The following is a 224303-nucleotide window of genomic DNA, read 5'->3' as shown; positions in this document are numbered from 1 at the left end:
GAGCCACAACCACCCGAGCTACATCGAGCCCTATCAGGGTGCGACCACCGGCGTCGGCGGCATCTTGCGCGACGTGTTCACGATGGGGGCGCGGCCGATTGCCTGCCTGAATGCGCTCAGCTTCGGCGCGCCCGAGCATGCCAGGACCCGGCATCTCGTCTCCGGCGTCGTTGCCGGCGTCGGCGGCTATGGCAATTCCTTCGGTGTGCCGACCGTGGGCGGCCAGGTGCGCTTCCACACCCGCTATGACGGCAACATCCTCGTCAACGCGATGGCGGTAGGCCTCGCCGATGCCGACAAGATCTTCTATGCGGCGGCCTCCGGCGTGAACATGCCGATCGTCTATCTCGGCTCCAAGACGGGGCGCGACGGCATCCACGGCGCCTCGATGGCGTCGGCCGAGTTCGACGACAAGTCCGAGGAGAAGCGCCCGACGGTGCAGGTCGGCGATCCCTTTGCCGAGAAGCTGCTGCTTGAAGCCTGCCTCGAGATCATGGAGAAGGGCTGCGTCATCGCGATCCAGGACATGGGCGCGGCGGGCCTGACCTGCTCGGCCGTCGAGATGGGCGCCAAGGGCGACCTCGGCGTCGACCTCGATCTCGATGCGGTGCCGACCCGCGAGACCGGCATGAGCGCCTACGAGATGATGCTCTCGGAGAGCCAGGAGCGCATGCTCATGGTGCTCAAGCCCGAGAAGGAAAAAGAAGCCGAGGCGATCTTCAAGAAGTGGGGCCTCGACTTTGCCGTGGTCGGCTACACCACGCCGAGCAAGCGCTTCGTCGTCAAGCATGGCGGTGACGTCATGGCCGATCTGCCGATCAAGGAGCTCGGCGACGAGGCGCCGCTCTACGACCGTCCGCATGTCCCCTCCGCCGCGTTGCCGGTCGTGCATGCGCGCGACGTGCCGGCGCCGATGGGCCTCGGGCCTGCGCTGGAGAAGCTGATCGGCACGCCCGACATGTGCTCTAAGCGCTGGGTCTGGGAGCAGTACGACCACGTCATCCTCGGCAACACCATGCAGCGTCCCGGCGGCGATGCAGCGGTCGTGCGCGTCGAGGACGGGCCGAAGGGCCTCGCGCTCACCGTCGACGTCACGCCGCGCTATTGCGAGGCGGACCCGTTCGAAGGCGGCAAGCAGGCGGTGGCGGAAGCCTGGCGCAACATCACCGCGGTCGGCGGCAAGCCGCTCGCGATCACCGACAATCTCAACTTCGGCAATCCTGAGCGGCCCGAGATCATGGGCCAGTTCGTCGGCTGCCTGAAGGGCATCTCGGAAGCCTGCCGCACGCTGGACTTTCCGGTCGTCTCCGGCAACGTCTCGCTCTACAACGAGACCAATGGCCGCGCGATCCTGCCGACGCCCTCGATCGGCGGCGTCGGCCTGCTCGACGATTTCACCAAATCTGCCTCGCTCGCCTTCAAGGCCGAGGGCGAAGCGATCCTCCTGGTGGGCGAGACCCATGGCTGGCTCGGCCAGTCCGTTTACCTGCGCGATATCTGCGGTCGCGAGGAGGGCGCGCCGCCGCCGGTCGATCTCGCCGCCGAGAAGCGCAACGGCGACTGCGTGCGCGGCATGATCCATGGCGGTACCGCAACCGCCGTGCACGATCTCTCGGACGGTGGCCTCCTGATCGCACTCGCCGAGATGGCGATGGCGAGCGGCATCGGTGCCAAGCTGCTGGCGGCGCCGACCTCGCTGATCTCGCAGGCCTATTGGTTCGGTGAGGACCAGGCGCGCTATCTCGTCACCGTGCCGGAAACCGAAGCCGGCCGCGTGCTCGCCAAGATGCGCGGCTGCGAAGTGCCCTGCGTGCGGATCGGCACCACCGGCGGCGATGCGATCGCGATCGCGGGCGAAGCGCCCGTGGCGATCGATGCGCTCCGTAAGTCGTTCGAGCGCTGGCTGCCGGAATATATGGGTGGGAAGGCGGCGTAGCGACGCCATCCGTCATTGCGAGGAGCCACCGGGTCCCGCCTTTGGCGGGCCCGATGACAGGCGCCGCGACGACGCAATCCACAATGCTGCCTGCGGTGAGATGGATTGCTTCGCTGCGCTCGCAACGACGATAGGAGGCCGTTGCCGCTTCCTCAAAGCACCTTCGTCGCGCCCGGGATCTGCCGCAACGCTCGCGTCAGCGCCCAGCTCGCCATGACTGTCAGTACAAATCCGATCGTGGCCTTGACGATCGCCGGCAGGCCATAGTCGAACAGCCAATATTGCAGCCACAGTGCGATCGGATAGTGCACCAGGAACATGCCGAACGCGTCGCTCTGCATTGGATCGAGCAGCTTGGCTGAGCCTGATTGCCTGAACCTCTGGAAAAAGGCCAGGATCAGAAACATGATGGCCACGCTGAAGACAGTGAAGCAGATGGCATAGAGCGCTTCATACCAGTCCGGCAACGGCGACGGGTTGCCCAGTATTTCGCGCTTGATAAAGATCAGCACCCACAGGAGGCAATACGGAACGATCGCCAGCACCATCCAGTCCCAGCTGACCTTTGCCATCCGGCCGTCGACAGCGAGCAGCCCGCGATCCATTTGCGCAACGCCGATGCCTGCACCGAAAAAGAAGTAGGTCGCGTAGAGCATCACGCGCCCGTGCTGGACCGAGAACGGCCCGAACTCGAACCAACTGCTTGGTCCGAAGTGAACCCTCCCGGGAATGTAGAACGCCGCGGTGACGGCAAGCATGACCGCGAAGAACACGGCGGGCCGACGGCGACCGTGTAGCGAGAGGCGATTGATCGGATCGAGCAGATTGGGCGACAGCCGGTGCAGCAGGCAGGCAACCAGGTCGAAAGCGAACAAGACCCAAAGGAACCAAATCGGCCCGCTCGGCCACGGGCCCTTCGTGACCATATTCCACCAGAATTCCGAAAAGCCGATCTCGGGATGCTGCCGCAGGGAGATCGCGTAGTAGGCGAGCGGAATGACCGTAAGGGCGCAGATCGCGAAGGGTAAGCCAAGCCGAAGCAGGCGATCTGCCAAATAGCTCCATGCTCCCTTCCGGGCGATGCCAGACCAGGCGAACAGCCCCGACAGGAAGAAGAACATCGCCATGAAGAAACTGTCGGTGGCGAGCACGATCATGTCGAAGCCGAAGAAGTACTTCGGATCGGTATGACCGAAATAGGTATAGGGGATCACCGCGTGATGCAGCAGCACCACCAGAGTCAGGAAGGTGCGGGCGCGATCAATCGCCAAATTGCGCGCCTTGCTCTTCGGCGCGGCATGCACCTCCGCGCCGATCGTCGCTGAATCTGCCATCGTCATCTTGGTCGCCCCCGCACTCCTGCCCCGGGCTGGACTGTGCCGCCGCGAGCCGGATTCAGCAAGGCTCGTTTGCGCGGTAGTTGAGCCCCACTTGAGCCCGACTGGGTCCTGACACCCGTAGGAACCAGTTCCGCGCAGCGAAGTTAGCGTCCGCCGAAGGGAAGGGGCTGACGGCCGCGACAAGCGGCACAATTCGGAGCTGGCAATGACGATCCTGAAATGGGCGCTGATCTTCCTACTTGTCTCGATCGTGGCCGGCGTGCTCGGTTTCACCGGCATCTCGACCGTCTCCGCCGATATCGCCCGCTTCCTGTTCTACGTCTTCGTCGTGATCTTCCTGGTGCTGCTGATATTGGGGCTCACGATCTTCAGGGCGTAGCGGGCAGTAGGTCGGACCGGAACGGGGCGCCGGCTCCCAAGGCGCAGGCCGTCAATGGCTTGCGAACGGTCTTATGCGAGCCATCAGCTCCGCCAAGAACTCATCGGGGCGATCGAACGGAATGAAATGGTCCCCGCCGCGAACCCAGACGAATTCCTTGTGCGGGGCCTTGATCTGGTTGAAAAACTGCTCGGCGGGTCCTCCCGGCGTCACAGCGTCTGCATCGCCCTCGATGAAGAACATGGGTATTGAAAATTCGAATCCGAGCGAGGCCGTGTCGCTCTGAAACATCGGCCCGTTCCGTCCCGTCAAATACTTTGCTGAGAAGGCGGCACCCTTCCGCCAATTGTACAAATCAAGCAGCGAGACGTCCGGCATGAAGAGCGGCGGGATGGGACCGGCCAGCTGGAAGGCGTCGGCGAGCGGCAGACCCAGCACATTGCTCCATTTGTCCGCAATCAGGCGATTCTCCGGGGTGAGGACCGGCTGCGAAGCGATCGGCGCCAACTCGGCCAGAGCCTCCTTGTTGGTGGCCGCTGCCGCAAGCCGCTGCAGGCGCGCGATCGTGAGCTCGAAGGCGCCTTCTCAAAGGTTGCCCTGCCGACCACCTGGCCCGTGCCGACATAGGCCGAGAACAGATCCGGACGTTGCTTCGCCATCCGAATTCCCAGGAATGAGCCCCAGGAATGCCCGACCAGGACGATCTTGTCCTTGTGCAAATGCGTGCGCAGGTACTCGGCCAATTCGATGCCGTCTTGCGTCATCCGCTCCAGTGTCATCGTGGGGCCGAGCGCGTCTCCAGCCGCGCCAAAGGTGCGTCCAGTGCCGCGCTGGTCCCACTGCACGACGGTGAAATGCTTCTCCCAGGCGCGCCAACCCGAGGAGATCGGCAGGGTGGAGCCGCCGGGGCCGCCGTGGACGAACAGGAGAACCGGGTTATCCCGATCCTCGCCGCGGATTTGAATCCATTGCTTGATGCCGCCGATCTCGATGAACTCTCCCTCCTGCACGCCGGCAGGAGAGCGGATCGCGAGAGTTTGGGCAGCAAGGTGCTGACGATAGGCACGAAAACCCAGCCCGGCAGCAGCGAGCACAACAAGGATGCCGGACAATCCCAGCAACGAGACCCCAATCAGTCTTGCGGCCCGGCGCGGCATCTCGTGCCTTGTGTCGACTGGAAGGAGGCGATCCAGGATCGCCCCGGCGTCACAGCGCGTGCGCCTACCCCACTTCCTCGATCTTCACCTTATCCGGATAGAAGGCGAGATGGCCGGAAATCTCGCTCATTGCGGGAAAGGGCGTCTCGTAGGTCCAGATCGCATTATCGAGCACCTTGCCGTCGGCCTTGACGCTGTAATAGCTCGCATCCCCCTTGTAGGGGCAGTGGGTGACGCGGTCGGTACGCGCCAGCAGGGCCATGTTGGTGTCCTCCCGCGGCACATATTGCACCGCCGGATATCTGGCCTCCTTCAGCGTCAGCGCCTTGCTGGTTTCGGCGATCACGATGTCGCCCGCGGTGACACGGACGCGGCGGGGGTTTGGGGTGATGGTGATGGGATGGTCGGGCCCTGGAAGCTTCATGATTTCACACCTTTTCGATCAATCTGCCGCGCGCGGCACTTTGTCGTGCCTTTATCCTGATGGGATCATGGATATAGTGCCGGAAAGCGTGACGCAGAAGTCCGTTCACGCTAAGTTTGGCCCTGCCGGAGAGGGGACCCCGGCAGCGATTCGAGACCAGAAGGAGCAAGACCCGAATGCCCATGGACGCCCACGATATCGAGGCGATGATCAAGGCAGCGATCCCCGATGCCGAGGTGACCATCCGTGACCTCGCCGGCGACGGCGACCACTATGCCGCGACCGTGATCTCGGAATCCTTCCGCGGCAAATCCCGCGTCCAGCAGCACCAGATCGTCTATCAGTCCCTGCGCGGCCAGATGGGCGGCGTGCTGCACGCGCTGGCGCTGCAAACCGGCGTGCCGGGCGCTTGATCTGATCGCGCGACGGGGGACGACGATGGCTGCGGACAATTCTCGCGGCGCGATGTTTCGCGTCATCGTGCCGAACCAGCACAGCCGCGTCACCAATGTCGAGCTGTTCTTCGACCTCGTCTTCGTCTTCGCCGTCACGCAGGTGTCGCATACGCTGCTGCACCATTTCACGCCGCTCGGCGCGGTGCATGTTACGGTGCTGTTTCTCGCGGTATGGTGGGTGTGGGTCTACACCGCCTGGGTCACCAACTGGCTCAATCCGGAGCTGACGCCGGTCCGCGTCATGCTCTTTTTGATGATGCTGGGCGGGCTGGTGCTGTCGACGACGATCCCGACCGCCTTCGAGGGGCGGGGTCTGTGGTTTGCGATCGCCTACGCGGCGATGCAAATCGGGCGCACGGCCTTCTGGCTGTTCGCAACGCCGCGGCATCGGACCGCGGTCCGCCACAACGCGATCCGCATTCTGACCTGGCTCGCGATCTCCGCGGTGTTGTGGATCGCAGGCGGCCTGTCCGAAGGCGAGACGCGGCTATGGCTGTGGATTGCGGCAGTCGCCTGGGAGTACGTCTCGCCGGCGGTGCGCTTCTGGGTTCCGAAGCTCGGCTTCTCGTCGGTCGAGGCCTGGGCCGTCGAGGGCGGCCACATGGCCGAGCGTTGCTCGCTCTTCGTCATCATCGCGCTCGGCGAAGCCGTCGTCGTCAACGGCGCGACCTTCGCCGAACTGGACTGGACCGCGGACAACATCATGGCCTTCGTCTCCGCACTGGTCGGCGCCATCGCGATGTGGTGGGTCTATTTCCACAAGGGCGCCGAGGCCGGCTCGGAGCGGATCTCGAAGTCCACCGAATCCGGCCGCCTGGCGCGGCTCGCCTATACCTATCTGCACACGCCGATCATCGCCGGCATCATCCTGACCGCGGTCTCGGACGAGCTGGTGCTGAAGCACCCGACCGGCCATTCCGACGTGCGCACCATCGTGAGCACGATCGGCGGGCCGCTGGTGTTCCTGATCGGCACCATCCTGTTCAAGCACGCGATCCGCGGCTTCCTCCAGCTCTCGCACGGCATCGGCATCATGCTGCTGCTGTTGCTGTGGTGGTTCGCCGCCGGCCTCCCGCCGCTCTGGCTGTCGGTCGCGACGACGGTGATCATGATCATCGTCGCGGTGTGGGAATCGGTGTCGCTGGGGGCGGACAGAGAAGAGGCCAAGGAACATTGAATTGCGGAGCGGCCTGAGCTGAGGAGCCCGCCTAAGCGGGCGTCTCGAAGGATGCGCTGCGGGGAAAGCGCTCTCGCGGAGAGCGGCCGCAGCGTTTACTCCGCCACTTCCAGCGCATGCACCGAGAACATCTTCGCCGCATCCGTCCAGCTCTCGCGGACGCGCCAACCCGCGCCCTGTGCCAGCGCGGCAAAACGCTCGATGCTGTATTTGTAGCTGTTCTCGGTGTGAATGCTTTCGCCCGGGCGGAACGAAAAGCTGGTGCCGAGCAGGCGCACGGTCTGGCTCTTCTTGCTGAACAGGTGCATCTCGATGCGGTGCCGCTCGCGATTGTAGATCGCGCGATGGGTGAAGGCGGAGAGGTCGAAATTGCCGCCAAGCTCGCGGTTGATCCGCACGAGAACATTGAGGTTGAAGCGCGCGGTGACGCCGGCGGCGTCGTTATAGGCATCGAACAGCACGCGCTCATCCTTCTCGAGGTCGGCGCCAATGATCATCTGCGCGCCCCGACCCAGGATCGCGCGTGCGCTCTTCAGGAAGGCCTGGGCTTCATGCGGCTCGAAATTGCCGATGGTCGAGCCCGGAAAGAAGCCGACCTTGGGCATCGAGGCGACGGCCCTCGGCAGCTCGAACGGCGTGGTGAAATCGGCGGTCACCGGATAGATGCCGAGCGACGGGAAGTCTCGCTTCAGGCCGTTCGCCTGCGCCTTGAGGAAGTCACCGGAGATGTCGACGGGGACATAGGCCGCGAACCTGCAATGGTTGAGCAGCAGGCGGACCTTCGTCGTTGCGCCGGCGCCGAACTCGACCAGTGCGGCGTGCTCCGGAATGATCTTCGCGATCTCGCTGCCACGATCCTTCAGGATCGAGAGCTCGGTCCGCGTCGGATAATATTCCGGCAGGCGCGTGATCGCCTCGAACAGCTCCGATCCCGTCGCGTCGTAGAAATATTTCGGCGACAGTGTTTTGGGCTGCTGCGAGAGGTCCTTGATGGCCTCGCGGGCGAAGGCGGTGGTCTGTTCGTCGGGAAGATGGGCTTCGGCCAAAGCGCTGGCGTGCACATTCATGATACTCTCCTGAACGCGCTGTCCGGCGCGCATCTGTCGTCGGATGAGAACTAGTCGTAATCGGCGAGCCGCAGTCCCGTGAACTGCCAGCGGTGGTGCGGATAAAAGAAGTTCCGATAGGTGATACGGCTGTGGCCTTTCGGAGTTGCAAGCGAGGAGCCTCGCAGTACCAGCTGGTTGACCATGAACTTGCCGTTGTACTCGCCGAGCGCGCCTTCGATGGCCCGGTAGCCGGGATAGGGCGCGTACGAGCTGCGGGTCCACTGCCAGACGATGCCGAAGGCGTCGTTGAGTTGGCCGGCGCGGGCCGCGACCTCCCACTCCATCTCGGTCGGCAGATGTTTGCCAGCCCAGCGCGCAAAGGCGTCGGCTTCGTAGTAGCTGATATGGCAGACCGGCGCGGTGGGATCGACCGGCTTCACACCGGCCAGCGTCATCACGTTCCACTGGCCATCGATCTCGCGCCAGTAACCCGGGGCCTGCCAGTCTTCCTTGCTGGTTGCGGCAAAGCCGTCCATCAGCCACAGCGTCGCACGCCGGTATCCGCCGTCCCGCATGAAGGCCAGCCACTCGGCATTGGTGACGAGATTGCGAGCGACCCTGACCGGGCCGACGAGGGCGCGATGCGCCGGCTTCTCATTGTCGAAATGAAAGCTGTCGTCGACATGGCCGACGGTGTGGATGCCCTCGTTCAGCGTCAGCCAGTCATCGGCGGCGCGCGTCGCGGCCGGGAAGCGCCAGTCCGGGTCATAGGCCGGATAGACCGGGTTCTGCGCGAAGGCGTGCAGGATGTCGGTGAACATCAATTCCTGGTGTTGCTGCTCGTGGTTGAGCCCGACCTCGACCAGCGGTGCGATCGCGCGAAGCTTGTCCTCTCCCGCCTCGCGGAAGAATTTCACGACCGCCGCATCGACATAGTTGCGATAGGCGCCGACCTCGTTTGCGCTGGGACGGGTGATATCACCGCGATGATTGCGGGCATGACGCGGGCCGGCGGCGACGTAATAGGAATTGAACAGGAACGCGAAATCGGGGTGGAAGGGCCGGTAGCTAGCCGCGTGCTCGCCGAGCAAAAATTGCTCCCAGAACCAGGTGGTATGGGCCCGGTGCCATTTCGTCGGGCTCGCATCCGGCATGGACTGGATCTGCTGGTCCTCCGGCGACAGTGGCGCAGCGCGGCGTTCGGTCTCGTTGCGGACGGCGAGAAAGGCGTCTTCCAGCCGCTGGGCGAGGTTACCGGCAGAGGACAGTGACGAAAGCGAGGGGGCGGCCGTAGCGGAGGCTTGTTTCGTCACGTTTTTCTCCAGACAGGACAAGAGAACGTTGTTGGCGTTGCCCGGTTCCAAAACCTGGGTTCGTCCTAGATAGGGGCTCCGTTACGGTATGAAAGTCCTCCCCGGCGATGATATTGATGTCATCAGCCTATGGATCCGGCCGGGGGCAAACCGGTCAGCGGGGGCGTGTCGCCGCCATTTTACTTTGGATGCACAACGGTTTGGGCTACATATATAGGCAGGTATCGGGTTAGATCGGCTGAGCCAGCCCGAATTGATTGGTGGGGGCTCCGCCCCAGAAGGACACGGAAATGAGCATCGAGGAATTCATCGCCAACGAAGTGAAGTCGAACGACGTGGTTCTGTTCATGAAGGGCACGCCGCAATTTCCGCAGTGCGGTTTCTCCGGCCAGGTCGTCCAGATCCTCGACCATATCGGCGTCGGCTATAAGGGCCTCAACGTTCTCGAATCCGCCGAACTGCGCAACGGCATCAAGACCTTCTCCAACTGGCCGACCATCCCGCAGCTCTATGTGAAGGGCGAGTTCGTCGGCGGCTGCGACATCGTCCGCGAGATGTTCCAGGCCGGTGAATTGCAGCAGCTTTTCACGGAGAAGGGCGTCGTCGTCGCGGCCTGATAGGTGACCCAGCTGACGCGCCGGATTGGCGGCGCCGAGCTCGAGGTCATTGTCGCAGACATCACCACACTGAGCGTTGACGCCATCGTCAACGCGGCCAACACGTCGCTCCTTGGTGGGGGCGGCGTGGATGGTGCGATCCATCGGGCGGCGGGGCCCGATCTGGTTGCCGAATGCCGCATGCTCCACGGCTGCAAGACGGGTGATGCCAAGATCACCAAAGGCTACCGGCTCAAGGCTGCCCATGTGATCCACACCGTCGGACCGGTCTGGAATGGCGGCACGCTCGGAGAGGACGATCTGCTCGCGTCCTGTTATCGCCGCTCGATGGAGCTGTGCGGGAAGCACAAGCTCACCTCGGTGGCATTTCCCGCGATTTCGACCGGCATTTTCCGCTTTCCAGCCGACCGGGCGGCCGATATCGCCGTTCGTACCACAATCGAAGGGCTCGCTGCGGCGCCGTCCGTGGCCCGCGTGGTGTTCTGCTGCTTCGCCGAGCCGAGCGCCAAGCTCCACGCCGAGGCGCTTGCGCGACACGCCGGCCCTTGTGCCTGATGGCGCGCTCAGTACACTCCGCCGGACCATGTTCCGGGGAGGGGATATGATTTCACAGTCTGGACTGCGTGCGCTGGTCTGCGGCGCGCTGGTGTCGCTCGGCGCGATGTCGCTGGCGCGAGCGGAGGGCACCTACGAGATTCCGGCCGGCGCGCATTTCAATCAGGAGAAGCTCGGCAAGATCAGCGAATTCTTCAAGAACGAGGTTGCGACCGGCAAGATCGCCGGCGCGACCGTACTGATCCGGCAGCACGGCAAACCGGTCTATCACGAAGCCTTCGGCGTGCAGGACGTGGTCAGCAAGGCGCCGATCACGGACAAGACGATCTTCCGCCTGTTCTCGATGTCCAAGGCGATCACTTCGGTGGTCGCGATGCAATTGGTCGAGGACGGCAAGATCAAGTTGGATGATCCCGTCTCGAAGTACATTCCGTCCTTCGCCAATGTGAAAGTCGGCGTCGAGAAGAAGGCGGAGGACGGCACCAAGTCGCTCGAGCTGGTGCCGCCGAACCGGCCGATGACGGTGCATGATTTGATGACGCACACATCGGGCATCACCTATGGCTTCTATGGCGACAGCCTGGTCCGCAAGGCCTATCGCGATGCCAACCTCTACGCAGGCGATTTCGACCTCGCCGAGTTCGCCGAGCGCATCGCCAAGCTGCCGCTGCACAACCAGCCGGGCGCGCTCTGGCAATACGGCCATTCCACCGACGTGCTGGCACGCGTGATGGAGATCGCGGCCGGCAAGCCGCTGATCGACATCATGCGCGAGAAGCTGCTCGATCCGCTCGGCATGGTCGACACCGGCTTTTTCGTCACCGCTCCCGAGAAGCAGAAGCTGCTGGCGCAGCCGGTGCCGAACGACAGCGACTTCCGCGTTGGCCGGATCAATGATCCGACCGTGGTCAAGAAGATGCAGTTCGCCAGCGGTGGCATGGTGACGACCATGGCCGATTATGAGCGCTTCGCGCAGATGCTGCTCAACGGCGGCAGCCTCGACGGCAAGACCATTCTCAAGCCTGAGACGTTCAAGCTGATGACGACCAATCAGCTCGGCCCCAAATCAGGCGTCGACCGCGACTATTTCTATTTCCCCGGCGACGGTTTCGGCTTCGGCCTCGGGCTCGCGGTGCGCACCGACCCCGGCAACGCAAAACCGCCGCCGCCCGGCAATCTCGGCGAGTTGAAATGGGACGGCGCCTCCGGCTGCTATTTCGTCATCGATCCCAAGCAGGACATGTTCTTCGTGCTGCTGGAGCAGACCCCGACCGAGCGCCAGCGCGTGCAGCGGACATTGAAGCTGTTGGTCTATGAAGCCATGGAAAAGTGACATGTTCGGGCGCCGCGCTTTCATCGCGGCGCTCGTGCTTCTGGTCGGAGCGGTCGGTGCGAAGGCCGGCTCCGAAGCACGCAGCGCTCGCACTCTCTCGGCCCAAGGGCTGGCGAAGGTCTCCGACTACATCCGCAACGAGATCGTGACCGGCAAGATTCCCGGCGCCATTCTGCTGCTCCAGCAGCATGGCAAGCCGGTCTATTACGAGAATTTCGGCGTTCGCGATGTCGCGACCGAGAGTTCGATGAGCGCGGACACGATCTTCCGTCTCTATTCGATGTCGAAGCCGATCACCTCGGTCATGGCGATGATGCTGGTCGAGGAAGGCAAGCTCGCGCTCGAGGATGCCGTCGCAAAGTACATTCCGGCCTTTGCCGATATGAAGGTCGGCGTCGAGAAGAAGGCGGAGGACGGCAAGGTCTCGCTGGCACTGGAGCCGCTGCAGCGTCCCGTCACGATCAAGGATCTGCTGCGCCACACCGCGGGGCTGCCTTACGGTTCTTCTGGCGGCGGCGCGGTGCGCGAGCTCTATGCGGCCGCCAACCTCTTCAATGGCGATGTTTCCAACGCCGATTTCGTCGCGAAGCTCGCGGCGCTGCCGCTCGCCGAGCAGCCGGGCACGCTGTGGGACTACGGCTTTGCCACCGACGTGCTCGGCCGGGTTGTCGAGGTCATCTCGGGCAAGACGCTGCTGCAGTTCGAGAAGGAGCGGCTGCTCGACCCGCTAGGCATGACGGAGACGGCGTTCTACGTCACCGACCCCGCCAAATTCCCACGCATCGCCGAACCGATGCCGGATGATCGCAACATCAATGCAACGACACCGGTTCGCGACATCAGGCGCCCGGCGATCTGGCAATCGGGCGGTGCCGGCCTCGTCGGTACAGTCGGCGACTACGCCCGCTTCGCGCAGATGCTGCTGAATGGCGGCAGCTATGAAGGCCGGCGCTATCTCAAGCCCGAGACCATCGCGCTGATGGCGTCGGATCATGTCGGCCCCGAAACCAGGATCGCACGCGACCCGAACTATTATCCGGGCGGCAGTTCCGGCTTTGGCCTCGGCTTTGCGGTGCGCACCTCGGTGCCGCCGGGGACGTCATGGCCGCTCGGCGAATATCGCTGGGACGGCGTCGGCGGCACCTTCTTCTTCATCGATCCCGAAGACGATCTGTTCGGGATCTTCATGGTGCAGACCCCGTCGCAACGCGGCCGGATTCAGCTGGCCTTGAAGACGCTGATCTATCAGGCGATGGGGCGGTAGACTCTCATTTTGACGCGTTTTCTTTACGCGAACCGGTATCCACTTCGCTCGAATACGCGCTGACTACGCCCCGCGCACGATCTCGCGCACGTACCCGATGGTCTCCTCGATCTGGGCCGCATCGACGTCGAGATGGGTGCAGGCGCGGATGCGGCCGTCCATCATCGCAAGTGTCACGCCGCGCTGGCGCAGTGCCGCGACCATCTTGTCGCCGGCAATGCCGGCGCCGTCGGGCTTGAAGAACACGAGGTTGGTCTCGGGCTCCTGCACCTCGACGCCGGGGATCTGCGACAGCCCGCGGGCAAGCGCGCGCGCATTGGCGTGGTCGTCGGCGAGGCGCTCGACGTGATGGTCGAGCGCGTAGATGCAGGCGGCGGCGCAAATGCCAGCCTGCCGCATCGATCCGCCGAGGCGCTGCTTCCACTGCCAGACCGCATCGATGAAGGCGCGCGAGCCCGCGAGCACGCCGCCGATCGGCGCGCCCAGGCCTTTGGAGAAATCGATCCAGGCCGAATCCCAGCCCGCCGTCATGTCGCGCGGGGAGATGCCGCTGGCGACGGTGGCGTTGAGCAGGCGCGCGCCGTCCATGTGGGTGACGAGGCCGTGCTGCTTCGCGATCGCGACGATCTCGTCGAGTGCGGCCTTTTTCCAGATCGTGCCGCCGCCGATATTGGCGGTCTGCTCGACGCTGACGACGGTCTGCGGCGGCTGGTAGCGCGTGCGTGGATGCAGTGCTTTCCGGAACGTCTCCGGCGTGAACTGGCCGTCGGGACCCCTAAGCTGGGTGACCTGAAAACCGCCGATCGCCGCATGCGCGCCGCCTTCGCGAGCGATGATGTGCGCGGTCTCGTGCGCCAGGATCTCGTCGCCGGGACGGCAATGCACCAGCGTCGCGGTGACGTTGCACATGGTGCCCGAGGGCATGTAGACCGCGGCTTCCTTGCCCATCAGCGCGGCGACGCGCTCGCACAGCGCATTCACGGTCGGATCGTCACCGACCTGCTCGTCGCCGACCTCAGCCCGCGCCATGGCGTCGCGCATCGCGGCCGTCGGCTTGGTCTGCGTGTCCGAGAGCAGATTGATGCGCACCGGCGGCGCCTTGGGATCGATCGGGGGAGGGGTGTAGAGCATGCGACGGCTCCTAACGCATTTGCGGCCACTGAATTGTGGCTCTTAAGCAAAAAGGCCCCGGCGAACCGGGGCCTTTCGATATTCAGATCTTAGCGCGAATAGAATTCGACGACCAGATGCGGCTCCATCTGCACCGGGAACGGCACGTCGGAGAGGCCGGGGATGCGCACGTATTTCGCGGTCATCTTGCCGTGGTCGACTTCGAGATAGTCGGGAGTGTCGCGCTCGGGGAGCTGGCTGGCTTCCAGCACGTGGGCGAGCTGCTTGGAGGCTTCCTTGACCTCGATCACGTCGCCGACCTTGAGCTGATAGCTCGAGATGTTGACCTTGCGGCCGTTCACCTTGATGTGGCCGTGGTTGATGAACTGGCGAGCGGCGAAGATCGTGGAAACGAACTTGGCGCGGTACACGACCGCGTCGAGACGACGCTCCAGCAGGCCGATCAGGTTCTCGCCGGTGTCACCCTTGAGGCGGCTCGCCTCGACATAGATGCCGTGGAACTGACGCTCGGAGATGTTGGCGTAGTAGCCCTTCAGCTTCTGCTTGGCGCGCAGCTGCACGCCGAAGTCCGAGAGCTTGCCCTTGCGACGCTGGCCATGCTGGCCGGGGCCGTATTCGCGGCGATTCACGGGGCTCTTCGGGCGGCCCCAGATGTTCTGGCCCATACGGCGATCGAGTTTGTACTTCGCCTCACTGCGCTTAGTCATCGCGTCCTCTTCAGGTACATGGTTTGAGGAAACGCGCCCTCCTGTGTGACGGGCTAGCCCGGCACTGACAGGTCCGATCCCCAAAGCTTCAAGGGAGAGGACCACGGGTCGCGAAACGCTTCGCGGGCCGAAATCGGCCCGCGAGCAGGCGGCTTTTAGGGGAGTTTGGGGTTCGCTGTCAATTGTTCAGCCCGTCATTCCGGGCGATGCGCCAGCATCGACCCGGAAAATCTCGAGGTTCCAGGTTCGGCTCTGCGAGCTGCCCCGGAATGACGGTGCTTATGTCCCGACCACTCTTATCGGCTTTGACCCCGCCGCCCGCAATTCGGCAGCGATTTCAGTGTTCAGGACCTGTTCCAGCCGGGTCAGGACGCGGGCGATCGGGGCCGCATCAGTAACCCGGTGATCCCAGCGGATCACGACATGAATGGTCTGGTCGGGCTCGACCAGGCCGTAGCTGACGATGAAGGGGCCCGGCGTGATCGGATGGAGCTCTCCGCCGCCATAGGCGGCCACCGAGCTCACCGCAAAGCTGCCGAACCAGTTGCCACGCTGGCGGCCGAAATTGAGGCCGATCGCCCAGGACAGGCGCCGCAGCGGCAGCGGCAGGCGGGTTGCCCGCATGATCTTGCGGAACATCGGAACGTCTGCGATCGGCGCCGTTTTGCCGCGCCGGATCTCGGCATCGACCGCGGCCAGCGCCATGGCCTCGGGAGCCGCGATTCGCTGCGGCATCACGCATTCCTCGCCGTCCTCGACCCGAGCGATCGCCACCGACGCCACGCTGTTCGGCAATTCGTAGAACGTCGGCCAGGGCCATTTGGCGTAGACGGTGCGCAGGATCGGCTCGTCCCTGGCGACCAGGGCGAACGCCTTGACGAAGGTCGCAGCCCAGCCGGCCGGCGCGGCGGCTCCGGCGCGTGCCTCGATCAGGGGGCGGATATTGAGCGAACGGGAGAGCGAAACGAACGGCACGTCCATCGACGCGCGCATGAGATCGCAAATCAGGCGGCGCGGCAGCGAAATGGGCTTTGGCGTCCCCCGCATCGGTCTTCGGTTCCTACAGATGAAAAAATGTGCAGCGAGCGGGTCCCGCCCGCCGTTTCCTTTAGCACGAACCAACCCGCCAGGGGTTGAACGGTTCGACCAATCAGGGAGCCGGCGAAGCCAGCGGCTTGGTCTTGTCGACGACGTAAACTCCAAGCACTTTCATGGCTTTATCGCCATGAGCCTTGGCGTCATGCACGACGCCTGCCGGGATCTGGTAGGAATCGCCGGCTTTCAAGGTCTTCTCCGGCTGCCCGTCGACGAGGAGATTGAGCTCGCCTTCCAGCACATAACCGGTCTCAATTCCGGGATGGGTATGGCGTCCGGCCGCGCCGCCCGCCGGGACCTCCGCAATCGCGGTGACGGTATTATAGCCCTCCGGAAATTCGACTTTCTGGAGCGGGGTGCGCTTGATGCCAGGCTGCTGTGCGAAGGCGGCGACGGCAAGGCCGGTAAAGGTCAGAGCGAGCAAAGTCTTCTTGAGCATGGTTTTTCCTCCCTATGCGGCCGACCCTAGCAGGGCCGCAGTTCCCGGCAAGGTGGCAGTCGGCCTGCTCAGCGCCTGATCCCCTCGAACGCCGCCATGATGCCGCGCTGGAGCAGCGACCAGTCGAAGCCCAGCGCGATCGCGCGGTAACCGCGGTCGACCAGGGCGTTGGCCTGGTCGGCGGTGCGGGCCACGCCGCCGATCGGCACGCCGCTTCTGAGGATGCCGGCCTCGGCGCGCGCGACCAGCTCCAGCAGTTCCGGATCGTCCATCTGGCCGCGCTTGTTGATGGAGGTCGCGAGATCGCCGGGGCCGATCACCGCGACGTCGATGCCCGGCGTCGCCATGATCTCGTCGATGCGGTCGACGGCATCGACATGCTCGATGGTGATCATGCAGATCATCTCGTCGTCGGCGCTTGCCATGTAGTCCGGCATCGTCTGGCCCCAGCGGAACGGGGCGTGGAAGGGCCCCCACAGACGGTCGCCGTGCGGCGGATAGCGCACGCTGCGCACCGCCTTCTCCGCTTCCGCACGGTTCGTGATCATCGGAAAGTTGATGCCGAAGGCGCCGATGTCCATCGGGGCTTTCGCAAGCCACGGCTCATTCGCCGCGATCCGCACCAGGGGCGTGCACGGCGTGCCTGTGGTCGCGGCGATCATCGCATGCGCTTCGGTCAGCCCGATGGGACCATGCTCGAGATCGACGATGATCCAGTCGAGCGAGCGCGCCATGATCTGCACCATCTGCACGCTCGGGATGGTCGCGATCGCGCCGAAAGCGGGGCGGCCATCGCGCCACAATTGGCGGAGGCGGTTGAGCGGCGGAGTCTGGACCGACATGGAAAGGCCTGCAGTGAGGTGACGACGGCAAAACCTAGCAGCGCGGCGCCGATGCGCAAAGTCAGGCCAGCGCGCGGCCGCCGAAGAACGGCGTCAGCGTAGCCGAAAGGCCGTGCACGCGGTTCGAGGTGAAGATCATCTCGGCGCCGGCCTGTGCGATGCCGCCGATGCGCGGGCCGAGCAGATCCGAGACGCGGCGGGCGATCGCCGGCGCGGGATCGATCCAGTCGACCGGCCAGGGTGCCAGCCGCTTCAGCCGGTCGAGCAGCAGCGGATAATGTGTGCAGGCGAGCACGACGGTGTCGGTGCGCGAGGTCGCGTCTTCGCCGACGAAGCAGGGGGCGAGTTCGGCCAGGATGTCGCCGTCGCTGACGGAAGCGCCGCTGAGTTCAGCTTCAGCCAGCGAGGCAAGCTCGGGCGAGCCGACCAGCGTCACCTCGCAGCCCTGCGCGAAATCGCGGATCAGGGCCTTGGTGTATTCGCGCTTCACCGTGCCCTTGGTGCCGAGCACCGAGACGCGGCGGGTCCTCGATTGCGCGCAGGCCGGCTTGATCGCCGGCACCGTACCGACGAAGGGCACCGAATAAGTGGCGCGCAAGTGGGACAGGACCAGGGTGGACGCCGTGTTGCAGGCGATGACGACGATATCAGGGTCATGCGTGCGGATCAGCTCACCCATCAGCGGCACGACGCGGGCGATGATCTCGTCCTCGCTGTGGTGGCCGTAGGGGAAGAAGGCGTCGTCGGCGACGTAGGCGAAATGGGCGTCCGGACGCGCGGCCACGACCTCGCGGAGCACCGTGAGCCCGCCAAGGCCGGAATCGAACACCAGGATCGTCGGAGGATTGGTCACGTCATTACCCTAGCCCGTCATGGTTACCATTCGGTTTTTAGGGCGATTTTGCGGCGGGACCGTTTTGGAGGGAGGCTGGACGCGCCGCGGACAGGACATACCCGGTGGGCTGGGCCCCGGCTCTGCAGCACCGTCGAAGCGGCGCCGCGCTGCATCCGGGACACAAGACCGAGATGCGTCCCCAGCAATGGCAGGCTATACGCGTCTTCACGACGTGCCCAACTTACCGCTGCAGGAGGCCGCATGCTCACCGTCCATCATCTCGGCAAGTCTCAGTCCGAGCGCATCGTCTGGCTGTGCGAGGAGCTGGGGCTTGACTACGAGCTGAAGCGCTACGCCCGCGATCCCGTCACCATGCTGGCGCCGCCGGAGTACAAGGCGCTGCACCCGAGCGGGGCGGCGCCCGTCGTGACCGACGGCGATCTCGTGCTCGCGGAGTCTGGCGCCATCGTCGACTACATCGTCGCAAAGTACGGCAACGGCCGTCTGGTGCTCGGCCCCAATGATCCCGCCTTCCCGCAGTTCCTGTACTGGCTTCACTTCGCCAATGGCACGTTGCAACCCGGCATGGGGCGGATGATGATTCTGAATCGACTCGATCTTGCAAAGGACAACCCGACCCTGCTCGCCATGAAGGGACGGCTCGATCGCTCCTACGATCTCCTCGACGCCCGCCTTCGCGACGCCGAATATCTGGCGGGCAACGCCTTCACCACCGCCGACATCATGATGGGCTTTTCGCTGACGACGATGCGCTACTTCCAGCCCTACGATGTCCAACGCTGCCCGAACGTGGTCAAATATCTCGGCCGTGTCAGTGCACGTCCGGCCTATCGGCGCGCGATGGAGAAGGGCGACCCCGGCATGGCGCTGCTGCTAGGCTGAGCAGCGGCGATCACGCGATCCTGTTCGTCGTGGCCGCCCGCTCCGTGGCGAGCTGCTTCTGCAAACGATCGATGTTCTGCAGCAGGCGCTGGCTGGTTAGCACCAGGAAGTAATAGCCGAACTGCGGGTCCTGGAAGTAGATCTCGAGCAGCCGGTCGTAGGTGATCGTCAGCACCTGGCCGTCCTCGATGCATTCGATCGTTCCGGTGCGCCGGTTGTCGGGCGTCAGGAAGCCGAGCTCTCCCATCAGCGCTCCGGGCCCGATCTCGACATTGATCTCCTTGACCAGGAACTTGCCGGTGACCGTGAGGAGCATCTCCTTGGCAGGATCGCCCAGTTTGAACAGCGTGTCGCCGCTTCGATATTTGCGCTCGGTCATGAATGGCTTGAGCCATTCGATCGACATGTCGCCTTCGGCGGCATGGCGCGCCTTCTTGACCAGCTTGAGCATCTGCCGCAGGCGCAGGGCGTTGATCGGAAGCAGCAGCAGATAGAGCAGGAACGTCGCGACGTTGGCGGAGAGCGCGCCGAAAACGGCGAAGAACGCGCAGCCGATCATGTTGGCGACGCGCAGCGGCACCATGGTCCGCATCAAGAGGGTGGCGACGAAGAAACCGGCGCCGACCGCGGCGAACAGATTGGCAAACGTGATGTTGTGGACGAAGATCTCCAGCAGCCTATTGAAGATCGCGTCATAGGTGACGTTGTTCGGATCCAGGCCCATCTGGACCAGGATCTTCGCGATCCTGAGGTTGTCCGTTGCCGCATCGAGAATGCGGTCGAGGATCGAGGAAATGTCTGCGCTGCCGGACGGCATGGTACTAACCCCGCGTAAGGCTTTCAGTCCTGGTCGGTATGCTCGACACGTATAGCCGAAATCGAATGACGGCCGCCTGAAATGAAGCCTTTGGCCGTCACGCCGCAAGAGGCAAATTTTAGCCTGATCGGGCGTTTCGGCAATTGCCCGTTGGTTGTGCGTCCGGCCGCAACGCGGCCGTGATTCGGGGCGGGCTTCGGCGTCGCGGAACGGCCGGATGCCCCTGGTGGGGCGCGTCTGACGATCTTCGCCTTATGGCTTGGCGGCGGGTTGGATGACCTGCTGCTCGACGAGGCCAAGACGTCCGGGCAGCGAGCCGGCGCGCAGCAGCATGGCGACGCTGTTCGCCTCTTCCAGGGTGAAGTTGCCGGAAATCTGGACGGAGCCGCCGGTGATGGGCTCGCGGATCACCGGGGAGGAGATCACCTTGTCGTCGAGCGCGATGGCGAAGGGCATTCCAACGTTCTCTGCGGTGATGTGAGCGAAGCGCCGCGTACCGCGGCCGTTGAAGCGGAACGAGGCGATCGGCTCCTTAGTGCCGCTCGAGAATCCCGGTCCCGCGTAGCTGATGTCGTCGCCGTCGAGCGCGCTGGCCTTGACGAGATAGGGAAGCTTGTCCTTGAAGCCGAACATCACTTCCGTGCCCGCCGGAGGCGTGCCGGATTGCGCCTGCTCCGCCGACATCGTGACATCGATCAGGCGGAAGCTGACCTTGACCTTCCTGGCGAAGATCGCGGTGATGCGCTCGGGCTCCATCGTGCCCGGCAGAAAGATGCGGATGCGGTCCGTTCCCTCAGGCTGGACGCTGGCCAGAGTGACGCCGGCGTCCTTGAGGCGCTGCTCGATCATGGCGATGGAATCCTCGACAAGATCGCGCAGCCGTGCGGCGGATGCGGCATCGGTCGGCGCTAGCCTGATCAGCCCGTCTCCGGCGTCGGTCACGGCGAGCGCGTGCGTGGGCAATCCCTCTGCCGCCGAGGCGAGCTTGCGCGTCAGCAGCTCGCGGCCCTTGGCGTCCGCGATCTTGACCTCGACGCCGCCGTCACGAATCGCAAGGCCGGAGAAGGCGATCCGGCCCTCGCGCAGGGTCTTGTAGACGTCGTCGCGCAGATCCGTGGTGACCGCCTCCCGCAAGGCGTCACTGTCCACCTTGTAGATGATGCGCGATCCGCCCAGCTTCTCCATCTTGTCGGTGATGAATGCCGCGATCTTGGCCCGCATCTTGTCAAGCTGGCCGTCCGCGGCGAATGTTGCGGAGGGCAGCGCGATGGCTGTTGAGATAGCGCACGCGGCGATCAGCCGTGTGATGCGGTTCCGCAGGGACATCGTCATGGTGACCTCAAGTCTTGCGGCAGGGCGCTGGCGAGCGAATTCAGTGCCAGTTCTTGGTCCCCGGATCGGCCGCAGAGGTTCAAGCGCCTTAGGTTCGTGTTCGAGCGCCGCAGCCCGTTGGCAATGGACGAACGCCAAATCATCCATCATTCTGTCGGCGCCCGGCCGGCCATCGGTCGGGGCCTCGCCGACCCAAAAATGTCAAAAGACAGGGGGCGGGGACATACATCTGAGGGAGGACGGAATTCCATGGCGGGCATCCACGCGCTCGATCGGCTGATTGGCAACGACTATCCGGAACTTTTGACGGACGCGGAAGTCCGCGATTTCGAGCGGGTCCCTTACGCAGAGCGCGTTGCAGCCGACAGCACTTATGACGCCATCAAATTGGGTGCGGCGCGCAATCCCGACGGCGCGGCGATCCAGTTTCTGCAAAATGCTGATCCCGCCGACACGCCACTGGTGGTCACCTACCGCGATTTCATTGCGCGCGTCACGCAGGCTGCCAACATGTTTCACGCGCTCGGCGCGGAGAAAGACGACGTCATCAGCTTCATGCTGCCGCTGGTGCCGGATGCCTTCGTGACGCTGTTCGGCGCGGAGGCCGCCGGCATCGCCAATCCCGTCAATCCGCTGCTCGAGCCGCACCAGATCGCGGAGATCCTTGAAGCTGCAAACACCAAGATCCTGGTGGCGCTCGGGCCGATGCCGGGCACCGATATCTGGCAGAAGGTCGAGCAGATCCGCCCGCAACTCGAGCACCTCAAGGCGATCGTGCAGGTGTTCGGCGGCGGCGATCCGGCGAATGGCATCTTTGCTTTCAGCGACCTGATCAAGCAGCAGCCGTCGGATCAGCTTGTCAGCGGGCGCAAGATTTCGGGTGCCGACATCGCGGCCTATTTCCACACCGGCGGCACCACCGGCACGCCCAAGCTGGTGCGGCACACGCATACCAACCAGGTCTACCAGGCCTGGGCGCTCAACCTGCTGCTAAGGGCGAAGCCCGGTGCCAATTTGCTGTTCGGCATGCCGCTGTTTCATGTCGGGGGATCGCTGACCCAGGTGCTGACGATGCTGTCGAGCGGCGGCTCGCTGGTCGTGCTGTCGCCGAGCGGCTGGCGCAATCCGAATGCGGTGAAGAATATCTGGAAATTGGTCGAGCGCTTCAAGCCGGAAGCGCTGTCGAGCGTGCCGACGGTGCTCGCCGCAACGCTCGCGGTGCCACCTGATCAAGCCGACATCTCAAGCCTGAAATATGCCGCCGGAGGCGGCTCGGCGATCCCCGTCGCGGTCGGCTCGGCGATCCAGGACAAGCTGAAGCTGCCCGTGGTCGAGGTCTACGGCATGACCGAGACCTCGAGCGTGCACACGCTGGCCTATCCATCACGGCCGATCCGGCTCGGCTCGGTCGGCTTGCCCATGCCTTATGCGCGCGTGCGCATCGTGCAACTCGATGCCGACGGTCGCCTGATCCGCGACTGCGCTCCGGATGAGATCGGGGTCGTCATCATGGCAGGGCCCGGCGTGTTCGGCGGCTATCTCAACGACGAGCACAACAAGGGCGCGTTCGTCGACGAGGTCTGGGTCAATTCCGGCGATCTCGGCCGGCTCGACGCCGACGGCTATCTCTGGATCACCGGTCGCGCCAAGGACCTCGTGATCCGTGGCGGCCATAACATCGATCCCGCGCCGGTCGAGGAGATCATGTTCCGGCATCCCGCGGTCGGCTTCGCCGCCGTCGTCGGCCAGCCCGACGCCTATGCCGGCGAACTGCCGGTGGGCTACGTGCAGTTGAAGCCCGGCGCGACCGTGGAGCCCGGCGAACTGGAATCCTGGGTTCGCGAGCGCACGCCGGAGCGGGCCGCCGTCCCGGTGCAGGTCATTCCGATCGACCCGATGCCGGTGACCGGTGTCGGGAAGGTATTCAAGCCTCAATTGCGCTGGGACGCGGCTGAGCGCGTGTTCACCAAGGTGCTCACGCCGCTGGTCGAGCGCGGCATCGATTGCAGGGTCAAAGTCGGTGCCCATGGCAGTCACGGATCGATCGCCACCGTGACCCTTGCCGGCCTGCCGTCGGAGCAGCGCGAGGCCGTTGCGAGCGAGGTACACGCGCTGCTTGCACCCTTCGTGATGCGCCACGAGGTGGTGCAAATGTAGCGGCCCCGACAGGCGGCGGCGTCACCTGGAAAAACCAGGGTGACGCTTCGCCGCATTATCCTTACCCCCGTTAGACCGGCTTGTGTGACAGGAATCACATAGGAAGAATTAGCAATCGGCGACGCTAGCGAATAGTCTCAGGGAATTGCATCCGGGGGGACGCAAGTGATTCCGTTTCGACTGTTTGTCTTGTTGATATTCGCGATTGGCCTTGCCTGCGGACCGGCGCATGCCGACCGGCGGGTCGCGCTCGTGATCGGCAATTCCGCTTACAAGAGCGCGCCGAAGCTCAGCAATCCAGTGAACGACGCCACGCTGGTCGGCGGCATGTTCAAGAAGGCGGGCTTTGATTCCGTCGACGTCAGGCTGGATCTCAGTGCCAGCGAGATGCGGCGCATGCTACGCGAGTTTGCCGGCAGGTCGCGCGATGCGGACATGGCGGTGATCTACTACGCCGGCCACGGCATCGAGCTCGACGGCAACAATTATCTCATTCCGACCGACGCGACGCTGGAGACGGATGGCGACGTTCTCGACGAGACCATTCCGGTCGAACGCGCGCTGTTCGCGGTCGAGCCGGCCAAGCAGCTGCGCCTGATCATCCTGGATGCCTGCCGCGACAACCCGTTCGCCAAGTCGATGAAGCGCACGCTGGCTTCACGCGCCGTCGGGCGCGGGCTCGCCAAGGTCGAGCCGACCAGCCCGAACACGATGATTGCGTTCGCGGCCAAGGCGGGATCGACAGCGTCCGATGGCGATGCGCGAAACAGTCCGTTCGCCGCTGCGCTGGTCGAGCATCTGCCGAAGCCGGGCCTTGATCTGCGCAAGGCCTTCGGCTTCGTGCGCGACGACGTGCTCAAGAGCACGAGCTACAAGCAGGAGCCCTATGTCTACGGCTCGCTCGGCGGCGACGACGTGCCCCTCGTCGTGAGGCCGGCCGCGACCGGTCCCCAGGCAAACCCGCAGGAAGCCATCCGCAGGGATTACGAGCTCGCGCTTCAGCTTGCGACGCGCGACGGCTGGGAAGCGTTTCTGGCGGCGTATCCGGACGGTTTCTACGCCAACCTGGCCAAGGGCCAGTTGAACAAGATCGGCGCCGAAGAGACGCGCGCGTCGGCTGAGCAAAAGGCCAAGGCGGCCGAGCAGGAAAAGACGAGGCTGATCGCCGAGCGCGCCCAGAAGGCCGAGCAGGAGAAGGCGGCAGCAGCTGCCAAGGCGGCGGAAGAGGCGCGGATCGCCGCAGAGAAGCAAAAGCAGATCGAGCAGGCGAAAGCGGAAGCGGCCGAGCACCAGCGCAAGGTGGCTGAGGCGGCGGCTGCGAAGGCGCTTGCCGAGAAGCAGGCAGTGGAGAAGGCCAAGGCCGAGCTTGCCGCGAAGCAGGCGGCGGAGAGGGCTGAGCAGGCCGCCAAGCCGACGGCCGATCGGCAGATACCCGAGGTCGAGAACCAGAAAGTCGCTGCGCTCTCGCCCGCGCCGGCCTCCACGTTATCGGCGGCTGATCTGACAAAATCCGTGCAGAGTGAGTTGCGCCGCGTCGGCTGCCTGTCCGCCGCCGCGGACGGCGACTGGAGCGCGACGTCGCAGCGCTCGCTGACGCTGTTCAACAAATATGCCGGCACCCAGCTCGACGTGAAGCTCGCGAGCGTGAATGCGCTCGATGCGCTGAAGGCGAAGCCCGGACGGGTGTGCCCGCTGGTGTGCAATTTCGGCTTCAAGGCCGACGGCGATCAATGCGTCAAGATCACCTGCCGCGCCGGCTATCGTCTTGGCGACGATAACGAGTGCGAGAAGATTCAGGAGAAGAAGCCGGTCGCCACGCGCGAGGATACGAGTAGGCGGGACGCAGACCGGAAGGCAACCGAAGCTGCGCCGTCCAGGCCGGAAGCGAATGGACAGATCTTTTGTAACTCGGCGGGATGCCGCCCAGTGCAGAAAGGCTGCAGGCTTGTGTCCGGGGCTACGCCCGGAAGATATAACGCCGCCATAGGAAGCGGCAATTACGAGGTCTGTAACTGATCAATCGTCCAGTCGATCAAAACCCGCGGATGAATTGCGTGACTATCGCTCGATATTTTTACGTAATGATATTTGCAGCTCTCTGCACATGCGCGCCGGCGCAGGCCGAGAAGCGCGTCGCGCTCGTGATCGGCAATTCCGCCTACAAGAGCGTGCCGAAGCTTGCCAATCCGGCGAGCGACGCCGGCTTGATCGGCGGCATGTTGAAGAAGGCTGGCTTCGATACGGTTGACGTGAAGCAGGACTTGAACGCGTCTGAAATGCGCAAGGCGCTGCGCGAATTCGGCGGGCGGACCCGGGATGCCGATGTCGCGGTGATCTACTATGCGGGCCACGGCATGGAGGTGGACGGCACCAACTATCTGATCCCGACCGATGCCGCGCTCGAGACCGACACCGACGTCTACGACGAAGCGTTACCGATCGATCGCGTGCTGGTGAGCATCGAAGCCGCCAAACAGCTTCGTCTCGTCATTCTCGATGCCTGCCGCGACAATCCGTTCGCCAAGTCCATGAAGCGCACGGTGGCCTCGCGCGCGATCGGCCGCGGCCTCGCCAAGGTCGAGCCAACCACTCCGAACACGATGATTGCGTTTGCGGCCAAGGCCGATTCGACGGCATCCGATGGAGACTCCCGGAACAGCCCGTTCGCCACGGCTCTCTCGGACCACCTGCCAAAGCCCGGCCTGGATCTGCGCAAAGCGTTCGGCTTCGTGCGCGATGACGTGCTGCGGAGTACTGCGAACAAGCAAGAGCCTTTCGTGTATGGCTCGCTCGGCGGCGATGACGTGCCGCTCGTTCCTGCCAAGCCCGTTGCGACCGGCCCGCAACCCAATCCGCAGTCTGAGCTCAGGCGAGACTATGAACTTGCGCTCCAACTCGGCACCCGTGACGGCTGGGAAGCGTTCCTGGCGCAATATCCCGAGGGATTCTATGCGAATCTCGCCAAAGGCCAGTTGAACAAGATCGGCGCCGAAGAGACGCGTGCCTCAGCCGAGCAAAAGGCGAAGGCCGCCGAGCAGGAAAAGACCAGGCTTATCGCCGAGCGCGCCCAGAAGGCCGAGCAGGACAAGGCGGCTGCTGCGGCCAAGGTTGCCGAAGATGCCCGCATTGCCGCAGAGAAGCAGAAGCAGATCGAGCAGGCGAGGGCCGAGGCGGCCGAGCAGCAGCGCAAGATAGCGGAGGCGGCGGCAGCGAAGGCCTTGGCCGAGAAGCAGGCGGCGGAGAAGGCCAAGGCCGAGCTTGCTGCCAAGCAGGCGGCAGAAAAAGCTGAGCAGGCCGCGAAGCCGGCTGCCGATCGGCAGCTGCCCGAAGTCGAGAACCAGAAAGTCGCTGCGCTCTCGCCCGCGCCGGCCTCCACGTTATCGGCGGCTGATCTGACAAAATCCGTGCAGAGCGAGTTGCGCCGCGTCGGCTGCCTGTCCGCCGCCGCAGACGGCGACTGGAGCGCGACGTCGCAGCGCTCACTGACGCTGTTCAACAAATATGCCGGCACCCAGCTCGACGTGAAGCTCGCGAGCGTGGACGCGCTCGATGCGCTGAAGGCGAAACCGGGGCGGGTCTGCCCGCTGGTGTGCAATTTCGGCTTCAAGGCCGACGGCGACCAATGCGTCAAGATCACCTGCCGCGCCGGCTATCGCGTCGGCGACGACAATGAATGCGAGAAGATCCCGGAGAAAAAGCCGGTTGCGACGCGGGAGGACTCAAAGAAGCGGGATACGGAGCGCAGGCAAGTCGAGTCGACGCCGTCCAAGCCGCAGGCATCTGGGCAGATATTCTGCAATGCTGCCGGCTGCCGCCCCGTTGGCAAGGGATGCAGAATAGAGCGCGCCAGCACCTCCGATGCGAGCTCGGTGATGGCTGGCCGCACGAGAGAGGTCTGCAATTGAGTGTGTATCGTCTCATTGCTGTGATGGCCTTCGCGACGTGGCTCGTTTGCGGGCCGGCCTATGCCGAAAAGCGCGTCGCGCTCGTGATCGGCAATTCCGCCTACAAGAACACGCTGCGGCTCACCAATCCCGTGAACGATGCTGCCCTGATCGGCGACATGTTCAAGAAGTCCGGCTTCGATGCGGTCGACGTCAAAACAGACCTCAATGCCTCCGAGATGCGGCGGACGCTGCGTGACTTTGCCGGCAGGGTCCGCGACGCCGACATGGCGGTGATCTACTACGCCGGCCACGGCATCGAGCTCGACGGTAACAACTATCTCATCCCGACCGACGCCATGCTGGAGACCGACGGCGACGTTCTCGACGAGACGGTTGCGCTCGATCGTGCGCTGTTCGCCGTCGAGCCGGCCAAGCGGCTGCGCCTCGTCATCCTCGACGCCTGCCGCGACAATCCCTTTTCCAAGACCATGAAGCGCATGGTGGCCTCGCGCGCGATCGGGCGAGGTCTTGCCAAGGTCGAGCCGACCAGCCCGAACACGATGATCGCGTTCGCTGCCAAGGCGGGATCGACGGCATCCGACGGCGATTCCCGCAACAGTCCCTTCGCGACGGCGCTGGTCGAGCACCTGCCGAAGCCGGGGCTTGATCTGCGCAAGGCGTTCGGCTTCGTGCGGGACGATGTCTTGAAGAACACCGGCAACAGGCAGGAGCCCTATGTCTACGGCTCGCTCGGCGGCGACGACGTGCCGCTGGTGCCAGCGAAGCCGGTCACTGTGGCGGGGCCGCAGGCCAATCCACAGGACAGCGTGCGCAGGGACTATGAGCTTGCGCTTCAGGCCGGCCTGCGTGAGGCCTGGGAAGCCTTCCTGCAGACCTATCCGGATGGCTTCTACGCCAACCTCGCCCGCGTGCAGCTGAAGAAGATTGCCGCCGAGGAGGAGCGCACGGCGGCGACCGAGAAGGCACGGCAGGCCGAGCAGGAGAAGGTGAAGCTCGCCGCTGAACGGGCCCACAAGGCGGAGCTGGAAAAGGCCGCCGCTGCCGCCAAAGCCGCCGAGGATGCGCGGATCGCTGCGGAGAAGCAAAAGCAGATCGAGCAGGCGAAGGCTGAAGCAGCCGAGCGCGAGCGCAAGGTCGCCGAGGCGGCGGCCTCGAAAGCGCTCGCGGAGAAGCAGGTCATGGAGAAGGCGGCGGCCGACGCCGCCGCGAAGCACGTTGCGGAAAAGCAGGCCGCTGATGCCGAGAGCAAGAAGGTTGCAGCGCTTTCGCCGCCGCCGAGCTCCGCTCCGGCGCAAGATCTGCCGAGATCCGTGCAAGTCGAGCTGCGGCGCGTCGGCTGCATGAAGGCCGAGCCGTACAGCGAGTGGAGCGAGACGGCGCAACGCTCGCTGACGCTGTTCAACAAATACGCCGGCACCAAATTCGATGCGAAGATTGCGAACGCCGATGTGCTGGACGCCCTCAAGGGAAAGTCGGGGCGGGTGTGTCCCCTGGTTTGCGAGCGCGGCTTCAGGGCGGATGGAGACCAATGCAGCAAGATCGTGTGCCGTGCTGGTCACCGTATCAGCGACGACAACGAATGCGAGAAGATCCCGGAGAAGAAGCCCGTCGCGACGCGCGATGAACCCGCAAGACGTGACTCGGACCGGAAAAAGAGTGAGTCATCGCCGGCTGCTTCACAAGCGAATTCGTCCGGCCAGATCGTATGCACGAATGCCGGCTGCCGGCCCCTTCGTCCCGGCTGCAAGCTGGGACGATCGCCGAGCGTTGCCATTAACGGTGGCGGCTTGACCGAGGTCTGCAATTGAAGCGGCCCCCGCTGAGGCGAGGGATTACCCCGCCGGCATCCGCGTCTCGATCATGCGCACCCAGAACGAGGCGCCGTGGCCGAGGATGTTGTCGTTGAAGACATAGGCCGGGTGATGGCACTCGTTGCCGTCGCCCATGCCGACCAGCACCATCGCGCCGGGACGCGCCTCCAGCATGAACGAGAAATCCTCGGCGCCCATCATCGGGATGAACTTGTCGTTGACACGATCGGCGCCGACGATGTCGCGGGCGACGTCGGCGGCAAGGCCGGCCTCGCGCGCATGGTTCATCGTCACCGGATACATCCGGCTGTATTTGGTCTCGGCCGAACCGCCATAGGCGCGGGCGACGCTATCGGCGACTTCGCCGATGCGGCGCTCGACGAGATCGCGCACCTCGGGATCGAGCGTGCGCACGGTACCGCCGAGCTCGGCGACCTCCGGGATGATGTTGAAGGCGGTGCCGGAGTGGAATTGCGTGATCGAGATGACCGCCGACTTCAGCGGATCGACGTTGCGCGCCACGATCGATTGCAGCGCGTTGACGATCTGCGAGCCGATCAGCACGCTGTCGACGGATTTGTGCGGGCCCGCGCCGGCGTGGCCGCCCTTGCCGTGGACCGTGATCTGGATGTTGTCGGAGGAGGCCAGCATCGCGCCGGGCGTGGTTGCGAAATGGCCTTCCGGTAGGCCCGGCATGTTGTGCATGCCGTAGACCTCCTGGATGTTCCAGCGCGTCATCAACCCGTCCTCGACCATGGCCTTGCCGCCCCCGCCGCCTTCCTCGGCGGGCTGGAAGATCATGATCGCCGTGCCGTCGAAATTGCGCGTCTCGGCGAGATATTTGGCGGCGCCCAGCAGCATCGCGGTGTGGCCGTCATGGCCGCAGGCGTGCATCTTGCCGGGGACCTTCGACGCATAAGGCACGCCCGACGTCTCCATGATCGGCAGCGCGTCCATGTCGGCGCGGAGCCCAATGGTCTTGCCGGAGGCGGACTTGCGGCCGCGGATCACCCCGACAACGCCGGTGCGCCCGATACCCGTCACCACTTCGTCGCAGCCGAATTCGCGCAACTTCTCGGCGACGATGCCGGCGGTGCGGTGGACCTCGTAGAGCAATTCGGGGTTCTCGTGGAAGTCATGGCGCCAGGCGGCCATTTCGTCGGAGAGGGCGGCAACGCGGTTGACGATGGGCATGGGGTGGGATCCGTTTTTTCTTCGTAGGGTGGGTTAGCGTAGCGTAACCCGCCGCGATGCCGGGACGGAAGGCGGATTACGCTACGCTAATCCGCCCTACAAGATGTCAGCTTTCGCCGAACACGCGCTTGAAGATCGTGTCGACGTGCTTGAGGTGATAGCCGAGGTCGAACTGCTCCTCGATCTCGGCGTCCGAGAGATACTTCTTCACCTCGGTGTCCTTCTTCAGCAGCTGAAGGAAATCGCCTTCACCGCGCCAGACCGGCATCGCGTTGCGCTGCACCAGCTTGTAGGCGTCCTCGCGGCTCGCGCCCTTCTGCGTGAGCGCCAGGAGCACGCGCTGCGAATGCACGAGGCCGCCGAGGCGGTCGAGGTTCTTCTGCATGTTGGCGGGATAGACCAGGAGCTTGTCGATCAGGCCGGCGAGGCGCACCAGTGCGAAGTCGAGCGTCACGGTGGCATCCGGGCCCATCATGCGCTCGGCCGAGGAGTGCGAGATGTCGCGCTCGTGCCAGAGCACGACGTTCTCCAGCGCAGGCGTCACATAGGCGCGCACCATACGGGAGAGGCCGGTGAGGTTTTCCGACAGCACCGGGTTGCGCTTGTGCGGCATCGCGGAGGAGCCCTTTTGTCCTTCCGAGAAGAACTCTTCGGCCTCCAGCACTTCGGTGCGCTGCATGTGGCGGATCTCTACCGCGATGCGCTCGACCGAGGAGGCGATCACGCCGAGCGTCGAGAAATACATCGCATGGCGGTCGCGCGGGATCACCTGGGTCGAGATCGGCTCGGGGACGAGGCCCATGGCTTTCGCAACGTGCTCTTCGACGCGCGGATCGATCTGCGCGAAGGTGCCGACGGCGCCTGATATGGCGCAGGTCGCGACCTCCTTGCGCGCCGCGATCAGGCGCTCCTTGGCGCGCGAGAATTCGGCATAGGCATAAGCGAGCTTGAGGCCGAAGGTCACGGGCTCGGCATGAATGCCGTGGCTGCGGCCGATGGTCGGCGTCATCTTGTGCTCGAAGGCGCGCTTCTTGAGCGCGGCCAGCACCTTGTCGAGGTCGGCGAGCAGCAGGTCGGCGGCGCGGGTGAGCTGGACGTTGAGGCAGGTGTCGAGCACGTCGGACGAGGTCATGCCCTGGTGGACGAAGCGCGCCTCGGGGCCGACGATCTCGGCGAGGTGAGTGAGGAAGGCGATGACATCGTGCTTGGTCTCGCGCTCGATCTCGTCGATGCGGGCGACGTCGAAGGTGGCGTCCTTGGCCTTGGCCCAGACTGTTTTGGCGGCCTCCTTCGGGATGGTGCCGAGCTCGGCGAGGGCGTCCGCCGCATGCGCCTCGATCTCGAACCAGATCTTGAACCGGGTCTGCGGCTCCCAGATCGAGGCCATTTCCGGGCGGGTATAGCGGGGGATCATCTGACGGCTCCAGGAAGGTGGGCGGGCGATCCCGGGGGGCGGCGCCGGCCAAAATGCTTTTTACGCCGTGATTTAACAGAGCAGGCAGGGCGAAACAAACGGTCTGGGCCCCGGGAGAGGGGGATCGCCGAGCTATCCACCGGACCGGAGGCAGGGGTTGGCGACCTCAGCCGCAAATATTAACTGTCAATCACGGATCATTGACTGACAGATATTGAAATCTGTCATCGGGACGTGTATATCCGTTCTCGGACGCTCCGATTGGGCGTCCCGCGACAAGCCCCGGGGAGCCCGACATCCGAGCCAAGCTCGGATCGGAGGGCGGATTGAAGAGCGGGGACCGCGGACGAATGGAGACTTAAGACAATGACAACCGAAATCATCAACCTCACCGGCGCGATTGGGCATTGGCTCAATTTGCTGGTGGCGCGCCAGATCGCGGCGCAGGCTGCAAAACTGCCTCATTAAGGCGAGAGCTTTCCGAAACGGCCGGCATGGGCGCTTCGGAAGCAGCTCCATCGCCGGGTAACTGAGCCCAAACGGGAACATGGTGCTGGCATGAATGAAGCCGTTGTCTTGACGCCGGAGCGGATCCTCGAAGTGACCGAGGACGTCTTGCGGCGTTACGGACTTGCCAAGGCCACCGTGGTCGACGTTGCCCGTGCGCTCGATGTGAGCCACGGCAGCGTCTATCGCCATTTCCCGAGCAAGGCCTCGCTGCGCGAGGCCGTCGCCAAACGCTGGCTGGACCGCATCGACGCGCCGCTCCGCCAGATCGCCGCGGAGCAGGGCCCGGCGCCGGCGCGGCTCGAGCGCTGGCTGCGCACGCTGTTCGCCGCCAAGCGTTCGCGTGTGCTCGACGACCCCGAGATGTTCGAGACCTATCTGACGCTGGCGCGCGAGGCCTGCGCGGCCGTCAAATGTCACAAGGACACCATGATCGACCAGATCTCGGCGATCTTGACTGACGGCGTGAAGCAGGGCGCATTCGCCATCGGCGACGTCAAGACCACTGCGCGCGCGATCTTCGATGCCACCGTCCGCTTCCACCATCCGGCGCATGCCGACGAATGGAAGGACGCTGATCTGCCGGCGCGTGTCGACGCGACGCTCGCGCTGGTGCTGCGCGGCCTGAAGGCGGCCTAGACCCGGAGGCTATCTCACCCTCTTGCCTTGTGAAGAAGCGCACTCTCCCGAACGGGGGGCGCGGCCGTTGCGTGCCTGCGCGGCTGAAACGCACCGCCGTTGGTCGCCGGTACGACTGGCGGGCTCTCCGGATATGCATTGACCGCGATTTCGACGGCATCCTTTGACCGCTTTCGAAGGCGGTAGAATGTCAGCTCCTGCTCGAGCATGGGGCAGCGGAAGTGGACGACGGCCGTATCGGGCAGGCGGCAAAGTTCATCGATGAGCTCGCCTACGGTGATGATCGGGGGATGGTCGACTGCCTTGTGATGAGCCTTACTCATGGCGATTCCTCCACTCTACTCCTAACCGGAGCCGGATGGCCTCCGTTCCATCGGAGCCCGGCAGATTCGAAATCTTCAAGTGACGTGGGGAATGCGGCAGCCCCGCTGCTAGATCTTCGTCAGCCCGCAGGTCGCGGCGAGCCGCACCAGCTGCGCGTCGGTGCGCGCGCCGGTCTTAGTCTTGATCAAATAGTGGTAGTTCTGCACTGTCTTCACACTGAGATTGAGATGCGTCGCGATCTGCTCGGTGGTGGCGCCGCCGGCAAACTGACGCAGGATCTCGATCTCGCGTTCGCCCAACTGATCCAGCGCTGAGCCCGCCGACAGGCTGTCCTCGGCGAGGATGTGCGCGATATCGTCGCTCATGGCCCGCTCGCCGCGCGCGACAGCGCGGATCGCGGCGACGACGGCGGACGGCTCGCTGCTCTTGGTGACGAAGCCGCTGGCTCCCGCGCTGAAGGCGGCTTTCACCAGCACGGCCTCGTTGTGCATGGTGAAGACGAGGATCCGCGCCCGCGGACTGCGCGCGCGGATGTTGCGGATCGCCTCCAGCCCGCTCGCGCCGGGCATCGAGATGTCGAGCAAGACGACATCAGGATCATGCGCCTTGAATGCGCCGTAGGCGTCCGCGGCGTTGTCGGCCTCCGCCACGACATGCAGGTCGCCTTGGCTTTCCAGCACGCGCCGATAGCCTTGGCGGACGATCGGGTGGTCGTCTACGAGCAGCACGGAGATGCCTGTTGCTGCAACCTCGCTCATTCCGCCCTCACGCGGCGAGTGGGATGGTGGCGGCGACACTGAGGCCGCCGCGGGCGGGCAGGATCGAGAGCGATCCGCCGGCCGCCGTGACGCGCTCGCGGATGCCGGTCAGGCCGAAGCCGGCCGATTGCGAGACGCGCTCCGCATCACCGCCGCCGTCGTCCTCGACGCGGATGATCAGCGCGTCGTCCTCGCCGGCCCGGCGTTCGATGCGCAAAGAGATCTCGCGCGCCGCACCGTGACGCAGCGCGTTGGTCAGGCATTCCTGTGCCACGCGATAGGCCGTGGTGGCGGCCGGACCGCTGATGTCAGTGAGGTCACCCCTGAGATCGAGCTGGATCGTCGGCCGCGCCGCGCTCTGCGAGCGCCAGCTGTCGACGAGGTTGACGAGGCTTGCCTCGAGCCCGAGCTCCTCGGGCAGGGGATTGCGCAGCCGCTTCAGCGCATCGCGGAGCGATGCCATCAGATGATGGGTCGCCTGCGAGATCATGCGCGCATCCTGCGCGATGCCATTATCCCGGTTGTCTTTCGTGCTCGCCGTTTCGATCGTGTTGGCGAAGGCGAGAATGGCGGAAAGATTCTGTCCGAACTCGTCGTGCAGCTCGCGGGCGAGGGCGCGGCGCTCGTCGTCGCGGATCTCGATCAAGCGCCGCGTCAGCGCGGCGCGCTGCTCGGTGGCTTCCTCCAGCCGGCCGCCGAGCTCGTCGACGGCGCCGCCGATCATCGCCAGCTCCATGGAGCGGAAGCGCGGCAGTTTGGTGCGATACTGCCCGCGCGCCATGCGCTGCAGGGCGGTCACGATCGTGCGCGCCGGTGCCAGCGCATGCGCGATCGCCAGCGAAGCCAGCAGCGCGATCGCCGCCGCCATCAATAGCGCGACGTCGATCACGTTGAGGATGTATTCCCAGGCGAGCGAGACGGCGGCCGCGGCATCCGGCGTCGCGACCACGGTGCCGGCGGTCGCGGCGCGGGGACTGACGGGCCGGACCACCTCGGCGTGGCTGCCGAGGAAGGTCGGCACGATCGCGGCGAACCAGCGCGGCGGGGTCTTGCCCAGCCCTTCGCTCTGGCCGCAGAGCGGCTTCTCGAATGCCGCGGCTGGCTGGAACTCGACGCAGACGCCGGGCGAGATCAGCTTCATGGTCTCCAGGGTGCGCCAGTCCGGAACGGGCAGGAGATGCTCGCGCGCTCTGCTGCTGCGCAACAAAAGCTCGCGCCAATACAGCGCCTGAAGCGCCTGCGCGACCCGCTGCGCCGAGGCCGCAGTGGACCGGTCGACGCTGCGATAGGCGTCGAATGTGGCCCATATGGTTGCCGCGCCAAGGCACAGGGCCACGATAAGCAGCAGACGGGCGACAAGCTGAAGCACGAGGCGCATGCGATCATCCCCGACGTTTGATAAGCTCAGCCTAACAACGCCGCCGCGCCTTGCCAATTGCGGGGTGTGGCGGGACTGCTGCTCGGGCAAATTTCCCAAGCCGGATTGGGCATGGGTCTTTGGACCTGATACGGCGGCTTTGATCTAATCGACCGGAAATCTTTGCAGGCCAATCGTTGCGGGCCGGGAGCAGTGCAGCATGAGTTCGATCACGATTGGACCGATCGCGGGAACCGCGACCGACCCATCCGAGCGCAGCGCGCTCCTGTTCTGGATGATCTTCACGGGGCTCTCGATCTTCGCCGTCGTGCTGCTGTGGCGGTTCGGCCTGATCCATCTGATGCTGACCTCGGACCGGACCTACATTTCGAGCGTCATCGCGGTGCTCTATGTCCTGACCTGCGGCCACTGCTTCCTGCGCACGCGGGCGATCGCGCGTGAAGGCGCAGCGGCGAGGCGCTGCCGCGAGGCGCTCGCCGCGCCTGACGGTGGCAAGGTGCTCGATGCGAGCGCGGCGGCGCTGCCGCGCGGCCTGGTGCGCGACCACATCCAGAGCCTGCTGACGAAAGCGGCCGCGCAGGGCTACCGCCCGGTCGACCAGACGCTGCTGCTGCGGACGCTCGCGGACCGGCTGCGCGGCTCCAATGGGTTCGGCGCCTTCGTCTCGGATACGCTGATGAAGCTCGGCCTGCTCGGCACCATCGTCGGCTTCATCATCATGCTGGCGCCGATCGCGGGGCTGGATGCCGCCGACAAGGTCGCGATGCGCTCCTCGATGGGGCTGATGAGCGACGGCATGGCGGTCGCGATGTACACGACGCTCGCCGGCCTCGTCGGCTCGATCCTGGTCCGTATCCAGTACTACATGCTGGATGCCGCGACCCAGCGGGTGTTCTCGGATGCGGTGGTGCTGACCGAGACCTATGTGACGCCGGTGCTGGAGCGCAAGGGGTCTGAAAAGGGGTCTGGGATCAAGGGCGCCGGAATCCCGTCATGATGGATGATTTCGGCCTCTATCCGCGCGAGGAGCCGTTCGATCCGCTGGGCGTGATGCTGTTCAAGGCGCTCCAGGTGATCGCGTTCCTGTTCTTTCTTGCGCTGCTCGCGGTCTCCCCGGATGCCAAGGAGGGCAAGATCGACTCCAAGGCGGAGTTCATGATCACGCTGGACTGGCCGGACAGCCACCCCGACGATCTCGACCTGTTCGTGCAGGATCCCGCCGGCAATATCGCCTGGTACCGCCATCGTGAGGCCGGCTTCCTGACGCTCGATCGCGACGACCGCGGCGGGGCCAACGACTTCATCATCGTCGCTGGCAAGAAGATCGCCTCGCCCATCCGCGAGGAGATCGTCACCGTGCGCGGCATCCTCGCCGGCGAATACACCGTCAACGTCTCGCATTTCGTGGCGACGACAGGTGAGCCCGTTACGGCCAATGTGAAGGTGCAGAAGCTCAATCCGACCGCGCAGGTGGTCTTCGACAACAAGTTCACGCTCGATCACACCGGCGACGAAAAGACCGCGGTGCGGTTCCGGATCGACGCCGAAGGCAAGGTCGTCAATGTGGACCAGCGGCCGAAATCGCTGCTGGAGACGTTCCGCAGCAGCTGGCGCAACGGGGCCGATCTCGACCCGAGGACCGGGGTGAGCAGTAACGCCAAGAGGATACGCCGTGACTAATCTGCAAACGGTCATCCTCACGCTGTCGGTTGCCTATGCCGTGATCGGTGCGCTGCTGCTGATCGTGCTGGTCTATGGGCGGCTGCACTGGTCGTTCAAGGCGGTCGCGGTGGTGGTCACCAGCGCGTTCTACATCGTCAGCTTCAGCGAGATGCGCGGCCTGCTCGGTTGGGCCAGCACCGACCGGCTGCCGACGACGTTCAAGCTGCTGAAGTCCCGCATCGTCGAGCCGCATTCGCTTCAGGGTGACCCCGGCTCGATCTATCTGTGGGTCGAGCAGCTGGACGAGGACAATCGCCCGAGCGGCATTCCGCGCGCCTTCCGCGTGCCCTACGACGACAGGCTCGCCGACAAGACCCATGCCGCGGAGAACGAGATCGCTCTGGGACATCCGCAAGGCGGCCGCGCCGCCGATTTCGGCGGCGGCGATGGCAGCCTCATCGATATGGTCCGCGAATATGTGACGCCGAAGACCATTTTGGAGACCACCGGCGGCGATTCCTCGACCGGCGAATTCCTTGCCCCGCCGGCAGGCGCGCAAGGCGCCGTGTTCACGCCGATACCGCCGCCCCGGATGCCGCCAAAGGACGAGCAATAGGCCCTTCGTCATCGCCGCAGGATCATCACCACAAGGCTGCGCTGGTAAACGGCGCGGCGCTGGCGCATGGTTTTGACCTCCCTCAATTTGGCCTTACCGGCCTTCAATAAGAATTGGAGGGTGGAGGATGCGTGCTCCTAGCGGTCTTTTCGGATATCCATGGCAACAGACAGGCCTTCGAGGCCTGCCTGAAGGCCGCCCGCGCGAGGGGCGCGGAGCGGTTCGTCCTGCTTGGCGATTTCGTCGGCTATGGCGCCGATCCGGAATGGGTGGTGGATACCGCGATGGAGCTCGTTGCCCAGGGTGCGATCGCCGTCCGCGGCAATCACGACCAGGCGGTCAATTCCTCGACGGAGACCATGAACGCCGAGGCGCAAATCGCAATCGAATGGACCCGCGGCCGGCTTGATACCGCGCAGCGGCGGTTCCTGACCGAACTGCCGATGCTGGTGGAGGATAGCGATCGTCTCTTCGTGCATTCGGAAGCCTCCAGCCCCCAGCGCTGGCACTATGTCCGCTCGACGGTGGACGCCGCCAAGAGCCTGATTGCAACGCCCGCTCATGTTACGTTTTGCGGCCACATCCATCGTCCCGCGCTCTATTCGATGTCGGTGACGGCCAAGATGACGAGCTTCGTGCCGAAGACCGACGTTCCGGTGCAGCTTCTGCGCGGCCGGCAATGGCTCGCCGTGCTCGGCTCGGTCGGCCAGCCCCGCGACGGCGATCCGTCGGCAGCCTTCGTATTGTTCGACACCGAATCGTGCCAGATCACCTACTGCCGCGCGCCCTATGACATCGGGACCGCGGCGGACAGGATTCGCGACAACGGCCTGCCGCACTGGCTCGCCGATCGGCTCTCGCAGGGGCGCTAGAGGCCGATGCCGAAGCCCCTGGTCAAATCCGGTGCGTTGATCGATGGTTACACCATCGGTGAATGCGTTCATGCCGGCGGCATGGCGACGTTGTGGACGGTCACCCATCCCGGCATCGATGTACCCTTGCTGATGAAGATCCCGCGGGTGTCGGAGGGCGAGGATCCTGCCGCGATCGTCTCCTTCGAGATGGAGATGATGATCCTGCCGCGGCTGGCGGGTCCCCACGTCCCGGCCTGTTTCGGCACCGGCGATTTCGCGCACCAGGCCTATGTCGTGATCGAGCGCATCGGCGGGACCACGCTCTACAAGCGGCTGCCTGACCTGCCGTTGCCCTACGACGAAGCGCGGCAGCTCGTCGCCAAGATCGCAACCGCGCTTGCCGATCTCCACCGACAGAACGTGATCCATCACGACATCAAGCCGAGCAGCATCATGTTCCGCGAAACCGGCGAGGCGGTGCTGATCGACTACGGCCTGTCGCATCACAACCACCTGCCGGATCTCCTGCAGGAGGAATTCCGCCTGCCTTACGGCACCGCGCCCTACATGGCGCCCGAGCGGCTGTCAGGGGTGCGCGACGATCCGCGCAGTGATCTGTTTTCGCTTGGCGTGCTGCTCTATTTCTTCACGACTGGCGAGCGGCCGTTCGGCGAGGGCGAGACGATGGGCGCGATGCGGCGCCGGCTGTGGCGCGATCCGTATCCGCCGCGAAGCTTGCGCACCGACTACCCGCTCTGGCTTCAGGAAATAGTGTTGCGGTGTCTCGAGATCGAGCCGGTATGGCGCTATCCGACGGCATCCCAACTCGCCTTCGATCTCGTCCATCCGGACCAGGTCAAGCTCACCGCGCGCTCGGAGCGGGTGAAACGCGACCCAATCGGCGTCGCATGGCGTCGCCGCTTCAACCAGGGCGTCATGGCGCCGCGCGCGAAATCGGATGTCGCCGCCCAGATCGCATCGAGCCCCATCCTCGCCGTCGCGCTCGACACCGTGGAAGGCGCACCGGAGCTGAACGAGGCGCTGCGCGTGACCACCGAGCGCATCCTTGCCACCTTGCCGTCAGCACGGCTTGCCTGCGTCAACGTGCTCAAGCTGAACCGGATCGCGATCGACCGTACCCTGGACGAGCAGGGGTCCAACAAGCATATCGACCGCCTGGTCGCGCTCAGGCATTGGGCGACGCCGCTCAAGCTGGATGAGAGCCGGCTGTCGGCTCATGTGCTGGAGGCGGTCGATCCCGCCGCCGCGATCCTGGAGTTCGCCGAGGTCAACCAGGTCGACCACGTCATCATCGGCGCGCGGCAGAGCTCGTTCAGGCGCACGCTGCTCGGCAGCGTCTCGGCCAAGGTGGCTTCGGAAGCGGCCTGCACCGTCACCGTGGTGCGGCCGCCGCGGATGGCTGGGGACGCCGGCGAGCCCAATGCCGGCGAAGTGCCGGATAGACCGCCGGCCGTTTGAGGGTGGATCAGGCCGCGTGGGCGGAGTGAACGGTGCGCTTGCGGCGGATCGGCCAACAGAATTGCGGGCCGGGCTCGCCGTGATCCGGACTGCCGCCGAAATATTGGATGATCTCGCGGCAGGGCTCGCAATTGAACAGGTTACGCGACGCGGATGCCTTGGTCATTTCCTTGAGGCAGTTCGGGCAGTGCGGTTTCATGGGAGGTGGTCCGGAAAAGAGTGTCTCAGTGTCGGCGCCGCGAAGGAAACGAATGATCGAGGTCCGAACAGTCGAAACCCGGCATCGTCGTCTAGCCCGCCATCGGCTCGCTCGAGGCGGCCGAAGAAATAGTCGAGGCTCGGATGCGGGCGCCGTGGAATCCGGCACCTGCGTTTAGGCTGACGCTTCACGATAGCGATCTGCATGGACGTCAGCCCCTGTCGCGGGCGCGACGGATGTTGCGGGCCGAACGGGCCGGAGCCTCGACCGGGCCGGCCGACGGACCGAGCACGACAAACGCACTGAAACCAATCCACAACGCCACGCCAGTCCAAACCAGGGTCGTCGTCATGATGTGCTCCCGCGAAAACAGGCAGGAATCACTTGCAGTGATTTGCACGAATCAGTGAAGTCCGGGTGAGTACGGACGAAGGCTACAATTTTAAGCTTTACCCGTAGAAGCCGCAATTCTTTCCAGGTGCGACCGGCTTACTTTGCCGGTGCGCGCATGATCGAGGATATCCCGGATGCGCCGTGCGTCTCGAACGCAGCGAAACCCATAGTGCCCGGTGTAGTCGGTATCGGGCGAACGGGTCGAGCGCCCTGACGCAAAGTTGAGGTGGCCGACGCCGCCGCCGATGTCGAGGATTTCGAACACTGCATCCATGGCGTCGAACGAAGTAGCCGTCACGCTACGTCTGCTCCAGGCCGTGCGCACGATCAGCGCGCGGTGGTCGGTGATCACATAAAGCGTCTGCAGGTCTTGCAGCAGCATCACGAACGGAGCTGCAACAATCCCAACTCCAAGCATCGCGAGAGGTTGGGTCGCTTGGTCGATCCAATCGTTCCTGACGGCGATGACGGTCAGCAACAACCAGGGAAATCCGATACACCAGAGAAATCGCCACATTGCCGCGCGGGCGATGCCGTCGGGCTGCCCCTGCCAGACCACTTGCTCTCCATCCTGAAGGGACTCGGCGAGAAGACGAAGCAGGCCGGCAGAAAACAGAGTGGCGCGGAGTTCATCCATCCCCGTTGGTCGCAGCGGCAGCAGCTCCGGTTCGGACAGCGATGGTCTCAGATCGCCTCGCCGCGTGCCCCCAGTGCTGCGTTGCGGATCGCGGCGATGTTGGCTTTGTACGAGTCCAGCGTGCCGCCCTTGAACACGGATGTGCCGGCGACGAAGGCGTTGGCGCCGGCCGCGGCGAGCGCGCCCGCAACTTCAGGGCCGACGCCGCCATCAACCTCGATGTCGATCGGACGTCCGGCCGTCATCGCGCGGATGTCGCGGATTTTGCCGATCGCGGAAGGGATGAAGGCCTGGCCGCCGAAGCCGGGATTGACCGACATCACCAGCACGAGGTCGACGAGGTCGAGGACATATTCGAGCGTGCTGATCGGTGTGCCGGGATTGAGCGAGACGCCGGCCTTCTTGCCGAGCGCGCGGATCGCCTGGAGCGAGCGGTGCAAATGCGGACCGGCCTCCGCATGCACCGTGATGTGGTCGCAGCCGGCTTTCGCAAAGGCCTCGAGATAGGGGTCGCAGGGCGAGATCATCAGGTGTGCGTCGAACACCTTCTTCGTGTGCGGGCGCATCGCCTTGATGACGTCGGGGCCGTACGAGATGTTGGGGACGAAGTGACCGTCCATCACGTCGAGATGGATCCAGTCCGCGCCGGCGGCGTCGACGCTGCGCACCTCCTCGCCGAGCCTGGAGAAGTCCGAGGCCAGGATCGAGGGCGCGATTGCCAGGGGGCGGGGGGCGAAGGCTTGGGTCATGGCGGTTTCCCGTGGCGGCCGAAAGAAGATTGGGCCTCGCTAACATGGGCCTCCGTGGTCGGCAATGCAGGGCAGGCGTGCTTCCTGTGGGCGGAAATTTCTGCCGCGACCGGCATGATTTGCCGGTGTTCCCGGGCCGTCGAAGGTGCGTGGCGGCGGATTTCATTGAACTTTTTGCGCTGGCATGACGCTTGCTGACGTTACCCGACAGAACATTGGCCGCGGCATGCCGCGTCGGTTGGAGTTGTGCAATGCTGTTAGCCCTTGGCGCCGTGTCCAGCGCGCTCGACGCGATCCAGTCGCTGACGAATTCGAAGTCGTCCTCGTCGACGCAGAAGGCCGGGTCGGCGCAGAAGGCCGGATCTTCGCAGGGCGCAACCAACCCGTTCGCGATCGACAGCAGCGCGGGCAGCATGACGACCTCGTTGGTCGGCTCAGGCAGTCCGCCACAGATCGCGCCGGAGACGATGAACGCGCTGCTCGCCGCGCAGAGCCAGTCGACCGACGGCGCGAGCAGTTCGGCGAGCTCGACCTCGTCGAGTTCGTCGTCCTCGATGTCGAAGGGCCGGGAGGCTGCGCTCAAGGATCTGTTCTCTCAGATCGATGCGGACGGCGACGGCAGCATTACCAAGTCCGAGTTCGAGGACGCGCTGGGCGCCGGCGGCACCAACCTCGCGCAGGCCGACGATGTCTTCTCGAAGCTGGATGCGAACGCCGACGGCAACGTCAGCCTTGACGAGATGTCGAAGGCGCTGAAGAGCGGCCACGGGCACCATCACGCGCAAGGCGCCGGCGGCGCGGGCGATGGCTCGGATTCCTCCTCGAAGCCCAGCGGCGGATCGACCTCGACCACGACGACCGCTGCCGACGGCTCGACCACGACGACCGTCACCTATGCCGACGGCTTCAAGATGTCGACGACGGTGCCAGGCGCCTCCAGCCCCCGCAATTCGGCTTACGATCTGTTCGCGCAGTTGATGCAGCAGCAAGGCGGGCAAGGCTCTTCGGCGGCTGCCGGTTCGTCGATGTCGATGAGCGTGTGAGCGGCATCCGAGTCAGCCGGCATATTCGTGCGTGATGTCACGATAGGCGTACCGGTCGCGGATCTCGTGGTTGAAGAACGCCCCCTTTAAGCGCGTTTCCCTGAACGCCGCGGCGACCTCGGGCGGAACGTCCTCGTAGACATAGAGGCGTCCGCTAACGAAAGTCACCTTCAGCTCGCGCGTATTCGGCGCATAGCGGAAGAAGCGGATCACGGACGACGGCATGGCGGTACACCTTGGCCCGCCAGGACAACGCCGTATCCGCCGTTTCGTTGCTAGCCGAACCGGTCCATCCAGGCCGGCTGCGCTCCCGGGAACGGTAGCGCGGCTGCGCTATAGACGCCGCGGGCGATTGCGCGCGCGACCACGTTGGCCGCGACGGTGCCGAGCTCGGTGAGGCCGACCAGCGGATCGATCGGCTTCTCACCGGTGGCGGCCGCAAACAGCACGTCGCCATCCGTCGGTGCATGCACCGGGTAGATCGCGCGGGCAAAGCCGGTGTGTGCGATCATCGCGAGCCGCTTGGCCTGGGGCTTGGTCAGCACCGCGTCGGTGACGACCGCACCAATGGTAGTGTTCTCGCGCGCGTTCGCGGCAGGGCCGCCCTTGATGCGCATGCGGAGCATGTCGTCTGTGAATTTGTCCGGCAGGCCGCGTCCGCCGAACTCGCCGTTCACCTCGAACGGCGCCGCCCAGAACCAAGGTCCGTTGCCGACGGTGACGCTTCCCACCGCGTTGACGGCGACGATCGCGGCGACCTTGACGCCATCGGGCGTCACCGCCGAGGCCGAGCCGAGCCCGCCCTTGAGCGTTGCGGTGGTGGCACCGAGGCCGGCGCCGACGCTGCCGATCGCGAAGTCGGTGCCGGCGGCGGCCGCCGCGGCGTAGCCGAGGTCGCGATAGGGCGAGAACCGTCCCCAGGCCTTGTCGCCCCCATTGAGCAGATCGAACAGGATCGCGCCCGGCACGATCGGGATCAGTGCTTCCCGAACCCGGTGGCCGCGGCCCTGCTCGGCGAGCCAGGCCTGCACCCCGCCGCCGGTATCGAGACCAAACGCGGAACCGCCGGACAGTGCGATCGCGTCGACGCGCTCGACGGTGTTGGCGAGATCGAGCAGTGCGTCCTCGCGCGTGCCGGGTCCGCCGCCGCGGACGTCGATCGCCGCGACCGCCGGCTGGTCGAAGATGATCGCGGTCGTGCCGGAGGCCACTTTCGTATCTTCGGCATGGCCAACGCGGACGCCGGCAATATCGGTGAGCAGATTTTTCAAGGCGGCCTCATCGTTGAGTGCAGTTCGCGATCTGCGATAGCGCAGAGAGGACGCAGGCTCAACTGGCGAGTGCCGTCCTGAGCATCTTGGCAAGCTCGGACTTGCGGTAGGGCTTTGCCAGCAGCAGCACGCCGGAATCGAGCCGGCCGTGGTGGACGATGGCGTTCTCGGTGTAGCCCGAGGTGAACAATGTCTTCAGGTCCGGACGGCGGCGGGCGGCTTCATCGGCAAGCTGGCGACCGTTCATGTTGCCCGGCATGATGATGTCGGTGAAGAGCAGGTCGATGGTCTTGTCGTTGTCGATGATGGTCAGGGCCTCCGCGCCGTTGGCGGCCTCGAGCGCGGTGTAGCCGAGGCTCTTGACCTGGGTCACCACATATTGCCGCACCAGTGCGTCGTCCTCGACGATCAGGATCTTCTCGTCGCCGCCGGTGATGGGCGCGTTCTGGAGTACTTCGATCTCGGTCTCCTGCACGCCGCTCGAGCGCGGCAGGTAGATCTTGACGCTCGTGCCATGGCCTTCCTCGCTGTAGATCTTGACGTGGCCACCGGACTGCTTGACGAAGCCGAACACCATGCTGAGCCCGAGCCCGGTGCCCTTGCCAACCTCCTTGGTGGTGAAGAAGGGGTCGAACACCCGGTCGATCAACTCCGGCGGAATTCCGGAGCCGGTGTCGCTGACCGCGATCATCACGTAACTGCCGGCGACCATGTCGGCATTCATGCTGGCATAGCCGTCGTCGAGGAAGACGTTGCGGGTCTCCAGCACCAGGGTGCCGCCATCGGGCATCGCGTCACGCGCGTTCAGCGCGAGGTTGAGGATCGCCGTGGAAAGCTGGCCGGGGTCGACCAGAGCCGGCCATGCATCCTCGGTGAGCTGCGGCATGATGGTGATCTGCTCGCCCAAGGTGGGGTGCAACAGCTTGGCGGCTTCCAGCGCCAGCGCATTGACGTCGATCTCGCGGGGCTGGAGCGGCTGCTTGCGGGCGAAGGCTAGCAGATGCTTGGTCAGCTGCGCGCCGCGCTCGGCGGCGTCGTCGATCAGCTTGGTGATCGCAGCCAGCTCGGGCCGGTCGGCGACCGCGTCCGACAAGATGCCGATCGTGCCGGTGATGACGGTCAGCACGTTGTTGAAGTCGTGGGCGACGCCGCCGGTCAGCTGACCGATGGAATCCATTTTCTGGACCTGCCGGAACTGGGCTTCGGCGGCCTGCTTCTCGGTGAGATCCCGGCCGATGAAGAAGTGACGCTTCACCGGCTCGGACCAGGTGCCCATCCAGTTCAGCGTGACCTCGTGACCGTCGTAGTGATAGTAGCGCGCCTCGAAGCTGCGCTTGACCGCACCGCGCCGCGCCGCGCGCATCTCCTCCCGGGTTCTATCGAGGTCGTCGGGGTGAATGAACTCGGTGGCGCTGTGCCCGATCAGATCTTCCGGGCTGAAGCCGAGGATGTCCTTCACGCTGGGGCTGACCTGGATGAAATTGCCGAAACCGTCGGTGACCAGGATCAGGTCCTGCGAGGTCTCGAAGATGCGCTGGCGCTCCTCGATCTCGCGGCGAAGCTTTTCCCTGGATTGCTTCTCCTCGGTGATGTCGTGGGCGATCTTGGAGGCGCCGATGATCTCGCCGCTCTCCGCCCGAAGTGGCGAGACATTGAGGACGACGTCGAGCGCGCGACCATCCTTCCTGAGACGGACGGTCTCGTGCTGGGCAATCGACTCGTTGCTGCTGATGCGATTGAGAATGCTCCTGACTTCCGGCTTGCGGTCCTCAGGCACGATGATGTCGATCGGCTTGCCGACGGCCTCTGCGGCGGAATAGCCGAACAGGTGCTCGGCCGCACGGTTCCAGCCGGTGATGGCGCCGTTGAGCGACTGGGTGATGATGGCGTCGTTGGAGGATTCGACGACGGCGCCATACAGCGCGAGGCGCTTGCCATAGAAGTCGCGATCCGACGCCGATTGCTCGCGCAGCCTGCCGACAAGACCCACCGTCCGGGCCTGAAGGCGAACATTCTCGATCAGCAACACCGCCAGCACGAAGCTCGACGCGCAGAGGCCATAGAGACGGCCGGCGTAGAAACCGAGATCGAAGCGCACGACGTTGACGATCGCAGACAGCGCGATGTCGAACAGCCATGCGCACATCACGACCATGAGCCATATGTCGATCACCGAATGCGGGCGCCGGAACCACAGCGAAACGAGCGCGGCGAAGCTCAGCGACCAAACAAAAGACACGACCCCGATCATGGTCGGTGTGTATCGGCTGTCGCGGAGCAGGACCGGCAACAGATCGTGCTGGGCGGTGACGATCCAGGTGAAGGCAGCCATGGCCACGATGACGCCGAGCACGATGGCGTAGATCACGTTGCTTGTCGTGCCCCGGATCGTGGGGCCGCCGTCCTTTTCCTTCAGCCAGGCATAGCCCAGCACGAACAGCGGGAAGGCGCCGTGCCAGACCATGTAGAGCCAGACCGTGGTCTGACTGCCGGCGCCAAACAGCCCGGTCGGCGCGAACAGGCCGGGGAAGGTGAGGGCATGGACCAGCGCTGCCGCGGCGGTGAACAGGTAGCCGGTCGACAGCCACAACAGGGCGCGGGTCCGCAGCACCGAAAACTGCGACAGCAGCAGCACTGCCGTGATGATGTCGCTCACCGCCAGGGCGGATTGGTAGCTCGCCACGAAGGCGGGGACCGGCGGCAGCTGGATACCTGCGAACGGAACGGCCAGGGCGAACAGGATCGAGGAGACGCCGACGATCCACATTGCCGCGGTCCGGTCGGCCGGTGCGGCCGGCAGCGTTGAAAGAAATGTGCTTCGGTCGATCGCAGGCACGTTCATCTCATGCAGACCCGTTTTGAGCATCTCCGCAGTTCCAAGATACGGCAGTCTTGATCTCCACGGTTCCCACGGTAGCCCGTTCCGGGCGCGTGTCGTGAACTGTTGCAGTGACGACTCAACCGAAGGTTACAGCTTACTTAATTTTGGTGGGAGCGCGGAATAGGGATGGGTAAGATGCGCTTTACTGGGCGGTGTCATAATGCCCTGCCGCCGCGGCGGGTTCCAGGCTTGAATCATACGATTTGGATCAATCGTGGGGGTTGTTCCCATGCCTCGTATTCTCATCATCGACGACCAGAAGGACGTGCGCGCGATGGTCGCGATCGTGCTTCGGGTCAACCGTTACGAGGTTGCCGAGGCCGACAGCGGTGCGGCGGGGCTGAAAACCTTCGCGGAAGGCTCCTTTGACGCGGCAATCGTCGATATCTTCCTTGGTGACACCAGCGGCGTCGACGTCATCGCGAGCCTGCGCGAGCGTGCGCCGGGACTTCCCATCATTGCGGTGTCCGGGATGACGACGCTCGATTTCCTGGACCAAGCGCCTCACCTCGCCAACGTGGTCTGCCTGCAAAAGCCGTTTCGGCCGAACGACCTCCTGCAAGCACTGCGGAAGGCCCAGGCTGCGGCCAGCGGCGAACTGCCTGCGGCCGTCTGAACCGCCCGCGAAAAGAAACGCCCCGGGCAAGCCGGGGCGTGGTGACGATCGTATGGCGGCCCGAGGGCGCGTCAAGCGGGCTTAGGTGCCGTTGCCCTTGATCTCGGCATAGTTGCCCTTGGCGTCCCATTTGTAGACGACGTAGTCGATCTGCTTGATGTCGCCCTTGGCGTCATACTCGATCGGACCGATCACGGTGTCCCACTTGCCGGCCTTCATCGCCTCCATGACCTTCTTGGCGTCGGTGGTGCCGGCCTTCTTGGCCGCCTGCGACCACACCTGCATCGCCGCGTAGGTGTAGAGGGTGTAGCCCTCCGGGTCGATATTCTTGGCCTTGAAAGCCTCGACGATCTTCTTCGCGGTCGGCTTGTTGCGCGGATCGGGGCCGAAGGTGAACAGCGTGCCTTCGCCGGCCGGGCCGGTGATGGAGGCGTACTCCTTGTCGGCGAGCGCGTCGCCGGCCATCAGCACGGTCTTGAGGCCCTGGTCGCGCATCTGACGCAGGATCAGGCCGCTCTCCTGATGGTACCCGCCGACATAGACGAGGTCGATGTTGTCACGCTTCAAGCGCGAGACGATCGCGTTGAAGTCCTTGTCGCCCTTGTTGTAGGACTCGTACATCTTCTCGGTGACGCCGGCTTTGTTGAGCGCCTTCTTGGTCTCGTCGGCAAGACCCTTGCCGTAGGTGGTCTTGTCGTTGAGGATCGCGATGTTCTTGCCCTTGTAGTTCTTGGCGATGTACTGCGCCGCGATCAGGCCCTGCTGATCGTCACGACCGCAGACGCGCGCCACGTTCCAGAGCTTGCGCTCGGTGAACAGCGGATTGGTCGAGGCCGGCGTGATCTGCAGCACGTTGCCGTCGGCATAGGCTTCGGAAGCCGGGATCGACGACGACGAGCAATAGTGCCCGGCCACGAACGGGATTTTCGCGCCGGCGATCTTTTCGGCGATCGAGCGCGCCTGCTTCGGGTCGCAGGCATCGTCCTCGACGGAAAGCGCGAGCTTCTTGCCGTTGACGCCGCCTGCGGCATTGATATCGGCCACGGCCATTTCGGCGCCGTTCTTCATCTGGCGGCCGAAGGCGGACTCGCCGCCGGTCATCGGGCCTGCGACTGCGACGGTGACATCCTGCGCGAACGCCGCGCTCGAAAGCGCGATCGACGCGCCGAATGCCAGACCGATGAGCTTCAGTGACTTCATGAGATACCTCGCGGGTGGTCGCCTGTGGAAGTTGCCGGGCGTGCCCGGTTCAAACCGGCGCCATTCTCGAATGAATTTACCGAGAAGTCACCGGCAAAATACGGGCATCGGCAGAGATATCTCGCCACACGGGGCCGCACGCGGGTCGGGCTGCCGGCCGGTCAGCCGTGCCGGCCGCCTTCCAGGTAGGCCGCGCGAATCTCGGGGCGCTGCAACAATTCGGCGCCGGTACCGGCCAGCGTGATCAGGCCATTGACCATGACATAGCCGCGATGGGCGAGCTTGAGGGCGTGGTTGGCGTTCTGCTCGACGATCAGGACGGTCAGGCCGTCCTGCCGGTTCAGGGTGCGGATCGCATCGAAGATCTGGCGCGCGATCAGCGGCGCAAGGCCAAGCGAGGGCTCGTCGAGCAGGAGCAGGCGGGGACGGCTCATCAAGGCGCGGCCGATCGCCAGCATCTGCTGCTCGCCGCCGGACAGCGTTCCGCCGCGCTGGGCGTAGCGTTCCTTCAGCCGCGGAAACAGCGTGAAGACGCGTTGCAGCGTCGCCTCGCGTTCGCCCTCGGTGCATTCGGTGGCATCCGCCCCCATCTGGAGGTTTTCCGCCACGCTCATGCGCGGGAAGACGCGGCGGCCCTCCGGCGATTGCGCAATGCGCAAATGCGCGATCTCGTGGGTGGGGACGTCGGTGATGTCGCGGCCTTCGTACAGGATCTGGCCGGCGCGGGCGCGCGGCTTGCCGAAGATCGTCATCATCAGCGTCGACTTGCCGGCGCCGTTGGCGCCGATCAGCGCCACGATCTCGCCGGCATTGATCTCGACGTCGACGCCCTTCAGCGCCTCGATCTTGCCGTAGGCGGCGCGCAAGCCCCGGATCGCGAGCAGAGGAGAGGGTGCCGCGGTCATGACCCGCCCTCCATCACGGCTGCCGCCTCTTCCTCGTCGGCGCCGAGATAGGCTGCGATCACCTTGGGATCGTCGCGGACCTCGCGCGGCGTGCCTTCGGCGATCTTGACGCCATGGTCCATCACCACGATGTGGTCGGAGATCTCCATCACCACCGACATGTCATGCTCGATCAGGAGGATCGAGGTGCCGAGCTCGTCGCGGATCGAGAGCAGGAGCTCGCTCAAGGCCGCGCTCTCGCGCGCATTGAGGCCGGCGGCGGGCTCGTCCAGGCACAGAAGCGCGGGTTCGGTGCACATCGCGCGCGCGATCTCGAGCCGGCGCTGGTCGCCATAGGCGAAATTGCCGGCGGCATCGTCGGCGCGGTCGAGCAGATTGACTCGCTTGAGCCAGTCCGTGGCGAGATCAATCGCGCGCTTTTCGGCGTCGCGATAGCCGGGGGCGCCGATCAGGCCGAGGAAGGTGAAGCCGGAGGCGCGCATCAGTGCGTTGTGCTGCGCCACCATCAGGTTTTCCAGCGCGGTCATGCCGGGAAACAGCCGGATGTTCTGGAAGGTGCGGGCCACCTTGGCTTGCTTGGCGATGCGGAAATCGTTCAGCCGCTCCAGCGCGATCGTCCTGCCGCCGTCATGGGTGAGGCGAATGGCGCCGCCGCTCGGCTTGTAGAATCCGGTGATGCAGTTGAAGACGGTGGTCTTGCCGGCGCCGTTCGGCCCGATCAGCGCGGTGATCTTCTTCCGCTCGGCGGCGAAAGAAAGGTCCTGCACGGCGACGATGCCGCCGAAACGCATGGCGAGCCGGTCGACGCTGAGAATCTTGTCGCCGCTCATCCGTGGCCTTCCTTGACGAGGTCGGAGGAGATCGCTTTCGCCTTGGTCAGATACACGGTGGGTGCGCGATGGCCGATCAGGCCGCGCGGCCGCCAGATCATGATCAGCACCATGGCCATGCCGAACACCAGCATGCGATAGCCCTCGAGGCCCCGGAACAGTTCGAAGCCGCCGATCATGGCGAGCGCGGAGAGCGCGACGCCGAGCTGCGAGCCCATGCCGCCGAGGACGACGATGGCGAGTACCAGCGCCGATTCCTGGAAGGTGAAGGATTCCGGGCTGATGAAGCCCTGCCGGGTGGCGAAGAACGCGCCGGCAAAGCCGCCGAACATCGCACCCGTCGCGAACGCCGTGAGTTTGGTGGTCGTGGTGTTGATGCCGAGCGCGCGGCAGGCGACCTCGTCCTCGCGCAAGGCTTCCCAGGCCCGTCCGATCGGCAGGCGGCGCAGGCGGATCGTCGCCCAGTTGGTGAGCAGCGCCAGCGCCAGGATCAGATAGAACAGGAAGACGATGCGGTGGGTCGGCGAATATTCGATGCCGAGCCTGGCGGCGAGCCCGTCATCGCTGTTGTCGAGCGGGATGCCGAAGAAGGTGGGGCGGGGAATGCCGGAGACGCCGTTGGGGCCACCGGTGAGATCTTGCCAGTTGATGATGACGAGGCGGATGATCTCGCCGAAGGCGAGCGTCACGATGGCGAGATAGTCGCCGCGCAGGCGCAGCACGGGGAAGCCGAGCAGGACGCCCCAGAAGGCGGCGAGGATGCCGGCGAGCGGCAGGCAGATCCAGAACGACCAGCCGAAATTGGTGGCGAGCAGTCCGTAGGAATAGGCGCCGACCGCATAGAAGGCGACGTAGCCGAGATCGAGCAGGCCGGCGAGCCCGACCACGACGTTCAATCCCCAGCCCAGCATGACATAGGTGAGCACCAGGATCGCGAGGTCCAGGATGTAGCGCTGGTTATAGAAGATCACCGGCACCAGCAGTGTGAAGATCAGGAGCGCCGGCGCGAGGTAGCGGCCGACGAACGATATGCCGCTCTGCACCGCCGGCGGCACCAGCTTCTCGGCGCCGGTCGGGCCGATCCATTGCCGAAGCAGCTCGATCACGATCGAACCGCCGAACACGGCGGCGACGATGGAGGCGAGGTCGCCGAAGCGGGTCCAATAGGTGAGCTGGCCGGAGGCGCCCGCCTCGGTGCGGATGCCGATCATCAGCGAGAACAGCACCAGCGCGATCAGCGCGTTGATGAAGGCCGTCTTCAGGAGAGCGACTATGCCCGTTGCAGGTTTGGCCGTGTTGGTCGAGGGAGCTGTCACGCGCGACCGTCAGACTTTTTCGACTTCGGGACGGCCGAGCAGGCCGGTCGGCATGAAGATCAGCACCACGATCAGGATCGAGAACGCGGCGACGTCCTTGTACTCGACCGAGAAGTAGGCCGACCAGAACGTCTCGATCAGGCCGATCGCGAGGCCGCCGAGCATGGCGCCGGGCAGCGAGCCGATGCCGCCGAGCACCGCAGCGGTGAACGCCTTGATGCCGGCAACGAAGCCCATGAAGAAATCGACGAGGCCGTAATAGAGAAGGTACATCAGGCCCGCGACCGCGGCGAGCGCGGCACCGATCACGAAGGTCATGGAGATGGTGCGGTCGACGTCGACGCCGAGCAGCGCCGCCATGGTCTGGTCCTGCTCGCAGGCGCGCATGTCGCGTCCGAGCCGGGTGCGCGAAACCAGCCAGGTGAAGAGGGCCAGTAGCACGATGGTCGTGATCACCACCATGATCTGGATGTTGGAGAGCTGGATCACGAAGCCGTCCGTGCTCTCATGCAGGGTGTAGCCGCCGGTGATGAAGGGCGGGATCGGCTTGACGCGCGCGCCTTGCGCCACTTGCGAAAAATTGGTCAGCACGAAGGACATGCCGATCGCCGACAGCATTGGGGCGAGGCGGAAGGAGTGGCGAAGCGGTCGGTAGGCGATGCGCTCGATGGTCCAGCCATAGAGCGCGGTGATCGCCATCGAGACCAGCAGCACGACCAGCAGGATCAGCGGGATCGCGGTCAGTCCGAACGAAATCAGGATCAGGAAGGTGATCAGGGCGATGAAGCCGCCGATCATGAAGACGTCGCCATGGGCGAAGTTGATCATGCCGACGATGCCGTAGACCATCGTGTAGCCGATGGCGATCAGGCCGTAGATCGAGCCCAGAACGAGACCGTTGATGAGCTGCTGGGCGAAGTAATCCATGGGCTGCCGTACCAAACCTGACGCGGGCTCAAAGGGAGCTCTTAGGAGAGTGGGTTTCTTGGGCCGTTTCTTGGGCCCCGGCAGCCCCTGGCATTCTTCCGGATTTGTAACAGGAGGGAACTGGCGGCTGCAACAGCTCACGCTCCAGCAAAAGGTCTTGTACAGAGCTCATTTGGTCGGCGGTTCCGCAACTGCGAGGAACCCGGTTCCGCGGGCAACCAAAGCTGATGCCGGCCGTTATCTCGCCTCTGACGTCCAACAAGGGAGTTCCCCGAATGACGAAGCAGCAGAACCAGAATCCGGGTCAGCAGAGTCAGAACCCCGGCCAGCAGCGCCCAGGTCAACAGCCGGGCCAGCAACAGGGCGGCGGCCAGAAACCCGGACAGCAGCAGCAGAACGATCCGATGCGCCAGGGCGATCGGCCCGGCCAGCAGCAGGGCGGCCAGCAGGACAAGTAATTTGGGAGCCCGAGAACGAAGGGTAGTGAGGAGGGCCCCGCCGCAAGGCGGGGTCTTTTTTTGGGGGGCAATTGTTTGCCGCGTTATTCCGGGATGGTGCGTTGTCACCAGACCCGGAATCTCGAGATTCTCAGGTGCGCAATTGCGCACCATAGCTCGATGCTGCGCATCGCCCCGGAATGACGAGGGGCAGGGCAGTTAAGGTAAACAAAGGGTTTAAATTGCCGCCACAGTCTGATGCGAGTTAGCTCCCGGCAAAGCCTTCCCAGCGGAAGGCGCGTGGTCGACGAAGCGGGAAGCGGCATGTTCAGGAATTGGCGGATCGGCTCGGTCAACGGCGCGCTGCTGGCGGCCTATTTCATTCCGGCCTGGACCATCGTCGCCTTCAACATCATCGTCGCGCCGGTCCACGGCCTCTACGAGCGGCCGAGCGTTGCCGTCGCACTGTTCCTCAGCGACCATCTCCAGATGGCAGGGATGAGCACGGTGCGCGCGGCCTGGCTGCTTGCGCTGGGCCGGCTCACAGTGGTGGCGTTCTTTGCGATCTATCTCGCTCTGCTCTGCGTGCCCCGAATCCGCAAGTCCGGCGGCAGCGATGAGGCGCTCGGGATCGCGCTGGCGATCGGCAGCCTGATCTCGTTTGCCAGCATGGTGATGGCTTCGAAGGTCGGCGAGATGGCCGCGCTCCGGCTGCATGCCACCGAGCTGCTCCTGCTGCTCGGTGCTGCCATCGTGATCCTGATCGAGCGGCCCGATGCTGCTCCGCAGATCGTCGAGACCCCTGCCGAGATCCCTGCCTCGCTAGGACTCGAGCAGGCCGAGCTCCTGCACAATCGCTGAGGCTTCCTTGACGGCGTGGTTCGCCGCCGGCACGCCGCAATAGATCGCCTGCTGCAGCAGGATTTCCTTGATGTCGTCGGGGGTGAAGCCGCCTTCGGCGAGCGCCGCACGAACGTGCAGGCGAAACTCGTCCCATTGCCCGAGTGCGACCATGGTGCCGATCACCAGCACCCGGCGCGTGCGCTCGTCGAAATGCGGCCGCGTCCAGATTTCGCCCCAGGCGTAGCGGGTGATCATGTCCTGGAAGTCGGTGTTGAACGCATTGCGGTTCGCGATCGACTTGTCGACCCAGGCATTGCCCAGCACCTTCCGTCTCACGTTCATGCCGGCATCGCGGCGCTTCTGGTCGTCCATGGTGTTTCTCCGGATAACAACTAGCGCTGCGTCAAAAATCCCACCACCGCATCCGTGAACGCGTGCGGCTGCTCGACGTTGGAAATGTGGGCGGCGTCGATGATGGTCATGCTTGCGCCCGGAATATTCGAGCGGATCAGCTCACCCGCCGAGATCGGCGTCGCCATGTCGTGGCGGCCGGCGATCACCAGAGTCGGGCTCTTGATTTTCGGCAGCAGCGCGCGCTGGTCGAGCGTCGACAGCGCCTCGCAGCAGGCGAGGTAGCCTTCGACGGGCGAGGCGAGCAGCATCGATTTCATCTTCGCGGTGATGTCAGGCTCGCGCTCGCGGAAGTCCTGCGTCAGCCATCCCGCGATCACGGCATCGGCGACCGCGGCGATGCCGCCCTTCTTCACGGCGTCGATGCGCTCCAGCCATTTGGTCGGCTCGGCATAGTAGCAGGAGGTATTGGCGAGGATGAGCTTGCCGAAGCGCTCCGGCGCGTTGGCGCCCAGCCATTGTCCGACCATGCCGCCCATCGACAAGCCACACCAATGCACCTTCTCGATGTTGAGGTCGTCGAGGATCGCGAGCACGTCGCGGCCGAAGCGCTCCATCGTGTAGGGGCCGGGCGGAACGTTCGACTTGCCGTGGCCGCGGCGGTCGTAGCGGATGACGCGAAATACCTGCGTCAGTGCCTTCATCTGGGGCTCCCACATCTGCAGCGTGCAGCCGAGCGAGTTGGACAGCATCAGCGTCGGCCCGCCATCGCGGCCCTCGACGGAGACGTTGAGCAGGCAACCGTCGGCATCGATCATGGGCATGCGGCGTCTCCGTCGTACTTTGCGGTTCTTATTCGCGGTCGAGGCTGTCGAGCAGCCGGTCGATCAAGGCTTGGGAAGCCCCTTGATAGGCCATCGGTTCGAACAATGCCGCAATTTTTTCCGGCGAAAGGTGCGCAGTAACCTGCGAATCGGCGGTCAGCACCTCGCGCAGATGTTTCTTCTCGGCAACCGCGCGCTTGCTGGCGGCCTCGATGAGATGATGCGCGTCGCTCTTGCCGATCTTGTCGGCCAGCGCAAAGGTGACCGCTTCCGCCATGATCAGCCCGTGGGTTGCATCGAGATTGCTGCGCATGCGCGCTGCGTCGACGTCGAGGCCCTCGGCGATGTCGACGATGGCGGCCAGCGCGCCCGATGTGACCAGCATCAATTGCGGCAGCGTCGGCCATTCCGCGTGCCAGGGACCCGCGCTGCGTTCGTGGTCCTGCACCTGCGCGGCAAATATCGTCGCTGCAAGCTGCGGAGCCATTGTGGCTGCGCCCAGCGCGCTTGCGGCGGAGACCGGGTTGCGCTTGTGCGGCATGGTCGAGGAGCCTCCGCGGCCTTCGCCGGCGGGCTCGAAGGCTTCGCCGACATCGGTCTGCATCATCAGCGAAACGTCGCGCGCGATCTTGCCGCAGGTTCCTGCCAGAATAGCGAAAGCCGAAGCGGCCTCCGCGATGCGGTCGCGATGGGTGTGCCAGGGCGCTTCCGGTAGCGGCAGGTTCAACTCCTGCGCGAGACGCTCTGCCACGGCAAGCCCCTTGTCCCCGAGGGCCGCGAGCGTGCCGGCGGCGCCGCCGAATTGCAGCGCGAGGCCCTCCCGGGACAGCCGCCGCAGGCGGCATCGGGCGCGGGCGAGGCTTGCGGCATATTCGGCGGCCTTGAGCCCGAACGGCATCGGCAGCGCGTGCTGCAGCCAGGTCCGTGCCACCATCGCGGTGTTGCGATGGCTGCGCGCCAGCGCGGCGAATCCCCTGATGGCGCGGCTGAGGTCGGCGTCCAGCGCATCGAGGCCGGCGCGAAGCGTGAGCATGGTCGCCGTGTCGATGACATCCTGGCTGGTTGCGCCCCAATGCACGTAGCGCGCGGCCTCCGTGTCTGCCTTGCCGACATTAGCGGTCAGCATCTTGACCAGGGGAATCGCCAGATTACCCGATCGCGTCGCGGCCTCCGCCAGCGCCGCGATGTCAAAGGAATCGGCCTTGCATGCGGCCTCGATCGAGACCACCACAGAGGCCGGAATCACATCCGTGGCGGCCTCCGCGCGTGCCAGGGCTGCCTCGAAATCGAGCATGTTCTGCAGGGTCGACCGGTCATCGCAGACCGCGCGCATGGCGGCGCTCGACAGCATCGGTGCGAGCAGGGGGGAGAGGGATGTGCTCATGTTGCGCGCGACCTAATCATCATGGCCCGGCTGTGCCAATCCCCAAGCGGCCGCACACGTCTTTTTGCAGTTGCGAATATGCATTGCACGTGACCGGGCGCCGCCCTTTCCTTTGCCGCGTCCCTGCGTTACTTGATCAGCACAATAGTTACGCGATCCGGGAGGCACCCTCATGGCCATGACGATGAACGGCGAAGTCCAGCTTGCGGCGTCCCGTGAGGCCGTGTGGGCCAAGCTCAACGATCCCGAGGTGCTGAAGGCCTGCATCCCCGGCTGCGAGGAGCTCGAGAGGACCGAGGACGGCGGCTTTCGCGCTACGGCGAAAATGAAGGTCGGCCCGGTGTCGGCACGCTTCAAGGGCAAGGTCACACTCTCCGATCTCGACCCGCCGAACGGCTACAAGATCTCGGGCGAGGGCGAGGGCGGGGTCGCCGGCTTCGCCAAGGGTGGCGCGGTGGTCAAGCTGGCGGAGAAGGACGGCGGCACGCTGCTGTCCTACGATGTCGAGGCGCAGATCGGCGGCAAGTTGGCGCAGCTCGGCCAGCGCCTCATCAACGGCGCCGCCAAGAAACTTGCCGACGAATTTTTCGCGAACTTCGCCAAGGCGGTACAGGGCTGAAGGTCATCGCCTTCGGCATGGCACCTTGCGTCCCGGGCGATGTTGCCCCGGGGCATAATGGCCCATATGATGGGTTGGAATAATTATAAGAACCGCTTCGACGGGACCCGTCGGGGCGCTGATAGAGAGTGCTTATGGCAAAAATCTCCCTCATTGTGAACGGCAATCCAGTCACCGCCAACGTCGATCCCCGCACCCTCCTGGTGCAGTTTCTGCGCGAGAATCTGCGCCTGACCGGCACCCATGTCGGCTGCGACACCTCGCAGTGCGGCGCCTGCGTCGTGCATGTCGACGGCAAGGCCGTGAAATCCTGCACCACGCTTGCGGTGATGGCCGACGGCCACGAGGTCAAGACGATCGAGGGGCTGGCCGCAGACGGCGCGCCGCTGCATCCGATGCAGGAGGCCTTCCGCGAGCACCATGGCCTGCAATGCGGCTTCTGCACGCCGGGCATGATCATGACCGCGATCGACATCGTGCACCGCAAGGGCAACGAGCTCGACGACCATACGATCCGGGAAGAATTAGAAGGCAATCTCTGCCGCTGCACCGGCTACCAGAACATCGTCGCCTCGATCTCCGCCGGCGCCAAGGCGATGGCGAAATCCGACCTCGCGTAACGCGCATCCCGCGATCAGGACATTCAGATGTACGAATTCAAATATCATCGCCCCGGGACCGTTCGGCAGGCCGCCAACCTCCTGGTGAAGAACGAAGACGCCAAGGTGATCGCCGGCGGCCACACGCTGATTCCCGTCATGAAGCAGCGCCTCGCCAGTCCCCCGCACCTTGTCGACCTCTCCCATATCGAGGGGCTCAATACGATCGAGATGAAGGGCCGTTCGCTGGTGATCGGCGCCACCGCCAAGCACGCCGAGGTCGCGACCTCCGCGGTCGTCGGCGAGGCGATCCCGGCGCTCGCGAATCTTGCCGGCGGAATCGGTGATCCCGCCGTACGTCACAAGGGCACGATCGGCGGCTCGCTCGCCAACAACGACCCGACCGCGGACTATCCGGCCGCCGTGCTCGCGCTGGGCGCGACCATCGTTACCAACAAGCGGCGCCTCAAGGCCGAAGAGTATTTCCAGGGCCTGTTCTCGACCGCGCTGGAAGCCGACGAGATCATCACCAAGGTGATGTTCCCGCTGCCGAAGAAGGCGGCCTATATCAAGTTCCGCAACCAGGCCTCGCGCTATGCGCTGGTCGGCGTGTTCGTGGCACGGCGTCCGTCCGACGTGCGGGTTGCCGTCACCGGCGCTGGCTCCGAAGGCGTGTTCCGCGTCACTGCGTTCGAGGAAGCCCTCAAGAAGCGCTTCGCCGCGAAGGCGCTTGACGGCATCGAGGTGCCGGCCGAGGGCCTCAACAGCGATATCCACGGCAGCGCCGAATACCGTGCGCACCTCATCGGCGTGCTGACGCGGCGTGCCCTCGATGCCGCCAATGCCAAGGAGTGAGTGAACCTCACGCCTCGGCCAAACTTGTCCCGGTGAGGGCGTAGCGAGACTGGCTTTTTCATGACTTCAGCGGCCAATACTTCCGGGGCCTTGCCGGCATCGGTCGATGCGATGCTCGAACTCCTGACGTCGCGCGGCTATCTCGCGGAGCGGTCGCTGGCGACGGTGACGTATCTCTCGCTGCGGATGGGCCGGCCGCTGTTCCTGGAAGGCGAGGCCGGCGTCGGCAAGACCGAGATCGCCAAGGTCTTGTCCGCAGCGCTCGGCCGGAAGCTGATCCGCCTGCAGTGCTACGAAGGCCTCGACGTCTCCTCCGCGGTCTATGAGTGGAACAGCGCCGCGCAGATGATCGCGATCCGGATGGCGGAAGCCGCCGGCGACACCGATCGCGACCAGCTCTCGAGCGACATCTTCGCCGACCGCTACATGATCAAGCGGCCGCTGCTCCAGGCGCTGGAGCCCGACGTTGCGGGACCACCGGTGCTGCTGATCGACGAGCTCGACCGGGCCGACGAGGCGTTCGAGGCGTACCTGCTCGAAATCCTCAGCGACTTCCAGGTGACGATCCCCGAATTCGGCACCGTCAAGGCGCCCGCCGCGCCGATCGTCATCATCACCTCCAACCGCACCCGCGAGATCCACGACGCGCTGAAGCGGCGCTGTCTCTATCACTGGGTCGACTATCCCGCCGCCGAGCGCGAGCTCGCGATCGTCAAGTCGCGTGTGCCCGGCATCTCCGCAAAGCTGTCGCAGCAGGTCGTGCGCTTCGTGCAGGCTTTGCGCAACCAGGACTTCTACAAGTCGCCGGGCGTAGCCGAGACCATCGACTGGGCCACCGCACTGTCGGAGTTAGATGCCCGCTCGCTGACCCCGCAAGTGGTCGGCGACACGCTGGGCGCGCTGCTCAAGTACCAGGACGACATTACCCGGATGCAGGGCGATACCCTGCAGAAGGTGCTGAAGGAAGCGACGAGCGAGAATTGACGCGCGTCATTTGAGTTCGTCATTCCGGGGGCGCGCGTCAGCGCGAACTCCGGTGCGCAATTGCGCACCTGAGAATCTCGCGCTGCAATCTCCGGATTCCGGGTTCGTCGCTGCGCGACGCCCCGGAATGACGGAGCGAGGATAGACCATGGCCATCAACCACCTGGCGCCCGAGCAGACCGAGCAATTCGCCGACAACATCGTCGGCTTCGCCCGCGCGCTGCGCTCTGCGGGCATGCCGGTCGGGCCGGGCGCTGTCATCGACGCCATGAGCGCGCTCCAGGTGATCGACATCGGCAACCGCGCCGACGTCTTCACCACGCTGGAGGCGATCTTCGTCAAGCGCCATGAGCACGCGCTGATCTTCAAGCAGGCCTTCAACCTGTTCTTCCGCGCCTCGGAAGAGTGGAAGCACATGCTGGATTCGGTGCCGCTGCCGGACGAGGCCAAGAAGAAGCCGCAGGCGGGCTCCCGCCGCGTGCAGGAGGCGATGTCGCAGCCGCGCATGACCGAGACGCCGCAGCACCAGGAGCAGGATCTGCGCCTGTCGGTGTCCGACAGGGAGATCCTTCAGAAGAAGGATTTTGCGCAGATGAGTGCGGCGGAAATCGCCGAGGCGCTGCGTGCCGTCGAGCGGATGCATCTGCCGCAGGCCGAGCTTCTGACCCGCCGGCAGCGGCCTGATGCGCGCGGGCTTCGCCTTGACCTCCGCCGCACGCTGCGCGCCTCCTTGCGCACCGGCGGCGACATCATCGATATCCATCGCCTTGGGCGGATCGAGAAGCCGGCGCCGATCGTGGCGCTGCTCGATATCTCGGGCTCGATGAACGAGTACACCCGCCTGTTCCTGCATTTCCTCCATGCCATCGGCGATGCGCGCAAGCGCGTCTCGGTGTTCCTGTTCGGTACCCGGCTGACCAACGTCACCCGCGCGCTGCGCCAGCGCGATCCCGACGAGGCGCTGGCGAGCTGCTCGGCCTCGGTCGAGGACTGGGCCGGCGGCACGCGGATCTCGGCCTCGCTGCACAACTTCAACAAATTGTGGGCGCGGCGCGTGTTGAGCCAGGGCGCCATCGTGCTCCTGATCTCCGACGGGCTGGAGCGGGAGGCGGATTCCAGGCTCGCCTTCGAGATGGACCGGCTGCACCGCTCGTGCCGGCGCCTGATCTGGCTCAACCCGCTGCTGCGGTTCGGCGGCTTCGAGGCCAAGGCCCAGGGCATCAAAATGATGCTCCCGCACGTTGACGAATTCCGCCCGGTACATAATTTGAGTTCGATCCAGGAGCTGATCACGACGCTCTCCCGGCCGCTGCCGCCGCATCACCGCAGCCTGATCCGCTCCGCAGCTTGAGAGGCACCCCATGCTCGATCGCGACGAGGATATTCTGAAGGCGGCGGAGGACTGGCAAAAGGCGGGCCGTGGCGTCGCGCTCGCCACCGTGGTGGAGACCTGGGGCTCGGCGCCGCGCCCGGCGGGCTCCAGCCTCGTCATCAACGACGAGGGTACATTCCTGGGCTCGGTCTCCGGCGGCTGCGTCGAGGGCGCTGTGGTCACCGAGGCCATGGACGTGATCCAGAGCGGCAAGCCGAGGATGCTGGAGTTCGGCGTCGCGGATGAGACCGCCTGGAACGTCGGGCTGTCGTGCGGCGGTACCATTCGCGTCTTCGTCGAGAAGGTCGGTTAGCCGTGAAGCTCGATATCCTGCATGAACTCAATGCCGAGCGGGCCGCGCGCCGGCCGGTGATCCTGGTGACCGACACCGAGAGCGGCGAGCAGCGCCTGGTGAAGGCGAAGGATTTTGCAAAAGATCCGTTACGCGCCGAACTCGACAAGCAACTCCGCATGGGCAAGAGCGCCAATGTCGAGGCCGGCGGCAAAAAGCTGTTCCTCAACGTCTACGCCCCGACAGCAAAACTCGTCATCGTCGGCGCGGTCCATATCAGCCAGGCCTTGGCGCCGCTGGCGCGCTCGCTCGGCTACGACGTGACCGTCGTGGATCCGCGAACGGCGTTCGCCAGCCCCGAGCGCTTTCCCGACGTTCCGCTGGTGGCCGAATGGCCGGACACGGCTCTGCCGTCGCTCAATGTCGATGCCTACACCGCCTTCGTCGCGGTGACGCACGATCCCAAGATCGACGACCCGGCGCTGCTGCACGCCTTCGAGCGCGGCTGCTTCTATATCGGCGCGCTCGGCTCGCGGAAGACGCACGCCAAGCGCGGCGACCGGCTGCGGGCGCAGGGCGCTAAGGAAAGCGACATCGCGCGCATTCACGCGCCTATTGGCCTTGCGATCGGCGCGGTCTCCCCGTCCGAGATCGCGGTGTCGATCATGGCGGAGATCACGGCGGTGCTCCGCCTGCCTCCCAAGGAAAAAGAAGAAGCGGCATGAAGTTCGGCCCGGCGAGCCCTGAGGATGCCATCGGCGGGGTGACTGTCCACACCCTGCGCCAGGGACCGCTGGTGCTGAAGAAGGGCACGACGATCGGGCCTGCCGAGGTCGAGCAGCTCACGCGGGCCGGCATCAAGGACATCGTCGTGGTGCGCATGGAGGCGGGCGACGTCTCCGAGGACGTTGCGGCCGCCGGCATCGCGCTGGCCGTCGGCGGCGAGGGCATTCATGTCGAACGCGCCTTCACCGGCCGCGCCAATCTGTTCGCCGCACGTCCGGGCGTTCTGGTGATCGACCGCGCCGCGGTCGACCGCATCAACAACATCGACGAGGCCATCACCTTTGCGACGCTCACCGCCTACAAGCCGGTGGTCGAGGGCGAGATGGTCGGCACGGTCAAGATCATCCCGTTCGGCGTCGAAGGAAGTTTGCGCGATGCCGCGGTGAAGGCCGCAGGCAAGGACGTGCTGAAGATCGCGCCTTACGTGATCCAGCGCGTCGGCGTGGTCTCGACGCTGCTGCCGGGCCTCTCATCCAAGGTGATCGACAAGACGCTGCGCGTCACGGCCGAGCGGCTCGCGCCCGCGGGGGCCAGCATCATCGCCGAGCGGCGGGTCCAGCACGACGAAGCTGCCCTGTCAGCCGCGATCAAGGAGTTGCTCGGCCTCGGTGCCGAGCTCGTCATCGTGTTCGGGGCCTCCGCGATCGCCGATCGCCGCGACGTGATTCCGGCGGCGGTCACCAGGATCGGCGGCGAGATCGAGCATTTCGGCATGCCGGTCGATCCCGGCAATCTCTTGCTGATCGCGCGGGCCGGCGACGTTCCGGTGCTGGGCGCACCGGGCTGTGCGCGCTCGCCGGTCGAGAACGGTTTTGATTGGGTCTTGATGCGGCTTCTCGCCGGCATCAAGGTGACGCGGTCCGAACTCATGGGCATGGGCGTCGGGGGCCTCCTGATGGAGATCGTGACGCGGCCGCAGCCGCGCGCGCAGCCCGAGCCCGAGGGCAACAGCCAAGTCGCCGCCATCGTGCTCGCTGCGGGCCGTTCGACCCGAATGGGCGGGCCAAACAAGCTTCTCGCCGAACTCGACGGCAAGAAGCTGGTGCGAATCGCGACCGAGCAGGCGCTGGCCTCCAAGGCATCCGAGGTGATCGTGGTCACCGGCCACCAGACCGAGCTGGTCGAGCAGGCGCTGCAGGGCCTGAAAGTGCGGTTCGTCAGGAATCCGGATTTTGCCGGCGGGATCGCCAGCTCGGTCAAGGCCGGCATCGCTGCCGTCCCCGAAACGTGCGACGGCGCCGTGGTGTGTCTGGGCGACATGCCGCTGATCGATGCCGGCCTGATCGACCGTCTCATCGACGGCTTTGCGCCCGACCGTGGCAATCTCATCGTCGTGCCCGTCAGCGAGGGCCGCCGCGGCAATCCCGTGCTGTGGTCGCGCCGCTTCTTCAAGGAGCTGATGACGCTCGATGGCGACGTCGGCGCGCGCCACCTGATCGCCAAGCACACGGAGGCGGTTGCCGAGGTGCCGGTGGACGGCGAGAGCGCCTTCCTCGACATCGACACGCCGCAGGCGCTTGAAGCGGCAAGACGGGGATGAAGGTGCCGTAGGGCGGATTAGCCGAAGGCGTAATCCGCCACTGTGTTTCCCCGCGCAAACAATTGAGGCGGATTACGCTTCGCTAATCCGCCCTACGGGACCTCTCAACTCTTCGATTTCAACCACCCGTTCACCATCTGGAAACGACCGGCGCTTAGAGTTGCCTCCACCTGCCTTGGGGGGAGGGGATTTTCCATGGCTTCGAACGTCGTCGCGCGCCGTTGCGCGATGTTTTGCTTTGTCTTGTCAGTTGCCGTCACGGGCGCCCGCTACATCACCGAAGCCCATGCCGCCGGCGCGATTGCAGTCGGCAAATGCGGCGCTTATGGCCAGGCCTTTGATTACGGCCAGGAGCACGAGGCGCGTGCCGCGGCGCAGAAGCAGTGCAAGGGCGATTGCACGACGGTGACGATGAAGCGCGTCTGCGCCGCGATGTCGGTCGATATGACCAACCCCTGCGGCGCTTTTGGCTATGCCGTCAAGCCGAAGATTTCGGCCTCGCTCAACGCCGCCACGCGCGAATGCTACAAATACGGCGGCAAGGAATGCGTGATCCGCGCCTGGGCCTGCGATGCCAAGGGTTGATTTCGTCGAGCGCTGATTCCTCTTGCTGTCATTCCGGGGCGATGCGTAGCATCGAGCCCGGAATGACAATCGAAGGAACCACATGCAATTCGACACCAAGATCGCGGTCGTGATCCGCACCGATCTTCAGGCCTGGCAGAAGCTCAACGTTGCGTCCTTCCTCACCAGCGGCATCGCTGCGGCCTTTCCCGAATGCATCGGCGAAGCCTATGAGGACGCCTCGGGCACGAAATATCATGCGCTGATCGGTCAGCCGATCCTGATCTATGGCGCCGATGGTCCGGCGTTGTCGCGCGCGCTGGACCGTGCGCTCACGCGCAACGTCAAGCCGGCGGTCTATACCGAGGACATGTTCAGCACCACGCACGATGCCGCCAACCGTGAGGCGGTGAGGGTGGTCGCGCGCAACGATCTCAATCTCGTCGGCATCGCCATGCGCGCCGAGCGCAAGGTGATCGACAAGATCCTCGACGGCCTCAAGTTCCATAGCTGACACGTCGACATTCCCCGCGGCGTCTTGGTGGTGCCATGATGAGGGACGGCTTGCGCAAACTTTGTGCTGTTTGACCCCCGTCAAAGGAGCACCGGACGGCATCGCTATTCTGCTTCGCAAAGCGCAGAGGAGCAGCAGATGCCGACCATGAAAGCCGCAATCGTCAAGCAATTCGGCAAGCCGCTCGTGATCGAGGACGTGCCGGTGCCGCAGCCCGGTCCCGGCGAGATTCTGATCAAGGTGAAGGCCTGCGGCGTCTGTCACACCGATCTGCACGCAGCCTCGGGTGATTGGCCGGTGAAGCCGGTTCCTCCGTTCATTCCCGGCCACGAGGCTGCCGGCACCGTCGCTGCACTCGGGCCCGGTGTGAAGAATTTGAAAGTGGGGGATGCCGTCGGCGTCGCCTGGCTGCACGATGCCTGCATGTCCTGCGAATATTGCGAGACCGGCTGGGAGACCCTGTGCGAGCACCAGCACAATACCGGCTACAGCGTCAACGGCGGCTTCGCCGAATATGTCATTGCCTCGGCCGCCTTCGCCGCAAAGCTGCCGGCGACGGTCGATTTCGCCGCCATCGCGCCGATCCTTTGCGCTGGCGTTACCACCTACAAGGGATTGAAGGAGACGGAGGCCAGGCCCGGCGAGTGGGTGGTGATCTCAGGCGTCGGCGGGCTCGGCCATGTCGCGATCCAGTACGCCAAGGCGATGGGGCTCAAGGTCGTCGCCGTCGACATCGCCGAGGACAAGCTGGAGCTGGCGCTCGAAACCGGTGCCGATCTCGCAGTCAACGCGCTCGCGAGCGGCGCCCTGGATCAGGTCTTGGCGGCAACCGGCGGCGGGGCTCACGGCGTGCTGGTGACGGCGGTCTCGACCGCCGCGTTCGCTCAGGCGCTGAAGATGGTGCGCCGGAAGGGCACCGTCAGCCTCGTCGGCCTGCCGCCGGGCGAATTCCCGACGCCGATCTTCGACGTCGTCCTCAAGCGCATCACGGTGCGCGGCTCCATCGTCGGCACGCGGCGCGATCTCGACGAAGCCGTCGCATTCGCTGCGGACGGCAAGGTGAAGGCCGAAGTGACGAAGGTGCCCCTGGCGCAAATCAACGACGTCTTCGAGCGGATGAAGGCCGGCAAGATCGACGGCCGCATGGTGCTGGATTTCGGCTAGCGCCTCATCCAGTCGGCATGCCCTCGAATTTGATCAGGCTGGGATCGAGGCGATCCCAGTCATGGCCGCGCGCGGCGAAAGTGACCGCCTGCGGCTTGTAGCGGGCAGGCTCGTCGAGGCTCGTAGCGCGGATGGTGAAGACGTCGGGCTGTGCCGCGAAGGTCATGTACACAGGCACGCCGCATTGCGTGCAGAAGCCGCGCGTCTTCACATTGCCGCTGTCGGCGACCATGTCCCAATGCTTCGCCTCGCCGGTTAGCGTCACGCCGGCTCGCGCGAACGTCGCGTATGAGCCATGCGCACTGCCGCTTTCGCGCTGGCAGTCCCGGCACTGGCAGTGATTGCTGAACAGGGGCTCGCCGACAATCGAATAGCGGATCGCGCCGCAGGCACAGCCGCCGGTGTAGGGCTTGTCCATAGCGATGCTTCCTTACTTGTCTTCGCCGGAGATGGCATCGAGCCGCTGCAGCACCTTGACCCAGCCGTCGCTCATGTTGCGATAAGCGGTGTCGTTCGTCGGCGTCACGAAGCCCGAATGCACCACGCGCACCCGCGTCCCGGCTTCGACCGGCGTGAGGGACCAGGTGACGACGGTGTCGAGCGCCGAGCCGTAACCGGTGTTACCCTCGTCGCCACCCTTCCAGGCAAAGGCGAAGCGTTGGTTCGGCACGACCTCCAGAACGCGGCAATGGATCGTGCCATCCCACGCGCCGGCCGGGTTGGTCTTGAACGTGAAGGTGTTGCCTTCGACGGCCTCGAAACCGGTCGGCGGCATCAGCCAGCGCGCAATCAACTGTGCGCTGGTCAGCGCCTTCCAGATCGTCGCGACGGCGTGAGGGAAGACCTCGTCGATGACGATGTCTTTGGTCTGGTGTTGGGCTTGAGCTTTGGAAGCAGCACTCACGGATCGATCTCCTTCAAGAGGTCACGCAGGTTCTGGAAGCGCTCGCGCCAGAACACGCCGTAATGGTCCATCCAGGTGACCAGCGGTTCGAGCCCTTGCGGTGCGGCGCGGTAATAGACGTTGCGGCCTTCGGCGCGCTCGGCGACGAGGCCGGCCTGCTTCAGGGACTTCAGGTGCTGCGAGATCGCGCCCTGGGTCACGCCGCTGCCGCGCGTCAGTTCGGCGACGCTGATCTCCTTGCTCTCGAACACGCGCTCGAACACCGCACGCCGTGTCGGGTCGGCGAGGGCACGCATCACGGTGGTGACGGGGTTTGGAGCAGTTTCGATCATGACATCCAATTAGCCGGGGCTAATTCATTAGTCAATACTAATTCTTCTGCTTCTATCGCGGTATTGACTTTGACTGACTGGTCAGTCATATATATCTGATGATGAAGAAGTCGACCAAGCTCGCCAACAAGTCGGCCCTGAGCGCAGAGCCTGCGTCAGCCCGCGGAGAGGTGCCTGCATCGAATCGCGCTGCGCGCGCGCAGGAGCGGCGCGCGGCGATCGTGGAGGCCGCGATGGAGGAGTTCATCGCCCGCGGTTTCGCCGCAACGCGACTCGACGACATTGCCAAACGCGCCGGCGTCGCCAAGGGCACGATCTACCTGCACTTCAAGGACAAGGAATCAATGTTCGAGGAGCTGGTGCGCATCGTGATCGTTCCTGTCGTGGCTCGGCTGACCGCGCTGCCGCCGCCGACTGGCTCGGTGCGCGACCTCATCGAGGCGTTTGCCAGCAATTTCCTGAAAGAGGTCATCGGCACCAGGCGTGGCGATCTGGTGCGGCTGATCGTGGCGGAGGGGCCGCGCTTTCCGGCCGTCGCCGACTTCTACTACCGTGAGGTTGTCTCGCGCGGGATCGCCGCCATGCGCGCCCTGATCGAGCTCGGCATCGCCCGGGGCGAGATCCGCGAGAAGGACCTCGCGCGCTATCCGCAGATCCTGGTCGCGCCCGCAATGATCGCGGTGATCTGGCAGAGCCTGTTTGCGCGGCACGCGCCGCTCGATGCGCAGGACATGCTGCGCGTTCATCTCGATTTGATTTTTGGCGAACGGAGGACGACATGAGGTCGTCGCAAACAATTTTCAGCATTGCATTGGTGATGGCGCTCGCAGCCTCGCTCGCCGGCTGCCAGGAAAAGCGCGATCCCGGTTTCCAGGGCTGGGTCGAGGCCGACATGATCTTCGTCAGCCCCGACGAAGCCGGGCGGGTCACCAAGCTGAACGTCCGCGAAGGCGACGAGGTCAAGGTCGGCGATCACCTCTATTCCGTCGATGACGATCTCCAGCTTGCCGACCTCAACCAGCAGAAGGCGACGCTCGCGAACGCGCAGCAGACCTATGATCGTGCGGCCTCGTTGAACAAGACCGGTTCGGGCACGCAGGCCAATCTCGATTCCGCCGTGTCCGCCTTGCGCGTCGCGGAGGCGCGGGTGGCGACCTCGGAAACACGGATGGCGCGTCGCAAGGGCTTTACGCCGGTTGCCGGCACCATCCAGCAGATCTATTTCCGCGAGGGCGAGATGGTGGCGGCGCAGCGGCCGGTGCTATCGATCATGCCGCCCGGTAACATGAAGCTGCGCTTCTTCGTGCCGGAGACCGAGTTGCCGAAGCTCGCGATCGGCGACACGGTGCGCATCTCGTGCGACAATTGCGCGGCCGACCTCACCGCAAAGATCTACTTTATTGCGACCTCGGCCGAATACACCCCGCCTGTCATCTACAGCCTCGATGAGCGCAACAAGCTGGTCTATCTGATCCAGGCGCGGCCGTCGCGCCCCGACGCGCTGCGGGTCGGACAGCCGATCGACGTCTATCTCAATCCCAAGACCCCGGTGGCGGACAAGCGATGAACGGTGGCAACGGCATCGCGATCGACGTCAAGGGCCTGACCAAATCGTTTGGCGGCCGCGAGGTCGTGCACGATCTGTCGATGCAGGTGAAGCGCGGCTCGATCTACGGCTTCCTCGGGCCCAACGGCTCGGGCAAGACCACGACCATCCGTATCCTCTGCGGCCTCCTTACCCCCGATAGCGGCGAGGGCACCTGTCTCGGCTACGACATCCGCCGCGATGCCGAAAAGATCAAGCGCCAGGTCGGCTACATGACCCAGCGCTTCAGCCTTTATCAGGATCTCTCCGTGCGCGAGAATCTCGAATTCGTGGCGCGGCTCTATGGCTTGGCGGATGCGCGCGGCGCCGCGCGCGACATGATCAAGCGGCTCGGGCTCTCGGGACGCGAGGAGCAGCTTGCGGGCGAACTCTCGGGCGGCTGGAAGCAGCGCTTAGCGCTGGGGGCCTGCACGCTGCCCAATCCGCAATTGCTGCTGCTGGACGAGCCCACCGCCGGCGTCGATCCCAAGGCGCGGCGCGACTTCTGGAACGAGATCCACGCGCTGGCCGCCGAGGGCCTCACCGTCCTGGTCTCGACCCACTACATGGACGAGGCCGAGCGCTGTCACGAGATCGCCTACATCGCATACGGCCATCTGCTGACCCAGGGCACGGTGGAGGAGGTGATCGCGAAATCCGCGCTGACGACTTACACCGTAACGGGCGAGGACCTCAACGGGCTCGCGGCCGAGCTCACCGGCAAGGCCGGGATCGACATGGTGGCGCCGTTCGGCACCTCGCTGCACGTGTCGGGGCGCGACGTCGCCGCGCTCGAAGCCAGCGTCGCGCCATGGCGCGAAAGAGATGGCTTGCACTGGCACAAATCGTCGCCGTCGCTGGAAGACGTATTCATCGAGCTGATGGGGCGCTCCAAGGACAATTTCCAATGAGTGCTGTCGATCGTCCGGCCCCAGGCCACGAGACCCGCGAGCGCTTCGGCTTCCTGCGGCGCTCCTATGCGATGCTGATCAAGGAGTTCATTCAGCTGAGGCGCGACCGCGTCTCGTTCGCGATGATCGTGATGCTGCCGGTGATGCAGCTCATGCTGTTCGGCTATGCCATCAACACCACGCCGCGCCATCTGCCGAGCGCGGTGCTGCTCCAGGAGGATTCCGATCTCGCCCGCTCGATCCTGAAGGCGCTGGAGAACACTGCCTATTTCCGCTTCCTCTATGAGGTGCACGACGTCGACGATTTCGACAACCTCCTGAAATCCGGCAAGGTGCTGTTCGGTGTCGAGATCCCGCGCGGCTTCGAGCGGGCGGTACGGCGTGGCGACAGGCCGGCGCTGCTGGTCGCGGCCGATGCGACCGATCCGGTGGCGGCGAGCTCGGCGATCGGCTCGCTCGGCATGATCGTGCAGACCGCGCTCAAGCACGATCTCTACATCGGCGATCCCCCGGAGATGCCGTTCGAGATCCGTGCGCATGCCCGCTATAATCCGGCCGCGGCCTCCAGCCTCAACATCGTGCCGGGCCTGGTCGGCACCATCCTCACCATGACCATGCTGATCTTTACCGCGCTGTCGGTCACGCGCGAGGTCGAGCGCGGCACCATGGAGAGCCTGCTGTCGATGCCGATCAAGCCGGTCGAGGTGATGTTCGGCAAGATCGTGCCTTACGTGCTGGTCGGCTTCGTGCAGGCATTCCTCATCATCGGGATCGGCGTCGGTCTGTTCGGCGTCCCCGTGCTCGGCAATCTGTTCCTGCTGGCGCTGCTCTCGACGCTGTTCATCACCACCAACCTGTCGATCGGCTACACCATCTCGACGGTGGTGCAGAACCAGCTCCAGGCCATGCAGATGTCGATGATGTTCTTCCTGCCAAGCATTCTGCTGTCCGGATTCATGTTTCCCTTCGCGGGGATGCCGACCTGGGCGCAATATCTCGGCGAATGCCTGCCCCTGACGCATTACCTTCGCATCGTCCGCGCCATCATGCTGAAGGGCGCGACCATGCAGAATCTGCATTTCGACGCCCTGGCGCTGGCGATCCTGATGGCGCTTGCCATGACCATCGCCGTGACGCGCTTCCGCCGCACGCTGGATTGAGGCACAATGCCCCGGAATCGAGGGGCGGGAATGGTCAGATTTGCCAGCAGGAGGACACGGCAGCACGCCGTGCTATCGGAGGATTTCGAGCGCGAGCTGACACGCGAAGTGCTGCGCACCGAGCTGCTCCGGGTGCGGGCGCTGATCATGACAGGCTGCGTCATGATGGTGCTGCTCACCGCGATCTATTTGATCGACCCCAGTGTGGTGAACCGGGTTTGGCGCGGAACGGAAGGGCTTGTCGAGGTCTACGGCCTGCTCGGCGGCTTCATCCTGTTCGAGGTTTGGGTCCACACCCAGATCAGGAAGAATCTCCGGCTCGATCGCGACCTGCCGGTGATCCGGCGCTATATCGGCACGCTGATCGAGACGTCGCTGCCCACGGTGATCCTGATCCTGCAAACCCGGACCATGGGCGCGAGCCAGGCTCTCGGTTTCGCCGTGCCGCTGATGTACTTCATTTTCGTCATCCTCTCGACCTTGCGGCTCGACTTCTGGCTCTCTGCGTTTACAGGCTTCGTCGCCGCAGCCGGGCTTCTGTCCGTCGCGCTGCTCTACAACGCGGCCGACGAGGCCGGCGAACCCCTGATCTATTTCCACGCTGTGCGCAGCATCGTCATCCTGATCTGTGGCGCGCTGGCGGGCGCGGTCGGCGCTCAGCTGCGCCGCCAGTTCGCCGCGAGCATCGCGGCTGCGACCGCGCGTGACCGGGTGACGAACCTGTTCGGCCAGCACGTCTCTCCACAGGTGGTGGAGCGGCTGATGGCGGCGGGAACCAGCGGTGGCGGGGATCTCCGCCGCGTCGCGGTGATGTTCGTCGATTTCCGCGGCTTCACGGCGGGCGCGCAGTCGCGCACGCCACAGGAGGTGGTCGACCGGCTCGACGGCGCCTTTGCGGTGCTGGTCGACATCCTCGATCGCCACGGCGGCATCGTGAACAAGTTTCTCGGCGATGGCTTTCTCGCGTTGTTCGGCGCGCCGCTGGAAGCCTCCGACGCCGCGCATCGCGCGGTTGCCGCGGGCCGCGAGATGCTGAGTGCGATGGACCACATCAACGCACAGACGAGCTGGCCGCTGCGCATCGGCATCGGCATCCATTTCGGCGAGGTCGTCGCCGGCAATATCGGCTCGCCCCGGCGCAAGGAATACACCGTCATCGGCGACACCGTGAACTTCGCCTCGCGCCTGGAGGCTTTGAACAAAGAGTTCGGCTCGCAGCTCCTGATTTCGGAGACCGTGCGCGAGGCGCTCGGCAACGATGGTGACGATGCTGTTGCGCTCGGCGAGGTCGAAGTGCGCGGCTATGAGCGGAAGGTCGCGGTGTTTCAATTGGGGTAACGGCTCTTCAAGCGCGAGTCGCGTTTGGTTGAAGCGGAGTCGCGCTGCCTTGAACGCGCGTGATGAAATATCCCTGCTAGTTTTCGGGTCTTGCATTGTGGAAGCCGAGACGCCTCGGCATTCACTTCTCACCCGGAGAAAGCCAATGACCCGATTGACCCTTGTTGCCGCCGCCCTGATCGCCGCAGCCGCTACCCAGGCTCAGGCCGCGACGATGCGCCACGCTGCCCCGCCGCGCGCTGCTGTGACTCAGGCGGTGTCCGACTCCTGCGTCAGGGCGCCGGCAGAGGGCGCGTATGCCTCTGCGCCCTACACGCAGCCGCCCTGCCTGCCGAACACGGGCACCTCATACGCTTACTGACAATCGCGCAAACAACGCCGGGTTGGTTAAAGTTTGCCGGCCCGGCGTCGCAAATGCCTGCGGCTTCTTCTTCCAACACGTCATCGCGATTGCTCCGATTGCTCCGAATTTTGGGGCATGACGAGCGATGTCGCCGGCCTATAGACTGCCGCGCGATGCGGCCCGTTGCGGTCGCGACTTGCATGAGGGATCGAAGATGCAGCGCCGCTACGTCACCGTCGACGTGTTCACCGACCGCGCCTTCGGCGGCAACCAGCTCGCCGTGGTGCTCGATGCCGGCGGGCTCACGACCGCTCAGATGCAGACGATCGCGACCGAGTTCAACTATTCCGAGACCACCTTTGTGCTGCCGCCGCGCGACAAGGCCAACGACGCGGAGGTGCGCATCTTCACGCCGGTGCAGGAGATTGCCTTCGCGGGCCATCCCAACGTCGGCACCGCCTTCGTGCTCGCCTCGATGGCGAAGGAGCCGAAGCCACGTCTGCTGTTCGAGGAGAAGGCCGGGCTCGTGCCGGTCGACATCGTGACAGAGCAGGGCCGGGTGATCCGAACCGAGCTCACCGCGCCGCAGCCGCTGGAGCGGCTCTTGCGGCTGCCAGCTGCCGAAGCCGCAAGCTGCATCTCGCTCGTTGCAGACGACATCAAGACCGACAATCACGAGCCTGAGATCGTCACCGTCGGAAACGCGTTTCTGGTGATAGAGCTGCATTCGCGCGAGGCGCTGAAGCGCGCCCGGCCGGATGCGGCAGCCTACGGCAAGCTCTTGCCGCGCGATGGCGCCCGCTCGGTGTGGTTCTATACGCGCGACGTACCCGCGGCGGAGGCGCCTTGCGAGCGCCAGGCGCGAATGTTCATGCGCGGCGCCAGCGGTCTCGTCGAGGACCCCGCCACCGGTAGCGCCACGGTTGCCGCGGCCGCACTGTTCGCTGATCTCGATCCGATGCGCGATGGCGAGCTCAAGCTCACGGTCGGCCAGGGTTTTGACATGGGCCGGCCGAGCATCCTCTCGACGCGCGTGCGCAAGCAGGACGGCAGGATCGTCTCCGCCCATGTCGGCGGCAGCTGTGTGCAGATGATGGAGGGGACGTTCAAGCTGGCGGGGGAGGGCTAGGCGTCATTCCAAGCTCGTGCTGGGTCCCACCGTCGTCCCGAGAGCCTGACCGAAAAGTTTTGAGCCAGGCTCTGAGGTGCGAGCTTTTGCGAGCCTCGAAGGATGCACGGCCGAGGTGCAGCCTCGGGGCACGCCGTCGTCCTCGGAGGGCCGCTGAAGGAGCGGCCAGCTCAGGATGACGGCTACGGCTGACACCGGCGCCCACGACGATCAGACCTGCCGCCCCGCCAGATTCGTCACCGCAACCCCATCGCGTTCCTCGATGATCTCCGCGATCATCTGGCGGTGGCAGTGGGTGTGGTCGCGCTCGTAGCAGAGCAGGCACACCGGGCCGGCCTTCGTCACCAGCGCCGAGAGCTCGTCCATCGCCTCCTTGGCCTCGGGCGCCTTTAGGTGCTTTGAGAAAATCCTCTCGAGCACGTCGTACTGACCGCTGCGTGCGGCGAGGCGGCCCTCCTTCGGCGTGCCGAGCGCGGCGAGGTGGACATAGGCGATGCCGCGCTCGTCGAGACCCGCGGCAAGCTGCTTCTTGGAAAAGCCAGGCCGGCGCGACGACGTCACCGCGCGCACGTCGACCACGAGCTTGACGCCGGCCTCTACCAGCTCATCCAGCACCGCCTTGGGCGGCGTCTGCTCATAGCCGATGGTGAACAGCTTCTTCGCCTTTGCCATGGATCACCTCAGCTCACCCTTGCGATCAGCTCCATGGCACCGGCGGGTGCGCGCACCTTGCCCTCGTGGATGACGTAGGCGAACACGTCGCGCGGCTCCTTTTTCGGCTTGGCCTTGTCCACTTTGGGCAGGTCGTCCGGTTCACCGCCCGAAGCCCAGGCTTGAAGGCGCTCGGCCCAGGCGTCGAGCTGCTTCGGCGGGTAGCAGGTCTTGATCTCGTCATTGCCTTTCTGCAACCGGGCATAGACGAAATCGCCGGCGACGTCGGCAATCGCTGGATATTTGCCGTGCTCGGCGAACACGACGGGCGTCTCGAACTCGCGGATCAGCGCCACGAAGTCCGGCGCGCAGAAACTGTCGTGTCGGACCTCGACGACGTGGCGCAGCGCGCGTCCCTCCAGCTTGCGCGGCAACAGTTCGAGGAACTTGCCGAAATCGGCGCCGTCGAATTTCTTCGTCGGCGCGAACTGCCACAACACCGGCCCGAGACGGTCACCGAGTTCCAGCACGCCGGAATCATAGAACCGCTTGATGGAATCGCCGGCTTCCGCCAGCACCCGGCGGTTGGTGGCGAATCGCGGTCCCTTTACTGAGAACACGAAACCGTCGGGCACCTCGCTCGCCCATTTGCGAAAGCTCTCCGGCTTCTGTGAGCCGTAATAAGTGCCGTTGATCTCGATCGAAGTCAGCTTCGAGGCGGCGTAGGACAGTTCCTTCGCCTGCGTCAGCTTCTCCGGATAGAACTCGCCGCGCCACGGCTCGAAGGTCCAGCCGCCGATGCCGATGAAGATGTTGCCTGACTTTTTGGACGCAGTTTTTGCTTTGGCCACGGAAGGATCTCGCATCGACGTGGAGGGGATGCCGTCATCCTAGTCAAACCAGTTGTGATTGGCCAGTTGCTGCGTCCCGTCTAAGGTCGCGGCAGGATCTGCGAAAAAGGAGAAAAAGATGCGGATGCTGATGGTGGGAGCGGCGCTCGTCATGATGACATCTGCTGCCATGATATCTCCGGTCATGGCGGATGACGACGATGCGAAGGGCGCGCAGAAGCTCGCCATGCAGGGCCGCGACGATTACTGGCATTGCCTGGCGCGGGAATATTCGCGCGATAGCAATCGGGGAATGACGGAACAGGATTTTGGCCGCTCGGTCGCGGGTGCCTGCCCGTCGGAGCGGCAATATTACCGGGTGGCGCTGCTCGACTATCTCACCACGCAATATCCGAACATCGATGCCGGCGCCCATCTCGCGACCGCGAACAGGGCGGTGGAGGCCGCGCAGAAGGACATCGTGACGGCCTTCGTCAAGCAGAGGCCGCCGGCGAAATGAGGGAGTGGCGAATGGCCAATAGCGAATAGGGGAAGAGGCGGCCTTCTCCATTCGCTCCTCGCCATTCGCCCCGGGGCCCTTCCGGCTCCGCGCGCATCCGTGATATCACGGGGCGTATCTGGAACAGGGGTGGGTTTCCATGGCGTCTGAGTCGGTAGGGGGCATTTTGGGCGTGATCGTCGCCGCGATCGTGCTTGCAGTCGCCGTCGTGTTCGGGCCGATTGGCCAGTACGGCAAGCCGCCCAAACCGGCGAAAGTCGAGCCGGCCCCGGCTGCAGCACCCGCAGCCCCGGCCGCGCCGGCGCCGCGCGGGCCGATCATCCGGGAAGTGCCCAACCAATAAGGCACGAAAATCGTGGTTTTCGGCCCTTGCGAAGCCGTCTTGTCATTCTTATCTACCCCTTAACGGCGCCGTTGAGCGAAAAACTCCGGCGTTGGAACGACCTTGGAATAGCTTAGGCTCGCGCCGGATGTACGCGCGGCCCGCCGTTCCGGGGTCGTTGGCATTTTGGGGCCCCTTTTGGGCCCTTCCCCGGACACCCCCGGCTTCGCAGCATAAGAACCTGGCAGCGCAGAACTTGGCAGCGCAGGACGCGGCGGATATACGCTGCCGTCATGAATGAAGTGATCAGAACGGGCTCCGAAAATCCGCTGCAGGCCCTAGAAGGGCCGGAACTGTCGGTCATCGTCCCGACCTTCAACGAGCGCGACAATGTCACGGTGCTGTACCGGCGGCTGGAGGCGGTGCTCGCCAACGTCGCCTGGGAAGTCGTGTTCGTCGACGACAATTCGCCTGATGGCACCTGGGACGTCGTGCGCGCGCTGGCGCAGCAGGACAGCCGCGTGCGCTGTATCCGCCGCATCGGCCGCCGCGGCCTGTCGGGCGCCTGCATCGAGGGCATCCTTGCGTCCAGCGCGCCCTATGTGGCCGTGATCGACGCCGACCTCCAGCACGACGAGACGCAACTGCCGAAGATGCTTTTGCTGCTCGCAAGCGACGAGGCCGACCTCGTGGTCGGCAGCCGCTACATCGAGGGCTACAAGAGCGAGGGCTTCAACAAGCAGCGCGCCGGCGCCAGCGCGCTGGCGACGGAGTTCGCCAGGAAGATGCTGCGGGTCGAGATTGCCGATCCCATGAGCGGCTTCTTCATGATCCGCCGCGATCGTTTCGAGCAGCTCGCGCCGAAGCTCTCCGTGCACGGCTTCAAGATCCTGCTCGACGTCGTCGCGACCGCGCACGGCGGCTTGCGGGCGGTCGAGATTCCCTACACTTTCGGCGCCCGTCAGCACGGCGAGAGCAAGCTCGATTCCATGGTCGCGCTCGATTTCCTCGGCCTCGTGCTGGCCAAGCTGAGCAACGACATCGTCTCGCTGCGCTTCATCCTGTTCGCGATGGTCGGCGGCATCGGCCTCGTGGTGCATCTCACCACACTGTTCATCGGGCTTCAGCTGTTCAAGGCGCCGTTCGCGGAGGCGCAGGCCGCCGGCGCCATCGTCGCCATGACCAGCAATTTCATCCTCAACAACTTCCTCACTTATCGCGACCAGCGGCTGAGGGGTTTTGCGCTGCTGCGCGGCCTGATCGCCTTCTACATCGTGTGTAGCGTCGGCCTGCTCGCCAATGTCGGCGTTGCCTTCTCGGTCTACGACCAGGAGCCGATCTGGTGGCTGGCCGGCATGGCCGGTGCGCTGATGGGCGTGGTGTGGAACTACGCGATGTCAGGCCTGTTCGTCTGGCGCAAGAAATAACCCACGATGGGCGGGGCTGACGCGCGGATCGTCCGCAATACCGTGCTGCTGATTCTGGCGCTGGTGGCCCTGCGGCTCGTCGCGGCATCATTCACGCCGATCACCTTCGACGAAGCCTACTACTGGATGTGGTCGATCAACCTCGCCGGGGGCTATTACGACCATCCGCCGATGGTCGCCTATGTCATCCGCGCCGGTACCATGATCGCCGGCGATACCGAGCTCGGCGTCCGCCTCGTCTCGATCCTGCTCGCACTGCCGATGAGCTATGCGGTCTACCGCTCCGCTGCGATCCTCTTTGGCGGCGAGCGCGTCGCGGCGACCAGCGCTGTCCTGCTCAACGTAACCATGATGGCCTCCGTCGGCACGCTGATCGTGACGCCGGATGCGCCGCTCCTGGTCGCATCCAGCTTCGTGCTGTTCTTCCTCGCAAAAGTGCTGGAGACCGGCCGCGGCGTCTGGTGGCTCGCGGTCGGCGCGGCCGTCGGTGCCGCGCTGCTGTCGAAATACACGGCGATGTTCTTTGGCGCCGGGATCCTGATCTGGCTCGCTTGCGTGCCGAAGCTCAGGCGCTGGTTTCTCTCGCCCTGGCCCTATCTCGGTGGTCTCGTTGCGCTGGCGCTGTTCTCGCCGGTGATCCTCTGGAATGCGGACCATCAATGGGTCTCGTTCGCAAAGCAGCTCGGGCGCGCGAAGATCGAGGACTTCCGACCCGTCTTCATCGCCGAGCTGATCCCGACCCAGATCGCGTTCGCAACCCCGCTGGTCTTCATCCTCGGCGCGATGGGTCTACACGCGCTGACCTGGCGCCGGGCCGGCGCGCTGGCCTCGCGCGTGCTGATCGAGGCGATGTTCTGGACCATCGTCGCCTATTTCGTCTGGCATTCGCTGCACGCCCGCGTCGAGGCCAACTGGTTCGCGCCGGTCTATCCGCCCTTCGTCGTCGCCGCGGCCGCTGCCGCCAACCTCGTGCAATGGAAGCCGCGCCAGCGCCGCCTGGTGGATTTCTGCCTGCGCTGGGCCGCGCCTGTCGGCATCGTGATGTTTGCCGCGCTCATCGTGCAAGCCAACACCGGCTGGCTCTCCGGATATCGCCGTGATGCCACCGTGCGCAGCGTCGGCGTCGGCTGGCGCGAGCTCGCTGCCGAAATCGAAGCCGTGCGCGCGCGCCATGGCGCGACCTGCGTGCTCGCGCAGGATTACGGCACCACGGGCTGGCTCGCCTTCTACTTGCCCCGCGGCACCTGCGTGGTGCAGCAGAACCAGCGCATCCGCTGGGTCAACATGGGCGAGCCAGATCCGAAGTTGCTGGCGGGCAAGCTGCTCTATGTCGACGAGCTGCGCCCGGACGGTCATCCCGTCCTCAACGACCTCTTTGCGAAGGTGACTCAGGTCGCGCAATTGCAGCGCAAGCGCGGCCCGCTCGTGGTCGAGACCTACAGCGTCGATCTGCTGGAGGGCGCCAAGGGCGATGTGCTGGACCGCTCACCGCCGCCGGAAGCAAGGTAGCTGTCTGTCATCCCCGCGAACGCGGGGATCCATACCGCGTGATCTATCGATGAGCGCAGGTGCTTGTACCGCGCGAAGACCTGCTCACTACTAGTCTTCGCCAAACTTCTCCCTGGGGTAATGGGTTCCGGCGTTCGCCGGGACGACAGCAGAGTGTTCGGCGGGGCCGACGCCTCAGTCGATCGCCTCGGCCTTGGCCGCGGCCTGCTTGGGCCCGTCCCGGTCGCGCCAGAACCACACGGTCACGACCCCGGAGCGGCCACGGACCTGGGCGAGCAGGGGGCCCGACAGGACGCCGTCGGGAGCGCCGTGGAAGTCGGCCGTATCCAGCAGCGTATTGCTGAGGGCGAGTCGTGCATCGTTCCGGACGGCGACTTCCATCAGCCGGCTCGCGACGTTGACTGTGTCGCCTGTCGCCGTGATGTGCTGGTGAGTTTCGCCGAGGCGGGAGGCGACGATCTCGCCGAAATGCGCGCCGATCTTGAAGCCGAGCTGACCGCCGATCGCTGACGGCAGCGAGGCGATCCAGTGTTCGACACCGCGATGCAGGTCGATCGCGCATTTGAGCGCGCGCGCGGCGTCATCGGGCATCGCGGCCGGCAGACCGAACAGGATCATGGCGCCGTCGCCGAGAAAGCCTGTGATCATGCCGCCGCAATCGACCGCGGCCTTGTCGATCCGCGCGTGAAACGCCTGCAGGATCTCCTGAAGCGCGTCCGGATCGATCCGTTCGCTCAAGGACGTGAAACCGGAGAGATCGATGAAGACGATTGCGGCGTCTTGCCGGACCGGCTTGGACAGGAAATTCGGATCGCGCGCCAGCCATTCCTGCACCGCCGGTGCCTGGAATTGTGCGAGAGACCTGCTCTTGGCGGCGAGATATTGCGTGCGGCGGCCTCCGGCCCACAGCTGCACACCAGCAAAGATCGCAACCGGCGGCACTGCGGCGGCGAGCGTGGTTGCCGCATTCAGCCAGACGCCATGCGTGAACGCGAACGTGTTGAGGCCGGCCCAGGCGATCATCACCGCGGCCGCCGCCATGATGCCGAGCGCGCTGCGCCGCCAGGCCAGCAGGCCGACCAGCAGCATCGGCAGCAGGATCGCAGCGAGCGCGTCGGCGATATGGACTCTGTGGTCGCGCACGATTCCGTCGCCGGCAACGAGATGGGTGATCGCGGTCGAGACCACCTCGACGCCGGGCATCAGGGAATCGAACGGTGTCGGGTAGAAGTCGCCGCCGCCGGCGACCGAGGCGCCGATCACGACGATCCGGTTCTCGATCGCGGCGCGATTGAGCGTGCCGTCGAAAATGCTCTGCGCGCTCACGGTGCGGATGGTGCGGCGGGGACCGTAATAGGTGATCGGCAGCGCGAAGTCGGTATCGGTCGGCACCGCGCGGTCGCCGAGCATAAGATGATCAGGTGCGATCGTCAGCGGCTTGTCGAGCGCGCGCGTCGCGACGCGCAACGGGAACGACAGCTCGACCTTGTCGCGGGTCCGAAACAGCATCGGCACCGAGAGCGGCGAGCCCGATTGGCCCGTCGCGACATTGACGATGCCGACCTCGGCGTGGTCGGCGAACGCAGGCAGCGGCAGCAGGAAACGTTCGGCTTGCGGCAGCACGGCGAGGGGACCTGCGCTGCCGGGCGCCACGTTTTCGCTGGCGGAAGGGAAGATCGCAGCGGCGGCGAGCACCATGGGCCCGCTGGCGAGCGTGTTTGCCAGCGTGGCGTCGCCGATCGCAGCGCTGCGGTCGACCAGCAGGAGATCGATCGCGATGACCTTCGGCTTGAACTGCACGATGGTGTCGACGACGCGGGCGAGATCGGCGCGCGGCAGCGGATAGCTGCCGCCGCGCTTCACCACGGTGTCGTCGATCGCGACGATGGTGACGAGATCGGGCGGACGCTGCACCCCGCGGACCTGGGTTCGCCAATCGGTCAGCGTTGCTTCGAGGCGGTCGAGAAAGCGCAGATGGCCGCCAGCGTGCGCGGCAAAGATGCCCGCGCCCCACAGCGCGGTGAGGGCGAGTGCCACCAGGATTTGAACGCGTCTCGTCATTACGTCGTACTGCAATCGTCTTTTTCTTCGGGGCCTGTGGGCCGAGGTCTATTGACCAGGTCTTATTGACCAAGTCTCATTGACCAAGTCTTGCCATGAGAGCGTCGATGCGCGGCTGGCCCCACTGCTTTACCGTCAAAGGTCCGGTCGCTTCCACGTCGACGCCTTGGCCGGGGCCAAGCACGACGCCGCGCCTATGAGCCCTGCGGCTGACGCCGACACGGCCGTCGGCGACGAAGACGGAGGTCTTGGCCTCAGCGACATCGACGGCCCATCTGGTGCCGCGCACCGCGGCAATCGCCTGAGGCGTCAGCACCTTGAAGGGATTGCCGCCCGGCTTCGTGGGCACTTCGACCAGCAGGGCTTTGCTGCTCAACTCAACGGAGTCAATATGTCCGTCGCGGTTGGCGTCCTTTAGTTCAAATCTGGCGCCACTTTCCGCAACGATGGTGATGCCGTTGTCGCAGCGCCAGGTCTGCGTACCCGCGGCCGAGGCCGACGATGTGCAAGCTATGTTGGCAGGCTGCGCGGCCGCGTATCCCATCAACAACGACGACGCCAGAGCAAGATATCCGGCGCGCGCGAACCTTCTCATGCCAGCCTCCGTTTGCATGCCCGGCACAATTCAAGGCGATGTTGATACGGTACCGTATCACACGCAGAGGCTGCTGAAAAGTGCCGCTCTACCAGCTATTTTCTTGGCTCGGCCTTTTCCAGAGCGGTGCGATCAACTTTCGGTCAGGGCGCGGTCGCCGTGTGAGCGGTCCGAGCTCGCTGTGTGAGGTGCGTGATCTTGGCCGCCGTTCTCGTGTCACCCACGTGCCGGCGGGAAGGCCAGTGGGACCAGCCCCGCGCAACGTTCCCCGCTATCTTCCGGGTATCGAAAGCCACGAAAACGACTTGGTTGGGTGGCCCTAGAGAGGCGGCCGGAGAGGTCCGCTGAATGCGCCGAACCGGCCGAGAATTATGGTTAACAGACGCGCCTAAGTCCGTAGTTGTGCGGGCTTTTTTCTCAGAATGAGACAGCCTTAACGAGCCGCCGCACATCTGCCCGAACTTAATCCGCATTTAACTAAAAGTCGCCTTAATGACGCTCCGACCCTCTGCGAGATGCTGGTCCCGGATCGTGACCAGCGGCACTTTGAAGGGGGACTGAGTGACACCGTCCTGGACGCAAGGCGAATGAGTACGAGTATCGCTGCGCATAGTAACGCGGCACGGAAGTCCAAGAATTCTCTTCGGAAGTCTTCCCGGAAAATGACCACGACCAATTGGCTTGGCGCCGCGGCTATCGGCTGCGTCGTGATGGCCGCCGGCTGGACCATCTACAGCAACGTCTTCGGCGCGAGCGTCTATCCGACCGTCGGCGGCATTGGCTACGACGAGCCGGTGATCAAGCGTGCGCCCAAGGTAGCGCTGCGCGAGGCTGGCGACGCCATCAAGGAAGCTTTTGCGCTCCTGCCGGACCGGTTGCAGGTCGCCGCCCCGATCTCCCGCGAGATGTTCAACGAGCGCTTTGCTGCCGCTGCGACCCAAGGCGTGGCATCGAACGCGGCCAGCGCGGCGCCGGCGACCCAGGTTGCGGTGGCCAAGGACGCGCCGAAGCAGAGCGTGATCGCGAAGGTCGCGGAAGCACTGAAGCCGTCGGCCCCGGCCAAAATTGCTGAGAAGACCGCTGACAAGACCGGGGACAAGGCCAAGCGCGCGCCGGATGCCCAGATGCAGCTCGCCTCGGCCGATCCGGCCCAGATCGTGCCGGCACCGGAAGCGAAGAAGTCGTTCGCCGATCGCGCCAAGGCCGCGGTGATGTCGATCACCGGTCCGCGGCAGTCGATGGTCGAAAAACTCTGGGGCAAGCGCGAGCCGTCCGGCGGGCTGCTGGCCTACGCCTCGGCCGATGCCAGCGTGACCGCCTCCATCGCGCCGAAGGAGCAGAACCCGATGTTCGGCGGCGCGCCGCCCTATGAGCGTGACACCGCGGTCTACGACATCACTGCCAAGACGGTGTATCTGCCCGACGGCACCAAGCTCGAGGCGCATTCCGGCCTCGGCTCCAGTCTCGACGATCCGCGCTCGCAGCGCACCCGCATGCGCGGCGTGACGCCGCCGCACATCTACACGCTGAAGCCGCGCGAGGCGCTGTTCCACGGCGTGCCCGCGCTGCGCCTGACCCCCATCGGCGGCGAGAGCGCGATCTACGGCCGCGACGGTTTGCTCGCGCACACTTACATGCTCGGACCGAACGGCGATTCCAACGGCTGCGTGTCGTTCAAGGACTATTACGCGTTCCTCGACGCCTACCGCAACAAGGGCATCCGCAAGCTCGCGGTGCTGGCGCGGGTGGAGTGAGGCGCAGCGCGCCTCACGCTTTCTGCACGATCAGCGTTTGACGAAAACCAGGTTGCAGGCGCGCGCCTCGTTGCGCTTGCCGCTGCCGCGGGTGCGATCGAACTGCGCGTCGACCGTAAAGGCGTAAGGCGAGCCGGGCGCAAGGTTGTTGAGGGTGTACGCGCTTGCCCCTGTTGTGCCGCGCGCGCTCAACGTCGTCTTGCCGTCGGCCGGGATCTGGCCGTCGATCTCCAGGCGGTTGACGCCGTCCTTGCTCTGGGCCTCGGCGTGAAACACACCGTTGGTCACGGTGCCGGCGAGGGGCCTGGTGAAGCCCTGCGCCTTGCCGGAAGCCGGGCAGTTCAGCGTCACGTCCCAGCTGCCGTCGAAGTCCTTGCTGCCGCCGGCGCGGGTGTTGGTCGCAGGCGCCAGCGCCACCTTTTGCTTCAGGCCCTCGATCCGCGCCTTGGCGAGACTGGCGAAGCTGCAGCTGGAAAATCGCGTCAGATGGTCCTCGAAGGCGCTGGCGGTGCCGATGGTGTCGGCAGCCTTCCAGTGCGCCTCCGCGGATGCGCAAGGGTCGGCCCGCGGCGCGACTTGCGCAGCCCCTGGTGCGATCGTGACCGACACCGGCCCGTTTAGGTAGAACTTGCCGATGATCGACAGCGACAGCTCCGGAAGCTGCGTCTTGCCGCTGGCATCATAGACGTCGCTGCTGATGTCGCGAAACACATCGCCGATCTCCTGCGGCTCTTCGATGTGCTTGAGGAACGCGGTCGTGTAGGGGCTGTTGCGGCCGACGCCGTCCGCCGCGGTCTGCCCCGATTGCGTCGAGAACGACACGATCGTGCCGCGCGGCGCTTCGACCTTGGACAGGCCGCGCCCGATCGAGGCGGCCCGCGTCGCTGAGCGTTTGAGAGTTTCCGCCAGCGGATTGTCGCGGCAGGAATCGAGCACCAGGATGCGAAGGTTCTTGGCTTGCTGCAGATCGTTCACGATGTCGTCGACCCGCACGAAACGCTTGAGGTCGGCCTCATCGGTGAGCGTGGCGTCGACAGGCATCAGATAGTTCACGCCGTTGTACTGCATCGCATGGCCGCTGTAATAGAATATGGCGACGTCAGCTCTGCTCGCGGCGCGCGCGAAGCGGATGGTCAGGTCCTGCATGTCGGCCTGGCGCAGATCGATGCCCTGGAGCACCTCGAAGCCGCTGCGCTTGAGCGAGGCCGCGACGTCCTCGGCATCGTGTGACGGGTTGGGAAGTTGCGCCGTCGAGGCATAAGCGCCGTTGCCGATCACCAGTGCCACCCGCGTGTCCGCAGATGCAGTGTCGGGAGACAGCCAGCCGGCGAGGAGGCCCAGGCAAAATAAAGATGAGCACAATCTGGAAAGAGCACGCATGAATGCCTTCCAAGAAAATATCGAAAAATATCCCTCCAGATTAGCGCATGCCGCGCCGACTTCAATGCCCTCGCTGGGAAAACGCTCAGATTTCGCGACCGTGGCGTCCGATCACGCTGCCATCGCTTTGCGCAGGGCCATCTCGGTCGCAATCGCTTCCCGCACGGCCGGCCGCGCCTGCATGCGCCCGAGATAGGCTGACAAGGGCGGCCATTGCGCGATGTCGACGCCGGCGGGACGGAGCAGCAGCAAGGCCCAGGTGAGGTGGGCATCCGCGACGGTGAAGCTGTCACCGACGAGGAATTCGCGCTCCGCCAGATGCGCCGACGGCACCGACAATGTCTGCGCGATTCTGGCGCGCGGCTTGGCGAGCGAGCCGTCGTCCTTGTACCAGAAGGTCGGAAACAGGAACGCCTTGTGGATCTCGGCGCCGATGAAGCTCAGCCATTCCTGCAGGCGATAGCGATCAACGTCGCCAGTCAGCGGCGCAAGGCCGCGCTCGGGCTTCACGTCGGCGATGTATTGCAGCACCGCCGCGCTCTCGGTCAGCCGTTCGCCGTTCTCCAGCACCAGGACCGGCACCGCGCCCTTCGGCGACACGCCGAGGAAATCGCTGCCGTCGTCCACGACCTGCTTGGTCCAGATATGGGCAAGGTGATACTGCGCCTCGATACCGGCCTCCATCAGCGCGATGCGACTCGAGAGCGAGCAGGCCATCGGAAAGAAATAGAGTTGCAGCATCGGATGCTCCGTCAAATCAGCGCATCGCTGCGCGCGATGATCGCGAAGCGGTCCGAGAGTTCGGCCAGCGCGACCTCGTGAATCGTCCGGGCGTCCAGTGTGCCGCCGCGGCCGTCCGGCAGGTCGCGAGTGGCGCAGGCATCGGCCGCGATCGTCGTTCGCAGGCCGAGATCGAGCGCGGCGCGGGCGGTCGAGGAGATGCACATGTGGGTCATGAAGCCGGCCAGCACGATGTTCTTGCATCCGCTCGCGGCAAGCCGGGCTTGCAGATCGGTGCCGGCGAATGAGTTCGGCAGCGCTTTCTCGATCACGGGCTCGCCTGCTTGCGGCGTCAGGCGATCGACGATCGCGCCGCGCGCCGCCTCGCGGTCGAACAGGCCGCCGGCGCGGCCCTTGTGCGCGACATGGATGATCGCAGCGCCGCTCTCCCGTGCCCGCGCCAGCAGGCGCGCCGCCGCGGCGATCGCCGGCTGTGCATCGGGAAGGGCCAACGGGCCGGCGCAATATTCATTCTGGATGTCGATCAGCACGAGGCAGGCCTCGTTGAGCTTCGGCGGATCGAGATCGGCGCCGGCGAGTTCGAGCAGGGTCTTGGGAGCGGTCATGCTGGTCAGGCCTTCCAGGGAGATCGGATGGCGTCACATTAGCGCAGCATGGGCCTGCCATTGTGCAGGACTATTGCAGCTTACGGCTGCAGATTTGCAGGATACGGCATCGCCTGCTAGGCTCGCCCGGATGAACTGGGACGATCTGCGCATCATTGCCGCGGTGAGGGACGAGGGCACCTATGCCGGCGCCAGCGCGCGGCTGCGCATCGACGAGACCACCGTCGGCCGCCGGCTCGCACGCATTCAGCGCGATCTCGGGGTGCTGCTGTTCGATGCCGTGGACGGCCAGCGCCGTCCGACGCGCCATTGCGAGGCGGTGCTCGATCATGTCGGCGCGATGGCCGCCCACGTCGCGGCGATCGATCGCATCAAGGAGAGCCAGCCCGGCCCGGTCGGCCGTCTGCGCATCGCCTCGACCAACGCGGTCGCCGAAGAGTTGTTGGCGCCGCACGCGAGCAGCTTCCTGCGCGATCATCCCGGCCTGACCCTGCAATTCCTGACGTCCAGCGGCAACGTCAAATTCTCGCGCTGGCAGGCCGACCTCGCCATTCGCCTGCGCAAGCCGGAGAAGGGCGACTTCACCATCTCCAAGCTGGGCGATGTCAGGCTGTATTTCTTCGAGCCCGCCGACCGCGCCGGCGGGGAGCCGGTCGCCTGCATCTATCCCGATGAGCTCGACACCATTCCCGAACAGCAGTTCTTGCGCGCGAAGCGGCTGACGAACGTTCGCTGCATCACCGACAACGTCCGCATCATCAGGACCATGATCCAGTCGCATCAGGCCGTCGGCGTGTTGCCCGAACACAGCTGCGAAGGCCTGCTCGCCGACCGCAGCCTGCGCGCGACGCTGCTGCCGAGGCGGCGCGACGTCTGGCTGCTGGTGCAGAACCACCTCAAGCGCGATCCGGCGACACGCGTGACGATCGACTGGGTGAGGGCGTGTTTCCAGGACATCGCGCGCCCCTGACGTCACGACGCGCTGTGATCATCGCGTCACAGTGCGCATGGTGCGACGAAAAATCCTGAACTGCCCCCTTGCAACCCGAACGTGCCTCGTCTATTAGCCCGCTCCTTCGCTAGGCCATGTGTCCGGGCTCTCTGAGATCCCGGCTGGCGCGATCCGGTCTCCGGTCTCGTGTTCCGCCGAATGAAGACGCAGGATGTAGCTCATGGAGAGCGCCGGAGTAAAATCCGGAGGCATCGGTTCGATTCCGATTTCTTGTACCAACCAAAGGATAGCTCAGTGGTAGAGCAGATGACGTTTAATCATCGTGACGCGGGTTCGAATCCCGCTCCAGCGCTACGGGTCAGCCTGAAAAACTGACACCTCTGACGAGGACCGGACGCGCGCTTCAGTCGCAGTCCGGCCGTTTTGCCGCAAGGCTTTCCGTCCGAACCTAGACACTGTGAGACCGGCTTTGCGCCGCGGGTAGATACCGCTTGCGTTGATGCCGGGTGGCTCCGCTCGGCCGCGCGACATCCGTCGCGCGATCGCGCGCGTGCGCCCGTCGTCATGCGAGCTCAAGCCTCGGCCCGTCGATCTCTCAGGAAGCGTCGTCCGCGTCCTCAAATCCTTTGCAAACGAAACCTGTTGTCCGGCATCCGGCCGGACGCAAAACGATGGAGGCGTGCCATGACTTCGAACAAGGGCTGGCATTTGCTGATGCTGAACGTGACGGTCAAGGATGGCGAGCGGGCGTTGCTGACGCGCAACGGGCAGCTCGTGCGCGTGCTCGCGCCCGGCAGGCACCGTCTGTTCGATCCCCTGCACGAGCTCAAGGCCGAGGTGCTCGATGTGGTCCGCAGCGAATTCTCTGCGGATCGCTACGCGGTGCTGAAGGCCGCACGGCCTGATCTGGCCGCCGAGCTGTTCGAGGCGGTCGAGACCAAGGCGGACGAGATCGCCATCGTCAGCCTCGACGGCCGGCCCGTGCATCTAATGACGCCCTGGCAGGTGCGCGTCTACTGGAAGGTCGCAACGAGCGTCGATGTCGAGCGCATCGATGTGTCCAGCGATGTCAGGGTTGGCGCGCGCCATCTGGCCATGATCGAGCGTAACCGCTCGGCCGTCACGTCGGAGACGGTGGTCGAGAACCACGAGGCGGGCCTGCTCTACGTCGAGGGCCGGCTCGTGGAGCGGCTCGTGCCCGGCCGGCACGCCTTCTGGACCGTCGGCCGCAAGATCGAGGTGAAGCGCCTCGACCTGCGGCCCCAGGCGGTCGAGATCACCGCGCAGGAGATGCTGACCAAGGACCGCATCGCGCTGCGGGTGACGCTGACGGCGTTCCGTAAGGTGGTCGATCCCGAGCGGACGGTTGCGACCGTGCCCGACGTGGATGCGTGGCTGTACCGCCTGGTGCAGTTCGCGATCCGCGAAGCGGTCGCGGGCCGGACGCTGGACGAGGTGCTGTCCGCGAAGGCGGCACTGGATGCGGAGCTGCGCGACTATGTGCGCGCACGCGTCGCGGACTCTGGCGTGGAGGTCACCGAGCTCGGCGTCAAGGATGTGATCCTGCCCGGCGAGATCCGGGAGCTGGTGAACAAGGTGGTGGAGGCGGAGCGGGTCGCCAAGGCGAACCTGATCCGCCGCCAGGAGGAGACCGCGGCGACGCGTTCGCTTCTGAACACCGCCCGCCTGATGGAGGAGAACCCCCTGCTGCTGCGGCTCAAGGAGCTGGAGTCGCTGGAGCGGCTGGTCGAGAAGGTCGGCCGCATCGATCTCCACGCCGGCAACGGCGAGGGCCTCGATGCTCTCCTGACCCGGCTCGTGCGCCTCAAGGCGCCTGAGAGTGCATGAAACGAAGGGCCGCCCACGGGCGGCCTTTCATATATCCGTCGTCGTCGCTTGCAATGAACGCGGAGTCGCGTCTGTGCGACCAAAATCACGGAAGTGGGATTGCACGCGCGCGAAGGTTGCGTAATCTCGCGATGACTATGGGTTTGATCAGGGCAGGCGCATGACGATTCTTCAGGACACCATCCGGCCGCCGACGGCGCGATCGCGGGAGTGGAAGGTGATCATCATCCTGATCCTGCTGGTCCCGGTGCTGTGGTCCCCGCTGATCCTGTTTCGCTTCGTCCTCTATCAGCCGTTCAGCATCCCCTCCAATTCGATGGCGCCGACGTTGATGGTCGGTGACTACGTCTTCGCCGCGAAATATGCCTATGGCTACGGCCGCTACTCCTTTCCCTTCGCGCCATCCTGGATCTCGGGCCGCGTCTTCGCCGCCGACCCGGAATACGGCGACATCGTCGTGTTTCGTACGCCGAAGGATACCTCGGCCGACTACGTCAAACGCGTGGTCGGGCTGCCCGGCGACCGCATCCAGATGCGGCAGGGCCAGCTCATCCTCAACGACCGGCCAGTGACGCGCGTCGCGCTCGAGGACGGGCTCGCCGACAACGCCTGCGGTGGGGATGGCGGCGTCAGGGTCAAGCGTTGGCGCGAGACGCTGCCGAGCGGCGCGTCCTATGTCACCAACGACTGCCTCGACAACGCATTCCTCGACAACACCAACGTCTTCACGGTGCCGCCGGGCCATTTCTTCGTGCTCGGCGACAACCGCGACAATTCCACCGACAGCCGCATGATGTCGGCGTTCGGTTTCGTGCCGATGGACAATCTCGTCGGCAAGTTGACGCGGATCTTCTGGTCGCTCGACGAAGATGGCGAGCCGCGCATGGAGCGGTTGGGGAAGGTGGAGTGAGGCTCGGAATGACGGAGGTTCGTAGCCCGGATGGAGCACAAGCGTAATCCGGGAAGGCTGCCTGCGTCGCACGAGATGTCCGGGATTGCGCTTCGCTCCATCCGGCTACGAGCCGCCGTTCCGCGAGAACGTCGTCCCAAACAAAAACCCCGGCATCGCTGCCGGGGTTTCGTAGTTCTTAAGAGGTGGTTGGACTTTAGAAGTCCATGCCGCCCATGCCGCCGCCCGGGGGCATCGCGGGGCCGGCGCCGCCCTTCTTGGGCAGCTCGGCGACCATGGCTTCCGTGGTGATCAGGAGCGCGGCCACCGAGGCAGCGTTCTGGATCGCGGTACGGACCACCTTGGTCGGGTCGATGATGCCCTTCTTGACGAGGTCGGCATATTCGCCGGTCTGGGAGTCGAAGCCGTAATTGTAGGCCTTGTTCTCCAGGATCTTGCCGACGATCACCGAGCCGTCTTCACCGGCGTTGATCGCGATCTGGCGGGCGGGAGCCGACAGCGCCTTGCGCACGATCTCGACGCCGGTCTTCTGGTCGTCGTTCTTGGTGCGCAGGCCCTTGAGCTGCTCGGAGGCACGGAGCAGGGCGACGCCGCCGCCCGGGACGATGCCTTCTTCCACAGCCGCGCGGGTCGCATGCATCGCGTCATCAACGCGATCCTTGCGCTCCTTCACCTCGACCTCGGTCGCGCCGCCGACGCGGATCACCGCGACGCCGCCCGCGAGCTTGGCGAGACGCTCTTGGAGCTTCTCACGGTCGTAGTCCGAGGTGGTCTCCTCGATCTGCGCCTTGATCTGGGCCACGCGCGCCTCGATGTCGGCCTTCTTGCCGGCGCCGTTGACGATCGTGGTGTTCTCCTTGTCGATCATCACCTTCTTGGCGCGACCGAGCATGTTGAGCGTGACGTTCTCGAGCTTGATGCCGAGATCTTCCGAGATCGCCTGGCCGCCGGTCAGGATCGCGATGTCCTGCAGCATGGCCTTGCGGCGATCGCCGAAGCCCGGAGCCTTGACGGCCGCGACCTTCAGGCCGCCGCGCAGGCGGTTCACGACCAGGGTCGCGAGCGCTTCGCCTTCGACGTCCTCGGCGACGATGACCAGCGGCTTGCCGGTCTGCACCACGGCCTCGAGCAGCGGCAGCAGCTCGTTCAGCGAGGAGAGCTTCTTCTCGTTGATGAGGATGTAGGCGTCGTCCATCTCAACGCGCATCTTGTCGGCGTTGGTGACGAAGTAGGGCGAGATGTAGCCGCGGTCGAACTGCATACCCTCGACGACGTCGAGCTCGGTCTCGAGCGACTTGGCTTCCTCGACGGTGATGACACCCTCGTTGCCGACCTTCTTCATGGCGTCGGAGAGAAACTTGCCGATCTCCTGGTCGCCGTTCGCCGAGATGGTGCCGACCTGGGCGATCTCGTCGTTCGAGGTGACCTTCTTGGAGTTCTTCTGGAGGTCCGCAACCACGGCTTCGACCGCGAGGTCGATACCGCGCTTCAGGTCCATCGGGTTCATGCCGGCGGCAACCGACTTGGCGCCTTCCTTCACGATCGCCTGGGCCAGCACGGTGGCGGTGGTGGTGCCGTCGCCGGCCGCGTCAGCGGACTTGGAGGCGACTTCGCGCACCATCTGCGCGCCCATGTTCTCGAACTTGTCCTCGAGCTCGATCTCCTTGGCGACGGTGACGCCGTCCTTGGTGATGCGGGGAGCGCCGAACGACTTGTCGAGCACGACGTTGCGGCCCTTCGGGCCGAGCGTGACCTTCACCGCGTTGGCGAGAACGTCGACGCCGCGCAGCATCTTGTCGCGCGCTTCAACCGAGAATTTGACTTCTTTGGCTGCCATCTGGAATTTTCCTTGGATAATGTTTGACTGGAGGGAAAGAGAGGCTCTTAGGCCGCCTTCTTCTTGGAAGCGGGGACGTCGAGAACGCCCATGATGTCGCTTTCCTTCATGATCAGCAGGTCTTGGCTGTCGATCTTGACTTCAGTGCCGGACCACTTGCCGAACAGCACGCGGTCGCCGACCTTCAGGTCGATCGGGATCAGCTTGCCGGCTTCGTCGCGGCCACCGGGGCCGACGGCGACGACTTCGCCCTGCGAGGGCTTTTCCTTGGCCGTGTCGGGAATGATGATGCCGCCAGCGGTCTTCTCTTCTGCGTCGATGCGCTTGACCACGACGCGGTCGTGAAGCGGACGGAATTTCATGCAGTCCTCCTAAGCATTTGCTCAGATTGATGTTTCAAGGGATGTTAGCAGTCGATGCCCGCGAGTGCTAGCACGAGCGAAGCTGAAATAGGACAGGAATTTTGTGGGAGCAAGGGCTTCTAGCAGAAAAATCAGCACCCGGAAGCGCGGACTGCCAGAATCTCTTTTCCATCGTTAACCGAGGCCGGGCCCGTATTAGCACGGTGCCGCCTCTGCTGCTAACGCATTGAATTTCAACAGCTTGTTAAACTTTTGGGCTTGAGATGGGTTGTCAGTTTGCGTCACATTTCTCTCATGTGAGCGCATCAGTACCGGGTGGCTCGTCAGGCGCACACCGACCAGGCCGCCCCTTGAATGCGCTCCTGCAAAGGAGGTTGGCATGGGCGTACGGAGTGGGGGCGTTTCCGAGGACTTCCGGAAACAGCTTCTAGGTTACGGGCTGACGACGGCGCAAATCCTCTACCGGATGCCGGATCATCCCTCGCTGCTCCAGACCTACGTCTGGCAGAACTACGACATGTTTCCGAAATTCCCGGCGCTGAAGGATTTCCTGGCCTTCTGGCAGGAAAAGCTCGACGGTCCCCTCCATTCGGTCACCGTCGCGCACTCCAAGCTGATCAAGCCGGCGGAGCTGCGCGCCGTGGATGGCGTGTTCCGGCTGCATTGAGGCGAACATCGGTCTCGTAGGGTGGGCAAAGGCGCTTAAGCGCCGTGCCCACCATCCATGATCGCGCACGGAAGGTGGGCATGCTTCCGCCTTCGCTCTTCGAGCTACGGCGGACAAGTCGCTTTGCCTACCCTACGATATCTCCGTTGCAGCTGCGCCGGGCGAACGCGCTATTCCCGTGATCACCTGAGGGGCGATCAGGCGCCCTCGCTGCAATAGCGTCTCCACATCGCGCGATAGGCCTCGTCTACCGCTCGCCCGTATGAGACGGGGTTGCTGGCGGCTGCGGCCCGGATCTTGTCGGGCAGCTCGCGGCGCAACCTGTCGAGCTCGCCAATTTGCGAACCTCGGCTCGTTGCGATTTCGATATACGTCTCATGGCTGTCCGTGACCCAGTCCGGCAAGCCAAGTGCGGTGAGGATGGAGCCGGCAGCACGGCTGGGCAGGCTGTTGCCGAGCTTCGCCACCACCGGCACGCCCATCTGCAAGGCTTCCCATGTGCTGACGCCGCCATTCTGCGGGAACGGGTCGAGGCAGATATCGACGCGATTGAACGATGCCAGATGTTCGCTTCGCAAGGTGGCGCCGAGCAGATCGACGCGTTCGGCCGGCAATCCGCAAGCCTCGAACCGCGCCAGCAAATTTTCGCGGACCAGCTGGTCATCCAGCGCAACATCCTTGATCAGCAGTCGCGACCCCGGCACCCGCTCGAGAATCCTGGACCAGACCTGCGCTGCCTCGTCCGAAATCTTGCTGATGCGGTTGAAGACGCCGAAGGTGACGAAGCCGTTCGAGATCGCCGGCGTTGGTGCCCGCGGAATCTCGGTCGGCAGCGAGGCCAGCGTCACGAAGCACGGCAGGTCGACGACGGTCTCCGCAAACAGATGCCGAACCTCGAAAGGAATCGCGACCGGGTCCGAGAACAGATAATCGATCGTCGGCAGCCCGGTGCCGGTGCCGTGACCCCAGCCGTGCACCTGGATCGGTGCAGGCTTGCGCGCGAACACGCCGAGGCGGTTGCCTCTGGTGTGGCCGGACAGATCGATCAGGATGTCGACGCCGTCGGCGCGGATCTCGGCGGCGAGGCGATCTTCGGTCCATTGCGAGGCGTCGCGCCAGCAATCAGCGATCCCCTGAAATTCGCCGGTCGTCGCATCCACTTTCGACGAACAGGCGTAGCACACGACCTCGAACTGTGCCCGGTCATGGTGTTGGAGCACCGGCTTGAAAATCAACGCAGCCGAATGCGCGTTGAAATCCGACGAGACATAGCCGAGCACCAGACGGCGGTCCGGATCGCGGCTGTTGTCATGCGGGCTCCCCGCGCCTGAAGCGATTTTCGCGCCGACACGCTCCCACCACACCTGACGCGCCTGCTGATGCCGTTCAACGGTGGCGTCCCCCGCAAAATCGAGCGTGAATATCTTGTTGGAGATCGCGCTCTGCAGGTCGGGCTGGATGTCGAGGGCTCTGTCGAAACTGGCGAGGGCCTCATTGACCCGGCCAAGTCCGGCGAGGCAAAGACCCAGCACCAGGTGAGCTTGAACGGAATCGGGATCGATCGCGAGCGCCTGCTGGCAGTCGTGGGATGCGTGGGCAATTTGCTGGATCTGGAGCAGGACACTGGCCCGCGCGAGCCACCCATTCGCGTCGTCGGGTGCCAGCGCAATTGCCTGATTGCCGTCTGCCAGGGCTTCGTCAAATCGCTGAAGTTCCCGTAAAGCCGTGGCACGGTTCGCCAGCGCCGCGGCATAGTCGGGCTTGATCGACAGCGCGCGGTTCAAGCTTGCGATGGCCTCGTCATAATTGCGCTGACGGCACAGCGCCCAACCCCGGCCGTTGTGGGCTTCGGCAAGGCTTGCGTTGAGTGCGATCGCCTTGTCGTAGCTATGGAGCGCCTCCTCGTGAAGATCGAGGGCCACGCTCGCGTTACCGAGATTGGAGAGGGTTGCGGCGTGGTTGGGCCGCAAGGCGAGGGACTTTCGATAGCTCGCGCAGGCCTCGTCGTGACGCCGCAGCCCGTTGAACGCGACGCCCAGCCTCATATGTGCATCGGCAGATTGCGGATCCACGGCGACCGCTCGGCTCAGCAGGATTTCGGCTTGCTGAAAGTTCTTGGCATCAGACTCCAAAGCGCCGAGCATGTGCAGCGCCATGAATTGGTTGGGCGCGAGCTGCAGGAGTTGCCGATAGGCGGCCTGGGCCTCGGGGAGAAGCCCCATCTTGTGTAGCTGGAGCGCATGCCCGAGCAACGGCAGCACTTCGGCTTTTTGCCGTTTCTGCAGTCGGGCATTTTGAAATGCACGCTGACCTACGCTGTTGCCCATGGCTTCAATCCCCCAGAATCTCTCTTCGAGATTAATTCAGCGGGAGAGCGAATACGAGACGACGGCCGTTCGCCATGACAGCTTGGGACAAGCTACGACCGATCGTGTCATCGAGCCGCCAGCCTCGCGCCCGGCAATTGCCGCCTCATCCAAGACTGGATAATCTGTGCTCGGGTTGTACCCGTCCGGCGGGCGCGGCTCAGATCAGGGAGGCTGACAATGGCCAAGCAAAAGGCATCAAGACCCGCAAACAAGACCGCAGTGAAGAAGCGGAGCGGCGCCAAAGCGGCGGCGCGATCTTCGGCACGCAAGTCGGTGAAGGCGAAGGCCCGCACCGCCGCGCCGAAGAAGCCCGCGCGGCCCAGGCAGCGCATCGCGATCAGCCATCACCGCGAGGAAGACTTCAAGGCCGATGGCCTGCGCGCTTACGCGAAATACCGCGACCTCGGCATCGCCGACGCAAGCCACGGCCTCGCGCAAGCGCACGTGATCCGGCTGCAAGGTCCTTGCGATCCGGCCGAGGTGTCGAAGCTGCATTTTCACGACGTCGACTTCCAGATGGTCTACGTGCTCAAGGGCTGGGTGAAGACCTATATGGACGGGCAAGGCGAGACCTTGATGAAGGAAGGCAGCGCCTGGACCCAGCCGCCGAAGATCAAGCACATGATCCTGGATTATTCGGATGACGTCGAACTGCTGGAGGTAATCCTGCCGGCGGAATTCAAGACGGTGGAGTTGAAGGCGTAGGCCAATCTCTCTCCTTATCATTGCGATGACGGTTCGTAGCCCGGATGGAGCGGAGCGTAATCCGGGGCCGCATGCGACGACGCAGACCTTCCCGGATTGCGCTGCGCTCCATCCGGGCTACAGGACCATCGCTACTCCAGCCCCCACCACCGCCCATCAAACACGTCGTCAGCGTTCCCGTCACGATCGCTAAAAAGCACCAGATCTGCGAAACCGGGCACTTACCAGCCGGATGGTTTCAGCTGTTCCGCAGGGCGGGCGCTAACCAGTCGAAAATACCTCTCCCGTCAACTCAAAGCTGTGAAAACGCGGGAGTGCTTTCATGGCGACCAACACTTTTGGCCGACGCGGCGTTGCGGCCCCGCCCTCAAGAGCGTCATTTCAACCCGTCGCCGCGCCGATCGTTCGGGAGATCGTGCGCGACCCCGCTCAGGCCTTGCCTAGTGAGGGGACGCTTTTTGGCGACAACAAGCTTTTGGCCGATATCCCTTTCCTCACCATTGGCCTGATTTTTGGTCTGCTTCTGATCTTCGCTCTGCAACGCAGTCTCGCCATCGACGTTGCGCGGGACGGTGACCTCGATGTCCGCTCGCTGATCGCTCAGGGTGCCTCCGGTTACGATCTCGTTGTCGGACGAGGAGAGTGGTGGAGGATTGGCCTTGCGCCGCTGCTGCATGGCAGCGGGTGGCACCTCATCAGCAACTGCATTGGGTTGTTCATCGTCGGCGTCAGGCTGGAGTCTCTGATCGGCCGTGGCTGGTTTGCGCTGATCTTCGTCGCCAGTGCAGTGGCGGGTGAGGTCGGCTCTCTGCTGGGCAATGGCCCCGGCACCGTGGGCGTCGGCGCGTCCGGCGCCATTACCGGGCTCATCGCCGCACTGTTCGTCGCGAGCTTCGATCCCGAAGCGGACGCCGATCAAACCATATCGCGATTGAAGACGTCGCTCTTCTTCGGCGTGCCCGCACTGCTGCCGCTGGCCTTCGGCGTCTCGGGCAATGTCAACTATTATGCCCATGCAGGTGGCGCGGTGGCCGGCGCCGCGCTTGCGATCACGCCGTGGCTCGCCTTCTGGTCCTATGACAGCCTGCCGCGGAGCGCCGGCATGACGTTGCTTGCAGCATCCCTCGGATCTCTGATCTGCGCCGGCTTCGCCGCCGTGCATTATTCGTCCTACATGGCCGATGCCGTGCACTATATCCGCGCATCGGAAGTGCCGACGAAGTCCGACGAGATGGTCAGCCGGTCTTTCGACCTCGTCACCCGCTACCCGAAAGACGCGCGGGCTCACGTGTTCCGCGCGGTCTTCTTCTTGGAACAAGCCAACCTGAGGTCGGCGGAGACGGAGGCGCGAACCGCCATGTCGCTCGCAGCTTCGGATGTGGCGGGTGGGCCGGTGCGCTCCGGCGCACAGGGCCTGATGGCGGTGTTGCTATGGGCGCAGGGACGGGAAAGCGAGGCGAAAGCCATGGCGGCCGAGCCGTGCCGTGCCAAGCTGGCCGAGGTGCGCCGCATCTTGCAGAAGTCGAAATTGTGCGGTTGACCGGAATGACCGGTTCGTAGCCCGGATGAGAGCGTAGCGGCATCCGGGAAAGTCTCTCCGCGGCGAAGCTGATCCCGGATATCGCTGCGCTCATCCGGGCTACGGCATCAAGACAACACACCCACGACCGCGCCCATCAAGCAAGTCGTCAGCGTCCCCGATACGATCGACTTCAATCCCAGCGCGTTGATCTCCTCGCGCCGCTCCGGCGCCATCACGCCGAGGCCGCCGATCATGATGCCGAGGCTGGCGAAATTGGCGAAGCCGCACATTGCGTACAGCATGATCAGGCGCGAGCGCGGGTCGAGCGCATCACCCGGAAGCTTCGAGAAGTCGACATAGGCGATCAATTCGTTGAGCACGGTCTTAGTGCCCATCAGGCTACCGGCCGTCACCGCTTGATCCCATGGCAATCCCATCAGCCAGCACACCGGCGCCATAACCAGGCCCAGCAGGCGCTGTAACGAGATCGCGGCGCCGCCAACGTTCGGCAGCAGGCCGAGCATAGCGTTGACGAGATAGACCAGCGCGACCAGCACAAGCAGCATGGCGACGATGTTGATCAGCAGCTCGATCCCCGCGCTGGTGCCTTTCACGATCGCATCCATCGTGCTGGAGACCTCCATCTCCGGATCTTCGAGCGTGCCGCCGGTACGCGTGTCGGAGGTTTCAGGCACCATGATCAGGCTGACGAGGATCGCTGCCGGCGCGCCCAGCACGGAGGCGATGACGAAATGCGCGGCCGCGTCAGGAATGTGGGGCGCCAGCAGCGTCGCATAGAGCACCAGCACCGTGCCGGCGATGCCCGCCATGCCGCCGGTCATCACCAGGAACAATTCGCTGCGGGTCATCTGCTTCAGATAGGGCCGCACGAACAGCGGCGCCTCGACCATGCCGAGAAAGATGTTCGCGGCGGTCGAAAGGCCCACCGCACCGCCGACACCGAGCGTCCGCTCCAGCAGCCAGGCCATGCCGCGCACGATCGGCGGCAGCACGCGCCAGTAGAATAGCAGCGTCGTCAGCACGCTCATCACCAGCACGATCGGCAGCGCCTGGAACGCCAGGATGAAATCGGCGCCAGGCACCTTGACGTCGAAGGGCAGGGCGCCGCCGCCGACATATCCGAACACGAAGGCGGAGCCGGCGCGCGAGGCGGCCGAGATCGCACCGACCGCGTCATTAATGGCGCCGAAGGCGTGCGCGACGACCGGCAGCTTCAGGAGCACGATCGCCGTGACGAAGGTGGCGACGAGGCCGATCGCCACCTGCCGCAGCGACACCGCGCGCCGATTCTCCGCCAACGCGAAGGCGATCAACAGCAATGCGAAAATGCCGAGTGCCGATTGCAAGCGCAGCATGATGTCCCCAAACCCTCAATGATTATGGCCGTGCCTGCGCTGCAAAGGCAATGCCGAGGACCGCCAGAGGCGCCCCACTGTTGACAAGCGGGTCCGCCTCGGCCACGCGGGGGCCTTCGACAGTGAGGGGGCGAGCGGTCCGAGGGTGACCCAAAAGGCGATGCCAGAGCAGCCAATATCCGGACACCCGCCGGTCAGCGCCCGCGCGCTTCTCGCCCATCGCGCGTTCCTGTTCTTCCTGCTCTCGCGCAGCCTGTCGCGCTTTTCCAGCCAGATCGCGGCGGTCGCGATCGGCTGGCAGATCTACGATCTCACCGGCTCGGCCTTCGACCTCGGCATGGTCGGCCTCGTGCAGTTCCTGCCTACCGCGCTCCTGGTGTTCGTCGCTGGCCACGCCGCCGACCGCTATGAGCGCAAGCGCGTGGTCCAGCTCTGCCAACTCGTTGAAGCGGCGACCGCGCTCTATCTCGCAATCATCACCTATCTCGGCGCGGTCGGCGAGATCCAGATATTCATCGCGACCTTCGTGCTCGGCATTGCCGGCGCGTTCGAGAGCCCGACCACGGCGGCGCTGCTGCCGCTGATCGCGCCGCAGGGCTCGCTTCAGCGCGCCACCGCCGTCTCCAGCGGCGCGGCGCAGGTCGCGACCATCACCGGGCCGGCGCTCGGCGGCTTCGCCTATGCGGTTTCCCCGCATCTCGCCTACGCCGTGATGGTACTGTTCTGGATCTTCGGCATGATCCTGACCGGCTTCATCCGGCCGCGTCCGCAGGCGATCGCGAAGGAGGGGATGGACTCGGACAACGTCTTCGCCGGCGTTCGCTTCATTCGCAGCAATCCGGCCATCCTCGGCACCATTTCGCTCGACCTGTTCGCGGTGCTGTTCGGCGGCGTCACCGCGCTGTTGCCGATCTATGCCCGTGACATCCTCCAGACCGGGCCGGTCGGGCTCGGCGTGCTGCGTGCCGCGCCGGCGGTCGGCGCGCTCCTGATGACCATGGTGCTGGCGCGCCACGCCATCTCCAGGCACGTGGGCCTGCGCATGTTCCAGGCCGTGATCGTGTTCGGCCTCGCCACGATCGTGTTCGCGCTGTCCTCCTGGATGTGGCTGTCGGTGCTCGCGCTCGCCGTGCTCGGTGCCGCCGACACGATCAGCGTCGTGATCCGCTTCTCGCTGGTGCAGCTGTCCACGCCCGACGAGATGCGCGGCCGGGTCGGCGCGGTGAACTTCCTCTTCATCAACGCCTCGAACCAGCTCGGCCAGTTCGAAAGCGGTGTGGCCGCCGCGCTGCTCGGCGCCATGCCGGCCGCCGTGCTCGGCGGCGTTGCCACGGTTGCGGTGGCGCTGCTCTGGATGAAGCTGTTTCCCAGCCTGCGGCAGGTGGAGAGCTTGGAGTAGGCCTCCGCTCTCTCCACGTCATTGCGAGGAGCGAAGCGACGAAGCAATCCAGAATCTTGCCTCGGAAGCATACTGGATTGCTTCGCTGCGCTCGCAATGACGATTGTTGAGATAGCTCGTGGACTTAACTCGCGTCACCCCCGTAGCCAAGCAGCAGCAGGCGCCTCTTGACGCCTACTGTGCATGGGGTTGTTTTCGCAGTTTTGAGTTCAGCCCCGTCCGACGAACGGCATCTTGGTCGCCATGACGGTCATGGTCAGCACGTTGGCGTCGAGCGGCAGGCCGGCCATGTAGGCCACGGCATCGCCGACCGCTTTCGCATCCATGCGCGGTTCGTGCTTGGTGGTGCCGTCCGGCTGCAGCACGCCGGGGCCGTTGACCATGCGATCGGTCATCGGGGTGGCGGCATTGCCGATGTCGACCTGGCCGACCGCGATGTCGTACATGCGGCCGTCGAGGTTGCTGGCCTTGGTCAGACCGGTGATGGCGTGCTTGGTCGAGGTGTAGGCCGCCGAGAATGGGCGCGGCGCATGCGCCGAGATCGAGCCGTTGTTGATGATGCGGCCGCCGCGCGGGGTCTGGTCCTTCATGATGCGGAAGGCGTGCTGGGTGCACAGGAACGGGCCGGTGAGGTTGGTGTTCACCACCGCCTGCCACTGCTCGAGGCTGAGGTCCTCGAAGTTCACCGCGGGAGCGCCCATGCCGGCATTGTTGAAGAGCACGTCGAGCCGGCCATAGGTGGCCTTCACCTTGTCGAACAGTGCGGCGATGGAATCCGGCTTGGTCATGTCGGCGGTGACGCACAGGCTTTTCCCGGCGGGACCGAGCTTCGCCGTCTCCTCGAGCATGTCGAGCCGGCGACCCACCAGCACCACGGTGAAGCCGGTGTTCATCAATGCCAGCGACGCGGCGCGCCCGACACCGGTGCCGGCGCCCGTCACCACTGCGATCTTGTTTGCTTCACTCATTGTTTCCTGCCTTTTCTCATGCTGTCAGGTTTTAGGTTCTTTTTCGTTCTTGTAGGGCGGCCGTGGAATGTTCTGGTGCGCCGCGCGCAGCGCCGCCGACCAACGCGAGCGCAGATCGTGGAAATAGGGCTCGCCGGCCTCGATGCGATGGTTGAGATCTGCATCGCAGGCATCGGCGCGCACCACCAGCACGTCGATCGGCAGGCCGACGCCGAGGTTCGAACGCATGGTCGAATCCATCGAGATCAGGCCGGTCTTCAGCGCCTCGTAGAGCTCGACGTCGTAATGCATGGCGCGGTCGAGCACGGGCTTGCCGTATTTGTGCTCACCGATCTGCAAGTACGGGGTATCGGTCGTGCACTCGATGAAATTGCCGGCGGTGTAGATCATGAACAGGCGCATTCGGGAGCCCTTGATCTGGCCGCCGAACAGGAAGGAGACGTCGAACGAGACGTCCTCGGATCTCAGCGCCGGGCCCTCGGTCGCGTGCACCGCGCGGATCGCCCGGCCGATGCGCTGGGCGGCCTGGAACATGGTCGGCGCGTTCATCAGCGTCTCGACCTCGCCCGTGTTGGGGTCCTCCAGGCCTTCGGTCAGCGTGGAGAGCACGGACTGGCTGATGGCGAGGTTGCCGGCGCTGGCGATCGCCATGATGCGCTCGCCGGGCTTTGAGAAGATGTGCAGCTTGCGGAAGGTCGAGACGTTGTCGAGGCCGGCATTGGTGCGGGTGTCGGCGATCATCACCAGACCGTCCCGAACCAGGATTCCGCAACAATAGGTCATTTCCAGTCCCCGAACGCGTTTGCGCGGAATTACTAGCGAATTTCGGGAGCCGGTCCAACCCCCGATTCCCGGGGGAAGGTCGTCATTCCGGGGCGTGGCAGCCAGCTCTGCCGCTCAATCCGCGGCATCGACGAGAAACGCCTCGTCGACCGGCACGCCGAGCGCCGTGACCAGCCGGTTGGTCTCCGCGGCCATGCCGACGATGGCGAGCAGCTCGCCATATTCGGCCTCGGTCATGCCCTTGGCCCGCGCGGCGGCGGTGTGGGAGTGAATGCAGTAGCTGCAGCCATGCGCGATCGAAACCGCGACATAAAGCATTTCCTTGACCTTGGGATCGAGCGCGCCGGGAGCCATCACCTCCTTGATGCTTTCCCAGGTCCGCCGCAGCGTCTTCGGATCATGCGCCAGCGCGCGCCAGAAATTGTTGACGAAGTCCGACTTTCGCACCTTGCGGATATCGTCGAAGACGGCGCGCGCTTCGGTGGAGAGTTCATCGTCCGAAAGCAGTTTTACGGTGGCCATGGTACCTCGCGGGGGGCAGCTTCGATCCCCGCGAGTGTAGCACGACCGATGCGCTCGAACGGCTGCGCCTAGCTCTGCCGTTGGGATTGCGATTGCGACGGCCCGCCGCGGCCGGCCTGCTCGACCTTCACGGCCACGGCCAGCGTCTCAGCGCCGCCGCCATAGCGGGTGCCGCGCACCGGGGCTGCGCCGAGATAGTCGAGCCCGATCGCGACGCGGACATGGGCGTCGGTGGCGCAGATGCTGTTGGCGGGATCGAATCCGACCCAGCCGAGATCGGGCACAAAGGCTTCCGCCCAGGCGTGACCGGCGTCCTGATGCACCGTGCCGTCCGCGCGCAGGAAGTGGCCGGAGACGAAGCGCGCCGGCACGCCGCCGGCGCGGGCGCAGGCGATGAAGATGTGCGCGTAGTCCTGGCAGACCCCGCGCTTGAGCGTGAACGCCTCCGCCGCCGAGGTGCCGCTGTTGGTCGGGTCCTCGTCGAACGTCATGTGATCGGCGATCTCGGTCATCAGCGTATGCAGGAAGCCGAGCGTGTCGCTCTCGGCCTCGCTGCGCAATTGGCGCGCAACCGCCATCATCGCCGGATTGACGGAGGTGAGGTCGGTGGCACGCAAGAACATGCCGGCCGGAAAGCGCTCGTCGGTCCCGCGCAGCACGCCGCCGGTGTCGTGGGTCTCGATCAGGCCTTCGGCGGTGATCTTGATGTCGCCGACAGGCCCGCAGGACAGCACATGGGTGACGTTGCCGAAGGCGTCCTCGTGGGTGTCGAGCTTGGTGTCCGTGGAGACGTCGATCTGCCATTCCGCCACATATTGCCCGTCATGGCTGCCGGGCGTCATGCGCAGGATCTGGATTACGCTGGTGGCTGCCGGCTCGTAGCGATAGGTCGTGGTGTGCAGGATTCGCAGGCGCATGGTGGTTTTGATCCATTCCGGGCGATGCGTCAGCATCGAACTCTAGTGCGTATTGCGCACTTGAGAATCTCGAGATTCCGGGTCTGGTCCTTCGGACCATCCCGGAATGACGGCGTTCATCAGATCAAATACTGCTTCGTGATGATTTCGCCCAGCCTGGAATTGTCGGTGATGAATTCCTGAATGAATTCATGCACGCCATGCTGGAAGATGTCGTTCATATTGCTGTGTTCCAGCCGGTTACGGATGCCGCGGGCGTGGCGCTGGGCCGGGCCCTGGCGGCCATAGGCGACGCCGATCTGGTCGAGGTTGCGCACGAGATTGCCGTAGCAGCTGGCGAGCGAGCGCGGCAGCGTGTCGTTGAGGATGAGCAGGTCCGCGATGAGCCACGGCTTCAGCGTCTCGCGATAGACCCAGTGATAGGCGGTCAGCGCCGAGACCGAGCGCAGGATCGAGCTCCACTGATAGAAATCGAGCGGGCCGCCGACATGCTCCTCCTCGGGCAGCAGCACGTGATACTTCACGTCGAGAATGCGCGCGGTGTTGTCGGCGCGCTCCAGATGCACGCCCATCCGCGAAAACCAGTAGGCGTCGTTGCGCAGCATGGTCCGGTAGGCCGAACCGTCGAAACGCAGCGAGGTCTCCTGGACGAAGCGCAGGAATTTTGCGAGGTCCTCGCGCGTCGAGGTGCCCTTGCTCCACACCGCCTGAAGCTCGATCCAGGCCGAGTTGATGGTGTCCCACATCTCGCTGGTCAGCGCCGTGCGGACCGAGCGCGAGTTCAGCCGCGCCGCCTCGATGCAGTTCCTGATCGAGGATGGATTGTCCACGGAGAACGAGAGGTAATCGACGACGTTGTGCTCGTTGGCTTCCTCGTAGGTCTGATAGAAGCTGGCGGCGACGCCGGCGGTGAGCAGCGCCGAGTCCCATTCATTGGTCTTGCCGACATAGGCGGCGGGAAGCGCGGTGACGCGCAGCGTCGCATCGATGGTGCGCGCGAGATATTCGGCCCGTTCGACGTAGCGGGCGAGCCAGTAGAGGTTTTCGGCGGTACGCGACAGCATCTGACTACTCGTCCAGGATCCAGGTGTCTTTGGTGCCGCCGCCCTGGCTCGAATTCACCACCAGGGAGCCTTCCTTCAGCGCGACGCGCGTCAGGCCGCCCGGCACGATGGTGGTGCTCTTGCTGCCGGTGAGCACGAAGGGCCGCAAATCGACATGGCGCGGGGCGAGGCCGGTTGCGGTGCAAGTCGGACAGGTCGAGAGCGCCAGCGTCGGCTGGGCGATGAAGCCTTCGGGCTCGCGCTTGAGCTTCTCGCGGAACGCTTCGATCGTGGCCTTGGTCGCGGCGGGCCCGATCAGCATGCCGTAGCCGCCGGAGCCGTGCACTTCCTTGACGACGAGCTCGCTCAGATTGTCCAGCACATAGGCGAGGTCCTTCGGCTCGCGGCAGCGCCAGGTCGGCACGTTCTTCAGGATCGGCTCCTCGCCGAGATAGAATTTCACGATATCCGGCATGTAGGAGTAGATCGCCTTGTCGTCGGCAATCCCGGTGCCGACGGCGTTGGCGAGCGTGATGTTGCCGGCCGCATAGGCCGACATCAGCCCGGGCACGCCGAGCACGGAATCGGGACGGAAGGTGAGCGGATCGAGGAAGTCGTCGTCGACGCGGCGATAGATTACGTCGACCCGCTTCACGCCTTCGGTCGTCCGCATGAACACTTCGTTGTTCTTGACGATGAGATCGCGGCCCTCGACCAGCTCGATGCCGAGCTTGTCGGCGAGGAAGGAGTGCTCGTAATAGGCCGAGTTGTAGACGCCGGGGGTGAGCAGGGCGACGGTCGGCTCGCCCGAGGCGCTGAGCGGCGCGACGGAGCGGAGCGCCGAGAGCAACTCGTCCGGATAGCGCTCGACCGGCGCCACCTTGTGGCGGGCGAACAGATCCGGAAACAACCGCATCATGATCTCGCGGTTTTCCAGCATGTAGGACACGCCGGAGGGCGTGCGCGCATTGTCCTCGAGCACGATGAAGTCGTTGGCATCGACCCGGACGATGTCGATGCCGGCGATGTGCACGTAGACGTCGTGCGGCACCTGCTGGCCGTTCATCTCGGGCCGGAAGACCGGGTTCTGGAAGATCAGATCGTCGGGCACGATCTCGGCGCGCAGGATGTCGCGGCCGTGATAGATGTCGCGCAGAAACATGTTGAGCGCGCGCACGCGCTGCTTCAGGCCCTTCTCCAGCAGTGCCCATTCCTTGCCCGACATGATCCGCGGGATCACGTCGAAGGGGATCAGGCGCTCGGTGGACTCGGCCTCGCCATAGACCGCGAAGGTGATGCCGATGCGGCGGAACAGCAGCTCGGCCTCCTGGCGGCGATATTCAAGCGCCTCGGGAGGCGTCTCCTTGAGCCAGCGCGCCAGCTCCTGATAGGCGGGGCGAAGGTCCCCGCCGGGAATATTCATTTCATCAAACGCGACTGCCATAGATGCCGACTGTTCTCCGCAAGGCGTTGCGCCAATGGACAGGTCGCCAGGCTCTGGTGAAGCCGCAACGTCCTGACCATGCGGCAAGAGTGCATGACTTTCATGTGGTAGCAAGGGCCGGGCCAGCGCGATAAGCATGGACTGGCAGCATTTGTCGGGGATGGCCGGCGGCTTGCCTGAAAAAATGGCTGAGGACTGCTTATTTCGACAGCAAAACCGCGTGACTTCAACGCGTTACCTCGGCAAAGTCGGCGCCACAGGTGAGGGACTTAAGTTATGAGCGAGATCGTCACGGCGGGCATTCTGGTCATTGGGGACGAAATCCTGTCGGGCCGGACCAAGGACAAGAATATTGGCTTCATCGCCGAATACCTGACCAATATCGGCATCGACCTGAAGGAGGTTCGGGTCGTCTCCGATGACGAGCCCGACATCATCGCGGCCTTGGATGCACTGCGGCATCGCTACACCTACGTCTTCACCACCGGCGGCATCGGGCCGACCCATGACGACATCACTGCCGACAGCGTCGCCAAGGCGTTCGGCGTCGGCATCGACCACCATCCGGAGGTGGTCGCCCGTTTCAAGGAGCGCTGGAGCGAGCAGGACCTCAACGAGGCCCGGTTGCGCATGGCCCGCATCCCCAACGGTGCCGAGCTGATCCAGAGCGCAACCATCCTCGCGCCCGGCTTCAAGATCGGCAATGTCATCGTGATGGCCGGCGTGCCCTCGATCATGCAGGCGATGATGGACATCGTCTCGCCCAAGCTGAAATCGGGCGTGCGCATGCTCTCCGAATCGGTCCGCGCCAATGCGCGGGAGGGCGACATCGGCAGCCCCTTGCGCGCGATCGCCACCGCCCATCCCGACACCATCATCGGCAGCTACCCCTTCATGGACGAGGAGCAAAAGCCGAATACGAACCTCGTGGTGCGCTCGCGCGATGCGGACAAGCTCGCGGCAGCAATGGCCGCGGTGAAGGAAATGCTGGCAGGATTGAACATCACTCGTTAGCAGAGAATTTGCCGGCAGGCGAAGCAGGAGACGACAATGGCTGGTGAAGCACCGGAACTGAGTGCGCAGGAGCGGGCGGGCAAGGCCTTCCCGGTCTCGTGGGACCAGTTCCACCGGGATTGCCGGGCGCTGACCTGGCGCCTCAACGAGGTCGGCCCGTTCCATGCGGTGATCGCGATCACCCGCGGCGGCCTGGTGCCGGCCGCGATCGTGGCGCGCGAGCTTGGCGTGCGCATCATCGATACCGTCTGCGTCGCCAGCTACGACCACGACAAGCAGGGCGACCTCCAGGTCCTCAAGGGTATTTCGGAACAGGCCATGAAGCTTGGTGGTGGCACCGGCAAGGGGCTGTTGATCGTCGACGATCTCGTCGACACCGGCAAGACCGGCAAGCTGGTGCGCGAGATGTTGCCCGACGCACATTTCGCCACCGTCTACGCCAAGCCGAAGGGGCGCCCGCTGGTCGACACCTTCATCACGGAAGTCTCGCAGGATACCTGGATCTTCTTCCCCTGGGACACCGCGCTGTCCTACCACCCGCCGCTGCGCGACGGTGCGGCGTGATCAAAGGCGAATGGCGAGTAGCGAATGGCGAATAGCAGCCCCTCCACTCGCAATTCGCCATTCGCTACTCGCCCTCTCCAAAACCGCGTCCTGCCGACCGGTGACATCATCGCCACCCCGCATCGCGGCCTGTTCACCGGCAATCGCGGCATCATCCATGATCCCGCGACGAAGACGCTGCTGAACAAGCGCTGGTCGTCGCCGGCCTGGATTACATGCTTGTGCGAATTCCGCGGCTGGCGGCGGCCGGTGATGGCGCGGCGCAGCTGGACCGAGCTATTCTTCCTCGACGAGGCCACCGCGTTTGCCGCGGGCCATCGTCCCTGCTTCTTCTGCCGCCGCGAGGATGCCAACCGCTTTCGCGCGGCGTGGGAGAGGGGTAATGGCGTGAGCAAGGTGAGTGCGAAGGCGATGGACGCCTCGCTGCACCTGGAGCGTCTGGATCATGGCCGCAAGCGCCTGCACGCGCCGCCGGTGCCGCTGGCAGAATTGCCCGACGGCGCGATGGTTCAACGGGGCGAAGACAGCTTTCTGGTGGTGCAGGGAAGGGCGCTGCTTTGGTCGCCAGCCGGCTATGCCCGCGCCGAGCACGAGCTGGAGAGCCCAATGCTGCTGACGCCCCCGTCTACACTGCGTGCACTGAGCGCCGGATATCAACCGGCGCTGCATCCGACCGCTCTGGACTAGCAGAGCGGCCTGCGGATCCCGGCCCTCACCCCAGCTTCTCGCGCGCCAGCGCGGCACCCGCGCCGAGCGCCATCAGCTTGGCTTCGGCGATCTCGCGCCGCATCGGCGCCATGCCGCAATTGGTGGTGGCGATGATGTTGCTCTTGGGCACGAATTTCGACACCGCGTCGATCACCTTCACGACATCCTCAGCGGTCTCCACGGTGTCGCTGGCAACGTCGATCACGCCGGCCTGCACGATCTTGTTCTTCAAGAGCGCGAGCAGATCGAGCGGCACTTTCGAATTGCGGCATTCGATCGCGACCTGCTGGATCGGGCTGGCGTCGATCGCCGGAAAGATCTGTTCATACTGCCGCCATTGGCTGCCTAACGTTTCCTTCCAGTCGGTGTTGGCCTTGATGCCGTAGCCGTAGCAGATGTGCACGGCAGTGGCGCAGGTGAGGCCCTGCGCAGCGCGCTCCAGCGCCTTGATGCCCCAATCGTTGACCTCGTCCATGTAGACGTTGAAGGCGGGTTCGTCGAACTGCACGAGATCGACGCCGTCGGCCTGCAATGCCTTGGCCTCCTCATTCAAAAGCTCGGCGAAGGCAAACGCCATCTTGACGCGGTCGCCATAGTAGCGATCGGCAATGGTGTCGATGATGGTCATCGGGCCGGGCAGGGTGAACTTCAGCTTCCTCTTCGTGTGCGTGCGCGCCGCGCGCGCCTCGAAGGCATGGACGCGCCCCTTGAGCCGAAGCGGGGCGACCACCTGCGGCACCATCGCCTTGTAGCGGTCCTTGCGGATGCCCATCTCGACCTTGTGCGCGAAATCGATGCCTTCGATCTTCTCCAAAAAACCGTGCACGAAATGCTGCCGGGCCTGCTCGCCCTCGGTGAGGATGTCGATTCCGGCGTCCTCCTGGATCTTCAGCCAGATCAACGTCGCGTCGCGCTTGGCGCGGAGCAACTCGTCGCCCTGCGACTTCCAGGGCGCCCAGAGCATATTGGGTTCGGCAAGCCATTCCGGCTTCGGCAAGGAGCCGGCAATCGTGGTTGGAAACAGCATGGCGGCCCTCCGGCGGGTTGTGTTGCGCCCCTTCCTGCCATGTCCTAACGTCAAGGTACAGAACAACAAAAGTCGTTATTTTAGCTGGCGGCATCGGCAGGGAAGGCCAAAGGATGCCGAGGGAAACGTCATGATCGATCTCCATTACGCGCCGACGCCGAATGGCTGGAAAATCTCGATCATGCTGGAAGAGCTCCGACTTCCCTATGTCGTGAAGCCCGTCGACATCCGCGCCGGCGAGCAGTTCAGCCCCGAGTTTCTGGCGATCTCCCCGAACAACCGCATCCCCGCGATCGTCGATCACGCACCCGCCGACGGCGGCGGGCCGTTCTCGGTGTTCGAGACCGGCGCAATTCTGATTTATCTCGCGGAGAAGACCGGCCGCTTCCTGGCCGCTGACTTGCGCGGCCGTTCCACCACAATTCAATGGGTGATGTGGCAGATGGCCGGCCTCGGGCCGATGCTGGGCCAGCACGGCCATTTTGCGCTCTATGCGGCGGAGAAGATCCCCTATGCGATCGAGCGCTATCGCGACGAGGCGGCCCGGCTCTACGGTGTGCTCGACCGGCAGCTGGAGAAGACCGGCGCCTATGTCGCCGGCGACTATTCCATTGCCGACATTGCCTGCTTCCCCTGGACCATGACCCACAAGGCGCAGGGCTTTACGCTCGACGACTATCCGAATGTCAAACGCTGGTATGCCGACGTCCGCGCCAGGCCGCAGGTGCAGGCGGGGCTTGCGATCGGAAAATTCGTGAAAGAGCCGTTCGACGAGGAATCACGCAAGATCATGTTCGGCCAGCGTGCGAAGGAAGTGTTGGGAAGGAAGTAGTGCCTGTCCCTCATGGTGAGGAGCGCCATAGGCGCGTCTCGAACCATGAAGGCCCGACTGTCACCCGTGGCCATCCTTCGAGACGGCCGCTACGCGGCCTCCTCAGGACGAGGTCCGTCACAAAGGAAACGCCATGATCGAATTCTTCTTCGACTGTTCCAGCCCCTGGACCTATCTCGCCTTCCACAACATCCAGCCGCTCGCCAGGGAACTCGGCGCCGAGATCGTCTGGCGACCGATCCTGGTCGGCGGCATCTTCAATACGGTCAATCCGAGCGTCTACGCGCAGCGCGAGACGCCGGTGCCGTTGAAGGCGCGCTATATGAAGAAGGACCTTCAGGACTGGTCGCGCTCGGCGGGCCTTGCGATCAAGATGCCGCCGACGGTGTTTCCGGTGAACAGCGTCAAGGCGATGCGCGGCTGCATCTGGCTGGGTAAGGACATGGTGCCGTTCGCGACCGCCGTGTTCGAGGCCTATTGGGGGGGCGACAAGGATATCTCGCAGGACGCGGTGCTCGCGGAGATTTGCAAACGGGTCGGCATCGACGAGCGAAAATTCTTCGCCGGCATCGCCGAGCAAGGGATCAAGGATCAGCTCAAGGCGAATACGGAAGAGGTCGTCGCCCGCGGCGGCTTCGGCTCGCCGACGATCTTTGTCAATAAGACCGACATGTATTTCGGCAATGACCGCCTGCCGCTGATCCGCGAAGCGCTCAAGCGCAGCAAGGCGAGCGCGGCCTGATGGTGCGCGCCGTCGTCTGTCGCGCGCTCGGCGAGCCCGAAACCTTGCGGCTGGAAGAGTTTCCGCCGCGCGCCCTGAAGCCGGGCGAAGCGCGGGTCGCGATCCGTGCCGCCGGGCTGAATTTTCCTGATGTGCTGATGGCCGCCGGCCAATATCAGCTCAAGCCGGAGCTGCCGTTCACGCCCGGCATGGAAGCTGCCGGCGACGTGACCGAAGTGGGTGCGGAGGCGAAGGGCGTTGCCGTCGGCGACAAGGTTATCGTGAAGGTGCGGCATGGCGCATTCACCGACGAGGCCATCGTCGCGCCGTCGCAGCTCACGCCGATGCCGTCGACATTCGACTACGCCGAGGCTGCGACCTATCTTGCTGGCCATGGCACGGCCTATCACGCGCTGATCGATCGCGGCCGGGTCGAGCCGGGAGAGGTGCTGCTGGTGCATGGCGCCGGTGGTGGCACGGGATTGGCCGCCGTCGAGATCGGCAAGATGCTGGGCGCGACCGTGATCGCGACGGCGTCCAGCGACGAGAAGCTCGCCATCGCGAAATCGCGCGGCGCCGATCATCTTATCCGCTATGACCGCGAGCCGTTTCGCGACGCCGTCAAGCGCATCACCGATGGTCGCGGCGCGGACATCGTGTTCGATCCCGTCGGCGGTCAGGTTTTCGAAGACTCGATGCGCTGTATCGCCTGGGGCGCGCGGCTCCTCGTAATCGGCTTCACCGGCGGCATCGGTTCGGCCAAGACCAACCTCCTGCTGATCAAGGGAGCCAGCGTGCTCGGCGTGCGTGCCGGCGAAGCGGTACGAAAGAATCCCGCACTTGGCGAGGTCCGCCTGAAAGCGCTCTTGCAATGGGCGGAGGAGGGCAAGCTGCGCCCCAACGTCTCACACTGCCTGCCACTGGAAGATTACGCGAAGGCCATGCGGCTCTTGATCGACCGCAAGGCGATCGGGCGTGTCGCGCTGATGATGGAGTGACGGTGCCGTAGGGTGGGCAAAGGCGCTGTTGCGCCGTGCCCACCATCTCTCTCGATGGCGAAAAGTGCGTGGGCACGCTTCCGCCGTCGCTCTTCGAGCTATGGCGGACAAGTCGCTTTGCCCACCCTACGAGAGCTACGAAGCTACTTGTATTCCCGCTCCGTCCACCACGGGAAATAGTCCGGCATGTCGCTGGACACCTTGTTCTGGAACTGCGCGGGGCGCTTTTCCAGGAACGACACCACGCCTTCCTTGACATCGTCGGAGCGGCCGCGGGCGTAGATGCCGCGGCTGTCGACCTTGTGGGCCTCCATCGGATCATCGGCGCCCATCATGCGCCACATCATCTGGCGGATCAGCGCAACCGATACCGGTGCGGTCTTCGCCGCGAACTCCTTGGCGAGCGCGCGGGCGGTCGGCAGGAGGTCATCAGGGGAGACGACCTTGCTGACGAGACGGCCGGCGAGGGCTTCCTGGGCCGGGAAGACGCGGCCCGAATAGCACCATTCCAGCGCCTGCGAGATGCCGACAATGCGTGGCAGGAACCAGCTCGACGCCGCCTCCGGCACGATGCCACGCTGGGAGAACACGAAGCCGAAGCGAGCGGCGTCGGAAGCAATGCGGATGTCCATCGCGAGCTGCATGGTGACGCCGATGCCGACCGCAGGGCCGTTCACGGCGGCGATGACGGGCTTCAGGCACTTGAAAATGCGCAAGGTCACCTGGCCGCCGCCGTCGCGCACCTGCGGATCGCTGTAGTCGACCTTGCCGTCGGCGAAGCGTTTGACGGGCCCGCGCCGGGCGTCGCGATCGAACGTGTCGGCGCCCGACGACAGATCGGCGCCCGCGCAAAAACCGCGACCGGCGCCTGTCACGATAATGGCGCGGACGTTATCGTCCTTGTCGGCGGCGTCGAACGCGTCGATCAGCTCTCCCTGCATCCGCGCGTTGAAGGCGTTGAGCTTGTCGGGCCGGTTTAGGGTGATGGTGAGGATCTGCTCGGCGACCTCGTATTTGATCGTCTCATACGCCATGATGGTTTCCTTCCTTTTGTTCTTTCGCTGCGCAGATGGCACAGGGCTTGAGTTTTCTTTACCCTCCCCTGGAGGGGGAGGGTCGATCGCGCGCAGCGCGAGCGGGGTGGGGTGATCTCTCCTCTCGGGCACTGCTGGACGCGGAGAGACCGTCACCCCACCCCGTCTCACATTTCGCTGCGCTCAACGTGAGCCGACCCTCCCCCTCCAGGGGAGGGTAAGCAAGAGGCTCCGCATGCTGCCTGTCCAAAGACTTCCGGGCTTGCGCTTAAAGGGCGCGCTTCCCGGAATGACGAGAACGTCTTACTTCGCCGGCGGCCTCGGCCAGGGCTTCTGCGGCCCGCGCAGGCCCTCAAAAGCCTTGGCCATGCCGAGCACGCCGATATCGTCGAAGCGGCGGCCGACGATCTGCACGCCGATGGGAAAACCCTTGGCATCGAAGCCGCCGTTGATCGAGATGGCGGGGTTCTCCGACATATTCCACGGCACGGTATAGGCGATGTGCTCGAACGGTTTCATGGGGTCGTTGGTCGGCGAGGCCCAGTCCGCCGGATAGTTCACGTTCGGCGCGGTCGGCGAGATCACGTAATCGAGCTCGCAGAACAGCTTCGACGCCGCGGCGCGGATCGCCATGGTCTGGTTGAAGCCGCGGATGACATCGATGCCAGAGAGCTTGGCGCCGGACTCGCCCCATTTGAAGATATAGGGCAGCACCTTGGCCTGTTCGGCCGGCGTCAGCTTGGCCAGATCATCCCACATCCGCGCGCGCCAGAAGTTGTCGAGGCCGTCGAGCATCTCGCGCGTCAGGATGCCGTCGACCTCGGTCACGACGCTACCTGCGGATTCGAACGCTTTCGCCGCCTTCACCGCGACCTCGCGCACCGGCTTCTCCAGCGCCAGGCCGCAGCCGGGATCGAGCATCAGGCCGATGCGCAGCTTGCGCGGAGACTTCTCTGCTCCCTTCCAGTTCAGCGGCTCGGCGGGCAGGCTCATGCCGTCGCGCCGGTCGGGCTTTGCGATCACGCTCATCATCAGCGCGCAATCGTCGACCGTGCGGGTCATGGGGCCGGCGACGCGCCCGACATAGGTGGGGTCGATCGGCACGCGGCCGAAGCTCGGCTTCAGGCCGACGAGGCCGCACCAGCCCGCAGGCAGGCGAACCGAGCCGCCGATATCGGTGCCGAGATGTAGCGGACCATAGCCGGCCGCGGCAGCCGCGCCTGCGCCCGCGCTGGAGCCGCCGGGGTTCTTCGAGAGGTCCCAGGGGTTGCGCGCGAGTGCGTGGAAACTGGAGAGTCCGGATGACAGCATGCCGTAATCGGGCATCGTGGTCTTGGCGAAGATGACCGCGCCGGCCTCGCGCAGGCGTGCGGCGGGCGGGGCGTCCTTCTCGGCTGGCACGAGCTTGACGCTGGCCGCGCCCAGCGGCACCGGCACGCCCTTGGTCGCGATGTTGTCCTTCACCGTGACGGGCACGCCATCGAGCGCGCCGGATGGCTCACCGCCGGACCAGCGCGCGGTCGAGGCCTTCGCGGCCTCGCGCGCGCCGTCGGGATCGAATGCATAGAGCGCCTTCAGATGCGGCTCCCACGCAGCGACATGCGCGAGCAAATCCTCCAGCACCTCGCTCGGCGAGAACTGCTTGGCGCGATAGCCCGCGATCAGATCGACCGCGGACAGATCGTGCAGTGAGGTGACCGCTTCCTCAGGGCTCTTCTTATGCATTGCTAACCTACCGGCATACGGGTCTCGATGATCCGGGCGAACATGCTGGCGCCGATCGGCAGGATCTTGTCGTCGAGCACGAAGCCGGGATTGTGCACGGGCACGTTGCCATCATGGCCGACCCAGAAATAGGCGCCGGGAATGGTCTCCAGCATGTCGGCAAAATCCTCGCTGCCCATCTTGGGCTGGGCGCGCGTGATCACGTTGACGGGGTCGACGATGGTGCGCGCGACCTCCTCGACCACCTTGGACTGCTCGACCTGGTTGACCAGCACGCCGAAGGTGTCGCGGATGTCGACGTCGATGACGCACTGGTAGGCGCTTGCGATGCCGGCGCAGATGGTGCGGATGCGTTCGCTGACCAGGGTGCGAACTTCCTTCGAGAAGGTGCGGATGGTGCCGCAAAGATGCGCGTCGCCGGGAATGACATTGTAGGCGGAGCCCGCGTGGATCTGGGTGATCGACACTACTGCGGCCTGCAGCGGCTCGACGTTGCGGCTGACGATGGTCTGGATCGCCTGCGCCAGCGTGGTCGCGATGATCACCGCGTCCTTGGAGCGCTCGGGCATCGCGCCATGCGCGCCATAGCCGGTGATGCGCAGGTCGAAGAAGTCGGCGCTGGCCATCGCCGGGCCGGGCAGGATCGCGATCTCGCCGTGGTTGAGGTCGGGCGCGTTGTGCAGGCCGTACAGCTCGTCGCAGGGGAATTTTTCGAACAGGCCGTCCTTGATCATCGCACGGGCGCCGCCGAGACCTTCCTCGGCCGGCTGGAAGATCAAATGCACGGTGCCGTCGAAGTTCTTGGTCTCGGCGAGATAGCGCGCGGTGCCGAGCAGCATGGTGGTGTGGCCGTCATGGCCGCAGCCGTGGAAGCGGCCGGGGATTTTCGAGCTCCACTTCAGATTGGTGTTCTCTTCCATCGGCAGCGCGTCCATGTCGGCGCGAAGGCCGATGCGCTTGTTGCCCGAACCCTTGCCCTTGATCACGCCGATCACGCCGGTGCCGCCGAGACCGCGATGCACCTCGATGCCCCAGCTCTTCAGCTTGTCGGCGACGATGCCGGAGGTGCGCACTTCCTCGAATCCGATCTCGGGATGGGCGTGCAGGTCGCGGCGGATGGCGGTGAGCTCGTCGGCGTAACCGTCGATGCGGTCGATCGTGGGCATGGGCTTTGTCCAGTTAGCGTGAGGGAGGCGAGAAAACGGGGCCGTTCGGCTTGATGCGAATGCCCGGACGCAGGCGCGTCCAGGGCAGGGTGGCGGTGTCGGCCGGCATCGCGCCCGGTGCGGCGCAGATCATCAGCTTTTCCGCGATCGGCTCGAAATCGGCGCGGAAGTGCACCGAGCTCTTGTTGACCAGAATCTTCTGTTCGGTCGGCTCGATGCCGACATAGCGGTACATCGCCTGGTCGGCGAGCTGCGCCTTGTGCGAGGAGACGACGACGCGGACGTCGCCGATGCGCAAGCAAGCGGAGGGGCCCATCTCCATCTCGCGGCCGCCATAGTAAGGGCCGGGCGCGATGAAGCGGCCGTCGGAGAGCTTTTCGACCACGAAGGTCTCGCGATAGGGCTCGTCGCCGGGGATGCCGGACTTGCCGCCGAGCGACAGCGTCACGGTGGCACCGACGCCGGCATCATGCGCGGCCTTGGCCGAGACCGGATCGTAGATCGCGCCGGTCGCGGCGCTCGCTCTGTTGCGCACCAGCGCGCGCAGCATGCCGGTCGTATCGGAATCGCCGCCGGCGCCGGGATTGTCCTGGGTGTCGGCGATGATGATCGGCTTGCTCGCGCTCTTCGAAAGCTCCATCGCGTGGCGCACGCCGTCATCCGGCGACCAGATCTTGCCGTCGAAATCGTCTTCGTGCCTTTCGATCAGCTTGACGATCGCATCGGCCGCACGGTCGGCATCGGCTTGCGTCCTGCCATAGGCGAACACGCTCGGCCCGCAATCGCGGAAGTCGGCGGCGGGAAAGCCGGGCGCGAAAGACAGCGTCGGAACTGCGGCACTCTCCAGCGCGGCGAGCTGTTCGTAAATGCCTTTGGTCGGCTGGTCGTTGGTGCATTGCCAGCTGATCGGGATCAGGAACGGCAATTGCCGGAACGATTTGGCAAAGCGCTGCTTCGTTTGCAGCAGCAGCGCGAGATGGCGCGCAGAGGCACGGCCGGTCTCGGCCATGTCGACATGCGGATAGGTCCGGTAGGCGATCAACGCGTCGGCATGTTCCATCATCTCCGGCGTGACGTTGGCATGGAGGTCGAGGCTGGTGACCAGCGGAACGTCCTTGCCGATGACGCGGCGCACGCGCGCCAGAATCTCGCCTTCGCCGTCGTCGAGATGCTCGGTCACCATGGCGCCGTGCAAATCGAGATAGACCGCATCGATCGGGCCGGCGGCTGCGATGCCGTCGACCATCACCCGCACGATGCGCTCGAAGGCGTCCTTGGTGACATGCGCCGACGGGCTCGCACCGCAGGCAATCGTCGGAACAAGTTCCCAGCCGTTCGCTTCGGCGCTGTCGACGAAGCCGGCAAGGCCGACATTGATGCGCCGCATCACCTTCAGCACGTCGGCGCCTTCTGTCATCGCCGGCCAGCCGCCGCCATGCTGGAAGTCGGCGAAGGTCGCCTTGGTGGGAGCGAAGGTGTTGGTCTCGTGCAGGAAGCCGCCGACGGCGATGCGTGTCATTCAGTTCAGTCCAATCAATCAAGAGCGCGCGACGTTAGCCTTGGCCCTGCGGCGAGAGCAAGGTGGGAAGCACTCGCGCCGCGCATAGGGTCAAGCTGTTTTGGGAATGCTGCGGGTGCGGTGGGTGTTGTGAACCATTGCGCCAACTCCGCACTCGGTGTCGTCCCTGCGAACGCAGGGACCCATAACCCCAGGGAGGAGTTTGGCGAAGATCGGTCGTTCGGGATTAGCACCACGCGCGATCGATAGATCACGCGGTATGGGTCCCTGCGCCCCGTACGCAATTGCGCACTAGGCAGGGACGACAGTGTAGCTACGCCGTCGCCCCCACGCCCTCTGCGACCGGCCGGAAGTTCGCAAAGTCCCAGTCACGGCCGGGAGCGGCATCCAGCAGCGCCCTGGTGTAGGCCTCCTTCGGATGCGTCAGCACCTCGGCGGCCGGGCCTTGTTCGACGACACGGCCGCGCTGCATCACCACGACCTCGTCGCAGATCTGCGCTGCGACGCGCAAATCGTGGGTGATGAACAGGATCGCGATGCCGAGACGCTTCTGGATCTCGTCGAAGAGTTCCAGCACCTGCGCCTGCACCGAGACGTCGAGCGCGGAGACGGCTTCGTCCGCGACCAGCACGTCCGGATCGAGCGCGAGCGCGCGGGCAATGGCGATGCGCTGGCGCTGGCCGCCGGAGAACTGGTGCGGATAGCGCGATACTGCATCGGCGGGCAGGCCGACCAGCTCGAGCAGCTCGCGGGCGCGCTTCATCGCATCGGGATGGGCGACGCCGTAATTGATCGGGCCCTCCGCGATACTCTCGCCGACCGTGACACGCGGGTTGAGTGAGCGGTAGGGATCCTGGAACACGATCTGGATCTTCTGCCGGTGCGGCTGCAGCAGGCGGCGCGAGATGCCGGCAATCTCTCGGCCGGCGAGGCGCACGCCGCCGGAGGTCGGATCGATCAGGCGCACGATGCAGCGCGCCACGGTCGACTTGCCCGAGCCGCTTTCGCCGACGATGCCGAGCGTGCGGCCCTTGCGCAGCGTCAGCGTCACCTTGTCGGCGGCGACGACCTCGCGGCCTTTGCCGAAGAAGGCGCGCTCCTTGTAGACCTTGCTGAGGTCGTTAGCCTCGAGCACGACCGGCTCGCGGCTCTCCTCGCGCGGCGGCCGCGGCACCAGGCTCGGCACCGAGGAGAGCAGATTGCGGGTGTATTCCATGGTCGGATTGCGCAGCACGGCCTCGAGCGGGCCGGTCTCGACCAGCCGGCCCTGCCGCATCACGGCGACGCGGTCGGCGATCTCGGCGACCACGCCCATGTCGTGGGTGATGAACAGCACGGCCGTGCCGTGATCGCGCTGGAGCTCGCGGATCAGGGACAAAATCTGCTTCTGCGTGGTGACGTCGAGCGCGGTGGTCGGCTCGTCCGCGATCAAGAGCTTTGGCTCCAGCACCAGCGCCATCGCGATCATGATGCGCTGGCGTTGGCCGCCGGAAAGGCGATGCGGGTAGGAAGCGAAGATGCGCTCGACCTGGGGCAGGTGGACCTGCTCCATCATGTCGAGGATGCGCTTCTTTCGCGCCTTGGCGTCGAGATTGGTATGGGCGCGCAGCACCTCGTCGATCTGGCGGCCGACCGGCACCACCGGATTGAGCGCGGTCATCGGCTCCTGGAAGATCATCGCCATCTGCGTGGCGCGCAGCTGGCGCAAGCGGCGGTCAGTCGCGGTGAGCAGCTCTTCGCCGACCAGCTTGATGCTGCCGGCGGTGGGAACCAGCGTGCCCTTCGGCAGCAGGCCCATCGTGGTCAGTGAGGTCACCGACTTGCCCGAGCCGCTTTCCCCGACGAGGCACAGCGTCTCGCGCTCGCGGACCTGGATCGAGATGCCGTCGATGATCTTTGGCCCACCCGGCTTCTTGCCGACGGAGACGACGAGGTTGTTGATGTCGAGAACGGTGTTGGTCATCACTTGATCGGTCATCACTTGCCTTCCCGCTGCTTCATGCGCGGATCGAGTGCGTCGCGGGCGGCGTCGCCGATCAGATTGATGCTGAGGATGGCGATCGAAAGCAGCAGGCCCGGCCAGAAGATCAGCGACGGCTTGATCTGGAAGTACTGCCGGCCCTCGGCCATGATGTTGCCCCAGGTGGGCGTCTCCGGCGAGATGCCGGCGCCGAGGAAGGAGAGGATGGCCTCGGTGAGGATCGCGCTCGCGCAGATATAGGTGCCCTGGACGATCAGCGGCGCCACCGTGTTCGGCATCAGATGCCGCCACATGATCTTGGGCAGCGACGAGCCAACCGAGATCGCGGCTTCTACATAAGGCTCCTCGCGCGCCGACAGCACGACCGAGCGGACCAGGCGCGCCACGCGCGGAATCTCGGGGATGGTGATCGCGATCAGCACGGTCCAGAGGCTGGCACCGGACAGCGACACCACGGCGATTGCGAGCAGGATGCTCGGCATCGCCATCAGGCCGTCCATGACCCGCATCAGCACGGCATCGACCAGCTTGAAGAAGCCGGAGACGAGGCCGATCGCAAGGCCGATGACGATCGACAGGATCGCAGAGCCGATGCCGATCAGCAGCGAGATGCGGCCGCCATAGACGACGCGCGACAACAGGTCACGACCATAGGCATCGGTGCCGAGCAGGAATTGCGCGGACGACGGCTTGAGCCGTTGCGACGGCGCGAGCTGGATCGGATCATGCGGCGCGATCAGCGGCGCCAGGATCGAGACCAGGATGATCAGCGCGAGCAGGACCGTCGCCGTGGCGATGATCGGCGTCGAGGTGAGGAAGCCGAAGCGCGGCCGCAGCGGCGACGTGATCGGAATGGACGACTGGGGAAGGGTATCGACCGACATTCTATTCTTGTCCTTGCCTCAGTACCGGATCCGGGGATCGAGCAGGGTGTAGGCGACGTCGATGAGAAGATTGACGACGACATAGATCAGCGACGTCAGCAGGATCATCGCCTGGATCACCGGATAGTCGCGCGCCAGCACCGCATCCACGGTGAGGCGGCCGATGCCGGGGATGTTGAACACGCTCTCGGTGACGACGACGCCGGAGATCAGCAGCGCAAAGCCGGTGCCGATCACGGTGATGACGGGCACGGCGGCGTTGCGCAGCGCGTGGCGCATCATCACGGCGACCTCGTTGATGCCCTTGGCGCGCGCGGTGCGCACATAGTCCTCGCCGAGCACATCCAGCATCGCCGCGCGTGTCATGCGCGCGATCAGCGCGATGTAGATGAAGGAGAGCGCGCAGGTCGGCAGGATCATGCGCTCGAAAAACGGTCCGAAGCCGTTAAAGATGCTGCGGAAGCCCTGCACCGGCACCCACCGCAGTTCGATCGCGAAGACCTGGATCAGAATATAGCCGACCACGAACACCGGCACCGAGAAGCCGAGCACGGAAAGCCCCATCACGAAACGGTCGATCCAGGTGCCGTGCTTCCACGCGGCGATCACGCCGAGGGGAACCGCCACGATCACGGCGAGGATGATGGTGCACAGCGCGATCGAGATCGACGGCTCGACGCGCTGGCCGATCATCTTCATCACAGGCAGATTGGAGATCAGCGAGGTCCCGAGATCGCCGTGCAGCAGCTTGTTCACCCAGGTGATGAACTGCACGATCAAGGGCTCGTTGAGGCCGAGCGAGGTGCGGATGCGCTCCAGCCGCTCCGGCGTTGCATTGTCGCCGGCGAGGATCGCGGCGGGATCGCCGGGGGTGAGGCGGAGCAGGAGGAAGACGAACAGCGCGACGACGCCCATCACGGGCACGGCGGCGAAGATTCGGCGAAGGAGATATCCGAGCAAGTTGGATCCGTCAGATTAGAGTAAATCGGCGGCAGCGGTCGTAGTCTGTTCTGCCACCAGCCTAACATTTCAGCAATTCCCGTGCCATCAGGGCCACAGTTTTTGCAGTGCGGTCAGCTGTTTTGGCGACCCCTCTTCAAGGGGGCCAGCGGAGCGTGCCCGCCAGACGAAATATCTGCGGCGCGCCAGGCGCGCCCATCCAATCCGGTCACTCCAGCGTCGCAAGCAGCCCGGCCATCAGCCGGCCGCGCTCAACGAGACTCTCGACTTCGATATACTCCTCTAACGTGTGGCCATTGGCTCCGCGCACGCCCAGGCCGTCGAGCGTCGGGATTCCCATCGCACCGGTGAAGTTGCCATCGGAGCCGCCGCCGGAGCTCGCATGCGGCAGTTCGGCGCCAAGCGACTTGGCGATGCCGCGCGCCTTCTCATACAACGCCATCGTGCCGGCATCCGGCTCCCACACCGGACGCGTCACCCCGCGCGTCACCTTGAAGGAAACATCGTTGGCCGTGCCCGACAGCGCCAGCATCCGCTCGACGCCGCGATCGAGATCGGCCTGCCGCTTGGCCATGGAGAGCGCTTCGCCGGTGGCGGTCGTGGCAACGCAATTGACCCATTGCCCGCCATGCACGACGCCGACCGAGAAGGTGCAGTCCTCCGTCGTCATCGCGTCGATGGCGAGAATCTGCCGCGCCATCTCGCGGATCGCCGAGCGTCCCGCCGACAGCGTCGCGCCGGCGTGGCTCGGCCGGCCCGTCGCCTCGAGATTGAAGCGCGCGATGGCGTAACGTCCGGTGGTGACGCCGTTGTCGGCGCGGCCGGGCTCGGGCACCAGGACATATTTGTTGCGCGCGGCTTCCGCCTCGATGATGTCGCGCGTCGAGGGCGTGCCGACTTCCTCGTCCGGCGTGAACAGCACGGTGATCGGCAGCGGCGTGGTGAACGATGCACGCGCCAGTTGCCGGATCGCTTCCAGCGAGAGGTAGTTGCCGCCCTTCATGTCATAGATGCCGGGGCCGTAGCACCGATTGCCCTCGCGCCGCCATTTCAGCTTCTCGATGGTACCGACCGGGTGGACGGTATCCATATGGCCGGCGATCAGGATGCCCGGCTCGCCCTGTTTCGGATGCGGAAAGCGCGCGCGGATCACGCCGCCGAACCCCTGGCGGCCGGCGATGCGCTCGATCGTCGCACCCATGATCGCCATATCCCGCGCTGCGATATCGAGCGTGCGATTCACCGCATCAGCGTCCCAGGTCGGGCTTTCGCATTCGACCCAGCCGCGCAGACCCTGGAGCATCGCCTCGGAATCGAAAGGAAGATTGGCTGGATTCATCTCAATGTCTCTCAAGCTTCGAAAGATGGAATGCGCATTGCATTGGTGCGGGGCAGGACGAGTGGAGAGTGTTGTAGAGCCAAACCGATCCTTGTGGAGCCCGCGCCCGCGCCGCCAGGGCTTGCAGCGAAACCGGATTGACGCGCTCGGCACTGTCTGCAAGTCTCGAAAGATAAAGGCATTGCATGAGGTTAGTTCGCCCAAGGAACGAGCCCCATGCTTAACCAATAACCTGCCTTTGAACAGTTTCACGTCAGGAGAAACTTTTTATGTTCCACTTCATGCGCCGGGGGCCTCGCGCGTTTGCCTCCAAACTTGCGCTGTCTGTCGTTGCGCTTTCGACGGCGCTTGCCTCGCCAGTGCTAGCAGCCGGCAAGACCATTACGGCGGTGATGCATTCGGATCTGCGCATCATCGATCCGATCTTCACCACGGCCTACATCACGCGTGACCATGGCTACATGGTCTACGACACGCTGGTGGCTCCCGATTCGAGCTTCAAGATCCAGCCGCAGATGGCGGACTGGAAGATCTCCGACGACAAGCTCACCTACACCTTCACGCTGCGCGACGGCCTCAAATGGCATGACGGTGCGCCGGTGACGGCGGAAGATTGCGTCGCCTCGCTGAAGCGCTGGGCCGCGGTCGACGGCATGGGCCAGAAGCTCCTGGACTTCACCGCGAGCATCGAGGCGACCGACGCCAAGACCATCACGCTGAAGCTGAAGGAGCCCTACGGCCTCGTGCTCGATTCCATCGGCAAGCCGTCCTCGCGCGTCGCCTTCATGATGCCGAAGCGCCTCGCCGAGACGCCGCCGGACAAGCAGATCCCCGAGCAGATCGGCTCGGGCCCCTTCAAGTTCGTGGCGTCGGAATTCCAGCCCGGCGTCAAGGCGGTCTACGTCAAGAACACCGATTACGTGCCGCGCAAGGAGCCGGCGAGCTGGACCTCCGGCGGCAAGGTGGCGAAGGTCGACCGCGTCGAATGGATCACCATGCCGGACTCGCAGACCGCGGTGAACGCGCTGCAGTCGGGCGACATCGACTTCATGGAAAACCTGCCCTACGACATGCTGCCGGTGCTGGAGGCGAACAAGGAGATCACGATCGAGGTCTCGAACAAGTTCGGCTTTCAGACGCTCGGCCGGATGAACTTCCTCTATCCGCCGTTCGACAACGTGAAGGTGCGACGTGCAGCTCTTCTGGCGATGAACCAGAAGGATGTTCTCGACGCGCTGGTCGGCAATGCCAAGTACCAGAAGATCTGCGGCGCGTTCTTCGTTTGCGATACGCCGTTCGCGACCGAGGTCGGCGCCGAGACCCTGGTGAAGGGCAATGGTATGGCGGAGGCCAAGAAGGCGCTCGCCGAGTCAGGATATGACGGCACCCCGGTCGTCATCATGGCGCCCGGCGACGTCACCACGCTCAAGGCCCAGCCCATCGTCGCGGCCCAGCTGCTGCGCGAAGCCGGCTTCAAGGTCGATCTGCAAGCGACCGATTGGCAGACGGTGGTGAGCCGCCGTGCCAGTCAGAAGCCGCCGAAGGAGGGTGGCTGGAACATGTTCTTCACCAACTGGGTCGCGGCCGACGTCTCCAACCCGATCGCCAATCTCTCGATCGGCGGCCAGGGCAAGAAGGGCGGCTGGTTCGGCTGGGCGGAAAGCGCCAAGATCGAGCAGCTCAAGGACGCGTTCGTCCGCGCGCCGTCGATCGACGAGCAGAAGAAGATCGCCGCCGACATCCAGAAGGAAGCCTATGAGCAGGTGATCTACATCCCGCTCGGGCAATACCTGCTGCCGAGCGGCTGGCGTAAATCGCTGACCGGCGTGCTCGACGGCCCGGCGACGCCGCTGTTCTGGAACGTCGACAAGTCGGAGTAAGGGGAGGCGAATTCACGTAGCCTTCGTCGTCTTCACCACGCGGCGCCGCTGTCATCAGCGGCGCCGTTGTCTTTTGTGGTCTTGCGTCGGCGGAAAAGCGTTGCGGCTTTTAACCTTTCCAGTTTCCGGTCATTGCTATTTGTTTCAATCCTGAAATAGATGCGTCGTCCTTACGCATCATTTTCCCTCCTCAACCTGATTTCCCGTGCCGATCGATTTTGCATTCCAGGCGATGGCCGAACGGTCCGATCGCGCGCCGGCGCGTTGGCGGCGGCCTTTCCTGCATTGGCTCGATGGCGTCGAGGCGGGCTGGGCCGTTCCGCTCCTCATCGGCTGTTTCGTCGCGATCTGGACGCTCTATCTGGCGATCGCCTATGCCGGCGGCGGCCTGCACCCTGATACGCTCGAGGCCTGGATGCTGGGGCAGCATTTCGCCTGGGGCTATCACAAGCATCCGCCGTTGACCGGCTGGATCGCCGCCAGCTGGACCTCTGTCTTCCCGCTCAGCGATTGGTCGTTGCAATTGATGGCGATGACCAATGCCGGGCTTGCGCTGATCTTCGTCGACCGGATCGCGCGGCAATTCGTGACCGGGCACAAGCGCATCCTGGTGCTTTTGCTGCTGATGCTGACGCCGGTCTATCAATTCCATGCCCAGCGCTTCAATGCCAATTCGGTGCTGCTGGCGGTCTGGCCGCTGGCGACCTGGTGCTTCCTGCGCGCATTCGAGACGCGCGCCCCGCTGTGGGCGGTCGCAATGGGATGCACGACGGCGCTGGCGATGGTCGGCAAATATTATTCGGTCTTTCTCGTCACGAGCTTCGCGTTTGCCGCGCTGGCGCACCCGGCGCGGCGCGCTTATTTCACCTCCGCTTCGCCCTGGATCTCGGTCGTCGTCGGGCTCGCGGCGCTGTCACCTCACGTCTATTGGCTCGCGACAACGGGCGCGTCGACCTTCACCTACGCACTGGCGCACACAGGCGGCAACGCTGCGACCTCACTCGGCGAGGCGAGAAACTTTCTGCTGGGGCTGGCGGCGGCGATGAGCATGTCGGCCGTGTTCTGGGTGCTCGTTGCAGGAACGCGCTTGAAGCAGTTTCCGGCGGACTTCGCCGCAATGAGCCCGGGCCTGCGGCTTTTGTTCTACGTCACTATGGGTACGATCGTGCTGCCGGTGGTGACGTCGCTCGCGATGGGCACCGATCTGCCGTCGCTATGGGCGTTGCAGGGACTGTTCCTGTTCACCGTTCTCGTGGTCTGCGGCACGAGCTACCTGATCGAGCGCTTCTACACGGTCAACCTCACCGTGATCTTGGCCGGCGTCGCGCTCGCGGCCGTCCTGATCGCCGCGCCGATCCATGCCGTCTATCGCAACGATCACGGGTATGAGGAGGGCCGGAATCTTTACGCCCAGGCGGCCAGTGAATTGACGCGCGAGTGGCGCGAGCAGACCGGTGTGCCGCTGAGCGCGGTGAGTGGTGATGGCTCGCTGGCCTTCGCCACTGCGTTTTACAGCCCGGACCATCCACGTCATGCGGCGCCCTTCGAGTACGACCAGACATTGGGCTTGCCGCGCAAGACGTCGCTCGACCGCGGCTGGGCCGCGCTGTGTTTCCGCGACCAGGAATCTTGCACCCGGTGGATGGCGTGGGCGTCCTCGCAGACCGGACACTTCGTCAGGCGCGAGTTCACCGTGCGGGCCACCCTGTGGGGGCGGCCCGGTCTCTCGCGGGAGGTGGTCGCTCTGATCGTGCGGCCCCGGGGAATGCGGATGATACCCAAGAGCGCTGCGGATGATTTCAGCGCCAGCAGGCGCGGTTCGGAATAGACTCTGCGCTCAACAATGACTGTCGCGGACCTGCTCAAGACCCTCGCTCGCCAAAGGCGTCGTCAACGTGGCGTGCTCTGCGCTCGGCTCCGAATGTTCCGTCTTCCGCCGTTCGACGTCGCGGCGATCTTCCCGGTGTTCCGGTTCCATTGAATGTGACCTCTCGAATTGCTGCAGTACAACATCGAGCGGATCGGGAAGTTCCTTAAGTGATGGGACGATGATGCGGCTTGAAGAGCCGGCCCTTCTCCACCACCAGCACGATCGCGAGCGCAGCGAGCGTCGACAGGAAGAAGCCGATCGAGAACGGCAGCAGCGTGCCGTCGAAACTCTGTCCGATCGCCATGCCGACCACGATTCCGATCAGCGTCGTGATCGACCCGTAGAGCGAGGAGGCGGTGCCGGCGATGTGGCCCTGCGGCTCCATCGCGAGCGCGGTGAAGTTGGCAACCATCATGCCGAACGAGAACATCATCAGAGCCGAGAGCACCATGAACAGGGTCAGCGGCAGGACACCGAGTATTTCGGTCAGCAGCATCACGGCAGCGACGATTGTGTAGAGCGTCAGCGCGCCATGCGAGATCACGCGCATGCCGAGCCGCCCGACCAGCCTCGCATTGAGGAAGCCGGCGACGGCCGTGCCGGCTGCAATCGCGGCGAAGGCGAGTGGGAAGTAATGGCCGAGGTGATAGATGCCGGTGAAGACCTGCTGGGCGCAGAAGACAAAGGCGAACAGCGCGCCGATGACGCTGCCGGCGGCCGTGGCATAGCCGATGGTCTGGCGATTGGTCACGGTCTGCCGAAACGCCGAGAGCACGTCGGCGGGCGCCAGGGACCGGCGCCCGGATTCAGGAAGGGTTTCCGGCAGCCGCAGCACGCACCAGGCGAGCGCGAGCAGGCCGTAGAGCATCAGCACGACGAAGATGCCGCGCCACGCCGTCACCAGCAGCACCGCCTGTCCGAACGAGGGAGCGATCACGGGCACCGCGATGAACACCATCATGGCAAGCGACATCACGCTCGCCATGCGGCGGCCGACATAGCAGTCGCGCACGATCGAGGTCGCGATCACGCGTGTCGCCGAGGTGCCGAGCCCCTGCAGCGCGCGCGCCAGCAGCAGCGTCTCGAACGAGGGCGCCGCGACCGCCAGCACGCTCGCCACCGCATAGACCGCCATGCCGCCGAGCAGCACCGGCCGGCGGCCGAAGCGGTCCGACAAGGGACCCATCACGAACTGGCCGGCGCCGAAACCGATCAGGAAGGTCGACAGCACCAGCTGCAGATGGTTGGCGACGGGAATGTTGAAGGCTGTGCCGATATTGGGCAGCGCGGGCAGCATCATGTCCATCGCAAGCGGATTCAGCGCCATGATGGACGCGATCACGATGACGAATTCTGGAAATCCCATCGGGCGGTGTCCTGCGGACACCCAATCGTCGGCATTGACGTCAGACAAGAAGCTCACCTCTGAAATTGAGCGACTTTATCCATCGCCCATGCTGCGTTGCACAACCCATGTTTCGGGATGGCTGGCAGGCGGAGGAGGGGCGGACAAGAATTGGTGAGGGGAACCCCCGCGCGAGCCGAACGCGGGTCCTGCTATGGCCCGGAAACCTGTGATTCACCATCCCTCCCTAAAGATCGACGCCGGGCGAGGCAGGTGGGGCCCGGCGGGATGAAACGGAAACGCCTCCTGTCCACTGTGGCGGCCGATGGATGAGGCGCCGAGCTGGCGCCGAGAGAAACCAGGCCAAACAAGGTATCCGATTGTGTCTGATGTCACCGGTACAGCACGATGGTTGGAGCCTTCGGCCGACATGGCTTCGAGGCGTAACCTCTGGCTTGCCTGCCTGATCGCACTGACCGCGCTTCTGGTGTTCGGCAATCTCGCCAGCGACGTCGGGCTCGATGTGAAATATGGCTGGGACACCCGCGTCAATTGCGCGGCGGTGGATGCCTATGTCGGCGGACTCGATCCCTATTTCGTCAAGAACCTGAAGGGCACCAAGCTCTCTTACCCCTATCTGCCGGTGACGCTGGAGGCCTTCCGTCCATTCTGTGCGGACGGCATTCTGGTCGCTCATTACAAAACCATCTTTCCCGTGCTGGCCGTGCTCTGCGGCCTCATCTTGCCAGGTTTTGGCCGAACGCGCCCAAGCGCTCGCGACGTCGGGCTCAGGGTGCTCTGCGCGCTCGGCGCATTCGTCGGTTTCGAATGGGTGCAGGCGTCGGGCAATTTCGCGATCCTGAGCGGCGTGCTGACCGCGATCGCGCTGAGGCTCCTGCTTTCTCCGCCCGCATCCGGAGCGGCAGAGGACCGCAGCTTTCCGTCGCGCCTCGCCGGCGCCGCGCTGCTCGGCCTCGTGATGTCGTTCAAGCTGGTTTTCTTTCCCGTGCTGGCCGCGCTGTACTTCCTGCCGCTGCCGCGCGGCCGCAAGCTGATGCTGATCGCGATGGCCGTGTTCAGCTTCGCCTTGCCGATCCTGATATCGCGGCTGGCATACCCCGATCTGTTCGCGAGTTGGCAGCTTGCGGTGGCCGGAAAGATTCCGGACCAGCACCTCGTCGAGCTGTTCGAGAGCAATCCGTCCCTGCTGCTGCTGGCGAGGGATCTGATGGGCCATGTGGGCCTGATCGATAGCAAGCCGGCAGTCTTCGCGACCTATGCCTTCGCCGTGACCGCACTCGTGCTCGTGCCGTTCGCCCTGTCCGTCCTGCGCTTGATCGGGAGCCGGCCGGCGCACGAAGGAGATTCGCTTCTTGCGCGACTGGATCGCTGGCTGATGGATCACCCCCGTGCGGCAATGCGCATCACGGTGCTGGCCATGTTTGCGCTCTATCTCAGCTCGCCGCGCCTCAAGGAATATGCCTTCTTCGAGCTCGCGCTCTATGCCGCGATCCTGCTGGTCGATCTTCCGGCCAGGGCACTCGCCGCCGCGCTCACCGTCGGTCTCCTGATGCCCTCATTGATCTTCGTGACGGGGAGTTCCTCCGAGGACAATTCCATCCAGCTCTTCAGCGCGCTGATGTTCTTCTGGGTCCTGCTGCTCGACGCCCGTCATGCGGGCCGGGTGCCGGACACGGTCCAGCTATAGCCGTGGCGGTGGTAGAGCCTGACATCGCCTTGGCGGCACGCTCGATGCTTTCGCGGTCGTGGTCCACGCCGCAATAATCGCCCAGCTCTCCGAGCACTCTGCTGTACGTGTTCCAACAAGCGCTCGATGCGGTGGCGATGCGTCGCCTGCTTTCGGTGAAGCGGCTGCTCGGACACGGAAGAGGGCGATCTTCAGATGCTGAAGCCGCGCAACAAAGCTATTGGGCAGATCGAGACGCCACCGGAGGCGTGTTCGATGATCGCTCAGCTGAAGCGGAGGGCAGACCGCCTCCACCAATGGGTCGCGGGAGCATCAAATCTCGTGGTGCGGGCAGCCGGAGTCGAACCGGCACAGCGCTTGCGCACCGAGGGATTTTAAGTCCCTTGCGTCTACCAATTCCGCCATGCCCGCTTGATCCAACGAGATCAAACACTTAAGTCCATCCTAGCCGTCTGGAATTGGCGCGTTGCGAGCCCGGAGGGACGGTTCTTCCTTAAGCGAGCCGGGCGCACAAGGCAAAGCCTCAATCCGGACATCTGTTGTTGCTTTAGGCATTCTCAATCCACGGGGACTATTCATTCGGCATGGCTGCTTCGTTTTCCACTTCGCCGCGCGGCTTCGGCGCGCTCTTGGCGCTGCTTGCGGCCGGCGCCGCGCTGTCCGGCTGCGCCGGTATGAGCGAGACGGTCGCGCCGGCCTTTGCCGATCCCGCCAAATACGAATTGTACGACTGCAAGCAGCTGGAGGCCGAACGCAAGACGCTCGCCAAACGCACTGACGATTTGCGGGGGCTGATGGAAAAGGCCGAGACCGGGGCCGGTGGCGCGGTGGTGTCCGAACTCGCCTATCGCAACGACTATGTCGCCGTGCGCGGGTCGGCGCAAATGGCCGAGGACGCCTGGCGCCGCAACAAGTGCCGGGAAACGCCGCCGGAGGCGACCCCGCCTGCCACGCAATTGTCGCCCGCGGGGGCTGCCAAGCCCGCTTCGAAATCCGGGAAAGCGTCACGCTGAGGCGCCGCGCCAGCGGCGCTTCGCATCAGGGCCGCCAGCCGTAGATCCAGTCCTGCCGCGCCAGCATGCGGTCCGGGCCGAGCGCGCGGATCGCAAGATCGCGTGCGGCCGCAAGCGGCCCGCCGAGATGATAGATGCGGCCCTGCTGCCGCGCGGTTCGCTGCACCCGCAGCACGCGCGCCTGACGGGCACGGCCGTATTGCGTCAGCGCAGCACTGATGCCCGCTGTGCTCTCGGCGGCTTCAAAGCTCAGATGCCGGGCGAGCACCGCAGCATCCTCGATCGCCATCCCGGCGCCCTGGGCTGCAAAAGGCAGCATCGCATGCACGGCATCGCCGAGCAGTGCCACCGGACCCTTGCTCCAGGGGCAGCCATCGGGCACGCCGAACAGCGCCCATTTCCGCCAGCTGTCGACCGTGGCCAGCATCATCCGCGCCGAGGCCGGCCAGCGTGGCGCGGCGAAGGCCTCCATCACTTCCAGCGGATCGCCAGGCGTGCTCCAGCCCGGCCTGTTCCAGGTGCCCGGAAGCACTGCGACCACGTTGAGCTGGCGTCCGCCCGCGATCGGATAGGCGACGAGATGGGCATTCGGCCCCATCCACAGCTGCACCCGGCGCGCGGTGTAGTCCTTCGGCAGTTGCGTGGCGTCCAGCGTGCCGCGCCAGGCGATCAGCCCGGAGAAGCGCGGCTGCACCTCGGGAAACAGATGCTGGCGGACCGTCGACCAGATGCCGTCGGCGCCGATCAGCGCGCTGGCGAGATCGCTGCGGCGGATCGTGCCGCTGCGGTGGACCACCGTCAGCCCCTTGGCGTGAGGCGCGACGTCTTCGAAGGTCGCGCCCAGCTTCAGGTCGATGTCGGGATGATCGGCAACAGCGCCGGCGAGCGCCGATTGCAGGTCGGCGCGGTGCACCACCCAATAGGGGGCGCCGGCCCGCAGCGACGCTGCTTCACCGAGCGGCATCCGCAGCAGCTCGCCGCCGGCCCGCGCGCTCATGATCGAGACCGCTTCCGGAGTGACGGCGCGCAGCTTGAGGCGCTCAGCGAGGCCGAGCTCGACCAGCACGCGGCTGGCATTGGGGGAGAGTTGCAGGCCGGCGCCGACTTCCTCGAGCCGCTCGGCCTTTTCCAGCACGACGATACGGAAGCCGCGGGCCGCGAGCGCCAGCGCGGCCGTCAGTCCACCGATGCCGGCACCGGCGATGACAATCGTGCGGGAGAGCGCCACCCTGACCGATGGAAGCGGTCAGGCCACCTTGTCCTTCAGGACGCATTCCGGCGGGCGGGCTTCGCCCGCCTTCAGGTCGGCCGCGAAACGGTACAGCGTCGAGCAGTAGGGGCAGATGATCTCGTTGTCGTTGCCGAGGTCGAGGAAGACGTGCGGATGGTCGAACGGAGGGTTGGCGCCAACGCACATGAACTCTTGCGAGCCGATCTCGATGACGGGGACACCGGCATCGTTGTGGAAGTGCGGGACGACATGGTCGGACATCGTAACTCATCCTGGAGTGGCAATGGCGGCAGACACAATCAAGAACTGACGCGGCATCTTTAAGGCGCCGCGGACCATACTGGCGGGTGTGGATGATTGCTAGTCCAGCGGAACCGAAAGGTCCACAATTGCCCCATGCTCATTTGCTCATGCAAATTCGACACAATCTTAAGGCCTGAGAGAAGCCCTTCTTTCGTCGGGGACGTTGTGTCGCAATTTTGGCATACTATGTCTGTGGACGAGCAAATTTGTGCCGAAAGACGAATCATCAGGCGCAAGGGATCCCAGGGACTTCCGGGCTTTTCCACATGAAGTGGCTGCGAATCACCACAGCTTTGACCGGCATCGCGGCGTGCGGCTTCTTGCTCGCGCAGGTAGCGCCGCACGCCCGTGAGGCCGGCGCGATCCTCGCCGCCCAGGATGATCCGGCCGTGCTCTCCGAGCTCAAGCTCGATCAAGTGCTGCGGCAGAACGATCGCCTGGTCCAGGACAACATCGAGGCCGCGCTCGCCGCCGGCGATGCCGATCTCGCCGACAGTTTTGTCGCGCTCGCGCGTGACCGCAACATCGCGCTGCCCGACGACCTCCTGAGCCGCGTCAATGACGCGGTCAAAGCCGAAAGCTCCACCTCGCATTTCGCCAAGCGTTTCGCCACCGGCCTCGTCACCGGCAATGCCGACGATGTCGCGAGCCTCTCGGGGACGGTGGCCGGCGATCTCTTCGTGATCGGCGACATCAGGGACGTGGTGCGCGAGGGCAAGCATCTGGCCATGGGCGAGGACACCGACCGGCTCGTGCTCGGGCTTGCGGCGGCCGGCCTTGCGGTGACGGCGGCGACCTACGTGTCCGTTGGTGGCGCCGCGCCGGTGCGCGCCGGACTGACGCTGGTGAAGGACGCACGCAAGGTCGGGCGGCTCGGCGAGGGGCTCGCGGTCTGGGCCGGCCGGTCCGCGCGCGAGGTCGTCGACACGCCGGCTCTGCGGAATGCGGTGGTATCAGGCTCGGTGCTGCGGCCGCGCGAGACCGTCAGCGCGATCAAGGCCGCGTTCCGGGCCGAGAAGGCCGGTGCGCTGGTCCGGCTCGGCAAGGACGTCACCCGCGTCGCCGAGAAGACCGGCACGCGCGGGGCGATGGATACGCTGCGCATCGCCGAAGGCCCGAAGGATGTCGCACGCGCGGCGCGGCTTGCCGAAGCGCAAGGCAGCAAGACGCGCGCGATCATGAAGCTGCTCGGCCGGGGCGCGCTGCTGCTGATCGGCGGCGCGTTCAATCTGGCGCTCTGGCTGTTCAGTGCGGCGCTGACGCTGTTCGGCCTTCTCTCCTCCATCAAGGCGACCACCGAGCGCCTCACCCAGGCCTGGTGCGATCGCAAACGGGCGCGGCGGCTGCGCCGTGCCCAGATCGCAGCCGAAGCTGCCCTGGCCAACGCGGCCGTCACGGCCTGAGGCGCGCGGCGCTTCAGGCTATTGTTTGAGCATGATGTTGCCGGAAAACCGCTGCACAGTTTTCCGGATCATGCTCTAAGATCAACCATTCCCCTCCAGACCCGCGGAACTGCAGATGCCGAGCTTTCACAACGGCGCCGTTGAAATTGCCTATCTCGATGAAGGCGAGGGCGATCCGATCATCCTGGTGCACGGCTTTGCCTCGAGCAAGAACGTGAACTGGGTCTATCCGACCTGGGTCTCGGAGCTGCGCAAGAACGGCCGCCGCGTGATTGCGCTCGACAATCGCGGCCATGGCGAAAGCGCAAAGCTCTACGAGCCCGCGCAATATTCGATCCCGACCATGGCCGGCGACGTGCTCGCGCTGATGGATCATCTCGCCATCCCGCAGGCCGACATCATGGGCTATTCGATGGGCGGACGGATGGCGGCGTGGCTGTCCCTCAACGAGCCGCAGCGCCTGCGCTCGGCGATCCTCGGCGGCATCGGCATCGGCGGCCTGATCGAGGGCACCGGTCCCGGCGAGAACGTCGCCAAGGCGCTGGAGGCGCCCTCGCTGGATGACGTCACCGATCCCGTCGGCCGCACCTTCCGTGCGTTCGCCGACCAGACTCGCTCCGATCACCGTGCGCTCGCCGCCTGCCTGCGCGGCACGCGCGATCTCATGACGAAGGACGAGGCCGCGCGCATCGACTTGCCGGTGCTGATTGCGGTCGGCTCGACCGACGACGTCGCAGGAAGTGCCAGCGCGCTCGGTGCCATCATCCCCGGCTCAGAAGTGCTCGACATTCCGAACCGCGACCACATGCGCGCGGTCGGCGACAAGGTCTACAAGACCGGCGTGCTCGATTTTCTGTCACGCCGCGGCTGAGGCAATGTTGGCTGAGGGGATGACGTTGTTGCCCAGCTATCCTATGCGCAGAGATCTGGAGTCCGCCAAGGGCGCTGACGAGACGTCAGCTCGAAGCGGGTAGGAACGTCAGCAAAGGGCACTAACGGACATTTATCTCGAGCGTTAGTCCAACGAACTGTACGCGAGTGCTGCGCAAGATGGCCGCAAGGCCTGAAGATCATCAAGAGAGCCGCGAGATCTCCTCGCACGAACGCGAGCGACATTGCGCCGCTATTTACATTTGTTAATAATTGGTTTAAATTTTTACTTTCGTCGAGATTTAATACTCGACAGGAATCGAGATTGCGAGCCCACACGCACTTGAACAGAGTTGGCCCTGATTGATTGAGAGGGCTTCAGAGTAACGTTCATTGTTTGGGGAGGCGGCCATGTTTGTGCACGCTGCTTGCTTCAGGAAATATCCAATCAGCAGGGTGTGATCGCCGCTCGGGGCGGCGCACGCTTCCGACCGTTTTGCATGTTTTGCAAGTTCGTTCTCTCACTTGGCAGAGAGACGAAGCGGTCTTGCTTTGTCGTGTGATGCGTGCGTTGCCTCCCGGGTGGCGGGAAATTCTTCGATGAAAGAGAAAGAAGGAGCCTGTGATCGGCTTGCCGCCGATGATGCCGGCGTTGTCGAAACTCGCGATACGCCGAAGAGCTGACGCAGGAATTTCTGATGTGCAAGCCTACCATTATTCTCTTGTAGGAGGTTTCTCATGGCACTTTCAGTCACTCTTACCGGCACAACCGTTATTCTCGACGAAACCGCTGATCTGCAGAACGACGACACCAACACGACGCTCCCGAGCGCGTTTTCAAGTCGGCTGACGGCACTGGGCGCTCCGGCCACGGAGATCAACCACGCGGTCAGCAGCGGCGACGTTATCACCATCAGCGGCGTCACGGGCGCGATCGGCAACCTCGCCTTCACCGATTCGACTGGCGGCGCGCTCGACGGTGACACGAGCGGTCTCTTCACCAATGACGGCGAGGAGGTCTTCCTTTGGGCGGACCCCACGAACGACAACATCGTGGTCGGCAAGACGGCTGCGGGTGTCATCGTCTTCGCGGTCTATCTCGAGCAGACCGCGACCGGTGCCAAGATCTGGAGCGTTCAATACGAGGCGCTGCAGCATCTGGATGGCACCAACCCCGATGACTCCCTCGACCTCGGCAGCCATCTCAAGGTCGCGGTCAGCGAGCAGATCAATTTCGGCTTCGCCGGAGCGCCGTCCGGCAGCAATCTCTTCATGACCTTCGGTGATCCGAACTCCACCCAGATCGTGGTGATTGGCAAGAACCCGCTCAATCAATCCGAGGGCGGGAACATCACGACCAAGGACGTGCTCAATATCAGCCAGGCCGGCAGCACCACCTCGTTCGGCGTCAACGGCAACCAGATCAACGCTGGTGAGGGGGCGTACATCACCTATGTCACGGGCACGAACACGAACTTCCTGGTGCCGAACCTCGATCAGAACGAGGCCGACGTCGAAGCCAACATCGCCTTCCAGAACGTCTTCAACGCGACCGGCGGCTCCTTCACCGTCAACCAGACCAATCCGGGCATCGGCCCCGTCACCGTCAAGATTACGGCCTTCAGCACCGCCGCGGAGACGGGGGTGAATTTCGTCGACGGGCTCAGCAACGACACGCAGATCGCGATCACATCGGCCTCCTTCATCAACGTCGTCAAAAAATCAGGCAATACGCAATATACTCCGGCCGCTACCGTAAACGCCGACGGCACATTGACGGTCACCGGCCTGAGCAGCGGCGACACGGTGCAGTGGACAACGAGCGCAACCCATAACCGCGTCCTGATCGAAAACATCAGCAACGCGGATACCAATCCAGACAACGACAACAACACCTTCGATATCGGCGGCTTCAGCCTTGTCAGCTCCAACGCCGCGAGCGCCGTGGTCGGCACGGCCATCCACTTCGAGGATGACGGCCCGACGGCGGGGATCGTGCAGGGCGCGCCGACCGTGGCGCATGACGAGACCGCGGGCAATCAGGGCGATGCCGATGACACCATCGCGGCGGGCGTGGTGGCGCTGTTTGCGGGCGTAGCCAACGTCAGCAGCGACCTCAGCCCGACCGGTTACGCGCAGGATGCGACCGCTGTCGTGAGCGCGACCGGAAGCTCGTATGGCACCGACTCGTTCGGCGGGACGACGGCCTTCTCGCTGGCGGTATCCGCCGCAGGGGTGGATTCCGGCCTCGACACCACCAACGGCACCAGCATCTTCCTGTTCAAGGAAGGCAACCTGGTGGTCGGCCGCATCGGCGGTGAGACCGGCGCCGCGGCCTTCGCGGTGGCAATCAACAGCTCGACCGGCGTCGTGAGCGTGGCGCAATATGCCTCGCTGAAGCATCCGACCGGCGGCGCCAGCTACGATGAGGCGATCAACATCACCGACAGTGCGCTGCTGGCAGTGGTGACGGTGACCGATGGCGACGGCGACACGAAGACGAGTTCGACCGGCATCGGCGATGCCGTGCAGTTCCAGGACGACGGACCGACAGCGGGAATCGCGCAGGGCACGGCGACGGTAGCGCATGACGAGACTGCGGGGGTCGACGCGGATGCCGACGACACAACTGCGGCAGGTGTTGTCGCCTTGTTCGCTGGCGTCACCAATAAAAGCACCGATCTCAGCCCCGGCTACGCACAGGATGCCACCCCCGTCGTGAGCGCGACCGGCAGCTCTGCGGGTGCCGATAACGAGAGCGCGACGACGGCGTTCTCGCTGGCGGTGTCCGCCGCAGGCGTGGATTCCGGCCTCGACACGACCGGCGGCACCAGCATCTTCCTGTTCAAGGAAGGCAGCCTGGTGGTCGGCCGCATCGGCAGTTCCGCCGGAGCCGCAGCCTTCGCGGTGGCGATCGACAGCACGAGCGGTGTCGTCAGCGTGGCGCAATACGCCTCGTTGAAGCATCCGACAGTCGGTGCCAGCTACGATGAGGCGATCAATATCACCGAGAGCGCGCTGCTGGCGGTGGTGACGGTTACCGACGGCGATGGCGACACGGCGACGAGCTCGACCGGCATCGGCGATGCCGTGCAGTTCCAGGACGACGGGCCGACCATCGGGCCCATCGCCGATGGGCAGGTGGACTTTGCTGCCGGCGCCAGCGTAACCAAGACGCTCAACGCAGCGGGCGGAGTGGACGACCCGGCGACGTACAGTATCACCAGCTCGCCGGCGAGCCTGACGATCCTGGATGGCACGGTCTCGCAGACAACGCTGCTCCGGGCCCTCACGGACAGCAATACTGTCGCCACCTACTACAAGGACGTAGATGGCAGCACCACACACACCGCGGGCGACATCGATTTCTTCAAGCTGACCGTGTCCGGCGGCAACTACACTTTCGATGTCCTGCAGAATCCTCCGCCCGCGGAGGTCAGCTTCAGCTTTGCCGGAGCGCCCTCCGGCAGCAATCTCTTCATGACCTTCGGCGATCCTGCCTCGACCCAGATCGTGGTGGTTGGAGAGAATCCGCTGAACCAGTCCCAGGGCGGCAACATCACGACCAAGGACGTGCTCAACATCAGCCAGGCCGGCAGCACCACGTCGTTCGGTGTCAACGGCAACCAGCTCAATGACAGCGCCAATTATCCCACTGAAGGCGCGTACATCACCTACGTGACTGGCGCGAACACGAACTTCCTCGTGCCGAATCTGGACCAGAACGAGGCCGATGTCGAAGCCAACATCGACTTCCAGGCCCTGTTCAATGCGACGTCGGCGTCCTTTACCGTCAACCAGACGAACCCGGGCGTCGGACCCGTCACCGTCAAGATCACGGCCTTCAGCACCGCCTACGAGCCGGGGGCGGGGTTCGTCGACGGGCTCACCAACGACACGCACGTCAACATCACGTCGTTCTCGATCACCGACTTCGTCGTCAAAACAGGCAACTTGCAGTTTACACCGCAAGCGACGATCGACGGCGACGGCAATCTGATCATCACCGGGCTGAGCACCGGCGACAAGGTGCAGTGGACGACGAGCGGAACGACCCACGACCGCGTGCTGATCGAAAACATCAGCGCCCATGATGGCATCGATGGCAACGACAACAACACGTTCGACATCGGCGGGTTCAGCCTGATCCAGTCGCAGCCGGCGCCCGACGAGAAGCTCGACTTCACCGTGCAGATCGCTGATGCCGACGGGGATACGGCTTCCAGCAGTTTCTCGGTCGGGATTGACGGAAACCACAACGGCGTCATCACGATCTGAATCGCAAGCCGCCGGCTGCACGCCGCTTTGGCGCGCAGCCGGCACCTGTTCGGTCGCACGGGGCTGGAGTAGATTCGATGCCGGATAGTGTCACCGTCTGGTGCGGCCATCTCTCCCGGTCTGCTGCCGCCTGGTGTGGCCAGGTCCTCGGTTATCCAGAGGAGCTGGCGAGCTTCACCATCCGCGTCGGGCTGTTGGCCGTGGCGGCCTTCATTTTCATCAGGCTGGTCTGGAAGCGGCGGCGCGCGGCGGCAGCTGCGCGACCCGACGAGCCAGCTCACGCGCATCAAATGTCCTCGCCGCTTCACGCCTGTCGCGGCGTGTTGGTCGGGCTCGGCCTGATCACCGCCATGTTGAACGTGCTGTACCTGACCGGTTCGTTCTTCATGCTCGAAGTCTACGACCGCGTGGTGCCGAGCCGCAGCGTGCCGACGCTGATCGGCCTCGCCGCGCTGGTCGGCGCGCTCTATTCGTTCCAGGCATTCCTCGACATTCTGCGCGGGCGCATCCTCGTCCGCATCGGCGAGTGGCTCGACCGCGCATTCTCGGCGCGCGCCTACGACGTCGTCGCGCGCTGGCCGCTGCGGGCGCGCGCCAGCGGCGACGGGTTGCAGCCGGTGCGCGATCTCGACCAGGTGCGCAGCTATCTCTCCGGGCTCGGCCCGACCGCGCTGTTCGACCTGCCCTGGATCCCGTTTTATCTCGCGATCTGCTTCATGTTTCATCCGCTGCTCGGGCTCACGGCATCGATCGGCTCGGTGATGCTCGTGTCCCTGACCCTTCTCACCGACCGCTTGACGCGTGCGCGCACGAAGGAAGTCACCGGCCAGATCGCGCAACGCAACGCTCTCGCCGAAGCGAGCCGGCGGAATGCCGAGGTATTGCAGGCCATGGGCATGCGCGGGCGGCTCGCCGCGCGCTGGGCGGACGTCAATGACAGCTACATGTTCACCCAGCGGCGCGCCGCCGACATCGCCGGCGGCTTCGGCTCCGCCTCCAAGGTGCTGCGCATGGTGCTGCAATCGGCGGTGCTGGCCGTCGGCGGCTATCTCGTCATCATCCAGGAGGCGACCGCGGGAATCATCATTGCCGGCGCCATTCTCACCTCGCGCGCGCTCGCGCCGGTCGAGCTCGCCATCGCCCACTGGAAGAGCTTGATCGCGGCCCGGCAAAGCTGGAAACGTCTGCAGCAGCAATGGGCGCAACTCCCGGCCGAGGAGGAGAAGACGCCGTTGCCGCCGCCGTGCAAGACCCTCGCCGTCGAGGCTGTCTCCGTGGCGCCGCCGGGCGAGCAGACCGCCGTCGTGCTGGAAGCCTCCTTCGCGTTGAACCCGGGGCAGGGGGTTGGCATCGTCGGCCCGAGCGCATCGGGCAAGTCGTCGCTGGTGCGTGCCATCGTCGGTGTGTGGGGGGCGGCGCGTGGCAAGGTGCGGCTGGACGGCGCCGCGCTCGACCAATGGAGCTCCGAGGCGCTCGGCCGCCACATCGGCTATCTGCCGCAGGACGTCGAGGTGTTCGCCGGCACGGTGGCGCAGAATATCAACCGCTTCGAACCCGTTCCCGACGCCGAGGCGATGATCGCCGCCGCGAACGCCGCCGGTGTGCACCAGATGGTGCTGCGCTTGCCGAAAGGCTACGACACGCCGATCGGCGAAGGCGGCGCGGCGCTCTCTGCCGGGCAGCGGCAGCGCATTGCGCTCGCCCGTGCCCTTTACCGCGAACCCTTCCTGGTGGTGCTCGACGAGCCCAACTCCAATCTCGACTCCGACGGCGACCAGGCCCTGACGCAGGCCATCCACGGCGTGCGTGCGCGGGGCGGCATTGTCATCGTCGTCGCGCATCGCACCAGTGCGCTCGCTGGCGTGGACCAATTGATCGTGATGGCCGAGGGGCGCGTGCAGGCGTTCGGGCCCAAGGACGCGCTGCTGGCCAAGATGATGCAGCCGCGGCCGGCAGTGCCGCTTAAGGTCGTAACCGAAGGAGCGAGCCTTTGAACCGCGAGCCGGTGAACCAGGTTCCGCACGCGATCCGCCAGCACCTGCGCGCCGGCCTCGTGGGCGTCATCATTCTTGCCGGGGGCGCCGGCGGCTGGGCCGCGACCACGGAACTGGCTGGCGCCGTCGTCGGCTCCGGCACGCTGGTGGTCGACAGCTACACCAAGAAGGTGCAGCATCCGACTGGCGGCGTGGTCGGTGAACTCAACGTTCGCGAGGGTGCGCGGGTGACGGCTGGCGACGTGATCGTGCGCCTCGACGAGACGGTGACGCGGGCCAATCTCCTGATCGTCGTCAAGAGTCTCGACGAACAGGCGGCGCGCCGGGCGCGGCTCGAGGCTGAGCGCGACGGCCAGGACCGGCTCGAATTTCCCGCCGACCTCATTGATCGTGCCGCCGATCCCGACGTCGATCGACTGATCGTGGGCGAGCGCAAGCTGTTCGAGTTGCGCCGCGCCGCCCGCACCGGCAAGAAGGCGCAGCTCAGCGAGCGCATAGGCCAGCTCCGGGAGCAGATCCGCGGGCTCGACGAGCAGATCCAGGCGAAAGACCGCGAAACCACCTTCATCGACCAGGAGCTTCTGGGCGTGCGCGACCTGTGGCGAAAGAATCTGGTACAGATCACGCGCCTGACAACGCTCGAGCGCGACGCGGTGCGCCTGCATGGCGAACGTGGCGCTCTGGTCGCGGCCATCGCCGAAGTCAGGGGCCGGATCACCGAGACCACGCTGCAAATCATGCAGATCGATCAGGATCTGCGCACCGAAGTCGGAAAGGATCTCGCCGAGATCCGCGCCAAGACCTCGGAGCTGGTCGAGAAACGCGTTGCCGCCGAGGACCAGCTCAAACGCATCGATATTCGCGCGCCGCAGGACGGCACCGTGCATCAGTTGGCGCTGCACACCATCGGCGGCGTCATCAGCCCCGGCGAGCAGATCATGCTTATCGTCCCCACGCACGACGCGCTCGTCGTGGAGGTGCGGATTCCCCCGCATGAGATCGATCGTCTGTCGGTCGGCCAGCCGGTGCTGTTGCGCTTTACGGCCTTCAACCAGCGCACCACACCCCAACTCAACGGCGAAGTGAGCCAGGTGTCCGCTGACGTGGCGGTCGACCAAAAGAGCACGACGAGCTTCTATGTAGCCCGCATCGCAGTTCCCGAGGCGGAGATCGCCCGCCTGGGCGACCTGAAGCTGATCGCCGGCATGCCGGTCGAAGCCTTCATTCAGACCGACCAGCGCACGGTGATGTCGTACCTCGTCAAGCCGCTCTCCGATCAGTTGATGCGCGCCTGGCGCGAGCGCTAAGCTGCGACCTCCCCTAAAGTGAAGGCAATCTCTTGTTAAGGGCGGCTATCACCGGATTCAGTTGCGCGGGTTCTTTGCCGACGCGGATAGGCTGTTGAACGCCAAGTTCTGGCTGTTCCTTTTCGACGAAGCGATCGCTGCTCGACGAAACCAAGTGCGATGGCCGAAGATGCGGTCATCGTCTGCGGCTGCGGTTGCACGAAGACCATTACAGGGCCCGAAGGTCATCGCGCGCATTGGGTCGATCGAATGATCCAATATGCAAGCTGGTGCCTCTCCCAGGTTCACGGTCCTTCCGCGCGATCGGGAAATATCCCATCTATGGTTCCAGGACCCGCGATCCTCGCTCTCGCGCGGCCTGGGCGGTCAGGATTGCGCTCGGATGAGCACCGCTATAAGCGCGGCAGCCAAGATCGCTAGCCATATCGACGAGACGATCATGGAGGCGAAGTGCCAATCTACGTCACGGCGCCTGGGCTGCATTGTGTCTCCTTCCGCAGGCCGCGCGTCGGCTCAGCGGCCTCTATCGCCCTTCCGTTGGGGCTGCCATCGCGGCCGCCGTTGCGCGGGCCATTGTTGCCATGGTGCTGATGGTCATGGTGGACCGCCCCCCGCGCCAGACTGTGCAATCGCGTTGGACGTGAGGGACGTTGATAGCAAAAGGGTGATGGTCGGCGGCGTCACGGCGGCGAACTTTCCGCAGGTCTTCAAGAATTCCCGTCGGTCGTCGTCCTGGTCTGCCATGGTCATTTCTCTCGAGCGGTATTAAATAATATTAAATAAATTAAATCAATTAAATTTTGTTCCTGTGAGCAGGCGGGAATTCCGGCGCCGGCGGCGGCCGGGGTGATGACCTTTCAGCATCCCGGAGGTCGCTAAGGGCGGTTATGGACCTCAGGTCGAGACGGGCAGGGACGTCAGCAAAGGCCAAACTGCGGACATCGATGCCGTACCCTCGAAAACCAGCGCGGCGAAGCTCGCCGTGCAAGTAGCGATCTAACGGGGCTCTGACGACGTGGCCGGCCTAGCCTCCTCGAAAAACGCCTTCAGTTCTGCTGCCATCACGGCCGGGTCCACCACGTGGCCCTGACCGGTGAGCACCTTTCGCCGGGCCCGGGGGATCGTGTCCGCGAGCGCGTCGGCCGCACCTTCGAACGGGGGGATGCCGCCGCCCGTGGCAACCAGCACCGGCTGGTGAAGGCGCGCGAAACGTTCCAACGGGGCTTGGCGCGTCCCCAGCACGGCAGCGTCGTAGGCCAACGTATGCGCTATTCGCTCGAGACTCGGCCAGACCGGATGCGCGCGAGCGCCGGCGATCTCTTCAGCCGAACTTCCGGCGAGCTCCATGAACAGTGCTACGGCATCGCCGCGCCGCCCCGCCGACAGTCGTCTGTCGAGCTCGGCCACATAGGCCCGCTGCTGTTGCGGCGTCTCCGGCGCGAGGTCGTAGGGCACTTCATAGACTGCGACCGCATCGATGGACCGCAATGTGGCAGCCGTCTCGAGGGCCAGGGCGCCGCCGGTCGACACGCCGTAGAGCGCAGCACGGCCGCCCCCCGCCGCGTCGATGAGCGCGGCGATGTCCTCGATCTCGCGGGCAACTGAATATTCGCGCCCGTCACCACTCTCGCCGCGACCGCGCCGCGCATAATTTACCACGCGAAACCAACGGCTGAGTTCTGTTGCAAGTCGCGCGTTCTCGCTGCCGTCATCGAGCGAGCCGGTGGTAAGGATGACCGCCGGACCGCTGCCGTCGATGGAGTAGGCAATCTGGGTGCCGTCTGCGGACGTGACATAGGGCATGCTAGCTCTCCTTGGACGGGGTTTTGCGGACACGTTTCTCGGGCAAGGCGAAGAGCAGCCGAAGATAAAAGCGAGGTGATCCAGGCTGTCGAGCGCGGCGGGCATGCCGTCCATCGCCTTGGTTACGCAAGCGGACTAGATAAGCCCGGGCCATCTAGGAGTGGCGATGATCCGGTCTTGACGGATCAGTTTCGCCAAACCGCCGCGCCAGTGCCATCAGCACCACGAAGGTGGCGACCCACACCATCCGCGCGCCGTAGCGGTCGTGCGGGCCTGAAATCACGGCGCAGATGAAAGCGTTGCCGAGCAGCGCCAGCGTCACGGTCGCCGCCAGCAGCATCAAATCGTCCAGCCGGCGGTTCGCGAGCGCATGGCCGAGCAGCGCGACCAGCGCCAGCATCGAGGCCAGCGCCACCGGCACGTGCAGCCAGTTGATTGCGGTGAAGTCGAGCTGCCAATTCTGCTGCCGCGCGGCGCGCATCGGCCCGGCCTGCGCGGGGACGTAGCGTTCGATGATGCCGCGGGTGTGCGGGATCCAGCCATTGGTGCCTTCGCCGGTCGCGACATGCAGCAATTGCTGGCCCATCGCCCGCAGCGCCGCGCCGGCCTGCCAGGCCGGATAATCCTTCAGCGACTGCACGACGATGTAACCCATCTCCTCGTTCATGCCTTCAAAGCGGCCGAGCGCGTTGAACATGCTCTTGCCCCACAGGAACTCATCTGCCGTCGCCGGCAGTTCGTTGCGATAGGGACACAGCTTGTAGCGCTCGCGGGGACAATGGTCGTTGAGGTAGCGCGCGACGATGCCGTCCTGCATCATGCGGCCGAAGGCGACGCCGTAACCGCCGGGCGTCCAGGCCAGCTTGCCGGACAGCGCATAATTCGCCGAGACCAGCATCACCCCGCCCGCAACGATGGTGAGGCTGGCCTGCGCCAATCCGGCCAGCGGAAGGCGCTCCTTGAGAAACGGCCGTACCATCCAGCCCGCGACGCAAAGACCGAGCAGCACGCCGAGCGTGGCGCTGTGGGTGGCGGCGGCAAAGGCGGTGAAGACGAACAGCGAGATTTTCTCGAGCACCGAGGTTCGGCTGGCGCCGACGACCAGCAGGAACAGCGACAGCACCGAGAGTCCTGCAAAGATGTCGGTGAGCAGCATGCTCGCAAGCCAGGGCAGCGCGGTCGACAGGATCAGGCCAAGGCTGATCGCGACGAAGCGGACAGTCTGCATCATCGAGAGCACGCGCAGGGTGAGCTGCAACAGCCACAGCGTTGCCAGCGACTGGACCGCGAGGTTGATCCAAAAGCCAAAACTCTCGCCAAAGTGCAGATAGAGGCCGAACACCGTGGAGCGGCTGGGGACGAGATAGCCCTCGTACCAGCGCGCCAGATAGCCGCCGGTATCCCATTGCAACAGTGGGTAGCCGTTCCAGAACGCCGGCGCGATCATCAGGAGGGGCAGGGCCACCGCCGCCAGACGCAGCCAAAGCGTATCCCCGGCGCGTGCGCGCAATTGATCGGTGGTGATGCTCAAATCTGTTCCCCGTCCTCGCCCCGAACCATGCTCGCAATAAGGGTCGGGAGAGAATTCACCAATAGTTTGACGCGGCCCGACTTGAATTTGGCAAAACTCTGACCACTTTGAGCCGACCTTGCTGCTTGGGGGCTTCGAAAGAAACTGTTGTGTTTCAATGTCTTGGCATGCTTTGGCAGGGCAAGGCGCTGTTCACTCTCAGGCAAGCCGGTCAGGACTTCGTCGCCTACACTATGCTATAAAGCCGGCAAAACGAGCCCACTCGAAAGAGCAAATCCCAAAGAGCAAATCCATGGCAGTGCATCAGGTCAATCCGGGAGGAAAGCTCGCATCGCTCGATCCGATCTGGGACCGGATCCGGGGCGAAGCGGAGGACATCGTCCGTCGCGAGCCCGAGCTTGCGACTTTCATCTATTCGACGGTGCTGCATCACAGCCGCCTGGAAGATTCGGTGATCCACCGTGTCGCCGACCGGCTCGATCACTCCGCGCTGTCCGGCGACCTCGTGCGCCAGACCTATGGCGAGGCGCTGCGCGACGATCCCGATCTCGGCAACGCCTTCCGCGCCGATCTCGTGGCCGTCTACGATCGCGATCCCGCGACCTCGCGCTTCATCGATCCCTTGCTCTACTTCAAGGGCTTTCACGCCATCCAGACCCATCGCCTGGCGCACTGGCTCTGGCTGAAGGGCCGCAAGGATTTTGCGTATTACCTGCAGAGCCGCGCCTCCGCGGTGTTCCAGACCGACATCAATCCCGCCGCGCGCATCGGCCGCGGCATCTTCCTCGACCACGCCACCGGCTTCGTCTGCGGTGAGACGGCGGTGATCGAGGACGACGTCTCGATCCTGCACGGCGTCACGCTCGGTGGCACCGGCAAGGAGAACGAGGACCGTCATCCGAAGATCCGCCATGGCGTGTTGATCGGCGCCGGCGCGAAGATCCTCGGCAACATCGAGATCGGCCATTGCGCGCGCATCGCCGCCGGCTCGGTCGTGGTCAAGCCCGTGCCGCACAACGTCACCGTCGCGGGCGTGCCTGCCAAGGTCGTCGGCGAGGCCGGGTGCGCCGAACCGTCGCGCACGATGGATCAGATGATCAACGCGATGGGGCTTTGAGACTTGGGGCTTAAGACTTGGCTTTGAAGGCGAAAAGGGCCGGATTTCCGGCCCTTTCGGTCCCCAAATTCTTTGGCAATTCATGCTGGCGGTTCGTCGCGTCTCGTCCTAAAACCCGCCGACCATTTTCGATCGGAGACTTGCCGTGGACGTCAAAGAAGTCAGAAAGTTAGATGCGTATTTGAAGCGCGTATTCGGCAATCCCAAGATCCGCGTCGTGCCGCGGCCGAAGAAGGACGATTCCGCCGAAGTCTATATCGGCGAGGAATTCATCGGCGTTCTCTTCGTCGACGACGAGGACGACGATCGCTCGTTCCAGTTCCAGATGGCGATCCTCGAGGACGATCTCGTCGATCAGGAGTAGATGCGAGCGTGGTCCGGAAAAGTGCGCAGCGGTTTTCCGAAAAGATCATGCTTAAACAACAACCTAAAGCGCGATGACGATTCATCCTGATCGCATCGCGCTTTAGTGCGGTCCGGTGGCGCGATCGGTTCCGGGGTTACGCGCCCACCGCTGCGAGCATGTCGGGGATTGTGACGAATTTTTCCCGCGGCTTGCCGAGCAGGGCTCCCCTGGATTTCTCGGCAGTATCGATCACCATCCAGTCCGGATAGCTCACGACGCGGGTGACGCGGCCGACGACGCGTGCCAGCAGCGCATCCGGCGTGTCCGGGCGCGCTCGCCGATGCGCAAGATCCGCCAGCACGGCCTCTGCCGTGGCGATGCCGCAGCCGCGATTGGTGCCGATCGTGCCGTTCGGACCGCGCTTGCTCCATCCGCAGGCATAGAGGCCCTCGATCACGCAATGCCCGTTCGTGACACGTCCATTGGCATTGGCATGAACGCCGCGATGTGTGTCGTAGGGCACGCCGGTGACGGGCGCCGTCCTGCGGCCGACGCTGCCGAACACGAGGCCGCCGGCGATGTCCTCGACGGCGCCGGACCGGTGCGTCACCGAGAGGGTCTCCACCCGGTCTCGTCCGTGGATCGCGAGGGGCGAGAAGCCAAATCGAAAGACACAGCGGCGCGGCCTGGTCGCGGTCTGCTGCGAAAATCCGCGCAGCAGCGACAGCTTCTCGACCAGCTCCGGATCTGCGGGATGCTGCGGTTCGAAGTCCTTCGGCGTGACATCGCGGTCGTCGACGAGCGTGTCGCATGACCTCAATTCGAGGAAATCGCGCAATTCCTTGGCGCTAAATTTGGCCTGCACCGGTCCGCCGCGGCCGACGATGGAGATCTCGCGAATCCGGCTCGCCCCCAGCACCTCGAGCGCGTGGCGCGCGATGTCGGTCTGTCGCAGCTCGTCGGCGGTCTTGGCGAGAATGCGTGCGACGTCGAGTGCGACATTGCCGTGACCGATGATGATTGCCGCCTCATGGTCGAGATTGAAGCTGAGATCGGCGAAATCGGGGTGTCCGTTGTACCACGCGACGAAATCGCCGGCGCTGTGGCTCCCGGGAAGAGCCTCGCCCGGAATGCCCAGCGGCCGGCTCAGTTCGGCGCCCGTTGCCAACACGACGGCGTCATAGGCCTCACGCAGCTCGTCGACCGTGACATCGTCTCCGACCGTGACACCGCCGATGAAGCGAAAGCCGGGCATGGCGGCGATGCGGTCGAACGCTGCCGTCACCTGCTTGAGCTTCGGGTGGTCGGGCGCCACGCCGAACCGCACCAGCCCGTACGGCACCGGGAGCCGTTCGAACATGTCAACCGTCACGGATGTACCGGAACGCAAGAGGGCCTCGGCCGTGTAGAAGCCGCTCGGTCCGCTGCCGACCACGGCGACGCGCGTCCCGCCTGTCATCGGCCGAGCGCCAGGCGGCGTTCGTCGGCGCCCGGCAGAGGCACCAGGCGCGCGCTGATGACGGGAGTTTCGGCGGCGCGCTTGCGGTTGACGTCGATCCAGAATTTCTTGTCGGCTGCGAGGCGATAGTCGGGCTCGATCGCACCGACCGGGCAGGCCGGCGCGCAGCCGCCGCAGTCGATGCAGTTTTCCGGATCGATATAGGTCATGGACTCATCGAGGTGAAAACACTCGACGGGACACACCGTGACGCATTCGGTGTATCGGCACCCCCGGCAGTTGTCGGTGACCACATAAGTCATCGTCACGCCCCGCTGACTTGGACGAGGATGTCGGAGAATGTCGGGGCCCGGCCGAGGTCGGCGAACGCCGGCGGCGTCAGCACGTGGACCGTCGCGCCCTTGCGATTGGACCGCTGCCAGTACCCGGACGGCGCCACCACGACTCCAGGCATGATGTCGGACGAAACGGTCGCAAAGGCTTCGAATGAGCCCCGATCGTTGAACACGCGAATGGGCGCGCCGGCGACGATCCCGCGCTGTGCGGCATCATCGGGATTGAGAAGCACCGCCTGTTCTTCGCCGGCCTGGGCGGTTTGCGCGGGAAGATTGCCGTAATTCGAGTTCAGGAAGGCGTGGCTCTTCGGCGAGATCAGGCTGAGCGGGTAGCGCGTCGCGAGCACCGGCGCCGTGCGCGGGTTCTCGTTCGGCGGGATGTAGTGGGGCAGGGGATCGACCGGCGTGGCATCCTGGTCGCCGTTGTAGCCCTGGCGGAACAGCGGCACCACGAAGTTGCCGCCGCCCGCGATCGTCGATTTGAACTCGCACTTGCCGGAGGCGGTCGGGAAATTGCCCTCGCGATGCGGCGCCCAGTCGGCGGGCGCCGGCATGTTGAGGCGCGCATAGCCCTTGGTCTTGACGCCGTCGAGCGTGATGCCTTCGAGAACCGGGCTGCTCCAGTCGAGCGAAGCTTCGATGATTTCGTCGTCGGTCCGGAAGAAAGTGGGGTCGGTGATGCCCATTGCGCGCGCCAGGCGGCGGAACAGCTCGGTGTTGGAGACGGCTTCGCCGAGCGGCGCGATCGCCTGGTTGTTGTAGGAGAGGTAGAGGTGCCCCCAGGAGAACATGATGTCCTTCTGCTCGAGCTGCGTGGTTGCGGGCAAAACGATGTCGGCATATCTGGCGGTGTCGGTCAGGAAGTGCTCGCTGACGACGGTGAATAGATCCTCGCGTTCGAGCCCTTTTTCGAGCTTGGCCTGTTCGCTCACCATCGCCATCGGGTTGGCGTTGTAGACGAACAGCGCCTTGACCGGTGGGTCGAAGCCGAGCTCGCCGGTCAGCGCAGCTCCAAGCCGCCAGGAATTGAGCACGCGCATTGTCTCGGGCTGCAGATCGGGCCGCATCAGCACGTCCCATCTGACCGGGAAGGCCCAGATTGGCAGCTGGAGCAGGCCGCCACCGACATGCTTCCAGGCGCCGATCAGCCCCGGAAGGCAGGCGATCGCACGCACGGTCTGGCCGCCGCCGGCATGCCGCTCGACCGCGACGCCGATGCGTACGACGGCGGGCGGTGTGGTCGCAAATTCTCTGGCCAGCTTGAGGATGTCGTCGACGGGAATGCCAGTTTCCTGCGAGGCAAATTCAGGGGTGTAGGTCGCGGCCCGCTCGGCCAGCTCCTCATAGCCAACGGTGTATTTGTTGACGTAGTCGCGATCGACAAGGTTCTCTTTGATGATGACGTGGATCATCGCCAGCGCGAGCGCGGCGTCAGTGCCGGGCCGGATCGGAATGTGCCAGTCGGCGAGGCGCGCGGTGCGGGTGCGGACGGGATCGATCACGACGAGCTTGGCGCCGGCCTTCTTTGCCTGCTCGATGAACGGCCAGTGATGCGAGTTCGTGCTCAGCGTGTTGCAGGCCCACAGGATGATGTATTTCGAGTGCACGAAGCTTTCGGGGTCGACGCCGGGCGTGTGCCCGATCGTCATCATGTACGCTGTGCACGAGGCGGAGTCGCAGAACGTGCGCTCCAGCACTGTCGCACCCAGCTTGTTGAAGAGGGGATCTCCGACATTCAACCCGTTGATGATGCCCTGCGTGCCCAGATAGCTGTATGGCAGGATCGCCTGCGCGCCGTGCTCGGCGATCACGGAGGTCCAGCGCGATGCGATGGTGTCGATGGCTTCGTCCCAGGAAATCCGCTGGAATTGCCGGGAGCCCTTCGGGCCGACCCGCTTCAGCGGATGGAGGATGCGCTTGTCGCTGTAGACGCGCTCCTCGTAATTGTTGACCTTGACGCAGAGCCGTCCGCGCGTGAACGGGTGATCGGGATTGCCGCGGACGGCAATCGCCTTGCCGTCCTCGACCGTGGTCAGGATGGAGCAGGTGTCCGGGCAGTCGTGGGGGCATGCGCCTATGACCGTGGACCTCGCCATGGATCTCTCCGCTTCCTGATTCAAGACGGTCCGAAGGATGCGGCGGCCGGACCCGCCTTGGCTTTTCAAAACGTGCGGTGTTGTTGTCCCGGACTGCTCTCGTCCGGTGGACGCCCTGGCGGTTCTCTGGCATGCTAATTGCTGGAACCGGCAATACCTCTCTACCCGTACATCGCGTGATCTGGCGGAGATTTCCGATGGGTATGCTTGGCAACTCTGTCGATAAATATGTTACCGGCAGAATGCTCCAGACGTCCAACGACCGGCGGTGGGGGCATCTCCTGGCGGAGCGATGGAGTCATGAGCCGGGCGATCTCCCTCCGCAATTGCCGCGTGATACCGAGATCGCGATATTGCTGCGCGGCAGTTCGGTCGTCGACCGCGAAGGCGCTGGCATGCGGCAGCGCACCTTCGGCAGGAGAGGCACCGTCTGGCTCTGCCCGGCCGGCATCCGCGAAGACTTCATCCGCGTCGAGAACCAGATGCAGGAATGCCTGCATCTCTTTCTTCCGGGCAAGCCGTTCGACGACACCATGCTTAGGGATCTCGACATCGATCCCTCGGGCATGTCCATCCGTTACGAGACGATCGATCGGGACATGTTCATCGAGCATGTCGCGGACCGCATTCTCGCGGAGCTCGCGCAGGAGACCTCCACAGGCCGCCTTTTGATCGAAAGCCTGGGGCGGGCCTTGTCCGCCCATCTGGTGCACAGCTACGCCGCCAGTTCAGTCCGGCTGAAGCAATCCTATGCCGTGCAGAAACCGCTCGATGCAAGGCGCCTGTCGCGCGTCACGGAATTCATCGACGCATCCGTCGAGCGCGAGTTCACCGTGAAGGATCTCGCATCGGTGGCCTGCATGAGCCCGGCGCATTTCTCCCGCAGCTTCAAGGCGGCGACCGGAACTGCACCGCACGAATATGTCAGCCGTCAGCGCCTCGATCTCGCCAAGCGGCTCCTATCGACCAGCGATCGCCCGCTGGTCGATATCGCCTTTGCCGCGGGATTTTCCTCGCAGGCCAATTTCAACCGCGCCTTCCGCAAGGCGGTCGGCACGACGCCGAGCCTTTATCGGGCGCGGAAGGGGCAGGATTGAGCCTGCCCGCATCAAGTGTGGATGATGTGGCCTTGAGATCCCACGGGTTTTGCCCGATGGGTCAAGCTTTGATTCGTAAATAACGAATATCTAAAAATACGAAGTGCGGCCGTGACTTGGCTACTGTGCATGGGGTTGTTTTTCGAGATTTGGTTCGATGAGGGGTTGAGCCCGGCCTGCAAGCCGATCTCGCGGCCGCGCTCAGCCCCTCGGCCCGCGCAGCTGCGCCGTCAGCCTGTCCATCGCCTCCGCCGCATCGCGCCATTGCGACAGCCAGCTGCGCGGGAAGCGGAAGGTGAGGTCGGCGCCGCCGACGCGGCGCTCGGACAGGCACATGCCGGGCGTTGACGCATCGCGGGTGCAGCGCGCGGTCAGCGCGGGGCTTGCAGCCGAATAGAAATCTTCGCTGCCGTATGGCGTGTCAGCACGGAACATCCGCATCGTCAGGCCGTCCGCGGGCGTCGCTGCGGCCTGGTCGAGATAGCGCGGATAGATCGTGGCTGTCCGCTGCTCGGGCGAGAGCGCATCGTGATGGGCCGTGATCGATAGGAAGATGCGGTCGATCGATTGCGCCGCCGCCTCCACCGTGTCGGCGGTGACGTGTTTCGGCGCGCCAGGCGGCTCGAGCGAGGGATAGAGGAAGTCGAGATCGATGCGCTCCTGCGGCCCGGAGTGCCGCTGGATCTTCATGCGGATCGCCGTCACCGGCAGGTTGAACAGCGTGCCGCCGACGCTCACCGGCAGCTTGTCCGGGGCGTTCGCGCCGCGGGTGCCCCAGGTCGGCCACAACAGATAGGCGACGAGCGCGACCGCGCAGACCGCAGCAATGCCGCCGAGCACGATCGGGACGGCATGCGCCCAGGTGCGCGTGCGGGGGGATCTATGGGGAACTGCCGAAAACACCGTCATGAGCTTGTACGAGGTCGAGCCGGAAGTCGGCCGGTGGCCGACGAATCAGCGGCGAATATGCCACGCGGCGGCGATTTCGCGCAGCGTTCCCGGCTGCGGGGGGGCGGGGACGGCCCTGCGTGGACAGGACGGCGGCGTTAACCTTCCCTTAAGGATAATGTAGCGTTAACCGGCTCCATTTGTCACAGGAATGCTCGGCGTTGCGTAAGAGCGGACCGTTCCGATGACACCTGAAGCTTTCAACACCTTCTTCTCGATCTGCATTGGCTTCGCGCTCGCGGGCGCGCTCGTGAACGGATACCAGGCGCTGGCGCAGCGGCCCGCCGGGTTCGGCCTGCTGCAGGACGGCGTGGCGCCGAAGACCTTCGCTGCGGTGCCGTTCCTGGTGTTCGCCGCGCCCTTCATCATCATGCGCAACACGCTGCGCGGCATGCGGGTGGAAAGCCGCCGCGCCGAGTTCGTGATGATGGCGACCCTCATCGCCGGCTTCTGGAGCATGATGAGCGGCACCTTCTTCCTGATGACGCTGCGCGCGGCCGGCGTTCTGGGCTGACGCCCGCGCATTGAGCTCTGCCGGCGCGGGCCTTTGCGTCGCGGCTGCCGTTTGGCTATGCCAGTGGTCAACGCGACAGGAGACCCCCAATGGCGATCTACGAGCTCGACGGGCAGGCGCCCGACCTTCCCGCCGACGGCAATTATTTCATCGCCGAGACCGCCACCGTGATCGGTCGCGTGCGCCTGAAGCCGGGCGCAAGCGTCTGGTTTGGCGCGGTGTTGCGCGGCGACAATGAGTGGATCGAGATCGGCGAGGGCGCCAATGTGCAGGACGGCTCGACCTGCCACACCGATCTCGGCTTTCCGCTTCACATCGGCCGGAACTGCACGGTCGGCCACAATGTCATCCTGCACGGCTGCACCATCGAGGAGGGCGCGCTGATCGGCATGGGCTCGATCGTGATGAACGGGGCGAAGATCGGCAGCAACAGCATCGTCGGAGCCGGTTCCGTCATCACCGAGGGCAAGGAATTTCCCGAACGTTCCCTGATCATCGGCTCGCCGGCGCGCGTGATCCGCACGCTCGACGACGCCCAGGTGCAGAAGATGGGGAGTGCGGCGAGGTTTTACGTGGCCAACGGTCCGCGCTTCAAGAAGGGCCTGAAGCGGATCGGGTGAGAAGTCCGCGCGGCCTCTCCGCGCGGCACGGTTCCGTACCGTGAAAATACAGGCCGGTACTTTAATCCTCCGCTAGCGCGATCACGCTTATCGTCGAGCGTTTTCAACTAGGGGGAGCGGCGCCATGAATGCGACGGCGCTGGGATCCGGCTTCGGTGCCGGAACCAATCTATTGAAGAAGTTCGTAAGACTAGCTCGTGGCGCCGACACGCTGACCGTCGCCGAGAAGGTCTACAGCATCGCCGCCTTCCTTGCGATCGTCACCACCTTCCTCCTGGTGATGTCGGTCCAGTCCGTGCGCTTGCAGACGACGTATCGCCACATGCATGTCACCGCCGCCGAGGCGGCGATCGGCGTCGGGCGCATCAATGCGCTGATCTATGCCATCGTGATGGAATCACGCGGCATCTACATGTCGGCCGATCGTCGTGCGATGAAGCCGTTCGCGGACGGGCTGGTGCGGCGCAACCGCGAGCTCGCCGAGGCCGTGAAGAGCATGGAGAAGAACGTCGGCGACGACGACGCCGAGCTGTTCGCGAGCTTCCGCCAGCGCATCTTGCAATTCATCGACTTCCGTCAGGAGCTGGTGCGGCGCGGGATCGAGATCAGCCCGGCCGCGGGGCGCGAATGGGGCGACAATGACGCCAACCGCACCGTGCGCAGCAAGCTCAACAGCGATATCGAGGCGCTCGAGCGCATCTACCAGCAGCGCGCCCGCGAGGCGGACGAACTCGCCAATGAGAACCGCTATGCGGCTGCCTATCTGTTCGCACTCGGACTCGCCGCCTTGATGCTGGCAGCGCTCAACGTCGTCGTCATGCGCAGTTCGATCGTCGGCGCCCTGGCCGATATCACGCAGGCGACCGACCGGATCGCGCAAGGCGACGTCAAGAGCGAGGTGCCGCATCTCGACCGTCACGACGAGATCGGACGCCTTGCGCGCGCCGTGCAGAACTTCCGCGACGCCGTCGCGCGCATCTTCGAGCTCGAGGAGCTCGAGCTCGGCACCGCCCAGGCGCGCGACGCCGCGCGGACCGAGCGCGACCAATTCAACGACAAGTACCAGGCCAAGAAGTGGCAGCTCTCGGCGGCGATCAACAGCATGCCGCAGGGCCTGATCATGCTCGACGGCAAGGCGGTCGTGGTCGCGATGAACTCGAACTACCGGCAGATCTACAATCTGCCCGAGACGATCCAGGCCGGATCGACCCTCGAGGATATCCTCCAGCACCGGGTCAAGAGCGGGCTGTTCAGCGGCGACGTCGCGAAATATGTTGCAGCTGTTCTCGACCGGATCGCCAGGCGCGAACCGGCGGCCTACGAGATCGCCCTGAACGACGGCCGCATCATCAAGATCTACGAGCGTCCGATGGACGGCGGCGGCTGGGTGTCGGTGCAGGAGGACGTCACCGAACAGCGCCAGCGCGAGCGCATTCTCGAGCGGATGGAGCGCTTCCTCGCCACCATCATCGAGAACGTGGCCGAGGGCATCATCGCCAAGGATGCGCGCAATCTGCGCTACGTCTTCGTCAACAAGGCGGCCGAGAAGATGATCGGCATGTCGCGCGGCGAGATCATCGGCAAGACCGCGCGGGAATTGTTCTCCCCGGAGGCGGCCGAACTGATCGAGCGGCGCGACAAGCAGCTGCTCGCGCAGAAACAGCAGCTCGAGCCGATCATCGATACCATCGACAATCCCGCGCGCGGGCGCCGCGTCATCTCCGCACGGCGGGTTCAGATCGGTGGCGCCAGCGAAGAGTCCCACATGTTCGTGACCATGGTCGAGGACCGGACGGAGAATATGGTGGCGGCCGCCTAGCGATTATGCGCGCCCTCACGGCAGCACCGCGTCAGCGCCCTTCGGATTCGCGCGCTTCGATTGCGCCTGCGACCTTCTCGTGGCCGGCGGCCCACAGCGCATGCTCGTCGCTGCCGCCGAGGTAAGGATTGGCTTCGGCCGGGATGTTGTCGCGCGCGGCGCGTTCGCCTTCTGCAAAAGGATCGCGATCGGTCATCGTGATTGAGCCTCCTCGCTTTCAAGCTGATGTGACGGCATTTGTTCCGGAACCGGCCTTCGCCGCGGCGGTTGACCGGTAAAGGAGAATTCTCATGGCCGCATCGTCTGCAACCGTCTCAATCAAGACCATGATGGTGATCTTCGCCCTTGTGGCGATGCCAGCCGTCGCATTCGCGCAGGCGGGCGGCGGTTCTACCGGATCGACCGGAGGCGCTGCGGGATCGACTGGAGGCTCCGTCGGATCGAGCGGAGGTGTTGCCAACTCGCCGGCTCCGCCGCCCGGCACCAACAGCCTGGGTACGGCTCAGTCATCCGGCCCGGGCTCCGGAGTTACGACCGGCAGCGGCACAGGCGGCAGCGCCGATGCCACCGTCAATGCCGAGAATCGGATGCTCGACAAGAAGCTCAAGAGCATCTGCCGCGGCTGCTGATCCTCGCGCGGAAGTGAGACAGCGTGGCTGTCCCGAATGCGCGAGGGACGTTAGCTTGATCCTGCTTTGAAGCGTGGAGCGTGTCCACGCGGAGGATCGAGTGATGTTACGCAGGATGATGATGGCGGCGCTGGCCGTCGCGGCAGTCGGACTGTCGGCGCCGCACGTGGCCCACGCAGGCGGATTCGGACATGGCGGCGGAGGACATGGCGGTTGGGGGCACGGCGGGGGCGGCTGGGGCCATGGCGGCCATTGGCATGGCGGCGGCTTCTGGCCCGGAGTTGCGATCGGGGCAGGCATCGCCGGCGCCGGCTACTATGGCGGTTATTACGGCTACGGCTACCCCTATTACGGCGGTCCTACTTATTATAGTACCGGCTACGGCGACTACAACGATGGTTATGGCGGCTGCTACGTCGCGCGCAAGCGCGTCATGACGCCGGCGGGCTGGCGTATCCGCCGCGTGGACGTCTGCGAATAGCGTCCCACAAAAAAACAAGGCCGTTGACGCAGTATACCGTCAACGACCTTGCCAGCCCCGGACATTGAAATCGGCTCACGCCATCCGGTAGGGGCGAGCATCGCGCGGAATCACACCGCTGAATGTGATCCAGTTCACAAGTGGCGAAAATAAAAGTTCCACCGCGGGGCGGACGCTCAGCCGCGCGAGCGCTTTCGCGCGCTGGCGTGGGCACGGTGCCGCGCCGGTTTCCTGCGGGTAACCGAGGGCGTTTCAACTTCGGTCGCCCGTGCGCTGGCAAACGACTGCCGCAAGCCGTCGATGGACTCGTTCAGCGATGCGACCTGCTCGGACAGGCGCTTGGTGTCGGCCTGCTGCGCCGCCATCAGCCGCTTCATCGTCTGGAGCTGGTCCTGCACGACCTGCAGCTGGTCGATCGATTCCTGCTGCGTCGCCTCCAGCCCCTTGGTCTTCTCGACCAGCTGTTCGGAGGCCTGGGCCGTGCGGGCCTGGAGCTGCCGCGATGCCACCACCCGGTCGGCTTCAGGTGCGGCGCCGGTATAGGCCCGCCAGATCGCGATCGAGGTCACCCCTGCAATCAGGAGCAGGAGCGCAGCGGCGGTCAGCGCGATGGGCTGGGCGCCAAGGCGAAGCAGGGGGTTCGACGGTGTGTCCTGGGCGAGATCGATCATCGCTGACAAAACCCAAATTGAAACTTGGTGAGTGGCGAAGACCGGCAACCAGAGGTCGCCGGGGCGTCCCGAAAGTGTTACGTTTCCGCAAGGAATGGGACCAAAAAGAGGCTAAGGGCCAAAAAACCAGGAATCAGCGGGCCTTGCGGCCTCCAAGGCTCCGCCCTGGCGCGGGAATCAAGGTTGAAACGGCGCAAACGGCCCAGAATAGGTCTTGGCGCGCGGTGCCGCATAGGGTCCGAGCCGGGAGGTCTTCAGGCCCAGCCGCACCAGTGATTCCGCCAGCGTCACCGCTGCGGCGACGCCGTCGATCACGGGCAGGCCGTGCGTGGCGGCAAGCTCAGCGGCGAGATCGGCCATGCCGGCACAGCCGAGCACGATGGCTTCCGCCCGGTCGTCGCGGATCGCGGCCGTGATCTCGGTGGAGATCTTTGCGAGCGCGTCCGTGTTGCGCTCCTCGAGCGCCAGCACCGGGACCTCGGCGGCGCGCACGCGGGCGCAGCGATCAGCGAGGCCGTATTTCCGCAAATTATGTTCGATCGGCACGATGGAGACACCGAGCGTCGTCACCACGGCAAAGCGCGCAGCGATCAGGCTCGCCATGTGGAAGCCGGCCTCTCCAATGCCGATCACCGGCGCCCTCGCGACGGCGCGCGCGGCATCCAAGCCGGTGTCGTCGAAGCAGGCGATGATGTGGGCCTCCGCACCATCGCTGTCGGCCTCGCGGATGCAGCCGAGCATGCCGGGCACGGCGAAGGCTTCGTCGTAAAATCCCTCGATCGAGACGGGGCCCATCGTCGGCTGCCGCGCGTCGATCACCGTGCCGGGCAGGGCGATGCTGCGCGCTGCAGCGGCGATCTTCGCCGTCATGGACGCTGTGGTGTTGGGATTGACGACGTGCAGCCGCATCGGATCAGACGAGCCCTTTGCCGGCGTCCGAACCCTTCGCCGCCTGCCGCTTGTTGAGCATGTGGATGGTGCCGAGCGCAAGCGTGATCACCGTGAACGAGACGGCCGAGATCACGGTGCCGAGCGCGTAGATGTCGGGATTCGTCACCGTGGTGGTCAGGCCCTGCAGATCGAGCGGCAGCGTATTCACCGCCCCGATCGCCTGGCTGGACCGGGCGAGCTCGTCCCAGGACAGCGTGAAGCCGAACAGGCCGATGCCGATCACGGAAGGCAGGATGATCGGCAGCACGACATGGCGAAAGGTCTGCCACGGCGTCGCCCCCAGATCGCGCGCGGCTTCCTCGAGGCGGGGATCGAAGCGGTTGAAGATCGCGAACATGATGAGAAGGCCGAACGGCAGCGTCCAGGTCAGGTGTGCGCCGAGACCCGATGTGAGCAGGCCCATCGAGGTCTCGAAATTCTCGTTCCAATGCGCCTTGATCAGATCGTCGATGATACGAAACTCAAGTGAGATGCCGAGCGAGGTGATAATCGAGGGCACGATCAGGCTGGCGATCGCCGAGTAGAACAGGATGCTTTGCGCCCGGAACTTCCTGCGAAAGGCCATGCCGGCGGCGACCGACAGCACGACGGTGACGATCATCACGATCACGCCGAGCAGCAGCGAGCGACGGAAGGCCGCGCCGAGGTCGACGATGCCGGTGCCCTGGAACAGCTTTGCGATCCAGAAGGTCGACACGCCATTCATCGGGAAGGTGAGGCCGCCCTGCGGCCCCTGGAACGACAGCACATAGATCGCGAGCATCGGGCCGTAGAGGAACAGCACATAGGCCGCGAAGAAGATCGCGAGCACGTAGAACGAGCGCGGGCGTCCTTCCTTCATGCTCTAGAGTTCCTTCTTGATGTCGACGATGCGCGACATCATGGTGATGATCAGGAAAGTGATCGCGAGCAGGATCACGGCGTTGGCCGCTGCGGCCGGGAATTGCAGCGCGTTGACCCGCGTCTCGATGATCTTGCCGGCAGCTGCGATCTGCTGGCCGCCCATCACCCCGATGGTGATGAAGTCGCCCATCACGATGGTGATGACGAAGATCGAGCCGATCACGATGCCCGGCTTTGCCAGCGGGATGATGACGTTGACCAGCGTCTGGACGCCGGTCGCGCCGGCGTCATAGGCGGCCTCGATCAGCGACTTGTCGATGCGGATCATCGAATTGAAGATTGGCACCACCATGAAGAAGGTGAAGAGGTGCACCAGCGCCAGCACCACCGAGAATTCGGAAAACAGCAGCCATTCCAGTGGGTGGTTGATCAGGCCCGTTTTGACCAGGCCGGAATTGACGAGGCCGTTGCGCCCGAGCAGCGGGATCCAGGCGATCATGCGGATCACGTTGGAGGTCCAGAACGGGATCGTGCAGAGCAGCGACAATCCCATCTGCCAGGTCTTGGACTTGACATGGAAGGCGAGGAAATAGGCGACCCAGAAGCCGATAAACAGCGTGATCGCCCAGACCAGGAAGCACAGCTTCAGCGTCTTCAGATAGGTCTTGCCGATCGTGCAGAGGTCGGGGAGCTGCGCGATGCAGCCTTCGAACGTGTCGGTGTAACCGCGGCCCGAGAAGGCCGGCAGCAACTGGTATTCGTTGTAGTCCCAGAACGAGACGATGACGACGAAGACGAGCGGAATGAGGAAGAAGGCCAGAAACACCAGCATCATCGGCCCGGCCTGAAGCCAGGAGATGAAGGAGGGCGACAGGCGCGTCGGCTTTGCCGCGCGCGCTGTGCCCGACCCCGGGATCAAGCCCGGGGACGCCTGTTGCAGGACCTCTTCCGACATGTCCATTAGGCCGCGATGAACTCATTCCACTTGCGGACCATATAGTCGTTCTCGTCCATCACCGCGTTCCAGCAGGCGACGCCGCCCATGCGGTCCTCATAGGAGCCGCCGTCACGCACGGCGCCGGCCTTTTCGAGCAGCGAGCCGTCGGGCGCCTTGATGTCCTTCTCGGCCGGCTTGCCTTCCATCCAATAGGCCCACTCGTAGGGCTCCATATGCGCCTTCGCGGTGGAGAGCACGGCGGAGTAGTAGCCCTGGCGATTGAGATAGGCGCCGGCATAGCCGGACAGGAACCAGTTCACGAACTCATAGGCCCATTCGAGCTTCGCGCCCGAGACGCCCTTGGAGACGCAGAAGCCCGAAGCCCAGGAGCGATAGCCTTCCTTCAGCGGCTGGAAGGTGCAGGCAATGCCCATCGAGCGGACCTTGGTGACTGCCGGCGACCACATCGACTGGATCACGGTTTCCCCTGATGCCATCAGGTTGACGCTCTCGTTGAAGTCTTTCCAGAAGGCGCGGAACTGGCCGGCCTTCTTGGCCTCGGTCATCACCTTCATGGTGAGATCGATCTCTTCCTTGGTCATGTTGCCCTTGTCGGCATATTTGTACTTGCCGGTGGCTTCCACGACCATCGCGGCGTCCATGATGCCGATCGAGGGGATGTTAAGGATCGAGGCCTTGCCCTTGAACTCGGGGTTGAGCAGCTCGGACCAGGAGCTGATCGGCCGCTTGATCAGGTCGGGGCGGATGCCCAGCGTGTCGGCGTTGTAGACCGTCGGGATCAGCGTGACGAATTCAGTCGCCGAGGTCGCGAACTTCTTGGAGTCCTTGCCTTCGAGATACAGCACCTTCCAGGGCGCGGTGCCCTGGCCGCCGATCTTCTTGCCGCCGGGCGTTTCGCCCTTGGTGAAGACGGGCGTGATGTTGTCGAACTGTTTGATCTTCCTGGCGTCGAGCGCGAGGATGTTGCCCGACGGCACGATCTTCTTCAGCGAGAAATATTCGGTGTCCAGCACGTCGAAGGAGTTCGGCTGGGTCATCACGCGCTTGGTGACGTCGTCAGTGGTCGCGGTGATGTATTCGATCTTGATGCCGGTGTCCTTCAGGCACTGCTTGGAGATGTCGTCGCCCTCGTTCACGGCGGTGCCGAGATAGCGCAGCACCTTCGTCTCGGCCGACTTCACATAGGGAAAGCCGGTGATGGCGCCGGAGCCGGCGGCAAGGCCGGCCAGACTGGCGGTGCCCTTGAGCAGCGTGCGGCGGCTGACGCCCTTGGTCCTTGTGGTCTCGCTCATGTCAGTCACTCCTCTGTTGCGCATTCCAGTGATCGATCGGCGCTATTGCAGGCGTTGCGCCTTGGCGGGATCCCAGGTGGCCAGCACGCGATCGCCCGGACGGAACGGGTGGACGTCGAAAGTGGCTTCGGGAACGTGGGAGAACAGGGCGGTGCCGTCGTCGAGCGTGAGCGAGACGGCGATGTAGGAGCCCTGGTACTCGGTCTGTATCAGCCGCGCCGGCGCGCCGAAGGCGCCGTCGGTGAACGGCGCGATGCCGAGCTGATCGGCGCGCACGGCAATCAGCTTGCCGGCGTCGCTGAGCACGTTGTGGCCGCCGATGAAGCGCGCCACGAATTCGGTGCGGGGATGGTGGAAGATGTCGCGGGCCGTGCCCTGCTGCTCGATCCGGCCGTGGTTCATCACCACGATATGGTCGGCGAGCGCCATCGCCTCTTCCTGGCCGTGGGTGACCTGGATGAAGCTGATGCCGAGCTCGCGCTGCAGCCGTTTCAATTCACCGCGCATCTTCACCCGCAGGAAAGGATCGAGCGCCGAGAGCGGCTCGTCGAGCAGGAGGATCTGCGGCTCGGTGATCAGCGCGCGGGCGAGCGCAACGCGCTGCTGCTGGCCGCCGGAGAGCTGTGCCGGCAGACGGCCCGCATATTGGCTCATCGCCACCAGCTCGAGCAGTTCGCCGGCGCGCTTGTGGCGCGTCGGCTTGTCGACGCCGCGCATCTTCAGCGCAAAGGCGACATTGTCGATCACGCTGAGATGCGGAAACAGTGCGTAGGACTGGAACATCATCGCGGTGCCGCGCTCGGCCGGCGGTAGGTCGGTGACGTTCTGGCTGCCCAGGATGATGTCGCCCGCGCTGACCGCCTCGTGGCCCGCGATCATCCGCAGGGTCGAGGTCTTGCCGCAGCCGGACGGGCCGAGCAGGCAGCAATAGGTGCCGGCCGGGATCTTCAAATTGACGGTGTCGACCGCCAGCGTCGTGTCGTAGCGCTTGGTGACGGCGACCAGTTCGAGAGCGGCGGGAGTGGCCATGGCGTGTCCGAGGAGGGGCGGTGCTTCCGGGCTCTCTCCGCAAGGTCCGTGCCAACCGCCGCTTGGCCGGCCGAATTCCGAAACTGTGCAGTGGAGTCAGATCGTTAGATCGAATCCTGGGCCTCCGGGCTGCCCGCCGCTTGCACAGTCATTTGCACACAAAATGGGCGAAGATTGTATAAAGTTTCGCCTGTGATTGGATACAGGTCGTCGACTAACATTCGAAGCGAACGTCGTCGATCGCCCTCAAGCCCAACTCTCGAACCAATGGCCGCCAAGTCCCGCCCCAAATCCGACGCGCCAGATGCGAGCGATCGCGTCAGCCGCATCCGGGAGGGCGTGACCGCCGCGATCCTCGAGCATCGCCTGCTGCCGGGCACGAAGCTCGGCGAGGACGAGATCGGTGAGATCTACGGCGCGAGCCGCACGCTGGTCCGCACCGCGCTGCAGCAACTTGCGCATGAGGGCATCGTCAACATCGAGAAGAACCGCGGCGCGTTCGTCGCGCGTCCTACGCCCGCCGATGCCCGCGAGGTGTTCGAGGCGCGGCGCCTGATCGAGCCCACCATCGTCGATCACGCCATCGACGCGATGTCGCCGGCCTGGCTCGATCGTCTCCAGCAACATCTCACCGAGGAGCGCGAGGCCGAGCTGCGCGGCGACGCGCGCGCCTCGGTTCGGCTTTCCGGTGAGTTTCACAAGCTCGTCGCCGAGATGAGCGGTCACAGCATCTATCTCGGCTTCCTCAAGGAGCTGATCGCGCGCTCCTCGCTCATCATCCTGCTGTACCGCCGCCACGACACGCCGGCCTGCGGCACCGATCACCACGCCGGCATCGTCGCCGCCATCCGCAACCGCGACAAGCAGGCGGCGCGCGCGCAGATGCTGTCGCATCTGACCGAGATCGAGGACGAGCTGTTCCTCAAGGACCCCGCCGCCGACGAGCTGCGGCTCGCGGACGTGCTGGGCGTCTGATCGGCACCGATCTTAGGCACCAGGAATAGCGCCAGGAATCCGCGCCGGAGCCACGAACCCGCGTCAGTGGTTGAGTGCGCGCTCTGCGGCGAGCTGTCCGTCCGGAGTGATCTCGTAGTCGCCGCCTCGCTTTGTCATCCATCCTGACCTGACCATCTCCCGTGCCAGCTGCACCGAGCAGATCGGATGGTTACCTCCTGGGTAATACAGCCTGTCATTTCGGACCAGCAAGTGTCCGTACAGTTGGGCATGACGTAATGCCCTGCGCATCCCGGGTGATGGATCTTTCATGCCGGTTCAAGCGCGAGCGCGACGAAGGTTCCTAATCAACGCCGTGACTTTCGATGGCTTTGCGCTGCGGAGGGCGGGTAGGAACTCGCGTTCTGCCGCATCGTTTGTTGTTTTCGAAGGAGCAGCATCATGAACGTACGGGACGAGTACACGCGATCGCTCTGGATGGATGTTTCGGTCGCGGATGCCCCCGCGCTGTCGCGCACCGTGGGCGTAGACGTCGTTGTCATCGGCTCCGGAATAGCCGGGCTGTCGGTGGCTTATGAACTGGCCTGCCATGGACGTTCGGTCGCGGTGCTCGACCGCGGCGGCATTGGCAGCGGGATGACGGCGCGCACCACGGCGCATCTGGCGACGGCGCTCGACGATGGCTACGGCAAATTGGTCAGGGTCCGCGGCCCAGATTGTGCGCGGCACTATTATCAGAGCGTCGAAGCCGCAATCGACCGCGCCGAGGCCATTCAGCGCGACGAGCACATCGATTGCGATTTTCGGCGTGTCGACGGTTACTGGGTGCAGGCGCCCGAAACGCCCGCATCCGAGCTGGATGAGGAATTGGATTGCTGTCGCAAGCTCGGGATCCCCGTCGAAAATTGCGCCGAGCCGACCGTGTTCCATTCTGGAGGTGTGGTGCGTTCGTTACGTTTTTCCCGCCAGGCGCGCCTGCACCCGACCAGATATCTTGCTGGCCTAGCCGGCGCCCTTCAGCGCCGCGGGGCGCAGCTCTATGGCGACACCTGCGTTGAAAGCATCCGGCAAGAGCGTGGCGACATGATCGTGACGACCGCCTCGGGCTACGAGGTCCACGCCGCCGACGTGGTCGTCGCGACGAACTCGCCGGTCAATGTGCAGGTGGCGATCCATACCAAGCAGGCGCCTTACCGCACTTATGCTCTCGCCGCCAAAATCCCGGCCGGCGCGCTGGAGGATGCGCTGTATTGGGACACGCTCGATCCCTATCACTATGTCAGGCTTCAACCGCTCTCCGCGGAGGAGGACCTCGTCATCATCGGCGGCGAAGATCACAAGTCCGGTGAAGCGGACGACGGCGCACAGCGCCTTGCCGCGCTCGAACGCTGGGCGCGCGAGCGATTGCCGGCGCTACGCGAGGTCACTCATCGATGGTCAGGTCAGGTGCTGGAGCCGAGCGATTTCGTCGGCTTCATTGGCCGCAGCCCCGGCGAGGAGCACCTTTTCATCGTCAGCGGTGACTCCGGACAGGGCATCACCAACGGGCTGGTGGCGGGCATGCTGATTGCGGATCTCGTCATGACCGGCGCGAGCCCGTGGGAGGATGTCTACGCCCCGGCCCGCAAGATTCAAAAGAACATCGGCGAATTCATCAGCGAGAACATCACGCCGCTGAAGAATTTCGCGGAGTATCTGACGGCGAGCGAGATCGCGGGCGTCGAACATCTCCGCCCCGGGGAGGGACGCCTTGTCCGCAGCGGCCTGAAGAAGATCGCGGCGTGCCGGGACCGGAACGGACATTTGCATCTGCATTCGGCAAGCTGCACCCATCTCGGCTGCGTCGTGCACTGGAATGCGCTCGAGCAATGTTGGGATTGCCCGTGTCACGGTTCGCAATTCGCCCCTGATGGCACCGCGCTCAACGGCCCTGCCGTGTCTCCGCTCGGCGATATCGAGAAGCCGGCCAATCTTGAAGCCGCAGAGTGAGGCGAGCAACCTCGCCGACGTGCCGGGCGCGTGAGCGAGGCGCGTTCGCCAGCTGATCTCGCACGCGGCGATATCTCTTTGATTCAAATTGGAGCCGACCGCGGCGACCTCCCGCCAATGCAGATGGCAGGACTGCATATTTGCCGCCGTGGTGGCCAGTTGACGGCGGCCGGACGTCGGCGTCAAATGGCACGCAGAAGTTGCGTGCCTGCCATCACCCCTTGCGTAGCCCTGCACCTCAGCGGAGGCCGGCCATGACGGGTTTGAGGATGCCGGCCAGAGTGTCCGGAATCGCCACGCTGCTTGCGGCCGTTGCAATGATCCTCGGCAGCGCGCCCTCGGCGCCGGCCCAGCAGGACTCCGCCGTCCTGTTTCGCAACGTCCGGATATTCGACGGCAAGAGCGCCGCGCTGTCAGCCGCGTCCAACGTCATCGTCAGAAATCGCAAGATCGAGAAGATCTCGACCGCGGACATCGCGGCCGCCGGTCAGGTGATCGACGGCGGCGGCCGCGTGCTGATGCCGGGACTGATCGACGCGCATTGGCACGCGATGCTGGTGCGCCCGACGCCGATGGCCGCGCTTGCGGGCGATATCGGCTACAACAACCTGCTCGCCGCCAGCGAGGCGACGGCCACGCTGATGCGCGGCTTCACCACCGTGCGCGACATGGGCGGGCCGAGCTTCGGCCTCAAGCAGGCCATCGACGAGGACCTCGTCGCAGGTCCTCGCATCTATCCCTCCGGCGCCATAATCACCGTCACCAGCGGTCACGGCGACTTCCGCCAGCTCTCCGATCTGCCGCGAACGATCGGCGGCATGCTGAGCCGCATGGAGCGGATCGGCGGCAGCATGGTGGCCGACAGTCCGGACGAGGTGCGCGTGCGCGCGCGCGAGCAGCTCATGCAAGGGGCCTCGCAGGTCAAGCTCACCGCAGGCGGCGGCGTTGCATCGCCCTTCAGTCCGCTCGACGTCTCCACCTTCACCGAGCCCGAGCTGCGCGCGGCGGTCGAAGCCGCCGACAATTGGGGCACCTATGTTGCTACGCACGCCTATACATCGGTCGCGATCCAGCGCTCGGTCGCGGCCGGCGTCAGATGCATCGAGCACGGTCATCTCATGGACGAGGCGAGCGCCAAGCTGATCGCTGAGAAGGGGATCTGGTTGAGCACGCAACCGTTCCTGGATATCTCCGCTGCAGCCGCGCTCGGACCCGCCGAGCAGGACAAGATGAAGCAGGTGGTCGCTGGAACCGACCGCGTCTATGCGCTCGCGAAGAAGTACGGCATCAAGACCGCGTTCGGCACCGACGTCCTGTTCTCGCAGGCGCTGGCGGATCGACAGGGCGCCATGCTGGCCGCGCTCACGCGCTGGTACACATCGGCCGAAGCGTTGGCCATGGCGACGTCGGCCAATGCCGAATTGCTGAGCCTGTCCGGTCCGCGAAATCCCTATCCGGGCAAGCTCGGCGTGGTCGAGGAGGGTGCGTTCGCCGATCTCCTGCTGGTCGACGGCAATCCGCTCGACAACATCAAGCTCGTCGAAGATCCCGCGAGGAATTTTGTGGTGATCATGAAGGGCGGCAAGGTCTACAAGAACATCCTCGCACGCTGACGAGTGCGCGCGTGGATCACATCCTGCGCGCCTGCCAGGGCATGAGGTGGCGGGATTGGATCGCTGCTAGGGGCGATCCTCCGCAACCGGGCTGATGCGCCGCGAACCGGCCGCGATCTCCGGAACCGCGGCGGGCCGTCCAGGGCTTGTCATAATCCCGGGCCTGTCATCGGAGGCATGGCTTCTCAGCGTCTCCAGGACTAGGAAGAATTTCTCGGCTAGCATGAGTCAAACTCGCTGATGCGTTCGTTTCGGTTTCGAGAACAGCGAATTTCGCTCGTCAAATCGGTCACTTGCTGCGCTCGGGGCCAATTTAGTTCGTCATGGCACGCCGAATTGTGACAAGCCTTGCTGGATTTCTGCGTCTGGCACGTCGTGTCGATGATCAGGCAGCGCGACTAACGTGACTATTCCTTGCCGGACTGACGGGCTATATGCTGTCGCTCTGTCATTAAACTGTCATGTCATCGTAAATGCTGAAATCAGACCCAACACCGGCTCGCAAAACCTCGAGTGCGCCGGACGGAAATCCTGTCCTGAAGGACAACAAGAGGACGCAAGTCGTCGCCGGCTTTCTCAGGCAGATTGAACCGGCCGAGCCCGGCGCGGAACCTGCGATCGTCGAGGGCGCTGTGAGTGATCAGACGCCATCGCAAGATGCCCCGCCTGCTCCGGAACCAACTCGGTCGAGCCTTGTCGCGCACCCCGGCGAGATCGAGCTCAAGCTGGTCGTCGATGCCGATCGCATGGCGCATTTCAACGCCGCGCCGGTCATCGCGGCGAATGCGCGCAACAAGGGCTCGCGAAAACACCTCAAATCCGTCTACTATGATACGCCTGATCGGATGCTTCGGCGCAACGGCCTGAGCCTGCGCGTTCGCCAGAGCGGCGCGCGCTTCGTGCAGACCGTGAAGACCGACACAGCGGATGATCCGCTGCGCCGCGGCGAGTGGGAGGCGAGCGTGGCCTCGCTTGCGCCCGATCTCGCTCTGGCGATGCCGTTCATTCCGGAGAAGCTTCGCAGCCATCTCGAAGTGCAGCCGCTCGAAGCTATCTTCACCGCCGACGTCCATCGTCACGCGCGGATGATCGACCTGCCGTCCGGCACGGTCGAGATCGCGTTCGACCAGGGCGTGCTCACGGCGAGCGATCGATCGCTGCCGGTGAGCGAGATCGAGCTGGAGCTCAAGAGCGGCAGTGCGAGCACGATCTACGAGGTCGCATTGCGGCTTGCAGAGCACGGCGCGGTGAAGCCGTCCATCCGCAGCAAGTCGGCGCGTGGCTTCGATCTTGCCGCGGGCGCGCCGCCCTCGGCACGACGCCCGCGAAAACTTCGCCTCGATCCTTCGGTGACGCTCGACGAAGCCTTCGCGACGATCCTGCGCTCGTGCTTCCTCCATCTGCTTCAGTCGCTGCCGGCGGCCGAGGACGGGCGCAATCCGGAGGGCGTGCATCAGCTGCGTGTCTCGCTGCGCCGGATTCGATCGGCGCTCGACCTGATGCGCTCGGTCGGCGCGCTCAGCAATCTCGACGCACTGCGCTCGGAGGCGCGCTGGCTGGCGCAGGACCTGTCCGCCGCACGCGACTGGGACGTGTTCCAGCGCGAGACCTTGCCGACGATCGCGAAGGCTTGCCCTTCAATCGCCGGCTTCGATGCGCTCGGCCGGGCTGCGGCCGAACGCCAGTCCGACGCCTATCGCAAGGCCCATCACGCGCTCGACGATCGCCGCTGCGCCATGTTCCTGATCGGCCTCGGCAACTGGATCGAGACGCGGGGCTGGCGCAACGACGTCGCCGCCGAAGATCTCGGCCGGCTCGCCGAGCCCGCCGTCAACTTCGCGCAGCGCATTCTGTCGGAGCAGTACGCCAAGGTGCTCAAGCGCGGCCGCCGCTTCAAGTCGCTCACGATGGAGGAGCTGCACCGGGTGCGGCTCGCGACCAAACGGCTGCGTTATCTCAGCGAGTTCCTGCTGCCGCTGTTTGCCGATCGCAAGTCCGCGAGGAAGTTTGCCCGCAGGCTCGCCGGTTTGCAGGAGGAGCTCGGCGCCTTCAACGACATGGCGGTCACGGCTTCGCTGCTCGACGGGCTCGGAGCCGAGCCCGACAGCGCCATCGCCGCCGCCGCGATCGCCGGCTGGCAGGCGCGTGCATCGATCGGCGTCAAGCCCGCCTTGCAAGGCACCTGGCGCGATTTCACCGCCGCGCGCGTGCCTTGGTCCTCACAGGGCTGATCGCAGAACCCCAAAAAGTTGCGGCCAGCCATTGGGGGATGGCTGGCCGCGCGCGAACCGGTCTGGGACGGGGAGGGGTGGGGATGTGACCGGGTCGCGTAACTCCTTGTCTCGTTCTTAATCTCTGGCGCTGGCGGTGGAGACCGCCGGCTTGGTATCGCCCAGCGAGACCCAGACGTTGGGATCGCTCTGCGACTGGCGCTTGACGAAGCGGTAGCCGGTTTCCGTCCAGGCAACGACGTTCTCGTTCTGATTGTCGAGAACGAACTCGCCCTTGTCGGTCTTCACCGTCAGCACCGCGTGTCCTTCGCCCTTCTTGTCGCGCACGACGGTGATCAGCAGGGCCTGGCGCGGCCATCCGGCATCGATCAGCATCTTGCGCTTCAACAACACGTAGTCTTCGCAGTCGCCGTAACCGTCGGTCGGCAGCGACCATTTCTCGATCACGCCCCAGTGCTCCTGGTCGGTCAAAGGCTTGACGGTCTCGTTGACCCAGCGATTGACCTTGACGAGGTCGCGCCATGCGGCCTGCGACATCACGATGTCGCGCGGCTGTGCCGGCGTGCCCTGGCACTGAGCGGTATTGTCCGCGCAGAACTCGACCCAGCCGATCGGCGCACGCGTGGTGTCACCGAGGCTCGCGTAGAGCAGACGGCCTTCGCCGGCCTGCGCTGCCGCGCTGATCCCGAAGAGCATGGCAGCCAGCGCCAGCCCTTTCCCCTGTCCCTTGAAGTCAAACATTGCGGCCCCCGTTTCTTGTTGGGACCACATTTCGCACGGAGCTTTTGAGTTGCCGCTAAGTCAGTCAAGTCAAGTCGAGATGAATACAAGTAAAAGGCGCGGCGAATTCGATCTATACTTGAATCGAATTCTCATAAAATTTGAAACAACTGCAATTGATTCAAGTTTTATCGATTAACGCGGAAACGCTGGCGGAACCGCCATTTCAACGTGCAAACGGGCCGCGCGTTAACCGGCGCGAGGCCCATGATCACGCGCGAAAAAGGCGGCGTCCGCATTGCGGAAGCCGCCTTCGGGGCTGGAAATACAGGGGTTTTGGCGTCCTAGCGCTTTACCGCGCGGTAACGCTCTCTTCGAGTGTCTCGATCGGCTGCGCGTGGACGAACTCCAGCGCGAAGCCGTCTTCGAGGTTTCGGACCACGCGGCCCTGGACCCGGCCGAGCATGACGGTCGATTTCAGCGGCGGCCGGTTCTCCGCGGCGATGGCAGCACCGGACAAGGAAAGGTCGATGATGCGGCAGGTCATCTTGGTGCCGTCCTCGAGCGTCAGCACCGCGATCGGGTTGCGCGGCACGATACGGTCGTGGCGACGGTCCTCCGGCAGATTGAGGATGTCGCGGTTGGCGAGCCAGGTCAGCTGCGCGGCGAGCTTGTCGCGCTTTCGGGGCGTCGCCCCGATCGTCATGGCGAAGCCGTTGTCGATGATGCGGGTGATCTTGCCCTCGACACGGCCGATATGGTCGAGATAGGCGACGACGCGGTCGCCGACATTGCCGATGCCGGGGGCGAGCAGCGCGAGGCCGCCCGGCGACATGTTGATCACCTGGCAGGGGAATTCGCGGCGGTCCGGCAGCATGTAGCGGCCGAGCAGGTGCACCTTCACCCGCTGGAAACGCCGACGCTCTTCGGCGGCAGGAAGAAATTTTTTGTTCGCCAACGCCATTTTCAACACCCGACCCCCCGCCCGGGCGGAGTCCGGGACGACCCTAAGGTGCATAGGGTTAATGCCGCGTTAGGATTGGGTGCGGCGGAAACGGACAGACACGATGCGTTCGAAAAGCCACACCCGGAGGGTGCTCAAGCCGGCCTCATCGCCCGCCGCTGCAACAAGACCAGCAGCGCCAGCAGCACCGCGGCGGACAGCCCGAGCGACCAGTGAATGCCGATCGCCGCGCCTGCTAGCCCGACCGTGATGCCGCTGAACGCCCGCATCCCGAGCCCCGCCATATTATAAAGACCGACGACGCGGCCGCGAATGTCGTGCGGGGCATTCACCTGCACCAGGGCCTGCGCCATGGTGTTGAACGACAGCTCGAAGAAGCCGGCGCAGAACAGCAGCACGATCGCAACCGGATAGATCCGCACCGTGGCGAAGCCGAGCAGCGCCGCGCTCCAGAGCATGGCCAGCAGGATCGCGGCGCGCGGCGTGCCTTTCAATCGTCCCCAGGACTCCAGCGCGATAGCGGCGAGCACCGCGCCGGCCGCATCCGCCGCGAGCAGCACGCTGTAGGAGACGCCGGGATCGCCATGGCCGAGATCGCCGGCAAAGCCCGGCATCTGGGCGTGATAGGCGTTGCCGATCATGAAGGAGGTGAGGCCGGCGAGCCAGGTCATCGCCGTCAGGGTCGGCTGGGTGCCGATGGCGCGGATGGTCAGCACGATGTCGGCAAGGCCGCGCACGGCAAAGCGCCGCACCGCCACGCTGCTGTCGCGCGCCGGCGCCCAGAACAGCCAGAGCAGCATCGGCAGATAGAACAGCGTGTTGAAGATGATGCCGTGCGAGGTGCCCAGCGTCAGCATGATGATTCCGCCCACGGCAGGCCCGACCAGGATGCCGAGATAGCGCGCCATCGCGTTCAGCCGCACCGCGCTCGGCAGGTCGGCGGGGCCGACGAGGTCGTAGAGCAAGAGCTGGTTCGGCGTCTGCCAGAGCACGCCGGCGCAGCCATGGATCACCAGCAGCAGCATCGCGTGCCACATCTGGATCGTATCGGTGATGAAGAAGAAGCCCCATCCGCTCGATGCCACGATGAACAGCAGCATGCCGCACTGAATGATCCGGCGCGGATCGAACCGGTCGGCAAGCCCGCCGACGGCGACCGAGAACAGCAGGAACGGCAGCCAGTGCGACAGCACCGCAAACCCCGCCAGCGCCGGCGAGTGGAATTTCTGGAACACCACCCAATAGCTGATCACATGCTCGATGTTGTCGGCCATCATCGCCAGCACGTAAGAGCCGAACTGCAGCCGGTACGGCACCGACTTCATCGCCGCGAACGAGCCGGACGCAGCCACGGGATTTTGGGGAAGGGGGTTCAAGGGGGCACCTGGGAAGGACCTTGCGGCCTTACACGGTCGAGGGTGAGGGCTCAAGACAATTGGATGTGTGGGCATCTGCCATGCACTGCCACCACGAACTCCGTCGTCATCCTGAGGTGCTCACCTTGCGATGCGTCCGCATCGCAAGATGAGCACCTCAGGATGACGGTAGAGAGTGTGGCAGCTGCCGTAGTCCGGATTAGCGGAGCGATATCCGGGGCCGCTGATCCCGCATGTCGCTTCGCTCATGCGGGCTACGAATTCCTGCATCTTGGCACGCGCGTACATCTCACATAGCTTTGCCTCAGCCCGCACCCATCAATCATAACAGACGGGCATCGAGGAAACAGCCATGCAATCCATTCGCGTCTGCACCCATGCAGGGCCGGGCTCAGAGCCAGTCATCCGCACCGTGCCGTGGCCGAAGGTCGGCCGCAAGGCTGCGCTGATCAAGGTGGGCGCCTGCGGGGTCTGCGGCACCGATCTGCATATCCTCAAGGGACATTGGCCGAAGCCGCTGCCCTGGCCGTTCACGCTCGGCCACGAGCTTGGCGGAATCATCGTCGAATGCGGCGAGGAGTTTACCGAGGACTTCATGAGCAAGCCGCTCAAGGTCGGCTCGAAAGTGATGATCCCGCCGCTGATGCCCTGCGGCCATTGCTATTACTGCATCCATTATCCGCAAACCGCCAACAAATGCCTGACGCCGGTCTATTACGGCCGCTATCTCGGCTTCGACAAGGCGCCGCACATGTGGGGCGGCTGGGCCGAATATGTCTACGTCGATCTCGAGATGCTGCCGGGCACCAAGATCTACAAATTGCCCGACGACATGTCGCTGCGCTTAGGTGCGCTCTCGGAGCCGCTGACCTCCTGCATCCGCGCCTTCAACCGCGCCAGCCGCGCCGGTGGTTTTTCCTGGGGCGATACGGTGGTGATCCAGGGATCGGGGCCGATCGGCATTCTCGCGGTCGCGGCCGCAAAGGAGATGGGGGCAGGGCGCGTCATCTGCGTCGGTGCGCCCGAGGAGCCGCGGCTCAAGCTGGCCCGCGAATTCGGCGCGGAGGCGACCGTCAACATCGAGGAGATCAGGTCGCCGCAGGAGCGCATCGCGCGTGTGCGCGAAATCGTCGGCGGCTTCGGCGCTGATCTGGTGATGGATTGCTCGGGGCATCCCACCGCCGGCCCGGAAGGCATCGAGATGCTGCGTGACGGCGGCACCTATGTCGAGATGGGCCAGTTCACCGATGCCGGCTCGATCGAGACCTCCTGGCACCGCATCTGCACCAAGGATCTCAACGTGCTGGGCTCCTGGGGCTTCACCGGCAACGATCTGCCGCTCGGCGTCGACATGCTCTATCGCACCGCGGGCAAATATCCCTGGCTGAAGATGCAGACGATCTATCCATTCACGGAGGAAGGCGTCGCGCAGGCGGTGAAGGACGCCATGGCGATGAAGACGGTGAAGTCGACCATCGTGCCGTGGCCGGAACTGGTGGACTAGACGATGCCATCGATCCCGCACGATCTCGCGGTGTTCCTGGTCGAGGCCAAGCGGCGCACCTATGCCGGCCTCGACGACGACGCGACGGTGGCCGCGCCGCTGCTCGCCGGCTCCAAGCAGCTCGAGCATCGCGCGCCGCCTTATGCCTATCGCGATGTCTATTTCGGCATGGGATTTTTCGTCGGGCAGGAGACGGTGTCGAAGGACGACCGCGTCATCTGGTCGATGAGCTACGGTGGTGGCGCCGGTGCGGAGATCAGGGATCGGGAGACTCTCCTCGCGATCTACAAATTCCTGCGTTACGCGCTGCTGGCTGTGAGCGTCGAGCAGCCATACCGCGGACCGCGCCGGTTCGAGCAGGCGGGGATGGTCTACCGCAACGAGGTCGAAGGCGCGCTCGATCGTTTCCACGGCGTCGAGACGATTGCGCGGCAGGATGGCATGCAGCTCTACGAGCTGCGCTATGGTGGCGGGCTGCTGCGATAGCCCTGCGAGCCTGTAACCCGGATGGAGCGAAGCGCAATCCCGGGGCACCGGCCCCGCATTCCGCTTTGCTTCATGCGGGCTACGAGCCGCAATTTGGAACAAGGGCCACGATGACAAACGAACAGACACCCGAACCAACCCGGCGCTCTCCCTTCAACGCCATCCGCGCGATCGACTACACCGTTGTCTTCGTGCGCGACATGGCGGCGATGCGCCGTTTCTATGAGGATGTCCTTGCCTTTCCGCTGCTGCGCGAGCTGTCGCCGAACTGGATCGAGTATGGCCTCGGCGGCAACACGCTGGCGCTGGCGCGGCCGAGCCGGACCGCTACCGATGCGCCGACGCCGCCGGGCAGTGCCTCGCTGCAACTGGCGTTCAAGGTCTCCGCGGCCGAGGTCGATGCATGCGCAGACGAACTCGTTCGGCAGGGCGTTGCGCTGGTGTCGCCGCCGACCAATCAGTCGTTCGGACATCGCACGCTGTTCTTCCGCGATCCCGACGGCAATCTCTTGGAGATCTATGCCGAGATCTAGGCTGTGTACTCATTAAGCAGCTGTGCTCCGCTCCGGGGTCTCGGCGTCAAAATGCGCGGTCGCAACCACAACCGGCCGCGGCGGTTCGGCTTTTTGCGCCACGGTATCCTTCCCGGCCAGCGCAGCGGCCATCAAGGCCAGCGAGGGGCGTCTCCCCCTGCTAATCGCTATCAGCTTGCGCGGGATTGCGCGCCGTGACGATCCACGTCGCGCCGTCGATCATCACCGACCGCTCGCCGGGGCAGTCCGCGAAGGCGGCACGAACCGCGGCCGAGGCGCGGGCGCGGATGTCGTCGGGCTGATCAACAAGCGCGCGCGACAGCGGGCCGACCTCGAACGTCATCTTCACCGCGTCGTCGATCGCCGTGATCGCGGCCTGGCCGAACACCTCCAGCCTACCGTCGAGCCGGGCCTGGTGGACGACCCCAGCGCTCCCCGCTTTGGCCCTTCCAATTGGTGATCTGATCGGCATTGTACTGTGCCATGACATATCCTTGTTCTGGTTCGTTCTTAACGAAGCTATCCGATGCCAAAGTCCATCGTCTCCAGCGAGCCCGCCTCCACTAGTGATAAGGCGCCGTCCGCTGATGGCGGCATCACACGAGTGATCCGCGTTAGCTCACGATTGGGCCAGCCGCAGCTTCATCGAAACCAGCACGAGCTTGGATAGCGAGGCTTCGTTCTGCAGCCTGCGAGTCGAAATATTCCTCAATCGAATAAACCTTGCCCCATCGCAACTTGAAGACGTGGACGCCCCTGTTCACATACGAGCTTTGGCCGTCAAGTAGCCTCGCGTTGGCCCGCCACTTGACGAACACTGTGGTATTCCATGGCCAACCCGTCACCTCGACCCGCTCAATATCTATATGAAGCTTCGGGAAAACACGGCCCATGCGCTCGAACCACTGCTTCACCGATTGCTTTCCATGTCGCTCACCCCCCAACGCATGATTTCCGGCAACCCAGTGATACGCGTTTGGTGTTAGGCCCTTTGCAGCATCATCCCAACGCTGGTTGTTGACATGATCGAAGCTCCTGCGGATCTCTTTTTCGACAATTAGACTGTAGACCATTGATGCCACCTGTTGTTGGATAGCCGACGGCTCTGCAAGACGGATGGATACTTTCCAGATACTGAAAGCTGCTCCGGGTAACGACGTCGATCCGTTGGGAAAGCTGGCCGACGGGCGGCCCCGCAGGCGGCAGCGGCGGAATAGTCAGAGCCAGCGGCGAACCTCGGCCTTGTAGTGGCGGTAGTCGTCGCCGAACTTCGCTTCGAGATAGCGCTCCTCGCGGGCGATCACCTGCGTCTGGATCGCGATCAGCACCAACGGGAGCAAGGCGAAGGCGATCGGCCCGTCGAAGCCGATCGCAAGACCGGCATAGATAAGCGCCATTCCGAGATACATGGGATTGCGGGTCCACCGATAAGGGCCGGTCGTTGCGATCAGGGTCGTTGGCTGCGACGGCGGAACGTTGGTGCCCAACCGCCGGAACAGCCCCGCCGCCGCAAGCATCATCGCCGCGCCGGCAACGAACAGCAGCGCGCCGGTCGCGACCAGCAACCGCCCGTCGATGCCGAAAGAGCGCTGGGTGACGAACCGCTCCGCCGCCAGCCCCAACAGCAGCGTTCCCAGATAGACGAAGGGCGGAGGGAAGCGCACACCCGCGCTGTCCGGTTCGACCGCCATGCTCATCTCCAATCTGCGCTCTCAAACCACCATCGACTGCTGGGCGAAGATACCCGCCATCGCGCCCTGCGATGATGCCTGGGTGACCGAGGGCAAGAAGGGCGTGGTGAGGTCGCCGGCGGCGTAGATGCCGGGCATGCTGGTTTGACGGCGTTCGTCGACCTTGAGGACGATGCCGGCGGGCGTAGCCACGGTGGCAAGGCCCAGTGCTTCATGCAGGCTTGCGGACGCCTTGTTGCGCGGATTGGCGAACAGGATGTCGACCGCGACATTGCGGCCGGTATCGAGATTGACGGTGGCGATATGGCCCTGGTGATGGGCGATCTCGACGATCCGGCCATCGATGAGAGGTATGTTGCGGCGCGCCAGATCGGCCTGGATATCGGGCGGAATGTCGTGACCATCGGCGAAGAGCGTCAACTTGTCAGTCCAATCGTGGAACAGCCTGACCTGATTGTGCGACTGCGGGCTGGACCAGACGAGGCCCCAATGCTGGCCGGCGACTTCAAAGCCATCGCAATAGGGGCATGGCACGATGGACGTGCCCCAGCTTTCGGCGTAGCCCGGAACATCAGGCATCTGGTCGGCGACGCCATAGCTCAGGATCAGACGACGCGCCGCAAGGCTTTCAACATCGCCAGTAAGGACAGAGAAATTGTCGATGGCGCCGGAGACGCTGTCGGCCCGGGCACTGACAAGCTTGATCGCGGGATAACGCGCCAACTGCCGCCGCGCCTCCGCCAGGATGTCCAGCGGCGGCTTGTGATCGTGGCCGAGCAGTCCATGCGAGTGGCCGGCGAAGCGGTTGCGTGGCAGACCGGTATCGAGAACGGTGACCTTGCGGCGGGCGCGGCCGAGCTGCAAGGCGCCGGCGAGACCGGCAAAGCTGCCGCCGATGATGATGACGTCATCCATGGTGATGGGCTCCGTGTTGTGGATGGAGGGAGACGAGTTGGGCTTGGCGGTGGCCTGAGCGCGGGCGAGGCCGATGGCGGAAAGCGCAGCCAACTTCAGCAGGGCTCGTCGTTGCATCGAAGGAATCACCCTACCCCCTGGCTTGCACATTTCAGATACTTCATGGTATCGTAATTCAAGAATTAGGATACTGTCAAGTACTGGAATTGCCGTGACCGAAAACAGCCAGGGCCGGCGCGGCCGGCCCGCCAACGAGGCGCTTGGCCAAACCATCATCGACGCCGCGCGCGAGCTCTTTGTGGAGTTGGGTTTTCAAGCGACGACATTGGACAAGGTCGCCCAGCGAGCGAAGATATCCAAGCTCAGCATCTACAGGCACTTCGAGAACAAGGAGGCGCTGTTCGGCGCGGCCATGGCGGCCGGCTGCCATCAGTTGTTTGCACCACAGACCCTTCTTGAAGGCGTCGACGGTTCGGTCGAAGATCAGCTCGTGGCGGTGGGATCATCACTGCTTCGCACGCTGTTGAGATCGGACGTCCGCAGCCTCGAAGCCATGGTCATGGCCGACAAGACGAGTCAAAACGCATTAAGCAAGCTCCATTTCGAAGCCGGCCCCGCTCATGTCATCGCCGAAATCGAGGCCCTGTTGCGTCAGTTGCACGCGAAGGGGCTTCTGAACGTGCCCGATCCTCTCCGGTCCGCCCGCTTGTTCGCCGCGCTTTTCAAAGGATCCGATCTCCTGATGATCGCACGCTTCGATCAGGCGAAAGCAGAGGACGACAACGAAATCGATTCCTATTGCCAGTCGGCCGTCGCCATGTTCATCGCCGCGCATCGTGACAACGACCAAGTGGGCGGAGATTTGCCTGCCTTAAGGTCAAAAAACAAAATTTGAATCGTGCGTGACTAGCAAAATTCATGCGGTGGTCGATAGCAATGGTCTGTCGGTACGGCTGGCGCTGAGCCCCGGTGAGGCGCACGACGTTCGACTAGCCGGAAAACTGCTGTCTCGTCTGAAATCCGGGGCAATGTTACTCGCCGACCGTGGCTATGACGCCGACTGGATCAGAGAACTTGCGATGAAGAAGGGCGCGTGGGCCAACATCCCACCAAAGAGCAATCGCAGCGATCCGATCTGCTTCAGCCCGTATCTTGCTTTCGTTCAGCTCGCCTCGATCAGGCTATGGCTTCGCGTTAATGAGTCCACGTCCTAGTCCAGTCACCGTGTCCGTCGCCTGAAAAGTTCCACCGGAAATCCCGGTGTTATTCACGCCGCGGTGAAACTTAGGTCCAGGTTGCGGCTTTCAGTTCCCAGGAGAGCGATCGTGAAGCGAATCCTGAAACCCGTCACTTACGTGCTGGCTGCCATCTACTTCGTGGTGGATGCGGTCTTCATGGCCGTGGCGCGGCCAATAGCGCGTTGGATCGGGCGGCATTTCGAATTCAGGCGATTGCGCGCCTGGATCAGGGGGCTACCGCCTTATCCGTCGCTCGCTTTATTCTCGGTGCCCGTCATCATTCTGGAGCCGGTCAAGCCCGTGGCGGCCTATCTCGCCGCGACCGGTCAGTTCGTCAGCAGCGTTGTGACTTTCATTGTCGGCGAGTTGCTCAAGCTGGTGTTGGTCGAGCGCCTGTTTCATCTCACGCGCGACAAGCTGATGCGAATTCCCGCCTTTGCCTGGGCTTACGGAAAATACGCCGCGGCAAAGGCGTGGCTGCAGGCGACCGAGGCCTGGCGCGCCATCCGAGCGCTGGCCCGCGCAATCAAGGACAGTGCTGCACGCGCAAGAGCCAGGCTGGTTGGCCGCTTCAGCCGGCTGGCGGCCTCCAGGGATTAGGCCGCGCGCGCTGCCCTCTATGCAAGCTTGCGCGCTGCGGCGGTTGCCTTGTCGCCGGTGTTCGGGGTGCCGGTCGGCTCGATGAGCAGGAGTTGAACCTCCTCGCGCGCTACTGGACGGTGCTCGACACCTCTGGGCACCACATAGAGCTCGCCCGGACCGAGCGTCACCGTGCGATCCCGCAATTCGATGTCCAGATTGCCCTTCAGGACCAGAAAGAAGTCGTCGGTGTCGTCATGCTTGTGCCAGGTAAACTCGCCCTTCACCTTCACCACCATCACGTCGCAATCGTTGAACGTCGTGATCGTGCGCGGGGACCAGAGGTCCTCAAAGGTCGCGAGCTTGTCGGCGAGCGATATGCTGTCAGGCATGTTTCCCCCATTGTTCTCTTGTGAGAAACGATTTGGTATCGGATGGCCGGTGCGGCAAGACCGTATCCATTGACCGATCGAGGTGGCGGTAAAAATCCTCCGCAACCTCTAAGCGCGGTTCTCTGCGCGAAGCCATGCATCATAGGCATGGTGATTTCCGGGCACTTGGCGTAAAGAGCGCCCAGATCAAATCAGCGTGCGGCCGGGCCGTTTGCCGCGCATGCAGCTCAGGCCCCTCGGCTCACAGTTTGCGCGCCTGAATTAACCAAGGTTCTCCATCCCGTGTCTTTTCCGGCCCTGACCCCGCCGCTCGCCCGCGCTTTGGCCGAGCGGAACTACGATTCGCCAACCCCCGTTCAGCTCGCCGTGCTCGCGGACGAAGCCGCCGGCCGCGACCTGCTGGTTTCGGCCCAGACTGGCTCCGGCAAGACCCTCGCTTATGGCCTCGCCATGGCCAAGGATCTGCTCGGCGATGCCGAGCGGTTCGAGCGGGCGGCGGCTCCGCTCGCCTTGATCGTGGCGCCGACCCGCGAGCTCGCGATGCAGGTTCAGCGTGAGCTTGCCTGGATCTACCAGCATGCGGAGACGCGCGTCGTCTCCTGCGTCGGCGGCATGGATCCGCGCCGCGAGCAGCGCGAGCTCGCCGCGGGTGCTCACATCGTCGTCGGTACGCCCGGCCGGTTGTGCGATCATTTGCGCCGCGGCCGTCTCGACATCTCGGAATTGAAAGCGGTCGTCCTCGACGAGGCCGACGAGATGCTCAATCTCGGCTTTCGCGAGGACATGGAGTTCATCCTCGAGACCACGCCGGAGACGCGCCGCACCCTGCTGTTCTCGGCGACCTTTCCGCGCGGCATCGTCGCGCTCGCCAAGCAATATCAGCAGCAGGCGTTCCGGATCGAAGTCGCCGGCGACGAAGGCGGTCATGCCGATATCGAGTACCGCGCCATCCGAATCGCGCCCGCCGATGCCGAGCATGCGGTCGTCAACGTGCTGCGCTTCTACGAGGCGCCGAGCGCGCTGGTGTTTTGCAGCACGCGCGATCACGTCAGGCATTTGCAGGCGGCGCTCCTGGAGCGCGGCTTCTCCGTCGTCGCCCTGTCGGGAGAATTGACGCAGAACGAGCGGACCCTGGCGCTGCAGTCGCTGCGCGACGGACGGGCCCGCGTCTGCGTCGCCACCGACGTTGCCGCCCGCGGCATTGACCTGCCGAGCCTCGACCTCGTCATTCACGCCGACCTGCCCAACGACGCCGAGGTGATGCAGCACCGCTCGGGCCGAACCGGGCGCGCCGGACGCAAGGGGACAAGCGTCCTGCTGGTGCTGCCCGCCCGCCGGCGTCGCGCGGAGCTGCTGCTCAATCTCGCAGGTGTCGACGCCGACTGGGGCACGGCGCCGCAGGCGGACGAAATCCGCAAGCTCGACCATGAGCGCATGAAGGACGTGTTGTTCACCGAGGAGACGACGGCGGACGATCTGGTGCTGGCCCAGGCGCTGCTGGCCGAGCGGTCGGCCGAGGATATCGCAGCCGCCCTGGCGCGGCTCTATCGCGCGCGGCTGCCGTCGCCCGAAGACATTCTCGATCCCGGCGAGCGCAGCGGCCGGCCGCGCGACGATCGTGGTCGCGATAAATTCCAGGATAGGGGCGACGGCGGCGACGATCGCGCCGGAAGACCTCGATCGAAATCGGGAAAAGTATCGTCGAAGCACGGCATGTCGGAGACGAGCGTCTGGTTCCGCGCCGCGATCGGACGACGCAAGAATGCGGAGGCGCGCTGGCTGCTGCCGATGATCTGCCGCCGCGGCGGCATCGACAAGCGCGACATCGGCGCCATCAAGATCATGGACACAACGACCGAGTTCGAGATCTCCGAGCGGGTCGCGGAATCCTTCGCGGCCAAGGTCAAGCGTCCGGACAAGGAGGACAGCATCCGCATCGAGCGGCTGGGGGAGGGCTCGCAGCAGCAGGCGCCTGCGGAGGAGCGGTCACACACGCGCGAGAGCCGCGACAGCGATCATCGTGAACGTCGCGACGATCGTCCGCGCGACAAGAGTGAATTCAAGCCACGCGGCAAGCCTCAAGGCGAGCGCGGGCCGAAATTCGGCGATGCTCCGTCTTTCGGCAAGAAGAAGCACAAGAACAAGCCGGGTCACGCAGAGCCGTCGGTCACGGCGTGGCCCGCGAAGGGCGCGCCTGGAAAGAAGCCGAAGAAGAAAAAGCATCGCGGCTGAACCGGCACCGTTCAGCGCAGACGACAATGATGCCGCCGGGTTGCACCGGCGGCATCATCTGAAAAGTCAGGTGTGAACTCAGCGGCCGCCGCCGCCACCACCACCACCGCCTCCGCCACCACCACCTCCGCCGCCGCCGGCATCGCGCATCGACGAGCTGTAGCGCGGATCAGTCTGCTTCATGTAGGTCGGCGAGGTATCGTTGGCGAGGCGCGCGACGGGGCGGCGTGCGCGGCCCGGGGTCGTCGACTCCGCAACGATGCCACAGCTTTCGAAGAAGCCGAACTGGCAACCATCGATTCGGTGTGGCGCCGCGTTGGCGCTGGTCGCGGCGAACGCACTCGCTGCAACACATGTCATCAAAGCAATCTTCGACAAAGTGAGTTTCATGGATCTTCTCCAGCCTCGGTTCGGCGAGACCGGAACGGCTCGCACATCCCTTCGACGGAGCGCCACTTGACCCGGTTCGAGGGCGCGGCTTCACGCCCGCGTGAGCCGGCTGGCCGGTGAGGGACATTACGCCGCGGTAAGGTCGCGCAGCATATACGTCGCGCCTTCGCCATAGGATGCCAGTTTTGCGCGCAGTGCCGCATCCGCAGTGACGGGCCGAAAGCCGAGACGTTGCCACAGCGGCCGCGTGGCGTAGACCGAGACCAGTGCGAGCGTTGCGATGCCTGCCGCACGCGCCAGCTGCTCGATCTCTGCAACATAGGAGCGCACGACACCGCCGCGAAAATCGGGCAGCACCGCGACGTCGTGCAGGTAGAGGCAATCCGCATCGTCAGGCAATCGTGCGAGCAGGCCGTCGAGCGGCGGGATCCGGTGTTGCTTCCAGGGATGCGAAAGTCCGTAGCCGGCGATCTCGTCGCCCGTGATCAGCACGCGGCATCCCTCGGGATAGAGCCGCATCTTCTCCGCGAGCACCTCGGGGCTCTCAGGGAGATCAGGATGAATCCGCGCCGCGATCGCGCTGATCGCGGGCAGATCGGATGCGTGCGCGGGACGCCAATGCGGCTTGCTCATGTCTTTCCGTCGTTCCGTCTCGGTTGATCCAGTTTATTCCGCCGCGTCGGCGCGCGCAGTGAAAAATATCTTTGCCGCCATCTCAGGAATACGACGCCGCGTGCGGCGTCCTACCCATGCAAGCCAATTGCATGACAGGAGATATCATGACGTCCTCGATCCGCCTCGCGCTCTCGCTGGCACTCTCGCTCGCGATCGTTCCCGCCGCCTTCGCCGCACCGCCGACCAAGACGGGCAAGACCGACAAGGGCAACGTGCTCACCGATGGCAAGGGCATGACGCTCTACACCTTCGACAAGGACGCGGACGGCAAGTCCGCCTGCAACGGTCCATGCGCGACGAACTGGCCGGTGCTGAAGGCCGAGGCCAGCGATGCAGCGGGCGACGGCTACACCATCATCACGCGCGACGACGGCTCGAAGCAGTGGGCCTACAAGGGCAAGCCTCTCTACACCTTCGCCAAGGACCAGAAGCCCGGCGACGTCACCGGCGACGGCTTCTTGAACGGCGCCTGGCATCTGGCGATGCCGTAACCGCGCATCGTGCGTCGGCTGTTGCTAGCGACAGCCGGCGCACTGACGTGCGGTCATCTCGGATATTCGAGCTGCATCGCGACGAAGTCGGCCGTGCGTGACCCGTAGCGCGCATCGATGGCATGCAGCGTCCGGTCCAGCGCTCGCGCCGGCGGCAAGTCGACGGTATCAGGCGGCATCTGCTCTGCCGGCCAGCCGGCCGCGACGTTGTCCGGCAGGATGCGAAGACCGCCACGGCTCGTCTGCGGCTCTGCCGTGGCCGCGAAGGTGAGGGCGCGCGAGCGATAGGTGCGCGACCACGCATCAGCGACAAGCGCAAGCGACACCTCGTCGATGTCTGGCGTCAGCGCGAGTCCGAGTTGCTCGCGGTTCCAGAATGCGAGCGTGTTGGCGATCGCCGTCAGCGCGAACGGGCGTGTGAACTGGAACGCCGCGCTGCGATGGCGCGCATTCCACTCCGCAAGACCGATGTCGCGGGCGACCGCCTCGGCCCTGGCGCGGCCGGCGATGGCCTCGACCAGGGTCAGGGCCATCGGCATGGACGCGGTGATGCCGGTCGTCGTCGCAACGCCGCGATCGACCACCAGCCTGCGGTCCGCGACATAGCGGATTGCGGCATGCTTTTGCAGATCGCGCACCGAATACCAGTGCGTGGTGGCCTGCCGGCCGTCGAGGAGTCCGGTGTTGGCAACGACCTTGGCGCCGACGCAGACGCCGATGATGATCGCGCCCTTGCCGGCCTGGCTTTTGATCCATTGCAACGCCACGGCATCGTCTTCGCGGCTCATCGCGGGCACGATCACGTAATCGGCGCCGTCGGGATGCGCCGCGTCGAACTCGGCGATGGTCGCATGCGGCTGCACTTTCAGCGCGGGATAGAGCGTGACGGGTCCGGGCTGCGTCGCCAATGTGAGGACGTCGGCGACATCGGCGCGCGCGAGGATGCCGTACGGCATCAGATAGTCGGTCGTCTCGCTCATGTCGTTGATGCCGACGATGGCAATCAGCGGGCGTTTGCGCTTCGGCGGCTTCAGCGCCGCAAGCGTCGCTTCGGTCTCCTCCTTGGATATCGCAGGGGCGGCTCCCTGAGCCGGCGCGCCGGGCAGCAGGAACAGCCAGGTTCCGCCGATCGCCGCCAGCAGCACCACGCAGCCGACGCCGCTCAACGCCAGAACGCGCCATGTCATGATGATGTCACCCGAACCTCGTTGCTTCACGCGAGGCGGAAGCTATCCCTTGGCGACGACATCAGGAATGACGCAGATCCGGCAAAAACGGCCATCCGCATGCGCGTGATTTGTCGGGCGGCGGAGACTATCTCAGCCCCTCATACACCATCAGCCCGCGTGCGATCTGCAGTTTGCGGATCGCGCGCGGCAGCAGCTTCTCCGGCTGGTGCAGATAGCGCCAGGAGGTGAGGGTGAAGGCTGAGAGCGCGCCGCATTCGTCGTCGAACGGTGCGAGCACGCCCGTCACGCTCACCGGCGTGTGCGGGCGGGCGTTGAAGGGCAGCAGCAACAGCTCGAGATAGGCCTTGCTGCCATCCTCGCGCGCGGCCGTGACGCCGGCGATCGCACCTAACGCCTCGTCGGCGACGATGGTTGTGATCTCCTCGATCTCGCTGCGGCTCGCGGCCGTGAACAGCGCTGCAAAGCTCTGGTCCTTGAGGTCGCATCCCGCGAGAGCACAGACGCGTGTGCCGGCGACGCGGAAGGGAAAGCCGAGATTGGGCTCGCAGGAGAGGACAAAAATGTCGCCGAGCAGGCCGCGGACCGCGGCCGGATCGATGTCGGCCCTGTCGGGAGCCCGTGCGGCGCCGCGCTTCTTGTCCCAATACGCGAAGAACGCGCGGCTCGACGGATGTTTCATGTCTGAACGCTTATCCCGGGGTGCGACCTCGAAGGGACAAAGCTGTCCCGCTTCAGTGCACCCGCGATCCCTTGTGATGTTGTGCAGGAGGGGATTTGCAGCGTCCATGCCGGGAGGGCGTTTTCGCCCCCGTTAAGGCAGTCTTTGCGTCGTTAACGTTAAATTAACTATGGCCTTTGCGTCTCGCGCGGCGCTGCTATGGTGATCGCAGTCGCAAGCCTCGCCGCTTTCATCCAGGTTCTCGGCGGGCCTGTACACAGGGCGTCAAACAGTTTGGTCACGGGCCGCGGGGAGGGGTGGGGATACACCTTCATTTCCTCCGGCACCGGAAGGCCGACACGGACAGGCAGGGCTTCCCAGGGCCCTGCCTTTTCCTTTTGTGCACTTGCGCAAGGCCGGCAAAGGCGACTATCTCCAAACGGATCGTTCCGATCGCGCCTGAAAGCGAAGCTGCCTTGGATTCCCCGCACGATTCTCCGCCGCAGGATTCTCAGCCCGGCCTGCCGGCCGCCCATGAGGAGGCTCCGCGCGAGCCGGTCCTGACGCTGCCTGTGGCGCTGACCGCCTATATCGTCCTGCTGGCGGTGATCCATCTGCGGGTGCTGCTGCCGCCGGAGCTCGAGAACTGGACCATCGACGTCTTCGGCTTCATCCCCAAGCGCTACGATTCCTCGCTGCTGAACTTGCAGATCCCCGGCGGGGCCGGCGCCAAGGTCTGGACCTTCGTCACCTATTCGCTGCTGCACGCCAATCTGACCCATCTCGGCTTCAACGTGCTCTGGCTGTTGCCGTTCGGCAGCGCGCTGGCGCGGCGCTTCGGTGCGGTCAGGTTCTTCCTGTTTCTGGCGGTGACGGCGGCGGCCGGTGCGCTCGCCCATCTCGTCACCCATGAGCATGCGGTGGCGCCGATGATCGGCGCCTCGGCCTCGGTGTCGGGCGCGATGGCAGCCGCGATCCGCTTCGCGTTCGTCCGCGGCAGCTTCCTGTCGTTCAACCGGTCGGACGCCGATACCGCAGCAAAGGTTCCGGCGCTGCCGCTGTCGCGCGCGCTGCGCGACGGAAGGGTGGTCGGCTTCCTCGCCGTGTGGTTCGGCGTCAACATCATCTTCGGCGTCGGTGCGATCGGCATCGATTCCGAAACCACGAGCGTGGCCTGGCAGGCGCATATCGGCGGCTTCTTCGCCGGCCTGCTGCTGTTCGCGCTGTTCGATCCCGTGCCGCGCGTGCGAAACGATGCTGCGGATGCGTCATCACAGGACGTTTCAGACCGTATTTGAAGCGGCGCTTGCGGCGCGGCCCGAATTCATCCATCATTTGCGGGAAGAATGTTCCGAAGCTGCAAGCCGCTAGCGGCGATGCTTCGCAAAGCGCCTGAGCCTGCAACCGGCGCTAAAACTGTTAGTTGAAGACTCGAAGAACAAGTCCGGGCCGCCAAAGGCGGAACGGGTCCGATTCAGGGAGGCAACAATGACGGTACGTTCCATTCTCAACACCAAGGGCCACCAGATCGTGAGCGTCGAGCCCGACGCGAAGCTGGCTGCCGCGGTCAAGCTGCTCGGTGAGAAGAAGATCGGCGCGGTGCTGGTGATGAACCAGAGCCGGCTCGAGGGCATCCTGTCGGAGCGCGACATCGTCCGCGTGATCGGCGAGCGCGGCGCCGGCGCGCTGGAGGAGCCGGTCGCTCAGGTCATGACCCGCAAGGTCGTGACCTGCAAGGAGACCGACACGGTCGCCGAGCTCATGGAGATGATGACGTCGGGCAAGTTCCGCCATCTGCCGGTGATCGACAGCGGCAAGGTGGTCGGCCTGATCTCGATCGGCGACATCGTCAAGCGCCGGGTCCAGGAATACGAGTCCGAGCAGGAAGCCCTGCGCGACTACATCAAGACGGCCTGATCAGGTCTGCTCGCCGGCTTTCGGCGCGGTGCCTTCGGGCGCCGGCGCCAGCACATGGATTGCCTCCTGGATCGACTCCAGCGCGCGCTCCGCGGCGCGGGTGCCATGAGCGATCAGGTCCTCGGAGCGGTGGAAGTCGAACCAGCCGAACTGGCCGACCCGCGGCGTGATCAACAGATCCGGCGGATCGCCGGCAAGGCGGGCGCGGGTGATGCGATCCTGCATGATGTTGAAGGCATCCACCATCACCGAGGAGATGCCGGGCCGGCCATTACCGCCAAAGAACTCGCGCTTCATCGTCCTCTCGGGCGAGAACAGGCGCGGGAAGCGCCGCTTGGCCGTCGGCTCCGCCGCCTCCGGAGCGACCGGGGCGGGCAGTGCGCCGTGCGAATAGATCGTCGTGGAATGGGTGAAGATGTCGCTGGAAAGATTTGCGGCGATGACGATTTCGGCGCCGAGCGCGCGGGCGGCCGAGACCGGCACCGGGTTCACCAGCGCGCCGTCGACCAGCCAGCGGTCGCCGATCAGGACGGGCGAGAAGATGCCGGGCAGGGCGTAGGACGCACGCATCGCATCGACGACGCGGCCGCGCGTCAGCCAGATCTCGTGGCCGGTGCGGACCTCGGTCGCGACGCTTGCGAACTTGATGGGCAGGTCCTCGATTAGGGTCTGTCCGACCGCGTTCACGAGGCGGGTCGCCAGCTTCTCGCCGCCGAGCAGGCCGGAGCCGTTGAGGCGGATGTCGAGATAGCCGAGGATGTTGCGCATCCCTTGCAGGCTGCGCCCCCACTCTTCGAACGTCTCGAGCCGGCCGGCCGCATGCAGGCCACCGACCACGGCGCCGATGGAGGTGCCGACCACGACGTCGGGCACGATGCCGTTGGCAATCAGGGTTCTGAGGATTCCGATATGGGCAAAGCCGCGCGCCGCGCCGCCACCGAGGGCGAGGCCGATGACCGGTCGGCGGGTGGGGCCGAGGCCAATCTTCTCACCGTTCGAGCCGTTCGCGCCACGCCCCTTCAAGATGTCTAACACCGAAACTCTCCTACGCCGGGGCCTGCACCGTCAGACTAGGCACCGCATTTGCGCTTCGCCATATCAGGCGCGAAGCATGGTTTATGCCGCTTTGGAAAGGGCACGGGGCAGGAGTATGGCGAGGGACGGTTGCCTCTGGTGTAATCACGCAGGCGTCAACCAGGTTCCATCGATCTGCACGGGCCCGTATTTCCAGGGGTATCAGAGGCTTGAATTTGCCGCGTTTTCGGTGAAAAGCAGGGGGCATGACACGCGGGGGTGACGGCATCATCGGATGGCGGCGCAGCGGCAGGCTGCTGCCGGCGCTGATCCTTGCCGCGTGCCTCGTTACCTCAGGCCAAAACGCTGCGCAGGCGCAGCTTTTCTCCGATCGTCCGCCGCCGGTCCCACCGGCTTCGGTGCCCGAGCCCGGCGGCGCCGTCAGCCTGGCGCCGCCCTCCGGGCCGGGCGCCGGCCCGCCGAGCCTGCCGCCGACCCTGATGCAGCCGGCAACCCCGAGCATGCCGCCGCCCGCGGTCACGACCGTGCCGCCGGCCGCTCCGCTCAATGCGGCCGTGCCCGGACAGGGCGTGCTGTCGCTGACCGCGAAATACGGCAAGGATTCTCCGGCGATCACCAGCGGCCTGGTCTGGCGCGTGTTTGCCGACCGTCCCGACGAGAACGGCACCTTCAAGCTGATCCGCGAGGACCGCAGCGCCACGCCCAACATCGTGCTGCCGCCCGGCAATTACGTCGTGCACGTCGCCTTCGGCCTCGTCAGCGCGGTGCGCACCGTCAGCCTGAAGGCCGAGACCGACCGTGAGTCCTTCGTGCTGCCGGCCGGGGGCCTGCGGATCGAGGGCCGGGTCGGCACCAGCCGCATTCCCCAGAACCAGATCTCGTTCGCGATCTACAAGGGCAGCCAGTTCGAATCCGGCGAGCGCGCCTCCTTGGTGCCGAACGTCGCCGCCGGCGACGTCGTGCTGCTGCCGGAGGGCACCTACTACATCATCTCCAACTATGGCGACGCCAATTCGGTGGTGCGCTCCGACATCCGCGTCCAGGCCAGCAAGCTCACCGACGTCACCATCACCCACCGAGCTGCCGTGATCACCCTCAAGCTGGTCAGCGACAGGGGCGGCGAGGCGCTCGCCAACACCGCCTGGTCGGTGCTGACCCCGGGCGGCGACGTCATCAAGGAATCGATCGGCGCCTTCCCGCGCGTCGTGCTCTCCGAAGGCGAATACCGCGCCATCGCCAAGAACGAGGGCAAGGTCTACGAGCGCGGATTCAACGTCGTCAACGGCGTCGACGGCGAGGTCGAAGTCGTCGCGCGCTAAGGCCATCGCGCGCTAAGGTCCTGGCGGCGGTGCCGCCTGCGACCTGACGCCGACCTGACGCTCGCACGGAAATTCTCATCGAGCGCACCAGCGTGCATCTTCTGTTACCGCCGCATCCGCCGTGGGGACTGGTGAGAAAATGCTCATCCCCATCAACCCCTGTGTTCTGCTTTGAATACTGCAAGATCCAGCAGATTGCCTGCTGGGGCCAAGGCGAACACCGCTGGCGAAAGCTTATTCCCGCACCCCCGCCATCTTCATCCCAGCGGTGCAAGAGACGAATTTCCGATCATCAATTTTATTCTCTTTCCACTCGGCTGGGTTATATGTCGGGCATCCGTTTAATGGGGGAGGCCGGAGCAGGGGCTTGGATGCCTTTGCGAGACCGGCAAGGAGCAGGGGACCAAGCTCGTCGGCATGTTCGAAGTGATCCTTACCAGGCGCAAGCGGTTTGGCTGGCGATGGCAGGTGTGCGACCAGTCCGGCAAGATCTTTGCCGATGGTTTCGAGCGCACCCGGCCGTCCGCCAAATATCATGGCGAGCGCGCGTTGTTCTTCCTGTTGTCGCAGGCCTACTTGCGCAACCGCTCCGCCGCGTCCAGCGAGGACTAGCGGCGAGCACAGCTCCGTAGCCCGGATGGAGCGCAGCGTAATCCGGGGCCTTCGTGCTCTTTAGCGAGAATCCCGGATTGCGCTGCCCTCATCCGGGCCACAAGCTCCACCTCAGACATCGACGACCAGCTTGCCCTTGGCGGCGTGATCCTTGATCAACGCATAGGCCTCGTCGACGTTCTCCAGCGTAAAACGCCTGGCGTCGAGCAGCGGCACGAGCTTGCCGGCCTCGGCGAGGCGCGTGGCTTGCGCCATGATCTCTCCATGATGCGCGCGGCCTTCGGCTGTCAGCAGCGGCAGCAGCGTGAACACGCCTGAATAGGTGGCCGCCCGGAATGACAGCGGCGCAAGCGCATGCGTGCCCCAGCCGAGCGCGCTCACCACATGGCCGAAGCGGCGCACTGCTTCGAAGGAAGCGTCGAGCACCTTGCCGCCTACGGTGTCGTAGACGATGTCGAAGCCGCGGCCGCCGGTATGCTGCGTCACGTAGGTTTCGACCGAGCTGTCGCGGTCGATGAATACGGCGCCGAAACCTTCGATGGTGGCGCGCTGCGACGGCGAGCCGGTTGCGAACACCTCCGCTCCGACGGCGCGCGCGATCTGGATCGCGACATGACCGACGCCGCCCGCACCGCCATGAATCAATACCTTCTGACCCGCCTTCATCGCCGCCCGGTCGATCAGGCCTTCCCAGGCCGTGATGACGATCAGCGGCAGGGCGGCAGCTTCCCGCATGCTGAGATTAACAGGCTTCGGCGCGAGGAGATCGGCATCGACCGCGGCGAATTCGGCCAGCGATCCCTGTACGCCGCCGACACCACCGGTCATGCCGTAGACCTCGTCGCCCGGCTTGAACCGCCTCACCTCGCGCCCGGCCAGTTCGACCACGCCGGCGAGATCGATCCCTGGAATCGCCGGCAGCGGATGGCGCGCATGCGCCGCGGCGCCCGCCTGGATCTTGGTGTCGAGCGGATTGACCCCGCTCGCGCGCACCCGCACCAGCACCTCGTGCGGGCCGATCTCGGGCGTGGAGATGGTTGAGACGCGCAAGGGAGCGTTGTGGGTCTCCAGGACGCCGGCGCGCATCGTCGATTGTCTCGTCATGATCGTCTTGCTCCGTGATCGGCTCAATATCCCCATGAAATTTTGCATGAGAAGGAACAAAGCTGTACGCTCGTCATACATTTTTGTATGGCGGGAATCCTGATGGACTGGAGCGATTTGCGCATTTTCCTGGCAATTGCGCGCGAAGGCACGCTCGGCGCTGCCGCACGAAAAATCGGCCAGACCCAGCCGACGATGGGCCGGCGGCTTCGCGCGCTCGAGACATCGTTGGGCCAGACCCTGTTCCAGCGCACGGCGGATGGCCTGGTGCTGACCGACGAGGGTGCCGCCGTGCTCCGCCATGCCGAGCGGATCGAGGACGAGGCGCTCGCACTGGAGCGTCATGTATCCGGCGCGGAGACGCAGCTCGACGGCCTGTTGCGCCTGTCGTCGTCGGACTGGTTCGGGACGGTGATGCTGTCGCCGGTGATCGCCGCGTTCGGCAAGCGTCACCCCAAGGTGACGGTAGAGCTCCTGACCGATGCGCGGCTCTACAGCCTGCCGCGGCGTGAAGCCGATCTCGTCTTCCGCATCAAGCCGTTCAGCGAGCCCGAGGTGATCTCCAGAAAGCTGCTGCACATTCCCTACGCGCTCTACGGCAAGAAGGGCAGCAAGCCGCCGCGCGCCGGCGACGGCAGCGCTGTCCGCGTCGTGACGATGAATGCCGAGTTCGCCGACATGCCGGACGCCGTTTGGCTGAAGCGCGCACTGCCGAATGCAGCAATCGCCTCGCGCAGCAACAACAGGCAGGTGCAGGCCGAGCTTTGCGCCAGCGGTGACGGCTTTGCCGTGCTGCCGCGTCCGCTCGGCGACCGCGACCGCCGTCTGGTCGCGCTCGACATCGGAACGGCGCCGCCCGGCCGCGACACCTATGTCGGTTATCACCGCGATCTCAGGCGCCTCGCCCGTCTGCGCGCGCTGCTCGATATCGTGATCGAGAGGCTGGCGGGGTGAGGCTTCGTAGCCCGGATGGAGCGAGAGCGTAATCCGGGGCGCTCGTGCCTCGTAGCAAGGCTCCCCGGATTACGCTGCGCTCCATCCGGGCTACAAGATCTTGCGCTGCCCGGCGGGCAAAACACGCGAGCCCTGGGTCAACGCGCGGCGACAAAAATATTCCACTTTACCGAAATTCGGAAATCGCGTATGTGTCGCGGCAACCCGGCCCAAGGAAGAGGGGCGTATCGCGATCGTCACGAACGCGGGCCGGGTGGCGGTGGACGCAGGTGACATCGGCGCGAACAGCTTCGCAGGGCGGGTAACCGTGAGCGAAGACCTCGCGCACACGACCGGTGTGATCGGCGTACGGCAAAATCGTGTGGTCCTGACGCCCGGGGTCTGTGCGTCAAGTGTTGCGGTGATGGGTGTCGTCCAACCGGACGCATCCCTCAGCCATCCGCAAGGCGACGGGGGCAATAGTGCAACGCTCCCCGGGGAGAGCACGACATAAGCCGTAAAACCACTGCGCAGGGAAGGCCGGGATGTCCTGGCTACACCTGTATGCCGCTGTGCAGCTTCTTGTTACGCAGATTTCGCACAGTGGACCGCGGGTGCCAGCCGGCACCCGGTCTTCCCTGCGCCCTCTTTCAATTATGAGGGCGAAGCGATGAAGCAAAGCTCGGGCGAAATGCGCCGCGAGGATGTGAAGGTGTGTCTCCACGTCGAGAGCGAATACGGAATGCTGCCGCGAGCTCTATCCATCACCGTCACCCTGAGGTGCGCGCGCTGCGGCGCGACAGCGACGCAGAGCAAGCCTCGAAGGGCTACGGCCCGGCTGCATCAGCTCGGCCGTTCCTCCTTCGAGGCTCGGCATGCGATGCGTTCGCATCGCACGCCTCGCACCTCAGGATGACGGATTAAATATGGCCACTGCGGAAGGATTCTGGATTGCTTCGGCCTTCGCCAAGGCTTCGGCGGACAAGTCGCTGCGCTCGCAGTGACGATGTTGACGCAGTGGTGCGCCAAGCTCCGCTCTCGTGCCCCGGACGCTGAGCAGCGCCTCTTCGGCGGTGCGCTGCAGAGCCGGGGCCCATGTATCAGCACGTGCTGCGGCTTCCTGGGTCCCGGCTCTGCGCAGCAGCGTAAGAACGCTGCAGCGCGTCCGGGACACGAGAGCTTCGCATCACCGTCATAGTCTCTAACGCCCACTAACCAACACCTGACTTAAAACTGTCATAATCGCCGAATGGAACCCGCGCCTGCGGCCTTTTTACATGTCGTTAAGCGCAGCTGCATTGGATGCGCCGGGAAAGTGCGTTGGGGACTGCCATGAATGCCGCGAAGAAAGTGTCGGGAAAACCGGCCGCCGAAATGTTCGACGACATCCCGGTGCTTCAGCGCAAATGGCGTGCCGCGCTGAAGCCGGGCGATCGGCTGCCGCGCTATGAGGACGTGATGCTCGGCAGTCTCGGACGGCTCGCCGATCACATCGCGCTATTGAAGAACGACGGCACGCTCGAGCTGTCACGCAGCGGACGCTACGTGCAAAAATGGCTCGGCGAGGAGCGTTGGGATATCCCCGTCGCCGAATTGTCGCCGGATTGCGCCACCGCGCTGTCGGAAGCGGCGACGAGCGCGCTTACCAACGGACGACCGTATCAAGCCAGCGCGCATTGCGTGCGCGACGGCATGGTCCGGACCTACGATGTGCTGGCGCTGCCGACGGCCTCGCGCTGGGGCGCCACGCTGGTCGGCGCCTATATCAACGAGCGCGGCACCCAGTACAATCTGCTGGATGCGATCTTCGCCTCGACCGACGATGCGGTGATCTCGCTGGCGACGCTGCGCGATGCCGGCGGCAAGCCGTCCGATCTCCAGGTCGTGCACCACAACAACAGCGCAAGCGCGCTGCTGAATGTCGCGACCGGAAACCTGTTGTGGCGGCGGATCGGCGAGGGCAACACGCTGCTGGCCTTGCCCGAGATCATGGACTTTCTGCTCAAGGCCGTCGCGGGCGGCCGCGGCGAGCAGCTCGAGATCGAAAGCGACGGACGTCATCTCCGGCTCAGCGCAACGGCCTTCGCCGACGTGGTATCGCTGACGATCTCCGATGTCACGGCGTTGAAGCGGCGCGACGCCTCGTTCCGCCTGCTGTTCGACAGCAACCCGATGCCGATGTGGGTGTTCGACGCGCAGACCAAGGAATTCCTTGGCGTCAACGACGCCGCGGTCCAGCATTACGGCTACAGCCGCGCCACCTTCCTGCGCATGAAGCTGCACGAGATCTGGCCGGAGGACGAGTGGGACAGCCACGCCGAGGCGCTGGAGCGCGTCGGCGAGGCCTACCACTCATCGCGCAACTGGCGGCATTTGCGCGCCGACGGCAGCGAGATCGAGGTGCTCACCTTCGGCCGCCGCGTCGCCTTCGACGATCGCGACGGCTATCTGGTCGCGGTGGTCGACATCACCGAACGGCGCAAGGCCGAGGCGCGCATCGCGCACATGGCCCACCATGACGGGCTCACCGACCTGCCGAACCGCGAATATTTCCAGGAGCGGCTGAAGCAGGCGCTGGAGCAGGCGGCGGGAAGACGGGTCGGCGTGCTCTACATCGATCTCGACCTGTTCAAGAACATCAACGATTCCTTCGGTCATCCCGTCGGCGACCGCCTGCTCAAGGACGTCGCCGAGCGCCTAACCCTTGCCGTCCGCGGCGGCAATCTGGCGGCGCGGCTCGGCGGCGACGAATTCGCGGTGATCCTTGCCGCCGACGTCTCGCCGAACGAGGCCAGCGCCTGCGCTGGCCTGCTGATCGACATGCTGAAGGCGCCCTATGACCTCGACGGCCAGGAGATGGTGATTGGTGCCAGCATCGGCATCGCGCTGTCGCCCGGCGACGGCGCGACGCCGGAAGAGCTGATGCGCAATGCCGACATGGCGCTGTACCGGGCGAAGTCCGACGGCGGCGGCGTGCACCATTTCTTCGAGCGCGAGATGGACCTGCAGGCGCAGAAGCGCCGCGACATGGAGCTCGATCTGCGGCGTGCGTTCGCCAATGGCGAGTTCGAGCTGCACTATCAGCCGCTGGTGTCGATCGCCTCCGATCGCATCTCCGGCTTCGAGTCGCTGCTGCGCTGGCGTCATCCGGACAAGGGCATGATCTCGCCGGCGGAGTTCATCCCGGTCGCCGAGGACATCGGCCTCATCACCCAGCTAGGGGAGTGGGTGCTGCGCGAAGCCTGCGCCGAGGCCGTCAAATGGCCTGCCGACATCAAGGTCGCGGTCAATCTGTCGCCGGCGCAATTCCGCAGCCGCAACCTGGTGCAAATCGTGATCTCGGCGCTGGCGCAGTCCGGCCTGTCGCCGCGGCGGCTCGAGCTCGAAATCACCGAGTCGATCTTCCTGGCCGAGACCGACGTCAATCTCGCCATCCTGCACCAGCTCCGCGAGCTCGGCGTCAGCATCTCCATGGATGATTTCGGCACCGGCTATTCCAGCCTGAGCTATCTCAGGAGCTTCCCGTTCGACAAGATCAAGATCGACCGCTCGTTCGTCAAGGATCTGGCGCAGCGGCCCGATTGCAGCGCGATCGTGCGCGCGATCTCCGGGCTCGGCCGCAGCCTCAACATCACCACGACCGCGGAGGGCGTCGAGACCGAGGATCAGCTCGACTGGCTGCGCGCCGAGGGCTGCAACGAGGTGCAGGGCTTTCTGTTCAGTGCGGCGCGGCCTGCGGCCGAGATCGCAAAGCTGCTCGCCGATTTCGGTCAGCGCGCCTCACGGGCGGCGTAGGCCCTCGGGGTAGCAGTCGTAGACCAGCGCCTTGAAGGCGGGCGTGATGCGGCTGCGCTCGTTCTGGGTCTGCTGCATCATGAGGTAGACCATGTCGAGCTTGGGATCGACGCCGAAATAGGTGCCGCTCCCAGAGTCCCATTTCAGCTCGCCGAGCGAGCCCGGCGGCGGCGGTTTGGCGTTGCCGGGATCGGTCCGCACCGCAAGGCCGTAGCCATAGCCGAAGCCGTCACCCGGGAAATAGAAATAATCGCGTCCGACGCCGGAGCCGGGTCCGATGTGATCGGTCGTCATGGCCTTGAACGCGGCAGGGCTGAGATAGCGCTTGCCCTCGAATTCGCCGCCGTTGAGCAGCATCTGCGAGAAGCGCTGATAGTCGGTGATGGTCGAGAGCAGGCCGCCGCCGCCGGATTGCCATTCGGGATGATCGAGGCGGTCGCGCTCGGCGGCGAGCAGGATGAAATCGTTCGGCAGCGGCCGCGCCATCCGCGCGAGCTCGTCCTCGGTCGCCAGCGTGAATTTGGTGCTGCTCATGCCGAGCGGGTCGAAGATGCGCTGTTTCAGGAACTGATACAGCGTCTGGCCCGAGATGATCTCGATGACGCTGCCGAGCACGTCGGTGGAATGGCCGTAGCGCCACAGCGTTCCCGGCTGCCGCGCCAGCGGCAGCTTGGCGATGCGGTCGGCGAATTCCCTGTTGTTGAATTGGCCTTCGAAGATGTTGGCGGCCTTGTAGGCCTGCTCGACCCATTTGCCGCCGATATAATCGTAGCTGATGCCCGAAGTGTGCCGCAGCAAATCCTCGATGTTGACGGGGCGGACCGGCGGCACGAGATCGAGCTCCAGCTTGCCGTCGGGCAGGGTGACCTCGAGACCGACCTTGGTGTCGGCAAACAGGGGAACGTATTTCGACACGGGGTCGGTGAGCGCGAGCTTGCCTTCGTCGATCAGCATCATCGCGCCAAGGCAGGTGATCGGCTTGGTCATCGAGTGGATCGCGAAGATCGTATCCGGCGTCATCGCAAGACTGGTCCTGACGTCGCGCAGGCCAAACGTCTTCAGATAGACCGGCTTGCCGTGCTGCTGCACCAGGATCACGGCGCCCGGCAGGCGGCCGCTTCCGACCTCTTCGTTGAAATACGCCGTGATGCGGTCGAGCCCGTCGGGCGAGGGGGCGGGGATGTCGGCGGCCCGGCTTCGCGCCATCGTGCCGGCCAGCAGCGCGGCCCCGACCAGAAAATCACGGCGTCTCATTCGGGCTTCCTCCCTTGCCGGGATCAAAGCCGCAAGACGCCAGAGGCGTCAACAAGCCTTCGATTAAAAACGCGTCACGATTTCCGAAAGGAACGGCCGCGGACGGTCTTCGCTCGGCTTGGTCGGCGTGCCCACGTGGATAAAGCCGGCGAGCTTTTCATCCGGCTTGAGGCCGAGACCGTCGAGCACGTCGCGATCGAACGAGAACCAGCCGGTCAGCCAGCAGGCGCCGTAGCCGAGCGCGGTCGCGGCCGTGACGATGTTCATGGCGCTGGCGCCGGCCGACAATTCCTGCTCGAACGCCGGCACCTTCGGGTGCGGCCTGGTGAAGCTGACGATGCCGATCACCAGCGGCGCGTCGGTGAGGCGCTTGCGCTCAATCTCGACGTCGGCGGCGGGCGCGCCGGGATTTTTCTGGGCAAACACCTTCGCGATCACCTCGCCGGCGCGCTGGCGGGCGTCGCCCTCGAAGATGATGAAGCGCCAGGGCGCCAGCTTGCCATGGTCGGGCACACGGGCGCCGATGGTGAGGATGGTCTCGAGCTCGGCCGCGGAGGGGCCAGGGCCGGTCATCTCGCGCGGCTTGACCGAGCGGCGGGTCTTCAGGAGTTCGATGGCGTCGGGCACTGGGAGATCCTCTTCAACTGGTCGTCGGGCGTGCCATGCGGAGATAAGCATGCACGCCCGCAACCGGAAGCGAGTTTAGATCGATTTCAGGGATTAGACCGCGCCCCGCACCCGCTTGACGTCGGGCGGGGTTGCCTCGTCGACCAGGGCGGCGATCGCCTCCTCGGTCGTCATCACCTTCTGGCCGTCGCTGCCGAGGCGGCGGACCGAGACCGAATGCGTCTCGGCCTCCTTCTTGCCGACCACGAGCAGGGCGGGGATCTTGGCCAGCGAGTGCTCGCGGACCTTGTAGTTGATCTTTTCGTTGCGCAGGTCGATCTCGACCCGAAGCCCGGCGCGGCGTGCCTGCTCCATCACCACCTTCGCGTACTCGTCGCCTTCCGAGGTGATGGTGGTGACCACCGCCTGCACCGGCGACAGCCAGAGCGGGAAGTTGCCGGCATAGTGCTCGATCAGGATGCCGATATAGCGCTCCATCGAGCCGCAGATCGCGCGGTGCACCATGACAGGCGGCTTCTTGCCGCCGTCATGGTCGATGTAGAACGCGCCGAACCGCTCCGGCAGGTTGAAGTCGACCTGCGTGGTGCCGCACTGCCAGTCGCGGCCGATGGCATCGCGCAGGACATATTCGAACTTCGGCCCGTAGAAGGCGCCTTCGCCCGGGTTGATCTCGGTCTTGATGTGATTGTTCTGCGACTGGATCTCGCGCAGCACGGTGGCCATCACGCGTTCGGCGTGATCCCACATCTCGTCGGTGCCGACGCGCTTGTCCGGCCGCGTCGACAGCTTCACCGTGAGATCGCCGGTGAAGCCGAAATCGGCATAGGTCGACAGGATGAGCTCGTTGATCTTCAGGCACTCTTCGGCGAGCTGGTCCTCGGTGCAGAAGATGTGCGCATCGTCCTGGGTGAAGCCGCGCACGCGCATCAGGCCGTGCATGGCGCCGGAGGGCTCATAGCGATGCACCACGCCGAACTCGGCGAGGCGCAAGGGCAGGTCGCGGTAGCTCTTCAGGCCGTGCTTGAAGATCTGCACGTGACCGGGGCAGTTCATCGGCTTGAGCGCAAACCAGCGCTTGTCCTCGGCCTCGTCGCCGGCCGACTGCGCCGCGAACATGTTCTCGCGATACCAGCCCCAATGGCCCGAGGTCTCCCACAGCACCTTGTCGAGGATCTGCGGCGCGTTGACCTCGCTGTAGTCGCCGGTCAGGCGCCTACGCATATAGGCGATCAGCTGCTGGAAGATGGTCCAGCCCTTGGGATGCCAGAACACGACGCCCGGACCTTCCTCCTGGAAATGGAAGAGGTCGAGCTCGCGCCCGAGCTTGCGATGGTCGCGCTTCTCGGCTTCCTCGATCTGCTTGAGATAAGCGTCGAGATCCTCCTGCTTGGCGAAGGCGGTGCCATAGATGCGGGTCAGCATCGGGTTGTTGCTGTCGCCGCGCCAGTAGGCGCCGGCCACCTTCATCAGCTTGAACGCGTTGCCGACCTTGCCGGTCGAGGTCATGTGCGGGCCGCGACACAGATCGAACCAGTCGCCCTGGTAGTAGATCTTGATCGGCTCGGTGCCGGGAATGGCGTCGACCAGCTCGACCTTGAACGCCTCGCCCTTGTCGCGGAACACCTGCTTGGTCTTCTCGCGGTCCCAGACTTCCTTGGTGAAGGGTTTGTCGCGCGCGATGATCTCGCGCATCTTCTTCTCGATCGCGGCAAAGTCTTCCGGCGTGAACGGCTCGTTGCGGAAGAAGTCGTAATAAAAGCCGTTCTCGATCACGGGACCGATGGTGACCTGCGTGCCCGGCCACAGCGTCTGCACGGCCTCAGCCAGCACGTGGGCGCAATCGTGGCGGATCAATTCGAGCGCGCGCGGATCGTCGCGGCTGATCAGCTCGAGCTTGGCGTCGGCCTCGATGGGATCGTTGAGGTCGGCGACGACGCCGTCGAGCGCCATCGCGACCGTGCGCTTGGCCAGCGACGGCGAGATGCCCTTGGCGATATCGAGGCCGGTGATGCTTTGGTCGTATTGACGCTGGGCGCCGTCCGGAAAGGTGAGGGTAACTTTGGCGGCGGGGGTCACGGGCTTCAGATTGCTGAGGGAATATTGGAAGCCGGATTCGGACTTCGGCTGGTCCTTGGACTGGTCAGTCATTGCTTTTCTCCTGAGGCTCACTCCTGCGAACGAGCGCAGGTAAGCGGGAACGAGCGATATATCAGGCGATTCGGCCTGCGCAATCCGGCAATTCCAAGAAAATCGGCGCATAAAACGGGCGTGCGCACGAACTATTTCGCACCGGCCCTTTAACTGGCCCGGCGGCTGCTCTACATGCACTTGCATGGAAAATGCACGCGCCCCGCGTTTCGCGCCAACCGCCTTGATGCTCGGCAATCTCGTCACCGGCTGCTCGGTGCTGGCCCCGGCGGGCATGCTGCCGGAGTTGGCGACGGGGTTCGACGTCAGCATTCACGCGGCCGGGCTCCTCATCACCTTCGGCGCGATCACGCTGTGCATCGGCTCGCCGCTGACGGCCTGGCTGACAAGCCGCATCGAACGGCGGACGCTGCTCACGACGACGCTGGCGGTGCTCGCCTTCGGCAATCTCGCCTCGGCGTTTGCACCCGATTACACCAGCCTCCTCGCCATCCGTCTCGTGATGCTCGCGGTCGGTGCGCTCTACACGCCGCAGGCTGCCGGAACGGCGGCGTTGATCGTGCCGATGGAGCGGCGGGGCAGCACCATCGCCTATATCTTCCTCGGCTGGTCGCTGGCTGCCGCCGTCGGCCTTCCGCTGATCACCTTCATCGCCAGCCGCTATGGCTGGCGCGCGGCCTATGGCGAGATCGGCGTGCTCGGCTGCATCAGTTTCCTCTTGTTGCTGCTGCGTCTGCCGGCAGGCCTGAAAGGCGCGCCGGTGGACCTGAAGACCTGGCGCGACGTCGGCCGCAACAGCACAATTCTGCTGCTGCTGGCGATCACCATGCTGCAAATGTCGGGGCAGTTCGTGGTGTTCACCTTCATGGGCCCGTTGCTCAAGAAGCTCACCGGTGCCGGTCCCGATGCGGTCGGCATGGTGTTCGCGCTTTACGGCGTTTGCGGCTTCCTCGGCGTCGTCATCGCCACCCGCATCGTCGACACCTCGGGCCCCTATCGGACCTCGCTGCTGTTCACCTGCCTGCTGCTTGCGGGCATCACGGGCTGGGCGCTCGGCGCGGGCACGCTAGCCTTCATGACGGTCGGAGTCGCGATCTGGGGCCTCGGCTTTGCCTCGACCAATTCGATGCAGCAGGTGCGGCTGGTCGCGGCCGCGCCACGGCTGGCATCGGCGACTGTCGCGCTCAATACGTCCGTCCTCTATATCGGCCAGGCGGTTGGCTCCGCCGTCGGCGGGTTGCTGTTCGCCCGCGAACTCCTGCATGCGCTCGGCTTCGTCGCGGTCGGTTTCGTCGTGCTGGCGCTGATCCTGGTGGTCCTGACCCGGCGCCGGCCTGCGGCCGCAACGGCCTGAATCCCGCGGCTTCGTGTACGCAATGTGCTTGGCAAACCGCGCGCGGGAGCGCTAGAACGCCGGTCATGGGGACCAAAGAGAGTTGACTGAAATGAGGATGATTCTGGCGGTTGCCGCGGTGCTCTATTCAGCCTCCGCGTTTGCGCAAGCCGACAAGCCACCGATGGTGGGGGACAAGCCCTTGGTGCAGGTCAAGCCCAAGGGGACGAAGGAGGCAGCGGCCAAGCCGGCCGCAGCGGCGAAGGGCAAGCCGCAATCGATCGCGGCCCGGCTCCAGGCCTGCCTCGAGCTCGACGACGGCACCAAGGACCGCCTCAATTGCTACGACGCGGTGATCGCGCCGGCGCCGAAGCCGAAGCCGGCGAAGGCCAAGGGCTACGCCGATTGCCGCTTCTTCAAGGAAGAGGACGAGCGGCTGGCTTGCTTCAACGGCTTCGCCGAGAGCATTCCGAAGCTGCCCAAGAGCTAGTACTGACAAGAGCTCATCGTAGACGAGCTGAAGCTCAGTCGCTGATCCGGCTCAGCACGGCCCGGAAGGCAACGCCCGGCGCCTGCAGCGCGTTGCCCTCGAATTCGGCGTTGTCGCCGTCCTCCCGGCCGGCGAGCGCCAGCGTGATCCGGTCGGTGCCGAACAGAGCCTTGAAGGAGGGGTCGTCGTTGTAGCGCTGGGTCGAGATCTTGACCTTGATGCTGTCGCCTTCGCCCTGATAGGTGCCGATGAAGGCGAACGCGGAATTGCCCCCGCGCATCTTGCCATCCATCACATAGACGACGCCGCAGCCCGTTCCATGAACGGTATGGAAGTCGACCTTGTACAATCCCTGACGCACTGCCTGTCCCCACCGAATTCCAATCGCAAACTGGCCGGCAAACTATGAGCCTTGCGGGCGGAAGCAATCCGGTGGCACCCGGGGATGTCGGCCATCAACATTACATTTTGATCAGAGCCTGAGGGAATTGCAGGCAATGCAGCCGGACACCGGCTGGACCAACATCCAAACCTATCGGCTCGATGCGCCGGAACTGGTGGCGGCCACGCGGGTCAGCGCCAGCGCCGGCGTCGCCGACATCTTCACCAGCACATCCTTGAGTGGATCCCGCGTCCAGGCGCGGGTGACGTAGTCGCGATGGGTGATGCCGTCGCCGGTCTCGACGAACACCACGCTGCCGGGACGCAAGGGACCGTCCATGTCCTCTGCGACACTGATGCCCTTCTGGCGGAGCATGCTCATCAGCTCGCGATCGCGCCGCGCGGTGTGGCGGGTATAGGCGCTGACGAAGAACCCGGAACGGTGGTTCTCGATCCAGGACGCGAACTTGTCCATCTCGCCATAGACGGCGTCGAGCAGCACGACGCCGCGGACGCGGTCGCTGATGCCGCCGACCTCGAGGCTCCAGGCCGTCGGCAGGAAGCCGCCGCTGTAGCCGACGATCACGATCGGCATGTTGGCGAAGGCGCGGGCGCTGTTGGGATCGCCGGTGACGCGGGCAAGGTGGTCGGCCGATTCCGCCATGAAGCGCTTGAAGCCGCCAGGTTGCCAGAACTTGCCGGCGCTGGAATCGGCGGCATCGACGGCCATCTGCGGGGCGAGCAGCACGGCATTGGCGCCGGAATCGGTGATCTGCTTCGGCACCAGCTGGCGATCCCGCACGTCGCGTTCGAGCGTTGCGCCATTGCCGTGGAAGAACACCACGATCACGCCGGGCTTGCGGACGTCGAAATGCTCGGGCACGTGCATCAGCACGCGGCTGTCATTGTAGGTCTCGTCCTGCCAGAACACGCGACCGGAATAGCTGCGATGGCCGCGGCGGTCGCCCTTGGCGACGTTGAGGAACGGCGCGTCGGAGGCGGGGTTGTTGCCGAAATAGGGGAAGGCCGACGACTTCATGCTGACGAGCGTCGTCAGGTCGTCGCGGGGCGAACGCTTGTAGGGGACCTGCGGCTCGAGCGAAGCGACCTTGTAGGGGGCCTGCTCCGGGGGCGGTTGCTGCACGGCCCGCTTCGGCGAGAAGTCCGACATCTGCCGCTGCAGAAAACTCTCGCTCGCCGAGGGGAAGCGTTCCCCGAATTGCGGGGCGGGGAAGCGATCCTCGAACGTGTCGCCGCTCGCGACTTGCTGATTTGTCTTCGCAACGACCTGAACATTGGCCTGCGAATTCGCCGCGAGGGCCGCCGGATTGGGCGCCTTGCCGCATTGAACCAGTGTCAGCGAAAGCGGCACCAAGGCTGAGATCAGGCCGACCCGGAGCGCATGAGCGCGCGCACCGGACGACGTCCGGTCGGCACGCATGTCAGCTCTCAATTTCGGAACGACCCCGACCATCCACCCATGACCCCAAAGTCACGTCCATCGGCGTATTAAGAGACAATTGAGCCGACCGGCGTTTAGGTGACGTTAAGCGTCCGGAGAACTTCCCCACATCCGGAACGCTCAAAAGGACCATGCAATCGTGTCCTGATTGTGGGGGAGGGGGACGGGCTTTCCCGGGGCTGGCGCAGCTTTGGCGCTTGGGAGCAGAATAAGCGGTGTTCAATTACCTGCTTCCGTCGCCTCATTTAGCCCTTGTTAACCCTGCTTGAATTGACTGGGCCAACCTGCACGATGCGCCCATGAGGCACGACGCCTGAGGTTAAGGACCCCGATGACGGCATCAAATGCGGGAACCGCGCCCTGGACTGGCCGGCTGACCGGAAGCGGGACCGGGGTCTCAGTTCTGGTCGCAACCGCCATCGTCGTGGCCGACATGATCGGGGTCGGCGTCTTCACCAGCCTCGGCTTCCAGGTCAAGGACATCCCGTCCGGCTTCTCGATCCTGCTGCTGTGGACCGTCGGCGGCATCGTCGCGCTGTGCGGGGTGTTCGCCTATAGCGAGCTCGGGGCGATGTTTCCGCGCTCGAGCGGCGAGTACAATTTCCTCGGTCGCGCCTATCATCCCGCCTTCGGCTTTCTCGCCGGCTGGGTGTCGGCGACGGTCGGCTTCGCGGCGCCCGTTGCGCTCGCCGCGATGGCGTTCGGCGAATACGCCAAATCGGTCGTGCCCGATCTGCCGCCGATCCCGCTCGCCATCGCCGTAGTGTGGCTGGTCTCGCTCGTGCAACTGACCGGCGTCAGGCACTCCTCGACCTTCCAGCTGATCGCGACCATCATCAAGGTCGCGCTGATCGTCGCCTTCCTGGTCGCCGGCTTCGTCATCGCTGCCCCGCAACCAATCACGTTCGCGCCGCAGCCGGGCGATCTCGCCCACATCGTCAGCGCGCCGTTTGCGATCGGGCTGGTCTTCGTGATGTATTCGTTCTCGGGCTGGAACGCCGCGACCTACATCATCGGCGAGATGAACATGCCGCAGCGGAATCTGCCGCGCGCGCTGCTGGCGGGCACGCTGATCGTGCTCGTGCTGTACGTCGCGCTGAATGCAGTGTTTCTCCATTCGACGCCCGTCGGTGCGCTTGCCGGTCAGCTCGATGTCGCCAGCGTTGCCGGTAGCGCCATCTTCGGCAGCCTCGGCGGTCGGATCGTCGGCGCGATGATCTGCGTTGGCCTGATCTCCTCGATCAGCGCGATGATGTGGATCGGCCCGCGCGTGATGATGACGATGGGGGAGGACATTCCCGCCTTACGCGTGTTCTCGAAGCGATCGGCGAGCGGCGCACCGGCCTATGCGATCCTGTTTCAGCTCGCCGTCGCCAATCTGCTGCTGTTCACGCGCAGCTTCGAGGCGGTGCTCGACTTCATCCAGTTCGCGCTGTTGTTCTGCTCGTTCTTCACGGTCGCCGGCGTCATCAAGCTGCGCATCACCGATCCCGATTTGCCGAGGCCCTATCGCGCCTGGGGATACCCGTTCACGCCCCTGGTTTTCCTGCTCGTGACTGCGTTCATGATGTACTACCTGTTGACCGAGCGGCCGCTGCAGTCGCTCGCGGGGATGCTCGTCATGCTCTCGGGCCTAGTGATTTATGCTGTTTTCCGCAGGCGGCCGGTCGCCGCTGGCAATTCACACGATCGCGCATAGACATGTTTCGTCCCCTCAGAATTGCGGTCACAGCTCTTGCCCTGCTGGCCGCGGCCGTCTCGTCCGCCCGCGCCGCCGACGCCACCTTCGATGATACCGCGCGCTTCCTCGCGGGCATGCAGCCCTCGGCGGACTCGCCACTGGTGGCGCTCACGAAGGACCCAGGCTGGCAGCGCCACGCAAAATTCTTCGACGGCGCCTTCGCCCAGCTCGAACAGCGCCAGCTCTCCAAGATCCGCGATTGGGCCGACGTCAATCTCGCCGCGCCCCGACCGACCATGTTCTACATGTTCAGCGGTCCCGATTTCCTCTACGCCAACGCCTTCTATTCCAAGGCCAGCACCTACGTGCTCGGCGCGCTGGAGCCGGTCGGCGCCGTGCCCGATTTGACCCGGCTGCCGCGCGGTTCGATCGGCGCCGCGCTCTACAATGTCGAGCGCTCGCTCGGTTCGATCCTGAGCTTTTCCTTCTTCATCACCAAGCAGATGAAGGTCGACCTGCATACCAACCAGGTCAACGGCACCTTGCCGATCCTTTATGTTTTCCTGGCGCGCTCCGGCAAGACCATCCGCAACGTCGAGATGATCGCGCTCGACGACAAGGGGGGCTTGCGTGTCGGCGACGACAATCCGGGGCGTAACGCGACGCGGGGCGTTCGCATCACCTTCGCCGGCAGCGACGGGGAAACGCGCACGCTGTATTATTTCTCGACCGATCTTTCCAATTCCGGCGCGCGCAACACCGGATTCTTGAAATTCTGCGAGACGCTCGGGCCCGGCAACAGCCTGCTCAAGAGCGCGTCCTATCTCATGCACTCCGGAAACTTCACCGTCGTTCGCGACTGGTTGCTTGCCAACAGCGCCACCATCATCCAGGACGATTCCGGCATTCCGCTTGCGAACTACGGCGCGCGGCAATGGCGTTTCTTCCCGTTTGGCCGCTATCTCGGGCCGATCGACGAATTCCCCGGCCGCTACCAGGAGCGCTACGCCGAGTTGTTCACCCGGGCCCAGCCGATCGATTTCGGCGTCGGCTACCGCTGGCGGATGCACGAGTCCAATTTGCTGCTGGCGGTGAGGGTGCCGGGCATCGAAACGGCGCCGGGCGGGGAGGCCACCTCGTCGGCCGATCCGACGCCGAAACCGCCGCGTCCAAAACGGCTGCGGCCGCCCGAGCCGATCCCGCCGCCGCCCGGGCGCTTTTACTGGTTCCGCTAATTACCAGTGCACGCTCTGGCTCGGCACGATGAACGCGGTCGTGCTCGGCGCGGTGGCTAAACTCGTCGCCAGATACCAGCCGGAGCCAAGCACGAGCGCCAGCAAGGCGACGATCGCGAGCAGATCCAAGGTTCTGGGGTCGTGGTGCCGCCTGGAGCCGGGGGTGGGCCCAGGCCTGAAGTGAGAAAGCCCGAAGTGAAAAGGCCTAAAGTGGAGATGAGGGCTGATTTTCCAGCGCATTGTTGTTTCCTCCCGGGGGAGCATCAAAACAACGCGGGAAGAACCCTTACGGTTCCCCTCAGGCCACCCATGCGCAAAGCATCGCAGCACTCTCAGGATGCATTGACGCCGCGCCAACGGCCGTAGCGCCAGGGCAGATACCAGTGTGCGCCTGGCGGTGCGGTGAGCGGTACATTGTCGATGCCCGACGTGCCGAACGGATTGCAGCGGAACAGGCGCGCGAGCGTCATCCAGCCGCCGGCCCAGAGACCGAAGCGTTCGATCGCCTCGTCGCCATAGACGGAGCAGGTCGGCAGATGCCGGCAATTGTAACCAACCAGGGGCGACAGCGTGTGCCGGTAGAGCCAGATCAGCGCGCGGCCGAATCTGCGCGGGAGCCGGAGCACACCTTCGACCGGACTGGAACAATGCTCGCAGGCTGAATGCTTCATGGGCGCTTTGCTGCGATGTTGATCGAGGTGTTGCACAGTTCCGGCGCAGGGAACTGTAAGCTGTTGTTTGCGCGCCATATTTTGCGTGCTTTTTGGGAGCAGTGCAGCAAGTACCTGTGGACGATCTGTATTCCCACGGATACCATTTTTGTGACGTCCATGTGTAGAAACATACGCCTGTATGATGGACTCAGAGGGCGCTACCAAGGATTGTTGGGGACCTTAGGGGCTTGGGGAAGGAACCAGATTGAGACTTCTGAACTCCCTTAATCTTCGCGGCTGGTTGCTGGTGGGAACCGCCGTCTGTGGAGTCGTGCTGGCTGGCGCCGTCGCGACACTCGGGTCATCGGCTCGCGCGGGTGTTGCTCTCGAAGAGCGCAAGCTGCCGATGAAGTTCAACTGGATTGCCTGCGAGCCGAACTGCCGCGGCTGGGTCAGCGCGGTCGGCATCATCACCGCTGACACGCCGAAGGATTTCGAGGAGTTTTCCCGCGGACGCCAGCTCGGCGGCGCCACCGTGGTGCTCGATTCCAGCGGCGGTTCCGTCAACGACGCGATCACCCTCGGCCGACGTTTCCGCAATCTCGGACTCCTGACCACGGTCGGCGTAAGTCTCCGCGGCGGGCAGTCTGGCCGCCCGGCGGTTGCGCCAGAGGCCTATTGCGAATCCATGTGCGTGTTCCTGCTGCTGGCCGGCAAGAAGCGTTACGTGCCGGAAGCTGCCCATGTCCGCGTCCATCAGATCTGGATGGGCGACCGCGCCGACGATGCGAAGGCGGCGAGCTACAGCGCGCAGGACCTGATGATCGTCGAACGCGACATCGGCCGGCTCGCCAAATACACCTTCGACATGGGCGGAGCCGGCGATCTGCTGTCGCTCGCGCTCAGCGTGCCGCCCTGGGAAGACCTGCATGAGCTGGACGCCGGCGAGCTCAAGCTCACCAATCTCGTGACGACCGATCTCGTCGCCGACGTGCTGCCGCATGTGGACATCTCCGCGCCGGCAATGGCCGAGCTTGCGCCGAAGACGCAGGCGAGGTTCGGCGCGGAACCGGAGCAGTCGCAAGCTGCCAAGTCGACCAAGACGGCGGAAGCCCTGGTGCCGACCGGTGGCGTGGCCGCGCCGGCTCCGGCGACGCAGAAGTAAGCTTTGAAATCTTGATCATGATTCCGGGTTCGTCGCTTGGCGACGCCCCGGAATGACCTGGGGAAGTTCAGCCCTGCGCCGCAGCCGGCTGCTTGGCCTTGGCTTCGACCTGGCCAATGGCGTCGACCACCGCATCGAAGGTCAGGAGCGTCGAGGCGTGCCGCGCCTTGTAATCACGGACCGGCTCGAGGAACTTGATCTCCTCCCATTTGCCTTCAGGAGGCGCACCGTTCTCCTTCAGCATCTTGCGAACAGTTTCGCGTAACTCACGGAGTTCGCTCGCAGTCGAGCCGACGATGCGACTTGCCATGATGGATGAGGAGGCTTGTCCGAGCGCGCAGGCCTTCACGTCATGGGCGAAGTCGGTGACCCTGTCGCCCTCCATCTTGAGATCGACCTTCACGGTCGAGCCGCACAGCTTGGAGTGGGCGGTGGCGGAGGCATCGGGGTCGGGCAGCCGTCCAAGGCGCGGAATATTCCCGGCCAGTTCGATGATCCGCTTGTTGTAGATGTCATTCAGCATGTGATGGGGTCCAGCACTTCCGCATCGGATCGGCCTTGGCGGGCGCCGTCCACGGTCCTATATAGGGTCGGAACTGGCGGAAAAACAGTCCAGCGGCGGTGGCGACAGGCCATGCGGCCGACGGGAGAGGTGAGGGCCTTTTCGCCGGGTTCAACTGTTCTCTTCAGGCGTCCGGCGGCATGCCGCCCCGTCTGCCGGTGACACTCCGGCCGAAAGGCCGTCGAACGGAGTAGACATGGACGCGACCATCAAATCCATCCGCCCCAACAAGCCCTCCGACCGGCAGCCCGAGAGCCGCCCGGCCGAGCTTGACCCTGCCGAATTCCTCGCGGCCGCCGTCCGCGCTGACCAGCCGCGTCCGGCGCGTGCCGAGGCCGAACAGGCGGTGAAGACGTTGCTCGCCTATATCGGCGAGAACACCGAGCGCGAGGGCCTGCTCGACACGCCGCGCCGCGTGGTCGAGGCTTTCGACGAGCTCTATCAGGGCTATCACCAATGCCCGGCCGAAGTGCTCGACCGCACCTTTGGCGAGACCGCGGGCTATGACGATTTCGTCCTGGTGCGCGACATCGAGTTCACCTCGCAGTGCGAGCACCACATGATGCCGTTCTACGGCAGGGCGCACATCGCCTATACGCCGGTGGAACGCGTTGTCGGCCTGTCCAAGCTCGCCCGCCTCACCGACATCTTCGCCCGCAGGCTCCAGACCCAGGAGCATCTGACGGCGCAGATCGCGGCTGCAATCGACGAGGTCCTCAAGCCGCGCGGCGTCGCGGTGCTGATCGAGGCCGAGCATACCTGCATGTCGGTGCGCGGCGTCGCCAAGCATGGCGCCTCCACTTTCACCAGCCGCTTCACCGGCATGTTCCGCGACAACCCGGCGGAGCAAGCCCGTTTCCTGTCCCTGGTGCGAGGCCTGCAGCGCTGACCTCGCAAGTTAACGGCGAGGGTCGCTATGTCCGCTCACTCCCATGAGATCGAGGAAGGGTTGTCCTTCCTCCCGCGCTTCGACGCGAGCGGACTCGTGACCTGCGTCGCGACCGACGTCGCCACCGGTGACGTGCTCATGGTCGCGCACATGAACGAGGAGGCGCTGCGCAAGACGATCGCGACCGGCGAGGCCTGGTACTTCAGCCGCTCGCGCAATGCCTTGTGGCGAAAAGGTGAGACCTCGGGGCAGACCCAGCGCGTGATCGAGATGCGCACCGATTGCGACCAGGACGCAGTCTGGATCCGTGTCGAGCAGATCGGCGCGGCCTGCCACACCGGGCGAAGGTCGTGCTTTTATCGCAAGGTCGAGGCCGAAGGCGGCGGGGCGAAGCTGGTCTTCGCCGATGCGGAGCGGCTGTTCGATCCGGACGCGGTCTACAAGAAGTAGCTCGCTGTCATTCCGGGGCGCACCGCCGGTGCGGTCCCGGAATCCATTCAGCCGCGCGCAATGCCTTGCGATGGATTCCGGGCTCGCGCTACGCGGGCCCCAGAATGACGGGCCCGGCCAATTAACCCCGCATTAACCATACCTGTCCCACGGTGAGACGACGGGCGCCGAATTGCCGGCGCTGCTCAACGCCGCGCGGGGCGGGCACTTCATCATGTCGGTCGACAATTCCAGGGCCACGCAGACGGCGGTTCTCGATCCGTCGCGGGCGCGCGTCGCCGGTGCGATCAAGCAGGCCTCGAATGTTTCAGGCGTCAGCTTCCAGTACATGCTGACCACCGCCAAGATGGAATCGGATTTCGATCCGACGGCGGGTGCAACGACGTCATCCGCGCACGGGCTCTACCAGTTCATCGACCAGACCTGGCTCGGCACGGTGAAGGAGGCGGGCCCCCAGCTCGGCTATGGCACTTATGCCAACGCGATCTCCAGGACGACGTCGGGCGGCTACGCCGTCGACGATCCCGCGATGAAGCGGTCGATCATGAAGCTGCGCGACGATCCCGAGGCCGCCTCCAGCATGGCGGCGGCGCTGACGCAGTCGAACAGTTTCAAGTTGACGGGCCTGCTCGGGCGCAGGCCGAGCGACAGCGAACTCTACATGGCGCATTTCATGGGCGTCGGCGGCGCCGCAAAGCTGATTGCCAATGCCGAGGACAATCCGCAAGCGGTCGGCGCGCGGCTGTTTCCCAATGCGGCATCCGCTAATCGTTCGATCTTCTACGCCAGGGACGGCCGCGCCCGCAGCGTCTCCGAAGTCTATTCGGTGCTGGACGCACGCTACGCCAGCGCGGCCAATTCGAGGACGACCCGCAGCGCGATGGCGATGTACGGCGGCACGCCGTCGACCACGGAGGTTGCGAGCGCGAGCGGCGTGCAGCCCACCGCGCCTGTTGTCGACAACGCCGCCTATCTCCAGACCTTCCCGAACACACGTGCGGTGACGCCCGTCAGTGCGACATCGCCGACGACGGTCGCGGACAATGCCCCGACCACGCCGGTGTTTCGTTCGATCTATCAGCCCGGCGATGCCACGCAGCCGGTCTCGACCACAGTGCAGAAATTGTGGGGCAACAACGCCTCGCTCACGTCGGTCGCACCAGCGACCTCAGTTGCATCCGCGACGCCGGATGTGCGTCCGCCGCAGCCGCTCGATCTGTTCAGCGATCGCAGCGGCACGTTCTCGAGCTGACCCCGCTCTCGTGTCCCGGACGCGCTGCAGCGCCTCTGTTCCCTTAACAAAACGTCAATAAAACCAGCCAGTTATGGTGAACGCTTTGTTAAGCGTCGTGGTTTATTTTGTGTTGCAGGTGACGAGCCGTCACCATTTTCGTTTGTTGTGTAAGCCGGAAGCAGCATGATTGTTCGGCAGTTCATCAATTGGATCAGGACGGCGCCCGCCGGCGAGCGGGCCGAGGCAACACGGGCGTTGGCCCGGGCCTGGCTGATATCAGATCTTTCGACCGACGACCGCCTCGCCGCCGAAGGCGCGCTTCTGATGCAGCTCGACGATCCCTCGCCGCTGGTGCGGCAGGCGATGGCCGAGGCTTTTGCGCGCAGCACGGATGCGCCGGCCTCGATCGTGCGGGCGCTGTCGGCGGACCAGCCGACCGTCGCGCTGCCCGTGCTCGAACATTCCCCGCTGCTGATCGACGCCGATCTCGTCGACATCGTCGCGACCGGCAATGACGAGGTGCAATGCGCGGTCGCACGCCGCATCGCGCTGCCGGTCTCGGTCTGCGCCGCCATCGCCGAAGTCGGCTGCGCGGCGGCCGCGCTGGAGCTGATCGAAAATCCCAACGCCGAGCTTGCACCATTCTCCTGGGATCGCATCGTCGAGCGCCACGGCCATCTCGCCGCGATCCGCGAGGCGATGCTGGTGCTGGACGATCTGCCGTCCGCAACGCGTGCCGCGCTGGTGGCGAAACTCTCCGAGACGCTGGCGCAATTCGTCGTGGCGCGGAACTGGCTCAGCGCCGACCGCGCCGAACGCATCGCGCTCGAGGCGCGCGACCGCTCCACCATGAACATCGCATCGCGCTCGCGCGGCGAGGACATGCAGGGCCTGGTGCGGCACCTGCGCATTACCGGCCAGCTCACGGCGGGCCTCATCCTGCGCGCGCTGTTGTCGAGCAATCTCGATTTGTTCGACGCGGCGCTGGCCGAGCTCGCCGACCTGCCGCTGGCGCGCGTCACCGCGCTGCTGCACGACCGCGGCGGCAACAGCCTGCACGCGCTGCTGCGCCGCGCCGGGCTTCCCGAGGCGACGTTCGCGGCGTTCCAGGTCGCGCTCGATGCCTGCCACGAGCAGGGCTTCGTCGACAGCGACGACGGAGCGGTGCGGCTGCGTCGGCGCATGGTCGAGCGCGTGCTCACCCATTGCGAGACCGACCGCGGCGTCACCGAGCCGCTGATGGTCCTGCTCCGCCGCTTCGCCACGGAGTCCGCGCGGGAGGAAGCAAGGCTGTTCTGCGACGAGCTGGTCGCGGATGATACGATCGATCCGCTGTATGGCGATCTGATTGCCGCGTAGCGAGCTGCCGTAGGGTGGGCAAAGGCGCACAGCGCCATGCCCACGACCTATCAGTATGATTCGAGATGAATCGTAGGCACGCTTCGCTTTGCCCACCCTAAGATGCTGCCCGTGCGGATGGAGCAGCCTCCCACGAGATGAAAAAGACGGGCCTTTACTCCGCCGGCGCTATGCTCGGCGCGAGGATCACCTCGAGATGCTCGGGGCGGTCGCGGTTGACCTGGGTGAGATAATCGTCGGCGACCTTGCGCAGGCGGCGGCTGAGCTCGGCGGAGACGCTGATGCTGTCGAGCCTGGTGTTCTCGTGCACGATGGCGAGGATGGCGTTGATGAGGTGCGTGAACAGTTCGGCCGGCACCTTTTCCAGATCAGGCGCGTGTTCGATGACGCGGCACAGGCTCTCCGCGATTCCGGCCGCGGCCGGATAGCCGAAGGTCGCGGCGTCGCCCTTGATGTCATGCGCGGCGCGGAACAGCTCGTCGCGCCGCTCCTTGGTGAAGCCGTCATTACGGATGGCGACATAGGCGGCCGAGAGACGGTTGACCTCGGTCGTCATCCAATCCTTGAATTCGCCGGACAGGCCCGCGAGCGCCTGCTCGGCGCGGCCGATCGGATCGTCCATGTCCTTGTCTTCGACCCGGCGCAGGACTTTCCGCAGCGGGTTGGGCTGCGTGATGATCTGATGCGTGGCGAAGGCCGTGACCTCGATGTCCTTTGCGCTGTTCTTCGCCATGATGCCTGCCTCGTCTGAAGGCGTTGCGCTAGATGGATGAGCGGGCCTTGTCGAGCAGCGAGGGCTGCTGGAGCACCTCGTGCTTTTCGCCGACGCGGCGCTCGGGGCCCATATAGGCGGAATTGGTGTTGCGGCGCCGGTCCGGCCCGAAATAGGTCTTGGTCTTGATGAAGGGGCGGGGATTGGCAACCACGTTGAGAATGCGCTGATAGAGCCCCTTGGCCGAGATCGGCTTGGCCAGGAATTCGGTGACGCCGGCATCGCGCGCCACGGTGACGCGGCGTTTCTCGGAATGGCCGGTCAGCATGATGATCGGCGCGTAGGGGTTGCCCTTGGATTCCGGCTGCCGGATCATCTGCGCCAGCTCGAGCCCGTCGAAGATCGGCATCGCCCAGTCGGTGATGACGATGTCAGGCACGTAATGGCTGTACATTTCCAGCGCGGTGGCGCCGTCCTCGGCCTCATAGACCTCGCGCGCGCCGAAGGAATGCAGCAGCGTCCGCAGGATGCGGCGCATGTGCGGATTGTCGTCGCAGACGAGGAAGCGCAGCTTGTTGAAGTCGATACGGAACATGACGCCCGGGCCAAAGCGGTCAACCTTCGTTAACCATATCGTGGTGAGGGTTAACGAAGGGTTGCGACCGGACTCCCGCAGCGTGCGGGGGCAGGGGCTCAGTAGCCGAACTGCTCGCGCAAAATACGTTCTTCCAGGCTGTGGCCGGGGTCGAACAGCATGCGCATCGAGATGCTCTTGTCGGACAGGACCTCGACGCGCCGGACCCTGCGGACCTCCTCATGGTCGGCGACGGCCGCGACCGGACGCTTGTCGTCCTCCAGCACCTCGATCACGACATAGGCGGTGTTGGGCAGCAGGGCACCGCGCCAGCGGCGCGGGCGGAAGGCGCTGATCGGGGTCAGTGCCAGAAGGGCGGCGTTGATCGGCAGGATCGGTCCCTGCGCCGACAGATTGTAGGCCGTCGAGCCGGCCGGCGTTGCCACGATGATGCCGTCGGCGATCAGCTCGGGCATGCGCTCGCGCTCGTCGATCAGGATCCGCAGGCGCGCCGCCTGCGAGGTCTGCCGGAACAGGTAGACCTCGTTGATGGCGTGGTGCAAATGGACGCGGTCATTGACGTCGGTTGCACGCATCAGGAGCGGATTGATCTCGGATTCATGCGCCGTCTCGAGCCGCGTGCGCAGATCGTGCGTCGCGTATTCGTTCATCAGGAAGCCGACGGTGCCGCGATGCATGCCGTAGATCGGCTTTCCCGTGCGCATGTTCTGGTGCAGCGTCTGGAGCATCAGCCCGTCGCCCCCCAGCGCGACCACGACGTCGGCCTCCCCGGGGTCGCAATTGCCATAGTCCCTGGTGAGCTGGCTGAAGGCGGTCTGCGCCTCGCTGCTCGGGCTGGCGACGAAGGCGATGCGTTCGTATCGCTGGGGCTTGGTCATGGCTTGTCAGGCAGGCCGCTGGCTGGAGGAAGTTCCGCCGGGCTCGTCTATACGAGGTGGCCCTGCATTGTCGAGGATGACCGGGTCTCAAGGCAAACGGGCGATTGTCGATCCGGAGAACAAAACGGGTTGATTTGAGCCGGCCCGGGCGCCTTACTTGCCCATCGGGCCGGTGATCCCGCAAAGCGTCGCAATTCCGCGCTAGCTTTGATGCGCACCGGCTCTGACAGCCGGGCAGGGAGAACGATCATGTTCACGATCTTGCCGACGCTGCGACGAACCGGGCTCGCGCTGGCCGTGTCCGCGGCCGCGCTCGCGAGCGTCGCGCGCGCGGATGATCCGCCGCAGCCGCGCTCCGAGGCGGCATCGCCAGCGGCACAGAAGGGTGGGCGCGCCGCCAATCCGCAAAGCGCGACGCAGGCCTCGCCGTCCGCGGCCGAGCCGCACCGTCTCCCAGCGGATTCGACCACGAAGCAGACGCTGGATCTGCCCGGCCGCACCCTCAATTTCGCCGCGACCGCCGGCTCCATCCGCGTGTTCGACGGCAAGGGCGAGCCGCTGGCCGACATCGCCTATACCTCCTACCAGCTCGACGGCGCCGACCGCGCCACGCGCCCGGTCACGTTCCTGTTCAATGGCGGGCCCGGCGCGTCCTCGGCGTGGCTCCAGTTCGGCGCGGCCGGTCCATGGCGGCTGCCGCTCGACGGCGAAGCGCTGTCGCCCTCGGCCTCGCCCGAGGTGAAGCCGAACGCGGAGACCTGGCTCGACTTCACCGATCTCGTCTTCATCGATCCCGTCAGCACCGGCTACAGCCGCTTCATCGCGAGCGGCGAGGACGCACGAAAATCGTTCTACTCCGTCGACGGCGACGTCAACGCGATCGCGCTGGTGATCCGCCGCTGGCTCGAGAAGCACGACCGCCTGACCTCGCCGAAATACGTCGCGGGCGAGAGCTATGGCGGCATTCGCGGGCCGAAGGTCGTGCGCCAGTTGCAGCTCCAGCACGGCGTCGGCGTCAAGGGCCTGATCCTGGTGTCGCCGCTCTTGGATTTCCGCGAGTTCACCGGCACCAGCCTCCTGCAATATGTCGCGACGCTGCCGAGCTATGTGGCGGTGGCGCGCGAGGCAAAAGGGCCGGTCAAGCGCGCCGATCTCGCCGACGTCGAGGCCTACGCGCGCGGGGAATTCCTGGCCGACCTCGTCAAGGGCGAGGCGGACAAGGAGGCCACCAATCGTCTTGCCGACAAGGTCGCCGCGCTTACCGGCATCGACCAGGCGGTGAGCCGCCGGCTCGCCGGCCGTTTCGACGTCGGTGAATTCCGCCGCGAATTCGACCGCAAGAACGGCAAGGTGACGGGACGTTACGACGCCTCCGTGCGCGGCTTCGATCCCTATCCGGATTCGAGCAGCTCGCGGTTCGGCGACCCCTCGGGCGATGCGCTCCAGGCGCCGCTGACGAGCGCCGCGGTCGACGTGCTCACGCGCAAGCTCAACTGGCGGCCCGACGGCTCCTATGAAGTCCTGAACGGCGCTGTGGAAGGTCACTGGGATTTCGGTCGTGGCATCAACCCGCCGCAATCGGTATCCGAGCTGCGCCAGATCCTCGCCACCGACGCGAAACTGAACGTGCTGGTCGCGCACGGCCTGTTTGACCTTGCCACGCCCTATTTCGGAACGAAGCGGGTGCTCGATCAGATGCCGGCCTTTGCGACGCAGCGCGTGAAGTTCGCCGTCTATCCCGGCGGCCACATGTTCTATTCGCAAGGCGGCTCGCGGCAGGCGTTTCGCAGCGAGGTCGAGGCGCTGATCAGGGAATAGGCCGGCGTTTGCGCGGCGGATAGCGGCGCGCGATCTCCTTCGCCACGACGCTCGCAGGCTTGACGTTGGCGCCGGCGATCCAGACCTCGCTGATCCTGCCGCGCTTGTCGCGGATCCGGCGCACCGGCTCGCCATGACTGGAATAGCCGGCAGCCCAGGCGAGCTTGCCGGTGTCGCGGCCGGTGACCTCGATCTCGGCGGCATCCATGAACGGATTGTTGAATTGCGGATTGGCGACGAGCACGCGGTTGCCTAGCGGCACGAGGTCGCTCGCGCCCCAGATCGTCCACCAGCGGCCGGTCCAGTCGCGCACGCGCCGGTCGGCCGTGCCGCGCGTCTTGAACACGCGCAAGATCTGCATCGCGCCGTCCATCCAGAACGGCGCCGCGCCGTCGATGGAGTTGCTGAGGATGCTGATCGTGAGCTCGCAAGCGGGGATGGCGCAGGTCCGGGAGATGTAGCCCTGAAAGCCACCGCCATGGCCGAACCAGTCCCAGCCGTCGGTCTTGCCGGCATTGACGCCGAGCCCGTAATAGCCCTCGAAGCTCTGCGGGATGCGCCAATGGTGTCGCGTCATCTCGCGGCGGCTCGCGACCGAGAGCACGCTCTTCTTCGCATTGGGCGCAAGCTGCGCGAAGAAGCGTGCGGTGTCGCCGGCAGTCGCAACGAAGCCGGCGGCGGACGCCATCGCCTGTGCGGGATTGTCGCCGGGGATCACGCATCGCTCGCCGAATGGCAGCTTTCGCGTATGGCCGCGCGCGAACGACGCGCCTTTGGGCAGCGGCGCGTCCGGCTCGGTTGCGCGCAGGCCCGCAGGCTCGACGATCTCGCGCTTGATCCAGGCTGAGTAGGGCTGCTTGGTCACCGCCTCGATGACGAGGCCGAGCAGGCCAAAGCCGTGATTGGAATATTTGAAGCGGGTGCCGGGCTCGATCGCGGTCGGCAGCTTCAATTCCGCGAGTAACTCTTTCGCGTTGAGATAGGAACGGCGGTCGATGAACTGGCCGGAATCGGCGCCGTCGCGCGTCAGACCCGCGCTATGCGAGAGCACCTGCGCGATCGTCGTCTCGGCGACGCGCGGATGCAGCCCGCCGACATATTGGCCGACCGTGTCGTCGAGCCGGAGCTTGCGCTGCTCGCGCAGCTTCATGATGCCGGCCGAGGTGAAGCTTTTGGAATGGGAGGCGATACGGAAGCGGTGGCGCGGGGTGAGCTTCTCGCCGGTGTCGAGATTGGCGAGGCCGAACGCATGCTCGGCGACGATCTCGCCGCGATGGACGAATGCGACGATGACGCCTGGCTGCTGGATCGTCGTCAGTTGGAATTCGATCCAGGAGCCGATGTAGTCGATCGCGGATCGCAGCCACGGGTCCATTGCACACCAATTTAGTCGGAAAATCGATGCGAGAGGCTAACCGAGAAAGCCGAACGGGCACAACCGAAAGGTTGTGCCCGTTCGCTGCATTCGAAGATGCGATTATCTTAGTAGACGAGCGTCGCGCCGGTTGGCTTGTCGAGCGCCGTGGCAAGCGAGCGATACTCGGAGCTGTCGGTGCCGGCGAGCGAGGCGATCTTGTTCAGATGATACTGCGCCTGTTCGCGATTGCCCTGCTCGAGCTGCCAGAGGCCGTAATACTGCCAGGTGCGGACGTGGTTCGGATCGTCCTTCAGCGCCAGCTCGTAATAGACCTTCGACGACTGGTAGTCGCCGAGCTTGCGATAGGAGTAGCCGATCAGGTTGGCGACGTCGGCGACGTCGTCGCGCTTGAGCGACTTCAACTGATCGATCGCGCCGGTGTAGTCGTGGTTGTCGTAGATCGCGGTATAGGCGGTGCGATAGGCGGCGAGGAATTTGGGATCGCTGACCGAAGAGCTCTTCTTCTTGCCCTTCTTGGACGAGGAGTCCGACTTCGGCGGCGGCGAGGGCTCGTCACTGCCGGCGGCATAGGCGCTGGACAGCACCGGCGCGGTCGCCAGCGACATGGCGACCAATCCCGGCACGACAAGCATTGAGAGTTTGCGCATCTAAATTCTCCCGTATGGAACGTGGCGATCCTACACGATTGCCCGAAGACCGGAACACCCGTCTGGCGAAAACATTCCCGCTCCGCACGATCTATTCGCCAGGGCGCGGATGACAAACTTGTCATCCAGATGAACGGAAGCCTGCAGGGGACTTCAGACAGGGTTCAGCGCGCCGCCCCTAGGCTCCCACCCACGATCGACGGGTAGGCGAGAGGGCGCCGCCTCAAGATCCTTCCAAGAGGAGACCACCATGCTGAAGACCATTTCCGCAGCCTTGCTCGCAGCTTCCGTGATCGCAGCCCCGGCCTTCGCTGCCGAGGCCGGCAAGACCACTACGGCCCCGGTGATCAAGGCGGACCAAAGCCAGACCAAGGCCTCGACCACCGCCGCGAAACCGGACACCGGCATCAAGGCCGATGCCAAGGCGGTCGATGCCAAGACCGACGCGAAGGCCGGCGACGTCAAGCCCGCCGACGTCAAGGCGGACGCCAAGGTGGATAGCAAGTCGAAGGCGCTGAATGCCAACGCAGCGGTCACGTCCGACGAGCACAAGACCGTGCGCACCCATCGCCATCACCACAAGCATCTGTCGGCGAAGAAATCGCTGAAGGCGCAGCCGGACCTGACCAAGCCGGCAACCACCGAGAAGCGCAGCTAACGACTGATCCTCTCGCGGCGGCATCCCAAGCATTGCCCCGCCGCCGCGTCAGGACGTCAGGCCCGGCCCGTCGTCTCGGCGCCTTGCGCGAAAGCGAAAGACGCCGGCGGCGGGACGGTGCGTGCGTCGCAAAGCCCCGGGGACGCGAATTCCCTTTGAGCGACCTTGCGGCTAGAACGTCCCCTTAGCCTGTTCGAGCGGGAGTGGGATCTGTGGGGCGATTGGCGAAACGTGCGGCGAGCCTGGCATCGGTCCTGTTATTGCCGCTGGCGCTCGCGGCATGTTTCGGCAGCGACGGTGATCGTCCGACCATCATCGGTGGGACCCAGGCCGGAGGGCCGCAGCCGTTTCCCGACAATTTCCGCGGCGACATCCCGGCCCTGATGCGCACCTATCTGAACAACCCGGTCGGCGTGCGCGAGGCCAGCATGGCCGAGCCGGTCCAGCGCGAGGTCGGCGGCCGGCAGTTCTATGTGAGCTGCCTGCACTTCACCCCGCGCGAGACCGATGGCAGCTACAAGGCCATGCGGGAACGCGCTGTGATCTTCGTCAACGGACGCGCGGACCGCGTCGTCGACCGCACGAGCGAGCTCTGCGCCGGCGCGGTTTACGTACCCTTTCCGGAACTCGAAAAGATGACGCGGTAGCGCAAAGCCCGTCTTCATCGCCGGGTGCTAGAACGATAACTGCCGGAGCCGCGGATCACATTTCGGCGAGCTTTGAACGGGGCGGTTTGACCTCGCGACAAATTGTTACGGCAGGTGCTGCGCAGACGACAAGAATAGTCGGTGCAGGACGACGGGACGGAACAAAATCGCGTTGTTGCCCCTCCGTCACAGTCACGAGCGATCAACGTTCCGGCATCGCCGCGAAGCAACCCAATTCACGCCACGTTGTTTCCTGAGTGTCGTAAATGAAAGAACGGGGATGATCATGAAATCGATTTTGCTGGGTGCAGCTGCTCTGCTTGCGCTGGCCGCGCCGGCCGCAGCCGCGGACATGCAGCCGCGCACCTACGCCAAGGCCCCGGCCTATACGCCGCCGCAGCTGATTTATAACTGGACCGGTTTCTACATCGGCGGCCATGTCGGCGGCGCGTTTGCCGGCGACAGCAGCTTCCAGTCCAGCGACGCCCGCTTCCTCGGCGGCGTGCAAGGCGGCTTCGACTACCAGTTCGCGCCCAACTGGGTGGTGGGTATCGAGGCCCAGTATTCCTGGCTGCCGACCAACAACAACGGTGTCACGTTCCCGGCGGGCACGCAGGTGACCTCCAACACCGACCAGCTCGGGTCGGTGACCGGCCGCGTCGGCTACACCTGGGGTCCGGCGCTGCTCTACGCCAAGGGCGGTTACGCCTGGCGCAATGGCGGCCTGGGCGTCAATGTCGCAGGCGTGCCGCAGGGCTTCACCACCACCGGCAACAGCAAGGACGGCTACACCGTCGGCGCCGGCCTCGAATACATGTTCGCGCCGAGCTGGTCGGCCAAGGCCGAGTACCAGTACTACAATTTCGGCAGCACCACCTTCACCTCCGGCCCGGCCGACATCGTCGGCGTTCGCGGCCGGGAAGACGAGCATACCGTCAAGGTCGGTGTGAACTACCGCTTCGGCTGGGGCGGTCCGGCAGCCTCGCGCTACTGACCCCTCCACCGCGACCACGCTCTGGAAAGGCCGGCTCTGCCGGCCTTTCGTTTGTCAGCCTCTTGCCTGTCGGCCCCATGTTTGCTTTGCATGAACCATCTGGCGCGTCATTTGCAGGAAAACACTCCGGCGGGCGCCTTCTCACGCGCGTCATGGGACTTGGGTAAAGCAAAAATAATTTTTGCCGCTTACGGAACTCGCGCTCCGGAAAGCGTTATATGAGAATTACCGGGCTGGTGGGACGACGGACATGCGTATCTTGGTGTCGGCGGTGGTGCTCTCGTGCTTTATCTACCTGCCGTGCTCTGCACAGACAATCCTCAAATCCGAGCCTTTGATGCTGGCACCTTACGAGGTGGCTTTCGTCAAGGACGCGTCCTGCCCGTCGGGCAAGGTGCTCAAGGTCACCGGCGCGATCCGCGGGCTGCATCGCCGCAAGGCTTGCGTGGCGCTGGCCGGTGAGCAGGCCTCGCTGGCAACCGCAACGCCCTGATCGCTTGGCGGCCTCCGCCGCCAGATCTCACGGATTCAGCTCGAGCTCCATTTTCGACTGGCGGTCGGCCTCGGCCTTGTTTCGAGCGGGGTCCTCACCCTGCGCGACCCGGCAGGGCTTGATCTCGTAGTCGTTGTCGAGCACCCGGCGCGGCCCAGGACGGTCCTCGTCGGCGCTGACGTCGACGACCAGGCCGCTCCGATACGCGAGCTTCCAGACGTCGGATTCACTCGGATAGGCCTTGCTGATCTGGGCGTCGTTGCAGAACAAGGCGTAGGGCATTCTTCCCGCTCCCGGAAAGCGCGTTAACGACCTCATGGGCCGGCGGTTCCGGGGGGCAGGCGATCACGGGGCCGTGATCGGGCTGCCGGAGCCCCTGAGTCCTTAACGAGTCCTGAATCAGGAAAAAAAGAATCCTTGGGACTCGTTTGGCGGAATCAGCGGATGTTTTCCGCCATGACGAGCGACCTGAAGACCTCCTGCGGGCACATGCTCCTGCCGCTGACGCTGGCGTTATTCGGCGCCTGCGCCGCCAATCTTTGGCTGGTGTGGTCCTGGCTATAGGCCCCTCTGACGGGAGGGGGGCCTTATTTTCTGGCCGGTGGGGCCGGGGAGTCGTGGATGGCGGCGCGCAATCTGGTCAGGGTTTCGGCACAATATTCCTCGCGCTCGCGCTCGAACCGCTCCTGATGCTTGCGGAAATTGGCGATGCGGGCCTGCATCTCGGTGCGGAAATCACCGATCGCCCGCGGTGGCGGCAGAGGCGTGGGTGGGGGCGGTACCGGAGCTTGCGGCAGCTCGATCTCGACTGCGGCGGCCTTCACGGCAACGATTTCGACCGCGACGGTCGTGGCAACCGAGGTCCCGTCCGGCTGAAGGACGTCATCCTTTCTTCCAGTTACCGATTGGACGAAGGCCATTGTCTGCGCGATCAGCGCGTCGCGTTCCGCGATCCATTTCATGATCCACCTCAGCCGGCCCCATTCCAGCAAAGCGGCTGCGCCGAATCAAGGCGGTAAACAGGGGATTGCATATTTTTCCCGGTCACCCGACATTAGTCGGATGGATTCCGGAAAAGAACGGTCGGACGAAGTGGAGGGCCTGAGGCTCATCCGCGCGTTCTTGTCGCTACCGCCCGACAAGCGGGCGGAGGTGATCGCGTTCGTCGAGGAATTGGCGCGTGCGCATGGCCGGCCCGAGGAGGGCACGCAGGCGTCGCCGAGGTGAGCGCTATCGCTGGCGCGGATTGATGTTGGGCTCGAACGGTGCGCCAACCACCCGGACCGGTGTCTGAACCGGTGTCCGGGTGACGTCGATCACGGCTGTCTCCGCGACCCGCTTTTCGGGGGCCGGCGAAAGCATCGGCTCCAACAACGTCAATGTCCCGGCCACGGCGACACAGCACAACGCCACCGTCGCCAGCAGAAACATATTTCGGTTTTCTTCCCTGATCCGCATAGGTCGACAACGGCTGACGCGGAGGCTCGGTTCCGGGCTGGCGATGCCGATCGCGCGACCGAAAACGGGCCGAAGCTTACGCCAGGCTTACGCCGGTGCGCAGAAGGGTTATTTTTGCGTAAGAATACCCGGGCGAATTGAGGTTAAATCTTAACATCCGCCGGTTCCAATGCACGGTGCTGGGATTATCGCCGGCAGCACCATCATTGGACGGCACAAATGAGCTTTTTGAACAATCTGAAGATCGTCTGGAAGGTCGCGTTGATCGTGACCGTGATGGGCTGCGCGATGATCGCCGTCGCGGCCTTTGGCGTGCGCGAACTTTCCGCGACCGTCGACGGTTTCGGCGAGCTCTCCGCCGCGCAATCCTCCGCTCTCAACCTCACCCGCGCCCAGCGCCGCGCCGAGACCTACCACGCGGCGCTCTACGCGGTGTTCACCGAGGCAACCGAGGCGGGCAATGCCAAACGCCTCAAGACCGCGACCCAGAACCGCGACGAAATCCGTCAATTCCTCGATGCGGCCGAGCAGGACGACCCATCGCGCGCCGGCGAGCTGAAGAGCATCGGCGACCAGTTGAAAGCCGCTTTTATCGGCTGCGATCCGGTGCTCCAGGCCGGCTCACAGGCCAGCAGCACGGAAGAGAACGTCAGGGCAGCCGAACGCGCGCACAAGGAGTGCGATCCCCTGATCGATGCGGCCCTGCTGCGCATCGCCAAGTTCACGACCGAAACCGGTCAGGCTGTGGCCAAGCGAAAGGACGCCATCAACCGCGACGCTCACGCCGCGACCTGGACCGTGATCGGCGTCAGCGCCGGCGGCCTGATCCTGGGCATTGCGATCGCGCTGTTCATCGGCCTCAAGGCGATGTCGCAGCCGATCGCCCGGCTCAAGCTCGCCATGGAGGGACTTGCCCGCAACGATCTCAAGACCGAGATGCCCGAGAAGGACCGGCGCGACGAGATCGGCGACATGGCGAAGACGGTCGAAGTGTTCAAGACCAATGCACTGGAAGTCGAGCGCCTCAAGGCTGCACAGCTCGAAGCCGAGAAGCAGGCTGCCGAGCAACGCCGCCGCGACATGGTCAACCTCGCCGATGGCTTTGAACGTGCAGTCGGCGAGATCATCGACACCGTCGGATCCGCCTCCACCGAGCTCGAAGCATCGTCCTCGACGCTGGCGACCACCGCGCAGCGCGCGCAGGAGCTGACCTCGGTCGTCGCAGTCGCGTCCGGCGAAGCCACCGGCAACGTGCAGTCGGTCGCGACCGCCACGGAGGAGCTGTCCTCCTCGGTCAACGAGATCAGCCGGCAGGTGCAGGAATCCGCGCGAATGGCGGGCGAAGCCGTCGCCCAGGCCCGCACCACGACGGAGCGGGTCAGCGAGCTCTCGGTTGCCGCGACGCGGATCGGCGACGTCGTCGAGCTCATCAACACCATTGCCGGCCAGACCAACCTTTTGGCACTGAACGCCACGATCGAAGCGGCGCGGGCGGGCGAGGCCGGCCGCGGTTTCGCGGTCGTCGCTTCTGAGGTGAAGACGCTGGCCGAGCAGACCGCGAAGGCGACCGGCGAGATCAGCCAGCAGATCTCCGGCATTCAGACCGCGACCCAGGAATCCGTCAACGCGATCCGCGATATCTCGATGACCATCGAGCGGCTGTCGGAGGTGTCTTCGACCATTGCCGCGGCCGTCGAGGAGCAGGGTGCCGCGACCCAGGAGATCTCGCGCAACGT

The 224303-nt window shown here is 64.7% G+C and carries 216 protein-coding genes, 3 tRNA genes and 3 pseudogenes (2 of these 222 running past the window's edge); 112 read left to right on the top strand and 110 right to left on the bottom strand.

Features of this window, described 5'->3' with window-relative positions; genetic code table 11:
- Positions 1-1936: the 3' portion of a phosphoribosylformylglycinamidine synthase subunit PurL gene (gene purL, locus GGD61_RS02590; protein ID WP_183230038.1), read on the top strand. 275 nt of this gene lie to the left of the window's left edge; 1936 of the gene's 2211 nt are visible here — the last part of the coding sequence; its start codon lies off the left edge, out of view; it ends in the stop codon at positions 1934-1936.
- Between the two features lie 152 nt (positions 1937-2088).
- Here the strand turns inward: purL and GGD61_RS02585 are convergent, their stop codons facing one another.
- Entirely contained in the window at positions 2089-3276 is a 1188-nt protein-coding gene (locus GGD61_RS02585; protein WP_183230330.1) for an acyltransferase, read from the bottom strand.
- 205 nt (positions 3277-3481) lie between these two features.
- Here GGD61_RS02585 and GGD61_RS02580 point away from each other — a divergent pair, with 205 nt between their 5' ends.
- The gene (locus GGD61_RS02580) at positions 3482-3655 is read left to right on the top strand and encodes a DUF1328 domain-containing protein (RefSeq protein WP_018316587.1); all 174 of its coding nucleotides are present in this window, start codon (positions 3482-3484) and stop codon (positions 3653-3655) included.
- Positions 3656-3706: 51 nt separating this feature from the next.
- Here the strand turns inward: GGD61_RS02580 and GGD61_RS40315 are convergent, their stop codons facing one another.
- The 3 genes from GGD61_RS40315 to GGD61_RS02570 form a co-directional block, all read right to left on the bottom strand.
- Entirely contained in the window at positions 3707-4162 is a 456-nt protein-coding gene (locus GGD61_RS40315; protein ID WP_246785851.1) for an alpha/beta fold hydrolase, read from the bottom strand.
- Positions 4114-4812, bottom strand: coding sequence for an alpha/beta fold hydrolase (locus GGD61_RS40310; protein WP_246785850.1), 699 nt, complete (start codon positions 4810-4812; stop codon positions 4114-4116). The genes GGD61_RS40315 and GGD61_RS40310 overlap by 49 nt, the downstream gene beginning before the upstream one ends.
- A 64-nt stretch (positions 4813-4876) precedes the next feature.
- Entirely contained in the window at positions 4877-5236 is a 360-nt protein-coding gene (locus GGD61_RS02570; protein ID WP_018316585.1) for a DUF427 domain-containing protein, read from the bottom strand.
- Between the two features lie 176 nt (positions 5237-5412).
- Here GGD61_RS02570 and GGD61_RS02565 point away from each other — a divergent pair, with 176 nt between their 5' ends.
- Positions 5413-5649, top strand: a complete 237-nt coding sequence (locus tag GGD61_RS02565; protein WP_018316584.1) for a BolA family protein — start codon at positions 5413-5415, stop codon at positions 5647-5649.
- A gap of 25 nt (positions 5650-5674) precedes the next feature.
- Positions 5675-6868 carry a low temperature requirement protein A gene (locus GGD61_RS02560; RefSeq protein ID WP_183230036.1) on the top strand — a complete coding sequence of 398 codons (1194 nt, stop codon included), beginning with the start codon at positions 5675-5677 and terminating at the stop codon, positions 6866-6868.
- A gap of 95 nt (positions 6869-6963) precedes the next feature.
- Here GGD61_RS02560 and egtD read toward each other — a convergent pair whose 3' ends face one another.
- Both egtD and egtB read right to left on the bottom strand, forming a co-directional pair.
- Positions 6964-7935 (bottom strand): L-histidine N(alpha)-methyltransferase, encoded by a 972-nt coding sequence (gene egtD, locus GGD61_RS02555; RefSeq protein ID WP_177237220.1) that lies wholly within the window; start codon positions 7933-7935, stop codon positions 6964-6966.
- Positions 7936-7985: 50 nt separating this feature from the next.
- Complete coding sequence (gene egtB, locus GGD61_RS02550; RefSeq protein ID WP_183230034.1) at positions 7986-9281, bottom strand: ergothioneine biosynthesis protein EgtB; 1296 nt, start codon at positions 9279-9281, stop codon at positions 7986-7988.
- 239 nt (positions 9282-9520) lie between these two features.
- Here egtB and grxD point away from each other — a divergent pair, with 239 nt between their 5' ends.
- Genes grxD through GGD61_RS02530 form a run of 4 tightly spaced genes read left to right on the top strand, consistent with a single transcriptional unit; the run spans position 9521 to position 12999 of the window.
- Positions 9521-9847: a Grx4 family monothiol glutaredoxin gene (gene grxD, locus GGD61_RS02545; RefSeq protein ID WP_018316580.1), complete on the top strand. Its 327-nt coding sequence runs from the start codon at positions 9521-9523 to the stop codon at positions 9845-9847.
- Between the two features lie 3 nt (positions 9848-9850).
- Complete coding sequence (locus tag GGD61_RS02540) at positions 9851-10402, top strand: O-acetyl-ADP-ribose deacetylase (protein ID WP_183230032.1); 552 nt, start codon at positions 9851-9853, stop codon at positions 10400-10402.
- Between the two features lie 46 nt (positions 10403-10448).
- Positions 10449-11735 (top strand): serine hydrolase, encoded by a 1287-nt coding sequence (locus GGD61_RS02535; RefSeq protein ID WP_183230030.1) that lies wholly within the window; start codon positions 10449-10451, stop codon positions 11733-11735.
- A gap of 1 nt (position 11736) precedes the next feature.
- Positions 11737-12999: a serine hydrolase gene (locus tag GGD61_RS02530; protein ID WP_183230028.1), complete on the top strand. Its 1263-nt coding sequence runs from the start codon at positions 11737-11739 to the stop codon at positions 12997-12999.
- 63 nt (positions 13000-13062) lie between these two features.
- On the opposite strand, the gene GGD61_RS02525 is transcribed toward GGD61_RS02530, so the two are convergent.
- From GGD61_RS02525 to murI, 6 genes are all read right to left on the bottom strand, one after another.
- A complete protein-coding gene (locus tag GGD61_RS02525) occupies positions 13063-14130 on the bottom strand; it encodes a low specificity L-threonine aldolase (RefSeq protein ID WP_183230026.1) in 1068 nt (355 codons plus the stop codon).
- 89 nt (positions 14131-14219) lie between these two features.
- Entirely contained in the window at positions 14220-14837 is a 618-nt protein-coding gene (gene rpsD, locus GGD61_RS02520) for a 30S ribosomal protein S4 (protein ID WP_018316575.1), read from the bottom strand.
- A gap of 279 nt (positions 14838-15116) precedes the next feature.
- Positions 15117-15884, bottom strand: coding sequence for an acyltransferase (locus tag GGD61_RS02515; protein WP_092259068.1), 768 nt, complete (start codon positions 15882-15884; stop codon positions 15117-15119).
- A 103-nt stretch (positions 15885-15987) separates the two neighbouring features.
- Entirely contained in the window at positions 15988-16371 is a 384-nt protein-coding gene (locus tag GGD61_RS02510; RefSeq protein ID WP_018316573.1) for a cupin domain-containing protein, read from the bottom strand.
- A gap of 68 nt (positions 16372-16439) precedes the next feature.
- Entirely contained in the window at positions 16440-17213 is a 774-nt protein-coding gene (locus tag GGD61_RS02505) for an HpcH/HpaI aldolase/citrate lyase family protein (RefSeq protein ID WP_183230024.1), read from the bottom strand.
- Between the two features lie 61 nt (positions 17214-17274).
- Positions 17275-18066 carry a glutamate racemase gene (gene murI, locus GGD61_RS02500; RefSeq protein ID WP_183230022.1) on the bottom strand — a complete coding sequence of 264 codons (792 nt, stop codon included), beginning with the start codon at positions 18064-18066 and terminating at the stop codon, positions 17275-17277.
- A 243-nt stretch (positions 18067-18309) separates the two neighbouring features.
- Here murI and GGD61_RS02495 point away from each other — a divergent pair, with 243 nt between their 5' ends.
- Positions 18310-18951 carry a glutathione S-transferase family protein gene (locus GGD61_RS02495; protein WP_018316570.1) on the top strand — a complete coding sequence of 214 codons (642 nt, stop codon included), beginning with the start codon at positions 18310-18312 and terminating at the stop codon, positions 18949-18951.
- A 10-nt stretch (positions 18952-18961) separates the two neighbouring features.
- Here GGD61_RS02495 and GGD61_RS02490 read toward each other — a convergent pair whose 3' ends face one another.
- Both GGD61_RS02490 and GGD61_RS02485 read right to left on the bottom strand, forming a co-directional pair.
- Positions 18962-19768: a Crp/Fnr family transcriptional regulator gene (locus tag GGD61_RS02490; protein WP_018316569.1), complete on the bottom strand. Its 807-nt coding sequence runs from the start codon at positions 19766-19768 to the stop codon at positions 18962-18964.
- 252 nt (positions 19769-20020) lie between these two features.
- Positions 20021-21100, bottom strand: coding sequence for a SecDF P1 head subdomain-containing protein (locus GGD61_RS02485; RefSeq protein WP_183230020.1), 1080 nt, complete (start codon positions 21098-21100; stop codon positions 20021-20023).
- 249 nt (positions 21101-21349) lie between these two features.
- Between GGD61_RS02485 and GGD61_RS02480 the strand changes: the two genes are divergently transcribed.
- The 4 genes from GGD61_RS02480 (at position 21350) to GGD61_RS02465 (ending at position 28973) form a co-directional block, all read left to right on the top strand.
- Positions 21350-23257 carry an acyl-CoA synthetase gene (locus GGD61_RS02480; RefSeq protein WP_183230018.1) on the top strand — a complete coding sequence of 636 codons (1908 nt, stop codon included), beginning with the start codon at positions 21350-21352 and terminating at the stop codon, positions 23255-23257.
- A 165-nt stretch (positions 23258-23422) separates the two neighbouring features.
- Positions 23423-25273 (top strand): caspase family protein, encoded by a 1851-nt coding sequence (locus GGD61_RS02475; protein ID WP_183230016.1) that lies wholly within the window; start codon positions 23423-23425, stop codon positions 25271-25273.
- 65 nt (positions 25274-25338) lie between these two features.
- A complete protein-coding gene (locus GGD61_RS02470) occupies positions 25339-27162 on the top strand; it encodes a caspase family protein (protein WP_183230014.1) in 1824 nt (607 codons plus the stop codon).
- A gap of 23 nt (positions 27163-27185) precedes the next feature.
- Positions 27186-28973: a caspase family protein gene (locus GGD61_RS02465; protein WP_183230329.1), complete on the top strand. Its 1788-nt coding sequence runs from the start codon at positions 27186-27188 to the stop codon at positions 28971-28973.
- 24 nt (positions 28974-28997) lie between these two features.
- Here the strand turns inward: GGD61_RS02465 and GGD61_RS02460 are convergent, their stop codons facing one another.
- Entirely contained in the window at positions 28998-30170 is a 1173-nt protein-coding gene (locus GGD61_RS02460; RefSeq protein ID WP_092259086.1) for a M20 aminoacylase family protein, read from the bottom strand.
- A gap of 106 nt (positions 30171-30276) precedes the next feature.
- The gene (gene purB / locus GGD61_RS02455) at positions 30277-31584 is read right to left on the bottom strand and encodes an adenylosuccinate lyase (protein ID WP_018316561.1); all 1308 of its coding nucleotides are present in this window, start codon (positions 31582-31584) and stop codon (positions 30277-30279) included.
- Positions 31585-32142: 558 nt separating this feature from the next.
- Between purB and GGD61_RS02450 the strand changes: the two genes are divergently transcribed.
- The gene (locus tag GGD61_RS02450) at positions 32143-32730 is read left to right on the top strand and encodes a TetR family transcriptional regulator (protein WP_018316559.1); all 588 of its coding nucleotides are present in this window, start codon (positions 32143-32145) and stop codon (positions 32728-32730) included.
- A gap of 431 nt (positions 32731-33161) precedes the next feature.
- On the opposite strand, the gene GGD61_RS02445 is transcribed toward GGD61_RS02450, so the two are convergent.
- The gene (locus tag GGD61_RS02445) at positions 33162-33812 is read right to left on the bottom strand and encodes a response regulator transcription factor (protein ID WP_183230013.1); all 651 of its coding nucleotides are present in this window, start codon (positions 33810-33812) and stop codon (positions 33162-33164) included.
- A 7-nt stretch (positions 33813-33819) separates the two neighbouring features.
- Positions 33820-35190 carry a sensor histidine kinase gene (locus GGD61_RS02440; protein ID WP_183230012.1) on the bottom strand — a complete coding sequence of 457 codons (1371 nt, stop codon included), beginning with the start codon at positions 35188-35190 and terminating at the stop codon, positions 33820-33822.
- Positions 35191-35389: 199 nt separating this feature from the next.
- Between GGD61_RS02440 and GGD61_RS02435 the strand changes: the two genes are divergently transcribed.
- From GGD61_RS02435 to GGD61_RS02415, 5 genes are all read left to right on the top strand, one after another.
- The gene (locus GGD61_RS02435; protein ID WP_092259095.1) at positions 35390-36187 is read left to right on the top strand and encodes a MotA/TolQ/ExbB proton channel family protein; all 798 of its coding nucleotides are present in this window, start codon (positions 35390-35392) and stop codon (positions 36185-36187) included.
- On the top strand, positions 36184-36870 hold the full coding sequence (locus GGD61_RS02430) for a hypothetical protein (RefSeq protein ID WP_018316554.1): 687 nt from the start codon (positions 36184-36186) through the stop codon (positions 36868-36870). Before GGD61_RS02435 ends, GGD61_RS02430 begins: the two co-directional genes overlap by 4 nt.
- Positions 36863-37468, top strand: a complete 606-nt coding sequence (locus GGD61_RS02425) for a hypothetical protein (protein WP_018316553.1) — start codon at positions 36863-36865, stop codon at positions 37466-37468. The genes GGD61_RS02430 and GGD61_RS02425 overlap by 8 nt, the downstream gene beginning before the upstream one ends.
- A gap of 131 nt (positions 37469-37599) precedes the next feature.
- A complete protein-coding gene (locus GGD61_RS02420) occupies positions 37600-38340 on the top strand; it encodes a metallophosphoesterase (RefSeq protein ID WP_092259098.1) in 741 nt (246 codons plus the stop codon).
- Between the two features lie 6 nt (positions 38341-38346).
- Positions 38347-39801, top strand: a complete 1455-nt coding sequence (locus GGD61_RS02415; RefSeq protein WP_183230010.1) for a bifunctional serine/threonine-protein kinase/universal stress protein — start codon at positions 38347-38349, stop codon at positions 39799-39801.
- A 7-nt stretch (positions 39802-39808) separates the two neighbouring features.
- On the opposite strand, the gene GGD61_RS02410 is transcribed toward GGD61_RS02415, so the two are convergent.
- The 4 genes from GGD61_RS02410 to rpe form a co-directional block, all read right to left on the bottom strand.
- Positions 39809-40000 carry a hypothetical protein gene (locus tag GGD61_RS02410; protein WP_183230008.1) on the bottom strand — a complete coding sequence of 64 codons (192 nt, stop codon included), beginning with the start codon at positions 39998-40000 and terminating at the stop codon, positions 39809-39811.
- Between the two features lie 211 nt (positions 40001-40211).
- Positions 40212-40352 carry a hypothetical protein gene (locus tag GGD61_RS02405; RefSeq protein ID WP_177237224.1) on the bottom strand — a complete coding sequence of 47 codons (141 nt, stop codon included), beginning with the start codon at positions 40350-40352 and terminating at the stop codon, positions 40212-40214.
- A 90-nt stretch (positions 40353-40442) separates the two neighbouring features.
- Positions 40443-41030 (bottom strand): hypothetical protein, encoded by a 588-nt coding sequence (locus GGD61_RS02400; protein ID WP_183230006.1) that lies wholly within the window; start codon positions 41028-41030, stop codon positions 40443-40445.
- A gap of 47 nt (positions 41031-41077) precedes the next feature.
- On the bottom strand, positions 41078-41779 hold the full coding sequence (gene rpe / locus GGD61_RS02395; RefSeq protein ID WP_183230004.1) for a ribulose-phosphate 3-epimerase: 702 nt from the start codon (positions 41777-41779) through the stop codon (positions 41078-41080).
- A 251-nt stretch (positions 41780-42030) separates the two neighbouring features.
- On the opposite strand from rpe, the gene GGD61_RS02390 reads away from it, so the two are divergent.
- Positions 42031-42822, top strand: a complete 792-nt coding sequence (locus GGD61_RS02390; RefSeq protein ID WP_183230002.1) for an EF-hand domain-containing protein — start codon at positions 42031-42033, stop codon at positions 42820-42822.
- Positions 42823-42834: 12 nt separating this feature from the next.
- On the opposite strand, the gene GGD61_RS02385 is transcribed toward GGD61_RS02390, so the two are convergent.
- The 3 genes from GGD61_RS02385 to GGD61_RS02375 are packed head-to-tail and all read right to left on the bottom strand — an operon-like array spanning position 42835 to position 46959.
- A complete protein-coding gene (locus tag GGD61_RS02385; protein ID WP_183230000.1) occupies positions 42835-43047 on the bottom strand; it encodes a KTSC domain-containing protein in 213 nt (70 codons plus the stop codon).
- Between the two features lie 50 nt (positions 43048-43097).
- Positions 43098-44093 (bottom strand): P1 family peptidase, encoded by a 996-nt coding sequence (locus GGD61_RS02380; protein WP_183229998.1) that lies wholly within the window; start codon positions 44091-44093, stop codon positions 43098-43100.
- Between the two features lie 58 nt (positions 44094-44151).
- The gene (locus tag GGD61_RS02375; RefSeq protein ID WP_092259119.1) at positions 44152-46959 is read right to left on the bottom strand and encodes a PAS domain S-box protein; all 2808 of its coding nucleotides are present in this window, start codon (positions 46957-46959) and stop codon (positions 44152-44154) included.
- A 244-nt stretch (positions 46960-47203) separates the two neighbouring features.
- Here GGD61_RS02375 and GGD61_RS02370 point away from each other — a divergent pair, with 244 nt between their 5' ends.
- Positions 47204-47590: a response regulator gene (locus GGD61_RS02370; RefSeq protein WP_018316541.1), complete on the top strand. Its 387-nt coding sequence runs from the start codon at positions 47204-47206 to the stop codon at positions 47588-47590.
- An 81-nt stretch (positions 47591-47671) separates the two neighbouring features.
- On the opposite strand, the gene GGD61_RS02365 is transcribed toward GGD61_RS02370, so the two are convergent.
- The 5 genes from GGD61_RS02365 to GGD61_RS02345 all read right to left on the bottom strand — a co-directional run bounded on the left by GGD61_RS02365 (position 47672) and on the right by GGD61_RS02345 (position 52768).
- On the bottom strand, positions 47672-48790 hold the full coding sequence (locus GGD61_RS02365) for a branched-chain amino acid ABC transporter substrate-binding protein (RefSeq protein ID WP_018316540.1): 1119 nt from the start codon (positions 48788-48790) through the stop codon (positions 47672-47674).
- A 161-nt stretch (positions 48791-48951) separates the two neighbouring features.
- The gene (locus tag GGD61_RS02360) at positions 48952-49695 is read right to left on the bottom strand and encodes an ABC transporter ATP-binding protein (RefSeq protein ID WP_026201689.1); all 744 of its coding nucleotides are present in this window, start codon (positions 49693-49695) and stop codon (positions 48952-48954) included.
- Entirely contained in the window at positions 49692-50525 is an 834-nt protein-coding gene (locus GGD61_RS02355) for an ABC transporter ATP-binding protein (protein ID WP_091965931.1), read from the bottom strand. Before GGD61_RS02355 ends, GGD61_RS02360 begins: the two co-directional genes overlap by 4 nt.
- Positions 50522-51841, bottom strand: coding sequence for a high-affinity branched-chain amino acid ABC transporter permease LivM (livM, locus tag GGD61_RS02350; protein ID WP_183229996.1), 1320 nt, complete (start codon positions 51839-51841; stop codon positions 50522-50524). The genes GGD61_RS02355 and livM overlap by 4 nt, the downstream gene beginning before the upstream one ends.
- Positions 51842-51850: 9 nt before the next feature.
- Complete coding sequence (locus tag GGD61_RS02345; RefSeq protein WP_018316536.1) at positions 51851-52768, bottom strand: ABC transporter permease subunit; 918 nt, start codon at positions 52766-52768, stop codon at positions 51851-51853.
- A gap of 275 nt (positions 52769-53043) precedes the next feature.
- On the opposite strand from GGD61_RS02345, the gene GGD61_RS02340 reads away from it, so the two are divergent.
- Complete coding sequence (locus GGD61_RS02340) at positions 53044-53226, top strand: hypothetical protein (protein ID WP_018316535.1); 183 nt, start codon at positions 53044-53046, stop codon at positions 53224-53226.
- A gap of 303 nt (positions 53227-53529) precedes the next feature.
- On the top strand, positions 53530-54066 hold the full coding sequence (locus tag GGD61_RS02335) for a hypothetical protein (protein WP_026201688.1): 537 nt from the start codon (positions 53530-53532) through the stop codon (positions 54064-54066).
- Here GGD61_RS02335 and GGD61_RS02330 read toward each other — a convergent pair.
- Genes GGD61_RS02330 through GGD61_RS02320 form a run of 3 tightly spaced genes read right to left on the bottom strand, consistent with a single transcriptional unit; the run spans position 54028 to position 56607 of the window.
- Positions 54028-54420: a carboxymuconolactone decarboxylase family protein gene (locus GGD61_RS02330; protein ID WP_018316533.1), complete on the bottom strand. Its 393-nt coding sequence runs from the start codon at positions 54418-54420 to the stop codon at positions 54028-54030. The genes GGD61_RS02335 and GGD61_RS02330 overlap by 39 nt on opposite strands.
- A 20-nt stretch (positions 54421-54440) precedes the next feature.
- The gene (gene pcaD / locus GGD61_RS02325; RefSeq protein ID WP_018316532.1) at positions 54441-55223 is read right to left on the bottom strand and encodes a 3-oxoadipate enol-lactonase; all 783 of its coding nucleotides are present in this window, start codon (positions 55221-55223) and stop codon (positions 54441-54443) included.
- A gap of 28 nt (positions 55224-55251) precedes the next feature.
- The gene (locus GGD61_RS02320; RefSeq protein ID WP_183229994.1) at positions 55252-56607 is read right to left on the bottom strand and encodes a 3-carboxy-cis,cis-muconate cycloisomerase; all 1356 of its coding nucleotides are present in this window, start codon (positions 56605-56607) and stop codon (positions 55252-55254) included.
- Positions 56608-56779: 172 nt separating this feature from the next.
- Between GGD61_RS02320 and GGD61_RS02315 the strand changes: the two genes are divergently transcribed.
- The 11 genes from GGD61_RS02315 to adhP all read left to right on the top strand — a co-directional run bounded on the left by GGD61_RS02315 (position 56780) and on the right by adhP (position 65896).
- Entirely contained in the window at positions 56780-57226 is a 447-nt protein-coding gene (locus tag GGD61_RS02315; RefSeq protein WP_092259130.1) for a carbon monoxide dehydrogenase subunit G, read from the top strand.
- A 134-nt stretch (positions 57227-57360) separates the two neighbouring features.
- On the top strand, positions 57361-57846 hold the full coding sequence (locus GGD61_RS02310; RefSeq protein ID WP_026201687.1) for a (2Fe-2S)-binding protein: 486 nt from the start codon (positions 57361-57363) through the stop codon (positions 57844-57846).
- 27 nt (positions 57847-57873) lie between these two features.
- The gene (locus GGD61_RS02305) at positions 57874-58680 is read left to right on the top strand and encodes a xanthine dehydrogenase family protein subunit M (protein ID WP_018316528.1); all 807 of its coding nucleotides are present in this window, start codon (positions 57874-57876) and stop codon (positions 58678-58680) included.
- A gap of 60 nt (positions 58681-58740) precedes the next feature.
- Positions 58741-59664 (top strand): MoxR family ATPase, encoded by a 924-nt coding sequence (locus tag GGD61_RS02300; protein ID WP_018316527.1) that lies wholly within the window; start codon positions 58741-58743, stop codon positions 59662-59664.
- Positions 59665-59812: 148 nt separating this feature from the next.
- Positions 59813-61015: a VWA domain-containing protein gene (locus GGD61_RS02295; protein ID WP_092259133.1), complete on the top strand. Its 1203-nt coding sequence runs from the start codon at positions 59813-59815 to the stop codon at positions 61013-61015.
- A 10-nt stretch (positions 61016-61025) separates the two neighbouring features.
- The gene (locus tag GGD61_RS02290; protein WP_007602422.1) at positions 61026-61349 is read left to right on the top strand and encodes an XdhC family protein; all 324 of its coding nucleotides are present in this window, start codon (positions 61026-61028) and stop codon (positions 61347-61349) included.
- A gap of 2 nt (positions 61350-61351) precedes the next feature.
- Positions 61352-62053, top strand: coding sequence for an XdhC family protein (locus GGD61_RS02285; protein WP_183229992.1), 702 nt, complete (start codon positions 61352-61354; stop codon positions 62051-62053).
- On the top strand, positions 62050-63654 hold the full coding sequence (locus GGD61_RS02280) for an NTP transferase domain-containing protein (protein WP_183229990.1): 1605 nt from the start codon (positions 62050-62052) through the stop codon (positions 63652-63654). The genes GGD61_RS02285 and GGD61_RS02280 overlap by 4 nt, the downstream gene beginning before the upstream one ends.
- 195 nt (positions 63655-63849) lie before the next feature.
- Entirely contained in the window at positions 63850-64239 is a 390-nt protein-coding gene (locus GGD61_RS02275) for a DUF4189 domain-containing protein (RefSeq protein ID WP_183229987.1), read from the top strand.
- Between the two features lie 82 nt (positions 64240-64321).
- Positions 64322-64732, top strand: a complete 411-nt coding sequence (locus GGD61_RS02270; protein WP_092259142.1) for a DUF2000 family protein — start codon at positions 64322-64324, stop codon at positions 64730-64732.
- A gap of 138 nt (positions 64733-64870) precedes the next feature.
- The gene (gene adhP, locus GGD61_RS02265) at positions 64871-65896 is read left to right on the top strand and encodes an alcohol dehydrogenase AdhP (RefSeq protein WP_183229985.1); all 1026 of its coding nucleotides are present in this window, start codon (positions 64871-64873) and stop codon (positions 65894-65896) included.
- 4 nt (positions 65897-65900) lie between these two features.
- Here adhP and GGD61_RS02260 read toward each other — a convergent pair whose 3' ends face one another.
- Genes GGD61_RS02260 through GGD61_RS02250 form a run of 3 tightly spaced genes read right to left on the bottom strand, consistent with a single transcriptional unit; the run spans position 65901 to position 67132 of the window.
- Entirely contained in the window at positions 65901-66314 is a 414-nt protein-coding gene (locus tag GGD61_RS02260) for a GFA family protein (RefSeq protein ID WP_183229983.1), read from the bottom strand.
- Positions 66315-66326: 12 nt separating this feature from the next.
- Positions 66327-66800, bottom strand: a complete 474-nt coding sequence (locus GGD61_RS02255; protein ID WP_183229981.1) for an SRPBCC domain-containing protein — start codon at positions 66798-66800, stop codon at positions 66327-66329.
- Positions 66797-67132, bottom strand: coding sequence for a helix-turn-helix transcriptional regulator (locus GGD61_RS02250; protein WP_092259151.1), 336 nt, complete (start codon positions 67130-67132; stop codon positions 66797-66799). Before GGD61_RS02250 ends, GGD61_RS02255 begins: the two co-directional genes overlap by 4 nt.
- A 98-nt stretch (positions 67133-67230) precedes the next feature.
- On the opposite strand from GGD61_RS02250, the gene GGD61_RS02245 reads away from it, so the two are divergent.
- From GGD61_RS02245 to GGD61_RS02215, 7 genes are all read left to right on the top strand, one after another.
- Positions 67231-67914 carry a TetR/AcrR family transcriptional regulator gene (locus tag GGD61_RS02245; protein WP_018316517.1) on the top strand — a complete coding sequence of 228 codons (684 nt, stop codon included), beginning with the start codon at positions 67231-67233 and terminating at the stop codon, positions 67912-67914.
- Positions 67911-68699 (top strand): HlyD family secretion protein, encoded by a 789-nt coding sequence (locus GGD61_RS02240; RefSeq protein WP_183229979.1) that lies wholly within the window; start codon positions 67911-67913, stop codon positions 68697-68699. Before GGD61_RS02245 ends, GGD61_RS02240 begins: the two co-directional genes overlap by 4 nt.
- The gene (locus GGD61_RS02235) at positions 68696-69628 is read left to right on the top strand and encodes an ABC transporter ATP-binding protein (protein ID WP_183229977.1); all 933 of its coding nucleotides are present in this window, start codon (positions 68696-68698) and stop codon (positions 69626-69628) included. Before GGD61_RS02240 ends, GGD61_RS02235 begins: the two co-directional genes overlap by 4 nt.
- Positions 69625-70788, top strand: a complete 1164-nt coding sequence (locus GGD61_RS02230) for an ABC transporter permease (RefSeq protein ID WP_092259154.1) — start codon at positions 69625-69627, stop codon at positions 70786-70788. Before GGD61_RS02235 ends, GGD61_RS02230 begins: the two co-directional genes overlap by 4 nt.
- 30 nt (positions 70789-70818) lie before the next feature.
- Positions 70819-72126, top strand: coding sequence for an adenylate/guanylate cyclase domain-containing protein (locus GGD61_RS02225; protein ID WP_018316513.1), 1308 nt, complete (start codon positions 70819-70821; stop codon positions 72124-72126).
- A gap of 145 nt (positions 72127-72271) precedes the next feature.
- Entirely contained in the window at positions 72272-72487 is a 216-nt protein-coding gene (locus tag GGD61_RS02220; RefSeq protein WP_183229974.1) for a hypothetical protein, read from the top strand.
- A gap of 196 nt (positions 72488-72683) precedes the next feature.
- The gene (locus GGD61_RS02215) at positions 72684-73598 is read left to right on the top strand and encodes a PhzF family phenazine biosynthesis protein (RefSeq protein ID WP_183229972.1); all 915 of its coding nucleotides are present in this window, start codon (positions 72684-72686) and stop codon (positions 73596-73598) included.
- A gap of 210 nt (positions 73599-73808) precedes the next feature.
- Here the strand turns inward: GGD61_RS02215 and GGD61_RS02210 are convergent, their stop codons facing one another.
- Together GGD61_RS02210 and GGD61_RS02205 are read right to left on the bottom strand one after the other, a co-directional pair.
- Positions 73809-74270 carry a DUF488 family protein gene (locus GGD61_RS02210; RefSeq protein WP_092259160.1) on the bottom strand — a complete coding sequence of 154 codons (462 nt, stop codon included), beginning with the start codon at positions 74268-74270 and terminating at the stop codon, positions 73809-73811.
- 8 nt (positions 74271-74278) lie between these two features.
- Positions 74279-75115, bottom strand: coding sequence for a DUF72 domain-containing protein (locus GGD61_RS02205; RefSeq protein WP_092259163.1), 837 nt, complete (start codon positions 75113-75115; stop codon positions 74279-74281).
- Positions 75116-75218: 103 nt separating this feature from the next.
- Between GGD61_RS02205 and GGD61_RS02200 the strand changes: the two genes are divergently transcribed.
- The 4 genes from GGD61_RS02200 (at position 75219) to GGD61_RS02185 (ending at position 78857) form a co-directional block, all read left to right on the top strand.
- A complete protein-coding gene (locus tag GGD61_RS02200) occupies positions 75219-75599 on the top strand; it encodes a hypothetical protein (RefSeq protein ID WP_092259166.1) in 381 nt (126 codons plus the stop codon).
- A gap of 139 nt (positions 75600-75738) precedes the next feature.
- Positions 75739-75942 carry a hypothetical protein gene (locus GGD61_RS02195; RefSeq protein ID WP_092259169.1) on the top strand — a complete coding sequence of 68 codons (204 nt, stop codon included), beginning with the start codon at positions 75739-75741 and terminating at the stop codon, positions 75940-75942.
- A 272-nt stretch (positions 75943-76214) separates the two neighbouring features.
- Entirely contained in the window at positions 76215-77348 is a 1134-nt protein-coding gene (locus GGD61_RS02190; protein ID WP_183229970.1) for a glycosyltransferase family 2 protein, read from the top strand.
- Positions 77349-77354: 6 nt separating this feature from the next.
- On the top strand, positions 77355-78857 hold the full coding sequence (locus tag GGD61_RS02185; RefSeq protein ID WP_092259171.1) for a glycosyltransferase family 39 protein: 1503 nt from the start codon (positions 77355-77357) through the stop codon (positions 78855-78857).
- 174 nt (positions 78858-79031) lie between these two features.
- Here GGD61_RS02185 and GGD61_RS02180 read toward each other — a convergent pair whose 3' ends face one another.
- Positions 79032-80918 carry a CHASE2 domain-containing protein gene (locus tag GGD61_RS02180; protein ID WP_092259172.1) on the bottom strand — a complete coding sequence of 629 codons (1887 nt, stop codon included), beginning with the start codon at positions 80916-80918 and terminating at the stop codon, positions 79032-79034.
- 76 nt (positions 80919-80994) lie between these two features.
- Positions 80995-81513 (bottom strand): FecR domain-containing protein, encoded by a 519-nt coding sequence (locus tag GGD61_RS02175; protein ID WP_177237225.1) that lies wholly within the window; start codon positions 81511-81513, stop codon positions 80995-80997.
- Positions 81514-82175: 662 nt separating this feature from the next.
- Here GGD61_RS02175 and GGD61_RS02170 point away from each other — a divergent pair.
- Complete coding sequence (locus GGD61_RS02170) at positions 82176-83267, top strand: DUF2778 domain-containing protein (RefSeq protein WP_177237226.1); 1092 nt, start codon at positions 82176-82178, stop codon at positions 83265-83267.
- Positions 83268-83297: 30 nt separating this feature from the next.
- Here GGD61_RS02170 and GGD61_RS02165 read toward each other — a convergent pair whose 3' ends face one another.
- From GGD61_RS02165 to GGD61_RS02155, 3 genes are all read right to left on the bottom strand, one after another.
- Positions 83298-84647, bottom strand: coding sequence for a caspase family protein (locus tag GGD61_RS02165; protein WP_092259175.1), 1350 nt, complete (start codon positions 84645-84647; stop codon positions 83298-83300).
- 111 nt (positions 84648-84758) lie between these two features.
- Complete coding sequence (locus tag GGD61_RS02160; RefSeq protein ID WP_092259176.1) at positions 84759-85388, bottom strand: glutathione binding-like protein; 630 nt, start codon at positions 85386-85388, stop codon at positions 84759-84761.
- Positions 85389-85399: 11 nt separating this feature from the next.
- Complete coding sequence (locus GGD61_RS02155; RefSeq protein WP_092259177.1) at positions 85400-85993, bottom strand: cysteine hydrolase family protein; 594 nt, start codon at positions 85991-85993, stop codon at positions 85400-85402.
- A 130-nt stretch (positions 85994-86123) separates the two neighbouring features.
- On the opposite strand from GGD61_RS02155, the gene GGD61_RS02150 reads away from it, so the two are divergent.
- The 5 genes from GGD61_RS02150 to lepB all read left to right on the top strand — a co-directional run bounded on the left by GGD61_RS02150 (position 86124) and on the right by lepB (position 89703).
- Complete coding sequence (locus tag GGD61_RS02150) at positions 86124-86963, top strand: LysR family transcriptional regulator (RefSeq protein WP_092259178.1); 840 nt, start codon at positions 86124-86126, stop codon at positions 86961-86963.
- A gap of 188 nt (positions 86964-87151) precedes the next feature.
- A tRNA-Leu gene (locus GGD61_RS02145) sits at positions 87152-87223 on the top strand.
- A gap of 7 nt (positions 87224-87230) precedes the next feature.
- Positions 87231-87296: transfer RNA gene (locus GGD61_RS02140), tRNA-Lys, on the top strand.
- Positions 87297-87629: 333 nt separating this feature from the next.
- A complete protein-coding gene (locus tag GGD61_RS02135) occupies positions 87630-88793 on the top strand; it encodes a slipin family protein (RefSeq protein WP_092259179.1) in 1164 nt (387 codons plus the stop codon).
- Positions 88794-88953: 160 nt separating this feature from the next.
- Complete coding sequence (gene lepB, locus GGD61_RS02130; protein WP_092259180.1) at positions 88954-89703, top strand: signal peptidase I; 750 nt, start codon at positions 88954-88956, stop codon at positions 89701-89703.
- A 196-nt stretch (positions 89704-89899) separates the two neighbouring features.
- Here the strand turns inward: lepB and groL are convergent, their stop codons facing one another.
- Both groL and GGD61_RS02120 read right to left on the bottom strand, forming a co-directional pair.
- A complete protein-coding gene (gene groL, locus GGD61_RS02125) occupies positions 89900-91540 on the bottom strand; it encodes a chaperonin GroEL (RefSeq protein WP_092259181.1) in 1641 nt (546 codons plus the stop codon).
- Positions 91541-91587: 47 nt separating this feature from the next.
- On the bottom strand, positions 91588-91902 hold the full coding sequence (locus GGD61_RS02120) for a co-chaperone GroES (RefSeq protein ID WP_018322058.1): 315 nt from the start codon (positions 91900-91902) through the stop codon (positions 91588-91590).
- A gap of 379 nt (positions 91903-92281) precedes the next feature.
- Between GGD61_RS02120 and GGD61_RS02115 the strand changes: the two genes are divergently transcribed.
- Positions 92282-92569 (top strand): usg protein, encoded by a 288-nt coding sequence (locus tag GGD61_RS02115; protein WP_028141201.1) that lies wholly within the window; start codon positions 92282-92284, stop codon positions 92567-92569.
- Positions 92570-92766: 197 nt separating this feature from the next.
- Here GGD61_RS02115 and GGD61_RS02110 read toward each other — a convergent pair whose 3' ends face one another.
- Positions 92767-94896, bottom strand: coding sequence for a tetratricopeptide repeat protein (locus tag GGD61_RS02110; protein WP_183229967.1), 2130 nt, complete (start codon positions 94894-94896; stop codon positions 92767-92769).
- 219 nt (positions 94897-95115) lie between these two features.
- On the opposite strand from GGD61_RS02110, the gene GGD61_RS02105 reads away from it, so the two are divergent.
- Together GGD61_RS02105 and GGD61_RS02100 are read left to right on the top strand one after the other, a co-directional pair.
- Positions 95116-95643, top strand: coding sequence for a cupin domain-containing protein (locus GGD61_RS02105; RefSeq protein ID WP_092259183.1), 528 nt, complete (start codon positions 95116-95118; stop codon positions 95641-95643).
- A 322-nt stretch (positions 95644-95965) separates the two neighbouring features.
- Positions 95966-97183: a rhomboid family intramembrane serine protease gene (locus GGD61_RS02100; protein WP_244550706.1), complete on the top strand. Its 1218-nt coding sequence runs from the start codon at positions 95966-95968 to the stop codon at positions 97181-97183.
- 107 nt (positions 97184-97290) lie between these two features.
- On the opposite strand, the gene GGD61_RS02095 is transcribed toward GGD61_RS02100, so the two are convergent.
- Positions 97291-98541, bottom strand: coding sequence for a NupC/NupG family nucleoside CNT transporter (locus tag GGD61_RS02095; protein WP_092259185.1), 1251 nt, complete (start codon positions 98539-98541; stop codon positions 97291-97293).
- A gap of 160 nt (positions 98542-98701) precedes the next feature.
- Between GGD61_RS02095 and GGD61_RS02090 the strand changes: the two genes are divergently transcribed.
- Positions 98702-99940, top strand: coding sequence for an MFS transporter (locus GGD61_RS02090; protein ID WP_092259363.1), 1239 nt, complete (start codon positions 98702-98704; stop codon positions 99938-99940).
- 209 nt (positions 99941-100149) lie between these two features.
- Here GGD61_RS02090 and GGD61_RS02085 read toward each other — a convergent pair whose 3' ends face one another.
- The 6 genes from GGD61_RS02085 to GGD61_RS02060 all read right to left on the bottom strand — a co-directional run bounded on the left by GGD61_RS02085 (position 100150) and on the right by GGD61_RS02060 (position 105617).
- Entirely contained in the window at positions 100150-100908 is a 759-nt protein-coding gene (locus GGD61_RS02085) for an SDR family oxidoreductase (protein ID WP_018322065.1), read from the bottom strand.
- Between the two features lie 24 nt (positions 100909-100932).
- Positions 100933-101691 carry a proteasome-type protease gene (locus tag GGD61_RS02080; RefSeq protein WP_092259186.1) on the bottom strand — a complete coding sequence of 253 codons (759 nt, stop codon included), beginning with the start codon at positions 101689-101691 and terminating at the stop codon, positions 100933-100935.
- 114 nt (positions 101692-101805) lie between these two features.
- Complete coding sequence (locus tag GGD61_RS02075; protein WP_092259187.1) at positions 101806-102213, bottom strand: carboxymuconolactone decarboxylase family protein; 408 nt, start codon at positions 102211-102213, stop codon at positions 101806-101808.
- A gap of 68 nt (positions 102214-102281) precedes the next feature.
- Positions 102282-103130 carry a transglutaminase family protein gene (locus GGD61_RS02070; protein ID WP_026202673.1) on the bottom strand — a complete coding sequence of 283 codons (849 nt, stop codon included), beginning with the start codon at positions 103128-103130 and terminating at the stop codon, positions 102282-102284.
- 119 nt (positions 103131-103249) lie between these two features.
- Positions 103250-104194 carry an alpha-E domain-containing protein gene (locus GGD61_RS02065; RefSeq protein WP_018322069.1) on the bottom strand — a complete coding sequence of 315 codons (945 nt, stop codon included), beginning with the start codon at positions 104192-104194 and terminating at the stop codon, positions 103250-103252.
- Between the two features lie 4 nt (positions 104195-104198).
- Positions 104199-105617: a circularly permuted type 2 ATP-grasp protein gene (locus GGD61_RS02060; RefSeq protein ID WP_018322070.1), complete on the bottom strand. Its 1419-nt coding sequence runs from the start codon at positions 105615-105617 to the stop codon at positions 104199-104201.
- 276 nt (positions 105618-105893) lie between these two features.
- Between GGD61_RS02060 and GGD61_RS02055 the strand changes: the two genes are divergently transcribed.
- Genes GGD61_RS02055 through GGD61_RS02045 form a run of 3 tightly spaced genes read left to right on the top strand, consistent with a single transcriptional unit; the run spans position 105894 to position 107882 of the window.
- The gene (locus tag GGD61_RS02055; protein ID WP_092259188.1) at positions 105894-106631 is read left to right on the top strand and encodes a molybdopterin-binding protein; all 738 of its coding nucleotides are present in this window, start codon (positions 105894-105896) and stop codon (positions 106629-106631) included.
- A gap of 36 nt (positions 106632-106667) precedes the next feature.
- Positions 106668-107195, top strand: a complete 528-nt coding sequence (gene gpt / locus GGD61_RS02050) for a xanthine phosphoribosyltransferase (protein ID WP_018322072.1) — start codon at positions 106668-106670, stop codon at positions 107193-107195.
- 24 nt (positions 107196-107219) lie between these two features.
- Positions 107220-107882 (top strand): hypothetical protein, encoded by a 663-nt coding sequence (locus GGD61_RS02045; RefSeq protein WP_092259189.1) that lies wholly within the window; start codon positions 107220-107222, stop codon positions 107880-107882.
- Positions 107883-107907: 25 nt separating this feature from the next.
- On the opposite strand, the gene GGD61_RS02040 is transcribed toward GGD61_RS02045, so the two are convergent.
- Complete coding sequence (locus tag GGD61_RS02040; protein WP_092259190.1) at positions 107908-108930, bottom strand: methionine synthase; 1023 nt, start codon at positions 108928-108930, stop codon at positions 107908-107910.
- Positions 108931-109060: 130 nt separating this feature from the next.
- Here GGD61_RS02040 and GGD61_RS02035 point away from each other — a divergent pair, with 130 nt between their 5' ends.
- From GGD61_RS02035 to GGD61_RS02025, 3 genes are all read left to right on the top strand, one after another.
- Positions 109061-109762, top strand: coding sequence for a glutathione binding-like protein (locus GGD61_RS02035; protein ID WP_018322075.1), 702 nt, complete (start codon positions 109061-109063; stop codon positions 109760-109762).
- Positions 109763-109895: 133 nt separating this feature from the next.
- Positions 109896-110504 carry a 2-hydroxychromene-2-carboxylate isomerase gene (locus tag GGD61_RS02030; RefSeq protein ID WP_092259192.1) on the top strand — a complete coding sequence of 203 codons (609 nt, stop codon included), beginning with the start codon at positions 109896-109898 and terminating at the stop codon, positions 110502-110504.
- Entirely contained in the window at positions 110504-111481 is a 978-nt protein-coding gene (locus GGD61_RS02025) for an NADPH:quinone oxidoreductase family protein (protein ID WP_092259193.1), read from the top strand. The genes GGD61_RS02030 and GGD61_RS02025 overlap by 1 nt, the downstream gene beginning before the upstream one ends.
- Positions 111482-111624: 143 nt before the next feature.
- Here GGD61_RS02025 and GGD61_RS02020 read toward each other — a convergent pair whose 3' ends face one another.
- From GGD61_RS02020 to GGD61_RS01985, 8 genes are all read right to left on the bottom strand, one after another.
- A complete protein-coding gene (locus GGD61_RS02020; protein ID WP_092259194.1) occupies positions 111625-112515 on the bottom strand; it encodes a crotonase/enoyl-CoA hydratase family protein in 891 nt (296 codons plus the stop codon).
- A 303-nt stretch (positions 112516-112818) separates the two neighbouring features.
- Entirely contained in the window at positions 112819-114240 is a 1422-nt protein-coding gene (locus GGD61_RS02015) for an amidase (protein WP_092259195.1), read from the bottom strand.
- Positions 114241-114242: 2 nt separating this feature from the next.
- Positions 114243-115406: a M20 aminoacylase family protein gene (locus GGD61_RS02010; RefSeq protein ID WP_092259196.1), complete on the bottom strand. Its 1164-nt coding sequence runs from the start codon at positions 115404-115406 to the stop codon at positions 114243-114245.
- A 13-nt stretch (positions 115407-115419) separates the two neighbouring features.
- Positions 115420-116925 carry a M81 family metallopeptidase gene (locus tag GGD61_RS02005; RefSeq protein ID WP_092259197.1) on the bottom strand — a complete coding sequence of 502 codons (1506 nt, stop codon included), beginning with the start codon at positions 116923-116925 and terminating at the stop codon, positions 115420-115422.
- Between the two features lie 313 nt (positions 116926-117238).
- Positions 117239-118888 (bottom strand): ABC transporter ATP-binding protein, encoded by a 1650-nt coding sequence (locus tag GGD61_RS02000; RefSeq protein ID WP_092259366.1) that lies wholly within the window; start codon positions 118886-118888, stop codon positions 117239-117241.
- Between the two features lie 14 nt (positions 118889-118902).
- Positions 118903-119790 (bottom strand): ABC transporter permease, encoded by an 888-nt coding sequence (locus GGD61_RS01995; protein WP_018322083.1) that lies wholly within the window; start codon positions 119788-119790, stop codon positions 118903-118905.
- Between the two features lie 18 nt (positions 119791-119808).
- On the bottom strand, positions 119809-120750 hold the full coding sequence (locus GGD61_RS01990) for an ABC transporter permease (protein ID WP_177237227.1): 942 nt from the start codon (positions 120748-120750) through the stop codon (positions 119809-119811).
- A 208-nt stretch (positions 120751-120958) separates the two neighbouring features.
- Complete coding sequence (locus GGD61_RS01985) at positions 120959-122089, bottom strand: M20/M25/M40 family metallo-hydrolase (RefSeq protein WP_092259198.1); 1131 nt, start codon at positions 122087-122089, stop codon at positions 120959-120961.
- A 269-nt stretch (positions 122090-122358) separates the two neighbouring features.
- Here GGD61_RS01985 and GGD61_RS01980 point away from each other — a divergent pair, with 269 nt between their 5' ends.
- On the top strand, positions 122359-123969 hold the full coding sequence (locus GGD61_RS01980) for an ABC transporter substrate-binding protein (protein WP_018322086.1): 1611 nt from the start codon (positions 122359-122361) through the stop codon (positions 123967-123969).
- A 232-nt stretch (positions 123970-124201) separates the two neighbouring features.
- Complete coding sequence (locus tag GGD61_RS01975) at positions 124202-125797, top strand: glycosyltransferase family 39 protein (RefSeq protein WP_183230328.1); 1596 nt, start codon at positions 124202-124204, stop codon at positions 125795-125797.
- Between the two features lie 205 nt (positions 125798-126002).
- On the opposite strand, the gene GGD61_RS01970 is transcribed toward GGD61_RS01975, so the two are convergent.
- Positions 126003-127253 (bottom strand): multidrug effflux MFS transporter, encoded by a 1251-nt coding sequence (locus GGD61_RS01970; RefSeq protein WP_092259200.1) that lies wholly within the window; start codon positions 127251-127253, stop codon positions 126003-126005.
- 361 nt (positions 127254-127614) lie between these two features.
- Between GGD61_RS01970 and GGD61_RS01965 the strand changes: the two genes are divergently transcribed.
- The gene (locus GGD61_RS01965) at positions 127615-128892 is read left to right on the top strand and encodes a hypothetical protein (RefSeq protein ID WP_246785849.1); all 1278 of its coding nucleotides are present in this window, start codon (positions 127615-127617) and stop codon (positions 128890-128892) included.
- Between the two features lie 322 nt (positions 128893-129214).
- On the opposite strand, the gene GGD61_RS01960 is transcribed toward GGD61_RS01965, so the two are convergent.
- Positions 129215-129303: transfer RNA gene (locus tag GGD61_RS01960), tRNA-Leu, on the bottom strand.
- 173 nt (positions 129304-129476) lie between these two features.
- Here GGD61_RS01960 and GGD61_RS01955 point away from each other — a divergent pair.
- Positions 129477-129905: a twin-arginine translocation pathway signal gene (locus tag GGD61_RS01955; protein ID WP_183229962.1), complete on the top strand. Its 429-nt coding sequence runs from the start codon at positions 129477-129479 to the stop codon at positions 129903-129905.
- A 25-nt stretch (positions 129906-129930) separates the two neighbouring features.
- On the opposite strand, the gene GGD61_RS01950 is transcribed toward GGD61_RS01955, so the two are convergent.
- Positions 129931-131133 (bottom strand): FAD-dependent monooxygenase, encoded by a 1203-nt coding sequence (locus tag GGD61_RS01950; protein ID WP_183229960.1) that lies wholly within the window; start codon positions 131131-131133, stop codon positions 129931-129933.
- Positions 131134-131151: 18 nt separating this feature from the next.
- On the bottom strand, positions 131152-131397 hold the full coding sequence (locus GGD61_RS01945; protein ID WP_007602543.1) for a zinc-finger domain-containing protein: 246 nt from the start codon (positions 131395-131397) through the stop codon (positions 131152-131154).
- Positions 131398-131705: 308 nt separating this feature from the next.
- On the opposite strand from GGD61_RS01945, the gene GGD61_RS01940 reads away from it, so the two are divergent.
- The 5 genes from GGD61_RS01940 to GGD61_RS01920 all read left to right on the top strand — a co-directional run bounded on the left by GGD61_RS01940 (position 131706) and on the right by GGD61_RS01920 (position 141291).
- Positions 131706-132842: a hypothetical protein gene (locus GGD61_RS01940; RefSeq protein ID WP_183229958.1), complete on the top strand. Its 1137-nt coding sequence runs from the start codon at positions 131706-131708 to the stop codon at positions 132840-132842.
- Positions 132843-132957: 115 nt separating this feature from the next.
- Positions 132958-133713: an alpha/beta fold hydrolase gene (locus GGD61_RS01935; RefSeq protein ID WP_183229956.1), complete on the top strand. Its 756-nt coding sequence runs from the start codon at positions 132958-132960 to the stop codon at positions 133711-133713.
- A gap of 737 nt (positions 133714-134450) precedes the next feature.
- Positions 134451-137990 carry a DUF5801 repeats-in-toxin domain-containing protein gene (locus GGD61_RS01930; protein ID WP_183229954.1) on the top strand — a complete coding sequence of 1180 codons (3540 nt, stop codon included), beginning with the start codon at positions 134451-134453 and terminating at the stop codon, positions 137988-137990.
- Positions 137991-138280: 290 nt separating this feature from the next.
- On the top strand, positions 138281-139984 hold the full coding sequence (locus GGD61_RS01925; protein ID WP_183230327.1) for a type I secretion system permease/ATPase: 1704 nt from the start codon (positions 138281-138283) through the stop codon (positions 139982-139984).
- Complete coding sequence (locus GGD61_RS01920) at positions 139981-141291, top strand: HlyD family type I secretion periplasmic adaptor subunit (protein ID WP_092259205.1); 1311 nt, start codon at positions 139981-139983, stop codon at positions 141289-141291. The genes GGD61_RS01925 and GGD61_RS01920 overlap by 4 nt, the downstream gene beginning before the upstream one ends.
- 458 nt (positions 141292-141749) lie before the next feature.
- On the opposite strand, the pseudogene GGD61_RS41575 reads toward GGD61_RS01920, so the two are convergent.
- The 3 genes and pseudogenes from GGD61_RS41575 to GGD61_RS01910 form a co-directional block, all read right to left on the bottom strand.
- Positions 141750-142041: pseudogene (locus GGD61_RS41575) on the bottom strand (hypothetical protein).
- 246 nt (positions 142042-142287) lie between these two features.
- Positions 142288-143094 (bottom strand): alpha/beta fold hydrolase, encoded by an 807-nt coding sequence (locus GGD61_RS01915; protein ID WP_092259207.1) that lies wholly within the window; start codon positions 143092-143094, stop codon positions 142288-142290.
- 154 nt (positions 143095-143248) lie between these two features.
- Entirely contained in the window at positions 143249-144625 is a 1377-nt protein-coding gene (locus tag GGD61_RS01910) for a hypothetical protein (RefSeq protein WP_177237228.1), read from the bottom strand.
- A 292-nt stretch (positions 144626-144917) separates the two neighbouring features.
- Here GGD61_RS01910 and cysE point away from each other — a divergent pair, with 292 nt between their 5' ends.
- A complete protein-coding gene (cysE, locus tag GGD61_RS01905) occupies positions 144918-145742 on the top strand; it encodes a serine O-acetyltransferase (RefSeq protein ID WP_018322099.1) in 825 nt (274 codons plus the stop codon).
- A gap of 145 nt (positions 145743-145887) precedes the next feature.
- Positions 145888-146106 carry a DUF3126 family protein gene (locus GGD61_RS01900; RefSeq protein WP_007602550.1) on the top strand — a complete coding sequence of 73 codons (219 nt, stop codon included), beginning with the start codon at positions 145888-145890 and terminating at the stop codon, positions 146104-146106.
- Between the two features lie 136 nt (positions 146107-146242).
- Here GGD61_RS01900 and GGD61_RS01895 read toward each other — a convergent pair whose 3' ends face one another.
- From GGD61_RS01895 to GGD61_RS01885, 3 genes are read right to left on the bottom strand one after another with little or no spacing between them, the layout of a single operon-like run.
- On the bottom strand, positions 146243-147547 hold the full coding sequence (locus GGD61_RS01895; protein ID WP_092259208.1) for an FAD-dependent oxidoreductase: 1305 nt from the start codon (positions 147545-147547) through the stop codon (positions 146243-146245).
- Positions 147544-147849: a ferredoxin family protein gene (locus GGD61_RS01890; protein WP_026202677.1), complete on the bottom strand. Its 306-nt coding sequence runs from the start codon at positions 147847-147849 to the stop codon at positions 147544-147546. Before GGD61_RS01890 ends, GGD61_RS01895 begins: the two co-directional genes overlap by 4 nt.
- Before the next feature lie 2 nt (positions 147850-147851).
- A complete protein-coding gene (locus GGD61_RS01885; protein ID WP_092259209.1) occupies positions 147852-149978 on the bottom strand; it encodes a molybdopterin-dependent oxidoreductase in 2127 nt (708 codons plus the stop codon).
- Between the two features lie 197 nt (positions 149979-150175).
- Between GGD61_RS01885 and GGD61_RS01880 the strand changes: the two genes are divergently transcribed.
- A complete protein-coding gene (locus GGD61_RS01880; RefSeq protein ID WP_246785848.1) occupies positions 150176-151075 on the top strand; it encodes an AraC family transcriptional regulator in 900 nt (299 codons plus the stop codon).
- Between the two features lie 201 nt (positions 151076-151276).
- Here the strand turns inward: GGD61_RS01880 and GGD61_RS01875 are convergent, their stop codons facing one another.
- The gene (locus GGD61_RS01875) at positions 151277-151984 is read right to left on the bottom strand and encodes a hypothetical protein (RefSeq protein ID WP_092259210.1); all 708 of its coding nucleotides are present in this window, start codon (positions 151982-151984) and stop codon (positions 151277-151279) included.
- Between the two features lie 223 nt (positions 151985-152207).
- Between GGD61_RS01875 and GGD61_RS01870 the strand changes: the two genes are divergently transcribed.
- The 3 genes from GGD61_RS01870 (at position 152208) to GGD61_RS01860 (ending at position 154976) form a co-directional block, all read left to right on the top strand.
- Entirely contained in the window at positions 152208-152537 is a 330-nt protein-coding gene (locus GGD61_RS01870) for a DUF6949 family protein (RefSeq protein ID WP_018322105.1), read from the top strand.
- 89 nt (positions 152538-152626) lie between these two features.
- A complete protein-coding gene (locus tag GGD61_RS01865; protein WP_092259211.1) occupies positions 152627-153157 on the top strand; it encodes a gamma carbonic anhydrase family protein in 531 nt (176 codons plus the stop codon).
- 124 nt (positions 153158-153281) lie between these two features.
- Complete coding sequence (locus GGD61_RS01860; protein WP_092259212.1) at positions 153282-154976, top strand: PAS-domain containing protein; 1695 nt, start codon at positions 153282-153284, stop codon at positions 154974-154976.
- A gap of 31 nt (positions 154977-155007) precedes the next feature.
- Here the strand turns inward: GGD61_RS01860 and GGD61_RS01855 are convergent, their stop codons facing one another.
- Positions 155008-155172: a hypothetical protein gene (locus tag GGD61_RS01855; RefSeq protein WP_177237229.1), complete on the bottom strand. Its 165-nt coding sequence runs from the start codon at positions 155170-155172 to the stop codon at positions 155008-155010.
- A 94-nt stretch (positions 155173-155266) separates the two neighbouring features.
- Between GGD61_RS01855 and GGD61_RS01850 the strand changes: the two genes are divergently transcribed.
- Positions 155267-155605, top strand: coding sequence for a hypothetical protein (locus GGD61_RS01850; RefSeq protein ID WP_092259213.1), 339 nt, complete (start codon positions 155267-155269; stop codon positions 155603-155605).
- Between the two features lie 103 nt (positions 155606-155708).
- Positions 155709-156086 (top strand): hypothetical protein, encoded by a 378-nt coding sequence (locus GGD61_RS01845; RefSeq protein ID WP_092259214.1) that lies wholly within the window; start codon positions 155709-155711, stop codon positions 156084-156086.
- 176 nt (positions 156087-156262) lie between these two features.
- Here GGD61_RS01845 and GGD61_RS01840 read toward each other — a convergent pair whose 3' ends face one another.
- The 6 genes from GGD61_RS01840 to GGD61_RS01815 form a co-directional block, all read right to left on the bottom strand.
- Positions 156263-156757 (bottom strand): hypothetical protein, encoded by a 495-nt coding sequence (locus GGD61_RS01840; protein ID WP_018322110.1) that lies wholly within the window; start codon positions 156755-156757, stop codon positions 156263-156265.
- Positions 156758-156934: 177 nt separating this feature from the next.
- Complete coding sequence (locus tag GGD61_RS01835; RefSeq protein WP_092259215.1) at positions 156935-157666, bottom strand: aspartate/glutamate racemase family protein; 732 nt, start codon at positions 157664-157666, stop codon at positions 156935-156937.
- Between the two features lie 4 nt (positions 157667-157670).
- Complete coding sequence (locus GGD61_RS01830) at positions 157671-158549, bottom strand: ABC transporter permease (RefSeq protein ID WP_092259216.1); 879 nt, start codon at positions 158547-158549, stop codon at positions 157671-157673.
- Between the two features lie 3 nt (positions 158550-158552).
- Positions 158553-159512, bottom strand: coding sequence for an ABC transporter permease (locus tag GGD61_RS01825; RefSeq protein ID WP_092259217.1), 960 nt, complete (start codon positions 159510-159512; stop codon positions 158553-158555).
- On the bottom strand, positions 159512-160801 hold the full coding sequence (locus GGD61_RS01820; protein WP_026202682.1) for a PotD/PotF family extracellular solute-binding protein: 1290 nt from the start codon (positions 160799-160801) through the stop codon (positions 159512-159514). The genes GGD61_RS01825 and GGD61_RS01820 overlap by 1 nt, the downstream gene beginning before the upstream one ends.
- 42 nt (positions 160802-160843) lie before the next feature.
- Positions 160844-161830: an ABC transporter ATP-binding protein gene (locus GGD61_RS01815; protein WP_092259218.1), complete on the bottom strand. Its 987-nt coding sequence runs from the start codon at positions 161828-161830 to the stop codon at positions 160844-160846.
- A 267-nt stretch (positions 161831-162097) separates the two neighbouring features.
- Here GGD61_RS01815 and GGD61_RS01810 point away from each other — a divergent pair, with 267 nt between their 5' ends.
- The 4 genes from GGD61_RS01810 to GGD61_RS01795 all read left to right on the top strand — a co-directional run bounded on the left by GGD61_RS01810 (position 162098) and on the right by GGD61_RS01795 (position 168617).
- Positions 162098-162805 (top strand): GntR family transcriptional regulator, encoded by a 708-nt coding sequence (locus GGD61_RS01810; RefSeq protein ID WP_092259219.1) that lies wholly within the window; start codon positions 162098-162100, stop codon positions 162803-162805.
- 420 nt (positions 162806-163225) lie between these two features.
- Positions 163226-164773: an FAD-dependent oxidoreductase gene (locus GGD61_RS01805; RefSeq protein WP_177237230.1), complete on the top strand. Its 1548-nt coding sequence runs from the start codon at positions 163226-163228 to the stop codon at positions 164771-164773.
- 254 nt (positions 164774-165027) lie between these two features.
- A complete protein-coding gene (locus GGD61_RS01800) occupies positions 165028-166386 on the top strand; it encodes an amidohydrolase family protein (RefSeq protein ID WP_409362444.1) in 1359 nt (452 codons plus the stop codon).
- A gap of 473 nt (positions 166387-166859) precedes the next feature.
- Positions 166860-168617, top strand: a complete 1758-nt coding sequence (locus GGD61_RS01795) for a CYTH and CHAD domain-containing protein (protein WP_092259227.1) — start codon at positions 166860-166862, stop codon at positions 168615-168617.
- A gap of 117 nt (positions 168618-168734) precedes the next feature.
- On the opposite strand, the gene GGD61_RS01790 is transcribed toward GGD61_RS01795, so the two are convergent.
- The 3 genes from GGD61_RS01790 to GGD61_RS01780 form a co-directional block, all read right to left on the bottom strand.
- Positions 168735-169358, bottom strand: a complete 624-nt coding sequence (locus tag GGD61_RS01790) for a transglutaminase-like cysteine peptidase (protein ID WP_177237231.1) — start codon at positions 169356-169358, stop codon at positions 168735-168737.
- A 331-nt stretch (positions 169359-169689) separates the two neighbouring features.
- The gene (locus GGD61_RS01785; protein WP_026202686.1) at positions 169690-170301 is read right to left on the bottom strand and encodes a PilZ domain-containing protein; all 612 of its coding nucleotides are present in this window, start codon (positions 170299-170301) and stop codon (positions 169690-169692) included.
- Between the two features lie 134 nt (positions 170302-170435).
- Positions 170436-171626: an MFS transporter gene (locus GGD61_RS01780; protein ID WP_177237240.1), complete on the bottom strand. Its 1191-nt coding sequence runs from the start codon at positions 171624-171626 to the stop codon at positions 170436-170438.
- A gap of 403 nt (positions 171627-172029) precedes the next feature.
- Between GGD61_RS01780 and GGD61_RS01775 the strand changes: the two genes are divergently transcribed.
- The 3 genes from GGD61_RS01775 (at position 172030) to GGD61_RS01765 (ending at position 174200) form a co-directional block, all read left to right on the top strand.
- Positions 172030-173181: a zinc-binding dehydrogenase gene (locus GGD61_RS01775; RefSeq protein ID WP_092259236.1), complete on the top strand. Its 1152-nt coding sequence runs from the start codon at positions 172030-172032 to the stop codon at positions 173179-173181.
- Between the two features lie 3 nt (positions 173182-173184).
- Positions 173185-173667 carry a DUF5680 domain-containing protein gene (locus GGD61_RS01770; RefSeq protein ID WP_092259239.1) on the top strand — a complete coding sequence of 161 codons (483 nt, stop codon included), beginning with the start codon at positions 173185-173187 and terminating at the stop codon, positions 173665-173667.
- A 110-nt stretch (positions 173668-173777) separates the two neighbouring features.
- Positions 173778-174200, top strand: coding sequence for a VOC family protein (locus tag GGD61_RS01765; RefSeq protein WP_092259242.1), 423 nt, complete (start codon positions 173778-173780; stop codon positions 174198-174200).
- Positions 174201-174360: 160 nt separating this feature from the next.
- Here the strand turns inward: GGD61_RS01765 and GGD61_RS01760 are convergent.
- From GGD61_RS01760 to GGD61_RS01745, 4 genes and pseudogenes are all read right to left on the bottom strand, one after another.
- Positions 174361-174564, bottom strand: a pseudogene (locus GGD61_RS01760) (SAM-dependent methyltransferase); the annotation flags it as partial.
- 250 nt (positions 174565-174814) lie between these two features.
- Positions 174815-175273 carry a nuclear transport factor 2 family protein gene (locus GGD61_RS01755; RefSeq protein ID WP_092259245.1) on the bottom strand — a complete coding sequence of 153 codons (459 nt, stop codon included), beginning with the start codon at positions 175271-175273 and terminating at the stop codon, positions 174815-174817.
- A 144-nt stretch (positions 175274-175417) separates the two neighbouring features.
- Positions 175418-175891, bottom strand: coding sequence for an isoprenylcysteine carboxylmethyltransferase family protein (locus GGD61_RS01750; protein ID WP_092259382.1), 474 nt, complete (start codon positions 175889-175891; stop codon positions 175418-175420).
- Positions 175892-175912: 21 nt separating this feature from the next.
- Complete coding sequence (locus tag GGD61_RS01745) at positions 175913-176806, bottom strand: NAD(P)/FAD-dependent oxidoreductase (protein WP_177237241.1); 894 nt, start codon at positions 176804-176806, stop codon at positions 175913-175915.
- A 211-nt stretch (positions 176807-177017) separates the two neighbouring features.
- Here GGD61_RS01745 and GGD61_RS01740 point away from each other — a divergent pair, with 211 nt between their 5' ends.
- From GGD61_RS01740 to GGD61_RS01730, 3 genes and pseudogenes are all read left to right on the top strand, one after another.
- Positions 177018-177701 (top strand): TetR/AcrR family transcriptional regulator, encoded by a 684-nt coding sequence (locus GGD61_RS01740; protein WP_092259251.1) that lies wholly within the window; start codon positions 177018-177020, stop codon positions 177699-177701.
- Between the two features lie 7 nt (positions 177702-177708).
- Positions 177709-178020: pseudogene (locus GGD61_RS01735) on the top strand (transposase); the annotation flags it as partial.
- Between the two features lie 111 nt (positions 178021-178131).
- On the top strand, positions 178132-178644 hold the full coding sequence (locus GGD61_RS01730; protein WP_092259254.1) for a hypothetical protein: 513 nt from the start codon (positions 178132-178134) through the stop codon (positions 178642-178644).
- A gap of 17 nt (positions 178645-178661) precedes the next feature.
- Here GGD61_RS01730 and GGD61_RS01725 read toward each other — a convergent pair whose 3' ends face one another.
- Positions 178662-179015, bottom strand: a complete 354-nt coding sequence (locus GGD61_RS01725; protein WP_092259257.1) for a cupin domain-containing protein — start codon at positions 179013-179015, stop codon at positions 178662-178664.
- Positions 179016-179297: 282 nt separating this feature from the next.
- On the opposite strand from GGD61_RS01725, the gene GGD61_RS01720 reads away from it, so the two are divergent.
- Positions 179298-181247, top strand: a complete 1950-nt coding sequence (locus GGD61_RS01720; RefSeq protein ID WP_092259260.1) for a DEAD/DEAH box helicase — start codon at positions 179298-179300, stop codon at positions 181245-181247.
- A gap of 78 nt (positions 181248-181325) precedes the next feature.
- Here GGD61_RS01720 and GGD61_RS01715 read toward each other — a convergent pair whose 3' ends face one another.
- The gene (locus GGD61_RS01715) at positions 181326-181637 is read right to left on the bottom strand and encodes a hypothetical protein (protein ID WP_092259263.1); all 312 of its coding nucleotides are present in this window, start codon (positions 181635-181637) and stop codon (positions 181326-181328) included.
- Positions 181638-181763: 126 nt separating this feature from the next.
- Positions 181764-182270: a GNAT family N-acetyltransferase gene (locus GGD61_RS01710; protein ID WP_092259266.1), complete on the bottom strand. Its 507-nt coding sequence runs from the start codon at positions 182268-182270 to the stop codon at positions 181764-181766.
- A 146-nt stretch (positions 182271-182416) separates the two neighbouring features.
- Here GGD61_RS01710 and GGD61_RS01705 point away from each other — a divergent pair, with 146 nt between their 5' ends.
- A complete protein-coding gene (locus GGD61_RS01705) occupies positions 182417-182803 on the top strand; it encodes a hypothetical protein (protein WP_177237232.1) in 387 nt (128 codons plus the stop codon).
- A gap of 53 nt (positions 182804-182856) precedes the next feature.
- Here the strand turns inward: GGD61_RS01705 and GGD61_RS01700 are convergent, their stop codons facing one another.
- Together GGD61_RS01700 and GGD61_RS01695 are read right to left on the bottom strand one after the other, a co-directional pair.
- A complete protein-coding gene (locus GGD61_RS01700) occupies positions 182857-183990 on the bottom strand; it encodes a DJ-1/PfpI family protein (protein ID WP_177237233.1) in 1134 nt (377 codons plus the stop codon).
- Between the two features lie 127 nt (positions 183991-184117).
- Positions 184118-184672 (bottom strand): PAS domain-containing protein, encoded by a 555-nt coding sequence (locus GGD61_RS01695; RefSeq protein WP_092259275.1) that lies wholly within the window; start codon positions 184670-184672, stop codon positions 184118-184120.
- Positions 184673-185127: 455 nt separating this feature from the next.
- On the opposite strand from GGD61_RS01695, the gene GGD61_RS01690 reads away from it, so the two are divergent.
- A complete protein-coding gene (locus GGD61_RS01690) occupies positions 185128-185949 on the top strand; it encodes a rhomboid family intramembrane serine protease (RefSeq protein WP_092259278.1) in 822 nt (273 codons plus the stop codon).
- 190 nt (positions 185950-186139) lie between these two features.
- Complete coding sequence (locus GGD61_RS01685; protein ID WP_092259281.1) at positions 186140-186568, top strand: CBS domain-containing protein; 429 nt, start codon at positions 186140-186142, stop codon at positions 186566-186568.
- Here GGD61_RS01685 and GGD61_RS01680 read toward each other — a convergent pair whose 3' ends face one another.
- Positions 186569-187603: a patatin-like phospholipase family protein gene (locus GGD61_RS01680; RefSeq protein WP_092259284.1), complete on the bottom strand. Its 1035-nt coding sequence runs from the start codon at positions 187601-187603 to the stop codon at positions 186569-186571.
- A gap of 245 nt (positions 187604-187848) precedes the next feature.
- Here GGD61_RS01680 and GGD61_RS01675 point away from each other — a divergent pair, with 245 nt between their 5' ends.
- Positions 187849-188922, top strand: coding sequence for a hypothetical protein (locus tag GGD61_RS01675; RefSeq protein ID WP_092259287.1), 1074 nt, complete (start codon positions 187849-187851; stop codon positions 188920-188922).
- Between the two features lie 417 nt (positions 188923-189339).
- Positions 189340-189534 carry a hypothetical protein gene (locus GGD61_RS01670; RefSeq protein WP_018322145.1) on the top strand — a complete coding sequence of 65 codons (195 nt, stop codon included), beginning with the start codon at positions 189340-189342 and terminating at the stop codon, positions 189532-189534.
- 111 nt (positions 189535-189645) lie between these two features.
- On the opposite strand, the gene GGD61_RS01665 is transcribed toward GGD61_RS01670, so the two are convergent.
- Entirely contained in the window at positions 189646-190638 is a 993-nt protein-coding gene (locus GGD61_RS01665) for a zinc-dependent alcohol dehydrogenase family protein (RefSeq protein ID WP_177237234.1), read from the bottom strand.
- Positions 190639-190740: 102 nt separating this feature from the next.
- Between GGD61_RS01665 and GGD61_RS01660 the strand changes: the two genes are divergently transcribed.
- Together GGD61_RS01660 and GGD61_RS01655 are read left to right on the top strand one after the other, a co-directional pair.
- Positions 190741-191592 carry a LysR family transcriptional regulator gene (locus GGD61_RS01660; RefSeq protein ID WP_092259388.1) on the top strand — a complete coding sequence of 284 codons (852 nt, stop codon included), beginning with the start codon at positions 190741-190743 and terminating at the stop codon, positions 191590-191592.
- A 1311-nt stretch (positions 191593-192903) separates the two neighbouring features.
- A complete protein-coding gene (locus tag GGD61_RS01655) occupies positions 192904-195366 on the top strand; it encodes a bifunctional diguanylate cyclase/phosphodiesterase (protein WP_092260381.1) in 2463 nt (820 codons plus the stop codon).
- Here the strand turns inward: GGD61_RS01655 and GGD61_RS01650 are convergent.
- The 3 genes from GGD61_RS01650 to thrS all read right to left on the bottom strand — a co-directional run bounded on the left by GGD61_RS01650 (position 195352) and on the right by thrS (position 199395).
- Entirely contained in the window at positions 195352-196620 is a 1269-nt protein-coding gene (locus tag GGD61_RS01650) for a serine hydrolase (protein ID WP_183229952.1), read from the bottom strand. The two genes, GGD61_RS01655 and GGD61_RS01650, sit on opposite strands and share 15 nt — an antisense overlap.
- 63 nt (positions 196621-196683) lie before the next feature.
- Positions 196684-197247 (bottom strand): nitroreductase, encoded by a 564-nt coding sequence (locus tag GGD61_RS01645; protein ID WP_183229950.1) that lies wholly within the window; start codon positions 197245-197247, stop codon positions 196684-196686.
- A 93-nt stretch (positions 197248-197340) separates the two neighbouring features.
- Positions 197341-199395, bottom strand: a complete 2055-nt coding sequence (thrS, locus tag GGD61_RS01640) for a threonine--tRNA ligase (protein WP_018322151.1) — start codon at positions 199393-199395, stop codon at positions 197341-197343.
- A gap of 184 nt (positions 199396-199579) precedes the next feature.
- Between thrS and GGD61_RS01635 the strand changes: the two genes are divergently transcribed.
- A complete protein-coding gene (locus GGD61_RS01635) occupies positions 199580-200749 on the top strand; it encodes an MFS transporter (RefSeq protein ID WP_183229948.1) in 1170 nt (389 codons plus the stop codon).
- A gap of 91 nt (positions 200750-200840) precedes the next feature.
- Positions 200841-201218, top strand: a complete 378-nt coding sequence (locus GGD61_RS01630) for a hypothetical protein (protein WP_018322153.1) — start codon at positions 200841-200843, stop codon at positions 201216-201218.
- A gap of 34 nt (positions 201219-201252) precedes the next feature.
- On the opposite strand, the gene GGD61_RS01625 is transcribed toward GGD61_RS01630, so the two are convergent.
- Both GGD61_RS01625 and GGD61_RS01620 read right to left on the bottom strand, forming a co-directional pair.
- A complete protein-coding gene (locus GGD61_RS01625) occupies positions 201253-201579 on the bottom strand; it encodes a GrlR family regulatory protein (RefSeq protein WP_179734347.1) in 327 nt (108 codons plus the stop codon).
- 171 nt (positions 201580-201750) lie between these two features.
- Positions 201751-203040: an alpha/beta hydrolase gene (locus GGD61_RS01620; RefSeq protein ID WP_246785847.1), complete on the bottom strand. Its 1290-nt coding sequence runs from the start codon at positions 203038-203040 to the stop codon at positions 201751-201753.
- A gap of 352 nt (positions 203041-203392) precedes the next feature.
- Here GGD61_RS01620 and GGD61_RS01615 point away from each other — a divergent pair, with 352 nt between their 5' ends.
- Entirely contained in the window at positions 203393-204760 is a 1368-nt protein-coding gene (locus tag GGD61_RS01615) for an APC family permease (RefSeq protein WP_018322155.1), read from the top strand.
- A 2-nt stretch (positions 204761-204762) separates the two neighbouring features.
- Complete coding sequence (locus GGD61_RS01610; RefSeq protein ID WP_183229944.1) at positions 204763-205977, top strand: hypothetical protein; 1215 nt, start codon at positions 204763-204765, stop codon at positions 205975-205977.
- Here GGD61_RS01610 and GGD61_RS41570 read toward each other — a convergent pair whose 3' ends face one another.
- A complete protein-coding gene (locus GGD61_RS41570; RefSeq protein WP_026202694.1) occupies positions 205978-206217 on the bottom strand; it encodes a hypothetical protein in 240 nt (79 codons plus the stop codon).
- Positions 206218-206309: 92 nt separating this feature from the next.
- Complete coding sequence (gene yidD, locus GGD61_RS01600; RefSeq protein WP_183229942.1) at positions 206310-206648, bottom strand: membrane protein insertion efficiency factor YidD; 339 nt, start codon at positions 206646-206648, stop codon at positions 206310-206312.
- Between the two features lie 247 nt (positions 206649-206895).
- Between yidD and GGD61_RS01595 the strand changes: the two genes are divergently transcribed.
- Positions 206896-207795 carry a hypothetical protein gene (locus tag GGD61_RS01595; protein WP_179734357.1) on the top strand — a complete coding sequence of 300 codons (900 nt, stop codon included), beginning with the start codon at positions 206896-206898 and terminating at the stop codon, positions 207793-207795.
- 67 nt (positions 207796-207862) lie between these two features.
- Here GGD61_RS01595 and GGD61_RS01590 read toward each other — a convergent pair whose 3' ends face one another.
- Complete coding sequence (locus tag GGD61_RS01590) at positions 207863-208318, bottom strand: iron-sulfur cluster assembly scaffold protein (RefSeq protein WP_183229940.1); 456 nt, start codon at positions 208316-208318, stop codon at positions 207863-207865.
- A gap of 235 nt (positions 208319-208553) precedes the next feature.
- On the opposite strand from GGD61_RS01590, the gene folE reads away from it, so the two are divergent.
- The 4 genes from folE to GGD61_RS01570 all read left to right on the top strand — a co-directional run bounded on the left by folE (position 208554) and on the right by GGD61_RS01570 (position 212289).
- Entirely contained in the window at positions 208554-209246 is a 693-nt protein-coding gene (gene folE, locus GGD61_RS01585) for a GTP cyclohydrolase I FolE (protein WP_018322161.1), read from the top strand.
- Positions 209247-209273: 27 nt separating this feature from the next.
- On the top strand, positions 209274-209696 hold the full coding sequence (gene hisI / locus GGD61_RS01580) for a phosphoribosyl-AMP cyclohydrolase (RefSeq protein WP_183229938.1): 423 nt from the start codon (positions 209274-209276) through the stop codon (positions 209694-209696).
- A gap of 172 nt (positions 209697-209868) precedes the next feature.
- Entirely contained in the window at positions 209869-210948 is a 1080-nt protein-coding gene (locus GGD61_RS01575) for a lytic transglycosylase domain-containing protein (RefSeq protein ID WP_183229936.1), read from the top strand.
- A 165-nt stretch (positions 210949-211113) separates the two neighbouring features.
- Positions 211114-212289, top strand: coding sequence for a DUF2336 domain-containing protein (locus tag GGD61_RS01570; RefSeq protein WP_092260354.1), 1176 nt, complete (start codon positions 211114-211116; stop codon positions 212287-212289).
- A 154-nt stretch (positions 212290-212443) separates the two neighbouring features.
- Here GGD61_RS01570 and GGD61_RS01565 read toward each other — a convergent pair whose 3' ends face one another.
- From GGD61_RS01565 to GGD61_RS01555, 3 genes are all read right to left on the bottom strand, one after another.
- A complete protein-coding gene (locus GGD61_RS01565) occupies positions 212444-213022 on the bottom strand; it encodes an Hpt domain-containing protein (protein WP_183229934.1) in 579 nt (192 codons plus the stop codon).
- Positions 213023-213050: 28 nt separating this feature from the next.
- Entirely contained in the window at positions 213051-213596 is a 546-nt protein-coding gene (locus GGD61_RS01560; RefSeq protein ID WP_008549760.1) for a response regulator, read from the bottom strand.
- A gap of 98 nt (positions 213597-213694) precedes the next feature.
- Positions 213695-214474, bottom strand: a complete 780-nt coding sequence (locus tag GGD61_RS01555) for an NAD kinase (protein WP_092260350.1) — start codon at positions 214472-214474, stop codon at positions 213695-213697.
- 249 nt (positions 214475-214723) lie between these two features.
- Between GGD61_RS01555 and GGD61_RS01550 the strand changes: the two genes are divergently transcribed.
- Positions 214724-216292, top strand: coding sequence for a S10 family peptidase (locus GGD61_RS01550; RefSeq protein ID WP_183229932.1), 1569 nt, complete (start codon positions 214724-214726; stop codon positions 216290-216292).
- On the opposite strand, the gene GGD61_RS01545 is transcribed toward GGD61_RS01550, so the two are convergent.
- Both GGD61_RS01545 and GGD61_RS01540 read right to left on the bottom strand, forming a co-directional pair.
- Positions 216282-217667: a serine hydrolase gene (locus GGD61_RS01545; protein ID WP_183229930.1), complete on the bottom strand. Its 1386-nt coding sequence runs from the start codon at positions 217665-217667 to the stop codon at positions 216282-216284. The two genes, GGD61_RS01550 and GGD61_RS01545, sit on opposite strands and share 11 nt — an antisense overlap.
- A gap of 107 nt (positions 217668-217774) precedes the next feature.
- Complete coding sequence (locus tag GGD61_RS01540) at positions 217775-218317, bottom strand: tetratricopeptide repeat protein (protein WP_092260345.1); 543 nt, start codon at positions 218315-218317, stop codon at positions 217775-217777.
- A 250-nt stretch (positions 218318-218567) separates the two neighbouring features.
- Here GGD61_RS01540 and GGD61_RS01535 point away from each other — a divergent pair, with 250 nt between their 5' ends.
- The 4 genes from GGD61_RS01535 (at position 218568) to GGD61_RS01520 (ending at position 221109) form a co-directional block, all read left to right on the top strand.
- On the top strand, positions 218568-218975 hold the full coding sequence (locus GGD61_RS01535; protein ID WP_183229928.1) for a His-rich protein BRANT: 408 nt from the start codon (positions 218568-218570) through the stop codon (positions 218973-218975).
- Between the two features lie 212 nt (positions 218976-219187).
- Complete coding sequence (locus GGD61_RS01530; protein ID WP_018322171.1) at positions 219188-219622, top strand: hypothetical protein; 435 nt, start codon at positions 219188-219190, stop codon at positions 219620-219622.
- Between the two features lie 286 nt (positions 219623-219908).
- Positions 219909-220616: an outer membrane protein gene (locus GGD61_RS01525; protein WP_183229926.1), complete on the top strand. Its 708-nt coding sequence runs from the start codon at positions 219909-219911 to the stop codon at positions 220614-220616.
- A 250-nt stretch (positions 220617-220866) separates the two neighbouring features.
- Positions 220867-221109, top strand: coding sequence for a DUF6719 family protein (locus GGD61_RS01520; protein ID WP_183229923.1), 243 nt, complete (start codon positions 220867-220869; stop codon positions 221107-221109).
- Positions 221110-221136: 27 nt separating this feature from the next.
- On the opposite strand, the gene GGD61_RS01515 is transcribed toward GGD61_RS01520, so the two are convergent.
- The gene (locus GGD61_RS01515; protein ID WP_018322174.1) at positions 221137-221391 is read right to left on the bottom strand and encodes a hypothetical protein; all 255 of its coding nucleotides are present in this window, start codon (positions 221389-221391) and stop codon (positions 221137-221139) included.
- Positions 221392-221696: 305 nt separating this feature from the next.
- Entirely contained in the window at positions 221697-222071 is a 375-nt protein-coding gene (locus GGD61_RS01510; RefSeq protein ID WP_183229921.1) for a hypothetical protein, read from the bottom strand.
- On the opposite strand from GGD61_RS01510, the gene GGD61_RS01505 reads away from it, so the two are divergent.
- A complete protein-coding gene (locus GGD61_RS01505) occupies positions 222070-222336 on the top strand; it encodes a hypothetical protein (protein WP_143109081.1) in 267 nt (88 codons plus the stop codon). The two genes, GGD61_RS01510 and GGD61_RS01505, sit on opposite strands and share 2 nt — an antisense overlap.
- A 3-nt stretch (positions 222337-222339) precedes the next feature.
- Here GGD61_RS01505 and GGD61_RS01500 read toward each other — a convergent pair whose 3' ends face one another.
- The gene (locus tag GGD61_RS01500) at positions 222340-222540 is read right to left on the bottom strand and encodes a hypothetical protein (RefSeq protein ID WP_018322178.1); all 201 of its coding nucleotides are present in this window, start codon (positions 222538-222540) and stop codon (positions 222340-222342) included.
- Positions 222541-222786: 246 nt separating this feature from the next.
- Between GGD61_RS01500 and GGD61_RS01495 the strand changes: the two genes are divergently transcribed.
- Positions 222787-224303, top strand: partial view of a methyl-accepting chemotaxis protein gene (locus GGD61_RS01495; protein WP_183229919.1) — the 5' portion only. Its footprint extends 181 nt past the window's final position; the window shows 1517 of its 1698 coding nt (coding positions 1-1517); the start codon lies at positions 222787-222789; the stop codon falls past the right edge of the window.

This window comes from Bradyrhizobium sp. SBR1B, assembly GCF_014198205.1.
Lineage (GTDB): Bacteria > Pseudomonadota > Alphaproteobacteria > Rhizobiales > Xanthobacteraceae > Bradyrhizobium.
This window is presented reverse-complemented; position numbering and strand designations above follow the sequence as displayed.

What these genes read in the sequence shown, in the direction of transcription:
- GGD61_RS02260 (WP_183229983.1), bottom strand. Translation starts at nt 66,314, where the DNA reads ATGGACAAGCCCTACACCGGCGGCTGTGCCTGCGGCGCGATCCGCTAT.
- GGD61_RS01875 (WP_092259210.1), bottom strand. Translation starts at nt 151,984, where the DNA reads ATGACGGTGTTTTCGGCAGTTCCCCATAGATCCCCCCGCACGCGCACC.
- GGD61_RS02570 (WP_018316585.1), bottom strand. Translation starts at nt 5,236, where the DNA reads ATGAAGCTTCCAGGGCCCGACCATCCCATCACCATCACCCCAAACCCC.
- GGD61_RS02505 (WP_183230024.1), bottom strand. Translation starts at nt 17,213, where the DNA reads ATGTCGGTCCAGACTCCGCCGCTCAACCGCCTCCGCCAATTGTGGCGC.
- GGD61_RS01650 (WP_183229952.1), bottom strand. Translation starts at nt 196,620, where the DNA reads ATGAGACGCCGTGATTTTCTGGTCGGGGCCGCGCTGCTGGCCGGCACG.
- GGD61_RS02095 (WP_092259185.1), bottom strand. Translation starts at nt 98,541, where the DNA reads ATGCTGCGCTTGCAATCGGCACTCGGCATTTTCGCATTGCTGTTGATC.
- GGD61_RS01845 (WP_092259214.1), top strand. Translation starts at nt 155,709, where the DNA reads ATGTTACGCAGGATGATGATGGCGGCGCTGGCCGTCGCGGCAGTCGGA.
- GGD61_RS02010 (WP_092259196.1), bottom strand. Translation starts at nt 115,406, where the DNA reads ATGCCCACGATCGACCGCATCGACGGTTACGCCGACGAGCTCACCGCC.
- GGD61_RS01885 (WP_092259209.1), bottom strand. Translation starts at nt 149,978, where the DNA reads ATGGCGAGGTCCACGGTCATAGGCGCATGCCCCCACGACTGCCCGGAC.
- GGD61_RS01955 (WP_183229962.1), top strand. Translation starts at nt 129,477, where the DNA reads ATGGCTGCTTCGTTTTCCACTTCGCCGCGCGGCTTCGGCGCGCTCTTG.
- GGD61_RS01745 (WP_177237241.1), bottom strand. Translation starts at nt 176,806, where the DNA reads ATGGATGACGTCATCATCATCGGCGGCAGCTTTGCCGGTCTCGCCGGC.
- folE (WP_018322161.1), top strand. Translation starts at nt 208,554, where the DNA reads ATGGACGCGACCATCAAATCCATCCGCCCCAACAAGCCCTCCGACCGG.
- GGD61_RS02375 (WP_092259119.1), bottom strand. Translation starts at nt 46,959, where the DNA reads ATGCTCAAAACGGGTCTGCATGAGATGAACGTGCCTGCGATCGACCGA.
- thrS (WP_018322151.1), bottom strand. Translation starts at nt 199,395, where the DNA reads ATGACTGACCAGTCCAAGGACCAGCCGAAGTCCGAATCCGGCTTCCAA.
- GGD61_RS02270 (WP_092259142.1), top strand. Translation starts at nt 64,322, where the DNA reads ATGCAATTCGACACCAAGATCGCGGTCGTGATCCGCACCGATCTTCAG.
- cysE (WP_018322099.1), top strand. Translation starts at nt 144,918, where the DNA reads ATGGCAGTGCATCAGGTCAATCCGGGAGGAAAGCTCGCATCGCTCGAT.
- GGD61_RS01715 (WP_092259263.1), bottom strand. Translation starts at nt 181,637, where the DNA reads ATGAAACTCACTTTGTCGAAGATTGCTTTGATGACATGTGTTGCAGCG.
- GGD61_RS02450 (WP_018316559.1), top strand. Translation starts at nt 32,143, where the DNA reads ATGAATGAAGCCGTTGTCTTGACGCCGGAGCGGATCCTCGAAGTGACC.
- GGD61_RS01610 (WP_183229944.1), top strand. Translation starts at nt 204,763, where the DNA reads ATGTTTCGTCCCCTCAGAATTGCGGTCACAGCTCTTGCCCTGCTGGCC.
- GGD61_RS02220 (WP_183229974.1), top strand. Translation starts at nt 72,272, where the DNA reads ATGACCCGATTGACCCTTGTTGCCGCCGCCCTGATCGCCGCAGCCGCT.
- GGD61_RS02530 (WP_183230028.1), top strand. Translation starts at nt 11,737, where the DNA reads ATGTTCGGGCGCCGCGCTTTCATCGCGGCGCTCGTGCTTCTGGTCGGA.
- GGD61_RS02155 (WP_092259177.1), bottom strand. Translation starts at nt 85,993, where the DNA reads ATGACCGCTCCCAAGACCCTGCTCGAACTCGCCGGCGCCGATCTCGAT.
- GGD61_RS01820 (WP_026202682.1), bottom strand. Translation starts at nt 160,801, where the DNA reads ATGAGCGAGACCACAAGGACCAAGGGCGTCAGCCGCCGCACGCTGCTC.
- GGD61_RS02580 (WP_018316587.1), top strand. Translation starts at nt 3,482, where the DNA reads ATGACGATCCTGAAATGGGCGCTGATCTTCCTACTTGTCTCGATCGTG.
- GGD61_RS02295 (WP_092259133.1), top strand. Translation starts at nt 59,813, where the DNA reads ATGGCCATCAACCACCTGGCGCCCGAGCAGACCGAGCAATTCGCCGAC.
- GGD61_RS02245 (WP_018316517.1), top strand. Translation starts at nt 67,231, where the DNA reads ATGATGAAGAAGTCGACCAAGCTCGCCAACAAGTCGGCCCTGAGCGCA.
- GGD61_RS01670 (WP_018322145.1), top strand. Translation starts at nt 189,340, where the DNA reads ATGTTCGAAGTGATCCTTACCAGGCGCAAGCGGTTTGGCTGGCGATGG.
- GGD61_RS01985 (WP_092259198.1), bottom strand. Translation starts at nt 122,089, where the DNA reads ATGAATCCAGCCAATCTTCCTTTCGATTCCGAGGCGATGCTCCAGGGT.
- GGD61_RS01810 (WP_092259219.1), top strand. Translation starts at nt 162,098, where the DNA reads ATGGCCGCCAAGTCCCGCCCCAAATCCGACGCGCCAGATGCGAGCGAT.
- GGD61_RS01695 (WP_092259275.1), bottom strand. Translation starts at nt 184,672, where the DNA reads ATGAAACATCCGTCGAGCCGCGCGTTCTTCGCGTATTGGGACAAGAAG.
- GGD61_RS02415 (WP_183230010.1), top strand. Translation starts at nt 38,347, where the DNA reads ATGCCGAAGCCCCTGGTCAAATCCGGTGCGTTGATCGATGGTTACACC.
- GGD61_RS02180 (WP_092259172.1), bottom strand. Translation starts at nt 80,918, where the DNA reads ATGACGAGACGCGTTCAAATCCTGGTGGCACTCGCCCTCACCGCGCTG.
- GGD61_RS01635 (WP_183229948.1), top strand. Translation starts at nt 199,580, where the DNA reads ATGGAAAATGCACGCGCCCCGCGTTTCGCGCCAACCGCCTTGATGCTC.
- GGD61_RS02470 (WP_183230014.1), top strand. Translation starts at nt 25,339, where the DNA reads ATGATATTTGCAGCTCTCTGCACATGCGCGCCGGCGCAGGCCGAGAAG.
- GGD61_RS02535 (WP_183230030.1), top strand. Translation starts at nt 10,449, where the DNA reads ATGATTTCACAGTCTGGACTGCGTGCGCTGGTCTGCGGCGCGCTGGTG.
- GGD61_RS02240 (WP_183229979.1), top strand. Translation starts at nt 67,911, where the DNA reads ATGAGGTCGTCGCAAACAATTTTCAGCATTGCATTGGTGATGGCGCTC.
- GGD61_RS01685 (WP_092259281.1), top strand. Translation starts at nt 186,140, where the DNA reads ATGACGGTACGTTCCATTCTCAACACCAAGGGCCACCAGATCGTGAGC.
- GGD61_RS02515 (WP_092259068.1), bottom strand. Translation starts at nt 15,884, where the DNA reads ATGCGGGGGACGCCAAAGCCCATTTCGCTGCCGCGCCGCCTGATTTGC.
- GGD61_RS01590 (WP_183229940.1), bottom strand. Translation starts at nt 208,318, where the DNA reads ATGCTGAATGACATCTACAACAAGCGGATCATCGAACTGGCCGGGAAT.
- pcaD (WP_018316532.1), bottom strand. Translation starts at nt 55,223, where the DNA reads ATGCCCATGATCGATGCCGACGGTTGCCTGCTCAACGTCTCCGTCGAG.
- GGD61_RS01505 (WP_143109081.1), top strand. Translation starts at nt 222,070, where the DNA reads ATGATCCACCTCAGCCGGCCCCATTCCAGCAAAGCGGCTGCGCCGAAT.
- GGD61_RS02340 (WP_018316535.1), top strand. Translation starts at nt 53,044, where the DNA reads ATGACGAAGCAGCAGAACCAGAATCCGGGTCAGCAGAGTCAGAACCCC.
- GGD61_RS01500 (WP_018322178.1), bottom strand. Translation starts at nt 222,540, where the DNA reads ATGTTTCTGCTGGCGACGGTGGCGTTGTGCTGTGTCGCCGTGGCCGGG.
- GGD61_RS02045 (WP_092259189.1), top strand. Translation starts at nt 107,220, where the DNA reads ATGGCGAATAGCAGCCCCTCCACTCGCAATTCGCCATTCGCTACTCGC.
- GGD61_RS02115 (WP_028141201.1), top strand. Translation starts at nt 92,282, where the DNA reads ATGGGCGTACGGAGTGGGGGCGTTTCCGAGGACTTCCGGAAACAGCTT.
- GGD61_RS02040 (WP_092259190.1), bottom strand. Translation starts at nt 108,930, where the DNA reads ATGCTGTTTCCAACCACGATTGCCGGCTCCTTGCCGAAGCCGGAATGG.
- GGD61_RS02075 (WP_092259187.1), bottom strand. Translation starts at nt 102,213, where the DNA reads ATGGCCACCGTAAAACTGCTTTCGGACGATGAACTCTCCACCGAAGCG.
- GGD61_RS02360 (WP_026201689.1), bottom strand. Translation starts at nt 49,695, where the DNA reads ATGACCGCGGCACCCTCTCCTCTGCTCGCGATCCGGGGCTTGCGCGCC.
- GGD61_RS01520 (WP_183229923.1), top strand. Translation starts at nt 220,867, where the DNA reads ATGCGTATCTTGGTGTCGGCGGTGGTGCTCTCGTGCTTTATCTACCTG.
- GGD61_RS02200 (WP_092259166.1), top strand. Translation starts at nt 75,219, where the DNA reads ATGCGGATGCTGATGGTGGGAGCGGCGCTCGTCATGATGACATCTGCT.
- GGD61_RS02435 (WP_092259095.1), top strand. Translation starts at nt 35,390, where the DNA reads ATGAGTTCGATCACGATTGGACCGATCGCGGGAACCGCGACCGACCCA.
- GGD61_RS01655 (WP_092260381.1), top strand. Translation starts at nt 192,904, where the DNA reads ATGAATGCCGCGAAGAAAGTGTCGGGAAAACCGGCCGCCGAAATGTTC.
- GGD61_RS02490 (WP_018316569.1), bottom strand. Translation starts at nt 19,768, where the DNA reads ATGCCGTCCGGCAGCGCAGACATTTCCTCGATCCTCGACCGCATTCTC.
- GGD61_RS02055 (WP_092259188.1), top strand. Translation starts at nt 105,894, where the DNA reads ATGAGCGAGATCGTCACGGCGGGCATTCTGGTCATTGGGGACGAAATC.
- GGD61_RS02510 (WP_018316573.1), bottom strand. Translation starts at nt 16,371, where the DNA reads ATGCTCAAGAAGACTTTGCTCGCTCTGACCTTTACCGGCCTTGCCGTC.
- GGD61_RS02085 (WP_018322065.1), bottom strand. Translation starts at nt 100,908, where the DNA reads ATGAGTGAAGCAAACAAGATCGCAGTGGTGACGGGCGCCGGCACCGGT.
- GGD61_RS01795 (WP_092259227.1), top strand. Translation starts at nt 166,860, where the DNA reads ATGCTGAAATCAGACCCAACACCGGCTCGCAAAACCTCGAGTGCGCCG.
- GGD61_RS01965 (WP_246785849.1), top strand. Translation starts at nt 127,615, where the DNA reads ATGGCTTCGAGGCGTAACCTCTGGCTTGCCTGCCTGATCGCACTGACC.
- GGD61_RS01865 (WP_092259211.1), top strand. Translation starts at nt 152,627, where the DNA reads ATGGCGATCTACGAGCTCGACGGGCAGGCGCCCGACCTTCCCGCCGAC.
- GGD61_RS01880 (WP_246785848.1), top strand. Translation starts at nt 150,176, where the DNA reads ATGGGTATGCTTGGCAACTCTGTCGATAAATATGTTACCGGCAGAATG.
- GGD61_RS01800 (WP_409362444.1), top strand. Translation starts at nt 165,028, where the DNA reads ATGACGGGTTTGAGGATGCCGGCCAGAGTGTCCGGAATCGCCACGCTG.
- GGD61_RS02480 (WP_183230018.1), top strand. Translation starts at nt 21,350, where the DNA reads ATGGCGGGCATCCACGCGCTCGATCGGCTGATTGGCAACGACTATCCG.
- hisI (WP_183229938.1), top strand. Translation starts at nt 209,274, where the DNA reads ATGTCCGCTCACTCCCATGAGATCGAGGAAGGGTTGTCCTTCCTCCCG.
- GGD61_RS02280 (WP_183229990.1), top strand. Translation starts at nt 62,050, where the DNA reads ATGAAGTTCGGCCCGGCGAGCCCTGAGGATGCCATCGGCGGGGTGACT.
- GGD61_RS02120 (WP_018322058.1), bottom strand. Translation starts at nt 91,902, where the DNA reads ATGAAATTCCGTCCGCTTCACGACCGCGTCGTGGTCAAGCGCATCGAC.
- GGD61_RS02160 (WP_092259176.1), bottom strand. Translation starts at nt 85,388, where the DNA reads ATGCTGCAACTCTATTTCTTTCCGATGGCCTGCTCGCTCTCGAGTCGC.
- GGD61_RS02170 (WP_177237226.1), top strand. Translation starts at nt 82,176, where the DNA reads ATGACCACGACCAATTGGCTTGGCGCCGCGGCTATCGGCTGCGTCGTG.
- GGD61_RS01665 (WP_177237234.1), bottom strand. Translation starts at nt 190,638, where the DNA reads ATGACGAGACAATCGACGATGCGCGCCGGCGTCCTGGAGACCCACAAC.
- GGD61_RS02035 (WP_018322075.1), top strand. Translation starts at nt 109,061, where the DNA reads ATGATCGATCTCCATTACGCGCCGACGCCGAATGGCTGGAAAATCTCG.
- GGD61_RS02225 (WP_018316513.1), top strand. Translation starts at nt 70,819, where the DNA reads ATGGTCAGATTTGCCAGCAGGAGGACACGGCAGCACGCCGTGCTATCG.
- GGD61_RS02025 (WP_092259193.1), top strand. Translation starts at nt 110,504, where the DNA reads ATGGTGCGCGCCGTCGTCTGTCGCGCGCTCGGCGAGCCCGAAACCTTG.
- GGD61_RS02315 (WP_092259130.1), top strand. Translation starts at nt 56,780, where the DNA reads ATGGCCATGACGATGAACGGCGAAGTCCAGCTTGCGGCGTCCCGTGAG.
- GGD61_RS02335 (WP_026201688.1), top strand. Translation starts at nt 53,530, where the DNA reads ATGTTCAGGAATTGGCGGATCGGCTCGGTCAACGGCGCGCTGCTGGCG.
- groL (WP_092259181.1), bottom strand. Translation starts at nt 91,540, where the DNA reads ATGGCAGCCAAAGAAGTCAAATTCTCGGTTGAAGCGCGCGACAAGATG.
- GGD61_RS02465 (WP_183230329.1), top strand. Translation starts at nt 27,186, where the DNA reads ATGGCCTTCGCGACGTGGCTCGTTTGCGGGCCGGCCTATGCCGAAAAG.
- rpe (WP_183230004.1), bottom strand. Translation starts at nt 41,779, where the DNA reads ATGACCCAAGCCTTCGCCCCCCGCCCCCTGGCAATCGCGCCCTCGATC.
- GGD61_RS01765 (WP_092259242.1), top strand. Translation starts at nt 173,778, where the DNA reads ATGACAAACGAACAGACACCCGAACCAACCCGGCGCTCTCCCTTCAAC.
- GGD61_RS01660 (WP_092259388.1), top strand. Translation starts at nt 190,741, where the DNA reads ATGGACTGGAGCGATTTGCGCATTTTCCTGGCAATTGCGCGCGAAGGC.
- GGD61_RS02195 (WP_092259169.1), top strand. Translation starts at nt 75,739, where the DNA reads ATGGCGTCTGAGTCGGTAGGGGGCATTTTGGGCGTGATCGTCGCCGCG.
- GGD61_RS02250 (WP_092259151.1), bottom strand. Translation starts at nt 67,132, where the DNA reads ATGATCGAAACTGCTCCAAACCCCGTCACCACCGTGATGCGTGCCCTC.
- GGD61_RS02080 (WP_092259186.1), bottom strand. Translation starts at nt 101,691, where the DNA reads ATGACCTATTGTTGCGGAATCCTGGTTCGGGACGGTCTGGTGATGATC.
- GGD61_RS02185 (WP_092259171.1), top strand. Translation starts at nt 77,355, where the DNA reads ATGGGCGGGGCTGACGCGCGGATCGTCCGCAATACCGTGCTGCTGATT.
- GGD61_RS02460 (WP_092259086.1), bottom strand. Translation starts at nt 30,170, where the DNA reads ATGCCCATCGTCAACCGCGTTGCCGCCCTCTCCGACGAAATGGCCGCC.
- GGD61_RS02105 (WP_092259183.1), top strand. Translation starts at nt 95,116, where the DNA reads ATGGCCAAGCAAAAGGCATCAAGACCCGCAAACAAGACCGCAGTGAAG.
- GGD61_RS01815 (WP_092259218.1), bottom strand. Translation starts at nt 161,830, where the DNA reads ATGGCCACTCCCGCCGCTCTCGAACTGGTCGCCGTCACCAAGCGCTAC.
- purB (WP_018316561.1), bottom strand. Translation starts at nt 31,584, where the DNA reads ATGATCCCCCGCTATACCCGCCCGGAAATGGCCTCGATCTGGGAGCCG.
- GGD61_RS01935 (WP_183229956.1), top strand. Translation starts at nt 132,958, where the DNA reads ATGCCGAGCTTTCACAACGGCGCCGTTGAAATTGCCTATCTCGATGAA.
- GGD61_RS01835 (WP_092259215.1), bottom strand. Translation starts at nt 157,666, where the DNA reads ATGCGGCTGCACGTCGTCAATCCCAACACCACAGCGTCCATGACGGCG.
- GGD61_RS01675 (WP_092259287.1), top strand. Translation starts at nt 187,849, where the DNA reads ATGACACGCGGGGGTGACGGCATCATCGGATGGCGGCGCAGCGGCAGG.
- GGD61_RS02015 (WP_092259195.1), bottom strand. Translation starts at nt 114,240, where the DNA reads ATGCATAAGAAGAGCCCTGAGGAAGCGGTCACCTCACTGCACGATCTG.
- GGD61_RS40310 (WP_246785850.1), bottom strand. Translation starts at nt 4,812, where the DNA reads ATGCCGCGCCGGGCCGCAAGACTGATTGGGGTCTCGTTGCTGGGATTG.
- GGD61_RS02355 (WP_091965931.1), bottom strand. Translation starts at nt 50,525, where the DNA reads ATGAGCGGCGACAAGATTCTCAGCGTCGACCGGCTCGCCATGCGTTTC.
- GGD61_RS01545 (WP_183229930.1), bottom strand. Translation starts at nt 217,667, where the DNA reads ATGGACCCGTGGCTGCGATCCGCGATCGACTACATCGGCTCCTGGATC.
- GGD61_RS02030 (WP_092259192.1), top strand. Translation starts at nt 109,896, where the DNA reads ATGATCGAATTCTTCTTCGACTGTTCCAGCCCCTGGACCTATCTCGCC.
- GGD61_RS01775 (WP_092259236.1), top strand. Translation starts at nt 172,030, where the DNA reads ATGCAATCCATTCGCGTCTGCACCCATGCAGGGCCGGGCTCAGAGCCA.
- GGD61_RS01510 (WP_183229921.1), bottom strand. Translation starts at nt 222,071, where the DNA reads ATGAAATGGATCGCGGAACGCGACGCGCTGATCGCGCAGACAATGGCC.
- GGD61_RS01945 (WP_007602543.1), bottom strand. Translation starts at nt 131,397, where the DNA reads ATGTCCGACCATGTCGTCCCGCACTTCCACAACGATGCCGGTGTCCCC.
- GGD61_RS01890 (WP_026202677.1), bottom strand. Translation starts at nt 147,849, where the DNA reads ATGACTTATGTGGTCACCGACAACTGCCGGGGGTGCCGATACACCGAA.
- GGD61_RS02090 (WP_092259363.1), top strand. Translation starts at nt 98,702, where the DNA reads ATGCCAGAGCAGCCAATATCCGGACACCCGCCGGTCAGCGCCCGCGCG.
- GGD61_RS02275 (WP_183229987.1), top strand. Translation starts at nt 63,850, where the DNA reads ATGGCTTCGAACGTCGTCGCGCGCCGTTGCGCGATGTTTTGCTTTGTC.
- egtD (WP_177237220.1), bottom strand. Translation starts at nt 7,935, where the DNA reads ATGAATGTGCACGCCAGCGCTTTGGCCGAAGCCCATCTTCCCGACGAA.
- GGD61_RS01700 (WP_177237233.1), bottom strand. Translation starts at nt 183,990, where the DNA reads ATGACATGGCGCGTTCTGGCGTTGAGCGGCGTCGGCTGCGTGGTGCTG.
- adhP (WP_183229985.1), top strand. Translation starts at nt 64,871, where the DNA reads ATGCCGACCATGAAAGCCGCAATCGTCAAGCAATTCGGCAAGCCGCTC.
- grxD (WP_018316580.1), top strand. Translation starts at nt 9,521, where the DNA reads ATGAGCATCGAGGAATTCATCGCCAACGAAGTGAAGTCGAACGACGTG.
- GGD61_RS01705 (WP_177237232.1), top strand. Translation starts at nt 182,417, where the DNA reads ATGACGTCCTCGATCCGCCTCGCGCTCTCGCTGGCACTCTCGCTCGCG.
- GGD61_RS02190 (WP_183229970.1), top strand. Translation starts at nt 76,215, where the DNA reads ATGAATGAAGTGATCAGAACGGGCTCCGAAAATCCGCTGCAGGCCCTA.
- GGD61_RS01870 (WP_018322105.1), top strand. Translation starts at nt 152,208, where the DNA reads ATGACACCTGAAGCTTTCAACACCTTCTTCTCGATCTGCATTGGCTTC.
- GGD61_RS02310 (WP_026201687.1), top strand. Translation starts at nt 57,361, where the DNA reads ATGGCAAAAATCTCCCTCATTGTGAACGGCAATCCAGTCACCGCCAAC.
- lepB (WP_092259180.1), top strand. Translation starts at nt 88,954, where the DNA reads ATGACGATTCTTCAGGACACCATCCGGCCGCCGACGGCGCGATCGCGG.
- GGD61_RS02165 (WP_092259175.1), bottom strand. Translation starts at nt 84,647, where the DNA reads ATGCGTGCTCTTTCCAGATTGTGCTCATCTTTATTTTGCCTGGGCCTC.
- GGD61_RS01565 (WP_183229934.1), bottom strand. Translation starts at nt 213,022, where the DNA reads ATGGCGAAGAACAGCGCAAAGGACATCGAGGTCACGGCCTTCGCCACG.
- GGD61_RS02385 (WP_183230000.1), bottom strand. Translation starts at nt 43,047, where the DNA reads ATGCCGTCGTCCGTGATCCGCTTCTTCCGCTATGCGCCGAATACGCGC.
- GGD61_RS02305 (WP_018316528.1), top strand. Translation starts at nt 57,874, where the DNA reads ATGTACGAATTCAAATATCATCGCCCCGGGACCGTTCGGCAGGCCGCC.
- rpsD (WP_018316575.1), bottom strand. Translation starts at nt 14,837, where the DNA reads ATGACTAAGCGCAGTGAGGCGAAGTACAAACTCGATCGCCGTATGGGC.
- GGD61_RS02135 (WP_092259179.1), top strand. Translation starts at nt 87,630, where the DNA reads ATGACTTCGAACAAGGGCTGGCATTTGCTGATGCTGAACGTGACGGTC.
- GGD61_RS01930 (WP_183229954.1), top strand. Translation starts at nt 134,451, where the DNA reads ATGGCACTTTCAGTCACTCTTACCGGCACAACCGTTATTCTCGACGAA.
- GGD61_RS41570 (WP_026202694.1), bottom strand. Translation starts at nt 206,217, where the DNA reads ATGCGCTGGAAAATCAGCCCTCATCTCCACTTTAGGCCTTTTCACTTC.
- GGD61_RS02345 (WP_018316536.1), bottom strand. Translation starts at nt 52,768, where the DNA reads ATGGATTACTTCGCCCAGCAGCTCATCAACGGTCTCGTTCTGGGCTCG.
- GGD61_RS02445 (WP_183230013.1), bottom strand. Translation starts at nt 33,812, where the DNA reads ATGAGCGAGGTTGCAGCAACAGGCATCTCCGTGCTGCTCGTAGACGAC.
- GGD61_RS02205 (WP_092259163.1), bottom strand. Translation starts at nt 75,115, where the DNA reads ATGCGAGATCCTTCCGTGGCCAAAGCAAAAACTGCGTCCAAAAAGTCA.
- GGD61_RS01550 (WP_183229932.1), top strand. Translation starts at nt 214,724, where the DNA reads ATGTTCACGATCTTGCCGACGCTGCGACGAACCGGGCTCGCGCTGGCC.
- GGD61_RS01755 (WP_092259245.1), bottom strand. Translation starts at nt 175,273, where the DNA reads ATGGTCTACAGTCTAATTGTCGAAAAAGAGATCCGCAGGAGCTTCGAT.
- GGD61_RS02300 (WP_018316527.1), top strand. Translation starts at nt 58,741, where the DNA reads ATGACTTCAGCGGCCAATACTTCCGGGGCCTTGCCGGCATCGGTCGAT.
- GGD61_RS02370 (WP_018316541.1), top strand. Translation starts at nt 47,204, where the DNA reads ATGCCTCGTATTCTCATCATCGACGACCAGAAGGACGTGCGCGCGATG.
- GGD61_RS01615 (WP_018322155.1), top strand. Translation starts at nt 203,393, where the DNA reads ATGACGGCATCAAATGCGGGAACCGCGCCCTGGACTGGCCGGCTGACC.
- GGD61_RS01975 (WP_183230328.1), top strand. Translation starts at nt 124,202, where the DNA reads ATGGCCGAACGGTCCGATCGCGCGCCGGCGCGTTGGCGGCGGCCTTTC.
- GGD61_RS01525 (WP_183229926.1), top strand. Translation starts at nt 219,909, where the DNA reads ATGAAATCGATTTTGCTGGGTGCAGCTGCTCTGCTTGCGCTGGCCGCG.
- GGD61_RS01915 (WP_092259207.1), bottom strand. Translation starts at nt 143,094, where the DNA reads ATGCCCTATGTCACGTCCGCAGACGGCACCCAGATTGCCTACTCCATC.
- GGD61_RS01780 (WP_177237240.1), bottom strand. Translation starts at nt 171,626, where the DNA reads ATGAAGTCGGTGCCGTACCGGCTGCAGTTCGGCTCTTACGTGCTGGCG.
- gpt (WP_018322072.1), top strand. Translation starts at nt 106,668, where the DNA reads ATGGCTGGTGAAGCACCGGAACTGAGTGCGCAGGAGCGGGCGGGCAAG.
- GGD61_RS01855 (WP_177237229.1), bottom strand. Translation starts at nt 155,172, where the DNA reads ATGACCGATCGCGATCCTTTTGCAGAAGGCGAACGCGCCGCGCGCGAC.
- GGD61_RS01895 (WP_092259208.1), bottom strand. Translation starts at nt 147,547, where the DNA reads ATGACAGGCGGGACGCGCGTCGCCGTGGTCGGCAGCGGACCGAGCGGC.
- GGD61_RS02230 (WP_092259154.1), top strand. Translation starts at nt 69,625, where the DNA reads ATGAGTGCTGTCGATCGTCCGGCCCCAGGCCACGAGACCCGCGAGCGC.
- GGD61_RS01830 (WP_092259216.1), bottom strand. Translation starts at nt 158,549, where the DNA reads ATGAAGGAAGGACGCCCGCGCTCGTTCTACGTGCTCGCGATCTTCTTC.
- GGD61_RS01825 (WP_092259217.1), bottom strand. Translation starts at nt 159,512, where the DNA reads ATGGACATGTCGGAAGAGGTCCTGCAACAGGCGTCCCCGGGCTTGATC.
- GGD61_RS02565 (WP_018316584.1), top strand. Translation starts at nt 5,413, where the DNA reads ATGCCCATGGACGCCCACGATATCGAGGCGATGATCAAGGCAGCGATC.
- GGD61_RS02405 (WP_177237224.1), bottom strand. Translation starts at nt 40,352, where the DNA reads ATGACGACGACCCTGGTTTGGACTGGCGTGGCGTTGTGGATTGGTTTC.
- GGD61_RS02235 (WP_183229977.1), top strand. Translation starts at nt 68,696, where the DNA reads ATGAACGGTGGCAACGGCATCGCGATCGACGTCAAGGGCCTGACCAAA.
- GGD61_RS01925 (WP_183230327.1), top strand. Translation starts at nt 138,281, where the DNA reads ATGTCCTCGCCGCTTCACGCCTGTCGCGGCGTGTTGGTCGGGCTCGGC.
- GGD61_RS01770 (WP_092259239.1), top strand. Translation starts at nt 173,185, where the DNA reads ATGCCATCGATCCCGCACGATCTCGCGGTGTTCCTGGTCGAGGCCAAG.
- GGD61_RS02410 (WP_183230008.1), bottom strand. Translation starts at nt 40,000, where the DNA reads ATGAAACCGCACTGCCCGAACTGCCTCAAGGAAATGACCAAGGCATCC.
- yidD (WP_183229942.1), bottom strand. Translation starts at nt 206,648, where the DNA reads ATGAAGCATTCAGCCTGCGAGCATTGTTCCAGTCCGGTCGAAGGTGTG.
- GGD61_RS02560 (WP_183230036.1), top strand. Translation starts at nt 5,675, where the DNA reads ATGGCTGCGGACAATTCTCGCGGCGCGATGTTTCGCGTCATCGTGCCG.
- GGD61_RS01860 (WP_092259212.1), top strand. Translation starts at nt 153,282, where the DNA reads ATGAATGCGACGGCGCTGGGATCCGGCTTCGGTGCCGGAACCAATCTA.
- GGD61_RS02110 (WP_183229967.1), bottom strand. Translation starts at nt 94,896, where the DNA reads ATGGGCAACAGCGTAGGTCAGCGTGCATTTCAAAATGCCCGACTGCAG.
- GGD61_RS02215 (WP_183229972.1), top strand. Translation starts at nt 72,684, where the DNA reads ATGCAGCGCCGCTACGTCACCGTCGACGTGTTCACCGACCGCGCCTTC.
- GGD61_RS02150 (WP_092259178.1), top strand. Translation starts at nt 86,124, where the DNA reads ATGAACTGGGACGATCTGCGCATCATTGCCGCGGTGAGGGACGAGGGC.
- GGD61_RS01785 (WP_026202686.1), bottom strand. Translation starts at nt 170,301, where the DNA reads ATGGCGTTGGCGAACAAAAAATTTCTTCCTGCCGCCGAAGAGCGTCGG.
- GGD61_RS02330 (WP_018316533.1), bottom strand. Translation starts at nt 54,420, where the DNA reads ATGGACGACCAGAAGCGCCGCGATGCCGGCATGAACGTGAGACGGAAG.
- GGD61_RS02430 (WP_018316554.1), top strand. Translation starts at nt 36,184, where the DNA reads ATGATGGATGATTTCGGCCTCTATCCGCGCGAGGAGCCGTTCGATCCG.
- GGD61_RS02400 (WP_183230006.1), bottom strand. Translation starts at nt 41,030, where the DNA reads ATGGATGAACTCCGCGCCACTCTGTTTTCTGCCGGCCTGCTTCGTCTT.
- GGD61_RS01570 (WP_092260354.1), top strand. Translation starts at nt 211,114, where the DNA reads ATGATTGTTCGGCAGTTCATCAATTGGATCAGGACGGCGCCCGCCGGC.
- GGD61_RS01535 (WP_183229928.1), top strand. Translation starts at nt 218,568, where the DNA reads ATGCTGAAGACCATTTCCGCAGCCTTGCTCGCAGCTTCCGTGATCGCA.
- GGD61_RS02005 (WP_092259197.1), bottom strand. Translation starts at nt 116,925, where the DNA reads ATGACACGCATCGCCGTCGGCGGCTTCCTGCACGAGACCAACACCTTC.
- GGD61_RS02585 (WP_183230330.1), bottom strand. Translation starts at nt 3,276, where the DNA reads ATGACGATGGCAGATTCAGCGACGATCGGCGCGGAGGTGCATGCCGCG.
- GGD61_RS02525 (WP_183230026.1), bottom strand. Translation starts at nt 14,130, where the DNA reads ATGCTCTACACCCCTCCCCCGATCGATCCCAAGGCGCCGCCGGTGCGC.
- GGD61_RS02020 (WP_092259194.1), bottom strand. Translation starts at nt 112,515, where the DNA reads ATGGCGTATGAGACGATCAAATACGAGGTCGCCGAGCAGATCCTCACC.
- GGD61_RS01620 (WP_246785847.1), bottom strand. Translation starts at nt 203,040, where the DNA reads ATGCGTGCCGACCGGACGTCGTCCGGTGCGCGCGCTCATGCGCTCCGG.
- GGD61_RS01710 (WP_092259266.1), bottom strand. Translation starts at nt 182,270, where the DNA reads ATGAGCAAGCCGCATTGGCGTCCCGCGCACGCATCCGATCTGCCCGCG.
- GGD61_RS01560 (WP_008549760.1), bottom strand. Translation starts at nt 213,596, where the DNA reads ATGTTCCGTATCGACTTCAACAAGCTGCGCTTCCTCGTCTGCGACGAC.
- GGD61_RS01995 (WP_018322083.1), bottom strand. Translation starts at nt 119,790, where the DNA reads ATGTCGGTCGATACCCTTCCCCAGTCGTCCATTCCGATCACGTCGCCG.
- GGD61_RS01515 (WP_018322174.1), bottom strand. Translation starts at nt 221,391, where the DNA reads ATGCCCTACGCCTTGTTCTGCAACGACGCCCAGATCAGCAAGGCCTAT.
- GGD61_RS02495 (WP_018316570.1), top strand. Translation starts at nt 18,310, where the DNA reads ATGCTCACCGTCCATCATCTCGGCAAGTCTCAGTCCGAGCGCATCGTC.
- GGD61_RS01725 (WP_092259257.1), bottom strand. Translation starts at nt 179,015, where the DNA reads ATGCCTGACAGCATATCGCTCGCCGACAAGCTCGCGACCTTTGAGGAC.
- GGD61_RS01980 (WP_018322086.1), top strand. Translation starts at nt 122,359, where the DNA reads ATGTTCCACTTCATGCGCCGGGGGCCTCGCGCGTTTGCCTCCAAACTT.
- GGD61_RS01805 (WP_177237230.1), top strand. Translation starts at nt 163,226, where the DNA reads ATGAACGTACGGGACGAGTACACGCGATCGCTCTGGATGGATGTTTCG.
- GGD61_RS01850 (WP_092259213.1), top strand. Translation starts at nt 155,267, where the DNA reads ATGGCCGCATCGTCTGCAACCGTCTCAATCAAGACCATGATGGTGATC.
- GGD61_RS01630 (WP_018322153.1), top strand. Translation starts at nt 200,841, where the DNA reads ATGAGGATGATTCTGGCGGTTGCCGCGGTGCTCTATTCAGCCTCCGCG.
- GGD61_RS02175 (WP_177237225.1), bottom strand. Translation starts at nt 81,513, where the DNA reads ATGAGAAGGTTCGCGCGCGCCGGATATCTTGCTCTGGCGTCGTCGTTG.
- GGD61_RS02365 (WP_018316540.1), bottom strand. Translation starts at nt 48,790, where the DNA reads ATGAAGTCACTGAAGCTCATCGGTCTGGCATTCGGCGCGTCGATCGCG.
- GGD61_RS02390 (WP_183230002.1), top strand. Translation starts at nt 42,031, where the DNA reads ATGCTGTTAGCCCTTGGCGCCGTGTCCAGCGCGCTCGACGCGATCCAG.
- GGD61_RS02485 (WP_183230020.1), bottom strand. Translation starts at nt 21,100, where the DNA reads ATGACGATGTCCCTGCGGAACCGCATCACACGGCTGATCGCCGCGTGC.
- GGD61_RS02070 (WP_026202673.1), bottom strand. Translation starts at nt 103,130, where the DNA reads ATGCGCCTGCGAATCCTGCACACCACGACCTATCGCTACGAGCCGGCA.
- GGD61_RS02100 (WP_244550706.1), top strand. Translation starts at nt 95,966, where the DNA reads ATGGCGACCAACACTTTTGGCCGACGCGGCGTTGCGGCCCCGCCCTCA.
- GGD61_RS02000 (WP_092259366.1), bottom strand. Translation starts at nt 118,888, where the DNA reads ATGACCAACACCGTTCTCGACATCAACAACCTCGTCGTCTCCGTCGGC.
- GGD61_RS02320 (WP_183229994.1), bottom strand. Translation starts at nt 56,607, where the DNA reads ATGAGCACATCCCTCTCCCCCCTGCTCGCACCGATGCTGTCGAGCGCC.
- GGD61_RS01940 (WP_183229958.1), top strand. Translation starts at nt 131,706, where the DNA reads ATGAAGTGGCTGCGAATCACCACAGCTTTGACCGGCATCGCGGCGTGC.
- GGD61_RS01790 (WP_177237231.1), bottom strand. Translation starts at nt 169,358, where the DNA reads ATGTTTGACTTCAAGGGACAGGGGAAAGGGCTGGCGCTGGCTGCCATG.
- GGD61_RS01840 (WP_018322110.1), bottom strand. Translation starts at nt 156,757, where the DNA reads ATGATCGATCTCGCCCAGGACACACCGTCGAACCCCCTGCTTCGCCTT.
- GGD61_RS02290 (WP_007602422.1), top strand. Translation starts at nt 61,026, where the DNA reads ATGCTCGATCGCGACGAGGATATTCTGAAGGCGGCGGAGGACTGGCAA.
- GGD61_RS02210 (WP_092259160.1), bottom strand. Translation starts at nt 74,270, where the DNA reads ATGGCAAAGGCGAAGAAGCTGTTCACCATCGGCTATGAGCAGACGCCG.
- GGD61_RS02060 (WP_018322070.1), bottom strand. Translation starts at nt 105,617, where the DNA reads ATGGCAGTCGCGTTTGATGAAATGAATATTCCCGGCGGGGACCTTCGC.
- GGD61_RS01555 (WP_092260350.1), bottom strand. Translation starts at nt 214,474, where the DNA reads ATGACCAAGCCCCAGCGATACGAACGCATCGCCTTCGTCGCCAGCCCG.
- GGD61_RS02440 (WP_183230012.1), bottom strand. Translation starts at nt 35,190, where the DNA reads ATGCGCCTCGTGCTTCAGCTTGTCGCCCGTCTGCTGCTTATCGTGGCC.
- GGD61_RS01540 (WP_092260345.1), bottom strand. Translation starts at nt 218,317, where the DNA reads ATGCGCAAACTCTCAATGCTTGTCGTGCCGGGATTGGTCGCCATGTCG.
- GGD61_RS02065 (WP_018322069.1), bottom strand. Translation starts at nt 104,194, where the DNA reads ATGCTGTCGCGTACCGCCGAAAACCTCTACTGGCTCGCCCGCTACGTC.
- GGD61_RS01750 (WP_092259382.1), bottom strand. Translation starts at nt 175,891, where the DNA reads ATGGCGGTCGAACCGGACAGCGCGGGTGTGCGCTTCCCTCCGCCCTTC.